Raw genomic sequence first — 230,686 nt, 5'->3', positions numbered from 1 at the left:
CTAAAGCCTGCAAGCATTCGCTTGCAGGCTTTTCTTTTTCAGTACCTCATAGGTGTGCATGGGCGCTGTCCCCTGCATCGTAAGGGTGAAGCTCGCGCGCGGAGTTCGGGTGACGAATCCGCGTAGCTTGAAGCTGCGGTAATGCGCGACCATGAAGACAACCCCACCGTGACGGGGCCTTCATGGACACCCAAATTTTCCGGTGGTGATATCGAGAAGGCCACACCCGATCCCATCCCGAACTCGGAAGTTAAGCTTCTTGGAGCCGATGGTACTGCTGGGGCGACTCAGTGGGAGAGTAGGACGCCGCCGGGTCTTTTCTAAAGCCTGCAAGCGAAAGCTTGCGGGCTTTTCTTTTTCCATCATCCCGCATCCGCCATCGGGCGTCGTCCGCGCGTCCGCTGCGCGGCTGCTGTCGCGATCTCGGACCAGCCAGCCCATCCGCGTCTTCACGCCGCCCGGCGTGGCTCGGACCGCTTCGTCGGTCTGCAGCTCGGCTCGCTGATTTATTTTCCTGCGGACAGGCGTTGCTACCCTAGGCAAGGGTTTCGTGGCTTCACGGCGCGTCAAGCTGGCACTGGCAGGAGGCGCGGTCGCAACGCTGGCGGCCGTCATGTCCTTCGGTCCGATCGTGCGCCACGAGGCCGCGCGGGCCGCGGAACGGTACGGAGCCGTCGTCGCCATCGACGAGGTTCGTCCTTCGCTGCACGGTGTGAAGCTGCGCGGCGTGGAGGTCTCGCTTCCGGAGGTCCCCAGCGCACACGTGCGGTTCGAAACCATCGACGTCGCGCTCGGTTGGAGCGGCAAGAAGATCGCCCTGCAAGGCGGCGATGTGTCCGCTGTGGGGCCGCGTGAGGTCGTGCTCCGCGAGGCCGAGCAGTGGCAGAAGCGGTACCTCGCGAGGTCCTCCGCAGGCGGCGGGGAGAGCTCGAGCTCGGGCGGGACGGACGCCGCGTTCGAAGGGCTGCGAATCGCCTGGCAAGACCGCAGAGACGTACCCACCGAGTCTGTCCGCGCCAGTGACGTGAGTTTCGCCCGCCAGGAGGGCAAGGTCGGGCTGTCGGCGGCCGAGGCGACGATCACCGTGGGTCCCGTGTCCGTGGCCGTGCAGGGCGGGCATCTCACGCTGATCAAGCAGCCGGAAGGCGGGTACCGCGTCGCTGCCCTCTCGGCGCGTTCGCTCGATGCGACCCTGACCCTGCCCACTCCGCTTGAAGAAGCGAAACCCGTCGAAGGCGCGTCCGCGACGGCGAACGAGCCCTCGCCCCGCGGGCCGCGCGATCCGGCTCCCAAGCAAACGAAGACCTCGCCGCGAGGCGCCGCCGTGCGGGCCCAGCTCGTCCGAGGTGCGACCTTGCTCGACACCGTCCTCGAGCAGGGGGCGAAGGTCGAGCTCGACAGCCTTCACGCGCAGGTCCGTCGCGGCCGCGACACACTGAACCTCGGCCCGGGATCCCTCGTGGTGCGCCGAGACGCGGGCCGCATGCTCGTCGAGCTCTCGCCGCGCGCGCACGCTGAAAAGGAAGAACAAGCGCTCACGTTTTCGCTGAGCGTGCCGTTCGGCGAGGCCGGCGGCGAGATCGTCGCCGATGTGAAGGGCGGGCCCCTGTACCTGTCCACGCTGGGCATCCGCGACGGGGATTTCGGCCTCTTCGATGTGGCCAAGACCTCGCTCACGACACGCTCGCACCTCGTCCTCTCCGCCGACGGCAAGCAGCTCCGCGTGGACGGCGACGGGCGCGTGCAAAACCTCTCGCTCCGCAGCGACGCGCTCTCCGACGAGCCGATCGCGGGGCTCGAGCTCGCTTTCCGGCTCCGCGGCGAGACCGCGCTCGACGGCTCGACCCTCCGCGTCGACGAGGGCGAGGTCGATCTCGGCGCCGTCCGCCTGCTCGCGCATGGGCGTTACGATCGCGTGGGTGAGGGCCATCGCGTCCGCGCCGAGTTCGACGTGCCGCTCACGGCTTGTCAGTCGATCCTCGACGCCGCGCCGCGCGGGCTCGTGCCGCGGATCGCGGGCATGCGTATGGCCGGGTCGTTGGCGGTCAAAGGGCATGCACGCTTCGATACGGCGCGGCTCGATCGCGACTTCGATGTCGCGTGGGATCTCTCGAACACGTGCCGGATCACCGAGGTGCCGCCCGAGATCGACGCGGCGCGGTGGCGCAAGCCGTTCCGCCGCTCGGTGCTCGGGCCGGCCGGCGAGCGTGTCGAGATCGAGAGTGGTCCCGGCACGCCCGGCTGGGTGCCCTACAGCGTGATCTCGCGGTTCATGGAGACGGCCGTGCTGACGACCGAGGACAGCGGCTTCCGGCGGCACAGCGGCTTCGACAATGAGGCCATCCGCAACTCCATCCGGGAGAACCTGCGCAAAGGCCGCTTCGTGCGCGGCGCGAGCACGCTCAGCATGCAGCTCGCGAAAAACCTTTACCTCGACCGCGTGAAGAGCCTCTCGCGCAAGCTCCAGGAGGCCGTGCTCACGACCTACCTCGAGCAAGAGCTCACGAAGGAGCAGATCCTCGAGCTCTACCTGAACGTCGTCGAGTTCGGCCCGATGATCTACGGGATCGGCCCGGCCGCGCGGTACTACTTCAACACGTCGGCGGGAGATCTCTCGCTCGGGCAAGCGCTCTACATCTCGTCGATCCTGCCGAACCCGAAGCAGCAGCACTTCGCGATCGGCGGCTCCGTGAGTCCGGGCTGGATGAACTACCTGCGCAAGCTCATGGACGTCGCGCATCGGCGGAAGTGGATCAGCGACGAGGAGCTCGAAGAGGGGATGCGCGAGACCGTGGTCCGCGGGCAGCCCGCGCCGGAGCGCGCCGCCCGTTCGCAAGAGCCCTCGGGGAGCGAGGGGGCGCCGTCGGGCGAGGGCAGCGGTGAGCCGCCGGAGCCGCCGACGCCGCCGGAGGACTAGCGGCCGGGGTCGGCCTTTTCTTTGCGGCGGGGCGCGAAGAAGGCGCGCAGGAGCCCGGCGCACTCGTCCGCGAGGACGCCGCCCGTGACCTCGTAGCGGTGGTTCAGGCGCAGGTCGCGGCCGATCGTGAAGAGCGTGTCGACGGCGCCGGCCTTGGGGTCGGTGCAGCCGTAGACGAGGCGCGAGACGCGGGCGTTGACGAGGGCGCCGGCGCACATGGGGCAGGGCTCGAGCGTCACGTAGACCGTCAGCCCGGCTAGCCGCCAGGCGCCGCGTTGCCTGGCCGCGTCGCGCAGCGCCTCGACCTCCGCGTGCGCGGTCGGGTCCTGGAGCAGCTCGCGTCGGTTGCGCCCACGGCCCACGATGGTGCCCGCCGCGTCCACCAGCACCGCGCCCACGGGGACGTCACCAGAGTTGGCAGCCGCCACGGCCTCCTCGATCGCCGCGCGCATGAACGCCGCGTCGCGCGCGAGGGCCTGCTCGTCGACGGTCGCGAAGGCCGCGAGCGCTGTGGGATTCTCGGAGCTCGTCATCGAACGTCCCATCCGTCAGGCGAGCCGCTCACAAGCGGCGCGAAAGGATGGGGATGGGAGAGGTTTGGCGCGCCCAGGAAGATTCGAACTTCCGACCCCCGGCTTCGTAGGCCGATGCTCTATCCAGCTGAGCTATGGGCGCAATCGTTGAACTGTACCGCGGGATACACGAGTTCCCCCGCGGGTGCGTCGCGTATTGCTGCGCGACAACGAGGTGGGGCGTTTAAAGGGCTCGCGCGGTTCTGTCAAGAAGAAATCGTCCGGCCCTTCGGTAACCCCTGTTTTTCGCGGCGTTTCGCGTGGAGATTTTTGGGCCATCGCTCGGACGTCGGGGCACAAAAAGCAACGCGCGGCGGTCCAGGGGAGCCGCCGCGCGCTTTGTACGCTCGTTCAAGGCCGTTCAAGCGATGTCGAGAGGGAGGCAAAGCCAAGAAGACAGACGATCAAGCCAAGCGTCAGCAAGCCAAGTTTGGTAAGCCAAGCGATCCGCCGGGCGTAGCCCAACACCCGGGGGATAAGCGAAAGCAGCGGCCGAAGCCGGGGCTCTCGAGGACAAGCAGTCGTACGGAGGAAGGTAAGCGGTCATCGCCGGAGCCCGACGATGCAGCGACCTCGACTAGAGCAGCAGCCGTGCCATCGGATCCGGTTTCCCCCGTCCCGCACGCGCTCTCCAAGGAATGCGGGCGTTTCTTCGCGGGTTTCGTGCTGGAACGGGTGACGACGTTCCCGCCGGTCCGGGCATCCGTGTCGTGGTCCCTCGTCAGGGCCGCAAAGTTTGCATACCCGGGTCTCAGCGCGCCCGACCGAAGACGTGGTCCTCGGGCGCCTCGACGTGGCAACGCTCACACAAGGCGAGCCGTCCCCGTTGCTCGACCTGGCCGTCGGCACGTACGACGAGGTACTCCCATTCCCCACCCTGGGCCGGCGCCTGTTTGGCCATGGCGAAGTAGAGGGCGACGTCCGAGCTGCCCGCCGTGTAGAGCGCCTCGACGAGGACCGCGCCGGCGCCGAGCGGGCGCTGCGGGCCGAGCGCCGGATAGGCGGCGGCCTCGTCGTTGGTGAGGACCTCGGCGTCGTGCTCGCCTGACAGGTGCTGCGAGCGCGCGCGCGGCGTGGCCTTGCGGAGCGAGCTCAGCCGGTCGGCGAGCTCCCAGCGCTGTGGCGTCTTGGGGACGCTCGGGGCGGAGGAGGGCAGGCGCGGGGCGGGGCCTTCGGTCGACCAGGCGGACGGGTCGGCGGCAGACGAGCTGCTCGTGTCGGCGGAAGGCGTGCAAGCGGCCGTGAGCGTGGCGAAGAGGGCGAGCGCTCGGCAGGAGCAGCGCATGGCCGCATGCTACACTCGAACGATGCAAAGCGCTGATTCCCGGGCGAAATCCCGCGCTGGACGGTCTCGCGCGCAGGCAGCCGTGCTCCGCGGGTTCCTCGGGATCGGGGTCGTCCTGGCGATGACGATGGCGCCGGCGGAGCAGGCTTCGGCGGAGCATCGAGCCGCGCGGCGCGCCTGGATCGGGGTCGAGCTCGCGCCGGGGCCAGCAGGCAAAGGGGTGCTCGCGAAGCACGTCGTGACGAGCTCGCCCGCGCGCTCGGGCGGCCTCGTCGATGGGGACGTGATCCTCGCGGCGGACGGGGTCGCGCTCGAAAAACCCGAGCAGCTCATCGCGCGTGTGGCGATTGCGGGGCCGGGCGCGACGCTGAAGTTGCAGATCCGACGGGGGACGGCCGAGCGCGAGCATGTGGTGGTGCCGGTCGAGCATCCCGGCGCGGAGGAGGTCCTGCGGCTCGACAAGGTCGGGACGTTCGCGCCGACATGGAAGGCGCTCGAGCAGGTGACGGGCAGCGTACCGGACAACATCGGCAAGCTGCGCGGCCGCGTGGTCGTGCTCGATTTCTGGGCCTCGTGGTGCCAGCCCTGTCGCGCGATCTCCAAGGATCTGACGCGGCTCCACGCGGCGTATGGGGACAAGGGGCTCTCCATCGTGGGGCTCACGGGCGAGTCGAAGTCGATCGCGGAGAAGGCGGCGACGGAGCTCGGGATGCGTTACTCGGTGGCCTCGGATCCCGGCGATGGGACGGCCGTTCTGTACGGGATCCGCTCGCTGCCCACGATGTTCGTGGTCGACAAGAAGGGGATCATCCGCGAGGTCTTCGTGGGATACGGGCCCGGCCAGGGCGCGACGCTGGAGAAGGTCGTCGCGAGCTTGCTCGCCGAGCCCTCACCATCGGGCTGAGCGAACGAGCGTGTTACGCGTCCTCGACGAGCTTCTGTGGGTGCTGCGCCGCGAGGGCCTGCCGGTCTCGACGGCGCAGGCCATCGACGCGGCGCGCGTGGCCGCGCTCGTGGGGTTTTCCGATCGGCAGACGCTGCGCGACGGGCTCGCCGCGGTGATCGCGACGAAGAAGGACGAGCTCGCGCTGTTCCGGGCGTGCTTCGACAGATTTTTCGCGGAGGAACGCGCGCATCTCGGGGATCTGTGGAGCCGGCTCCGGGTGCGAGGGTTTTCCGAGGCCGAGCTCGCCGCGCTGCGGGAGCTTCTTTCGGCCGCGGCGCAGCGGTCGTCGGGGGACGCGGCGGGGATGCTGGCGTTCACCGGGGAGGCGCTCGAGCTCGATCAGCTGCTTGCATCGGCGGGGATCGCGCGCGCGCTCGCGCCGATGACGAGCGCGCTGCAGACCGGGTTTTTCACGCAGGAAGTGAACAAGCGGCTAGGGATCCCGGCGCTCGGGAGTGCGCTCGCGCGGATGCGGGACGCGCTGCGCGAGGCGCTCGGGGAAGAGCGGGGCGCGGAGCTCGCGGCGGCGCTGCGCGAGGAGCTCGACGCGATGAAGCGGCGCGTGCGGACGCACGTGGAAGCATCGCTCGCGCGCAAGCTCGGCGAGGCGGACGAGCAAGCGGCGCGGGCCGTGGATCGGCCGTTTTCGTCGCTGTCGCCCGAGGAGATGGCCGAGGTGCGGAGCGCGCTGCGGAGGCTCGCCGAGCGTCTGCGAGGCGCCGAGCGGGTGCGGATGAAGCGCAGCCGGCGAGGTCGGATCGATCCGCATCGCACGCTCCGCCGCAGCCTGCGCACGGGCGGGATCCCGTTCCGGCCGGCGCGGCGCGTGCGTCGCCGGGACAAGCCGCGGCTCGTGCTGCTTTGCGACGTGTCGGACTCGGTGCGGCTCGCGTCGCGCTTCATGCTGGAGCTCGTCGCGGCGTCGCAGGAGCTCTTCGCGGAGACGCGCTCGTTCGTGTTCGTGAGCGACGTCGGCGAGACGACGGACCTCTTCCGGCGCAAGTCACCCGAAGCGGCGCTCGCGGCGATCGAGAGCGGGCGCGTGGTCGATCGGACGCGTAACTCCAACTACGGCCGGGCGCTCGTCTCCTTCGAGGAGCGGCTTGGGCGTGGCGTGGACCGGCGCACGACCATCGTGGTCTTGGGGGACGGGCGTACGAATTTCCTGCCGGAGGAGGTTTCCGTCGTGGAGCGGCTCGTCCGGTGCGCGGGCTCCGTGATCTGGATCTGCCCCGAGCCGCCTGCGACCTGGGGCACCGGGGACAGCGCGATGCCGCGATATGCGGCCGCCGTGAGCCGTGTCCTCGTGGCCCGGACCGCGCGTGAGCTCGAGGGCGCGGCGAGGGAGCTTTTGGCGCGGCGAAAGTAGCGCTATGCCGCGCGGGACATGTCGCTCGACGATCAAAAGCTCCGTGACCTCGCCGCGCGTGTGGAGCGCGGAGGGGCACCCAAGTACCACGAGAAAAACCTCGAGCAGGGCAAGCTCTTCGCGCGGAAGCGTATCGAGCTCCTGTTCGACGACAGCAGCTTCGTGGAGGACGCCGCGCTGGCGAACGCCGTCGATCCCGAGCTGCCCGCCGACGGCGTGATCACCGGGACGGGGACGATCGGCGGTCGCCTGGTCGCGGTGATGGCGAACGACTCGACGGTGAAGGCCGGGTCGTGGGGTCGCCGCACGGTGGAGAAGATCCTGCGCATCCAGGAGACGGCCGCGCGCCAGCGTTGCCCGCTGTTTTACCTCGTCGACTCGGCGGGCGCGCGCATCACCGACCAGATCGAGATGTTCCCGGGTCGCCGCGGCGCGGGGCGCATCTTCTACAACGAGGTGCAGATGAGCGGGCAGATCCCGCAGATCTGCTTGCTCTTCGGGCCCTCGGCGGCCGGCGGCGCGTACATCCCCGCGTTCTGCGACGTCGTGGTGATGGTCGACAAGAACGCGAGCATGTATCTCGGCTCGCCGCGCATGGCCGAGATGGTCATCGGCGAGAAGGTGACGCTCGAAGAGCTCGGCGGCGCGCGCATGCACTGCTCGGAGTCGGGCTGCGGCGATGTGCTCGTGAAGACCGAGGAGGAGGCGATCGCATGGGCGAAGCGCTACCTCGCGATGATGCCGCAGAACTGCACGGAGACGCCGGCGCTCGTCGCGGCGAAGCCGCCGAAGCCGGGGCAGAAGCCGCTCGAAGAGGTGATCCCCGTCGACGAAAACAAGCCGTTCGACATGATGGCGGTGATCGACGCCGTCATCGACGAGGGCAGCTTCGTCGAGATCAAGAAGCTCTGGGCCAAGGAGATCTTGACGGGCTTCGCGCGCATCGACGGGCGTGTGGTGGGCATCGTCGCGAACCAGCCGAAACACAAGGGCGGCGTGCTCTTCGTCGACTCGGCCGACAAGGCGGCGCGGTTCATCTGGCTCTGCGACGCGTTCAACGTGCCGCTGCTTTACCTCGCCGACGTGCCGGGCTTCATGATCGGCACCGTGGTCGAGAAGCAGGGCATCATCCGCGCGGGCGCGAAGATGATCGCCGCCGTGAGCGAAGCGACGGTGCCGAAGCTCTCGGTCATCGTGCGCAAGGCCTACGGCGCGGGGCTCTACGCGATGTGCGGGCCCGCGTTCGAGCCCGACGCGTGTATCGCGTTGCCGCGCGCGTCGATCGCCGTCATGGGCCCGAGCGCGGCGGTGAACGCTGTTTACTACAACAAGATCCAGGCGGTTCCCGAAGGGCCCGAGCGCGACGCGATGGTGAAGCGGCTGCGCGACGAGTACCGCGAGGACGTGGATCTCGTGAAGCTCGCGAGCGAGATGGTGATCGACGGGATCGTGCCCACGACGGCGCTACGCGACGAGATCGCGCGGCGGTTCTCCCGCTATGCCGGGAAAGTCGAGGAGCGGCCGCGCAAAAAGCACATCGTGCCGCCCGTCTGAGCCATGCGGTAGGATGGGCACGTGCGTGCCCGTCCGCTCCTCGCATTCGCCGCGGCCCTGCCGCTGGTCCTCCTCTCCGCCACGTTCGCCCGCGCCGAGGGCGCGCCTGCACGATCTCTCGTGCGGCTCCTGCACAAGCCCACGAAGGTCCATCCCCTCGCGGATGACTCCGGTCGCGTGGCCGTGAGCGTGGCGCTGCCGCAGGGCAAGGACGCGCGCTCGCTCGGACTTCTGGAAGTCGCGCCGGGCGTGGGCGCGATCCGGCTCGCGCCCGACGAGCTCGACACGTTCGCCGCGGCGAACCCGGATCTCGCGCTCACGGTCTCGCCGCCGCTCATGCCCCTGCTCGACGTGTCGGGGAAGTGGACACGCGTCGACGTGTTCCGCACGGCGACGGGCCTGGGCAAGGGCAACGGCGTGGTCGTCGGGATCATCGACACGGGGCTCGACGTCGCGCATCCGGACTTCCGGACGGCGACCGGCAAGAGCCGCGTCGCGTGGATCCTACAGTCGGGGAGGATGCCGGCAGGCTTGCACCCGGAGATCGAGGAGCGGTTCGGCTGCACCGACCCGAAGCAAACGAAGTGCGCCGTGTTCTCGGGAGCGGATCTCGACGCGATGATGAGCGGGCAATCCAAGCTCGGCCTGCCGCGTGATCCGGAGGGCCACGGGACGCACGTGACGAGCATCGCGGCGGGCAACGGCGGGCTCATGAACGGGAGCACGCCGAAGTACGTGGGGATCGCGCCCGAGGCGACGCTCGTCATCGCGAGCCCTCCGTCGACCAGTGGTTTCGACGAGACGGACCTCCTCAACGCCGCGCGGTTCATCTTCGAGGTGGGCGACGAGCTTGGTCTTCCAACGGTCGTGAACCTCAGCGTCGGCGGGGATTTCGGGCCGCACGACGGCACGAGCCCGATCGAGAAGGGCCTCGCCGAGCTCGTCGGCGACGACAAGCCTGGCCGAGCGATCGTGGTCGCCGCAGGCAACAGCGGAGCCCTGTACGGGCGCGGGGATCGCGGGCCGTTTGGCATCCACACGGAGGTGCGCGTGACACCGGGCGCCGAGGTGCGCGTGCCCATCGCGACGCCCGCGTCGAAGAAAGGAGACGGCTTCGTGTGGATCACGTTCCGGCCCGGCGACGAGGTGAGCGTCGGGCTCGAAGGGCCGGGCGGATCGAGCTGGATTAGGCTCGTCGATCCGGGCGACGAGCTCGGCTATTCGGGCGACGACGAGACGACGGCGGCCGTGATCAACCGCCTCGCGAACAGCAAGAGCCCGATCACGGCGGAGACGAACAGCGCGGTCGTGGCGTTCCACGGCGCGTGGGACGAGGGCGCGTTCACGATCCGGCTCTCGGGCCACGGCGACGCGCAGCTCTGGGTGACGGGGAAAGGCGACGTGTCGTCGGCGGGCGGGGCGGGGCTCGCGTTCGAAAAGGCCGTGCGACAAGGGACGATCGCGATCCCCGCGAGCCACCCGAACCTGCTCGCCGTGGGCTGCACGTTGAACCGGATCGGCTGGGATCCGCTCACCATCGAGCCGATCGAGCTCGTGGCGGCGAACGGGATCGACTGGCAGCCCGACGATGTCTGTTATTTCAGCGCGGCCGGGCCGACGCCGTTCGGCGTGGCGAAGCCCGAGATCAGCGCACCGGGCGGGTTCATCGCGGCCGCGATGAGCCGAGACGCGGACCCGCGTGTCGAAGCGGGGGGCCTCTTCGATGGGGCCGGTTGTCCGAAGGGGGAGCCTTGTTACATCGTCGACCAGACACACGCGATCACCGCGGGCACGTCGATGTCCGCGCCGCACGTGACGGGCGCGGTGGCGCTCCTGTTCGAGCTCGATCGACATCGCAACGGAGGCGTTTCCACGCTGACGCAGGCGCGCGTGACGGAGCTGCTCCAGGTCGGCGCGCGGTGGCCGACGGGGACCGTGCGGCACGAGACGCAGCTCGGCGTGGGCGCGCTCGATCTCGAGGGCGCGCGTCGCGCGTTCGAGGAAGAGCCGGCGTCGTCGGGCCCGCCGAGCATCGAGAAGAGCTGGTGGGTGCTGTCGAGCGCGTACGCGCGGCCAGATGAGACGTGGCCCGTGTGGGGGACGATCGAGCTCCGGCGCGAGGACGGCGAGATCGCGAGCGGGATCGCGGGCACCGAGCTCGAGCTCTCGGTGACGGGTGGGGTCATCGTGCAGCCGATCATGAAGGTGCGGCACGGGCTCTTCCGCTTCGCCGTGGCGGGCGAGCGCGGCAGGGCCGGCTCGAAGATGGTCGTCGACGTGCGTTACGCGGGCCGCTCGATCGAGTCGCCGCGGGAGCTCGCGATCGGGGAGGATGTTTGGAGGTCCAACGGAACGCTCGACGCGACCTCGGGCGGCTGCGCCTGGGCGGAGGAGGCGCGGACGTCGAGCCGGAGCCCGCTCGGGCCTTCGATCGGCGTGGCGCTGGCGGGGATCGGGCTGTGGCGCAGGCGCTCGCGGAAGAGCGAGGGCGCGTCAGCGCGCGCGCAGAGCGACCTCGATCGTACGTAGCGAGACGAGCCGCTCCTCGTTCACGCCGGGAAACGTCGCCCAGATGCTGATCTCGTAGAGCCCGGGTTTTCCCTCGTCGTCGAGGTAGGTCCCGAGGGAGAACGTGCTGCCGAGGAGCGAGAGCACGCCCCGGGGCCGCGGGAACGGCGTCTTGAGGCGGCGCGGCAAGTAGGCCTCGTAGGCCTCGGGAACGAGGTAATCGTTCGTCTGGTTGAGGTTTTCCGCCGCGCGCGGCGCCGGTGTATCGATCCGCGCGATGCCGACGACGGCGAGCTCGGCGGGCTCTCGAAGCTCGCCGCGGATGTCGATGAAGTCGCCCACCGAGACCTTCCGGGGCAGATCTTCGTATGTACCCCAATCATCCACGAACTCCTGCGCCACGCAGGGGATGCGGCTGCCTTCGACCTGCGCCACGCCCACGCCCACCGCCGTGTGCCACCGCGAGAGGATGTTCCGGCGATGGCCGTCGTGCGGGGGCACTTCGTCCATGAACGCGCGCTGGAAGCGAACGAGCCCTTCCGCCATGTAAGGCGCGTCGACCGCGAGCGGCGAGGCGTTCGCATCCACGAAACATCCGACGTTCTCGAAGGCGACATCCTCGCCGCCCGCCTCGGTGTACCGCTGCTCCGGTACCGAGCCGTCCGAGCCCCAGTGCGCCGTGAACCCGCGCGCTGCCATGTCCTCGGCCTGCCGTCGCGCTGCGCGTGCCGCCGTCTCGTCCCAGGGCAGCGCAGCGAGCCCGTGCGCGGCGCGATCCCGGTTGATGAGCTCGAGCATGTAGTGCTCGGCGTCCGCGCGGCTCATCGGTCTGCCGGCGATGGCGCTGCGGATCCCGATCGAGCGCTCGCCCGCCGCACCGTTCGGGTCGTTCGCGGGAGGGCTCCCGCATCCAGCGACGAGGGCCACGAGCGCGAATGCCGATCGGCGGCCGTTCGCCCCTCTGCCCGTTCGTTCGCCTCGGATCGCCACGCGCCTCGTGCCTCAGCATAAGCAATCGCGCGCCGCGTGGTAGCGGCGGGCGCCTCGCTCAGCTAACCCTCGCGCCGAGAGCCCCCGATGCGACCCTCCGACCTTTCCCTCCCGAAGCTCTGCGGCCAGCTCATCGTCGGCGGATTTTCCGGCACGAGCTTGCCCGACGCCTACGCGGTGGCCCTCCGCGCAGGCTTGCGTGGCGGCGCGATCCTGTTCCGGCGCAACGTCCCGGATCTCGCCACGACACACGCGCTCTGCTGCGCGATCCGCGACGCCGCCGGGCCGGACCTTCCGCCGTTCATCGGCGTCGATCAAGAAGGTGGGCGCGTCGCGCGCATGCCGAGCCCGTTCCCGAAGCTGCCGCCGATGCGCTTGCTCGGCGCCGTGGGGGATGCGTCGCTCGCGCGGCGCGCGGGACGGCTGATCGGCGAGGAGCTGCGGGCGACGGGGTTCAACCTCGACTTCGCGCCGGTGCTCGACGTCGATTCGAATCCGGACAATCCGATCATCGGGGATCGCTCGTTCGGGCGCGCCCCGGCCGAGGTCGCGGAGCTCGCGGTGGCCTTCGGGCTCGGCCTGGAGGACGCCTCCGTGCTCTCGTGCGGCAAGCATTTCCCCGGGCACGGCGATACGTCCGTGGACAGCCACGTCGGCTTGCCCATCGTTCATCACGGCAGAGCGCGCCTCGACGCGATCGAGCTCGCGCCGTTCCGCGCCGCTGCCGCCGCGGGGCTCGGCACGTTGATGACGGCGCACGTCGTGGTGACGTCGATCGACGCGAAGGTGCCGGCGACGCTCTCGCGCGCCGTGTGCACGGATCTGCTCCGCGGCGATGTGGGCTTCCGCGGCGTGCTTTTCTCGGACGATCTGGAGATGGCCGCGGTCGCCGCGCAGTACCAGGTCGAGGCGTCGGCCGTCGCGGCCGTGCGGGCGGGCTGCGACGTGCTGCTCATCTGCTCGAACATGGAGTGGCAAGAGCGCGCGCTCGCGGCGCTCGTCGCCGAGGCGGAGCGTGATCACGCGTTCCGCGAGCGTTGCCTGGAGGCCGCGGAGCGCGGGATCGCGGCGCGTTTGAAGATGCCGCCGACGCCCGCGCTCGACGCGGAGGCGCTCGCCTCGCTCGTGGGTCGGCCCGAGTCGGTCGTGCTGTACGACGAGATCACGCGGCGCGCGGCCGAGGCGGGCGTCGCGTGAGCACGCGATCGTTCGTCCTCTTCGCGCGCCGGATCGTGACGTGTGATCCCGCGCGTGCCACCGAGACAGATCCACTCGGCGTGATCGAAGATGGTGGCATCGCCGTCGAGGGCGGCGTGATCGTCGACGTCGGCCCGCGCGAGGACGTGCGCGCGCGCCGCGGCACGCTCCCGGTCGTGTCGGGCGAACCTGCGTCGCTCGTCACGCCGGGCCTCGTCGATGCGCATACGCATGCCCCGTGGGTCGGCTCGCGCGACGCGGAATACGCGCTCCGTCTCGCGGGCGCGGGGTACGAGGCGATCGCCGCGGCGGGCGGCGGGATCGTGGCGAGCATGCGCGCCGTGCGAGCAGCGAGCCCGGATGAGATCGACAGGACGCTCTCCGCGCGGCTTCGGCGCATGGCCTCGCTCGGCGTCACGACCGTCGAGGCGAAGAGCGGTTACGGCCTCGACGAGGCGGGCGAGACGAAGCAGCTCGAAGCCCTCGAACGCGCTGCCGGGCGGCTCGATCTCCCGCGTGTCGTGCCCACCTTCCTCGCGCTCCACGCGATCCCGCCCGAGGCGCGCGCCGATCGCGCGGCGTACATCGAGGCCGTCCGCGAACGCACCTTGCCGGCCATCGCGGCGCGGCGCCTCGCGCGGTTCGTCGACGTGTACGTCGATCGCTCCGCGTTCTCCGTCGACGAAGCCCGCCCTGTTCTTTCGCGCGCGAAGATGCTCGGACTCGGCGTGCGCGTGCACGCGGGGCAGTTCGCCGATGTCGGCGGCGCGGAGCTCGCGGCCGAGCTTGGCGCCGCGTCCGCCGATCACCTCGAGCAGGTGAGCCCCGAGGGCGCGCGGGCCCTCGCCGCGGCCGGCGTGCGCGCCGTGCTCCTGCCCGTTGCGAGCTTCACGCTCCGGCAAGATCCGCCGCCCATCGCGGTCCTCCGGGCCGCGGGCGTCCGGCTCGTCGTGGCGAGCGACGCGAACCCCGGCACGGCGCCCACCGAGAGCCTCCCGCTCGCGCTCGCCCTCGCGGCGCGGATGTATGGCCTCACGGTGCCCGAGGTCATCCTCGGCGCGACCCGCGAAGCCGCGGCCTCGCTCGGGCTCGCCGATGTCGTGGGCGTGGTACGTCCGGACGCACGCGCTGATCTCGTCGCCTGGGATCTCCCGCACGAGAACGCGCTCGTGCAGCCCTGGGGCGTCTCTCGCGCCCTCTTCGTCCTTCGCGACGGCGCGCCGATCGCCGGCGAAACGCCCTTCTCGCCCGGCTGATTCACTCCGTATCGATCGCCACGTGCCCGTCGGCGTCGTCTGTCGCGACCGCCTGCGGATAACCACCTCGGCGCGCGAGCCACCGCCGGAGCTGCGTCCGGTGCATCCCGAGCACGCGCGCCGAGGCCGAGACATTTCCGTTCTCGCGGCGCAGGACCTCCGCGATCCGCTCGTCGGTCGGCTTCGACGAGTTCTGCGGCCCTGTCTCGCCCTCCTCGGCCAGCGCGAGCCCGGCCGAGGCATCGAGATCCCCGGCCTCGACGACCGTCCTGCCCGCCGCGAGCGCGTTCTCCGCGGCCTGCCGCAGCTCGTGCGAGAGCTCGCGGACGTTGCCGGGCCAGACCCGCAGGGCGCAGGCCTCGACGAGCATTGGATGCGGCTCCAGCGCCGCGCCCGCTTTCTGGAGCGTCGCGCGGATCAGCCACGGCATCTCTTCGAGCCGCTCGCGCAGCGGCGGCAGGCGCACCTCGGGGTTGCCGATGCGGTAGTAGAGGTCTTCGCGGAAGCGGCCCTTCGCGGCCTCGGCGCGCAGGTTCTTCAGCGTCGCACCCACCACGTGGATGTCGACCTTCACGGGCCGACTCGCGCCGAGCGGCAGAATCTCGCCCACTTCGAGCAGGCGCAAGAGCTTCGGCTGCACGCCGGGCTCGAGCTCCGCGATCTCGTCGAGGAAGAGCGTGCCTCCGTGCGCGGCCTGCGCGTAGCCCTCGGCGTCGGCCGTCGCGCCCGAGTACGCGCCTTTGCGCGCGCCGAAGAGCAAGCGCTCGGCGACGCCCGCGGGGATGGTCGCGCAGTTGACGGCGACGAACGGGCTGCTCGTGCGGGGCGAGGCCGCGTGGAAATGGCGCGCCGCGAGCTCCTTGCCCGACCCGCTCTCGCCCGTGACGAGCAGCGTGCTGCCCAGCGTGGCCGATCGGGCCACCCGCGCGAGCGCGTCGGCGAGGCGCGGGCCCACGATCATCTCCCCGCGCGTCGTGACCGTGCCTTGCTGGTACGGCCGCACATCGGCCACGAACGTGAAGAGCGTCCGGCCGATGCGGAGCAGGCGGGGCGTGTCGAACGTCGCCGTCTCCTGCACGCGTGTGCCGTCCACGTAGGTGCCGTTGCGGCTCTTGAGGTCTGTCACGACGAACCGCCCGTTCTCGTGCGCGACGCGCACGTGGCGCCGCGAGAGGCGGTCGTCGTCGAGCAGGGCGTCATGCGTGGGCCGGCCGAGCTCGATCCCGCGCGTCAGGGCGAGCGGCACGAACTGCGGGGCCTTGCACGAGAAGATCCCGACGAGGCCGGGGATAGGCTCGCCCGTGGGCACGAGCGGCTCCCCCTGCTCCTCGATGGTCTCGTGAACCAACTGCCTCATGACAGCCGGAAGCATACGGCTGCGAAGGGGGCTTTTATAGGGCGGAGAAGGGGTTTACCCCCGAGCGTCGACGGGGGTTTGGGGGCGTAGCTCGGCTTGTCCGAGCGAGAGCCCCCAAGCATCGGAATGCCGATCAGAGCGAGGCGAACGCGTCGGTGGGGATGTCGAGCGGCGAGCGATCCTCGCGGCCGAGGATCTCGGCGTGGGAGCGCACCTCGGGCAGGACGTGGCGCGCGTAGTAGGCGGCCGCGTGGCGCTTGCCCTCGTAGAAGGCGCGGGCCTGCGCGGACGACTCGTCGTTCGGCAGCGACGCGGCCTTCTCCGCGGCGAGCACCGCGCCTTCGAGCAAGAGCCAACCCACGGCGACGGCGCTCATCATCTCGAGGAAGCGGTTCGCGGCGAGCGGCACCATTGCCATGCGGCCCGTCTGGAACCACGTGAGCATCCGCATCGCCGTTCCCGCGAGCGCTTCCTGCGCGGCGCCGAGCTCCGCGAGGTAGGGCCCGACCGTCGGATGGCCCTGGTTCTTTTGGACGAACGCGGCCACGTCGCCGAGGAACTCCTGCAGGTTTTGCCCGCCGCGCTGGGCGAGTTTGCGGCCCACGAGATCCATCGCCTGGATGTGGTTCGTCCCCTCGTAAATCGAGAAGATCTTCGCGTCGCGGCAGTACTGCTCGACCGGGTAGTCCTTGATGTACCCGGCGCCGCCGTACGTCTGGATCGCCATCTCGCAGACGCGGAAGGCCTGGTCCGAGCCGTACGCCTTCACGAGCGGCACGAGCAGATCGACCTGGCCCTGGTGGTACTGGGCTTTCTGATCGTCCGAGCCCTGGTGCACGTGCACCTGGTCCTGGTGCAGCGCGAGCTTCACGATGAGCGCGCGGATGCCCTCCACCTTCGCCTTCATCTCGAGCAGCATCCGCCGCACGTCCGCGTGCTCGACGATCGCCACGCGCGGCGCCGTCGGATCCTTCCAGTGGTCGATCGACGGGCCCTGCTTGCGATCACGCGCGTAGTCGAGCGCGTTCAGGAAGGCGCTCGACGCGACGGCCACGCCCTGCACGCCGACGGCGATGCGCGCGCCGTTCATCATCTTGAACATCTGCGCCATGCCGTGGTTCTCGACCTCGCCCACGAGCTCGCCGATACACCCGTCGTTCTCGCCGAAGTTGAGCACGCACGTCGCCGAGCCGTTGATGCCCATCTTGTGCTCGATGCTGCCGACGGCGACGTCGTTCGAGCCCTCGATCGTGCCGTCGTCCTTCACGCGGAGGCGCGGCACGATGAAGAGCGACAGGCCCTTCGTGCCGGGCGGCGCGCCTTCCACGCGCGCGAGCACGAGGTGCACGATGTTGTCGGCCATGTCGTGATCGCCGCCGGAGATGAAGATCTTCGTGCCGCGGATCTGGTAGCGGCCATCGGCGAGCTTCTTCGCGGTCGTACGTGACGAACCCACGTCCGAGCCCGCGTGCGGCTCCGTGAGGCACATCGTCCCGCCCCACTGGCCTCCGTAGAGGCGCGGCAAAAACAGCGACTTCTGCTGCGCCGTCCCGAAGAGCTGGATCACCTCGGCCGCGCCGTGCGCGAGGCCGGGGTACATGTTGAACGCCGTGTTCGCGCCCGAGAGCAGCTCCTCGACGAGCGCGAAGAGCGCGTGCGGCGCGCCCTGGCCGCCCCAGTCGGGGTTCACCGAGACGTTCTTCCAGCCCGCCTCGTAGAGCTTCGTCCACGCCTCCTTGAAGCCCTCCGGCGTATAGACACGCCCGCCTTCGAGGCGACACCCGGACTTGTCACCCACCGCGTTCAGCGGCCCGAGCACCTCGCACGCGAACTTGTACGTCTCGTCCAGCACCATCGAGGCCTCGTCGACCCCCCAGTTCTCGAACGGTGCCTGTCCGAGGATGTCCCCCAGACGGAATTGCTCGAAGAGCAAAAACTTCATTTCGCGGAGGTCGGCTCGATAGCGATTCTGGCTTGCTTGAGGGTTCGACACGGGGGCCTCCTCGGGGGCGCGTTTTCTTCGCCGATGAACTCGGCAGTCGCGCGCAGCGAACGGTCGATCGGCTCGTGTCCGCGTAGCATGTCAATGCGTTGCGTCAATCTTCTTCGTGCACGAAACATCATGCTGCGAAAAGATTTCCGGAAAGGCACGCTTTGCGATCGTCCCGACATACCATTGCAGCGGTCGAGCTCGTTCGGTCAAGCACCGGCGTCGGCCTGCGCGGGGAGCGAAAGGACGAAGCGCGCGCCGCCCTGGTGGCTCCGATCGAGCCATACGTCGCCGCCGAGGTTTCGCGCGATGCCACGCGCGATGGCGAGGCCAAGCCCGGCGCCGGGGCGGTCGTCGCTGCGGTCCCTCGTGCCGCGGTAAAACGGCTCGAAGATGTGGGGCTCGTCCTCCTTTGCGACGCCGGGGCCGCGGTCGATCACGGCGATTTCCACGGAGGCGTCGCGGCGCATGATCGTGGTGAGGACAGGCGCCTCCGCGGGGCCATGAGCGACCGCATTGTCGACGAGGTTCCGGAGCGCGCGGATGATCTCGCTTCGATCCCCGCGGACGAGCAGCGGCGCGGTGGTCGGGTTCTCCGGGGCCTGTTCGAGCGATACGCGCCGCGCTTCCGCCGGTCCGCGCGCGAGGCGGAGCGCTTCGGAGACGACCTCGGCGACGGTCACGACCTCGGAAGCGAGCGAGCGCGGAGCCTGTACGCGCGCGAGCGTGAGGAGATCCTCGGAGAGGCGCGAGAGGGCTTCGACGTCGACGAGGGCTTCCTCGATGGTGTGCTGGTAGCCGGCGGCGTCGCGGGGCCTGCGCAGCGCGAGCTGGAGCTCGCCGCGCAGCGTGGAGAGCGGGGAGCGTAGCTCGTGCGCGGCGTGCGAGACGAAGAGGCGCTGCGCGGCGACGAGCGCGCCGAGGTACTCGATCATGTGGTCGAGATCGGCCGCGAGCGCGCGCGTCTCGGCGCTGCCGTGGGCGCCGTCGGCGACGCGCGCTTCGAGGTTGCCGCGCTCGACCTCGCGCGCCACGCGGGCGATCGCGTGCACGTCACCCGCGAGGCGGCCGCCGAGCCAGCGGGAGAAGAGCGCGGTCGCGACGGTCGCCGAGAGGAACAGCACGCCGAGGGTGCGGTGCAGAAAGCTCGCGTCCTCGTCGACGGTCCGGCGCGAGGCGGCGTAGAGCAGCGCGGCGCCCCCGTTTCCGACGGGCACGGTGACGCCGCGGAGGGCCTTGCCGTTCACGCCGAGATCGACCGGCACGCCTTCCGTGGGCAACGCCGCCGAAGCCCCGAGGCTTTCGAAGCTCGGCACCTCGCTACCGAAGTTCATCGTCGCCGAGAGGAGCGCGCCGCGCTCGTCGTAGACCGCGATGTAGCGCTGGGTCGGGCGCAGGCTCTCGGGCACCTCGGCGACGCCGTCGAGCACCGTGGGCCTCCCCGGGTTTTTCGCGTCCGTGATCTGCGCGAGCGCGTGCGCCTGCGCGACGAGGGCGAGGTCGAGATCGCGCGTCTCGTCGCGGCGCACGAGGACGTAGACCGTGAGGAACGAGGTGAGCAGCGTCGCGGCGCTGACGACCGTGACGGCGAGGCTCAAGCGGTTCTTGAGCTTCATGAACCGCTCAGCGCGAGGCGGTAGCCGATCCCGCGCACCGTCTCGATGAGGGAGGCGTTCGGGCCGAGCTTCTCGCGGATGTTCTTCACGTGCACCTCGACCACGTTCGAGCCGGGATCGAAGCTCGTCTCCCACACCTTCGCGAGCAGCTCCGTTCGCGGCACGACGCGGCCCGCCTCGCGCGCGAGGTAGGCGACGAGCGCGAACTCGCGCGGCGTGAGATCGATCCTGCGCCCGTCCACCGTGGCGCGGCGATCGGCGCGATCGACGACGAGCGGGCCCACGCGGAGGACCGCGTCGACGAGGGAGGCGCGGCGCCCACGCGCGCGGACGCGAGCGAGCAATTCGCCGAGATCGAAGGGTTTGGCCAGGTAATCGTCAGCGCCAGCGTCGAGGCCGGCGATTCGCTCGGGGACCTCGGCGCGCGCCGTGAGCATGAGGATCGGGACCTGGCAGCCCCTCTGCCGCACGGTGCGACAAACCGAGAGCCCGTCCATCTCGGGCAGCATCCAGTCGAGGATCACGAGATCGTACGAGAGCGCCTGGATCTGCTGGATCGCCGTGGCGCCGTCGGCGACCACGTCGACGGCGTAGCCCTCTTCGCTGAGCGCCCGCGACAGGAAGCTCGCGAGCTTCTTGTTGTCCTCCACGACGAGGATTTTCATCGAAGTACGAGCTTAGCCTGGAGCCACGCGAGCGCCGTTCGTGGGCGCGCCGGGTTTCGCCTCGATCCCGCGGTTTTCCAGCGGCGACGCGTGCAGGCGCATGAAGACTTCTTCATCTGCGCTTCATCTTCCGCCTCGAGCGCGCGATCCGGCTGAAGGAATCTTCATCGGCCGTTCATGCTCGGCCGAGCCGAGGGCCTTAGACGGTACGCCGATGAGCATGGCCCATCGGAAACCCTGGCTCTGCGCGGCGCTTGCGCTCGCCGCGTGTTTGCCTTTCGCCTCCGCCGCGGAGGCTGCGAGCGCGCCGGAGAAGGGCGCGCTTCGTCCCAGCGCCGAGCTCGATCTCGGATCGCTGGAGGCGCTCGTGCGCGCTCGTGCGCGAGGCGTGGAGAGCGCGGCGCTCGAGGTGGATCTCGCCGCGGCCGAGGTGAAGAAGGCGCAGACCTTGCCGAACCCCACGCTCGAGGCGAGCTGGGGGACGATCCCGATTGGCCCGACGAACCCCGCGGGGCTTTCGTCGCCGATGACGCAGGTGCCGAATTACGGCGTCTCCCTCGCGTACACATTTCCGATCGGAAAGCGCGGGCCGCTGCAGGATCGGGCGCAGGCGCTCGAACGTGCGGCGCGGGCCGGGCTCTCCGCGGACGTGCGCGCGCGGGCACTCTCGCTCGCGCGGACGCTCGGCTTCCTCGCGGCCACGACGATGCGGCTCGAAGGCTTGCGGCGCATGGCCGACGAGGGGCGCAAGCAGGCCGAGCTCGGCGCGGCGCGCCTCGCGGCGGATTTCGCGTCGGGGCTCGAGGTCGAGCGGCTGAAGGTGGAAGCGAGTCGCCTGGAGCAGGAAGTTCGATCGGCCGAGGCCGAGGTGAGCGCGGCGGTTGCCGACTGCACGGCGACGCTCGGCGCGCCCTGCGAGCCTTTTGCAGATGCGGACGAGGCGCGCCGCTTCCTCGCGCGCTGGATCGAGCGTGCGGGGTCTGTCGGTCGTGTCGAGGACCGGCCCGACGTGCGGGCGCTCGCGGCGTATGGCGAGGCCGCGTCCGCGGAGGCGCGGTGGGCACGGGCGCAGGCGATCCCCGATCCCACGGTGCGTGTCGGCTACCTGCGTGATCAGTTCGTGATCTCGGGCAACCAGGTGAACAGCCTGAACCTGAGCGTGAGCATCCCGCTGCCGATCTTCGATCGCGGGCAGGCCGAGCTCGCGGCCGCGGAGGCGAAGCGCGCGCGTATGTCGGCCGAGCGGCAGAAGACCCTGGACACGAGCTGCTCGCGCCTGCCCGTGCTCGAGCAGCGGCTCTCCGCGCAGAAGAAGCGCCAGCGCTCGCTGTCGGAGGAAATTCTGCCGCGCGCGGAGGGGACGCTGAAGGAACTCGCGCGCGCCGCGGAAGGACGGCTCTTGCCGCTCACGGACGTGATCCAGGCCCGGCGCACGGTGAGCGAGCTCGTCGTCGCCGAGGCCCAGAGCTTTGCGGAAGCCTTCGATGCGGCGCTCGAGATCGCCGCCGAGCTTGGAAGGACAAACGAGGACCCACGATGAACCGATCCGCACGAAGCCCCCGACGAACCCTCTCTGCCTTCGCGCTCGTGCTGCTTTGGGCGGCGGGCGTCTCATGCCACGGGAGTCCGCAGGAGAAGGCACGACCGCCGTTCTCGGCCGCCGAGGACGTCGTGAAGCTCGATCCGGCCGCGCCGGGGCCGATGAAGTTCGCGACCACGGAGGCCGCCGCGGGTGAGCCGTTGCCGCTGCCGCCGGTGACGGCGCGCGTCTCCACGGTGGAGAGCCTGACGGCGCCGAGTTTCGCGCCGCTCGCCGGGCGCGTGGTGACGGTCAACGTGCGGCTCGGCGATCGCGTGGCGGAGGGCGATCGGCTGATCGAGGTGCGGACCGCGGATCTGCCGACGCTCCAGCACGAGCGGCGCGCCGCGGAGCTCGCGATCAAGACGCGCAAGGCCGTCGTCGAGCGGATCGAGAAGCTCGTCGAGGTGCGCGCCGCGTCGCAGAACGAGCTGACGGTCGCGCAGAGCGAGCTCGACGAGGCGAAGCTCGCGGCGCAGGCGGCAGCCGAGAAGATCCGCAGCCTGTCGATCAAGACGGCCGGCGCCACGTCGTACTGGGTGCTCGCGAATCGGGCCGGGACCGTGGTGCAGCTCGACGCGACGCCGGGCAAGCAGGTCGGGCCGGACGGGGACAAACCCATCGCCACGGTTGCCGATCTCGGCGACGTGCTGGTGCTCGCTGACGTCGCGCAGCGGGACGCGTCCGCGCTCACGCCGGGGCGCACGGCCGAGATCCGCTTCCCGGACGGCGCGGAGACCGGGATCTCCGGGACCATCGAGTCCGTGTCGGACGTGGTCGATCCAGAACGACAAACCGTGCCCGTGCGCGTGCGCGTGAAGAACGATCGAAAGCTGCTGCGGCCGAACGCCTTCGTGAGCGTGCTCTTCAAGCCGCCCGGCGAGGCGCAGGTCGTGGGGGTCCCGGCCTCGGCGATCGTGAGCGACGGGGCGCGGTCGATCGTGTTCGTGGAGACCACGCCGGGCACGTTTCAGCGGCGCGCGGTGGAGGTCGGGCGCCAATCGAAGGAGCGCGCGGAGGTCCTCTCCGGCGTTCGTCCCGGCGAGCGCGTGGTGAGCAGCGGCGCGCTCCTCTTGCTCAACGCGCTCGATGTCGAGGGATAAGCCATGTTCGAGAACATCGTGGCCGCGGCGCTCCGTCATCGCGGCGCCGTCCTGCTCGTCACCTTGATCGTGGCCGCGTTCGGGAGCTGGGCGTTCTCGGGGGTCACCATCGAGGCGTTCCCCGATCCGACCGACACCCAGGTCAACGTCATCACGCTCTACGCCGGGCAACCCGCGGAGGAGATGGAGCGCCAAGTCTCCGTTCCGATCGAGCGCGCCGTCAACGGCACGCCGGGGCTCGTGCGGGTCCGCGCGATCAACCTCTTCGGTTTGTCCTTCGTGACCCTCACGTTCGGCGACGGCATCGATCCGATCTTCGCCCGCGCGCAGACGACGGAGCGGCTCCGCAACGCCGAGCTGCCCGAGGGCGTGCGGCCTGAGCTCGGCTCGCTCTCCACGCCGATCGGCGAGATCTATCGGTACACGCTGTCGTCGGACAAACGCGACCCGCTCGAACTGCGCACACTGCAGGACTGGGTGGTGCGCCCGCGCCTGCTCCGCGTGCAGGGCGTGGCCGACGTCGTGAGTTACGGCGGCCTCGTGCGCGAGATCCAGGTCCACCCGGATCCCGGGGCGATGGCGGCCAAGGGCATCGGGATGAGCGAGCTCGTGGGTGCGCTCGAGGCCTCGTCGGAGAACGCGTCCGGCGGCATCGTGGAGCGGGGCGCCGAGGCGCTGGTCATCCGTAGCGAGGGCCTGTTCTCCGGCGCCGCGGACATCGGCCGGATCGCGGTGGCGACCCGTGGCGGCACGCCGATCTACCTCTCGGATCTCGCCAGCGTGCAGGAGGGATGGACGCCGCGGCAGGGCATCGTGGGGCGCGCGGACGATCCGGACGTGGTCGAGGGCATCATCCTCATGCGGCGCGGGGAGAACCCGAGCGAGGTGCTCTCCGCGGTACGAGCGAAGATCGACGAGCTGAACGGCAAGGTCCTGCCGCGCGGCGTGAAGATCTGGACCTTCTACGACCGCACGGAGCTCGTGTCGAAGACCCTCGAGACCGTGGCGAGAAACCTCGCCGAGGGCGCCGTGCTCGTCGTGCTCGTGCTCTTCGTGGTGCTGCTCGACCTGCGCGCGGCGCTGATCGTGGCGAGCGTGATCCCGATGTCCCTGCTCTCGGCCTTCATCTACCTGAAGGCGCGGGGCATGAGCGCGAACCTCATCTCCATGGGCGCGGTGGACTTCGGGATCATCGTCGACGGCGCGGTGGTGATCGTCGAGTCGATCGTGCACCGCATGTCGCACCACGCGCCCTCCGAGCCGCCCTCGGGCGCGCGCGAGCGCATCGAGCGGGCCGTCGGCGACGTGGTTCGTCCGACCGTGTTCTCGCTCCTGATCATCATCGCGGCGTACCTGCCGATCTTCCTCCTGCAACGTGTCGAGGGCCGGATCTTCGCGCCGCTCGCGCACACGGTGGTCGCGGCGCTCGTGGGCAGCTTGATCTTCTCGATCACGCTCGTGCCCGTGCTGGCGACGTTTGCGTACCGCAAACCGAGGCCACACCGCGAGTCGCCCGTGCTGCGCTGGGCGGCGCGGGTGTACGTGCCCACGCTGCGCGCGTCCTTGCGGCGACCGCTCGCGGTCCTGCTCCTCGCGACGGCCTCGCTCGGCGCGAGCGGGGTCCTGCTCGCCCGGCGTGGGAGCGAGTTCTTGCCCGAGCTCAACGAGGGCGCGCTTTACCTGACGTTCACTTTGCCCTCCAACGTTTCGCTCAGCGAGGGTCGCAGGCTCGCGCCGATCATCGCCCGGATCGTCGACGCGTTCCCGGAGGTCGAGGCGCGCGTGAGCCAGCTCGGCCGGCCCGAGGACGGCACCGATCCGACGATGTCGAACAACCTCGAGATGTTCGTGAAGCTCAAGCCCGCGGTGGAGTGGGGGCCGGACGCGCCCACGCTCGGCGCCCTCATCGCCAAGATGCAGGCCTCGCTCTCGGTCGTCCCCGGGCTCGAGGTGAACTTCTCGCAGCCCATCCGCGACAACGTGAACGAGAACATCTCGGGGCAGTTCGGGCAGGTGGCGCTGAAGATCTACGGCGACGATATGCCCAGGCTCCAGGAGGCCGCGGAAAACGCGAAACGCGCGCTCGCCGACGTGCCGGGCATCGCCGATCTCGGCATCGTCAAGAGCGGCGAGGTCCCGCAGGTCCGCATCCGGCCGAGCCGTGAGGCGCTCGGGCGATACGGTTTGTCGATGGAGGACGTGCAGGGCTTCGTGTCGACGGCGCTCGGGGGGCGCGCGGTCGGCAAGCTCTGGGAGGGCGATCGATCCTTCGACGTCGTGATCCGCTTCCCCGAGGCCTCGCGGGATTCGCTCGAGCAGATCGAGAACCTGCGCGTGCCGACGTCCTCGGGCGCGCTCGTGCCCCTCTCCTCGCTCGGCGAGATCGGCGTGGATTACGGGCGCGCCTCGATCAACCGCGAGAACGGGCAGCGCTACATCGGCGTGCGCATGAACGTGCGCGGGCGGGATCTCGGGTCGTTCGTGGACGACGCGCGCAAGGTAGTGGAGACGAAGGTGCCGCTCGAGAGCGGGATGAGCGTCGAGTGGGGAGGGGAGTTCGAATCGAAGGAGCGCGCGATGCGCAGGCTCGCGCTCGTCCTGCCCGTGGCGCTCCTGATCACGCTGGGGCTCCTGTTCAACGCCTTCCGATCGATGCCACTCGCGGTCCTCGTGCTGCTCAACGTGCCGTTCGCGCTCGTGGGCGGGGCCGTCGCGCTCTGGGCCTGCGACATGCCGCTCTCGATCGCGGCGGCCGTCGGGTTCATCGCGCTCGTGGGGCAGGCCTCGCTGAACGGCGTGCTCGTGCTCTCGGCGATCGTCGAGCGCAGGGCGCAGGGCCTCGGCCTCGACGAGGCGGTGATGGAGGGGGCGAAGGATCGCCTGCGGGCGGTGCTGATGACGGCGGCGCTCGCGGCGCTCGGGCTCTTGCCGGCGGCCGTGTCGAAGGCGATGGGCGCGGAGACGCAACGGCCGATCGCGGTCGTCATCGTGGGCGGCACCGTGTCGGCCGCGCTGCTCTCGCTCGTGGTCCTGCCCGTGATGTACAGGCTCGCCGTCGAGCTCTCCGACCGGGCGCGTCGCGCGTTTGCCTTGCGCCCGGCGCCCGTGGAGGCCTCCGGCGACGCCGAGTAGCCGAAGCCCGACGCGCGAGCTCACGCCTCGACGGCCTCCCCGCCGATCACCCGCAAAAACCCCTGTCCATGCGCCGCGACCCGGCCCTTTCCCATGCCCCGGATGCCGAGCAGCTCGTCGGCCGAGGCCGGCCGCAGCATCGCCATCTCCACGAGGGCGCGGTTCGGCGCGACCACGTACGCGGGGACGCCGAGCGCGAGCGCGCGTGCCCGCCGGTAGCGGCGCAGGGCCTCGAAGAGCTCCGGAGGCACGCCCGTGGGCGCCGCGGGGGGCGGCGGCTTCGTGGGCGTGTCGGGGTTTGTCGGCGGAGGCTCGGGTTCGTCCTCGAAGCGCGGCGGATCCCGCACCGTGTCGGGAGGCTCGGCCTCGACGCAGACGTCGCAGCGCCCGCAACCACCGTCGATCACGCGTGGATCGTCGCCGAAATGCCGGAGCAGGATCCGGTGGCGACAACTCTTGCCGTCGATGTACCGCACGAGCTCCGCGAGGCGCCCGAGCGCGCGAGATGCTTCCGCGCGCGGCGCGGGCGCGCCGTCGGGGCCGAGGCGGCAGAGTCTTCGCCGGAGCGCGAGATCTTTCGGCGTGACGATCAGCACCCCGCGCGCATCGTGCCCGTCGCGCCCCGCGCGCCCGACTTCCTGGTAATACGCCTCCAGCGATCCAGGCGTCTCCGCGTGCACGACGATCCGTACGTCGGGACGATCCACACCCATGCCAAACGCGTTCGTCGCGACGAGCACGCGTGTCTCGTGGGCCGCGAACGCCGCGGAAATCCGTGCACGCTCCGGCGCGGCCGTCCCTCCATGGTAGACGGGTGCGTCCCATCCATCCGCGCGCAGCGCCGCCGCGAGCGCCTCGGCCGACTTGCGCGTCGCCGTGTACACGATGCCCGCGCCCGGCCCGGAGAGCGCCTCGGCGAGCGCGCGCCGCACCTCCGCGAGGACCTCGCGCGGCGTCCGCACCCGCACCACGCGGAGCGCGAGGTTCGGTCGGAAAAACCCCCGCAGCACGGTGACGACCTTGCGCGGATCCCAGCCGAGCCGCCGCATGATCTCCCCGCGCGCGGCCCGCGTCGCCGTCGCCGTGCACGCGATCATGCGGGCCTTCCCGCGCTGGGCGAGCGCCTCGCCGATGCGCAGGTAATCGGGCCGGAAGTCGTGGCCCCACTGCACGATGCAATGCGCCTCGTCGATGGCCACGAGCGACGTCCCCGCTGCGGCGAGCGCCGCCGCGAGCCCCGCGTGCCCGAGCCGCTCAGGCGCGGCGTACACGAGCTTGAAGGCCCCTCTGCGGAGCGCGGCGAGGCGACGACCGTTCTCCTCGGCCGCGAGGGTCGACGCGAAAAACGTCGCTGGGATCCCGCGCGCTTCGAGGCCGCGGACCTGATCCTCCATGAGCGCTACGAGCGGCGAGACCACGAGCGCGGTGCCGCGGAGCGCGAGCGCGGGGAGCTGATAACAGAGCGATTTGCCGCCTCCGGTCGGCGCGACGAGCAGCACGCGGCCGCCCGCGTTTTCGGCGAGGAGCGCGTCGATCGCCTCGCGCTGGAAGGGCCGGAGCTCCGCGAAGCCGAAGTGGGCCGCGAGCAGGGCATCGAGATCGGGCAGGGGTGCTTTGGCGTTCACGAGCGCCGTCCCGAAGCGAGCGCCGTGCCGCGCGAAATCACCCTGGATCCGTCGGGGTTCGTCCCGAAGATCGCGCGCCGAAGAGGCGACGCCGCCATGGCGGACCCTGGCGGCCACCATGTGCTCTAGAATCTCGCCTCCATGTCGTTCGCCGGTTCCGACGAGCTGCTCTCCGCCTCCGCCCAGAAGCTCGCGTCCCTCATTCGCGAAGGGAAGCTTTCACCGGTCGATCTCGTCGACCTCTACATCACGCGCATCGAAGCGGAGAATCCCGCCCTCAACGCCGTCGTCGCCGATCGGTTCGAGCACGCGCGGCGGGAGGCGAGGGGAGCCGCGGACAAACTCGCGCGAAACCGCGCGGGCGAGCCATTGCCGCCGCTCTTCGGCGTGCCTTGCACCGTGAAGGAAGGCATCGCCGTCCTTGGCATGCCGCACACCGCAGGCGTTTTCGCCCGCAAGCACCTGCGCGCCGAGCAGGATGCGCGCGTCGTGCGCCGCGTGCGCGAGGCCGGCGCCGTCGTCCTCGGCGTGACGAACATGCCCGAAGGCGGACTCTGGCTCGAGACCGACAACCGCGTCTACGGCCGCACGAACAACCCCTGGGATCTCGCGCGCATCCCCGGCGGATCGAGCGGCGGCGAGGCCGCGATCCTCGCGGCCGGCGCGTCTCCGTTCGGCATCGGCTCCGACATCGCCGGCTCGATCCGCATCCCCGCCGCGATGTGCGGCGTGTTCGGCCACAAGCCCACGGGTGGCCTCGTCTCGAACCAGGGCTACTGGCCTGACGTGCCCGGCGCGCTCGACACGTTCCTCTGCACGGGCCCCATGACCCGCCGTGCCGAGGACCTCTGGCCGCTGCTCGGGCTCATGGCCGAGCGAACCCTCGAAGAGCAACCCGACACGATCGATCTCCGCGACGTCACCGTGTACCCGCTCGAAACGACGGGCGCGGCGCGCATCCGCCCGAGCAAGCGGCAGGCCGTGCGGCGCGCGGCCGCGGCGCTCGAAGCCCGCGGCGCGCGTATCGCAGAGCTCCGCACGCGCGGGCTCGAAAAAGCGCTCTTCATCTGGACCGCGATGATGGAGGAAGAGGCCGGCGCGCTGACGTACGGCGAGGTCCTCGGCAACGGTCGTCCGATCCGCATCGCGCGCGAGCTCCTCCGCGCGCCGTTCCCCTCCGCGCCGCACACGGTGCAGGCCCTCCTCGTCGCGGGCATCGAGGCGCTCCTGAAAAGCGTGCCCGCGCCGATCGCGACGTGGTCCACCGCGGGCAAACGCCTGCGCGAGGAGCTCGAAGCCGAGCTCGGCCCGCGCGGCGTGATCCTGCACCCGACGTACACACGCTCGGCACCGCGCCACTGGGAGCCGTTGCTCACGCCGCTCGACTTCGTCTGCACGGCCGTCTTCAACGTGCTCGCGTTCCCGGTCACGCAGGTGCCCGCGGGCTTCGACGAGATCGGCTTGCCCCTCGGCGTGCAGGTCGCAGGGAGGCGCAATGCGGATGCGCTCACCATCGCCGTCGCGCGTGCGCTCGAAGAAGACCTCGGCGGCTGGACGAAGGCGCGTCGAAAGACGCGAGGCCAGAGCCGCGCTACGATCGCACCGTGACGAGTCCACGTTTTCTCTATCTCCACGGCTTCGCCTCCGGTCCCCGCTCCAAGAAGGGCGTCGCCGTCGCCGAACACTACGGCCGCCGCGGCGTCGAGATCGACTGCCTCGATCTGCGTTTGCCCTCGTTCGAGCACTTGCGCGTCTCCGCGATGGTCGCCGAGGTTCGTCGCCGCATCGGCGGCGAACGGGATCGCGCCGTCCTCTTCGGTTCGAGCCTCGGCGGCCTCGTCGCGAGTCGCGTGGCCGAGATGGACGCGCGTGTCGCGGCCCTCGTGCTCCTCGCGCCCGCCTTCGACCTCTCGCGACGCTGGCGTGCGCGCCTCGGCGAAGAGGGCATGGCGCGCTGGGCCGAGACGGGATTCCTTTCGGTCGACGATCTCACGACGGGCGGCAAAGCCCGCGTCGACTACGGGTTTTTCCAGGACCTCGAAGCGGTGGACGGCAACGACGGCGTGCTCCCCGACGTGCGCGTCCCGACGCTGGTTCTTCACGGCACACGCGACGACGTCGTCTCGATCGATCGCTCGCGCGATTTCGCTGAAGGACGCCGTCACGTCACGCTGCACGAGCTCGACGATGGGCACGAGCTCATTGCATCGCTCCCTCACATCCTCTCCGCGTCGGAATCCTTCCTCGCGCCGTTCTTGGGCTCGGTTGCTCGCTCCTGAGTTGCCGCGTCTTCAATCCTCCATCATGCTTGACCTTCCTTGCCCGCGAGGGCGATCATCAACGCGCGCGGCGCACGCTGTGTCGCGGGGACCCCTTCCTCCAACCATCGCGTGCGGCCAGCGGGGGACACGCAGCGAGCTCGTCGACGTCATGCACGTTCGCGCCATGGAGCCATGAACGACGGTCGCCTCTCCGATGCCGCGCTCGGCGTCTTCCCCGAGCCGATCGCCATCGTCGACCGAGCCCTCTTGGTCCAGAAGGCCAACGCGGCCTGGACCACGACGTTCCCCGATTCCCCGCTCACCGAGCCCTCCCTCGCCGCCGCCCTCGCGAAGGTTCTCTCGGGTGAAACCCCGCGCGCCGAGGTCACGCTCGAAACTCGCCCCACGCCGCACGTCGTGACGATCGTGCCCGTGCCCGACGGCGATTCCCGCGCCGCGCTCGTGCACGCGCGCGCCGTCGTCCTACCCGCACGCGAATCCGCGCCGCGTTCGCGCGACGACCGGATCCCCGCGACGCTCCTGCGCCGCATCCTCGATCGCCTGCCCGTGACGGTCTCGCTCGTCGACGCCGAGGGCCGGAGCATCTTCTCCAACGAGACACGCGCTCGCTTGCTCGGCGCCGCCGCCAAGGAGGAACGCGAGAGCGGCACGCGCGCGCTTTTGATCGACCCGGCCGACGCTGACTTCGTGCGCGAGGTCGAAGCGCGGGTCCTCGCCACCGGCACCGAGGAGATCATCACGAGCGACGTGCCCACCGCGCTCGGCACGCGCTCGATGTTCTTCCACCTCATCCCCGTCGAGGGCGAGGGGCCCGAGGAGCGCCTGGTCCTCTGCGTGGGCCAGGACGTCACCGAGCAGCTCCGCGCCGAGCGGGATCTGCGCGAGCAGCAGGACTTCATCCGTCAGGTCATCGACAGCGATCCGAACCTGATCTTCGTGAAGGACGACTGCGGCACCTTCCTGCTCGCGAACAAGGCCTTCGCCGACATCTTCGGCAAGACGGTCGACGAGGTCGTCGGCCAGCACGAGCGCGACCTCAACGAGCGCAGGCGGGCGGATACCTTCCTGGGCATCGACCATCAGGTCCTCGGCACGCTCGAAGAGCGCATGGTCGAGGAGCTCGTACACTGGCACACGGGCGAAGAGCGCTGGTACCAGACGACGAGGCGCCCGCTCGTCCGGCCGAACGGCGAGGTGAACGTGCTCGGCTGCAGCGTCGACATCACCACGCGCCTCGAGACCCAGCGCAAGCTCGAAGAGGCCGCGACGGAGGTCGAGCGGCGCGCCGTCGAGGCCTTCCGCCAGGCCGAGGCCAAGGCCGCGCTCGTCGACGAGCTCGACCAGAAGCTCGCCATCATCGAGGCCCAGCACCAGGAGATCCTCACGCTCTCCGCGCCGCTGCTTGAGGTGGCCGCGGGCGTGCTCGCCGTCCCCATCGTCGGCGGGATGACGCAGACCCGCGCCGAGGAGATCATGCACCGCCTGCTCGCGGCCATCGTCGAGCGGCAGGTCGCGAGCGTCGTTCTCGACCTCACGGGCCTCGAGACGATCGAGACCCACACCGCCGATCACCTGATGAGCATCGTGCGCGCCATTCGGTTGCTCGGCGCCGACGCGGTCATCAGCGGCATCCGGCCCGCCGTCGCCCAGACCATCGTCGAGCTCGGCATCGACCTCTCCGGCTTCGTCACGAAACGCACCCTGCGCGCGGCGATCTTCTCGCGCGAAGTGGCGCGGAGTGCGGCCCCGCCACGTAGGCGCTGATCCCTCATTGACGCCTCCTGCCCATTCCGATGTTCTCCGCGGGGGAGCTTCGGAGGCAGAGGCATGCAAAAATACGATGTCATCGAATGGTCCCGCCGCGTCCTGCCCGTGCTCGGCGTGATCGCGCTCGCCGGATGTGGCGGGTCCGAGCCGGTCGAGCCCGACGGGCTCGTCTGCGCGGCGCCTGCCACGACCCCGCTCCCCGCGAGCCCGGCGAGCCCGCTTTCCTGGAAAGGGCCGGGCGGCCCGGCGCAGACGTATTCGACGGACGTCCTCGGGGTGAATTGCGCATTCCTCGACGGCGGCCCCGAGGACGATACGGATCACCACAACACCGTCACCATGCTCGACGGTCACCTCGTCATGCCGTGGGCGCCCGAGTGGGGCGGCGGCGGCCTGTCCACGTATCGCTTCGACGACCCCTGCACGCCCACGCAAGTCGGCACGAGTTTCTCGCCGCTCATGCGCGAAACCCACGCGGCCGGGTTTGCCCGGATGAACGGCTGGAAGGCCGTCGTCAATGGCGTGAACGGCATTCAATTCTGGGATCTCGCGAATCCCGAGGCGCCCACGGTCACGAGTGATCTCACGTTCCGCGGCGTCTTCTGGCCCGACGCGTACGCGCGCGTCGTCCTCTCGGTCTTCTGGCAAGCCCCATACGTCTACGTCGCCGCGGCCGACAATGGCATCTTCGTCGTCGACGCGACCGACCCGGCCAAACCGATTCCCATTACAAAATTGAAGTTCGACCCGCCGCTGCGTGCCGGCGCCATCTTCGCCGTGGGCAACCTGCTCGCGGTCATGGCTGCCGAAGGATCACGCACCGCGCTGCTCGACATCGGCGATCCCGCGCGGCCCACGCCCATCCCCGGCGGCACGTTCGAGATAGAGGACGGCGCGGGCATCCGGCAGGAGGCCTATCACGCCCATTTGAACGGCGACAAGACCTGGTACGCCCGCAAATCCGGCGGCGGCGGCGTCATCATCTACGACATCGGAAACCCCGAGGCGCCGAAATACCTCGGCGATTACCACGCGCCCGACGGAAACGGCGGGTACGTCTTCCTCAAGGAAAACGTGGCGTTCGTCGGCGAGAGCCATTTCGCCGAGGCGGTCGACGTCTCCGATCCGACGAAGCCCACGCTGCTCCGCCGCTTCAACCTCACGGGTGACCTCGACACGATCATCCCCATCGGCAACGTCGTCGTCTTGAGCGTCGACGACAAGGCCGAGGAGGACCACGGCAGCGCCGTCGCGCCGTTCCTCGAAACCCCCGATTCGCGCGGGCCCGAGGTGACCATGGTGAACCCGCGCGACGGCGCCACGGCGCAGCCGCTCACGACGCGCATCGGCCTCACGTTTGGTGAGTTCGTCGATCTCGGCTCGCTCTGGGAGGGCTCGTTCATCGTCCGCAAGGTCGGCACGAACGAGCCCATCAAGGGCCAGTATTCGGGGCAGGAGGGCATCGTGAATTTCTGGCCCGCCTCGCCGCTCGAACCCGACACCGAATACGAGGTCGTCGTGCCCGCCGGCGGCGTCGTCGATTTCAACGGCAATCCCACGGCGACCGAGTTCCGCTCGACGTTCAAGACCGGCCCCTGCTTCCTCCCGCCGCCGCCCCCGCCCTACTCGGAGGAGGAGGAAGAATGAGAACGACACGCGCGCGCGCCGCCGTTCCCCTCGGGATCGCGCTCGTCGGGGCCGCCCTCGCGTCCTGCGGTGACGAGGGCTCGCAAAAACCGCCGTCGCCCGAGCCGTTCGCGCTGAGCCCGATCGAGGGTCCTGCGGTCGCCTACGTCGGCGACAACACCTGTTTTTCGCTCACGGTCACGGGCGGCCCGACGGCCGAGGTCGCTTGGAACCTCGGCGACGGGACGGCCATTCCCCCGGCCACCCTGTTTACCAAGGTTTGTCACGTCTATACGCAGCCCGGCCGTCGCCTCCTCGGCGCGACCGCGATCTACGCGGGGCAGAAGCTCGTCGTCACCCGTGGCGTGGCCGTGGTGCCGAAGCCCATGGCGATCCGGCCGAACACGTCGAGCACGATCGTCCACGACACCAAGCACAGCCACCTCTGGGTCGCGAATACAGATCACGATCACGTGGCGCGGCTCGACAAGGAGCTGCCGGCCTCCGCCCCTCAGCCGCTCGTGCATTGCGACGCGCCACGCACGCTCGCGATCTCGGGCGCGACCCTCGCGGCGGCTTGCCAGGGCGACGGCACGGTCGTGTTTTTCGACCTCGACAAGCAAGAAACGAGCGGAAAGGTCGAATTCGGTCCGGGCAGCGCGCCGTTCGGCGTCGTCGCCGATCCGCGCAGCGAGGGCACGTTTTTCGTGACGCTCTCGGGCACGGGCGAGCTCGCCGCCGTCCGCGCCGAGGGGAACCAGATCCTGTCGAGGGTTTCCGTTTTTCCGGACGTACGCGGCGTCGCGGCCATCGCGGACGGGACGGTGCTCGTCACGCGCTGGCGCGCGACAGCCGACGGCGCGAACGTGGCCGTGATCGACGCGACGAACCCGGCGGCGCTCGCGGTGGGCGAGCCGCTCCTTCTCCCGCCCGACGTCGGGCTCGACAGCGACACGAACAACAGCGGCGTACCGAGCTTCTTGAACCAGGTCGTCCCCTCGCCCGACGGTGGCCGCGCCATCGTCCCCTCGCTCCGCGCGAACACCGTGACGGGATTGTACCGGACGGGCAAACCGCTGAGCTTCGAGACGACCGCGCGCGCGATCCTCACCGAGATCGAGCTCGGCGGGCCCACGGAAAAACCGTTCGAGCGCAAAGCCGGGCGGTATGCGTTCGACGATCTCGATTTCGCCTCGGCGGCCGTCTTTTCCCCCGAGGGCGACGTGATCTACGTGGCGATCCAGGGCGCCGAGCGCGTCGAGGTGCGCGACGCCGTGAGCTTCGACGTCGCCGGCTCGATCGACGACGTGGGCCACGCGCCCGACGGTCTCGCCCTGAGCGAAGACGGAAAGACGCTCTGGGTGCACGCGTCACTCTCGCGCGAGGTGCGCGTCTACGACGTCAGCGATCTGTCGAGCCCGCCCGTTCCGCTCGGCCAGGTCGCCACCGCGACCGTCGAGCCGCTGTCCGACGAGGTTTTACGGGGCAAACGTATTTTCTACAGCAGTCGCGATCCCCGCATGAGCCGCACGAGCTACATGTCCTGCGCCTCGTGCCACCTCGACGGGGAAGGGGACCATCTCGTCTGGGATTTCACGCAGCGAGGCGAGGGCCTGCGCAATACGATTCCGCTCGCAGGGCGGGCGGGCACGGCGCACGGGCCGCTGCACTGGAGCGCCAATTTCGACGAGGTGCAGGACTTCGAGCACGACATCCGCGGCCCCATGGGCGGAGCGGGATTCTTGCCGGACGACGTCTTCCATTCGGGGATGATCGATCAGACGCTCGGCGCACCGAAAGAAGGTTTGTCCTCGGAGCTCGACGCGCTCGCCACCTACGTCGCCTCACTTGGCTCGTTCGGCAAGAGCCCGTACCGCTCGAACGATCCCGCCGCTCTGGCCTCGCGCCAGAAGGGCAAGGACATCTTCTTCTCGGCCGAGGCAGGCTGCTCGACGTGCCACGCGCCGCCCCATTTCACGGACAGCGCGCTCAAGGCCGACAAGAACTACGTGCTCCACGACGTCGGGACGCTCGGGCCAGGCTCCGGATCGAGGCTCGGGAGCCCGCTCCCCGGGCTCGATACACCGACGCTGCGCGGGCTCTGGAAGAGCGCGCCTTATCTGCACGACGGCTCTGCCCCCACGCTCCGCGCCGTGCTCCGGGATCGCAATGCCACGGATCAGCACGGCAAAACGAGCCACCTCGACGACGCGGGTCTCGACGACCTCGAGCGATATTTGCTCACCATCGACGACGACGAACCCTGAACACGAAAAAGGCCGCGGCCGGACACGGTTTCATGTCCTCGCCGCGGCCCTGCTTCAACGGCCCGTGTCAGCTCGGCCGAACTCAGCTTTTGTTCGAGCTGCCGCTGCTGCCGCTGCTGCCGCCGCCGCCCGACTCCTCGGCCTGCTTGCCTTCCTCGATGAGCTCGCGCACGCGCTGGCCACCCTTGTGACCGATCTCGGAGTAGAACTCGGAGCCACGCTCGTCACGGACAGTCTCGCCGCCCTTGCGTCCCGCCTCCTCGACCGTCATTTGGCCCTTCTTCTGCTCCTGTGCCATGACGCACTCCCTTTCGAGTCGAAGGTCGTTTGTCACGGTGATCCACGACGGGCGGCCCATCCGCACCGTCGCGTCCCCCGCGTCACCTTCCACACGCGGTTCTCTGGGGTGCGGTCCCTCGAACGTCGAGCGGTCGCCTTACCAATTCGTAAGGCCCTCGAAGGGTCGTCCCGGTCCGGTCGGTTTGTCCGCGGACACCCGGGCCCGCTTGCCCTAGGTTCTGCGCGTCCGACGGAGCTCGGCGCCAATCGCCGCTTCGAGCGCGCTGCCGAGATCGGCGCGCACGATCGCCGGCGCAAAATCGAGGCCCTGCTGCACAGCCGTACGTGCCGCAGCCGCCGACACGCCGCATAGCACGACCCGTGCCCCGAGGAGCGACAGGGCCCTCGCAATGCGAACGAGGCCCTCCGCCACGACGGGATCGATCGCCAAGGCCCCCGTGATGTCGAGGATCACCGTGCGCGCGCCCGCCGCGGCCACCCGCGCGAGCACGCGCTCCTCGGCCTGCGCGAGCATCGTGGCGTCGAGCGCGCCCGCAATCGGGACGAGCAGGACGCCACGATACACCTCGAGGACGGGCGCGGAGAGCTCCTGCACCGCCGCGAGCAGCCGCTCCTGCTCCGCGCGCGCCTCCTCCAGCTCCTTCACGCGCGCCTCGAGCTCGCGCCCGCGCAGCACGAGCTCCTCTCGCCGCGCCTCGTCCCGCTCGCGGCTCCGGCGCAGCTCCCGCGCCACGCGCGCCACCATGTTCGCCACGATGCCGAGCTCGTCCGTGCGATCGATGAAAGGCAGCTCGTCGTACTGACCGCGCAGAACGCGGCTCATCCGCGAGCCGATCCAGCGGAGGAGGTCCATCTCCTCGTCGACGAGCCGCGCGGCGAGCGGCGGCTTCTGGTGTACGTCCCCTGCCTCGTGGCTCATCGGACGGCGCTCATTCCTGCCAGCGCGTGTCGAACGTGCAGAAAGGATCCCCTCGCCTCACGCACGTCGAATGCGCGATCTCCACGTCGTACGCGTCGAGCGCCTCGATGAACCCGCGCAGCCCGCCGATCTCGAAATGGCAATTGAAGGGTTGATGCGACTCGACGATCGCATGCCGCTCGCCCTTCATGGCGGCGCGCCACGTGCCGCTGTCGCCCCGCGTCGCGAATTTCCACATGGTCGGGAGCTGGACCATGAAATCGGCCGGCGTCTTGATCCCGAGGCCGTGGAGCTGGGTGCGGAACATGAAATAGATGTTCCGGCCGATGAGCTCGGGGAGCGCGGGATCCCGGTCTTCGAGCTTGTTGAGAATCGTTTCGAGGTCCTGGCCGAGATACCAGGCCTCCGGATCGATGTTTCGACACGCCGCGACATATTCCGGCGGGACGTCGTCCCCGCCGACGGTCACGAGCATGGTAAAGAGGCTTCCCAGCGTCAGCGTCGGCCCAGAGCGATCGTCCATTCCGGGATCGGCGTGGGGGCGTAGCTCCAGGGGCGCATAACGCGAAAAGCGATCCATGCGTGCAATCCTTTGACGCGTGGGATCGGGCGTCAAGGAAAATGCGCGATCGACCGGGAATCAGTAATGTTGGTCGAGGATGGCAGGATCCGTCGTCACGGAGAATACTTCATTGCAGCGACGGCAGCGGTATTTCACCTTGGTAGGCCGCGCCGAGATGCCAAAGAAGAGGCGGAGATACCCGGACATCGTGTAGACGCCCTCGGGGCTTACGAGATGGTGCTCGCGGCCGTGGCCGCACGAGCAGGTCCGGGCCTTCGACGTGGTGTCGATCGTGGGTTCCTGGGTCATGGTCACTCCACTCGGATATAGCGCTGCACGAAGGTCGAGCCACCGCGCGTATCACGCACGACGCCCCAGATCTGGTAAAGGCCGGGCTCGGCAGGCGGCATCCATTTCGTGCTGTGCTCGTCTTTGTAACCCTCGGTGACGCCGCTGATGAGCGAGATCCCGCCACCCGTGAGGTCGCCCGCTTCGACCAGCCAGTCGACCCAGACCGCCTCGTAAATCTGCTTGCCGTCGACCATTTCGCCCGGATCGATCTCGGCGATGCTGGGCTCGACGATGAGGTCGATCTCGTATTCGGTGCAATTTTCGTAAGGGTCGCCCGCGAAGCAGCCGACGTCCCGGCGCTCGTCGACCGTGGAGGGGCACGCCTTGACCGTCGGGGCCTGGCTGAGATCCTCGGGAATGGGCTCGCCGTTGAGCGTCATTCCGCTGACGGGCGGGTTCTGGTTCGTGCGGCCGTCCTCGAACGTGTAGATCTGAGCAAACCCGGGGACGAAGCTGTCGGCGGCGAGGCGATTGCCCTCGGGATCGAAGCAGCCGAACGGGAAGAAGCCCGCTTTGCCCGAGGGGTCGAGCTCGATCGGCTTGATTTCGCCAGCGCACGCGAAGAAAAACACGAATTGCAGGCCGTATTTCGAGCCGCCGTCCGGCGCCGGGCGCTGGGAGAGGATGTCCTCGGGAATCGTGGTCGTGAACGTCGGGCCGAAGCCGATGAGTCCGGGCGGGGGCATGCCGCCGCTCTGGCCGAGGCTCTGGAACGTCTGCAAGAGCTGCGGGAAGCAGCCGTAATAGAGGTCGCCCGGCGGGTTGTAACAGCCGCCGATCCAGAGGATCTGGACGGGGCGCGGGCCGTCGCCCTCGGGGTCGGGGTAGCCGTCGTAGAAGCTCATGTCGAAGCGGACTTCCTCGCCCGGCTGCGCGTAGGGTTTGTCCGCAGTGACGGCAAAGATGCGCAGGCCATTGACGAGGTTCGACGACACCCAGCCAGGCGAGCAGCCCGCGGATACGATCGGAGCGGCGAGCGTCGCGGCGGCGAGCGCCCCGAGCACGTGACGTCGGAAACCGCGTGTCTGCTTCATCCCATTCCCTCCTCGTGAGGCTGGCCTAGAAGTCACCACGAAGGCCGAAGCTCGGCAGGATCGGCACGCCCGTCACGTATTGCCGCGCGGTGTAGTTGAAGTTGTAATCGATGCCCTCGACGTTCTGGCTGTTGTAGACGTTCTGTACGTCGAGGTAGATCGAGAGCTGCCAGCTCTTGAAGCGGAACCGCCGATCGACGCGGATGTCGAGCTGGTGGAACATGGGGAATCGCTCGCTGAAGGGGCCGCTGTACGGGATCGGCACGTAGGTGCCGACGGACGCGTTGTAAATGGCATTCGCGCGATTTGGGATGCAGCCCTCTTCCTCGAAGTTGCAGACGTTCGGCGTCGTGAGGTTGCCCGAGACGAGGCGGAAGCGCGCGCCGATCTCCCAGCCGCCGCCGAGGCGGTAGCTGCCGAGGGCGGTGAGGATGTGCGTCTGGTCGAACGAGACGGGTTGCTCCTCGGCGCCGGGGAGCGGCGTGCGGAGGCTGCGCGAGAGGGTGTAGGCGACCCAGCCGAAGAAGTTCGCGTCGGCCTTGTATTTGAGCAGGAACTCTGCGCCGAAAATGCGCCCCTTGCCGAGGTTCGCGCGGTCGGTGCCGCCGCCAACGGCCGAGGCCTGCTGCGAGACGAGGCGATCGAGCTGCTTGTAAAAACCCTCGACGCTGAGCTCGATGTTGCGCGTGAACTCCTGCTCGGCGCCGATCGCATAATGAATGGCGCGGTTCGAGCGGAGCCCGGACGAGCCGAACGGAGGGATCGTCTCCTGCGGCTGCGGCGGTTGGGTGTACGCGCCCACGCCGCCCTTGAGCGTCGAGCGCGGGAACTTGGAGGTGAGGTCGATGCGCCCATTGACGCGTGGAGAAATGTCGATGCCGTCCACGCGGTTGTAGCCGTCGACGCGAACGCCCGGGACGAGCTTGGCCCGGCCCGTCGGCGCGATCTCGAGCTCGACGTAGCCGGCCGGGCTGACGATCCAGCCGCTGAACTCGGACTCGATGAGCGGGCGCGTGGAGAAGGGGCCGCCCGAGGGCTCGCCCGCGCGCGGCGGCGCAGGGCCGCGGTACTTCGCATCGGCGTAGTTCGTGAACACGTCGAGGCCGCTGTTCAGCGTGATGCCCTTGCTGATGCGGCGCGTGTACTCGGCGCGCCCGCTGATGCTGTAGTTCGTGAGGTTGAAGAAGAAGGGGCCGACGCCGAAATCGAGCTTGTCGATGCCGACCGCCGCGACCGCAGAGAAGCGGTTCTTGTCGTCGATGTCGTTGTCGTAGCGGAGCTGGATGCGGTGAAAGCCCGTGTGAAACCCGGCGTTGCCGCTGATCGCGGGCTCGCCGGGCGGGGGCTGATCCGCGACGAGCGCGATCGAGTCGTCCGCGCCGAAGAAGGTGAGGCGCACGCTCGAGCTCGGCGTGGGGTTCGCCTCGAGGCCGAGCTGATAATCCCAGTAGACGGGGAGCTGCGTGATGCCCGCGCCCGCGGCGTCGAGGGCGAGGCCAAGCGTGGCGTCGAGGTAGCTGCGTCGCGCGCCCGCGATGAAGCGGACCTTGTTCTTCGTGCCAGGCACGGGGCCCTCGGCGATGAAGCGCGCGTCGACGAGGTCGGCCTGCGCCATGCCGTGGTACTTGCCGTCGTTCTTGGGCGCGCGGACCGCGACGTCGACGATGCCGCCCATGACGCGGCCATACTGCGCGCTGAAGTTGCCCGGGAAGAAGTCGATGCGCTCGATCATCTCGGTCGGGACGACCGAGGACAAACCACCGAAGTGGTAGATGAGCGGGATCTGCGTGCCGTCGAGGAACGTCTGCGTGTCCCCCGGGGCCGAGCCGCGTACGAGCAAGATGCCCGCGATGGCAGGCGGTCGCGCAACGCCGGGCAGGTTCTGGAGCGCGCGGAGGGCGTCGCCGTTCGTGCCAGGGATGCGGAGCATCTCGCGTTGTTCGAGCGTCCGCTTCGTGACCTCGCGCGGCGAGCGCGCGCCACGCACGACGACCTCGAGGCCGTCGCTCGCGGCGACGAGGCGGTACTTGACCTCGATGGCCTCGCCCGCGGCGATCTCCTCGGTGACGTCGAGCGTGTCGTAGCCGGGCGCCGTGATGATGACGCGGTACTTGCCCGGCCCGAGCGCGTCGAAGCGGAAGTTGCCGTCGATGTCGACCGTGGCCTCGTTCTGGCCGGAAGGGCCGCTCAGGAGGACGGTGGCGCCGGCGAGCGGGACGTCGCCGCCGCTCGCGAGGACGACGCCGCGGAGCGACTCGCTCGCCTGCGCGGCACCCGGTTTGTCCCCGGAGGTCGCGTCGGGCGGAGGCTCGGCCTTCTTCAGCGCGAACGAGTAGCGGTAGAGGATACGCGCGGGGACGGGGGTGCCGTCGGCCTTGCGCGCAGGGTCGAACTCGAGCTTCTTCGCCGCCTCGATGGCCGACTCGTCGAAGCCGTGTCCCGCCGGCTCGATGACGGCGACGTTCTTGACCTTGCCGGTCCTGTCGATGTCGAGCTGGAGGGTGACGGTGGCTTCGAGGCCGGCCTTCTCGGCCTCGGGAGGATACACCGGCGGCTGGTAGTTCAGCGGCCGGGGCATCGTGCCGGTGGGCGCAGCAGCGGTTGCGTTGGGTGCGGGGGCGTCGCCGGGCGGGGCGGTCTGCGCGAGGGCAGGCGTGGAGGAGGTCCCGGCGACGAGCCCCGCGAGGACGAGGGCGAGGGCGCTCTTCTGGCGAGGAAGCACGTTCACGTGGTCATACCGGATCGCGGCGCTTCAAGATGACGCAAAGGACGACGACGAGGGAAATCGTGAAGCCCCCGAGCACCGCGAACGGCAGCCACGTGCTCTCGTAGTTCGTGAAGCCCCAGCCACCCGCGAGGTTGTCCGAGGCCATCTGCGCGATCGAGCACTTGAATTTGCCAGCCTCGATGAAGTCGGCAGGTGCGCTCTCGGTGCGGCCGAGGTCGATGACCCACGAGGGATCCTCCTTGAGCGAGAGGCGCTCGTGGACGATGGAGCCCTCGAAGCCCCAGCGGGCGGGCATGATCATCATGAGGGGCTTCAAGTGCGGCACCGTCGTCATGGGGACCATGAGCCCTCCGAGGACGACCTGAGGGATGAGCGCGATGGGCGTCAAGGCCATGGCCGCCTCGGACGAGGTGACGACGGTCGAGAGGAGGAGCCCGAGCGCAACGGCCGCGAGCGAGGTGGCCGTGAGCGAGGCGAGCTGCATCAAGAACGCCGCGGGGCCGCCGTGGAAGCCGAGCGTGAAGAACACGATCGCGAGGAGGATCGTGCACTGGATGATGCAGAAGAACGCGAGCAGGATGTACTTCGAGAGGACGTAGTTGAGCAGGCCCAGCGTGACCATGCGCTCGCGCATGTAGATGGCCCGCTCGCTGACGATCTCGCGCGCCGCGTTGGAGGTGCCGAACCAGACGGAGGCGACGACGAGGAAGAAGATGGCGCCGGTGTTGTCGGCGGTGGCCGTCATGCTCTTCAAGACGTCGCCGGTGTTCGTGTTGCCGCCGAACTTCTTGCCGAGCTCCTGAAGCGCGCCGAGGCACCACGCCGGGACGGCCTTCTCCTGCCAGCCGAACACGATCGCGAGCAAGACGCCGATGATCGGCGCCTGCGCGAGCATGATGACGGTGCCGGCGGTGTCTCGCATCTTCGTTTTGAAGTAACGCGAGAGCAAAAGACCGAGCTGCCCCTTCGTGGTGGCGCGTCGTTCGGGGATCGCGCGCTGTCCCTGGCCGGCGCCTATCTCGCGCCGGCCCGTGTACATCTTGCGGTACGTCGGGTTCTGATCGCTGAAGTACTCGCGGCGCCACTCGAGCGCGGCGGTCTTGCGCGCATGACCACGCGGCACGTTCGGATCCCGCGCGCGCATCTGTTCGTAGATGGCCTTCTCGCGCGAGGCGATCATCTCGAACATGTCGCGGGGGTTGTCGATGTCGTTGCGCTGGCCCTGCCGCTCCTTCCACGAGCCGAAGAACCGGTACGACTCGCCCTGCGTCGAGCCGAAGAACATCGGCACGCCGCCGTAGCCCATGATCAGCGCGTGCGAGAACTTCTCGTACTCGTCCTTCGCCGGCTGATGGATCGTCATGATGATCGTCTTGCCCGTGGCCTTCGTGAGGTCGTGCAAGAGCGTGATCAGCGCGGTCGTGTCGTCGGCGGCGAGGCCGGAGGTGGGCTCGTCGAGGAAGAGGATGACGGGGTCGGTGACGAGCTCGAGCGCGATGTTGACGCGCTTCCGCTGACCACCCGAGAGGATCTTCTTCTCGGGCTTGCCGATCTGGAGGTTCTTCACGCCCTCGAGGCCGAGGTCCTTGATCGTCTGCTCGACACGCGCGTCGATCTCCTCCTCGGAGTAGTCGGGCGGGAGGCGGAACTTCGCGCTGTACTTCACGGCCTCGAAGACCGTGAGCTCGGGATGCACGAGGTCGTCCTGCGGGACGTAGCCGATCGAGCCGCGAAGGTTGTCGTAGATGTTGTAGAGGTCCTCGCCGTTGATGCGGACGACGCCGCTCGTGGGCGGGAGGTAGCCGTTCAACGTGAGCAAGAGCGTCGTCTTGCCCGCGCCCGAAGGGCCCATGAGCGCGATCATGTCGCCCGGCAGCGCCTTGAACGAGACGTCGTCGAGCAGGCGCTTCATCTCACTCGGGTTGTCACGATCGGGGACCTCGAGGACGAGGCTCCACGCTTCGATCTCGTAGAGCGGTTTGCCCGCCCAGCGATCGGCCGAGTACTCCTCCTGGACGACCTGGACCGCGCCCGAGGAGCCGAGCTCGATTTGGAGCGGCATCGGGCCGATGAAGAACTTCTCGCCGCTCTGGATGCCGATCTTCTGGCCCGGCGGGATGCGCTGGCCGCGGACGTAGGTGCCGTTCGCGCTGCCGCGATCCTCGACGAAGAGCTGCCCGTTCATCTGGTGCACGAGCGCATGGCGGCTCGAGACCTGCGGGTGCTGAATGACGATGTCGTTGTCGGGCGTGCGGCCGATGCTCTTCTGTCCGCCGCCACTCGGGCCCGCGAAGTCGAGCTGGCCGAGGACGGTCTTGTTCTTCTTGCCCGGCGCACCCGCCGCCGGCGCCGCGCCCGAGACGGGCGGATACCCCTGCGGCTGCTGCTGCATGGAGGGATACCCCTGCTGCTGCGCGGGCGGGTAGCCCTGCTGCGGCATCGAGACATTCGTCTGCGGCATGGGCGCCGCGGGCTGCTGCGCATACGCGCCGCTCACGACGGGCGCGCCGCCACGCGCGGCTTGCGCGAGGCGCGCGAGGAGCTCGATCGGGACGGGCACAGGGCCAAACGCGACGACGCCGTTCGGATCGATCGGCGCGGGCTGTGAAGCCTGGATCTTCGTGGTGCCGACGTACGTGCCGCTCGTCGAGCCGTTGTCGACGACGAGCATGCGATCGAGCATCACGGTGGCGTGCTGGCTCGAGACGCTCGGGTGTTGAATGACGAGCGATGCGCGCGCCGGATCGCGGCCGATCACGAGCTGCCCCGCAGGCGCAGGTGCGCTGCCCGTGGCCATGATCGAGAGGATGATGGCGGGGTGGCTGAGCGGGACGGGCGCGCGGCCCACGACGAACTGGGTGCGGAAGTCGAAGGGGACTTCTTCACCCGGGGCGAGCTGACGGTTGTTCGCGAACGAGGGCGCCGCGCCGCCGCCGATGAACACGAGCCTGCCGCCGCCCTGATGGACGAGGCGCGCGTGTTCGGGCGCGACGCTGGGATCCGCGATGACGACGTCGCACGTGGGAGCGCTGCCGATCGTGAGGGTCTGCTTGCCGAAGCCGGGGACCATGCGGGCTACCTTTCACCACGAACGTCCGCGGAGAGCAACGGGGACGGCCGCGCCTCGCGTGACGCGAGCAGGATAGGCGCGCCGGGGTGGCGTTCGCCAGCGGAGTTGGTCCCGAGGGGGACGCCTCGCGTCCCCCTCTTGGCCAGGCAGAGCCCGGCCAATTCACCCCCCGAGAGAGATCGCAAAGCGATCTCTCCAGAGCACCGAACAGGTCGGTGCTCTAGCGCAGGAAAAGAGCCCAGATGAGCAGGAGCAAGAGCACGGCGATCACGGCCGACATGCCGATGATCACGTACACGATGCCCGCCTGGGAAGGACGCGCCCCAGCCGGCGCGGACAAGGGCGCGGAGGGGACGGCTTTCGGGACGTCCGGAGGATGCGTGGGAGAAGGACCCTGGCCCGTGACCTGGGTGGCCTGCGCAGGCGCATAACGCGCCGAGGGCGGCGGCAAGGGGAGCTGGGCCGCATACGGCGCGAGGCGCGGCTGCTCGGGCATCGTGGGCGAGGGCGCAACGGGGCGATCGATGGCCGTCGGCTGCACCGGCGCGAAGCCCGGCGACGAAGGCGAAGGCGGCGGCAAGGGCAAGCCGCCCTGCTCGGGCGCCGTCGGGGCCGCGGAGGACGTGTTCGGCGAGAGCAACGTGGGGACCGGCACGGGCGGGGGCAGGGCGAGCTTCGTCCCCGCGGCGGCGGCCGCCGTGTCGACCGCCGTCATCGGTCGCGTCTCCTGTGGAGGCGCAGGCCGCGGGCCCGCGGGATCCGACGCGATCGCGGGCGCGGGCGCTTGCGGGATCGTGTGCGACGCGCGCGGCGCGAGCTCCACGATGCGCACCATCTGCACGGTGATGTTGTCGTGGCCGCCGCGATCGTTCGCGAGGTTGACGAGCTGGTTGCAAGCGTGCGGGAGCGCGCCCGATGCGAGGGCCTGGCGCACGGAGCCGAGGATGTCGACGCCGAGCACGAGGTCGGTGAGGCCATCACTCGACTGGAGGAAGATGTCGCCCGGGAACATCTCCATCGGCTCGGGCCGAACCTCGACCTCGACCTCGGGGCGCATGCCGAGCGCGCGCGTGATCTTGTTCGCGTCGGGATGCCCGATGGCCTCGGCCTCGGTGAGCATGCCGGCGTCGATCATGCCCTGCACCATCGAGTGGTCGCGCGTGAGCGGGTAGATCTGGCCCGCGCGGATGCAGTAGGCGCGGCTGTCGCCGACGTGCGCGACGTCGAGCCCGCGATCACCGATCAGCATGGCCACGACCGTCGAGCCGGGCCGCCCGCGGTTTTCGGGCGGCCCGCCGAGCTGGTAGACGCGACGCCCGGCCTCCTCGATCGCGGCCTTGAGCGCCGTCGCGGCGGTTGCGCCGGCCGGGGCCTGGTCGATGACCTCGAAGATCGTGGCGATCGCGGTGCGGCTCGCCTCCCGGCCCCCGTAGTGCCCGCCCATGCCGTCGCAGAGGACGACGAGATGGCCGAAGCGCGTCTCGGCGTATCCGCACGAGTCCTCGTTGACCTGCTTGTTCGGATCGCGGCCAGGATCGCTGGCCTGGGCGAACTCGATCCGGACGCGGGTGCCGAGGGCCTGAGGTTGGCTCATCGCGGAAGGGCCGGGGGGTGAGGGCCGGGATGACGATCGTTCGAGCGTAGACTACTCGAAACGGACGTTGAACTCGATGGGGCCGAAGCGAAGCATCGAGCCGGGCGGGACAGGCGTCCACACGAGCGGCGGGATGCGGTTGCCGTTGATGCTCGTGCCGTTGTTCGAGTTCTCGTCACGCACGAAGAGCTGGCCGTTCTCGAACTTGATGACGGCGTGGCTGCCGGAGACGCGCGGCTCGTTCACCACGATCTGACACGTCGCGGCGTCGCGGCCGACGCGCATCTCCGTGCCCTGGTTGAACGTGAAGATGCCGAGCGAGCCGGAGAGCACCGCGCGGTTCGCGGATCCACCGACGGGGCTGCCGCCCATCGGAGGAGGACCGTAACCGCCGCCGAAGTCGGGGCCGCCCATGCCGGGCACGCCGCCGCCCATGGGCACAGCGGGCGCGTAACCGCCGCCCATCGGGCCGGGCGGGCCACCCGCGGGGCGCGGGGCCGTCGCGGGCGCGGCGCCGGTGCGTCGCTTGTTGCCGCCGCTGCGGAAGATCGAGACGACGAGCAGGACGAGGACCACGCCGCCGAAGGTGATGCCGCCGATGAGCAGGTAGGGCAGCGGCGCTTCTTTCGCCTTCACCGTGATGATCTTGTCGGCGGTGATGGCGCTCGTGCGCTTGGCCTGGTTGTCGTAGACGATGAGGCGCGCGGTCATCTGCTCGCCCTTGCCCGCGAGGAACTTGTCGGTGTTCGGCAGTTCGAACTCGACCATGCTCTCGCCGGCCGTCGTGGCCTTGCCGCGCATGCCTTGCTCGATGAGCGTGCGCTGAGCCTTCTTCGCGTCCTCGATGCTGCCGCCCTGGAGCGAGGCGGGCGCGGGCTGGTTCTTGGGAACCATGTAGAGCTCGGCCCGCTGCGTGTTGCCGCCCCAGCAGAAGTTGCCGAAGACCTTCACGGTCCCGCCCGGATACACGGGATCCTTCGCCGCGGCGCGCTCGGTGGCCTCACGATCGATGTCGAGCGGCCACTGCGAGGGATCGATGCCGACGGGCACGTTCTGGAACGTCGCGTCGCCGGCGATCAGCGGATCGGTGTTGAGGAACGCGAGGCGGATGGTCTGCGTCAAGCTCAGCGCGACACACGAGACGCGCCACTTGACGATGTGCATCTTGTTGAAGCGCGAGCGGACGGCGTTGACGATGTTCACCGCGCGCGCTTCCTGCTTGTCGCGCACGATGCTGTAGAAGCCGCCGATCTCGGTGTTCGCGAGACCTTCCATGAACTCGCGCGAGTTCGCGGTGAACTCCTCGACGAGCTTGCTCGGGAACCAGATCGAGATGACCGGCACGGGCGTCTTCGGGAGGACCTCGTTGTTCTCCGGGAAGCGGCCCTTCGTGAGGTAGTCCTTGAGCAGGTTCGAGGCCGCCGCCGTCGAGCTCGGATCGGCGCCGGCCGCGCCGTTCGAGAGCACCACCATCGCCTGGTGCATGGGCACGACGACGTTCGTGCCGACGTTGCCGAGCTCCCGGAAGCCGTCGGTGGCCGCGGTCTTGATGATGTTGAAGAGCGGGCGCGTGCGGCCCTGCGTGGGGAACGTGTTCTTGACGCTCGCGATCGTCTGGAGCGCCGTCTGCTTGTTGTTCACCCACTTCGAGTCTTCGACGACGCTCTTGTCGTTGAAGAACATCACGTCGACGATGTCGTTCGGGCCCATCGCGTTGACGAACGCGGTCGCGACGGACTTCGCCTCGTCGAAGCGCGTGCCCATCGAGGACGCGGCGTCGATGAGGATGAGCCACGCGGTGCCCACGCCGGGCTGGCTCGTGCTCTCGCCCCAGCGCGCCTTCGACTCGAACCGCGCCGCGGTGTCGGAGCCGTCGACGACGACGCTGAGCACTGCGTTCTTCTCGGGGAAGTCGAACGACGAGTAGAGCGCGTTCGGCTGCTCGATCGCGTTCGACACGCAGTCGTTGAACGCGTCGCCGTTCAGCGCCGCGCAGGGCCGCGTCGCGTCCGACAAACGCTTGTTCTGGACGAGGTCGATCACGGTCGTGAGCACGGGCGAGCCGTCGACCGTGCTCGTGCGCGGATCGATGCGGAGGATCCTCGCCTCCGGAGCGGCGTAGGAGGGCGCGGCGGCGAAGAGGATCGCTGCGAGCGCCGCGAGCGCGGGGAGCGCGAACAGGGGAGCCTTGTTTCGCGCAGATCGAGCGACTGCGCGGGCGGCTCCGTGGGGCAACGGGTTCATGCTTGAGCCTCCAACATTGGGGGTCCTCGGCGAGCCGGCGCAGGCGCGGGGTGACAGACACCTCCGCGCACGCGTACGGTCCGCGAGCGTGGCCGCCGCGTACTCTCGTGCGTCGAGGCAGCGAAGCGCGTCCACCCTGCGCGGAGAGCGCGGGGGACGGCTGCCTCGGGCGACGCGAGCACGCGGGGGCGTCATCTCGTCGAGGAGCTGGGTAGGGTGAAAAGGGCGTTCCGCACGGGGCTTCTCCGCGCGACCCCTAGGTCCGAGCGGTCACGATGATGGTGATGACGCTGAAGCCGCCGAAGCGGATCTTGTCGCCGTCACGCAGTTCGCGCCTGCCCTTGAAGCCGATGGCTTCCTCGTTGTGGAAGGTGCCGTTCGTCGAGCCGAGATCACTCAGGATGAACCTCCCACCTTCGCAGTCGATCGTCGCGTGATGCGTGGACGTCGTGCCGTGCGCGATCTCCACGTCAACCTTCTGACCCGTGTCCGCGCGGCCGACCGAGTTCTTGCCTTGCCAGAGCGGCCAGAACTTGCCGAGCGGATCCTCCTGGTAGCTCACCAGGAAGCCTGCGAGCGCGCGGCGCACCTCCAGGCTCGGCGCGCTTACTTGCCGACCGGGCATCGGCGGAGGATTTTGCGGGACCCCCGTCGCGGAGTTCCCGCGCCCCGGCGGTCGGGGAAGCTCCTCGGGTTTGTCCGCCATCGGCGGCGGGGCGAACGCCCGAGGTCCCGGAGGCGGCGGATAACCACCGGGCGCGGGGTCCGGCGGCGGCCCGTAGCCGGGCGGCGCGGGCGGCGGACCAAAGCTGGCCGGTGCAGGCGGCGGCCCATATCCAGGCGGCGCGGGCGGCGGACCGAAGCCGACCGGGGCCGGGGGCGGGCCAAAACCCGGGAGCGCCGGCGGCGGCTCGGGAGGCGGACCAAAGCCCGGGGGCGCCGGCGGGGGACCGAATCCAGGCGGCGCGGGCGGCGGGCCAAACCCGGCCGGCGACTCGGGCAGCGGGCCGAATCCAGGCGGCGCGGGCGGCGGGCCAAACCCGGCCGGCGACTCGGGCGGCGGGCCGAATCCAGGCGGCGCGGGCGGCGGGCCAAACCCGGCCGGCGACTCAGGCGGCGGTCCGAATCCAGGCGGCGCGGGCGGCGGACCAAAGCCGGAAGGACCCGCCGGCGGAGGCCCGAACGCGGGGGGCGGCGGAGGCGGACCGAAGCCACCGGGCGCAGCAGGCGGCGCGCCGAACGCGGGGGGCGGCGGAGGCCCGAACGCGCTAGGGCTCGCCGTGGGCGCGGGGGGCGGGCCGAAGCCGCCGAAGCCGGGGGGAGCCGGCGGGGGCGGTCCGAAGCCCGGCTGCTCGGGAGGCGGCCCGAAGCCCGGCGGCGGGGCCGGCGGAGGCCCGAAGCCCGGCGCTTGCCCGAATGCAGGAGGGGGCGGAGGAGGACCAAAGGCGCCGGGCGCCGAGGGCCCGAGCGGAGAGGCACAGATCGCGCAGAACTTGTCGGCGGGTGTGGCAGACGCGCCGCAACGCGGGCAGTTCATAGTGTCCTTCTCGTGTTGACGGACCAAAGACCTCGTCCGCCTCGGCGGCAGCATACCGTGGGGGCCGGACCGAGGATCAAGAAGAAGTACTCTTTCCCTCGGCGGGGGGTGGACGAGGCACGTCGAAGCACGACGCAGCGCAGCACATCCCAGGGGCCGCGTGAAGGATCCCCGGCGCGACGAAGGCCGCCGTCGATGCGCAAAAGGAAGCGGCGCCCGGCGCGGCGAGACGCGCAGCCGGGGCTGTGAGCGGTTGAAATACGAAAGGGTGTCCTGGGCCGGATTGGCCCTGGGACACCCTTCGTGATGAGAGAGCGGGAGAGAGCGGAGACGGGAGGCCCCGAGGTGGGGCCTTCCGGCTCAGCCGTCCTTGGCGTCGCGCACGCGGGCGGCCTTGCCGGCCAGCGAGCGGAGGTAGAACAGGCGCGAGCGACGAACGACGCCGCGCGAGACCACCTCGATCTTGTCGATGCGGGGGCTGTGCGTCGGGAAAATACGCTCCACGCCCACGTTGAAGCTCACCTTGCGGACCGTGAAGGTGCTGCGCGCACCGGCCCGACGCTGCTTCAGAACGACGCCCTGGAAGACCTGGATACGCTCCTTCTCGCCCTCGACGATGCGGTAGTGGACCCGGACGGTGTCGCCGACCCGGAACTCCGGGAGCCCCTCGCGGAGCTGCGGGGTTTCGATCTTCGCAAGTACGTTCGAGGTGAGCATGTCGCGGTCCTTCGACTGGGGATGGTCCCGGCTGTTGGGGCAAACGGCTCCACGCCTGCCGGAGACGACGAGGGAGCGGCATTATGCATACCGTCCCCACGCTGTCAACCGATCATGGAGCGTGTGGATGCGGTGGATCGCGGGGCGACGAACTCACCACCCCGCGCGATCCGTTCGTGGCACCTAGCGACGAACGGGGATGATCTGCACGCGACGCGCGTCGCCTTCGCCGTCGCTCTTCGTGACGACACCGGGGAACTTCGCGAGCGCGAGGTGCACGACGCGGCGATCCTGCGGGTTCATCGGTTCGAACGTGATGATCTTTCCCTCCTCGACGGCCTGCTTGCCGAGGCGTCGGGCCATCGAGGTGAGCGTCTCCTCGCGACGCGCGCGGTAGCCCTCGGCGTCGATGATCACGTGGCGGCGCTGCTTGCCGGGCCGGTTGATCACGCGGTTGGCGAGGAACTGCAGCGCGGCGAGCGTCTGGCCCTTCTTGCCGATGATGCGGCCGGCGTCCCTGCCCTCGATCTCCAGCCGGATCTCCTCGGGCGGATCTTCCGGCTCGTTCTCGAGCAGGTCCACGGTGCAGTCCATGCCCATCGCGGCGAGCGTATCGATGACGAAGTCGAGCGCTTGATCGGCGCGACCATCCTCCTCGAACGGGACTGCTGCCTCGGCGGCGCGCTCGTCGCGCTCGTCGTCGTGCCGGGTGCCTTCGGCGTTCACGCTGGTCTTCCCGGGAGCTCCATTATCCACGGACACGTGCCTTTCCCTTTCCAAGAGCAGGCGCCGACTTGGTTTCGTCGCCCGAAGATTTCTTCTCGCGCACCTCGATGCCGGCGGAACCCTGCGTCTTGCGGCTCAGGTAGCGCTCGACCGCGACCTGCTGGGCGATGCCGAGCCACGTGTTGGTCAGCATGTACACGCCGAGGCCTGCGGGCAGGTAGAGCATCATCACCACGAAGATGCCCGGCAGCATGTACTGCATCATCTTCTGCTGCATCGGGTCGCCCTGCGGCGGCATGAGCTTCTGCTGGAAGAAGCTCGACGCGCCGAGGATCGCGGGGATGACGAAGTATTCGCCCTTGTCCGAGAGATCCGGGATGATCCGGGCCGACAGGAAGGGCACGTGGTAGAGCTCGACCGCCGTCTGCAGGGCCTGGTAGAGCGCGAACCACACGGGCATCTGCAAGAGCACCGGGATGCAGCCGAGCACCGGGTTCGTCACGCCGTGCTTGCGCCAGAGCTCCTGGAGCGCGAGGCCACGCTGTGCCGGATCTTCCTTGTAGCGCGCGTTGATGTCGTCCATCTCCGGCTTGAGCCGGCGCATGGCCGCGCTGCTCTTGATCTGCGAGATGCTGAGCGGGAAGAGCAGCATGCGCACGGTGATCGTGAGCAGCGCGATCGCGAAGCCCCAGCTCCCCACGGCCTTGTGGAGGATCTTCAGGTAGCCGACGAGGACCTTCGCGATCGGCGAGAACGTGCCGAGATCGATCACCTCGGTGATGCCGGGACCGACCGCGGCGAGCACCTCGCGCTCCTTCGGGCCCGTGAAGCTCAGGACCTTGTACGTCTGCGTCGCCTGCGGCGCGAGCTCGACGTCGGGATACGCGAGGCGCGCGCGGTAGACGTGCCCGTGCGTGTCCTTGTCCTTCTCGCGGCTCGCCGCGTCGAACTTCTCGCGGTTCCAGTCCTCTTCGATCTGCGTCTCGGCGAGCGGCGCGGGGCCTTCGAGCGGGATCGCGGCCTTCGTGAAGTAGACGCTGCTCACGGCGACCCACTTCGCGGCGCCGGGGCTACGGCGCCAGTACTCGTTCGTGAACTCCGCGTCCTTGAAGTCCTTCGGCTCGAACGCGTCGGCGTGCAGGCGATCGACCTTCTCCGGCGTCGCCGCGACGACGTCCGTCATGTGCTCCGAGATGCGGCCGAGGCTGCCCTTCGTCTCCTCGGTCGTGCGCCACGAGGTCTGCTCCACCGTGAGCCTGTGCTTGAGCGGCTCGGCGGAGAGGTTCTTCACCTCGAGCGTCATTTCGAGCTCGAAGGGTTTGCCCGTCTCGCGCACGACCTTCGTGAGCTTCGAGGTCGCGTCTTCGTAGACGAACGTGCACGACTTGCCGTCCTGCGCCGCGAGCTTCCAGTCGAGGTTGTCGAACGGCGTCTGTTGCTTCTCGACCCCAGGCAAACGCAGGTCCGTTCGCAGAGGCTGACGCCACTCCTGCGAGGTCGTCACGAGATCGATCGGCTTGCCGTTCTTCGAGTACTTGCCTTGATCGGTGAGCCGAAGGTGGCGCAGCGATCCGCCACGCGAAGACAGCTCGGCCTCGAAGCGGGCGCCGTTGATCGTGCAAATCTGCTCGGGCTGCCTCTGGGCGTCCGGCAGCCGGTTGGCGTCGTAGAACGTGTTCGGCTGGACCTCTTCGTTTCCTTTGCCGAACAGGTTGCCGCCGAACTGCCAGAACAGGATGGCAGCGATGCCGATGAGCACCCACTGAGCGATTTTGCCGCGTTCCATGAAATCCTTCGGCAATCTCCTTGCCGTGAAACCCTACTGGTCCTTGCCCCGCCCCGTGCTCGCGTGATCCCCCCGGACGGGCTCGCTCGCTTGGCGAGCATGCGAGAGGAAACTAGCCAGCCTCATGGACCGCGCCACTGCTCCACGGCGAAAGTCGAGCGTCGTGGGAAGAAAGGTTCGTACCTTCCACCCTCTGATCCGGGCCGTGCCGCGCGGGCTCTTCCGTACGCGAGCGGCCGATCCGTGGAGGCGGCGGAGGATCGTAGCCGCCGGGATGGAACGGGTGGCACTTACACAGGCGCTTCACTGAAAGCAAGCTCCCGCGCAGCGCGCCATGACCCGCGATACACGCGGCGGCATACCGCGAGCACGACGGTTCGAACCGACAGACAGGTCCGAAGAGCGCGAGCAGCACTTTCGAGAGCGTCAGCTGGTAGACGCGGATCAAGAGGAGGAGGAGCTTGGCCAGCATGATGCAGGGCGCGGCGGGCGACGCCGGAGGGCGCGAGGTGTGGCGAGACAGCGCGCGTCGGCCGCGGCTCCCATCGCGAGATCGCGACGAAGCTTGGGGGCCCGCGTCCCCGCTTGCAAGGTCAAGGGCCGCCTTTGCGCCCGTCGCCGGAGCGGTTTCTCGGGTCCGCCTGCGTGCTCGAGTTCGGCTTGCCGCTCGCTCGCTTGCGCACGAGTGGCAGCACCGCCTGAACCTCCGCTTCGAGCTCCGCACAAGCGAGCTCGTCCACGCCCGGACGCACGATCACCACGACGTCCACGCCCCGCGGAAACGACGCCACGTTCCGGCGAAAGACTTCACGGAGCAGGCGCTTGGCCCGGTTGCGCTGCACGGCGCACCCCACCTTCCGCGACGCCACCACGCCGAGGCGTGTGGTCGTATCGTCGGGACGGGGTGCGATCAGGATCAGGAGGTGGCGCGTCGTGACCCGGGCGCCGCCCTCCTGAACGCGCAGGAAGTCAGGGCGACGCCGTAAGCGCTGCGCTCGCGTGAATGTTTGGCGAGGCAACTACTTCTTGTAAATCGTCGGGGCGAGGCGCGCGCGGCCCTTACGCCGGCGGTTGTTGATCACCTTGCGGCCGCCGCTCGTGGCCATGCGCGCCCGGAAGCCGTGGGTACGGACGCGGCGGGTGTTGTGGGGCTGGAACGTGCGCTTCATCGTAGGACCCTTCGGAACCCTTCGTTTTTCGGGGCGCGCAAAGAAAGCACAGGTCCGCCTGCTGGTCAAGACCGCGAAACGGCCTGGATCGCGCGTCGTCTGTCTGACCTGATCTCACCCGTCCGGCAAGGGAGGAGACGGGCTCGTGCTCAAGGCTCCTCCCTACATCGCAAGACATTCCATGCGCCCGCACGCCTGGTGTAGCCTCCGCTTGCACGGGGGGGCCCGGTGATCCACCGCGCGGCAAGCGCACCCGGGCCTCTCGCTTCCGCGCGCAGTGCGCGCGCCGAGGAGACGCCGAAGACATGGCCCAAGTCGACCATCCCCGAGCCCGCCCGCCCGTCGGTGACACCGCGGCGGGAGGCACCTCCTCCGACGAGCGCGCGGCCACGCCCCGTCGCCCGTCCCTTCTGCGCCGCCTTGCCTCGGCTTGCTCGGCCGCCATCGCAGCCGCGGCGTGCCTCCTCGCGCCCGCCGAGGCCGAGGCGCAGCAGTCGACGATGTATCTCGATCGCCTCTTCATGGGCGGAGCGCCCGAAGACGCGATCGGGCTCTGGCGCCCGCAGTTCAACCCGCAGACGCGGTTCTTCGGCCAGCTCGGCATGGGCTTCGCGCTGAACCCGTTCCGCATCGAGAACCATCAGGATGATCCGCGGAACGCCGGCATCTTCAGCCAGCGCAGCAGCGCGCCCGTCGGACCGCAGCTCATCAGCTATCTCGATGTCGGCATCGAGGCCCTTGAGCGTTTCTCGTTCCAGGCAAACCTCCCGGTCATCCTCTTCCAGGACGGCGGCACGACATACCTCGCGCAGGTCTCGGGATCGCAGCCGGTCAGCATGCGGACGGTCGCGCCGATGGATCTGCGTCTCGACGCGCGCGTGCTCCTCTGGCGCAACACCGCGCGCACCTTCAAGCTCGGCCTCGAAGGCGCGGTCTGGGTGCCGACGGGTGACAACGACTCGTTCGGCGGTGATCAGAGCGCGAGCGGCGGCTTCCAGGTCGCCGTCGAGTACGACCTCAAGAGCTTCTTTCTCGTGGCCAACACGGGCCTCCAGTTCCGGCCCGCAGGCGGCGTGAACGACTTCAAATCAGGCTCCGAATGGCGCTGGGGCATCGGCGGCTTCTTGCCGCTGCGTGGCGGCGCGCTTCGTCTCGGCGCGCAGATCTTCGGCTCGACGGGCATCACCGACGAGACCTTCTTCGACGTCGACAACACGCCGATCGAGTGGATGCTCGAGGGACGTTACGCCTTCGATCAGAAGAAGCGCGCGTGGGTCGGCGTGGGCGGCGGCACGCGCATCACGCCTGGATACGCCCCGGATTTCCGCCTCGTCGCGACCGTCGGGTACGCGTTCCCGATCAAGGACACGAACCCGCCGTCGCCTGGAAAGCGCTTCAAGACGGGCCGCTGGGCCGAGCACGGCGCGGACACCGACAAGGACGGGTTGCCGGACGACGTCGATCTTTGCCCGACGGATCCCGAGGATCACAAGCCGCCGAACACGGACGACGGTTGCCCGCAGCCGCCCGATCGTGACGGCGACGGCATCCCGGACAACGTCGACAAGTGCCCCGACACGCCCGAGGATTTCGACAAGGTCGACGATCAGGACGGCTGCCCCGAGGACGATCCCGACAAGGACGGCATCGGCGACGCGAAGGACGCTTGCCCGAAGGAGCCCGGCGACGCGAACCCCGACGCGGAGAAGAACGGCTGCCCGACCTTCATCCGCAGGGTCACCGGCTCGAACGAGATCCAGATCCTGAAGAAGGTCGAGTTCTTGACGGGCAAGTCGACCATCTTGCAGCAGAGCTACCCGATCCTCGACGAGGTCGTGCGCCTCCTCAAAGTGAACCCCGAGATCCAGCACCTCGCGATCGAGGGCCACACGGACAACCGCGGCTCGGATGATCTCAACGAGAAGCTCTCGTCCGATCGCGCGAACGCCGTGATGGAGTACCTCATCAAGAAGGGTGGCATCGCCGCGGATCGCCTGAGCGCCGCCGGCTTCGGCCCGCGCAGGCCCATCGCCGACAACAACACGGCGGCCGGACGACAGACCAACCGGCGCGTCGAGTTCCACATCCGCGACAAGGCGGCGGATGCCACGCCCCCCAGTCAGTAGCGGTCTCGCCGCGCTCCTCCTCGCGCTCGCTGCCGTCCTCGGCGCAGGGTGCGAGAAGGAGCGCGGCTCGCCGTACGCGTGCACCTGTACGTTCCTCACGGACTTCGACGACAACTCCGGGAGCGAGGTGACCGTGTGCTCTCCGTCCGCCGAGCGCGCCCCCGATTTCGCCCGGGGCTGCGCGCAGTCCGGGGCGCCGGCGCCCGTGGAAAAGTGTGTCTGCACGCCTGAAAAAGGGTCCGGGACGTGTGAAGTCGGGCTCTGTCGGAATCGGCCTCGCGGCGAGTGAAATCCGCATGCATCACGGCTCCACGCGGGCCGTCGAACAAGGCACAATGGTCATGATGAAGCACGCCTTCGCTCTGGTGCTCGCCCTCGTCGTCCCCGGCGTCGCGCTCGCCGCCGAGGCGACCCGCCCCGAGAAGGCCCCGCAGCCTGACGCTGCGCGATCGAGTGGCTTCGTCACCGTCGCTTGCAACCCGGGCTGCGAGGGCGTCCTCGTCGACGGCAAATCGATCGGCCCTTCTCCGATCGTGCGCGCAGAACTCCCTGCGGGGACGCACAAGCTCACGCTGCGCCGCAAGGGTTACGAGGAGAAGAAGCTCGAGGTCGTGGTGAAGCCGGGCGAGACGGCGCTCTTGAACGTACAGCTCTCGCAACAAGCGGCGCCTCCGGCCGAGCCTCCGCCGGACATCGCGGCGCGCGTCGCGGCGAAGATGATCAAGGCCGACGGGTTTCTCTCGGTCGTCTGCGATCCGGCCTGTGATCAAGTGATCGTCGACGGCAAGCGCAAGCTCGGCCCCGCGCCGCACACGAACGTGTCGCTTCCCCCGGGCAAACACGACATCACGATCCAGCGCAAGGGCGCGCCCGACAAGGTGATCACCGTGAACCTGATCCCCGGACAAACCACGGCGTTCAAGGTCGCGATGCAGACCGAGGCCGAGCGCACCGTCATCCCCGCGAAGGCGCCCGTCGAGCCGCGGCCGAAGCGCTGATCTTCACCGCCCGTCGAGGAGCGCTTCGAGCGTCGACAAGTCTGACACCGGCGCCGAGCAGGTTCGATTCCGACAAACATACGCCACGGTGTCGTCGCCCCGCGCGGTCTTGCCCTCGGCGAGCACCGCTGCCGCTTCGGCCGTCTCCGGCCGGCGCGGATCCACCCACACCACGTTCCTGTGCGGCAAGTAGCGGCGGAACACGGCCTTCGCGAGTGCCTGTGTCCGCTCGCTCGACGGATCTCCCACGAGCACCACGTCCACCGTCCCACGCACGAGCCGATCGAGCACGGCGACGGCCTTGCCGAGGCCGAGCGGGTTGTCGATCGCGGTGGGGCCGATCGGCTCGATCTGCCGTCGTCCGTGTTCGGCGTACGTCTCGTCCGCGAGCTCGCCGAGCCGCAGGCAAAGCTCCGCGGCCATGGATGCGCCGGACGGCACGGCCTGATCGAAGACGTCCTTCGTGCGGGCGATGAGCGAATCGCCGTCGTCGGGCGCGAAGAAAAAGCCGCCCTCGTGTTTGTCCTCGTGATGCTCGATCATCGCGTCGGCGATCGCGCGGGCGACGGCCACGTACCGCGGGTTGCCCGTGGTTTCGTAGAGATCGAGCGCGGCGCTGCCGACGTACGCTTGATCATCGAGGAACCCGCGCCGCGCCTCCGGCGCCTCGTTCTCGCCCGGCATGTAGTACCGGCGCACGCGACCCTCTCGCACGAGCCGCTCCTCGAGCGCTGCGAACGCGACCTCTGCCGCGCCGATCCACGAAGGTTCGTCGAGCGCGCGGCCGGCTTCGGCGAGCGCGCCGATGAGCAGCGCGTTCCAGCTCGCGAGGATCTTGTCGTCTCGCATCGGACGCGGCCGCTGCTCCCGCGCCGCGAGCATCTTCGCCCGCGCTCGTTCGAGCGCGCGCTTCGCCACGTCCGGCGCGAGATCCACGATCGCCGCAGTCCGTTCGATCGACCGCACCTCCGAGAGCACCGTCGCGCCGGTCTCCTCGAAGTTGCCCTCCTCCGTGATGCCGAATTGGACCCGCGCGACCTCGTACGCCTCGTGATCGTCGCCCAGGGCTGCGCGTAGATCGCCGAGCTTCCACACGAAAAACTTTCCTTCTTGGCCCTCGGAATCCGCGTCCTGCGTCGCGTAAAACGCGCCCGATGTGTCGCGCATCTCGGCGAACAGGTACGTGACGATCGCGCGCGCCGTCTCTGCGAAGCGAGGGTTCCCGAGCGCGCGATAGCCATCGGCGTAGAGCCGCAGCAAGAGCGCGTTGTCGTAGAGCATCTTCTCGAAGTGCGGCACGAGCCAGCGCGCGTCCGTCGAGTAGCGGTGGAAGCCGCCGCGCAGGTGATCCCAGATTCCGCCCTTCTGCATCTTGTCGAGCGCGAGATCCACGCTCTCCTTCGAGACCGCGTCACCCTCGAGCGCGCCGCGTAGCAAGAGCACGTCGAGCGACATCGTGTTCGGGAACTTGGGACGCGCGCCGAAGCCGCCGTTGTGGCTGTCGAAGCGCGCGAGCAGACGCCGGCATGCTCTGCGCAAGAGGTCCTGCCCGATCGCACCCTCGCCCGCTGGCAGCGCGCCCACGCGCGAGATCTCCTGCGTGATCTCACCGGCCTGCGCGAGTACTTCGCCGCGGCGTCGCTTGTACGCGTCCGCGACCGCTTCGAGGATCGCGGGGAAGCCGGGCACGCCGTACTTGTCCGCCGGCGGGAAGTACGTTCCGGCGAAGAACGGTTTTTGATCCGGCGTCAGGAACACGGTGAGCGGCCAGCCGCCGCTCCGGCCCATGAGCTGCACCACGAGCTGGTAGACCTGATCGAGATCCGGACGCTCCTCGCGATCGACCTTCACGTTCACGAAGAGCTCGTTCATGCGCTTCGCGATGGCGTCGTTCTCGAACGACTCGCGCTCCATCACGTGGCACCAGTGGCAGGCGGCGTAGCCGATCGAGAGCAGGATGGGTTTGTCCTCCCGCCTCGAGCGTTCGAGCGCCTCGGCGCCCCACGGATACCAGTCGACCGGGTTTCGCGCGTGCTGCAGGAGGTACGGCGACTTCTCCTTCGCGAGCCTGTTCTCGTGGGCGCTCATGGGAGAGCACCTAGGGCATCGCGCACCCGGCGGGAAGGCGGATTTCCCTGCTTTCAGGCCTTGCCGAGCACGAGCGCGCAGTTGTGCCCGCCGAAGCCCGCCGAGCATTTCGCCGCCCAGCCGACGGGCGCGGGCCTTCGATCTCGCACGACATCGAGCGGGCCGAGCTCCGGATCGAGCTCGTCGACATTGATCGACGGATGCAGCACCTGATCACGCAGCGAACACACGACCGCGATCGTCTCGGCCGCGCCCGCGCCGCCGAGCAAGTGCCCGATCATCGATTTCGTCGCCGAGATCGGGATCTGCGCGAGCCGCTCGCCGAAGACGCGACGGAAGGCCAGGATCTCGGCCATGTCGCCCTGCGGCGTCGAGGTCGCGTGCGGGTTGATGTAATCGATCGCCTCGGGGCCGATGCCGGCTCGCTGGAGCGCGCGTTCGAGGGCGAGCGCGAGGCCGAGGCCCTCGGGGTGCGGGCGCGTGAGGTGCTCGGCGTCCGTCGTCATGCCGAAGCCGCCGACGACCGCGAGCGGCTTCGCCCCGCGCCGCTTTGCATGCTCTTCCTCTTCGAGCACGAGCACGCCCGCGCCTTCGCCCATGACGAACCCCTGGCGCCGCTTGTCGAACGGGCGGCTCGCACGGGTCGGATCACCCTCGAATGCCTTCGAGAGCGCGCGCGCATTGCCGAAGCCCGCGACGGTGTTCATCCGCGTCGCCGCCTCCGCGCCGCCGGCGATCATCACGTCGGCTTCGCCCGCCTCGATGAGGAGCGCGCTCGTCGCGATCGAATGCGTGCCTGTCGCGCAGGCGCTCGCCAGGCTGTAGGACGGGCCCATGAAGCCATAACGCATCGAAATGAGCGCGGCCGCGCCGTTTGGCATGACGCCCGGTACGAAATACGGCGACACCGCGCGCGGGCCGCGCTCGTTGCTTCGCGCGATCTGCTCTTCGAAGATGTCGACCGAGCCCATGCCGGTCGACATCAAGCAGCCGACGCGCGACCGTGCCGCGGCGGACTCCTTGTCGAGCCCGGCCATGGTCACGGCCTCGACGGCCGCGCCGAGGCTGAAATGCGTCACGCGGCCGTAGACCTCGGCCTCTTTGGGGGACATGTACCGCGAAACGTCGAAATCGCTCACGCTCGCGGCGATGTCGCTGCGGAGTTTGTCGGTCGGGAACTCGCGGATGTACGAGACGCCCGAGCGCCCGGCGAGCAGGCTCTCCCAGAAGGTTGAGACGTCGACCCCGACGGGGCTCACGACGCCCATTCCGGTCACGACGACGCGGCGGGGCATGGGGGTGGGATCAGCCGCCGGCGGCGAGCCGGGCCTCCACCTTCTTGCAGAGATCGCCGACCGTGACGAGCTCGACGAGGTCCTCGTCCGGGATCACGATCCCGAGCTCGGTCTCGAGCTCCCCGACGATCTGCATCACGGAGAGCGAGTCGATGCCGAGCTCGCTGATCTTGGACGCAGGCGTCACGTTCGGGAAGGGGCGCTTGTCGACGCGCGCGGCCACGGTCTTGAACATCTCGAGCAGATCGCGCTTCTCACTCATGTCTCAGCCAATCCTCTCGAGCTCCATCTGGACGAGGGAGCTGTAGTGGATGTCGAATGCGCGGACGCAGGTGGAGAGGTACCGGTCGTAATCCTCGAAGACCTTGTCGCCCCACTTCGCCCGGATCGTGGTCTCGTTCAGGCGGAGGCGCCGGAGCCACTCCGCCGTCGTGCGCTGGTAATGCTCGCGCCGCGTGTGGAGCGTCTTGACCTCCCACCAGGGATTGATGGCCTGGATGAGCTCCTCCAGCCGCGGATTCAGGCCGTTCGGGAAGATCTCCTTCGACGAGAACGAGAAATCTTCGAGGTCCTTCCGCGTATCGGCGGCGAGCGCGCCCCAGGGCCGCATCTTCGGCGTGCGATTGCGCAGGATCGCCTGGAAGCCGAACGAGGAGCCCGGCTTCGTGAGCTTCCAGCACTTCTCGAAATAACGCCGGTAGATGTCGACGGCCTTGCCCTGCCGCGCCTCCTCGAGCGAGCAGAGATGGTCGATCATGCAGATCGAGATGAGGCCGTCGAATGTCTCCGGCGTATCCCATTGCATGAAATCGGCCGCGACACACTCGACGCCCGGGATGTTCCGTTGATTGACCTCCGCGGCCATCGCGCGCGAGAGCGTGATCCCCACGGCACGGTCGACCTTGCGCGTCGTCGCGAGGTACTCGACACACGCGCCCCAGCCGCAGCCGATGTCGAGCACGGTCTTGCCCGGGCCGGCTTTCGCGAAATCGCTGAGGATGTGCAGCTTGTTGAGCTGCGCGGCTTCGAGTGATTGATCGGGCGACTCGAAGACGGCGCACGTGTAGTTCATGCGCTCGTCGAGCCAGAGGCGGAAAAACTCGTTGGAGACGTCGTAGCTGACCTCGACGTCCGCTTGGCTGGATCCCATCAGAGAGCTCCTCGGGTTTCGGTCTCCCGGGCGGGCGCGCGGGGAGAAGGGACGGCGGGGGAATCGAACGACGCGCTCGGGTCCTCGCCCTGCTCCCCCACGAGCTCGAGCTGCCCGTTTTCGAGACGCATCTTCGTCTCGCGGCGGCGCACCTTGCCGCTCGACGTCTTCGGTAGCGTGCCGCGCTTGATCAGCACGACCTCGGCGAGCTGCACGCCGAGCTCGGCCCGCACCGCGTGCGTGACCGCCTCGATGAGCGCGCGTTTCGCCTCGCCGAGGCGCCGCGACTCCGCCACGAGCACGGCTTCCTCGGCGCCGCTCGCGCCGCGCCGCGCGAAGGCCACGCATTGCCCGTCGCGGATGCCGTCGACCGTGGAGGCCACGCGCTCGATGTCCTGCGGGTAATGGTTTTTCCCGTTCAGGATGATGAGGTCCTTCGAACGGCCGCAGATGTAGACATTGCCGTCGGCACGGTATCCGAGGTCGCCCGTGCGCAGGTAGCCCCCGCCGAACGTCTCGCTCGTCGCCTCGGGATCGCCGAAATACCCCGCGGTCACGCTCGGCCCGCGCAGCCAGATCTCGCCGACCTTTCGTTCGCCGAGCGGCGCGCCGTCGGGGCCCGCGATCAAAAGCTCGTGCCCGGGGAAGGGGCGCCCGCACGAGACGAGCTCGAGCGCAGGCGTCTCGTCTTTCACGGGCTCGGCCTTGCCGTTTTTCATGGTGGCGAGGTCGATCCGGTCGGTTGCGAGCGGCTTGCCGAGATCGTGGAACGTCACGGCGAGCGTCGCCTCGGCCATGCCGTAGCAGGGCAGGATGCTCTCGGGCGAGAGGCCGTTTTTCGCGAACCGCGCGAGGAAGGCGCGCAGCACGTCGGCCTGGATCGGCTCGGCACCGCAGCCGAGCGCGCGCATACACGAGAGATCCCAGTTACCAGCCTGGCTGTCGGTCACGGCGCGTGTCGCCAGCGCGAAGGCGAAGTTCGGCGCGAACGTGATGGTGCCGCGGAAGCGGTGAATCGCGTCGAGCCAGAGCGAGGGCCTGCGGATGAAGGACATCGTCGGCAGGAACATCACCTGCACGAGCGCGTAGACCGGCGCGATCACGAAGCCGATGAGGCCCATGTCGTGGTAGAGCGGCAGCCACGAGACGCCGCGATCCTCGGGCGTCGAGCGCAGCCCGTCGAACATGATCGCGTGGCTGTTCACGCTCAGGTTCTCGTGCGTGACCATCACGCCCTTGGGGCGCGAGGTCGAACCCGAGGTGAACTGGAGGAACGCGAGATCCTCGCCGCGAACGTCGGGCAACGTGGCGTGCGCCGAGCCCGGATCGATCGCGCCGAGCTCGCGCTCCAGCACGAGCCGCGTGTCCGCGCTCTGCGTGCCGAGCAGGTGCTCCTGGATGAGCGGGCGCAGCGCGTCGTTCGTGACGACCACACGCGCGCCGGACGCCGCGAGCACGTGACGCACGGTGTCGCCGTAGGCTTCGAGCTTGGCGAGGGTCGCGGGCGGGTACATCGGCACGGCGACGAGGCCTGCCGTGAGGGCACCGATGAAGGAAAGGACGAACTCGTCGGGCTCCGGGAGGATCAGCGCGACGCGATCCCCCTTCGACAGGCCGAGCGCCTGGAGCGCGCGGGCGCGGCGGCTCGCCTCGGCCCAGAGCTCCGGATACACGACGCGGCGCTCCTGGCCGTTCGTGCGCACGAAAGTGACCGCCCGGTCAGCATGGACCGTGTTTTCGCGGAGAACATCGATGAACGTGCGCATGGCCCAGGAGGTACGTCCTGGCTACCCGGTCATGAATCGCCGGAAAGCCGAGACGCAGGCATAAGCGAATCCCGGACCAAATCAACCAGAAACGATAAATGCTGGAAATCGAAAGGAAATCCAGTGCTCGTTCGGGGTGGGTGTGTCGGATTTTCGACAGGTGCGATGCGTCAGAGAAAATCTGTTCGCGTATGCCAGTGCACCGAATCAGGGGGCCCAGACGTAGGTGCCGGGCTGGCTGTCGATGCCTTCGGGCACCTTGGCGGCTGGATCGAATCGGCAGGTCATCGGGCGGTACTCGATCGCGAGGGTCTGCGGCGGCGCGGGCTTGCCAGCGGTCGGGCTCGGCGGAGGCTTCGGCGTCGCGGGGCGGAAGACCCAGCTCTGCGCGAGGTTGCCCCCGAGGACGGCGATGGTCGGGATGCGACCGAGGCCGATCGCCTCCCACGCCGCGACACACGGCGATTCTTTGGTGCCGTGGAGGACGACGCCCGCCGTGAGCAAGGTCATGGGCTCGGTGAGCGGGGGTTTTCGTTCGGAGGATTCGCTTACGAGGACGGCGTGGCGCCGACCGGGGTACATGGGCTCGCGGCCGAGGAAGGCGTGCGCGGCGAAGCGGGGCGTGGTGCGGCGCTCGTCGGGTTTGCAGGCGCGCGGCAAGTCGGGGAGGTCGAACGGCGTGGGGATGGCGATGGCCGGGCCGAACGTGCCGTCGTTGCGGAATGCGTGGAACGAGGCCGCGGCGAAGCCCGCGCGCGGCTCGCTGTACACGACGAGGTCGCCGAGCGTCGTGCTGCCGATGTAGCTCCAGTCGCTCCGCGCGAGGCGCTCGCCGTCGGGCGACGTGCCCGGCGCGAGGGACATCCCGTTCGCGGACCAGGTGCCGCCTTCTCCCTGGCGCGCGAGGAGGAAGGTGAGGGGACCCGCGTCGTCATCGGAGAGCGTGGCGACGGCGAGGGGCTTGCCATCGGCGAGCACGGCATCCATGCGGAAGTCGGTGACGCCCTTCGGCAGAAACGTGGACCAGGTGGGATAGGGAAACGTCTTCTGTTTGCCCTTCGGATCGAGCAGGAACGTGAGGTCCTGGCGCGACTCGGGCGCGTGCGGCCGGAGGAACAGCGCGCCCGGCGTGACGGAGATGAGCGCCGTGTCGAGCTGCCACCGCGCGCCGTCGGCCTTGACGTCGCCGCTCGTGAACGCGCCCGCGTCGGGGAGGCGAACCTTGGCGGTCGTGCCCTCCATGAAGTTCTCCCACGCGAGCTCGACATCGCGCATGGGGCCCGTGGCGCGTGGACCTTCCGGCGATTTCGGCGGCGGCAAGCGCACGCGGGCGACGGCGTATCCTTCCGTCTGGTGCGAGACCTCCATCGCGACCTCGGCGCCTTGAGGCGCAGGTCCGAGGAGCGGACGCGTGATCACGCGCGCCTCGCCTTCGCCGCGCTCGGGGCCGAGCGCGGTCGTCACAGTCACGGCGTTCGTGCGTGGATCGAACGAGAGCACGGACCAGAGCGAGCGTCCCCGCGCGAGCTGATCCACGCCGGGGAGCCCGAGCGCGTGGATCGGATCGACGTCCTCGATGCGGGTCCAGTTCACGCGTGGATCGAGCTCGCAGACGATCGGCGTGCGCGGCGATGGCACGCGATGCGGCTCGGGCGGGCCCGCGGGCGGCGTGGTGAAGGGCTCGGCCTGCCCGTTCCAGCCGACGCGGCTCATCGTGTCGCCGACGAGGCAACCGGCGCCGCTGCACACGAGCGTCAGCGGGCCCGCTGCGATCTCGCGCGTGAGGCTTTGCGTCGCGGGGATCTCGGTCCACGTCGTGCCGCCGTCGAGCGACTCCCACGCGCCCATCGTCTGCTCGCCGTGCGGCCTGTCGGAGATGACCGAGAACGCGACCGCATGCCGGCCCGCGCCGCCGACGAGCCCCGGATCCGAGGGCGGTCGCGCCACGCCGAGCAAACGACCGTCGTCGTCCGTCGTGACATACGCGAGCCCGCGCGGCGTGAGCAGCGTGAGCCCCACAGTGCCATCGTCGCCCGGCCTGAGCGCGGCTTGATCACGCGGATCGAGGTCCGCATCGGCCTCCTCCGCGGGCACCTCGTCGCCCTCCTCGAACGAAGGTCCGTCATCGCGACGCGCGCGCGACACGTCGAGCGTGCGCTCGCTGAACGTCTCGCCGCCATCGTGCGACACGTAGAGCGCGAGCCTCTCGTCCTTGCCGCGCCGCGCGAGAAAATATGCCGAGCGGCCGTCGACGGAGAACGCCGGCGAGACCGGCGCGCCCGAGAGCGAAGGCGTCTCGGCGACCGTGGCCACGAGCTTTGCGCCCTCGCGGCGCACGAGCAGCGGAGAAGAACCCGTGCATCCGTTCGATGTCGCCGCGGCCCCGTGGGCCTTGCAGGCGCCCGCGACGAGTGTGCTTCCGTCGCTCGACACCACGAGCGAGGTAGACGCCTCGCCCGTCGAGAGCACGAGCGGATCGCTGAAGTGCGCGCCGTCGTCGTGGCTCGTCCGCACCTCGACGATGCCGCTGTCGTCGTCGCTTCGCTTCATGCAACCGAGCGCGACGTGTTTCTCGCGCGCGCCGAGCTTCAAGCTCGTGCATCCGCTCGTACCGGGCAGGCGCTTCTGCGCGAGCGGACCCTCGAGCGGACCCGTCAGCAAGGTGTAGTCCTCGCCGTCTTCGGGGAGCACCACCTCGAGGTAACGATCGCCGTCGAGCACCGCGCGACCTTCGAGCACCGAGCTCGCGGACGGCGCGTACGAAATCTCGAGCGCGATCGAACCCGGCCCCGTCTCGACGACCGCGTCCCGCCGCGTGAACGTCGCGCTCGTTCGTGGATCCCACACGAGCGTGCCCGTCATTCCTTGCGCGGCGAGATGTCCTTCCGCGGTGCGGCCGACGCGACGCGCGCCGATGGGCGCAGCACTGCTCGCCCGTTGAAACGTCTTCCCATCATCGCTCGTGAGCAGCGCCTCGGGCAGCGCGAGCGCGAGCGCCTGCCCGTCGTCCGACACGGCGACGTCGAACACGCGCTCCACGATCGCCACGCGCTTCCACGTCGGCCCCTCATCCAGATGGAACAGCTCTCCGCTCGCCGTCGCGCCGAGCACCGTGCGGCCTCCGCTCGCGACCTGCACGAACCGCGCGGGCGCGGCGATCGTTCGCTTGATCGGCGCGAGCGGACCTTCGGCCTCATAGATGCGCCCGCTCTGCCCCACGAAGAGCCACGACGCCTTTCCTTGCGGCGTGATCCCCACGATCGCCTCCGGGGCCACGTCCGGCGCGGCTTCGGCGCGCCCGCGGCACGTCGTCACGGCGCCGTCTTTCGTGGCCCGCGCCGCGCGGAAGCGATGTCCTTCCGCGGTGGTGATCAAGCAGCCGCCGTCCTCGAGCGCGAGCGTCGCCGTGGCCGACGCGGGCATCGGCGGGTGAAACGACCAGTGCGCGGGAGAGGCGACCTGCGGCGGCGCTTCGGCGGCGGGCGGTGGGGGCTTGGGGCGTGCGGCGTGCGGCGGCTCGCCGGCTCCGCATCCCGCGGCGAGGAGGCTTCCGCCGAGGAACGTGAAGGCGCGCGAGCGGACGGTCATTTCTCGGCGTCGACCCAGCGGGCCACGAACACGTTCGTCTCGCCGGGCGTCGTGCCGAAGCGGTTCGAGGCGAACACGAGGTACTTGCCGTCGGGCGAGAACATCGGGAACCCGTCGAACCCGTCGTAGAACGTGATCCTCTCGCTCGCGGGCGCGCCCGTCGTGGTCGCGGGCCCCTCCGAGTCGACCATGTAGAGCTCGAAGTTCGGCGCGCCGCGCAGCTCCGGCGGCGAGTCCATGTTCGACGAGAAGATCACGCGGCGCGAGTCGGGCAGGAAGTACGGCCCGAAGTTCGCGCGACCGTTCTTCGTGATGGCGCGCGCGTTCTGCCCCTCGAGGCCGCCCACGTAGATCTCGAGCTTCGTCGGCCGCACGAGCCCCTTCCCGAGGAGCGCGCGGAAATCTTCGAGCTCCTTGCCTTCCGGCCGGCTCGCGCGCCAGACGAGCTTCGTCGAGTCCGGCGAGAAGAACGCGCCGCCGTCGTAGCCGGGCGTGTTCGTGATCCGGCGGATGTCGGTCCCGTCCGGCTTCATCGTGTAGAGCTCGAGATCGTTGTCACGGCTCGACGTGAACACGATGCGCGAGCCGTCGAACGCCATCGTCGCTTCGGCGTCGTAGCCCGGACCGCCGACGAGGAGCTTCAGATTGGAGCCGTCGGGGTTCGCGACGTAGATGTCATACGGATCGAGCGGCCAGACGTAGCCGAGCGAGCGATCGGGCTTCTGCGGGCACGCGGCGCCTGCGGCCTCGGTCGTGCTGTAGAGGATCTTGTCGCCCTTCGGGTAGAAGAAGTACCCGCACGTCGTCCGGCCCTTGCCGCTCGACACGCGCTTCGTCTCGCCCGACTCGAGGTCGAGCACGAACTGCTGATCGCAGGCCGCGCCGTCGCGCGTCGACTGCAGGATCAGCTTCTTGCCGTCGGGCGACCAGTACGCCTCGGCGTTCTCGCCGCCGAACGTGAGCTGCCTGAGGTCGGCGAGGTGTTTTTCGCGTGGATCACTCTCCACGGGTTTTCCCGCGCGGATCGCGAAGGGGATCCACTCGGGCTTGGCCGTCGTGGTCGCGCTCGGGATCTGGCCGAGCGGCTCCTTCGGCTGCGGCTCGGGCGTGCAGGCCGCGGAAAACGCGAGGGTTACGGCGAGGAGGGGGAGGAGGGATCGGATCGTCGGGGTCACGGCGGCGCGCACTCTAGCGCGCTTTCGTGACGAGGGTGGGTGAGGATCGTGCGCCCCGCGCCTCGTCACGACGCGTGCGCCTGGACTTTTAGGCGCGCGGTGTCTACGGCGTTCCGGAGCTGATGGGCGCCGATCTCCGGCGCGAGCCATGCGCCGGCCGCGTCGAGGGAATGGAACACCCGGTGGGGGAACGGCAGCTTCGCCATCGTTTGCAACCCCGTCGCCACGCCCCGCACGAGCGAGCCGCGGAATCCCCCGCCCTCGAAACACACCGCCGACCGCCGCAGCCGTTTGCCCGCGGCGCCCACGGCCAGCGAGGCCAGCGCGTCCCGCGCCTCCTGCGAGGGCAAGGGCGCGTTCTCCGCCACGATCGTCAGGCACGTGATCCCGTCCGGGTATTTCCGCTCCAGCAAATCGAGCGCCCGCCGACAGGCCGCCACGGCCGAGAGGGTCGTCTCGCGCTCGAACACGAGGATCAGGATCCGGTTGAAGACGGCGACGACGTGATCCTTCGTTGCCTCGACGGTGATGATCGACAGCCCGTCCCGCATCAGGTTTGTCTAAGGGTATCGCCTGCGCGCCGCAACCCCGAGGTCGATTCACCGTGCGCAGAGCACGTACCAGGCACGATTTCGACCGTGGCAACTCTCGGTACCAGGGCCTCGCCTGCTGGCGTTTTCCCCCACCTTCGCGCAAGATCCGGGCATCCTATGCCCCGAGCTTCCCTTCCGTGCGAAACGACCGCGACCTCCGACCTCGCCCACGAGCGCGCCTATACGCGCCGGGCGCGCATGGAGAGAGCTCCCCACTTCATCGACGGCCGCTTCGTGAACCCGGCCGTCCTGCGCTCGCCGCGCGTCGAGTTTGGCGTCCTGCGCGAATTCCTCGCCCCCCGCGTCTCCCGCAGGCCGCCCGCGCCTTTGCCCATGGTCTCGCCGCTCGACGGCTGGCGCGACCCTCCGCGGACCGGCCTCCGCACCGCTTGGCTCGGCCATTCCACCGTCCTGCTTGAAATCGACGGCGCGCGGATTCTCACCGATCCCGTCTGGGCCGATCGCGCCTCCCCCACGCGCCTCGCCGGCCCCAAGCGCTTCCATGAGCCCCCCGTCGCCATTGCTGCGCTCCCGCCGCTCGACGCCGTCCTCGTCAGCCACGACCATTACGATCACCTCGACGCCGCTGCCGTCCGCCTCCTCGCGAGCACCACCCAGGCGCATTTCGTCACCGCGCTCGGTGTCGGCGCGCGCCTCGAAGGGTTTGGCGTGCCACACGAGCGCATCACCGAGCTCGACTGGTGGGAAGAGACCCTGATTCCCGGCACCGACGTCGCCATCGCCGCCACCCCCGCGCAACACTTCTCCGGCCGCGGCCCCTTCGATCGCAATACGACCCTCTGGGCGAGCTACGTCTTCCGCGGCCCTCGCCACCGCGTCTTTTTCTCCGGCGACACCGGCCCCGAGCCCACGCTCCCGCTCATTCGCAAGAAGTTTGGCCCGTTCGACCTGATCCTCCTCGAAGTCGGCGCTTTCCATCCTGCCTGGGGCGACATCCACCTCGGGCCCCAGCAAGCCATGGAGGCGCACCGCGCGCTCGGCGGCGGCCCCTTCTTGCCCGTCCACTGGAGCACGTTCGATCTCGCGCTGCATACGTGGGACGAACCCATTGTCGTCCTCGAAGAAGGCGCGCGTGACGGCGGCTTCGACCTTCCGCTCGTCGCCCCGCGAATCGGCGAGGTCCGCGACGTCCTCGACCCGGACGAAATCCGCCGCTCGCTCGCGCGCCTCGACGCGTGGTGGCGCGAGGTGCGGTAGAACCTGCGAAAGCGCTTGCTTGCCCGCGCCTCCTCGTCGCACCATCCCGCGCATGGAGCGACCCTTCGAGATCCCCGAAGACCTCAACATGGCCGACTGGTTCCTCCGCGCGCGCCTGCGCGAGGGCCACGGCGATCGTGTCGCCATCCTCGCGGGCGATCGGCGCCTCACGTACGCCGACGTCGATCGCCTCGCGGCTCGTTTTGGCCATGTTCTCCGGAGGCTCGGCGTTCATCCCGAAGAGCGCGTCATCGTCGCCCTCCCCGACATCCCCGAGTTCGCCGGCGCCTTCTTCGGCACGCTCGCCATCGGCAGCGTCGTCGTCATGGTGAATTGCCACCTCAAGACCGACGAAATTGCCTATTTCTACGAATACTCCCGCGCTCCCGTCGCGGTCGTCCACGCCGAGCACCTCGATGCGTTCGTCGAGGCCTCGAAGGGCGCGCGGCATCTCCGCCACATCCTCGTCGTCGGCGCTGAAAACCCGGCCCCGCATGCCTCGTTCGAGGCCCTCGCCGCGGGCGTACCGGACACGATCGACCTCTTCCCGAGCCACCGCGACGACGCCGCGATATGGATCTTCTCCGGCGGCACCACCGGCCGGCCCAAGGCTGCCGTCCAGACGCACGCCTCGTTCGTCAACACGACCGAGCTCTTCGCCAAGCGTGTCCTCGGATATGGTCCCGACGATCGCACCCTCTCCGTCCCGAAGCTTTATTTCGGGTATGCCACCGGCTGTAACCTCCTCTTCCCGTTCTCCGTCGGCGGGAGCTCGATTCTCTTCCCCGAGCGCTGTACCGCCGAGGCCCTCTTCCAGCAGATCCAGAAGCACCGCCCGACCATTCTGATCAACGTCCCCACCATGGTGAACCACATGGTCTCGCACCCCGACGCGGCCGCGCAGGACCTCTCCTGCCTGCGCGTCGCCACCTCCGCGGGCGAGGCTCTGCCGGTCGAGCTCTACGATCGCTGGAAAAAGGCCTTTGGCGTCGAGCTTTGCGATGGCCTCGGCACCGCCGAGATGTGGCATATTTTCATGACGAACCGCCCCGGCGAGGTTCGTCCGGGCACACTCGGCAAGGTCGTCCCCGGCTTCGAGGTCAAGGTCGCGGACGACGACGGCCGCGCATTGCCCGACGGCGAGGTCGGCTGGCTCTGGGTGCGCGGAAATTCCCGCGCGATCGGCTACTGGCACGAGATGGAAAAGACCAAACGCGCCTTCCGCGGCGAGTGGTACGTCTCCGGCGACATGCTCCGCCGGGACGCGGACGGATATTTCACCTACTGCGGCCGCGGCGACGACATGCTCAAGGTCGGCGGCAAATGGCTCGCGCCCGCCGAGGTGGAGAATTGCCTGCTCCGCCACCCGGCCGTCGCGGAGTGCGCCGTCGTCGGCGTCGCCGACGAGAATGGGCTGACGAAGCCGCACGCGTACGTCCTCCCGCGGGACAAAAGGCCGGGGCTCGAGGAGGAGCTCAAAACGTTCGTGAGGGAAAAACTCGAACCGTACAAGGCCCCGCGCGAGGTCTTCCTCGTCGACGCTTTGCCCCGCACCCACCTCGGCAAGATTGATCGCGGCAAGCTCCGTCGCGCCTGAACCGCGTCGTTTCCTTCGCACCCGGGGTGTGTTACACCACCCGCGCCCCGATGCCCCTCCTCTCGTCCGCGTACAGCCGAAGGCTCCATCCCCGCTTTGCGCCGCTCGCCTCGCGCGAGGGCCTCGATGCGCTCCAGCCCGACGCCCGGCTCGCCCTCGCATCCGAGATTGCGCGGGCCCTCGGACCTACCTTCGCGCCGGTCTCGCAGCTCATCGGCGCCGCGGGCCTGCCCTCCTTGCTCCACGGCCCCACGAAGATGCAATTCGTGGCCGTCCCCGGCGGCACGTTCGTGATGGGTTTGTCCGAGGCCGAGATTGACGAGATCGCCGCCCTGTATGCCCCCCTCGGCCGCGCCGACGAGGCGCGCGCGCTCGTGCGCTGGTCGACCCAGCCCCCGCGCCGCGTCCGCGTCCAGCCCTTCCTTTGCGCGCTCGAGCCCGTCACGGATCGCCTCGCCCACGCGCGGCTCGCGGATATGTATCCCGACGAGGACGAGGGATACGTCCCCTCGGATGCGCCCGTCCCGTTCGCCCCGCGCCTCGCCGCCGAGCTCCGCGGCGTCCTCGGCTTCCGGCTGCTCTCCGAGGCCGAATGGGAGTGGATTGCCCGCGAGGGAGGCGCCCGATCCTGGCTCCGCGAGCCACCGACATCCATCTCGCTCGCGCTCGATCCCGCCCGTGATCCCTCGCCGCACCCCAATGCTTTCGGCGTCGACCTGCTCCAGGCCGGCCTCGAATTCGTCGCCGACGCCTGGCACGAGGGGTACGCCGGCGCGCCCGCGGACGCGATCGCCTGGCAACCGCGCGCCATTCCCGACAACACGCGCGGCTGCCATGGTGGTTTTCAGGACGAAATCGAGGCCGTCCGCCTCCACGCCGGCGTCCGCGAGGGCCGGCACGGCGACGACCCGGCCGCCGTGCGATTCGCGATCGACCTTCCCTGAGGCTCAGGGCTTCACTTCGAGCGCCTGCACCATCCCGTCGAAGAACCGCTCGGGCGTACATTCCATCCCCGTGTAGAACTCGACGAACGTCGTTTTCACGTGGTGGATCTTCCAGTCCCCCACCTGCATCGTCCCGCCGCTCGGGATTTGCTCCTCTTGATTGCCGGAGACGGCGCTCACCGAATACAGCGTCCGGTACTCCGTCTCCGGACAATCTTTCTTCTGCTGATTCACACATTCGACCAGGATCGATAGCTCCGGCCCGCCGCCCGGGATCGGCGGCAACGTCGCCGGGACCTCTGCATTCGCGTACCGCATCGCCACGGCCTGCCCTTTCGCGCCGCTCACGAGGTACGATTGATTCTCCTGTTTGGCCGTCACCACATCCCCCACGGCGAACACCTCCCCGAGATTCGCGCCTTCCCAGGCGAACCGCGCGGGCATCCCTCCCGCATCGAATGCGAGCTCCATTCCGAGCGCATCCACCGCCGCCACCGTCGCCTGCGCGCCGCTCGTCAGATCCGGCGTCGGATCCTCGAACCCGAGCCACGGCCACGATCCGAGCACGAGCTCGTCCTGCTCCATCGTGCACGCCGGCCCCATCATCCCGCCGCCCGCGCCGCCGCTGCCGCCCGCGCCGCCGCTGCCGCCCGCGCCGCCGTTTCCGTCTCCGCCCGCGCCGCCGCTGCCGCCTGCGCCGCCGCTGCCGCTCCCGCCGCCGCCTCCGCAGGCCGCGAGGCACGTCGCCGCCGCAACCACGAGCCCTGCTGCCCAAGAAAATCGTCGTTCCATGACCCATGAGGGGCATGCAATACAAGCGGCGTCAATCCCTCAGAGGGTGTTCCACAGGCTGCTGCGCGGCTCGATGCGTCGGTCGGCCTCCCTAGCCTCGAGCCGCTCGCGACGCCTGTGGAACACCCTCTCAAAACTCCACCGAAGCGCCACCGTCCCTGCCCCCGACCTCCCGGGACGCGTGGTCTCCTCGGCGCATGCACACAGCCCCCGCCGGCCGCGGCCTCCATTACTCTGCTGCGCGTGGGGCCGTGGAATCGGCGCTCCGCGTCCTCTTCCGCGGCGATTGGCCTGCGCGCGCCTGGGGCCGCTTGCCCATCGCCTCCTCCGTGCGTGTCGTCCACCGCCGCATCCCGCTCCCCGCGCCGCGCCCTTCTCCCTTGCGCATCGCATTCGCCTCCGACCTCCACCTCGGGCCCACCACCTCGCCGCGTACCCTCGACGAGGCCTTTCGCCTCCTTTGCGCCGCTCGGCCCGACGTCCTCCTCCTCGGCGGCGATTACGTCTTTCTCGACGCCACGCCCGCCCGCGCCCGTGAGCTCGAAGCCCGCGTCCGCGACGTCCCTGCGCGCCTCAAGGTCGCCGTCCTCGGCAATCACGACCTCTGGACGAACCATTCCCTCCTCGAAGACGCCCTCGCCCGCGCCGGCGCCACCGTCCTCGTCAATGCCGCAGCCCGCATGGGCGACCTCGCCGTCGTTGGCCTCGACGACCCCTGGACCGGCATTCCCGACGGCGACCGCGCCTTTGCCGCGACCGAGGGCGCCGCGCTCGTCATTGCCGTTTGCCACGCGCCCGGCGGCTTCCGTCATGTCCGCGGCCGCGGAGCTTTGCTTTACCTCTGCGGCCATACCCACGGCGGCCAGGTCGCACTCCCCGGCGGCATTCCCGTCGTCGTCCCGGGCGGCCGCCTCGCGCGCCGATTCCCGCACGGCGTGCATGAAGTCGAAGGCACCACCCTCTTCGTCTCCCGCGGCGTCGGCGGCGTCGAGATCCCGTTCCGCGCCTTCGCGCCTCCCGATATCGGCATCTTCGACATCGGCTGATTCTCCACGAATTCACCAGCCGCCCCGCGCCCCGCCGCCTCCCGAGCGACCTCCGCCGCCGGAGAATCCGCCTCCGTCGCCTCCGCCGCCACCACCGCGACCTCCGCGCATGATGAACCACAAAATGGTGAGCGCGAGCGACGGATTCACCGCGAACAATACCAAAAAAACCGCGGCCACGATGCCGAGCCAGATGAGCTCATGCCCCCGCCGCGCCTCCGGCTGCGTCGTGGGCCCGGGCGCGGGCACGAAGGCGTGCCCCTCGATGGCCTCGAGCAATGCGGACACGCCCGCGTCGACGGCTCCGTTCGGATCGCCGGCCTGGAGCCGCGGGGCCATCACCTCCCGGATGACCCGCGAGGCGATCGCGTCCGGCACGCGATCTTCCAGGCCATATCCCACTTCGATGTCGATCTTCCGATCCTTGGCCAGGACGAACATCACGAGCCCGTCGTCGAGCCCCTTCCGCCCGACCCCCCACGCCTCGAACGTCCGCACCGCCCAATCCTCGAGCGCCGCGTCCCCGATTGTATCCCCGATCCACACCACGACCTGGTGGCCCGTCTGCCGCTCGTATTGTTCCAGGCGTTCGTCGAGCCGATTCCGCGTCTCGGGCGACAGGAACCCGACGGTATCCGTGACGTGGCGGGTGGGCGCCGGGGGAATGGGCGCGGCCTGCCCCCGCGCGAGTCCGACGAACGTCAGCCACGCGGCGAGGACGAGGAACGTGACGGCGCGAATCATGTTCGCCGATCAGAACTGCACGGCGGGCGGCCTGTCGGCGCCGACCGTGGCCCGGAAATACATCTTCTCGTCGAAGCGATCGCCGAACATGTCGGCGATGAGGGTCGTCGGGAAGCGATTGCGCGTGGTGTTGAACTCCCGCGCCGCCTCGTTGTAACGCATGCGCTCGACGGCGATCCGGTTCTCCGTCCCCTCGAGCTGCGCCTGGAGATCACGGAAGTTCTGCGTCGCCGAGAGCTCTGGATATCGCTCGACGACCACGAACAGGCGACCGAGCGCCGACGAGAGTTGATCCTGCGCGGCCTGGAATTGCGCCATCGCGGCGGGATCCTCCGTCGCATGTTCGTCCCCGGCCGCCGCCTGCGCGCCGCCGCCCGTCACGGCCTGGGCGCGGCTCCTCGCCTCGGCCACCTGGATGAACGTATCCCGCTCGAAATTCGCCGCGCCGCGGACGGTCTCGACGAGGTTCGGCACCAGATCGAGGCGCCGCTGGTAGACGTTCTCGACCTGCGCCCATTGCTGATCGACGGATTGATCGAGCGTGACGAGCCGATTGTACGTGCTGATCCCTGCGGCCGCGACGACGACCACCAGGATGAGGACGCCTGCGAGGACGAAAAGCGCCTGCTTCATCGAGACCCCCGTGCACACGGCCCATGCCGCGCCGCACGGGGGGATGCACGGATCGTGCTGGGCGCCCTTCTCGAAAAGACCGGTCAGCCCCTCCGCCTGCGCCGCCGGAGTGCCATCATCGCCATTGCGCCGAGCATGCCGAGTCCGCCCGCCGTGCCCGCCTCGCGCCCAGCGGCCCTGCATCCGCAGCCGTCCTCATCCGGCGGATTCGTCGGAACAGCGCCGCCGCTGCCGCCTTCGCCGCCGCTACCGCCCGCGCCGCCGCTTCCGCCTGCGCCGCCGCTTCCGCCTGCGCCGCCGCTGCCGCCGCTGCCGCCTGCGCCGCCGCTGCCGCCTGCGCCTCCGCTCCCGCAATCGGGAATCGGCACGTACTGGCAGCCCGCCTGCGGATCACACGAATCCACGGTGCACGGATCGCCGTCCACGCAGACCTTCACTCTGCCCGCGCAAACCCCGAAGGCGCAGGCATCGTCGAGCGTGCACGCATTCCCGTCCTCGCATGCGTCCGCGTTCGCCGTGTGCCTGCATCCGAGCTGCGGATCACAGGCGTCGTCCGTGCAAAGGTTCCCATCGTCGCAACTCGTGGCCATTCCGCCCGCGCATGCGCCGCCTGCGCAGGTCTCGCCCGTCGTGCACACGTCGCCGTCGGCGCAGGGCATTCCGTCGCTCGCGCCGGCGTCCTGACAGACGTCCTTCACCAGCACCTCGGCCCGCGTCATCTCGATCGGCGCGGCGCCCGGCACGTCCTTGTTGTGGTCCCAGAGCTGCCAGATCGTATCGCCCCAGGCCCGGAGCTGCCCGAAGAACGGATCCGTCTGCACGATGTACGCCTTCTCCTCGCCCGAGGGCGTGGGGCTCGTGAGCGTCGTCGCCCCGGTCCCGAGGATCTCGTCCCGCAAGAACTCCACGTATTCGCGGCTCGTCGTCTGGTAATAGAGCCGCACCTCCACGCGACTCCCGCCGGCCGGCAACGTCAAGCTCACGTCGTCGTAGCCGCCCGTGTACTCCTCCGTCGAGAACAGGTTTGGCGAGACCGACCCGTCCCAGACCGGCTCAGCCATGCGTTTTCCCGCCTCGGCGATCCGGAATCCCTTCGGCGGGATGCGGTTGTCCTTCGAGCGCTCCGTCCCGAGGATGAAGTGGAACGATTTCGTTTGCCCCGTGAACGAGCTCGCCATCTTCGCCTCGTAGACGAGCGCGTCGTCGTGCGTCTCGTTCGCCCCGAGCGGCGGGCTCGACGGCGCGTGCGCGGGATCGAGCCCGCGCAGCGTGCCCACGGCGTCGTCGTACGGGTTCACCTCGTGGAGCAGTTTGTTGCCGTCGAACACCCGCACGTTGAGGAACATGCGCCGTCCCTCGGGATACCCCGTGATGAGCTTGTGCCCCGTGTTGTTCCGCACCCGGAACGACGTCGCGCCGCTCAGCGGATCGTACGACAGCGAAAGAATCGTCGCCGCGCGGCCGAGCGTCCATTTCGCGCGGTTCGACCCCGCGAGCAGCGCCGCCGCGTCGAGCTTCGTCCCCTCGTCGAGCGACAGCGTCAGCGCCGCCGCGCCTTGCCCGAGCAGCGCCGCGTTCGTCGCGTCGTAATTCGGCGACGACGGCACCGTGCTTGCGAGCAGCCACGGCACGAATGCATTGCCGCCCGTGAGATCGTGCAAGGGTTGCCCGCTCGAAGGGTGCTCCGTACTCCCCGTCGGCCGGATGACGGACCCGACGATCGACGCGCCCGCGCCCACGACGTCCGGCATGTGGCAATCCTGGCACGACGCGATCGCATCCCCCGGCTGCCCCGTCTCGAATTCGCCCGGCGCGTACGGCCCCACCCCCGGCGTGCCGCCGGGCAGCCCGTAATCGCTCAGCATGAACTCCGACCACGTGCGCTCGACGTGAAAATACTCGGACGGCGATTGCGTCTCCGTGGGCAGCACCGTCGTCCCGTCGTTCGGCATCGTGCCCTTCGCCGACATGTTCGCCATGACCGGGTTCGACACGTCGTGGCACGTCCCGCAGTAATACTTGCTCTTGTGGTAGCGGCTGTACTGCATCGGGTGGAACGCCTGCGCGTCCGCGAACGAACCGCGCCGCTCCGCCTTGTCGCTCACGTAATACTGACCCGCCCCGTTCTCATGGTAGGTCGGGCTCACGGGCCTGTGATCCGCGCCGTACATCGGGCTGCCGTTGAAGAGCGTGTGCGACTGCGATTGCAGGATGTCCGCCTCGCGCGTCTTCTCCGCCGCGACCGACGACATCATCCCGCTCATGTTCGTCTCGTCCCAGTATCCCGCCCAGTCGCTCCCCTCGCGCGTCCCCTGGAACGTGTCCTCGAAGAACGGATCCACCATGCGGTGGCAAAAATCGCATTGCACGCCGTCGAAATCGGCGTCGCCCATCGCCTGGCCGTTCGTCGGATCACTCCGGAGCTCGAGCCACCCCTTTGGCATGTGGCAACGCAGGCAGATGTCCGACCCGTTCGGGTTGCCGAGCGCCCAGATCGAGTCCTGCGCGGCCACCGTCAACGCGGCCCAGAAGAACGGATCGCGCGCCGCCTGCCCCATCATCGACCCTTTCCAGCCGAACCCCGGCTCGATCGCCGGCGCATACCCTGCGTGACAGCCGAGGCACTGCGAGGGCGGCTCGATTGCATTCTCCGCCCGCGGCTGCGTCCCCGGCATGCGGATCAGCGGATCGTATTGTACGATCATGGGCTCCCAGGCCCACGCGAGGGCGGGCGCGGCGGCGAGCGCGAAGGCGAGGAGGGCAGGGGTCTTGATCCGGGGGCGAGCACGTTTCGTCATGGCCAAGCTCCGATGCCGGCCATGCTCGCACGACGCCGCCCCTTTCCGCTACCGTGAAGGCTTGCGCCGCCGATCCACGTAGAACGCGAGGTTCTGCTCGAGCCGCGCGTCGTTCGGCCGCGCCTTCACGGCCTTCTGCGCGGCCGCCTCGCCCACGGCGAACTCGCCGAGGAAGTATGCGGACGAGGCCACGAGATCGGCCATCTTCCACGTGTACACCTCCTCGTCCACGAACAGCCGATCCTGCACGGGCAGCGGCAGCTCGTAGCCGCGGCGCGCGTAGAGGTACGTGAGCGCGTGTTCCTTGCGGGTATTGTGGTGCAGCGCGATCGCATACAGCGGCTCGGCCCGGTGCGGCGCCGCGAGGTGCGCATCGAGCCAGCGCGAGAGCACCCGCGGCCAGGGCAGATTCAGCCCCACCCCGCACCGCGCGATCCCGATTTTCGACTCGTACACCTCCTCGGCCCATCCCCCCATGGCGATTCGCCGCGCGAATGCGGCCTCGGCCTCCTGGAATCGGCCGAGCCAGAGCAGCGTCTGGGCGAGGTAAAACGCCGCGCGCGCGTTCGTCTTGTCCTCGGCGAGCGCTCGTTCGAGCAGCCCCACGTCGCGCTCCCAGCGCTTCCGGCTCCGCTCGGCCGACACCTCGCCGCGGTGGTGCTGGATCAAAACGTCGGGCACGCGGATGCTCGGCGGCGGACGATCGTCGTGCGTGAGCACCTCGTGCACCACGCCGCGGAACCGCCAGCCCGCCCGGCGCCGCACGATCCGCGGCGAATCGAACTGAATCCCGAGCGCGACCCGCACGTAATACGCCTCGTGCTCGGGCCCCTCTGCCGCCCGCTCCCGTTCGAGGAACGCGCGCAGCGCCTTGCCATTTTCGAGCTCGTCGTCCGCGTCGAGCCAGAGGACGAACTCCGTCGCCTCGCCCGCGAGATCGAGTGCACGATTTCGTGTCGTCGCGAAATCGACGAACGGCTCCTCGAAGAGCTCGCCGGGGACCCCTTCCATTTCGCGACGAACCACCTCCTGCGTGCCGTCGGTCGAGCCCGTGTCGAGGATCACCCACCGATCGACGAAGGGTTTGGCGCTCTTCAGCGTGCGCGTGATCGTCGCCGCCTCGTCCTTCACGATCATCGACAGCGTGAGCAGGCTCCCGGGCTTGTTCGGCATGGCCGACCCATGAAACGCCTGGAAGCGGGGGGATTGTCAAGCGGGGAGGGGGAACTGTGCGCCTCCAAACGTGAGGACGGGAGCCCTCGGAATCCGGGTGGAAAATGAGGGAACGACGCCTCACCCATCACGTTTTCCCGCCGAAAATCAGCCGTATGTCCTTCACAACTCCTGGCGCGCAAGTTGCTGCCCGCGCAGAGTCGCCGACTTGGCCCCACAGGAGTCCTTCATGCCTCGCCTATCCCGCACGTTCGCGTGGGTCCTCCTCTCCCTCGCTTTGATCGCGTGCTCCGACGACGAACGGGCGTCCCTCTCGCCTCCGACGTACGCGCCCGATTTCATCCAGATGTCGTACGAGGCCATGCCCGGTGTGGGCTTCATGGTCGATTACACCGATGATCCCTACGCTGAGCGCGCCGCCTTCACGGCAGAGCTCCGGGCCGATTTCGTGAAGGATGTCCTCGCGGCCGTGAACGTCGACGACGTGGCCACCGAGGACGCGCCGGGCGGCTACCAGAACGACACGAATCCCTCGATCCAGACCCGCCTCCCCGAGGCGTGGCCGGACGCGACACGCGCCGCGGCGGCCATCGGCGTGGTCATGCTGCAATGGAGCGTGCTGCTCGCCGATTTCACGCCCAAGGAGGGCGGCGCGACGAGGTTCGGCGTCGTCACCTTCCCCGACGGGAGGCTCGACGAGGCGCTCGCCGCCGATTTCTTCACGCACGCCGCGAACGTCGACGCGGGCCTCGGCGGCGGCTTCTTCGCCTTCGGCGACGCGATGTACTTCCTGAACATCGGCGACTCGCAGGGCGCCCCTTTCTCGGGCCTCGACGACGACGCGTTCGTCGCGAAGCTCGGCGAAGCGGCCGGGAGCTTCGCCGCCGTTCCGGCCGAGCTCACGCAATCGGGCCAGTGCGACGCGCGCTTCGTGGACAACGACTGGAACGCGTTGCCCGAGGGGGATTCGTACTGGGAGGCGCTCGGCATCGACGAAGCCGGCAAGGCCGAGCTCGCCGCGCTCCAGGATGAGTATCGTTCGCTCTTCCAGCAAGCCGTGACCAAGTACGGGTGGGACATGGCCCCGGACCCGATGCCGAAGACGTCCCCGTCCCGCGGATTCTGGGGCGGCTATCGCTTCGGCCGCGCCGCGTCTCGTTGACCCGACGCCGCGCCTCGCGAGCCGGAATCGCGCATGGCTCTTGTCGTCCGGGGCGGTTTCTGCTTTCCTCGCGACATGCGTAAATTCTTGTTTGTCCTGGGTATCCTCGCGCCGCTTGCTCTCTCCCTGCCCGCCAGCGCCGACCTTCCCCCCGCGACCTCGTCCGGGAGCGGCGGCGCAGGCGGCACCGGCGGCAACGGCGGCAACGGCGGCAACGGTGGCAACGGCAACGGCAACGGCGGCAACGGCGGAAGCGCCGGCGCCACGAGCTCGACGGGCGGCTCCACCGAGCAGCCGAAAGACGACGAGAGCGGCTGCGCGGTCGCAGCCCCCGGCGCCATGACGTACGGTGCCACGGGCGCCTGGATCCTCGGCCTCGGCGCGCTGCTCTACAGCCGCAGGGCCCGCCGCGGCGCGCCTCGTCGTCGCGCGTGAGGGTCCTCTTTTACCTCGCGTATCGCACGCTCGTCCGCAGCCGGGTCTCGTTCGTCCTCCTGCTCGCTGCGGTGACGGCGGGGCTCGGCTTTCAGATCCCGAACACCGCCAACATCGAAGGATACACCGCGGAGCTCCGCGAAAAGGGCCTCTCGCGCGACACGGGCCACGTCCGCGTCACGGCGAAGTCCGGCGGCACGTTCGAAGGCGCCGAGGCCCTTGCCGCGCGGATCACCCAAGAACCCTTCGTCCGCGCCGCCACGATCCGGCTCGTCCACGTGGGCTCTTTTTTCCACGGCGAACGCACGACCTCCGCGAGCATCGCGGGCATCGATCCCGTCGCGGAAGACCGCGCCGCCGGATTTTGCCAGGAGCTCGCGGAGGGCCGTTGCATGGCCGCGGGCGACGAGCGGCCCGCGGTCCTCGGTGCCAAGCTCGCCGAGCAGCTCGACGCGCACGTCGGCTCCTCGATCAAGGTCGCCTTGCCTTTTTCGGCCGGCGACGACGTTCGAATGGTCTCCGCCGTCTTCCGCGTCGTCGGCGTACTCCGCGGCTCGGGCGGCTTCCGCGCCGATTACGAGCTCTTCGTCCCCCTCGACGCCCTGCGCGACCTCTTCGGCAAACACCGCGTCTCCAGCGAGATCCGCGTCTTCTCGACGGACGACGCCCGCGCCGGCGAATGGGCGAAGCGCATCGCCGAGCTCGCGCCCGATCAGAAGGTCGAAACCTGGTGGGAGGCCCAGACGTTCGTCAAGAACGCCATCGACGGCAACCGCGCCCTCTCCGCCATTTCGACCACGATGGTCGTCGTCGCGGTCATGATCCCCGTCCTCGCGCTGCTCTACATCCACGTCCTCCACGAGCGCCGCCGCATCGCCACCATCGCCGCGCTCGGCTTCAGCCGGCGCGAAATTTTTCTCATCCACCTCTTCGAGGCCCTGCTTGTCGGCGGGATCGGCACCGTCCTCGGCAGCGGCCTCGGGTATGCCCTCTGCAGGTATTTCCAGGACAACCCCATTTTCTCCCACCAGGGGTTCGTCGTCCTCCCGAGCATCACGCTCCGCTCGTTTTTGATCCCGGCCCTCGTCCTCTTCGCCACCACGCTCCTCGCGGGCATCGTCCCGGCCATTCTCGCCTCGCGCGCCGAGCCGGCCGTCGAGCTCCGGAGGGAATGACCATGGCGAATGCGCCCGTGCTTTACGAGCTCGCCTCGGTCACGCGGACCTTTCGCACGCCGGCCCTCGACGTCCGCGCCCTCGACGACGTCTCGTTCACGCTCGCCGAGGGCGAGCTCGCCGCCATTGCCGGCCCGAGCGGCTCGGGTAAGAGCACCCTGCTCGCCGTCCTCGGCCTGCTCGACGCGGATGTTTCGGGCGAGGTCAGGATGCGCGGCAAGAGCGTCCGGCGCATGAGCCGTCGCGAGCGCGCCCGCGCGCGCCTCGAAGGCATTGGCCTCGTCTTTCAGACCTTTCACCTCCTGCCGGCGCTCGACGTGCGCCACAACGTCGCGCTCCCGCACTGGAAGCTCCACGGCCATCACGGCCGGGCCCTCGCGCGGGCCGAGGCCCTCCTCGCCGAGCTTGGCCTCGAAGCGCGCATGCGGCACGACGTCACGCGCCTCTCGGGCGGTGAAATGCAGCGCGTCGCCATCGCCCGCGCGCTCGTCAACGACCCGGCCGTCGTGCTCGCCGACGAGCCCACGGCGAACCTCGACGAGGCCAGCGCCGCGTCCGTCGTCTCGCTCCTCGGCCGCGCGAACGCCCGAGGCGCAGCCGTCGTCGTCTGCACGCACGACACGGACCTGCTCGCCTCGTTCCCGCGCGTCCTCCGCCTGCGGCATGGTAGAATGGTCCTGTGAAGGCCTCGCCACGCCGTTCGAGCGTGGCATACCGCGTGGACGCGCCTTCGAGTCGCGTGGACGCGCCTTCGAGTCGCGTGGACGCGCCTTCGAGTCGCGTGGACGTGTTCTTCCCCTCACGTAGACGCGCCTTCGGGTCGCGTGGACGCGCCTTCGAGCCGCGTGGACGCGCCTTCGAGTCGCGTGGACGCGCCTTCGAGTCGCGTGGACGCGCCTTCGAGTCGCGTGGACGTGTTCCTCCCCTCACGTGGACGCGCCTTCGAGTCGCGTGGACGCACCTTCCGGTCGCGTGGACGCGCCCTTCCGGTCGCGTCGTCGCCCTCGGCGACCGCGTCGCTGGGACGCGCGAAAGCTCGAATGGGGCTCACCTTCGCCGTGGTAGGCTGGTCCCGTGAAGGCCGGATGGATCGGGGGTCGCCGCTTCGACCTCGCGTTTTTCTTCGGCAGCGCGCTCCTCGCCGCGCTCGTCGGGGCCTTCGCGCTCGCCGTCCCGCGGGCGATCGTACCCCTCTTCGTGGCCTTCCTCGTCCTCGTCGACGGCCCGCACCTCGCGGCCACCTGGGCCCGCACCTACCTCGACCCGGGCTTCCGCGCGCGCCGCGGCCGCCTGCTCGTCCTGAGCCTCGCCTTTCTCCTGCCGGGCCTCGCCGCGTGGTCTCTCACGCGCGTCACGGGCCTGCGCGCGCCGATGGATCTTTTCCTTCTCGTCGCGGCGCTCTGGAGTTTTCACCATGCCGTCCGGCAATCGTACGGCGTCCTCGCCATCTACCAGCACCACGCGCGCACCGCGCTCCCGGCACGCAAGACCGATCGCCTCTTCTTGCACGGCGCCCTCTGGCTCGCGTTTGGCCTCTTCTCGTTCGGCCACCCGCAAAATCGTATCTTCCTCGGTTTGCCCGCGGAACCGCCGCGCTTTCTCGCCCTCCTCGGGCTCGCTCTCCTCGGCCTGCTCCTCGTCGCGACGATCGTGTATGGCATTTACCGACGAACCCGCTTCCGCGACGAGGACGAACGTCCGCTCCTGTATTTGCTCGGCCCAGCACTCGGCCTCCAGCTCTTTGCGCTGTTCGTCGTCGGCTCCTTCGAGCCTCTTGTCCCGCGCCCCGAGGACCCCGAGCAGGCGTTCATGGCGTCCACGGTCGTCGGGGGAATCGTGCACGGCGTGAATTACCTCGGCATCATCGCGGCGGTCTCCCGGCGCCGTTTCGAGGGCTCTGACGCGCGCTCGCTCGCGGCCCGATTCGGCCGCCGCCCGCTCGTGGCGTATGCCGCGTTCGTCCTCGTCTCGCTCGGATACCTCGCGCTCAACGCGGGCCGTGGCGTCCTCCCGAGCCTCGCGCCCGTCTCGCGCGGCGCCGCGCTCCCCGATCTTTTCCTCGTGATGTACTGGGGCATTTTCTTCCACCATTACTACATCGATCAAAAGATCTGGCACGTGCGCGAGGATCAAACGCTCAGGTTCGAGCTCGGCCTGGAGGCAGCGTCGTGACCGACGTCCGGCGCGCGCTCGTGCTCGGGGGCAGCGGATACGTGGGCCGCGAGGTCGTGCGCGCGCTCGCGGCCGCGGGGGCCCGCGTCGCGTTCACGTACCAGCGCGGCGCCGCCATCGCAGAATCCCTCGCCGCCGAGACGGGCGCGCGGTCTTTCCGGACGAACCTCGCCGAACCCGCGGCGATCCGCGCCCTCTTCGACACGCTCGACGCCGAGGACGCCGCGCCCGACCTGCTCGTGCATTCCGCCGTCGTCTCCGACGCGGGCGCGCTCGCGGATGTCACCGACGCGCTCTGGGACGAGATGCACGCGGTCAACGTCCGCTCCGTGTACGTCGCGATGCAATCGTTCGCGGCGCGGCTCGCAGGTCGGCCCGGCGACGTCGTCCTCACGGCGGCGCTCGACGGCATCGCGAAGATCCCCTCTGGCGTGCATTTCGCCGCGACCCAGTCCGCGCGGCTCGGTATGACGCAGGCCCTCGCCAAGGAGCTCGGCCCGAAGAATGTCCGGGTGAACCTCGTCCTCCTCGGCGCGCTCGGCGGCGGCATCTCGGAAAGCCTCGATCCGGCCCGCCTCGCCGATTACAAGCGGTACAGCGCGCTCCAGCGCGTCGGCACGCCCGTCGAGGCGGCCCGCGCGATCACCCGCCTCGCGCTCCACAATCGCTGGATGACCGGCTCCGTCTTGCCCATCACGGGGGGCCTGTGACGCCGCGCTGGGTCGGGCTCCTGCTCTTCGTCGTCCTCGTGCTCCACGCGGTCATCGAGAAAATGCCGAACGGGCTCCTGCCCGAGATGCTCTACGCCTGCCACGTGGCCACGGCCGTCCTCGCCGTCGGCGTGCTCCTCCGCAAACCCGCGCTCATCCACTTTGGTTTTTCCTTCCATATCGGCGCCGGCCTCTGGGGTTACCTCTTCGACCTCTGCGAGACCCGCACGACTTCCTGGACCTCGGTCCTCGTGCACGTCACGCCGCTCGTCGTCGGTGCGCTCGAGGTCCGCCGCTCGGGCCTGCCGCGCTGGGCGCCGTGGGCCTCGTTCGCCTTCCTCGCCGCGATGGTCGTGCTCGCTTATTACGCGACGCCGCCCACGCTCAACGTGAACCTCGCGCACCGGCCGTTTCCGCCCGTCGCGCGATACACCCCGGCCCTCTGGGCCACGTGGGTGACGAACCTCGTCTTCGGGTTTTTCCTCATCCACACGACCGATTTCGCGGTCCGGAAATGGCTGAAGCGGCAATGGCGGACGGAACAGACGAAGGCGTGATCCTCGGCGCCACGATGGGCCTCTGCGGGACGTGCAAGCGCACGGTTCCGGCCGAGACCGTGCGCGCCTCTGGCAAGATCGTCCTGCGCAAGCGCTGCGAGCTGCACGGACCCGAAGAGGTACTCGTATCGAACTCCGCCGACTGGTACGAGGACACCGTCCGGCACGCCTCCGTCCTCGAACGCCCCGCCTCGCCGCGCCCCATCTCCGCCGGCTGCCCCTACGATTGCGGCCCCTGCGAGCAGCACGAGCAACGCAATCACCTCCCGGTCGTCCCGATCACCTCGAAATGCGACCTCGATTGCCCCATTTGCTACACGCATAACAAAAACGAGGGCGCCTACCACATGTCCGAGGGGGAGCTCGCGGCGATCCTGCGGCACCTCGACCACGTCGCGCCCGGGGGGGTCGGGGGCGCAGCTCCGCTTGTCGGAGCGAAGCCCCCGAGCGTCAACCGCCGCATCATCAACATCACGGGCGGCGAGCCCACGCAACACCCCGAATTCGAGCGCCTCGTCGAGATGTGCGTTTCGGCCGGCGTCCGGCGTGTCACCATCTCCACGCACGGCCTGCGTTTCCTCCGCGATGAAGCGCTGCTCGAACGCCTCGCCCGTATCGACGCCCGCGTCATTCTCTCGTTCGACTCCTTCGAGCCCGAGGCAAACAAAAAGATGCTCGGCGGCCACCACCTGAATGCCAAGCTCAAGATCCTCGATCTCCTGGAAAAACACGCCGTGGCCACGACGCTCCTGCCCGTGCTCGCGCGTGGCGTGAACGACCACGAGGTCGCGGCCTTCATCGACCTCGCGCTCTCGAAGGATTTCATCCGCTCCGTCGAATTCCACCCCATGACGTTCACGGGCCAGAGCGGCGCGAGCTTCGAGCGCAGCGCGCGCTACACCGCGTTTGACGCGCTCTCCGACATCGAGCGCCAATCGGGCGGCCGGATCGCGGTCCGCGATTTCGTCCCGTCCCCGCTCGCGCATCCGCTCTGTTACCAGATTGCCTATCTGCTTCGCTTGAAGGACGGCCACTGGCTCCCGTTCACCCGCTTCATGAGCCGCGACGACCTGCGCAGCCTCCTCTCGCAGGAGCTCTACATCGTGCCCGGCCCCGAGATGGAGCAGATCCTCGTGGACGTCTTGAATCGCCTCTGGGCGGGCGACATCGAATGCGAGGAGACCGACGCGGTGCTCGCCGCCCTGAAGGACCTCGTCGAGCGCATGTTCGCGCCGGGCACGGACGAGGCCATTCGCATGCGGATCGCCGAGATGCACACGAAGGCCATTTACGTACACACCCACATGGACGAGGAGACGTTCGACACGGATCGCATTCGCCGCTGCTGCGTCGGCATGCCCGGCCCCGACGGCTCGAACGTCCCCTCCTGCGCCTACAACGTCCTCTACCGCGAGCGCGACGCGCGTTTTTCCCCGCGTCCCGCAACGCCGCTCGTGCAGCTCGGCCGCGGGAGGACCCGATGAGCGCGCGTCTTTCGGGAAAACGTTGCCTCGTGACGGGCGGTTCGAGAAACCTCGGCCGCGCGATTGCATTGGCCTTCGCGCGGGAAGGGGCGCGCGTGGCGTTCACGTACCGCGAGCGCGACGACGCGGCCGAGGAAACGCGCGCGCTGCTCGAAGCTGCGGGCGCGGCGCCGCTCGTGCTCAAGGGCTCGGTCTCGGACGCCGCGCACGTGACGGCCGCGGTGAAGGCGGTCGAGACGGCGTACGGCGGCATCGACGTGCTCGTGAACAACGCGGCGCTCACGCAGGTCCTCCCGATCGCGCTCCTGGAGGAGGCGGAGTGGGACGCGGCGATGGATACGAACGTGAAGGGCCCGTATCTGTTCTCGCGCGCGGCGTTGAAATCGATGATCCGGTCCAAAAAAGGCCACATCCTGAACGTTGGCTCGTTCGGCGCGGACCGCGTCCTCGACGCGCCTGTCCACTACGCGGCCTCGAAGGCGGCGCTCGTCGGGTTTTCCCTGGCGCTCGCGAAGGAGGTCGGCCGATATGGAATCGCGGTGAATTGCCTGGTCCCAGGCCTGCTCGAAACGGGTTTGTCCGCGCGATTGCCCAAGCACCGCGTCGAGAGTTACGTGGCGCAGGCGGCGCTCGGCAGGCTCGGCACGGTGGAGGAGGTCGCGGATCTCGCGGCGTGGCTCGTCTCGGACGAAAACTCGTTCATGACGGGCGGGCAGGTGGTGATCGACGGGGGGCTTTGACCCGCTCCGTTTGTCAGACCACCACGCCCCGCTTCTTCGCTTCCACCATGTTCACGAACGTCTGCACCGAGAAGAGCCCCAGGATCTGCACGGGCCTGAGCCCCGGAACGATGCGGTCCTTCGCCTCCGGCATCAGCTCGCGCAGCCGTTCGAGGCCCTTCTCGCTGACGACGCCGCCCGGCGCGAACTCCTCCTCGCTCATGTCGCCACGCGCGGCCTTTTGCATCTCGCCCCGCGTGATCTGGATGCCGAACGTCCGCTCGATCTTGAACACGATATCGAGATAATCGAGCGACTCGGCGCCGAGATCGGCCATGAGCAAGGATTCGTTCTTCACCGTGGCCGGATCGAGGGCAAGGGCCTCGGCGACGATCTGGCGGACTTGCGCGGCGATCTCGGGGTCGTTGGCTGCGGACATCGAGCGCGATCCTACGCGATCACCAGTCCCACATCAATCCGGGTGGCAGCGAATCCGAGACCACCCGCCCGATCCGATCGATTTCCGCGAGATCCGCCGCGCCGAGCGTAACATCACCCGCGCGTGCATTCTCCCTCGCCTGCGCCTCGTTCCGGGCGCCCACGATCGCGCACACGCCTTTCTGCGCGACGAGCCACGCGAGCGCGAGGTTCGCCAGGGTCACGCCGTTCCTCGCGGCGATCGGCCGGAGCTCCTCGAGTGCCGCGAGCGCCTTCTCGAACGTCTCGCCCCTGAAGAGCCGATTGTCCACGCGGTTGTCGCCCTCGGCGAACACGTGCCCGCGCCCGAACTTGCCCGTGAGCAGGCCCTGGGCGAGCGGCGAATACGCGAGCACCGAGATCCCGTTCTCCTGGCAATACGAGAACGTGTCCTCCACCGCCTTCCGGAAAAACAGCGAATGACAGGGCTGCAGGCTGTCCACCCGACCCACGCGGCTCGCGGCCTCGATCTGCGCTCGATCGAAGTTCGAAACGCCAATCGCCCGGATCTTCCCCTGCGCCTTCAGATCCACGAGCGCGCCCATCGTCTCCTCGATCGGCACGACCTCGCTGCCGAAGCTCCCGGCGGGCCAGTGAATCTGGTAAAGATCGATCCGGTCCGTCCCGAGGTTTTTCAGCGAGCGCTCGCACGCCTCGATCACCTTCTCCCGACGCAGGTTGTTCCAGGACACCTTCGTCAAGATCACGATTCGCTCGCGCTCGCCGGCAAGCGCCTTCGCAAGGATCCGCTCGCTGTGCCCGGCTCCGTATTCCTCGGCCGTGTCGAACGTCGTCACGCCCGCGTCGAGGGCCACGCGGTGCGCGGCGATCTGCGCGTCGTCGTCGATGCCGACCCACGACTCCTTGCCCGCCTGCCAGCCGCCGAAAATGACGGCGCTCACCTCAATCGATGTCGTCCCGAGCTTCTTGTACCTCATCGCTCTCTTGCTCCAGCGCGCGCGTGTTCTCGTCGATCCAGGAGAGGAACTCCGGCAGGCCCAGGGCGATGGGCGTCGCGACGATCTGCGGCAGCTCGTAGGAATGGTTCGCCCGGACGAAGGCGACGATCGCGTCCCAGAGCGCCGCGCGCGAGAAGAACGTCACGCGGTGCTCGGGAGGGGCGTGGATCGCGCCTTTCCACCGGTAATGGCTGGTCGTGATCGGCTCGACCTGGGCCGAAGCGGCGAGCCTCTGCGCGACCATGGCGGCGCCGAGCGCCTCGGCCTCCTCGGCTGAACCTGTCGTGACGTGGACGAGGATGTGCTCGGATTGCATGGTTCAGCCCCCGAAGCCAGGATCCCAGCAGATCCCCTCGACGCAAAAGTTCGTGGCGCAATTGCAATCGGCCGGCGTCGCGTTGTACACCTCGCCCTCCTCGCACGTTGCGAGGCGCAAATCCGGCTCGATTCCGAGCACGACCTGACATCCGCCGAGCAAGCCGAAGGCAATGAGGGGCGCGGTGCGGAAGAAGCTGGGCCTCATGCTCATGCCTTGAAATACGAATATTCGTCGGCCCGCGGCGCGAGCCTCCGCTCCAGCGCCGCGAGCGATTCTTTCGTTGGCGGCGCGAGCGCCCGCCCAATGGCGAGATTCTGCCGCACCTCGGCCGGGCTCCGCATGCCCACGATCACCGTATCCGCAAAATGGGCACCATACCCGATGAGCTCCTCGGGCGTGGCGGCGCCGTCCGCGAGGATCCGCCCCGCGGCCATCACCTTCATGCCAATCACGCCCATTCCGCGCTTCCGCGCCTCGGGCACCACCGTCGTCAAAAACGGGAGCCGCGCCGGATCGGCAGGATTCACCGCGCAAAGCACCGTGTCGAAATCGTACCGCTGCATTGCTTCGACCAGGATGGCCGGATCGTGATGCCCGGTGATCCCCACGAAACGGATCCGGCCGTCCTTCCGCGCCGCCTCGACGGCCTGGATCGCGCCGCCCTTGCCGAAGATCTCGTCGAGATCCTCGCGGGTGCGCAGATCGTGGAGCTGCCAGAGGTCGAGGCGGTTCGTCCCGAGCCGCTTCAGGCTCTCGTCGAGCAGGCGCAGGCTCCCGTCGCGGCTCCGCTCGTGGGTTTTCGAAGCGAGAAAGACCTGATCGCGCGCCCCCGGAGGCGCTTGCCGGAACGCCTCGCCGTAATAATCGAGCGAGCCCGCGTAGGCCGGCGCCGTGTCGCAATACCGCACGCCGAGTCGCAGGGCTTCGAGGATCATCGGTACGGCCTCGCGCTCGCGGTTCCACGTCCGCAAGATCCCCTCGCCGCCGAGCGACACCGGCTCGACGGGCGCGCCCGTGCGTCCGAGCGTCCGCGTGCCCGCGGAAACCGGCGTCGCAGCGATGGACGGTGATGCAGGGGCCGGCGGCGCCGCGCTCGTCTCGCCTGCGCCTGCCGTGGTCCCGCTGCTCGTGGTTTTGCAACTCGCGACCGCTGCCGCAGCGGCCACGACCTTGAGCACGCCCCGCCTCGAAAGCTCGTCCGCCATCGTGTGTCTCGCTCCCCGAAAAAGGATGGACCGGAACGACCGCCGCGGGAAGACCTTCTCGACGGTCGATCTCGCGCGAGGCACAATACTTTTCATGACGTTCGAGACGTCGAGGCTCCTCGCACGGCCGCTCGAGGTGAGCGATCAAGGAGCATTCCACCGTATCTGGGGCGACCCCCGCGTCATCTGGTGGGGCGCCATGCCGGATGCCGCCGCGAGCGCGCGCAAGCTCGACGAGATCCTCGAGCGCGTCCGGAACATGCCCGCGGGGCAGGGGTGGTTTGCCGTCGTCGAGAAGGCCTCCGGGGTCATCATCGGCGACGTGGTCCTGGCCCCGTACATCACAGCGTCCGACCTCGAGCTCGGCTGGCATTTCGCCTTCGATTCCTGGGGCCAGGGGTATGCGACGGAAGCCTCGCGTGGCCTCGTGCGGTACGCCTTCGAGCGCGTGAATGCGCATCGCCTCGTGGCCGACATCGTCCCGGGCAACCTGCTCTCGATGCGCCTCGCGGCGCGGCTCGGCATGCACCGGATCGGCGACCGCGTCCGCGCCACCTTGCCGCACGTGGTGCTCGCGCTCGACCGCGGCGAGGCCGAGGCCGCGCCGTGGTGGCCGGACGCGCTCGTCTCGCCTTGAGTTTTACTGGCAAAACCTGCGCACGACGTCGAAAAGGACCTCGGTCCCCCATTTCAACCCATCGACCGGGATGCGCTCGTCGTGGCCGTGGAAGAGCTCGGCGAAGCGCAGGCCCTTCGGCATCTTGACGGGGGAAAACCCGTACCATTTCGCGCCGAGCCTCGTGAAGTACTGCGCGTCCGTGAAACCCGGGATCATGTAAGGCACGACCGTGGCCCCGGGCTCGCGGTCGAGGATCGCCGCGCGCATCGCGTCGAAGAGCGGAGAATCGACGGAGTCGATCGCGGTGGCCGGCGCGCTCCGGATGACCTCCAGCGAGACCTCGGGCCCGAGCACCGCGCCGAGCTCGCGCAGGAAATCGGCCTCGGTTTGTCCGGGCAGCGTGCGCCCGTCGATCTCGGCCTCCGCGAAGCCGGGGATCACGTTCACCTTCGCGCCCGCACGCAGGATCGTCGGCGAGGCCGTGTTCGAGAGCATCGCGCCGAAGCTCCGCGCCATCGAGCGATCGGGCAGGGCGCGCAGGACGTGCGGCGCGATCGCGGGGTGGAGGAGCCGGCGCAGGAGGGAGCGGAGCGGCGCGGGTTGCTTCGAGGCGAGGCCGTCCACGAAATCGCGGATGTAGGGCGTCACGTGCACGGGCAGCGGTTTTTCGCCGAGCCGCGCAATGGCGTTCGCGAGCTTGACGACAGCCGAATCCTCGCGGGGCATCGAGCCGTGCCCGGGCTCGCCGCGGACGCGCGCGCGCACCCAGCAGATGCCCTTCTCCGCGACCTGGATCGGGTAAAACGTGGCCTTGCCGAGGTGGAGCGTGTAGCCGCCGCTCTCGCCGATCGCGTACTCGGCGCGCACGAGATCGGCATGGTTCTCCACGAGAAAACGCGAGCCGTGGTCGCAGCCCGCCTCCTCGTCCGCGACGGCGGCGAAGATCACGTCGCGGCGCAGGCGCGGTTTTTCCCGGGCGAGGCGCGCGAGGATCGCGACCGACATCGCGGCCATGTTCTTCATGTCGATCGCGCCGCGCCCCCAGAGGCAGCCGTCCGCGACGACGCCCGAGAACGGCGGATGTTTCCACGCCGAGGCCTCGGCCTCGACGACGTCGAGGTGCGCCGTGAGCAGGATCGGCGGCAGCTCGCCCGTGCCGCGCAGGCGCGCGACCACGTTCGTGCGCTCGGGCGCGCTCTCGAGCGTGATCGGATCGAGCCCCGCGGCCGCGAGCTCGCCGGCGACGACCTCCGCGGCGGCGCGCTCGCGGCCCGGCGGGTTCGTGGTGTCGATGCGGAGGAGCGTCTGGCAGAGTCGGAATGCGTGCTCGCCGATCTCACGATCTGGCATGTGCGGGGAGGGATCCTGCGTGGAGACGGACGTCATGGCGGCGACATCTTAGCAACCACGCAGCGCGCGAGGGTAGGGCTTTTCGGACGTCTTGCCGAGGGCCTGCCCGAGCGCGTATTCTCGTGGTGCAGAGGCGCGAGATCATGCACGGCAAGAAATGGCGCATCAGCACGCTCTCGGACGTCGTATGGATCGTGCCGCGCCTCGGCGCCGGCGTGGTGCCCGAGGACGCGTCGCCCGTCGCCCGGAGCCTCGCGGCGTGGCTCGTCGAGGGATGGTTCCCGGACGAACCCCGCATGCGCCCCCTCGTCGCCGACATCGCGGCCTTCCTCGCGGGCCCGCTCGGCATGCGGGAGGGCGCGTCGTTCGTCGGGCAGCGGGCGCAGATTCGGCGGGCGCTCGAGAGCGGCGAGCTTCGCGCGTTCAAGATGGAGATGCAGTTCGTCCTCGCGGCGGGGGGCCGCAAGGAGGAGCCCACGGGCGAGAAGGTCCTAGCACGGGAGGAAAAAACCTGGTTCGGCATCGAGCTCGTGGACGACGACGATCCGCCGAAGCCCGTGCCGTTCAAGCGCTACCGTATCGAGCTTTCGGATGGGGCGACGCGCGAGGGCATGCTCGACGCGAATGGAAGGGCGCGGATCACGGGGATCGATCCGGGCACGTGCAAGGTCTCGTTCCCCGATTTCCACGGCGAGGATTGGCGCCGGCTCTAGCCGGCAGACGGAGACATGGCGTGGGCAAGGAGCTCGTGCAGGTCGTGGAGTTCGTCCGAGGGCGCGCCCGCGGCAACGCCGTGGTGGAGCTGGCGCGCTTGAATTTGCTGGTCGGGCGGGCCTTGTCACGCAACGCAGAGTCGATCCCGGACGACCCGGAGCTCGTGGCGCGGGCATGGGTTTGCGCGCGCGAGATCCTGGAACACGAAAGGAAGGCAAAACGATGAGCTTTCACCTCGCTCCGAAGGCGGACCTCGAGCGCGGCATCACCACGCTCGGCGGGCGCCGGCTCGTGTTCCACTGCCACCATTACAACGTCTTCCTCCAGCGCACGATCGAGGACGCCCTGCAGGAGCGGGCCCCGGCGCTGCTCGTGGCCGCGGGGATGGAGGCGTCGCGATCGATGCTGCAAGGGCTCGAAAACGACGCGAACAGCGGCTCGGCCGCGGACGCGCTCAGGCGCGCGGCGGACATTTTCGCGGCGCAGGGGTTTGGCCGGATGGACGTGAGCGACCTCGGCGTGGGCGGCGGCCTTGCGACGCTCGAGCATTCGCATTATGCGGTCGGCTGGGTCTCGCGCTGGGGCAAACGGCCCACGCCGGGGTGCTTCTTCGTCGCGGGTTTCCTCGCCGGCGCGGTCGCGGTCGCGTGCCGGCTCGCGCCCGAGCGCGTCACGAGCCGCGAGACCGAATGCGTCGCCGCCGGGGGCGAGCGGTGCTCCTTCCGCGTGGAGGTGTGGTGATGGCCATCGACGAACGCGTCATCGTCGAAACCGTCACCGGCATGGGCCTCGCCGGCAACGAGGAGGGCCTCATTCCGGCTTTTGGTCTGTACCTGACGAACCATTACGCGGATTTTTACAACCGCATCTCGTTCGGCGTCCTCGGCGCGCTCGTCCGGGAAAACCCCGAGCTCACGGAGGACGCGATCGCGCTCCTCACGGAAGCCGCGCACGTTTGCGCGTTCCACACGTTCGGCGGCATCATGGTGTCCGTCGAGTGGGACGCGCTCGTGCAGCCCATGATCGAGAGCCGCGAGGACTGGGTGCACGGCATGATCGCGGTGGTGAACGCCCTCGGCTGGGGCCGTTTCCGGGTCGCCGAGCTCCTGCCCGGCGAGCGGCTCGTCGTCGAGGTGCGGGATAGCTACGAGTCGCGCGGGTACCTCGAATCGTATCCGCGGGCCGACGGGCCACGTTGCTACCTCGCGAACGGCGGGCTGGCCGGGCTCATGAACCTCCTCTACCAGGGCGACATCACACGCAGGCCCTCGCTCACCGAGGAGCTTTATCGCGAGGTGTTCAGCCATCCGCGATCCTTCCGCTCCCGCGAGCATCTTTGCGCCGCGAAGGGCGATTCGCACTGCGAGTTCGTCGTGGAGCGAATGCAGGGATGAACGTGGAGGTCGCAGAGGACCGGCGGAGCTTTGCTTCGTACGGGGAGATCCTTGACGTCATCGATGTCGGCCGCGTGCGGATCACGCGGCGCTACGGCTGCATCCGGCGTGATCAGTTCGAGCTCGTGACGAAAGAGCCATTTCCTTCGGCTTTTCGTGATTGGCTCGCGTCTCGCGGGGAGCTCCGCGAGCGGCCCGCGCTCTACGTGATCGAGGTCCCGGGGGCTTATCAGCTCACAGTCGCGCCGCGCGCGGGTCGCGCCATTTTGATGCCTCGCCTTGCAACGGACCTCACGTGGCAAGCGCGGGCCGCGCGCGAGATCGCCGAGACCCTCGACCGTATGTTGAACCAGGGCTCCTGCCTGGCCATCCCGCCACAAGCGGGGTAGAAGTCCGATGTGGACGTCGTGGAAATGCAGGCGCGGATCGCGGCGCTCGAGGCGCGGCTCGCCGAGGAGATGCGGGCCCGGCAAGCGCTCGCCGAGGAGGTCGACCTGCTACGGGCCGTGATCGACGAGATGCCCGTCGGGGTGATCGTCGAGGACACGTCGGGCCGGCATCGAATGTACAACGCCCACATGCGGGCCATCGCGGGCGAGCCCGGGTCGCGGGGTGTATTCGTTTCGGATGGCGTTTCGCCGGCGCCCCCGGAGCGTGATCCGACGCGGCGGGCGCTCGGCGGCGAGGGGGTCGACAACCTCGAGAGCCTGCTCGCCCCGACGGATGAAGAGGGCCGCTGCACGTGGATCTCGCAGTCCTCGCGCCCGCTCCTCGACGCAAACGGCGTTGTGCGCGCCGCGGTGACCGTGACGCGCGACGTGACCGAGCACAAGGACATCCTGCGCGAGCTCGACGAGGCCATCGTGGCGAGCGACGACGAGAAACGCGCGCTCATCGATCGGCTGGAGGAGGGGATCGACGCGCTCTCGACGCCCATCATCGAGGTATGGGACGACGTGCTCGCGCTCCCCGTCATCGGCGCGGTGGACGATCGGCGCGGCGCGGAGATCACGTCGCGGCTGCTCGACGCGGTCGTATCGAGGGGATCACGCTTCGTGATCATCGACTGGACCGGCGTCGATACGATGGACACGAACAGCGCGCGCCATTTGCTGGATCTCGTCCGCGCCGTGGAGCTCGTGGGCGCCGAGTGCATCCTCACGGGCATTCGCCCGGCCGTCGCCGTTTCTTTGCTTCACCTCGACGTGCGGTTCGAACACCTCCGTCTCCTGCGGAACGTGAGATACGGCCTGCGGCATTGTTTCGCCCGTCTCGGTCGGCGCGCGGCAATGCCGGGGCGCGGCGCGGGGTAAAACGATCGCGGCGGAGATCAGCGGGGCCGTGTCGTCGGTCGCGCCGTCACGTCCGCGATCGGCACGCGCATGACGAAGACGGCTCCCTTGCCGTTCCCCTCGCTGTGCGCCGTGATCGTGCCGCCGTGCAGCTCGACCAGGTGCTTGACGATCGCGAGGCCCAGGCCGAGCCCGCCGTGCGTGCGGGTCATTCCGCTGTCGGCCTGCCGGAATTTGTCGAAGACATGCGGCAGGAAGGCCGGCGAGATGCCTTGCCCGTTGTCGGTGACCGAGAGCTCGAGCGACCCATCCACGCGGCGGAGGTGCACGCGCACGAAGCCTCCTTTCGGCGTGAACTTGATCGCGTTGCCGAGCAGGTTCGTCACGATCTGGAGCAGCCGGCCCGGGTCGCCGTGGACGCGGTCCTGCGTTTCGACGAGGCCCTCGACGCTGATCGATTTCGCCTCCGCCGCCGGGCGGACGGCGTCGATCGCCGATTCGACGATGCCCGCGAGCTCGAGCGACTGGATGCTGTTGAGCTGCAGTTTGCCCGCGACGATACGCGAGACGTCGAGCAGGTCCTCGATGAGCGCGACCTGCGCGCGGATGTTTCGCTCCACCGTGACGAGCGCGCGCTCGCGTTTCTCGGCGGGGAGGATGTTGTCGCGGAGCATCGTCGTCCAGCCGAGCGAGGCATTGAGGGGGCTGCGCAGCTCGTGGCTGAGGAGGGCGAGAAACTCGTCTTTCGCGCGATTGGCGGTCTCCGCCTCGGCGCGGGCCCGGGCCTCGGCGTCATAGAGGCGCGCGCGTTCCATGGCTTGCGCGCAGAGGCGCGCGAGCGTCGTGAGCTGCGCCCGGTCCGCCTCGCTGAAGGCCCGGCGCTCGTCGAAGGAGAGAACCAGGACCCCGAGCCCGCGTTCTTCGAAGAGGAGGGGCACGGCCGCCAGAGCCTCGTGGCCGAGTGACCGCAACGACGAGATTTGGGGATATCGGTCGGCCGCCGCGGCCGCCGACTCGAAGAAGAGCGGGCGCTGCTCCCGGACCGCGTCCGTCATGGGGAGCGGGTGCGTGAGCGGCACGTAGGGCCACGGCGAGAGCTCCGTCTCCTCGAACCCGACCGATTGCAAGATCGCGAGCTCCGCCCCGTCCTCCGTCAACACGCCGAGGACCGCGCGCTTCGCGCCGAGGCTCGCGCGACCCTGGGCGACCGCGATTTCCGCGACCTGCTGGCTCGTGTGCGCCTCCGACAGGGCCGCGGCCACGCTCATGAGCCGGTGCAGGTTCTGGCGCTTCGTGGCGGCGCGCGCCTCGGCCGCGCGCAGGGCCGTCACGTCGACGACGGTCATGGCCACGCGCGCGACGCGGCCCTCCACGCGCACGGGAAAGTAGCTCGTGAGCGAGTACCGATGCCTCGATCCCCCGGGGACGGGCCGGGCGACCTCCAGGTTGAGCAGCGGCTCGCCCGTGTCGAAGACCCGCTCGAGGCGCTCGATCGTGGTGGCGGTCTCGGGCCCCTCGGGCAGCGTCTCGGCCAGCGTGCGTCCGACCTGGGCATCGGCGGGCACGCCGTGCATCTCGGCGAGCGCGGCGTTGATGCGCTCGCAGCGGAGGTGCACGTCGAAGATGGCGATCCCGATGGGCGCGCCCGCGATGACGGCGTCGAGGACCGCGGCGCTGTTCGCTGCCTCGGCCTGGGCGCGTTTTTCGCGGGCGACGAGCTCGGCCCGCTCCCGTTCGAAGAGCATGGCTTCGCGGACGCGGAGGTTCTCGGCGCGGCGCCAGAGCTCCGCGAACGCGGCGACCTTCGCGCGCAGGATGTCGGGATTGAAGGGTTTGGGCAGGTAGTCCACGGCGCCGTGGGCATACCCCTTGGCTTGGTAGGTGTCGTCGCGGTGAAACGCGGAGATGAAAATGATCGGGATCTCCCGCGTGCGCTCGAGCCTCCGCACGAGAGCGGCCGTCTCGAACCCGTCCATGTCCGGCATGTTCACGTCGAGCACGATGACCGCGAACTCGTTGCTGAGCAGTTGCCGGAGCGCGTCTCTGCCCGAGCTTGCGCGCATCAAATGCAGGCCGAGGGGCTCGAGCACCACCTCCAGGGCGAGCAGGTTCGCGGGGTGGTCATCGACCAGGAGCACGCAGGGGACAGCGGATGGGGAGGACGGCGGGCAGATTTCCTGGCTCATGAGGTCAGGGTCGGCACACGGGGTGGTACGTCGTCGCGGCGCAGAGTGTAAAACGTTTGGGAATTCGAATGGTAACCGATTCGAAAAAATGTTGGATGATGGCTCGAATGTCGCGAGGACTAGTATGCCAATCTAGTGTTCTGGAGGTTTCGTCCGTGACAAAGGGTGGCTATGCGACGTGGATCCTCCAATGTCTGAATGACGGCGGGAAGATCCCGACACGTGACTGGGGCATGGTCCGCATGGATCAGGCGTGTGTCCGTGGTTTATCGTCGGACTCGGAATGAAGGTGCTTCCCGTGGGCGACGGGTCTCTCACGAGCGGGCTCATGCGCGTCCTCGAGGCGTCGCTCACGGGTCCGCTCGCGCATGCCTTTCGCAATACGCGTGTCCCCGATCCCGTGGTGCTGGTCTTGTGCAAAGACGGCGGACCGGACGCGGAGAGCATCGAATGCGCCGTCGAGTCGACGGAGCGCGCCACCCAGGTGCTCGTCGATATGGCCGCCGCGCGTGGGGACGACCTGCCTGCCCGGGTCGCGCGGGTGCTCCGTACCCTGGACAGGCCCCTCGGGTTCGTTCCGTGCGTCGCGGGCGCCGACGACAAGATTGTGCTCGTGCTCCTCGAGCTGGCCGCCCTCGAAAACAGGGGGGCGAACAACAATGCTTTGTAATGAGCCGCCTCGAACGCATGCGCCGAAGGGTTGTTCATGAGCAAGGAACCTAGCCCCCATGACACCGCACTCCCTCGTCCCCAGCATCCTGCTCGTCGATGACCATCCCTCGAACCTGCTCGCTCTGGAGGCCGTGCTGGAGCCCCTCGGGATGCACCTCGTGCGGGCGAGCTCGGGCAAAGAGGCGCTGACGCATCTCTTGCGCGAGGAGTTCGCGGCCATCGTGCTCGACGTGCAGATGCCGGACATGGACGGGTTCGAGGTCGCAGGGCTGATCCGAAGGCGCGAGCGCACGAAGGAAGTGCCGATCATCTTCATCTCGGCGATCCATCGCGACGACACCTATCACGCCAAAGGGTATGCGCACGGCGCGGTCGATTACATCCCCAAGCCGTTCAGCCCCGACATCCTGCGGGCAAAAGTGTCGACGCTGGCCGACCTCTGGCGCCGCGGCGAGGTCACGCGCCTGCGCGAGGCCATGCAATTCGAGCGGGAGCGGGCCGAGCTCGTCGCCCGCGAAAAGCGCGCCCTGGCCGAGGCCGCGAGGACGGCCGCGGTGCTCGAAGCGGTGGTCGGGCGGTCGCCGATCGGGCTCGCCATCGTGGATGCGGACCTGCGCTGCGAGCGCATCAATGCCGCGCTCGCCCGGGCGATGAACTGCGCGCCCGCCGAGGCCCACCTCGGCCTCCCGCTGGCCGAGATTCTCCCCGAGGGACCGGACACGATGGCCCTCGCCGAGCACGTTCGGAAGGTCTTCGCTACGGGCGAGCCGCTTTTCGACGTGGAAGTGGCCTGGCAAGCGCACCGCCGCGCGCTCGCGAGCTTCCATCCGGTGTGCGTGGAGGGCCGCGTCGAGCGGGTCGCATTGACGGTCGTCGACGCGAAAAGCCGCCGCGTCGAGGGATAGGGCTCGTCAGTCCTCCACCCATTGCACGACGCGATCGATCGGCTTTCGCCCGGGCGGCGGCGCGTCGCCCACGGGGTATCCGAGCGCCACGGCGCCGACCATCCGGAACGGCTCCCGGATGCCGAGCAGCCCCTCGATTTCGGGCTTCGCGATCATCGGGCCCGCCATCCAGCAGGCGCCGAGGCCCTCGGCGTGCGCCTGGAGGAGCATCGCCATCACGGCCGCGCTCGTCGAGCAGAGCTCGGCCTGCATGCTGCGAGCCGTATGGTACTGCGAAGGATCCCCGCCGCCCGAGGTGATGAGGTCGGCGATGAGGTCGGGGTAATCGCGCCATTGTGGCACCACGATGGCCGCGGCGCTCTCCAGCGGCTCGTGGAAAAAATCGCCGTAGTTGGCAAAATCCTCGGCATGGTGGCCACGGTGGATGATCGCCTTGATCTCCTCGGCCCGTGCCCGCACGGCGGCGGCGATTTGCTTGCGTTTGTCCGGGGCCGTGACGACCGTGAACCGCCACGGCTGCCGGTTCGTGTTGGAGGGCGCGGTGATCGCGGCTTGCACGAGCCGGGCGAGTACCTCCTTCGGCACGGGCGTGTCCTCGAATTCTCGGCGCGATCGCCGCGTTTCGAGCCACGCCAGCATTCCCGGGCCCCCGATCCCGCCCGGGCCGCTCATTCCAGCTTGAATCCGCCGTCCACGTTCCATATCTGTCCTGTCACGTAGCTCGCCTCGTCCGAGACGAGGAAAGCGACGACCGCCGCGATTTCCTCGGGGCGGCCGACGCGCTTGAGCAGGATGCGTTTCGCGAGTTCCTCCGGCGCGATGGCCCGGAGCTCGGCCGTCATGTCGGTCTCGACGAGGCCCGGCGCGACGGCGTTCACACGCACGCCGCGCGGCGCAAGCTCGACCGCGAGCGCGCGGGTGAACGACTCGACGGCGCCCTTCGAGGCGGCATAAAGCGATTGCCCGCGGCCCGGGCGCTGCGCGGCCACGCTGGAGACGTTGACGATCGCGCCGCGCCGCCGCGAAATGAAGCGCCGCGCGGCCTCGCGGCAGCAATGCACCACGCCCGCGGCGTTCGTCTCGAAGACGTGATTATAATCGTCGTCGGTGCTCGCCCCGAGGAGGCCGTCGCGCGTGACGCCGGCATTGCAGACGAGCGCGTCGAGCGGCCCGAGCGTGTTTTCGGCCTGCTCGAAGAGGGAGGCGACCTCCGCGGGGCGCGAGACGTCGGCGCGGAGAGCGACGGCCCGCGCGCCGAGCGCCTCCACGGCGGCCACGGTCTTTTGCGCCGCGTCCTCGTCGTTTCGATAATCGACGGCGACGGCATATCCGCGCCGACCGAGCGCCTCCGCAATGGCGCGTCCGATGCCGCGCGAGGCGCCCGTGACGAGCGCGACGCGGGATCGCTCCTTGGTGTCGCTCATGGAACCTCCACGCGCAGGGCGCCCGCGAGCCCCGGCATGCCCGCCGAGAGGGCCAATGCCGAGCGAGAGCGTGTCTCCTCGGCGCGCACGAGCGGGCGGAGTGGGCCTTCGGCGGGACGATCGAGGCCCGCGATGGGCGGCAGCGTGCCCGCGCGGAGCGCCTCGGCGAGCAGGATCGCCTGCACGACCGCCGTCGCGCCGCCGAGCTGGCCCGTGGAAGCGGTCAACGCGAGGAGCGTGGCCGAGGGGCCGAGCACGTCGGCGAGGGCCGCGCGTTCAGCCGCGTCGCGCACGGGCGAGGCGAGCGCGGCGCCGTCGACGATCGTGTCACCCGCGGAGAGAGCGGCCGCGAGGGAGGCGATCGCGCGCGGGGTGGGAAAGTCCACGGCGCCATCGGCCGTTGCCGCGGCCGAGACGAACGAAATCGCTCGCTCTCCTGCATCCTCGGGCCGCTCCAGCACGACGGCCGCGGCCGCCTCGCCCGGCACGATCCCCGCCGCGCGCTCGTCGTACGGGGCCACGACCGCCGCGGGCGTGGCCGCCTTCGTCGCGGCGCCCGACACGCCGAGCGACAGAATCGTCTCTGGCTCGACGAGCGAGTCGTACGCGAAGACGAGCGCCGCATCGACGCTCCCCATGGCGAGGGCGACGATGGCCGAGCGGAGCGCCTGCGCCCCCGCATTCGAGCCCGCTGTGGTCGTGCCGTCGCCCTTGCTGTCGACGTCGATCGACAGGAGCGCGTGCGCGTTGTTCGACAGGTGAAACAACATCCAGAACGGGTGCAACAAGGAAAAACCCTGCGCCCATGCGCCCGTCGCACGCGCGTCGCCCGCCTGCCGTTCGAGCACGGGCATCAGATCGTCCCAGTGCGCGCGCAGGCCTCCATAACCGCAAAAAAGCCCGAGCCGCGCGCCTTTCGCGGGTGCGCCCGAGCGGGCGAGGGCCTCGGCCCCGACCTCCATGCCGAAGAGCCCCATCCGTTTGACGAATTTGCGGTGCTTCGTCGGCCGGGGAGCCCCGGGGATCGTGGCGGCGAGGCGGCAGGCGTAGGTGCTCGCGTCGAAATGGGCGTTCGGGGCCGCCGCGCGCTCGCCGGCGAGGAGCCTCCGGAGCACGGCCGCGGCGTCGTCACCGAGTGGGGTGCGCAGGGCAAACCCCGTGACGGCCATGCGGCCCGCGTGGTTCACCGGGGTCTCCCGAGGACCACGCTCACGTTTTGCCCGCCAAACCCGAACGAGTTCGAGAGCACGTAGTCGACACGTTTGCCGAGGGGCCTCGGGCCGATCACGTTGATCGGGCACTCCGGATCCGGCTCCTCGAAATGCGCCGTCCCGGGGAGCAGATCCCGCGTGAACGCGAGCAGGCACGCGGCGAGCTCGATCGCGCCCGCGGCGGCCATCAGGTGGCCGACGGCGCCCTTGATGCTCGACGTGGGCACGTCGCCGAAAAGCGCGCGGATCGCCTTGGCCTCGGCCGCATCGTTGAGCGGCGTCCCGGTGCCGTGGGCATTGACGTACCCGATGTCCGCAGCAGTGAGGTTGGCATGACGAACGGCGCGCTCCATGGTCGCGAGCGCGCGGGATCCGTCGGGGCGGGGCGCCGTCGCGCGGTAGGCGTCCTGCGTGGTCGCGTAGCCGGCAATGGCCGCGAGCGGCTCCGCGCCGCGCGCGCGCGCTCGGGATTCCTCCTCGACGACGAACATCGCCGCGCCTTCGCCGACGACGAGCCCGTCGCGCCGGCGATCGAACGGCCTGCACGCCGAGGCCTCGGCGCGCGGCGAGGGGGCGCCGAGACGCGACATGCCGCCGATGCCGAGCGGGTTGACCATCGAGTCCGCCGCGCCGCAGAGGACGACGTCGACCGCGCCCCGCTCGATGAGCGAGGCCGCGTGCGCGACGGCCATGCCGCCCGCCGCGCAAGCCGAGGCGTGCACGGCGACGCGGCCCGAGAGGCCCACGACAGCGCGGATCTTCTCGGCCGTGAGGTCGACACGCGAGCGGAACCGAACGCCCTCGCCGCCCGCGAGATCACCAGCGCCGACGCGGAGCTCGCCCTCGTGGAGCTGCTCCGCGAGGTCCTCCAGGAACGCCTGTTCGAGCCCGAGGCCGATGGAGAGCGTGCCCTTGCGCTCGGCCGTCCCGCATCGCGCATGGCGCCACGCCTCGGCCGCCGCGACGACGCCGAAGCATACCTTGCGGTCGCGGAGGAGGCCCGCGTCTTCCCACGTCCCGGCCTCGCCGACGTGCAGCAGGACGCCGCGGTGTTTTTCCAGGAAGACCGCGTCCGTCTTCTCGATCGGCACCTCGCCCGCCACGCGCGTGGGGAACGTGCGCGCGTCGAAGCTGCGAATCGGACCAACCGCGCTGCGGCCCGCGGCGAGGCCGTTCGCGAGCGCCTCGTACCCGACGCCGAACGCGCTGACCGCGCCGACGCCCGTGATCACCGCGCGACGCGCGCCCATCACGCGCCCCCTTTCGCGAGCACGACCGCCCCGAGATCCCCGTCCGGGCCCGCCGAGAGGACGAGCGCACGAGGTTTGTCGAAGTGCACGAGCAGATCGAGCGCGAGCGCCCAGGCGAGCGCCGGCGTCGCGGCCAGGGATTCGCCGAGGGAGAGCGAGGTGTCGACCGAGACCTCCGTTTCGAGCACCTCCGGCAGATCCATGAGCGCCTCGCGCGCGGGCGCGCCCCAGGGCGCGAGCACGACGACGTCGCAAGGCTGATCCTCGAGCGCGTCGAACGCGGCAGGCACGGCCGCGTCGCGCAACACGCCCGTGCGGGGTACGAGCGCGCCGCGGGGGCGATCGACCGTGAACACCCGCACGGCCTCCACGTAGCCGAGCGGCGCCTCGGCCGTGGCTGCGAGCGCGAGCGCGGCCGCGCCTTCGGCCGGTGTGAGCCCTTGCCGCAAGAAGCCTTCGCGTTCGAGCTCGGCCGTCGTGACCGGGTGCAGGGCCGTGTCCGCGCCGCCGACGAGCGCGCGCTCACACGCACCCGACGCGATCGCGGCGCACGCCTCTTCGAGCGCCGTCACCGTGCCCGTGCCGCGCGAGAAAAACGCGGCGTTCGGGCCGGCGAGGCCCTCGAGGATCGCCCCGTGGCAGAGCGTGAAGTTGTTCATGATCTGGAACGCGAACAGGGGATTGCACACCTCGAGGCCTTCGCGGCCGCAGCGCGCGAGCGAGAACCGCCCGTCCTCCATGCTCGCCGCGACGAGCCGGGCGACCTCGTCCATCTCCGCGCCCGAGGCGCCGACGCCGAAGAACGCGCCGATCTCGGCGCGCCCTTCGTCCCACCGCGCCTCGGCGAGCGCGTCGCGCATGACGAGCGCGGAGAACCACGCGGCGCGCGACATGAGCTTTTTTTGCCGGACGTCCTCGGGCCGCGACGGCACGGGCGTGGCGATCTCGCACGGCAGAGGGAGGTTCTTCTCGAGCACGCGACGGCCGAGGCCGCGGCCCGCGAGGCCCGCCGTCGTCAGGGTCGAAAGGGCGACGATGGGAAGGCCTTTTCCGTCTAGGCGCATCGGCTCACCACGAGGCTCGCGTTCGCGCCGCCGAACGCGAAGGCGTTGACGAGAGCCGCTTCCACAGGTTTTCGCAAAGCCGCGCCAACGACGTGCGGCAACACGCAGGCGGGATCGGGCTCGGTGAGGCCCGCTGTCGGCAGACAGAGGCCCTCCTCGACGGCTTCGAGCGCGCACAGAAAACCGATCGCACCGGCGCCCGCGATCCAGTGCCCGACCGCGCCTTTGACCGAGCCGACGTGCACGTCCGGGAGCGCGTCGCCGAGGACCCGCCGGATCGCCGCGGCTTCGACGGCGTCGTTGAGCTGCGTGCTCGTGCCGTGCGCCTGCACGTAGCCGATCTTCACGTGGCCCGCGTCCTCGATCGCGCCGCGCATGGCCCGCTCGGCCCCATCGCCCGTCGGATCGGGCGCCGTGAGGTGATGCGCGTCGAGCGTGCGCATCGCCCCTCGGATCTCGGCGCGTGGCTCGTCGCCAGGAGACGCCGAGAGCACCACGAACGCCGCGCCTTCGCCCACGACGAAACCGTCGCGCCGCACGTCGAACGGGCACGAGACGCCACGCGCGCTCAGCGCGCCGAGCAACCCGAATCCTACGAGCATGAACGGATCGACGTCCGCGCCCACGCCGCCCGCGAGCGCGACGTCGCAAAGCCCGAGCCGGATCGCCCGCGTGGCCGAGACGATCGCAGCCGCGCCGGAGGCACAGGCGAGGGAGATCGTTTCCACGGGCCCCTCAGCGCCGATCCGCGCCGCGAGCGCCGACGCGACCGCGGCCGGCGAGACCGCGGCCGCGTGGACGGACGTCGCGAGGCCCCGCGCATCTTCGCCGAAGCGCGCGTGATCGAAGCACGCGCCGCCGCCCGCCGCGCGGGAGAGCGCGAAGATCGTTTCGTACGTGGCCCGGCCGCTCTCGGCGCCAACGAACACGCCGATTCGCGAGGGCGCGGCGTTCTCCTTTGCCTCGGCCCACGCCTCGTCTGCGGCGCGCCGCGCGAGCGCGAGGCGGCGATCTTCGGCTTCTTCGAGCGGGAAGGAAACACCCGCCGCGACCTGCGAGGGATATCCTTCGACGTCAAAATGTTTGACGGGGCCGACCGCGGATCGGCCCTCGGCGAGCGCGTCCCTCGACGCGGGCCAGGAATCGCCGAGCGGGGTGATCGCGCCTCGACCGCGCACGAAAACGCGCCTTCTCAAGGCTCCTCCGCCGCTCCGGTCAGCCATATGTCGAGCACCTCGCGCCGACGCGCGAGCACCTTGGGGTTCGTCACGCGCGCGAACGCGAAGCCGAGCTCGGCCGTCGCCACGACCTCACCGTCGACCCGCGCCGTGCCTTTCACCTGCCCGCCTTCTTCACGCGCGAGGATCGTCTCCGCTTCGAGCTCGAGTTTGTCCCCGGGCCTCACGATGCGCCGGAAGCGCGCGCGATCGACCATCGTGAGCAGCGCGTGCACGTCCTCGTGTCCCTCGGCGCGCCGGCTCGCTTCGAGCAGCACGCCGCCGAGCTGCGCGAGCGCCTCGATCACGAGCGCACCGGGCATCACGGGGTGGCCCGGAAAGTGGTCCGCGAAGGTGTCGTCCGAGAGCGACACACACTTGACACCCGTCGCGAGGCGCGGCGGTTCGAGCTGCGTGATCCGATCGAGGAGCAGGTAACGCACGTGCGGCCGAGGATAGCAGTTCGAATTGACGGCAAAGGTGCCCAGAGTGGAGAATGCGTGCTCACGAGGGGAGCGCCATGGATTGCGTTAGCTGTATCACGCCGACACGACAGGACCGTCCGCATACGTTTTTCCACCACGAGCGTGCGGCATGTCCGACGTGCCGCGAAACGCACGAGGGCCGCGTCGTGCTGCGCGGCGATAGCCCCATGCGGCTCCTGCTTTGCCCCACGTGTGGACCTTCGGAAGAAATTCTTCCCGGCACTGCAAAAGATTATGTCGACCGTTTTCTCGCGCGTGGCGAGGTCCCCGAGGGGGTCGAAGGGGAGATCGAGTTCAAGGAGACGACGTCCACCTGCCCGGGCTGCTTGACGCTCTTGCCTGCGAAGGTCGTGATCCGCGAAGGCCGCGTGTATTTCAAGAAAAACTGCGCGGCGTGTGGGCCTTCGGAGGCGCTCGTTTCAGAGGACGCGAAATATTACGTGCGCGCTTATGCGTACGCGCGCGCCGGCACCGAGCCCTTGAAGTTCGCCACGAAGGTCGAGCACGGCTGCCCCACGGATTGTGGGACCTGCAATGATCACGAGCAGCACACCTGCCTGCCGATCATCGAGGTCACCGATCACTGCAACCTCGAGTGCCCGATCTGCATCGTCGACAACCAGTACTCGAACCACATCGATCTCGACACATTTACCCGCATGATCGACACCCTCGTGGTGAACGAGGGGCAGTGCGAGTCGGTGGCGCTCTCCGGCGGCGAACCCACGAGCCACCCGCAAATCCTCGACCTCGTGCGCATCGCGAGCCGCCCCGAGATCGGACGCGTCGTGGTGATCACGAACGGCATCCGCCTCGGCAAGGACCGGGCCTTCGCGAAGGCGCTCAAGGAGAGCGGCGCGTACGTGGGTCTGCAGCTCGACGGCTTCACCGCCGATACACACGAAAAGATCCGCGGCCGCGACCTCGTGAAGGAGAAGGATGCCGCGCTCGCGGCGCTGCGCGAGCTCCAGATCCCGACGCAGATCATCTTCGTGGCCACGCGCGGGGTGAACGACGATCAGATCGGAAGAGTCGTCGAGCTCTTCCTCTCGGAAACCCATTTCCTTTCGCTGAACTTCCAGCCCGCCGCCTACACGGGCCACGGCGGCGGCCTCTTCGGGCACGATCCGATGGATCGGCTCACGATTCCGGGCGTCGTGCGGCGCGTCGACGAGCAGACGGGCGGCAAGCTCAAGGTGGAGGATTTTTTCCCGCTGCCGTGCTCGCACCCGCAATGCGTGTCGCTCACCTATCTGCTCCGCCTAGACGACGGGACGTTTTTGCCGTTCTCGCGGTTCGTCGATTTCACGAAACACGGCTCGCTCCTCCGTTCGAGCGCGACGCTCCCCGCGACGCCGGAGATGGAGCAGACGCTCCAGGACGTGCTGTACGACGTCTATGCGCGGCAAGACGAGATCGAGCGGGGGCCGGAGATCCTCGCGGCGCTCAAGCGCACGCTGAAGGTGATGTTCCCGGATCGGCCGATGACGCAGAAGGAGAGCCTGCTCATCGGCGAGCAGCAGGCGAAATCGATCTTCTTGCACCATTACATGGACAGGCACGATTTCGATCTCGAGCGCCTGCGCAAATGCTGCCACCATTATCCGCAGACGGACGGGCGGATCATGCCGGCGTGTGGCTTCAACATGTTCCACCGCGGCGCGGCGAAAGGGCCGGGGACCGTGACGCCGTCCTGGGGCAAGAAGCCCTGGGTGAAGGAAAACGGGACGACGCGTCTCTCGATCGTGAGTACATGACGAAGCTTTGCGAAGGGCACATCGCCCTGGTGACGGGCGGATCCAAGGGCCTCGGGCGGGCGATCGCCGTGACGCTCGCCCGCGAAGGGGCGCACGTCGGGTTCAACTGGACGAAATCGGAGGTCGAGGCGAAGGAGACGCTCGCCGAGATCGAGGCCCACGGGGTGCGCGGTTTTTCCTTTCGAACGAGCGTGCTCGACAAACAGGGCCTCGCCGCGGCCGTGAAGGAAATGGAGGCCGCGGTGGGGACCGTCGACGTGCTCGTGAACAACGCGGGCGTGTCCGACGTGGTTCCGCTCGCGTTGATGGACGAAGAGGACTGGGACCGCGTGATGGATACGAACGTGAAAGGCACGTTCCTCGCCACGCAGGCCGTCCTTCGGGGCATGGTCAAACTTCGGCGCGGGCGTATCCTCAACATCGGCTCGCTCGCCGGGGTGAAGATGATGCAAGCGCCGGTGCATTACTGCACGGCAAAAGCGGCCATCAAGGGTTTTACGGAGGCGCTCGCCAAGGAGATCGGGCGGTATGGGATCACGGTGAACAACCTCGCGCCCGGGGTGCTCGAGGGCGGGGTCAGCGTGAATTTGCCGAAAGGGCGGCTCGACGAGTACCTGCGGCACACGGCGCTCGGGCGGCTCGGCACGTTCCAGGAGGTCGCCGAGATGGCGGCGTTTCTGGTGTCGGATCGTTCGTCGTACGTGAATGGAGCGACCATTCTGGTGGACGGCGCCGTCTGATCACCGCCGCGCGCCGAGCGCGTGCGCCACGCCTTGCTTGAGCGTGGCGAACGTGACGAGACTCCCGAGATCATGGCCGAGCGTGACGAGCGTTCGCGCCACGTCCGCGCGAATGCCCGTGAGCAGGACGCGCGCGCCGAGGAGCGCCGCCGCGCGCGCGCACGTGACGAGAAGATTCGCGACTTGCGTGTCTAGCGCCTCGACGCCCGTGACATCGAGGATCACGAAACGCGCGTCGTGCGCCACGATGCCCTGCGTGAGCGTGCCGAGCACACCGCTCGCGCGGTCCTCGTCGATGACGCCGATGAGCGGGAGCAGGAGCGTGCCCTCGGCGATGGGCAAGAGCGGATTCGAGAGGCGCACGAGGAGCTCGGTCTGCAATTGCATCGTCTCCTCGACCACGGCGGCCGTGCGGACCACCTCCGCGGCGAGCTTCTCCGCGGTCGCGTCGGCGAACGTCGCGATCCGGATCGTGCGCCCATCGCGTTCGAAGTTCTGCGCGCGGATGCGCGCGACGAACGTGGAGCCGTCCATCCGCAGGAGCGTGGCCTCGTAGGGCTCGACGGAGCCTCGGCGCTGGTGCTCGGCGACGAGCGCGTGCGACTCGGGCGCGACGAACTCGAACGCGTGCTTGCCAATCGCATCCTCGCGCTTGCCCCGGAACATCACCTCGAACTGCGGGCTCGTGTCGATCACGACGCCGTTCTCGAAGACGGTGAGCGTCTCCTGGGTGACCTCGAGCATGTGCCGAATGCGCCATGCCTCACGTTCGAGGCGTGTTATCGTGGCTTGCGCTTCGGCGAGCTCCCGCTCGACGGCCTCGAAGCGCGAAGGGTCGAGTGCAACGCCGTTGCCCACGGCGCCATCGTAGCGTGGTCGAGGGCGTGTAAAGAGAGGAAAACGCGCGGTGGAACCCGAGAAGACGAAGCGCAAGAAACGGAGTGAGCCAAAGATCCAGATTCCGTTGCGTAAGCCCTACCGGCAGCTCGTCCCCGGCTTGATCCTGTTCGGCGCCTGCGCCGCGTTTTTCTTCCACCGTTCGAGCGTCAACGATCGGGGCCTCATCTTGAACGGCCTCTTCCACTTCGACCCCGACGGGGCGGACGTGTTTTACGCGGTGCTGGGCGTGCTCTCCGTGGGCATGAGTGTGATGGCCCTGCTCGGCATCCTTCGCTTCGCCAAGCTCGACCCCTTCGAGCTCGTCCTCGGCGCCAAGTCCTTGTCGTTCCCCGTGGGACGTCCGATGTCGATGCAGGTGATCTCGGTGCCGATACGCGAGATCGTTTCCGTGGGGTTGCAACCGCCGGAGTCGCCGAAATCGATCATCGTGCAGGTTCGTGACGGCAACGTGTACTGGATCCCGAGTAACTGGCTACCGAAGGAGTGGACCGTGCAGGACCTCAATGCGGCGCTCGTGGAGCGTCTGCGGCAGCAAGAGGACGAGAGCGCGCCCCCTGCGTCGAACGCTCGATCGTGCTAGAGGCTGCCGTCATGACCGTTCCGTTTGATCCCAACGCGCCCGCGGCCGCCGACTCCGGCATTTATGGATTGCCTTTCACGGAGGACGACGCGGCCGTCGTGCTCGTCCCCGTCCCGTGGGAAGTGACGACCTCGTACGGCGGCGGCACGTCGGGCGGCCCCGCGGCGATCCTCGAGGCGAGCCGGCAGGTGGACCTCTACGACCTCGACGTGGAAAAACCTTATGCGCCCGGCATTTTCATGCAGGACGAGGCGGAAGAGATCGCCCGGTGGAACGAGGAGGGGCGGGCGCTCGCGCAGAAGATCATCGAGGTAGGCGGCGTCGTCGAGACGGACGAGCTGCGCGCGGCGCTCGCGCGGGTGAACGAGCTCGGCGGGAAGCTGAATGCACACGTCGCGGCCGAGACGGAGCGGCTCGTGGCGAAGGGAAAGATCGTGGGAATCGTGGGCGGCGATCACGCGGTGCCGCTCGGCGCGATCGAGGTGCTCGCCCGGCGGCATCCAGGGCTCGGCGTGCTCCATTTCGACGCGCATTCGGACACGCGCCGCGCTTACGAGGGTTTTACGTTCTCGCACGCCTCGATCATGTACAACGTGCTGTCGCGCGCGGCGGGCGTCGGAAAACTCGTCCAGGTCGGGATTCGCGATGTGTGCGAGGAGGAAATGGACTACGTCGCCTCGCAGGGCGAGCGCGCGCGGGTGTTTTTTGATCGCGACCTCGCGCGGCGCAAGCTCGGGGGTGAGACGTTTGCCGCAGTCGCGCGGGAGATCGTGGATGCGCTGCCGCGCGAGGTGTGGGTGTCGTTCGACGTCGACGGGCTCGATCCGCGGTATTGCCCGCACACGGGCACGCCCGTGCCCGGCGGGCTCGATTTTCACGAGGCGGTGTACGTGATCGGCGAGGTGGTGCGATCCGGACGAACGATCGTGGGGTTTGATCTGAACGAGGTCGCCCCGGGGCCGGACGGCGACGAGTGGGACGCGAACGTGGGGGCGCGGCTGCTCTACAAGCTGATCGGATTCACGCTCGCCAGCCAGGGCAAGGCGAAGCTGCGCTGAATCGATTCAAAGGGGATTCCACAGGCTGCTGCGCGAATCGTTGCATCGACCGCACCGCGGTCGATGCACCCGAGGTCCAGGGCTGTGCCCTGGTTCGGGTCCAGGGGCGAAGAGCCCCTGGTCGGGTCCGGGGTGAAACCCCGGCGCTACGCTGTGGCAGCACCCTCTCAGGGGACCTTCGCGGGCTTGGGCACGGTCGTGCCGGTGCGCACGGCTTCGACGACGAGATCGTTCAGCGCTTTATCGGCCTTCTCGCATTTCGCGGAGACCGCGCCCATCGTCGCGCCTTTGCATTCCTTCTTGCGCTCCGTGGCCACGTTCGCGAGCGCCTCGTTTTTCTTGAGCGCCTCCTGGGTCGCGTCCTCGAGGATGCGCCACGGAATGATGGCGTGCTTGGGCTTCGACGGGGCCTGGAAGCGGACCTCCTCGGTCGAGAGGGTCGCGCAGGTGCCGTCCCAGCGGAGCACGTCGACGCTGCCCGACGCGCCGCTCACCTGCATGCCGCCCGTGTCCGCCTTCATCTGGTTGAGCACGAGCAGCTCTTCGTCGAGCGTGAGCTTCTCCTCCGCGCTCGGGCCGCCGAGCCCGTTGAACGGCGCGACCTCCTTCGCGGAGACGTAGGCGCGGCGCCAGGGCGAGCTCTTCTGGAAGAGATACAGCGCGAGCTCCGGGTAGACGCCGCTACAGAGGCGCTTGACGAAGCCCTTCGGCATGACACACGCGGCCTTGTCGTCGCCCGCGCAGGCCTCGGGGATCGATTTGCTGTCTTCCTCGGCCTTGGGCGCGTCGGCTGTCTCGGTCTTCGTCTCCGTGGAAGCTTCCGCCTGGGTCTCGGGCTTCGGCTCCTCGGCTTTCGGGGCGCTCGAGCCACAACCAGCGAGGACGAACAGGATCAGGGCCATCGAGTATCGCATGGCCGAACCCTACCAAAGACCCGTGGCAGCCGTGAAGCCCGATGATCAGGCGAGCGGCGGGCCGAGCGAGCGCGCGAGGATCGCTTCGAGCTCGGGGTCCGTGAGGTCGATCGGATTCGAACGCATGCTGCCCGCCCGCGAGCCGGCGATGATCGAGGCGAGGTCGGTCTCGGAGACGCCGTACGATCGGAGCGACGGGACACCGAGTTTGTCGCGTAAACCTTGAAACGCGTCGGCGGCGCGCTCGGGGCTGCGATCGGGGGCGTCGGGGGGCAGGAGGAGGTCGGCGACCTCGTGGGCGCGGGCGAGAGCCGGGTGGCCGGGCGCGCGGGCGCGCAAGGCGGCGACGTTCGTGGCGAAGGTGGCGGGCAAGAGGCAACCGCAGCCGGCGCCGTGCGGGACGCCGCAGAGGCCGCCGAGCGGCGCGACGAGGCCATGCACGGCGCCGAGGCCCGCATTGGCGAGCGCAATGCCGCCCCAGAGCGCCGCGAGCGCCATGGCCTCGTGCGATTCGTCCGTGGCGTGATCCTCGGCGAGCACGACGAGCGCGCGATAAGCGAGCGTGATGCCGGGGACGACGAGGACGTCGGTCATCGGCTGCGCGCCCTTCGAGAGATAGGCCTCGACGAGGTGCGTGAGCGCGTCGAGCCCGGAGGAAGCCGCGACGCTCTTCGGCGCCGTGGCAATGAGGGAAGGGTCCACGAGGGCGACGCGCGGGACCATGAGATCGCTGCGAATGCTGCGCTTGACGCGGAGCTCGGGGACACGAAGGACGCTGTTTTTCGTGACCTCCGAGCCGCTGCCCGCGGTCGTGGGGACGGCGACGAGCGGCAAAGGCGTCTTTTCGATCGTGCGGCCCGCGCCCACGGCTTCGACGTAATCGATTGCGGAACCCTCGTTCGTCGCGAGCGCGGCCGCCGCTTTCGCGGCGTCGATCACGCTTCCGCCGCCGATCGCGAGGATGACGTCGTGGCCACCTTCGCGGGCGATGCGGGCGCCTTCGTCCGCGACCGCGAGGTCGGGCTCGCCGTCCACGCAGAATCGCGCCATCGATACGCCCCGCGCGCGGAGGCCCTCTTCGATCGCGGCGAGCTTGCCGGAGCGTTCGAGCGAGCTTTTGCCGGAGACGAGGAGGCAACGCTTGCCGAAGCGGGCCACGGCGGCCGGAGCTTCGCCGAGGGTGCCCGCGCCAAACTGGATCTCGGGCGCCGTGCGGAACGAGAACTTCACGGGATCACGCGGTTCGTCAGGCCCAGGGCTCGGGGAATACGGAGGCGTATTTCTCGGAGGCGCGTGGCGCGGCCATCATCGGCGCGACGCGCTCTTTCCAGCGGAGGTAATGCGCGGTCTGCTGGTGGGCCTTGAAATCGGCCTCGGTCTGGTAGACCTCGTACAGGAAAAACCGCGTGGGATCGTCGTTGGCGCGGAGGACGTCGAAGCGGGCGTTGCCCGGCTCGGTGCGGGTGCCGCGGGCGTTGTCGAGCGTCGCCTCGAGGAAGGCGTCGACGTGATCGGCGAGCACGGAGACCTTGACGCAAACAACGTACATGACGAGCTCCCTTCAGCGTTGCGGCGCGACAAGCAGCGGCATGAGGCCGTCGAGCTCCGCCGGAGAGAGCAGGGGGCGGAGCGCTTTGATGAGCTTCTCGGCGACGACGGGATCGTCCACGCTCGAAGAATCGAAGCTGCGGAGGTTGACGCCGGTCACGAGGATGAGCCGCGAGATGAAGAACGATCCGTGCTTCTGATCGAGGAGGCGCACGGCCTGGTAGATGCCGCCCTTGGTACGACGAACGCCCGAGCTCGGTTGGCCCGACGCAGGGGTGCTCGAAGGACCACTCGTCGGCACGGTCCCCGACGAAGGCGGGAGGCGACTCGACGGCACGCTCGGCGGCGTGGACCTGTCCCCCCGCACGGAGATGGGCACGGCGTCGAAGCCGCGCGCGATCACGCCCGAGAACGATGTGGACGTAGGCGGCTGGCTGTCCGGTCCCGTGCGCGGATCATCGACGCCCGGATCGCTCCGGCGAGGGCCACGATCCGGAGGTCTTTGTGGATTGCTCACGGCTGCGATTTTCGGACAACACGGGACCAAAGTCCATGAGGAACCGCCAGGCGTGTGCGTGAGGGAGGACACGGAACATGCGGGTGACGTTCGGAGCGCCGGGGATGTCCCGTGTTGGGTGGAGACAAACCGAGGCGACAACCGCCGACGTTCGCGAGGGCGAACAGGCGAGGCTCCACGTTCTTGACTTGCCGTACGAGTCGGCTGAGATGGCGCTTCATGAGCCAGATGCCCGTCAAACCCGGCGATCTCCTGGCGCGGAAGTATCGCGTGGAGCGCGTGCTCGGCTCGGGCGCGATGGGCGTCGTCGTGGCCGCGAGGCACGTGGATCTCGGGCAGCTCGTCGCGGTGAAGTCACTCCTCACGGGTCGCGTCGTGAGCCCGGAGCAACGCGAGCGGTTTTTGCGCGAGGCGCGCGCCGCGGTGCTCTTGAAGAGCCACCACGTGGCGCGTGTGCTCGATGTGGGGGCCGACGAGAACGACGCGCCGTACATCGTGATGGAGTACCTCGACGGGCAAGACCTCGCCGCGACGCTGAAGGCGCGGAGGCAACTGCCGTTCGAGGAGGCGGTGGAGCTCGTGCTGCAAGCGTGCGAGGCCGTCGGGGAGGCGCACGCGGCGGGGATCGTGCACCGGGATCTGAAGCCGGCGAACCTGTTCCTGACGCAAGACGTGAGCGGAGCTCCGTGCGTGAAGGTGCTGGACTTCGGGATCTCGAAGCTCATGGGATCCGACGTGGCGCTGACGCACGAGTCGCAGATGCTCGGCTCGCCGCTCTACATGTCGCCGGAGCAGATGAACACGCCGAAGAGCGTGGACGCGCGGAGCGATGTGTGGGCGCTCGGGATCATTCTGTACCAGCTCGTCTGCGGGAAGACGCCGTTCCATGCGGAGACGATCCAGGCGGTGTGTGCGCTGGTGATCGCGGGGCAACCGACGCCGCTGCGGCAGTACCGAGCGGACGCGCCGGCAGGGTTCGAGGCGGTGATCCTGCGGTGCTTGGCGCGGAATCGGGAGGAGAGGTTTCGCGATGTCGGGGAGCTGGCAGCGGCGCTCGCGCCGTACGCGCCGGCGCATGCGCGGGTGTACGTGGAGCGGGTCGGGCGGGTGGTGGCGTCGCGGGGATCGCGAGGGGGGTCGTCGGCGGAGATCGTGGTGGCGGCTGTGACGGCGGCCGAGGCGACCGTGCCGCTCGCGGCATCTCCGGCGCCCGTGGTGGCGAGCTCCGGGCGCAAGAGGCCGGTATCCGTGGGCGTGTTGATCGCGTCGGGTGTCCTCGCGGCCGTGGTGGCGGGGCTGCTCGTGGTCTTCGTGCTCATGAAGCGCCCGGCGGTCGCGGAGCCGGAAGCGCGAGCGGAAGCGAGCGCAGCGGCGGGAGCGGTCGCGAAAGCACAACCGGCGATGGTCGCCGAAGCGGTGGCCGTGGATGCGGGGGCGGACGCGGCGGACGAGCCTGCCGCCCCGCCGCTCGTCTCGCCGGCGCGTGACGTCAGCCCGGTGAAAGTCGCTCCACCTCCGAAGCCGCTCACGCCGGCCAAAGCGGCCCCACGGCCCGCGAAGCGCAACGACGATCTCTACAATCCGTGAAGCAACCGCTTGCCAGGCGGCCCGCGATGGTGCGGAGACGTCCGCAAGCGGCTTGCGAGCCCGGGCGGGATGGCGCCGGAGCGTCTGCAAACGACGGAAACCTGTTCCGCACCGTCGCGGCGCGTGCCGGGAGCCGTTTGCGAAGGGTCCTGCATCGAAGCGGGAGCCGCCCTCAGGCGCCTGCAGAGGTCTCCGCACCATCGCGCGAACGTCTTGCAGCCGTTTGCAGACGCTTCCGCGCCATCGCAGGTGCGTTTTCCGACGCTTGTGGCGCCGCCTGCGCCTTCGTCGGGGTTCAGGGCGTGGCGTCTGCCTCGGTCGTCTCCGTCGCGGCTTCGGACTTGCGGGTCTTGCGCCACGGGATCGTGAACAGGACCGTCTTCTCTCGGTCCTTGAGGATGTTCTGGATCGCGCCGAGCTCGGCTTCCCGCGTCTGCGAGAGCTCGGACTTGTAGAGCGTGAGCGCCACCTTTCCGCTCTGGAGGGCGAGGCGCGTCGCGTCTTCTTTCTTGTCGGCGTCGTTGAACTCGGCGAGCTCCATTTCGAGTTTTCCGACGAAGGCGAGGCGCAAGGGATCCGCCTCGGGGAGCGCCTTCAGATTCGAGAGGGCGGCGCCCGCTCGCTCGGCGAAGGTCGCGGCGGTCGCGCGGCGGAGCACGGAGGGGGCCTCGGGCAGGAGGGTGAGCACCTCCTTGGGGTTCTTGACGGCCATCGTGCGGCGAAGCTCCGTGTAGACGTCGATGACATCGAGCTTCTCGGCGTCCTCGATGGCGCGGGCGCGAATCTGCTCGTCCTCGGCTTTTCGCAAATCCGACAGGCGAGAATCGAGCTGCCCGACGACGGCGTCGGCCTCGGCGCCAATGGCAGCGAGCCCCGGATAACGCTTGGCGAGCGCGCCGCACATGGCGCCGCGGCGAATGAAATCGTGGCGATAGATGTCGATCGGCGTCTCTTCGATGTACGTCTGATAGGTATTGTTTGCCATACGGGTGGGTCGGAGGGTATTTCCGTGCGGTTACGGCCGTCAAGCGGCATCCCTCATCCCTCGCGCGTGTGCTGACGAGCGGCGCGGGCCTTGGTAAAGTGGTCGGTGATGGGCTCGAAGTCGTCGTGGATCGGGGTTGTTTTCGCCGTGAGCCTGTGTGTCGGGCCAGCGCATGCCGGGCCGGCGGAGGATCGCGCGGCGGCAGATGCGTTGTTCCAGGAGGCGCGGGCGCTCGCGAAGGAGGGGCGTCACGCGGAGGCATGCCCGAAATTCGCCGCGAGTCAGAAGCTGGATCCACGGCCGGGGAGGTTGCTCGCGCTGGGAGATTGTTACGAGACGGCGGGGCAAACGGCGAGCGCATGGGCGACGTTTCGGGAGGCGGCATCCGCGGCGCAGGCGGCAAAGGACGAGCGGCGGACGGAAGAAGCAGTGCGACGGGCCGGGGAGCTCGAGCCGAAGCTCGCGAAGCTGGTGGTGGAGGTAGCGCCGGAGGCGAGGGTCGCGGGGCTCGTGGTGAAGCGGAACGGGAAGGTGGTGGAGGCGGAGGTGTGGGGATCGGTGGTGCCGGTGGATCCGGGGGAACAGAGGATCGAGGTGACGGCGCCGGGGAAAAAGGCGTGGGCGGAGAAGGTGGTGGCAGGGGAGGGGGCGGTGACCAGGGTGAAGGTGCCGGCGCTGGGGGATGAGGTGAAGGTGGAGCGAGTGGCGTCGGCGAAGGAGGAGGGCGCGGGGAAGAGTTGGGCGCTCCTTGCGGTGGGCGGCGGTCTTGCCCTCGCCGGGATCGGGACGGGGATTGGGCTTCTCGTTGCTGCGAATGGTGCGGACGAGGAAGCCGACGCGCTCGACGCCTCGATGCCGGACGCGGCATGCGATCCCGCACACCCGGAGCACGCTGCGAACAAGGCGACGTGCGCGACATTGCTCAGCACGTTGCAGCGGAAAGATACGTTTTTCAACGTTGGCACGGGGGCCCTCGTCGTGGGTGGCGTCCTCGCCGTGGGCACGGTGCTCTATGCGTTGTGGCCCGCGGAGAAGCGCACCACGACTGGACTCACCTTCGTGCCCACGGTGACGACCACGTTTACGGGGATCGCGGCGAGGGGCCAGTTCTGAACGAGGAGACATGCTCATGCGCACACGTCACGCGGCCCTTGCCTCCCTGGGTATCCTCATTGCCGCGAGCTTCTGGCAGATGGCAGGTTGCTCGCTCGCAGCGGATGATTGCAGCCGTAACAACACCTGCGCGGAGGACGGCAAGCCGTACCAAGGCGGCGCAGAGGTTCCGGAAGAGTGCAGGGCGCTTCCGAGCGCAGAGCCATCGGTCATCAAGGATGAATGCGGGGTCTTCGTGAGCGCGTTGGCGGCGGATGGCGGCGATGGGACGAAGGCCAAGCCGTTCAAGAGTCTGCAAGCGGCGGTCGACAAGGCCAGGACGGTGACGGCTCGGATCTATGCGTGCGCGGACGGCGACTATGCCGAGCGCGTCGACGTGCCGGCCGGAGTCTCCATCTTCGGCGGGTTCGATTGCCAAGGCGCCGAGTGGAATTATGACACGACCAAGAAGGCGAGAATCAACCCGCCGGAGCCTGCGTCCCCGGATGAGGTGCAAGCATCCCTGCGGGTCGTCGGGGCTCAGACGACTCGGCTCGAGGATCTTCGTATCGAGGCGGCGAATGCGACGTTGAAAGGGGGTTCGGCGATCGCCCTGATCGTCGACGGCGCGACCGTGAATTTCGTGCGGACCGAGCTCATCGCCGGGAACGGCAATGACGGCGCGCAGGGGGTGACGCCAACGGACGACATTGGACCCTCCGATCCCGATGATCTCAACATCCGTGGCAACAGCGGCCAAAACGCTTGCATGGGCGGGGCCGGCGGGAACCCTGGGGGCGCCGCCAAGGCCAATCCGATTTGCAACGAATCGAGCGGCGGCAAAGGTGGCAACGGCCAGGAGACCTCGGGCGACGTGGGAGGGGATGGCATTCCCGCTCCCAACCCCAATCCGAACAACCGGGGGGTCGGCGGCCTTGGAGACACCGGTGCGGGGGATTGCGAAACCGGTCAGCCTGGCGCCAATGGAACGATTGGCAGCGACGGAGCGGGAGGCATGAACGACGGAGCGCTCGATGCCAGCAAGGGGCACATCGGCGTGAGCGGTCAGCCCGGTGGAAAGGGTACGATTGGGCAGGGCGGCGGTGGCGGCGGTGGTTCGAAAGGCAAGTCGGGCTGCTTTGGCGCCAGCGGCGGGGGCGGTGGGGCCGGCGGCTGCGGCGGAAACGGCGGGTTCGGAGGGATGGCCGGTGGTTCGAGCATCGGAATCGTGAGTATTGGCGCCACGCTCTCCTTCCAGATGGTCGGCATCACGACGGGCGCCGGGGGCTACGGTGGGGATGGCGGTTTCGGTCAGGCCGGCGGAAACGGCGGGAACGGCGGGAACGGCGGGAGCGGTGCAACCATGGGAGGCGCAACTCCCTACGGCTGCAACGGCGGTCCCGGGGGCAATGGCGGAGACGGCGGCACCGGCGGCGGCGGCCGCGGTGGTCATTCGCTCGGGATCGCGTACAGGGGCGGGAATGTCTCGGAAGCCGGTGCCACGATCACGACGGGCACTGCGGGGCCGGGAGGAATGGGCGGAGGGGCTATGGGAGGTGTTCAAGCCCCCCTGCACGGGTTTCCTTGATCCGATGCAGGCGCGACGAGGCGCCTCCCCTATCAGAACGCCACCAGCTCGCCCGTCGTACCGTTTGCCCCGGCGTTGCTCATGATGCCGCCGCCGAGGCCTCCATTGCCGGGGGTGCCCGGGGTGATCATCGTGCTGCCCCTCTTCTCGGGCGCTTTGCCAACGTGGGCGATGCCAACCGACGGCCCACCAGCACCACCGCCGCCGGGGCCACCATTGCCGCCCTCACCGCCGGCCCCGCCGGCGCACGCGCTGTTGGACGAACCCGACTTCAGGCCTCCAGACGCACCCGTACCACCGCCACCGCCGGTCTGCCCATCCCCCCCAGTACCACCACTCCCACCGGCCGCGGACTTCAATACACAATCCGAGAGCACGACCGATGCGTTGTAGCTCAGCAGCGCAATGCTCGCGCCGCCTCCAAATCCACCGCCGCCGCCTCGACCACCGCAGCCTCCGGTGCCCCCGCTCCCCCCGCTCGCTCCAGCGCGCGTGGTCCCACCGCAAACGCCCTGAGCCCCCCTGGCTCCACCACCACCGCCGCCTCCCTGGCCAGGCTTGCCGTACTCGCCCGCCATCCCTGATGTCGGGACATAACCAGTGGCATCAATCTTACCCGCGGTCGCGCCGGCGCCGGGCCCTCCCTTGTCGCCGGATTGTCCCGGCGTCCCATTGCCATCGTTCGCGCAACTCCAGGCGCCCGATTCGAACTCTCCAACTCCTTTTTGCCCGGCCGAGCCCGCCGGAGCGCCATCCGCTCCATCGCCTCCCGCGAACGCCATGAAGGACGGCGAGGTCTGAACGGTGCCGCCGTCCCCACCTTCGCCGCCAACGCTGGTCGAACCGTCCGGGCACATCTTCGTCATGGCTGCCCCGCCGGGGTTGTCCGCACCGGCCTCGCAGATCCCTTTGCCGGGATTACCAGACGACCCATTCAGTGTGTCGGGGTCATCGAGCGGAGTTTCTCCTTCCGCTCCGCCCTGCGCATTGTTGCCTTCCATGTTGCACCGCGAAAAATCCACGGTCGCTTCATTGGCGAATACCGCAATGGACGACTTCGCAGGCTGCATGGCGTCGGGGGGCAGCCCACTGTAATCCGGTGCCCGCGCCACGATGTCTTGGACCAGAAGGTCTCCTCCGCCGCTCACCCGCAGCGGAACCCCATCCTTCGGCGCGATGATCGCACGTTTTGCCGAATCGACCACATACGCCCAACCATTCGCACAGTCGAATCCGCCGAAGAGGGACACGCTATCGGCCTTGGCTTCTTCTGCGTACGTTTCCGCGCAAGCATAGACCCGAAATTTTGCACTCTTGGCCGCGTCGAGCCCCGCTTGAAGCGACTTGAATGGCTTGGCTTTGGTCCCATCTCCGCCATCCGCAGCGGATGAGCTCACGAAGATGCCGCACTCGTCCTTGATGACCGAGCTGTCTTCGCTCGGGAGCGCTTTGCACTCGGGCGAGACCTGTCCACCGCCGCGATATTCGTCGCCGTTTCGCAGGCAAATGCCATTCTCGCTGCAATCGCTGGAATACGAAGCACATGCCGCGAACTGCCCCATCGCGGCACATACCAGAACTCCGAGATACGCAAGGGACTTGTGTAGGGTGCGCATCGGCATGTCTCCTCACTTGCTGGAAGCCAAGGGAACGCGTCGATCTCGAAGGGATCGACGAACGAGACGCGGGCGGTCTCCTCAGAAGCGCCCGGACGCCGACAAACCTGCGAACGTGGGTGCCACGATCGGAAGCACGTCGAGCCCCGTCGTCGGGGACTTCTTCTTGGGCCATAGCGCGTAGGCCACGGTTCCCGCTGCGATCACCCCGCCGGCGATGGCCACACCCACGCCGACGTTGTGAAGGGTATCCGTCTTGCCGAGTTTGTCCTTGAGCTCGCTGCACTGGGCCGTGTACGTGCCGTGCTGCGGATGCGCGGTGTTGCAGACCGCCTCGGGGATCGAATCGCGAAGCGCGCGCGCAGCGGTCAGCTCGCTCTGGCCTGCCACGATCAGCCCAATCCCCGTCCCAATCCCGATCACCCCAAGCCCCGCGCCCACCGCGATGAGCGCCACACTCTTCCCCCCCGGCGTCCCCCCAATCTTCGGCGCCAGCACCAGACTCACTTCCTGCGCCTGCGCCTTCTCCACATCGACCGTCTTCAGCACGTCATCGTGCCCGGGCAGCTTCGCCTCGATCACCCGCTTGCCGGGATCCACGAAGACCGCCTTCGCCAGCGGCGCCTGACCCACGAACCGGCCGTCCACGTAGATCTTCGCGCCGCCGATGTTCGTGCCGATCGTCACCGTGCCGACGTGCTTCTTCGCCTCTTCCAGCCGCTTCTGCAGCGCCTCGCGCACCTCGGGTTTCCCGCCCGCCGGGAACTCCTCCAGCGCGTACGAAAGATGCTCCGCCGCGTCGCGGTGCTGGCCCAGCGTCATCTCCACATCGCCCAGATTTCCCGCGAGATCGAAGCTCTTTCGCAGATCCCACGCGGCCTGGTACGACGCCTCTGCCTCGGCCCACTTCTGCTCGTCGAAGAGCTTGTTGCCCTTCTCGAAGAGCTCCGCCGCCCGCGTCGCGTCGTCCGCGTAGGCAGGCGATGCACCCGCGACCAGGAGCGCGAAGCTCATCGTCGAAAGCAGTGCCTTGGTTCGCATGCTCATCCCTCCCGAAGCTCCCTAGAAAAGTCGCCGCGGTGCCGAAGCCGTCGTGGTCGGCGCGGCCGTCGTGGTCGGCGCGGTCTTCGTGGTGGTGGTCGTCGTCTTGCGTGGCGTCGTCGCGACCGGCTTGACCCCCGGTTGCGCAGGCGCCGTCGTCGTGGGCTCCGCCGCCGGCTCTTCCGCGGGCGTAGGCTCCGCCGTCGCCGCGGGCTCGGCAGGTGTGGGCTCGGCAGGCGTGGGCTCGGGCGCCGCTGGCTCCGCGGTCACGGGAGGCATCGGGATCTTGCCGGGCGTCGTCGGCACCGTGACGGCGATCGGCGCGCTCGACGAGACGCCCGCCTCGTTGCTCCCGCTCGACACCCTGCCGCGCAAGAGATACGCCGCGCCGCCGCCGAGCAGCGCCGCGACGACCACCACGCCGATCCAGATCCCGATGCTGCGCCCGCCTTCGTCCTCGTCTTGCGACGCTTGCGGGGCCGCGGGGCGCGAGCCCGGCACGGGCGCTGCGGGGCCGAGTGACGCGGAGGGGAGCATCGAGCGATCGATGCCGGCGCTTGCCGTCCACGGGCTCGAGTTCGGGTCCGCGATCTCGGCTTGCGGGGGCGGCGGCGGTGGACGGAGGCCGCCGGGGGGCAGCTCCATCTTCGTCGTGGGCATGTGCCGCGAGTCCATGACCTCGACCTTCATGTCGGCCGCGATCCGCACCTTGGCCATGTCCATGGTCTTCAGGCGCTGCCGTCGCTTCGGCACCTCGATCGGCGCGACGTAGGCGCGTGCTTCGCGCTCGCCGTGCGAGGTGATCACGTTCTCGCCTTCGGCCGCCGGCGCCGCGGACGGCGCTGCGGGCGTGCCCGCGTCTGCTTGCGGGGCTCCGCTCGGCGGCTGAGCTCCCTCGCGATTGTCGGCGCTCACGCGCTCCCTCCCGGGCCTTTCACGATCCAAGTGCTCCGCCGGACCATGATGCCTCGGATCGCCGCGTCAGCGCCACCTTCCGATCGTTCGTTCACGTCGCTCGTCTGGCCGTCGCGCACCTTGACGGGGGTAGCTCAAGCGACCCCCTGACGCCAAGGGCGATCTCCGACGCAAGCCCTCAGAGCTCTTTTATGGCATGACGCTCGCCGTGCCCACGCCCCTGGCCAGCCGTCTTCCCGCCCCGGACGATGTCGATCCGACGCTCGTCTTCGACAGGTTCCTCGACTACGTCGCCGAGAAGGAGCTCGAGCTCTACCCCGCCCAGGAAGAGGCGCTGCTCGAAATCGTCGGTGGCAAGAATGTGATCCTCAACACTCCGACGGGGTCGGGGAAATCGCTCGTGGCCACGGCGATGCACTTCCTTGCGATGTCGCAGGGGAAGCGGTCGTTCTACACGTGCCCGATCAAGGCGCTCGTCAGTGAGAAGTTCTTCGCGCTCTGCCGGGATTTCGGCCCGGAGAACGTCGGCATGATGACGGGGGACGCGTCCGTGAACCGCGACGCGCCGATCATCTGCTGCACGGCGGAGATCCTCTCGAACATCGCGCTGCGCGAGGGGGAGCGCGCGGATGTCGATTACGTGATCATGGACGAGTTCCATTACTACGCGGACCGCGACCGCGGGGTCGCGTGGCAGGTCCCGCTGCTCACGCTGCCGCAGGCCACGTACCTGCTCATGTCGGCGACGCTCGGGGGCGCGGACGCGTTCGCCAAGATCCTCACGAAGCTGAACGGCAAGGAGACCGCGCTCGTGCGCTCGCGCGAGCGGCCCGTCCCGCTCGACTTCGAGTACAGCGAGAGGCCGCTGCACGAGGCCGTGCACGACCTCGTCCAGAAGGGGCGCGCGCCGATCTACATCGTCAACTTCACGCAGCGCGCCGCGGCCGAGGAGGCGCAGAACCTCATGAGCCTCGACTACGCGTCGAAGGACGACAAGCGCGCGATCGCGAAGGCGCTCGAAGGCGTGCGGCTCGACAGCCCCTACGGCAAGGAGTTCAGCCGCTTCGTGCGCCACGGGATCGGGCTGCATCACGCGGGGCTCTTGCCGAAGTACCGGCTGCTCGTGGAGAAGCTCGCGCAGAAGGGGCTGCTCAAGGTGATCTGCGGGACGGACACGCTCGGCGTGGGCGTGAACATCCCGATCCGCACGGTGCTCTTCACCAAGCTCTGCAAGTACGACGGCCAGAAGACGGCGATCCTCAGCGTGCGCGACTTCCAGCAGATCGCGGGGCGCGCGGGTCGAAAGGGCTTCGACGATCGCGGCACCGTGGTCGCGCAGGCGCCCGAGCACGCGATCGAGAACCTCCGGCTCGAAGCGAAGGCGGGCAACGACCCCGTGAAGAAGAAGCGCATCGTGCGCAAGAAGCCGCCCGAGAAGGGCTACGTGCACTGGGATCGATCGACGTTCGACCGGCTCATCGCCGGCGAGCCCGAGCCGCTCGTGTCGCGCTTCTCGGTCTCGCACGGGATGCTGCTCAACGTGCTCGGGCGCGAGGGCGATGGCTGCCGGGCGATGAAGACGCTCCTCAACGACGTGCACGAGACCCCGGCGCAGCGGCGCATCCACAAGAAGACGGCGCTCTCGATGTTCCGCTCGCTCGTGCGCGGCGGCGTGATCGAGCTCGTGCCGCTCGCCGAGCGCGACGAGACGGGCCGAAAGGTGCGCGTTAACGCGGACCTGCAGGAGGACTTCACCATCAACCACGCGCTCGGGCTCTGGCTCGTGGAGACGGTGGAGCAGCTCGATCGCGACAGCGACCTGTACGCGCTCGACGTGCTCACGCTGGTCGAGAGCATCCTCGAGAACCCCGAGCTCCTCTTGATGAAGCAGCTCGACAAGCTGAAGCGCGAGAAGATGATCGAGCTCAAGGCCGCCGGGATGGAGTTCGAGGACCGCGTCGCGGAGCTCGACAAGATGGAGTACCCGAAGCCGAACGCGGACTTCATCTACGAGAGCTTCAACGAGTTCGCCAAGAAGCACCCCTGGGTCGCGCGCGAGAACATCCGGCCGAAGTCGATCGCGCGCGAGATGTTCGAGGGGCTCTGGTCGTTCTCGGACTACGTGAAGGAGTACGAGCTGCAGCGGAGCGAGGGGCTTCTCCTGCGCTACCTCTCCGACGTCTACAAGGCGCTCGTGCAGACCGTGCCCGATCGCGAGAAGACCGACGAGCTCGACGACGTGGAGATCTTCCTCGGCGCGATCGTGCGGCAGGTCGACAGCTCGCTGCTCGAAGAGTGGGAGCGGATGAAGAACCCCGACCGCGTGATGGCGGTGGTCGAGGGCAAACCCGAGCCGAAGGAAGAGCAGTTCGACGTCACCACCGACACGCGCGCGTTCGTGGCGCTCATCCGAAACGAGGTGTTCGCGCTGGTGCGCGCGCTCGCGCGGAAGGACTACGTCGAGGCGACGGAGCTCGTGGAGGCCGGCGGAGAGGACTGGACGCCGCGGCGCTTCGAGGACGCGCTCGCGCCGTTCTGGGAAGAGTTCGCGGAGATCCGCACCGATCCGAAGGCGCGCAGCCCCGAGAACACGCAGATCCGGCAGTGGCCTTTCATCTGGGAGTTTTCCCAGGTCCTCATCGACGAGGAAGGCGAGAGCAGCGGATGGGCGCTCGAAGGCGTGATCGATCTCGACAAGTCGCGTGACGCGAACAAGCCCGTGATCTCTCTGCGCCGGATCGCTTCGTAGCTCGCGCTTCCGTACGTCCGGGGAGTGCTCCACAATGGCGCCGTGAAGACCTCCCTGACTTCGGAGAACCTCCCCCACGCCACGCTCGCGCGGCTCGCCCAGGCGAACCGCGACTTTGTCCAGGCCTTCCCCGGCGAGCCCTCGCGCAGGCAGCCGGTGCACACGGTCTACGGCGGGGCGCACCTCTTCAAGGCGCGCACGTGTCAGCGATCCGGCGAGGTCGCGCTCGACGTGATGCGCACGTACGCGCCCGATCCCGTGACGTTCGCCCGCGCGCTCGGCCTCTCGTTCGCGAGCGCGTTGCCCGACGATCCGGCCGCGCTCAAGGATGCGCCTGCTGGCTCGCCGGGATACCTCGCGCGCGTCGTGCACGAGCGCGTGCTCGAGAAGCTCACGCGTGAGCCCGTGGAGGACTTCCGCATCGACTTCGAGGACGGCTACGGAAACCGCCCGGATGCCGAGGAAGACGGGCACGCCGTCGCGGCGGCGGAGCAGGTCGCGGAGGCCGTGACGAGCGGGACGGCGCCGCCGTTCATCGGGATCCGCATCAAGCCACTGAACGAGGAGCTACGCGGGCGCAGCGTGCGGACGCTCGATCTGTTCGTGACGACGCTCGTGACCCGACTCGGCGGACGTTTGCCCGAGGGGTTCGTCGTGACGCTGCCGAAGATCACGGTGCCCGAGCAGGTCGAGGCGCTCGTGGCGCTGCTCGAATCGCTCGAAGCCGCGCTCGTGCTCCCGCCGAAGTCGCTCCTGTTCGAGGTGATGGTGGAGACGACGCAGTCGATCTTCCTGCCGGACGGGCGCGTCGCGCTGCCGCACCTGATGGCGCTGGCGAAGGAGCGATGCACGGGCGCGCACTTCGGGACGTACGACTACACGGCCGGTTGCAGCATCACGGCGGCGCACCAGCACATGGCGCATCCAGCGTGTGATTTCGCGAAGCACGTGATGAAGGTGTCGCTCGCGGGGACAGGCGTGCTCCTGTCGGACGGCGCGACGAACGTGATGCCCATCGGTCCCCACCGCGCGACGGAGGGAGGGACGCTCGGTGCGGCGGAGCTCGCGGAGAACCGCGCGGTGGTGCATCGGGCGTGGCGGCTCGCGCACGATCACATCCGGCACTCGCTGGTGACCGGGTTTTACCAGGGATGGGATCTGCACCCGGCGCAGCTCCCGGCGCGGTACGGCGCGGTGTACGCGTTTTTCCTGGAGGGTCTCGAAGCCGCGGGCGCGCGCTTGAAGGCGTTCCTCGACAAGGCCGCGCAGGCGACCTTGCTCGGCGACGTGTTCGACGACGCCGCGACGGGGCAGGGGCTCCTGAACTATTTTCTCCGCGCGATCGCCTGTGGAGCGCTGACCGAGGCAGAAGCCGAGCAGATGACCGGGCTCGGCTCGGCAGACTTCGCGACGCGTTCGTTCGTGAAGATCCTCGCGGCGCGGAAGGGCTGAGCTGAACGAGTCCCTCACCCCCAGCCCCTCTCCCTCTCGGGAGAGGGGAGATGGGTGGGTCAGCTCCCGCGGTAGGTCGAGAAACCGTACGGGTTCAAAAGAAGGGGCACGTGGTGGTGCTCCTCCGGCGCGCGGAGGAGGAACGTGATCGAGACGGTCGGGTAAAACCCTGTCGTGCCCTGCGCCGCGTAGTAGGCGCCCGTATCGAAGGTGATGCGATACGTGCCCGGCTTCGGGCGCGGCTCGGGCGGCAGGAGGTCGCGCAAGCGGCCGTCCGCGTCCGTCTTGCCGCGCCCGAGCACGACGTATTCGCCGCTGTCTTCGAGGCGCTCGAGCACGATGGAGACGCCCTCCGCGGGACGGCCGCGGCTCGTGTCGAGGACATGCGTGGTGATGGGGCTCGTGCTCATGGCGAGAGGATCTTCTCCAGGCGAAGACGAGTGATCTTTTCTTGTTCGCCCACGGCGACGCGGAGCTCGGTCTCCGCGTCGTTGCCGAGCCGCGCGCGCAGGATCGCGAGCAGCTCCTCGCCCGTCTTGCCCGTGGCGCAGACGAGGTAGATGCGACCGAACTTCGCCTCGTAGGCGCGGTTTCCCTCGGCGATCGCGGCGCGCACGTCGTCGGCCGATCGCGCGGCGCCGGCCTGCTCGTTCGCGGCCCATGCAGCCGTGGACTTCGAGGCCGCGGAGGGCTCGCCGATGCGGGGATGGTGCGAGAAGGCCTCGTCCCAGTCGGCGACGTCGAGCGCGTTCCAGTGCCGCGACGCCGCTTCGAGGAGGTGGGCGCGGCTCTGGAAAGGCCGCTCGTGGAGCATCCGATCGACCCAGCGGGCGCTGCCGCAGCAGCGCGTGAGCGCGACGCGCGCTTCGTCGCCTTCGAGGTCGTTCAAGGCGCGGCACTCGTCCACGGTGATGTCCTCACGTGGTGAGCGGCGCGCCGTAGAGCCGCAGCCGTGCGACGCCGCCGTCGGGGAAGATGCGCAGGCGCACGTGGCTCACGGGCTCGCTCGCCTGCAGCGAGAAGACGTGCCGCGTGTGCGCTTCGAGCTTCGTGCGCGGCAAGAGCTCCTTCCACGCGGCTGCTTCGAGCGCCTCGGGCGAGTCCTCTCCGCGGAGGAAACACCCTTCGAGCGAGCAGCTCTCGGGGTAGTTGCCCTTGAAGTGCGTCGTGTCGATGTCCGTGCGCACGAGCGTGCCTGCGCGGCCGAGGCGGACGATCGCCCAGTCGTGCCCCGGGCCGCGGCGCCTCTTGCTCTCCCAGCCGTCGCCCATGTCGCGCGAGGGGCCGGGCAAAAGGAGGTTCCGTCGATCCGAGAAGAACTCGTCGCTCGCGGCGATGACCACGCCGCCGTGCTCGACGGCTGCGAGATCGAGGACGCGGTGCTCGGAGAGGAGCAGGGCCCAGTCGGGCTTCACCGTGCCGTAGACGCGCAGGCGCGCGACGCCGCCGTCGGGGTAGATGCGGAGTTTTACGTGGGAGTAGGTCCCCGCGTCCGTGATCACGAAGAGGTTCTGCGAGCCCGGTTTGACCGCGGAGGGCGGCAGGATCTCGGTCCATGCGACGTCCGACCCGAGCAGCGCTTCGAGCGGCCGGTAGCCGGGCACGGACGTCGCCTCGATGGAGACGCGCGCCGGGGCGTTGCCGAGGAAGTGGCTCGTGTCGACGTCGAAGCCCGCGATGCGACCTGCGAGGCCGAGGCGCACGATGCACGCGTCCTCGCTGCCGACGCGACGGCGCCGCGACTCCCAGCCGTCCATCCACTTGCCCTGCTCGGTGTACTTGCCCGGGATGAAGACGGCCTTGCCGGGCTTGAGCAGGTTCTCCTTCGGCGCGAAGAAATCGTCGGTCGCCCAGATCGCCGCGCCGCCGAGGCGCTCCGACGCGAGATCGACCATCGTCTCGAAATCAGCCATCGTTTCCTCTTCGTTCACGCACCACGCCCCAGGAGCGGGACGCCGAGGGGCTCGTCACGGACGACGCCGTCCTCGTACACTGTTTGACCACGAAGGATCGTCATCTTCACCTCGCCGCGCAGCGTTCGCCCGAGGTAGGGCGTCACCTTGTGGCGATGACGCAGGATCGAGGGCTCGACGACGAACGTGGCGTCGGGATCCCAGACGACGAGATCCGCGTCGAGCCCGGGCGCGATGCGGCCCTTCTTGTGCGAGAGGCCCGCGAGCCGCGCGGGCGCCTCGCACATCCACCGCGCGAGATCCGAGAGCGTCGCGCCGCGCTGGCTGGCCTCGGTCCAGATGAGCGACAAACCGAGCTGGAGCGAGGCGATCCCGCCCCACGCGCGCAGGAAGTCGCCTTCGTCCGGCAGTTTGAGCCGCGGCGTGCACGGCGAGTGATCCGAGACGACGAGATCGATCGCGCCGGAGACGAGCGCCTTCCACAGCCGCTCGCGGTTGTCGCGTTCGCGGATCGGCGGCGCGCACTTGTACTCGGTGTGCCCTTCGGGGACTTCCTCGGCGGCGAGCAGGAGGTAGTGCGGGCACGTCTCGATCGAGAACGGCAAGCCCTCGGCGCGCGCGCTCGCCACGTCGTCGAGCGCGCCTGCGGCCGAGAGGTGCACGACGTGCACGGGGCCGCCGAACGTGCGGCAGAGCTCGACCATCCGGCGCACGGCGCGCTCCTCCCACGCCGGCGGGCGCGAGGCGAGGTACGTGGCGTAGCTGCGCGGATCCCCTGCGGCCTCGGGCGCTTCGCCTTCGAGCTCCGCGTGCACGAGCAGGGGCACGCCGAGGCGCGCGAGGATCGGCATCGCGCGGCGCAGGTCGCCCTCTTCGGCCATCGGGAAGTCGTCGATGCCCGAGTGCACGAGGAACGCCTTGAAGCCGAGCGCGCCGGCCTCGACGAGCGGCTCGAGCTCGCGCTCGTTGCCCGGCACGACGCCGCCCCAGAAGCCGTGATCGACCCACGTGCGCCCCGCGGAGGCGCGGCGCTTCTCGTCCAGCGCCGCGCGTGTCGTCGTGACGGGGATCGAGTTCAGCGGCATGTCGACGACCGTGGTGATGCCGCCCGCGGCGCACGCGCGCGTGGCCGTTTCGAAGCCCTCCCACTCGGTGCGCCCCGGCTCGTTGACGTGCGCGTGCGTGTCCACGAGGCCGGGCATGATCACGCGGTCGCCCGCGTCGATCGTGCGCACGCCCTGTGGAACGGCCGAGGGATCGAGCACCGCGGCGATGCGGCCGCCGGCGATCGCGATCGCGGCTGCGCGCACGCCGTCGGGCAAGACGACGCGGCGGCTCTTCAGCACGAGGTCGAACGGGGCGGGATCGTGGCTCGTCATCAGGCAGGCAGCTTCGCCGAGAGGAAGGACTGGAGCTTGACGATGTTCTTCTCGTCGCGGGAGAAGCTCGGCGCTTGGTAGCTCTGTGCCCAGCCCGCGACCTCGTTCAGGAAGGCCGTCCGCGTGCCGTCGTCCTCGAGGATCTCGTCGACCGTGCGACCACGCGCGGCGCCGCGGGTCAGGTCGCGGACGTACCTTTCGAGGCGATTGTAGTCCTTGCCGAGCAACTCGACGATGAGTGCCTTGTCGGTCGCGAGCCTTTGGAGCGCGGGCGCCTCGGCGCGCACGGCCGGGTTCTCGTCGATCGCGAGCGAGGCCGCGACGCGCAGGACGAACGCGTCGTCGAGGTAGCCGAGATCCTCGATGCCATCGGGGATGAGGTCGAGCGACTTGAACAGGTAGTTGAGCCCCGCCGCGACGTAGCGTCGCGCCGAGAGGGGCGCCGTCGTCGACGCGAGGAGCTGCGCGACGTCGTGGGCGTCGGCGGCGAGCGTGCGCAGCCACTCGGGGAACGTGTTCAAGCAACGGGTCTCGAGCTCGGTGGTCATGAAAGGTCCTTTCTTCTCTCGGTCACGGGGCCTTCGGCTCGTTCGTTTTCGGCGGGGGTTCGGGGGCAGAGCTCGGCTCTGCCGAGCGGAGCCCCCGAGGTGGAGAAGGACGCCAGCCGAGCACGCGCAGCGCGTTCAGCGAAAACAGCTTCAGGATCTCGTCGTCCTTGCGGCCACGCTTGGAAAGCTCGCGGGCGAGCGCGGGCAGGTGCGAGGCGTCCTCCATGCCCTCGGCCGGCTTGATGTCGCCGTCGAAGTCGCTGCCGATCGCGACGTGATCGATGCCTGCGACGGCGATCATGTGCTCGGCCTGGGCCACGACATCCGCGAGTGTGACCGCGCCGTCGGCCTTCACGAACAGCGAGTGGAAGTTCAGCCCCGCGACGCCGCCCGTACGACCGATCGTGCGGAGCTGTTCGTCGGTGAGGTTGCGCGGGACGTCGCAGAGCGCGCGCGCGTTCGAGTGCGTCGCGACGATGGGCGCGCCGTGCGCCTCGGCGATGGGGACGAGATCCCGGAAGCCCGCGTCGGAGAGGTGCGAGACGTCGACGAGCGCGCCTTTTTCGTAGATGCGCGCGGCGAACTGCTTGCCGAGGTCGGTCAGGCCGTAGTTCGCGCCGCCGCCGGTCGCCGCCGAGGCGAGCTTGTTGTTCCTCGCGTGCGCGAGGCTCACCAGGCGGACGCCACGATCGATGAAACGATCGATCGCGGTGATGTCCTCGGCGAACGCGCCCGCGCCTTCGATCGCGAGGAAGGTGGTGATGCGATCGGGCTCGGCGACGCGGGAGCGGAGGGGCAGGAAGATCGAGCTCGCTTCGACGATCGAGACGGCCGCGCGGTAGATCGCCTCGGCGTCGTCGATCTTCGGGCCGCCCTTGATCTTGTCGGAGATGTAGATCGGCAGGACGACGCCGCCGTAGCCGCCCTTTTGCAGCGCCTCGATGCGCGCTTGCCCTTCGGTGAGCTTGGGCGAACGGCCCTTGCCGTGGACTTGCCAGGGGACGTCGACGTGCAGGTCGACGACCATGAAATGTGGCGCAGGCTCGGCGGCGGCAGCGCCGCGCGGGCTCGCGAGGCTCACGACCAGCGACGCGGCGAAGGCGATCGTCGCGGCAAAGCGGGCCGTGAGCAGGAGCGGAGCCACGTCACGAGCCTCCCGCGAGGTAGCCGATCAGGATGCCGAGCAGGAGCGTGCCGATCGCGATTGCAAGGGCGATCGGCACGGGCACGCCGCCCTTCTGCTGCGGCAGGGGCGGCGGGGGCACGATCGCCACCTGCGGAGGCATGCGGGCCGCGGCCGTGGCGCCACGCGGCTCGGCGCTCATCTGCGTGCCGCCCGCGGGTTGCGGCGGGTAGAGCACGGCGGCGGGCGCGGGCGCGCCGTGGCGCGGCGAGGCGGCGGGATCCGTATCGGCGACGGCGAACGAGCCCGACACGGGCGCCATCGGCGGCGGCGTCTGGCCCGTCGGCAGGATGTCGACGACGGGCATCGCGGTCGTGGCCGCCGAGGCCAGCGTCGCGGCGCTCTCATGTTGTGGCTTCCAGCCGCCGTTCACCACGACCTCGGGCGCCTCGGCGCGCGCGAGGGCGGCGAGGACCTGGGCCATCTCCTCGGCGGTCTGGAAGCGCTTGTTCGGGTCCTTCGCGAGGGCGCGATCGAAGAAGGGCGTGAAGCGATCGAGGTGCGGGGCGAAGACCGTGATCGGGGTCGGGTGGCCGACGATGACGGCCGTGAGGCGCGTGAAGTCGTTGTCGGCGTCGAACGGAAGCTGGCCCGTGAGCATCTGGTAGAGGATCGTCGCGACGGACCAGAGATCGCTGCGCGGGTCGACGTTTTTCGCGCTCTTGATCTGCTCGGGGCTCATGTACCCGGGCGTGCCGATGAGCGCGCCGGTGCGGGTCTTGTTGCCCATGCCGCCGGCGGCATCCATGACCTTCGCGATGCCGAAATCGAGGATCTTCACGACCTCGTTGCCGCCCGGATCCTTGGCGACGAAGACGTTGTCCGGCTTGAGATCACGGTGGACGACGCGCTGCCCGTGAGCGGCGGAGAGGGCCGCGAGGATCTGGCTCGTGATGCGATAGGCCTCGGGCACGGGGACGATGACGCCGCCGTCGAGCTTGTCGCCGAGCGACTGGCCGCGGAGCAGCTCCATCACGAGGTAGGGCGAGCCGTCCTCGGCGACGGCCGATTCGAGGATCGGCACGACGTTCGGGTGCACGAGGTTCTTCGTGGCGGTGACCTCGGCGAGGAAGCGGTCGCGGACCTCGGGGATGCGGGTGAACTCCTCGTGGAGGAGTTTTACGGCGCGCTTGCCTTCGCCTTGCACGCTCTCGGCTTCGTAGACGGCGCCCATGCCGCCTTCGCCGAGCAGACGCACGAGCCGAAAGCGCCGGTTGAGGGTCGCGCCGACGAGCTTCTCGGCCGGGCTCGAAGTGGTCATGCGGGGCGAACCTTACCAGAACCGCTCCCGGAGTCGGAGTGGGCAGCAGATCCTCCGCCGTCTCCGGACATGGGGGGGTTCGGTTGGGCGAATCGCGCGTCCTCGTCTCCGCCCGAGGAGGGGCGGGATGCCGGCTACGGCTTCGAAGCGGGGGGAGGCGGAGCGGGTTTGTCCACTGGTGGCGGTACGAGCGCCGGCTCCGAGCCGTTCACCGCGGATGCAGCCGGCGTGGTCTCCGGCTTGGACCCGCTCCCCGGCGCATCCTCGATGAGCTTGGCATCATAAACGCATCGGAATCCCTGCTCCCAGACCTCACGCGCGCCGGCCCGGATCGTCCCCTCGTAAGCATTGAAGTTCTGACCGAGCACGCTGCTGAAGTTCAGGCCGATCGTTCCCTTCTTGTCCCCACGAAGGACCCACTCCGACACGTTTCCGAACATGTCGGAGAGCCCATTTTTCGATACGTCGTCCTTCCTCTCGCCATCGCAGCAAGGGACCCCTTTCCCTATGCACAAGGCTCCTTTGGCGGGGAGGGTGCCGTCCCAGGCATACCCTGCTCCCATGGCGACACGCAGGGCACGACGCCACTCGTCTTCGGTGGGCAGGCGCCCGCCTTTCCAGGCGCAGTAACTTTGAGCCTGCTGGCCGTTCACGCAGTTGATGGGGCATTCAGCCCGCACTTCGCATTCCCCCATGCCGGGGTATCCGCGGTGTGTGCACTGCTTTTGGCTGATGCATTCCTTGTAACCCTTGGCCGTGACCTCCGTCGGGTCGATGCAGAACGCGCCGCTCCCTTCTGCCGCGACTTCCGCTTCGATGAGCACGCCACGCTCGCAAACGCTCCGCTGGGTCTTGGGCACGGTCGGTTGCGGCGACGGCGCAAGAGGTTCCGGCGGAGCCATGGTCGCCTGCAGCGGTGCCGTTGGCTGCTGTTCCGGCACGACCTGGCTCGGCGTGTTTCCCCGTGCCGTCACGGTGAGCGAAACCACGAGCACGAGCGCGGTCAATGCTCCTGCCGCGATCGAGGCCCCACGCCATCGTTTGCTGGTCCGCTCGTGCTGCTCCGCGAGCCTTTGGAGCTCCTTGATCACCTCGGCCTTCGATGTCGAGCTCGTCTCCAGGGTACTCTGTTCGTCCTTGAGCCTTTGGAGCTCGTCTTCCAGCTCCGCCATCCTGCCATGCGTGTCGAGCAACTTCTGTCGAGCCTGCTCGGCGAGACCGCGCAGCTCTTTGGAGCTCTCCTGCATGGCCTGGAGCTGCGTGAAGGTGTCCTTCAGCGCAGCCTCGGCGCTTTCGCGTTTCTCGCGCTCGTTCGATAGCTCTGCGGCAGCCCGGGCGCTCTCGCTCGACCCGGCGGCGGCCTTCTCCCGTATCGTCCTGAGTGTGGCCTCGAGTCGCGCGTGCTCCGCCTGGAGTTCGTCCTTCTCCTCCTGGAGCCGCCGTGAGCGCCCCATCAAGGTCTCGCAATGGGCTATCGTATCGTCGAGACGCGCCTGCAGTGCGTCCTTCTCCTCCTGGACCCCGCTCGCGGAGCTCAGCTGGGATAACTCTGCGTTCAGGGACGCGCATGTGCGTTCGAGCTCGTGGCACCTCTCGCGAAGCGCGTTCGTCTCTTTTGCAACGTCATCGGCCTCCCTGCGGGCGACGTTGAATGCGTCTCGTATGCCCTCCAGCTCGACCCTGTGGTCTTTCTGCAGGAACTCCAGGAACTGGCTCTTGGTTCTGTGCAGGAAATAGAGCTGGTCATGCGCATTGGCCAGGTCACGGGCTGCTTTGGCCGCCCCGCGCTCGTAGCCCGTCGAACGCGCCGTCGCGTACGCCCCCTCCACCCGCATGAGGCATCGCAGGATCACGTCGATCACCAGGTACCGGATCTCGTCATCCTGCGGCGTGGAGGGGAGGGGCATCTTCCCGAGCACGCCCATGTACGTCTTGCCGTTCCGGAGATTGGACAGCGCGTCCTCCATGGAACGGTTCTCCGACGCTGCGAATTGGGCCGCGTTACGAAGCTGCTGCACCACCAGCTCGTTCCCATCCGTGAGCAGCCATGCGGCGACACAACCAAACGAGAAAAGATCCGCGGGCGGACGGACCGCCTGGTTCGCCCAGAGCGCCCGTGTCCCCTGGGGCGACTTCGACGTGCCGAGGACGCGCAGTCGATAACGCCGCTCGACCGCCTCCTCTCGTTGCGCGGTCCCGCCGCCGGGGGGCTGCTGGTCGTCCGCGTAGCCGAGCACCTCATAGGCCCCACCTTGACCATCCCACACGTAATCGCCCTCGGCGAGCTCCGTTCTGCAGGCGATCTCGCACTCTTGACCCTCGACGAGCGACCCACTCGCGAGGATCCGCGCAGACGACTCGATGGCGTTGTTGACGCCGGTCACCTCGGGCGCGACGAAATGATGCCGTCCATGAATGACGACCGTCTCCCGCGGCAGCATGACGCGGCGGGCTTGACCGAAATCGATGACCGTCGGGACCTGGACCTGCGCCGCCTCCTCGTCGAGTCGCGACGAGAGCGAGACCATGACGTTCTCGGGGGCGATGTCGCTGTGAACATGACCGAGCCTGTGGATCTGCTCGAGCGCCTCCGCAATCTTCACGAGGCACGTGAGGCGCATGAGGAAGGTCTCTCGTAGCCATTCGTCCCTCTGCCGCTCGGGGTGGGCCAGCGTGAAGATGTCCCGGCCGCGATATCCTGGCCTGCGGCGCGCCAGCAGATCCCCGTATTCGCGGAGATTGACGTGCAGAAGCTCCAGGTAAATGCAGGGCCTGAACAGGAAGTTCACGGTGTCGCAGGGGCCGCGGTGCTTGCATGGCCGGCGGCCGAGGAGACGCCCGAAGGACTCGTCGGTCTTCTGGAACGTGTGATTGTCTCCTCCGCAGTGCAGGATGACGCGGTTTCGCATCCCCTCGGAGATCTCGCCTTCGTTGAACAAGGGCGCTTCGCACTCGGGACAACGTTCCACGACGAACACGTCGCCGCATTCCCCGCAGACGAAGGTGGGCGGTCGACGCCGTTCGACCCCCCGCATGCTCACGATGTTCCTGCGGCCCCGCAGATGGTCGAGCAGCTCGACCTCGCGCTCGAACGCGATGTTCGCGTCTTCCGGCGTGGCATCGAGGAAGATTTTCGCCACGACATCCGATCGGACGGATCGATCTTCGCTGACGATGACCTCTTCCGCCTGGACGACCTGCGCATACGCGCCCTGGCCCATGCGAACCACCTGGAAGGCAGGGTCGCCATTGGGGGCCTGAACCGATCGGATATCATATCGTATGCTATGCGTCATGCTGACCTCGGGCAATACAGAAAATAGCCGCTCGCTCCGGAGCTTGCGTCCGTAGTCCGACCAGAAGTCCTCGATATTCTGTGGGGGCCCTCAACGTCCCGAAGGGGCCAAGCTCGACTTCCAGCCCCGTCTGCGTGGCTTGCCCGCCATGCAGCCACAAATCGATCTCTCGCCCGCCTGCGCGTCGGCGAACGGTCCCTGACCATTTCGTGTTCTCGTGGATGATGAAGCTGAACATCGGTCCACGACCCGAGATGTTCAGCACGAATTCCTGGTTCACCTTCAAGGTTCGATTGCGCAGAATCTTGAGGGGCGGACCGTCCGGGGACAGACCTTTCCACGTCATCGTCCCATCGGGGGCCGGGTATACGATGTCGATGGTTTTTCCGCGGTGTTCGAGTGTGGTCATCCGCCTTTCGAGCTCCCCGCCGATGGCCCGGCCATCCACACGCGTCGACGCGCGCGCCTCGCGTCCTTCGGGGGTCCTTGCCAATGCATCTTCGAGCGCCATCATGCCTGGGTATCGAGCCTCGAGCGGGCGTGCCATCGCCCTCATGATCACGCTATCGAGCTCCTCGGACATCTCGACCCGCGTGCGCGGTGGCCGGGGCTCCTGCGTCATGCGTGCGCGTAGCGTCGCCGTGCGGCGGTCCTCCCCCGTCGCCTCGAAGGGGAGCTTTCCGGTGAGGAGATCGTAGAGGGAGACGCCGAGCGCAAACACGTCCGCTCGCTCGTCGAGGGGTCCCCGGAAGAATTGCTCGGGCGCCATGTACTCCGGGGTGCCCGCCATGCCGACCCACGTGCCCTTGCGGCACGCAATGCCGAGATCGATGATCTTCACGACCGGATCGGCGGTACCGGGGCCATCCACCGGGGATGGCGCGTGCAGGAACATGTTGGCGGGCTTGACGTCTCGATGAACGAGGCCGGCCGCGTGCACGGCATCGAGACCTCGACAGGCTTGCATCACCATGTGAACGCATTGCGTTGCCGATAGCTGTTCCTCGTGCTGGAGGTCCCCGAGATCTTTCCCGCGGAGCATCTCGTAGACCAGATAGCGCCCTCCCTCCGGGATCGTGCCGGCGTCGAAGATCTGGAGGACATGCGGATGATGATCGATCTGCGCCGTGCTGATGCCGTCCTGCCGGAAGACCTCGATCGCGGCCTGCCAGCGGAGCTCGTCGACGCGCATGTCGTCGAGGATGAGCTTCATTGCAAATGGTTTGTGCAATTCCTCGTGCATGACGAGGTATACTTTCCCGTGCCCACCCGACGAAAGATGGCGGAGGACACGGTATCGGTCGGTGATTTTTTGCCCAACGAGGGAGTCACTCGCATCGAAAGGTACGACGTATCGTTCGATTGCTTGGAATGCCGTTCCATCGAACGGGCACGGCCGCAGATCACTTCTCGAGACCGCCCCACATCGAACGCATACGGAAGTGGTCATGCGCGGGAGAGATAGTCGAGCTTTGAATATGTATGCAAGTTTGCGGACGATTTAGGTAAAACCCTCGGTTTTTCCGCGGAGAGCCTGCCGCCGCTTGCCATTTCAGGGAGGCCGTTGGGCGCGGCTTCGGTTCGGCCGAGCCACGCGGACCCGCCAGGGTCCTATCGATCGGCACGAGCTGCGAAGATGCCGGACGCCGCTGTTCGCGAAGAGCAACTTCTGTCAGCCTGTCGGACGGCATGTGCCGAAAGGCCAGGAGGAAGAGACGTGCCCAACGGCCACGTTCACTACGAAGCAGCTGATCAGCTCCTCTGGAAATTCACGGAGCAGGGATACCCGGAGTTCCGCATCGACCGGTATCACTACAGCCAGATCGTGCGGGTGATCCATCTGCGCGGCGTCCGGGGCTACGCGCCGGATCCTCTCTGGAACACGTTTCAGCCGCCGGAGTACTGGTTCGGCAAGGAGGCGAAGCGCGGAGAGATCGAGGACATGGCGGCCAAGTACGTGAAGGCCTTGCAGGCACTGCTCACGTCGAACCCGAACGACGCGCTACACCCCGGCGTGCGCAGCGCCTCCATGGCGTGGTTCTCGTTCGTGGTGGGGTGGGCCGTCGTGATCGGCGACTACTCCCTGTACATGCGCGCCGGCGACGAACCTTTGCGCGAGATCGAGAAGCCCATCCCCGGGTTCCCGGCCGACATGGAGCTGACCGACGAGGTGCGAGCGCAGTTGAGCCACTACAAGGGGATGTTCGCGACCGACGTCGGCGTGGACGGGCTGCGGGTCCTCAAGCCCGAGGACTGCGTGCACGACCTCCGCGGCGTGACCGAGCTGCTCTGCTCGACCACGCCGCTGCACGAGTCTCCGGGATGGCCGCGTATCGCGGCCGCGTCCGTCTTCAGCGCAGAGAGCGCAGGGCACGTCGCGGAGGCCATGCGCGCGCACGGCGTCCACCGCGAGAACGATCAGCTCACCCTGCGATGGAGACGTCCCGCGGGGGAGTGAGGTTTCCTCACCCCCAACCCCTCTCCACTCCGTGGAGAGGGGCGAAGAGACCGTCTCTCTCCCCTCTCCACGGAGTGGAGAGGGGCCGGGGGTGAGGCACGTACAGCTAACTTACGGCGCCTTCGCCGCCAGGGCAGCCCGCGCCGCCGGGCTCGCCCAGAGCGGCGCCGCGAGCGCCTCGCCGGACTTGCCTTTGCCGTACAGGAAGTCGTACGCGGCCATGCTCGTCATCACGCGCTTCGTGTAGTTCCGCGTCTCTTCGTAGGGGACCTGCTCGACCCAAAGATCGAAGTCTTCGTTCGGCCGCTCGTCGACCCAGTCCTTCGGCTTCCCGCCGCCGGCGTTGTAGCCGGGGATCGCGAGGAGCGGGTTGTCCTGGAACTTCGCGCGGAGGACCGAGAGGTAGCGGCAGCCGAGCGCGATGTTGATCTCGGGGCGCTTCAAGGACTCCGCGTCGCCCTTCAGCTTGAGCGGCTTCGCCATGCGTTGCGCCGTGGGCACGATGAGCTGCATCAGGCCGACCGCGGCCGCGCTCGAGACGACGCGCGGATCGAAGGCGCTCTCCTCGCGCATGATCGCGTACGCCAAGGACTCGGGGATGCCGCTGCGTTGCGCCTCGGCCCCGACGACGGCCACGTACGGGCGCGGGAAGGCGATCTCCCAGGCCGAGCGCCAGTTGCCCGCAGGGTAGTGATCGGTCCAGTCCGTGAGCTCGGCGCGGCCCGTGGGGATCGCGTTCGTCGCGGTGCGAAGGATCTGGTGCGCTTCCTTCGGCGAGCCGGCGCGCGAGAAGAGCAGCGCCGCGGCCCAGAGGACCTCGGGCGGCGCGGTGCGAGCGCCGACGCCGAGGCGATCGAGCTCGATGCGGGCGAGCCTCGACTCGCCTTGCCGCGCGAGCGCGAGCGCGCGGAGGAACTCGGGCTTGCCGAAGGAAGCGCTCTTCGGCGGCGGCAAGGGAGCGGTCGCGCCTTCGCGTGCAAGCGCCTCGTCGAGCGCGCGATCGGCTGCGGCGCGGTCCTTGTCCGCGAGACGCGCGTAGGCGAGGGACATGTAGAACGAGAGCGGGTAGTCGCGGATGACGCTGGCGAGCAGCTCCTTGCCTTGATCGATCGCGCCGGTTTCGAGACGCGCACGACCGAGGTAGTAGGGCAGGCGGCCGGCGGCGTAGTAGACGCGCTCGCGTGGGGCGCGGGCGAGGGCGCGCTCGAGTGGAGCGACGGCGCCGGCCCAGTCGCGCTTCGTCATGCGCGCGAGGGCGAGCTCGAAGAGGCCGTCGGTCGACATGTCGCCCTGCGGGTAGTCGTCGGGCATCTTCGTGAGCATCTGCGTGAAGCGCACCTCGTCGCCGAGCTCGCGCGCGGCGAGGGCGCCCTTCAGGCGCGCGTCGTCGGCGAGCCTGTGCGACGCGAACTCCTGTTCGAGCAGGGCGTACCGTCGCATGGCTTCGCCGTGGCTGCCGGCGCGGGCGGAGGCCTTGCCGCCGTTCCAGAGCGCCTCGACGCGGCGGGGCGTGCCGGCGCAACGCTCGATCGCGGTGCCGAAGCCGCCTTCGGCCTCGGGCTTTTTCTTCATCCGCGCGAGGGCCTCGGCGCGGACCATCCACGCGCCGCAGCCGAGGTCGCCGGGGTTCGCGGCGAGGGGATCGGCGATGAGGCCGTCGGTCGTGCGCAGCGCTTCGCGGTTCTGGCCGGCGTCGAGCTGGCGCTTGGCCTGCGAGAGCAGATCGTCCTGGCTCGGGGTCTCGAAGGCCTTGCGACGCGGGAAGGGCAAGCTGCCGAGCGCGTCGGTCTCGATCGACTTCGCCTCGCCGTTGCCCGCGCCCGAGGGCGCCTCGTAGAGGACACGCCGCGCGAAGCCGATGGCTTCTTCGGCGTGCTCCTCGGACGGCTTTTGCAAGAGCGCGCGGGCGACCTTGAGCGAGATCTCGACCCAGCGCGGCGGGTGCCCCGTCTTGCCGAGGTAGGCGCGGTAATGCGGCAGCGCCGCGTCGAGGTCGCCCTTGCCGAGCAGGGCGTCGGCGCGGAGCAGGCCCACGTCGGAGGTGACGGGCAGATCGGCGGGGACCTTGTCGAGGTGGCGCAGGGCTTCGGCGTGCTCGCCGGCGCGCTCGGCGTGGTCCGCGGCCTGGTAGCGGGCGTATCCTTCGAGGGGCCCGCCGATCGCGGCGGCTTCGCCGTACGCGCGGGCGGCGCCGAGCGGATCACCCGCGAGCGCGCGGAGCCGTCCGAGCTGGTACCGGAAGGCGTGCTCGTCGTCCTTCGAGGGGCGCGGCTCGGCGGCGAGGACGGCGTCGAGCTCCTTCACGGCCTCGACGTAGGCCTCGCGGGTGACGGCGGCTTTGACGGCGGCGAGACGCGCGTCGTCGAGGAGGGGCACGGCGGCGTCCGGGTCGAAGGCGACGCTCTCCTCGGACGCGGAAGCGGCGGCGGCTGGGGCGGCGGCGGCTGGGGCGGCGGCGGACGCGGAGGCTGGGGCGGCGGCGGCCGCGACTGCGGGCGCGGGGGGTGTGCCGGTGGTCAGGCGCGGGGCGGTGGTGACGGCGGCGCAGCCGAGGGCGACCAGGGCGGTGAGGCCGAGCCCCCAGACGGCGCTGCGCCGGGAAAGGAACGAACGGAGAGCCACGGGCGGAGTTTAGCCCGAAAAGAACGGATCGGCCGGAGAAAGCTGCCGTACCGAGCGCGCTCGTCGACGTCTGCGTGTGGCCGGGGTATAGGGGCGCGGAGCGGCACGATGATGGCGGTATTCCAGGACTGGGTCACGATTCTGCTTCGCTGGCTCCACCTCATGGCGGGGATCGCGTGGGTGGGGACGTCGTTTTATTTCAATTGGTTCGACCTGTCCGTACGGCCGCCGAAGGGCAAGGTGCTGAAGGAGAACATCCGGGGCACGCTCGACGAGATCCACGGCGGCAGTTTTTACTATCACGAGCAATACTGGCCGAACGCCCACCCCGAGCGCCTGCTCGTCCACGCCTGGCCGGCGAAGACGACGCTGGTCACGGGGGTGCTCTTGCTCGCGGGGATCTACTGGTATGGCGCGCGGACATACCTCATCGACCCGAGCGTGGCGGACATTGGCCCGACGGCGGCGGTGGGCATCAGCATCGCGTCGATCCTGGCGTGCTGGTTCTTCTACAACGAGCTTTGTTTCTTCGTTGAAGACAATCGCGTGGTCCTTTCGGTGATGGCCGTGTTCGTCGGGCTTGCGGCGTACGGGTATCAACACGTCTTCAGCGGGCGCGCTGCGTACATTCACGTGGGGGCGATGCTCGGGACGTGCATGGGGCTCAACGTGTGGACGTCGATCGTGCCGCACCACATCGCCATGCGAAAACAGCTCAATGCCGGGCAGCCGCTGGATCTGCATCACGGCGAGCAGGCGAAGCGGCGATCGCAGCACAACAACTATTTCACGTTGCCGGTCACGTTCGCGATGATCAGCAACCATTTCGCGCTGGCCTACAATCACCACCGCGCGTGGCTGATCCTGTGGCTCTTGATGGCGGGAGGCGTGTCGATCCGCCATTACTTGAACGTCTCGTTCAAGCACGACCGGAAAGAGAAGTCGCTGCTCGTGGCGGTGGCGGCGGCGTTCGGGGGGGCGATGGGGCTGAGCTTCATGCGGCCCGCGCCGCCGCCGGTGGTGGGACCGGTGGATACGGCGACGGCGATGGCGATCGTGCAAAAGCGCTGCGTGCCGTGTCATTCGCAGAAACCGACGCACCCGACGTTCGTGGCGCCGCCGTCGGGGTTCCTCCTGGAGACGCCGGAGCAGGTGTTGGCAAAGGCGGAGAAGGTGGTGCAGCGTACGAGCGTGACCCGGGATATGCCGCTCGGGAACGCGACGGCGATGACGGATGAGGAGAGGGCCCAGCTCAAGGTGTGGATCGAGGGACAGGGGAAGTAGAGGCGGGGGCGTTTCGAGGAGAGGTGGGGGCGTCGGTCCGAGGGGCGGGGTCGAGTCTCCGGGGACACGAGGTCGAGGGATCGAGAGGCGACGTCGAGTCTCCGGAGACTCTAGGCCGCAGGGATTCGACGTGGGTCGTCGGTTGGAGAGACGGTGCCGAGTCTTCGGAGACACGAGGCCGAGGGGTAGGGAGGCGAGGTCGAGTCTCCGGAGACACGAGGCCGCAGGGATTCGACGTGGGGTCGTGGCTTCAGGGGACGAAGCCGAAGCGCTCCGAGGTGGGCTCGTCGGTCGGGGGGACGAGGTCGCGGCTTGGAGGGGCGAGGTCGTGAGGGTCAGCGGGCGGGGCAGATGGCGAGGAGATGGTCGAAGAAGCGAGCGGCCCAGGGAGAAGCGGCGCAGACCTTGGCGGGATCGATGAGGCCGATCAGGGCGAAGCCATGGTGCTTCGTGTAGGACCCTTCGTCGTGTTGCGTGAGGCGTGGGCGAGTGATTTCGCCAGCTCCTGCTTGGGGATGTTCTCGACGTCGGGGCGCGCCGGGAGCGCGCTGGGCTGGAAGTCCTTGTCATAGAAGCGCGCCAACGCATCGCGGTCCGCGAAGAACCAGGCCTCCATGGCCTGGACCATCAGGTGGAGCTGGTCGTCGGTCGTGCCTTGCGGTTTGCTCCAGTGGGTATCGCCGGTGCGTGCTTGCAAGCAAGCCCAGGGAGCCGCGCCCTCGGGGACGGTGCCTTCGCTGTCGACGAGCAGCAGGGAAAGCTTCTCGGGGTTGGTCTTGAGCGCGCGCTGCCACTCCCTGAACGCCTGGTCGCGTCCACCGCTGGCGATGACGCTCGGCTTACGGCGCGTCCCGAGCGCCTTGGTGAAGAGGTCGGAAAAGCCGAGGCGAAGGGCGGCCTGCTCCTCGCGCGTCGATCCACCACCTTCCACGAAGATCCACACCTCGGGCGTGGAGGGCGTGGCCTTGCCTCGGCTCACCACCGATTTCCTCCGAGGATGCCTTTGGACCAGAGTTGGCCGAGGGAGTAGTCCTGGAGCCACTCCGCGAGCTGCTCACGATCGAGCCGCCGCATCGTCGTCGATCCTTCTCGACGTTCGCAGACGAGGACGTCCTCAGGCGTGTGTCGGAAGGCGTCGACGAGCGCCTCCGAGTGCGTGGTGATGATGAGCTGCATCCGCTCGGAGGCGTCCTTCAGCAGACGCGCGAGGGGGGTCATCAGGTCGGGGTGCAAGCCGAGCTCGGGCTCCTCGATGCAAACGAGGGGCGGGGGCTTGGGATCGAGAAGGATGGCGAGGAGCGAAAGCCAGCGCATCGTGCCGTCGGAGAGGCGTGAGGCGGGGATCGTCCAGCGCTCCTCTTCCAGGAAGATCTGGACGGTGCCACCCTCGACCTGGACAGAGAAATCCGTGACACCCTCGAAGATGTTCTTGAGTGCCTCGATGAGCGCCTTTTTGGTGGGTACGTCGCGACGAAACTTGTTGAGGATCAGCCCCAGGTTCTCCGTGCTCTCCATCAAGTGGTCCGTGGGCAGGTCCGCGGGCTGGGGTCTTCGAGGAGGGGAACGACGCCCAAAGTTGAAGTCACGATAGAGGCGAATGGACTCGTAGAAGGCGCCGAGCACATCGAGCGCGGGATAATCGGGGCCCTTCACCTGCGACACCACCGATTGGCCCCTATCCCAGGGTTGAAGTTCGCGAGTTTGCCCATCGATAAACAGATTCGCACCACCCATCCATTCGGCGTCGAAGTACACCTCAGGGCGTCGTGCTTCACCGGTGACGACGATCTCTTCAAGCTTTTCAATGCCGATCATCGCCCGGTGGTCCGCATCGAACAGGGTCAACCGATGTCTCATCGGGGGCTGGAACCGGTTGTGCCTGGTGGGGGCACCGTAATCGATCTCCGCGACTATTTCTGCCGTCTTTCCCGGCGCTCCTTGCCAGATCCACGCCCCGATGCCTCCACCTTCCCGGATCGGCACCGCAAGATCCTTCGGCGTCGCCTTCAAAAGCCCGATCGCCTCGATGAAATTCGACTTCCCCGACCCGTTGGGCCCGATCAGCACGTTCAGCGGCCGCAGCTCGACCGCCTCCGCGTCGGGCCCGAACGAGAGCAGCCGGTTGAGCTTCAGGCTTCGCAGGAACATCGCCCGCGAAGGTTCGAGCACCCCGCTTTCCCCGTCAAGCGCACGCCCCCGCTCGTCCGTCCCCGTGACGCCCGCGCCCGTCCGCACTAGACCGCTCCATCCCCATGCCCCCCTGGTCCCGCCCCGAGCCCTTCGGCGCGTGGGTTCGTCTCGATGATCGAACCCTCGTCGCCGTCGATCACGCGCTCGCGGCGCGGCTCGGCGTTCCCTCGGGGCACCCCGCAGACGCGTCCGCGCCGCCGCGCCCGCTCGAAGTGCATCTCGCGGTGAACGCGCGTTGCCACGCGCCGTGCGCAGACTGCTACCTCGACGCGCGGCCCGACGGCGCGGAGCCTTCCCTGGAAGAGCTTCGCGGAAGGCTCACCACCGCGGCCGAGCTCGGCGCTTCGACCGTGGCCTTCGGCGGCGGCGAGCCGCTGCTTCGCGAGGACCTCGGCGAGCTCGCGGCCTACGCGCGTTCGCTCGGGCTCGTGCCCGTGATGACGACGAGTGGGTTCGGGTTGCGAGAGGAGCGCGCGAAGGAGCTCCGGGCGTTCGCGCAGATCAACGTGAGCCACGACGGCGTGGGCGGCGCGTATGCGGCCGTGCGCGGGTTCGACGGCGCGCGCGTCGCCGAGCGGGCGATCGAAATCCTCGCGCGCGTCGGGATCCCCGTCGGTGTGAACCTCGTGCTCACGCGGCGATCGTTCGAGCATCTCGATGCCACGGCCGAACGTGTCGCCGATCTCGGGGCAGGGGAGCTCCAGCTCTTGCGGTACAAGCCGCAGGGACGCGCGGCAGGGATCGGCTACTTCGAGGCACGACTCGGGGCAGCGCAGCGAGAGGCGCTCTGGCCTGCCATCACGGCGATCGTTCACCGGCGGCGCCTCTCGGTGCGGATCGATTGTGCGCTCGTGCCGCTGCTCTCGGAGGCGCTCACAGAAGAACCTCGGGCGGCCGACATGCTCGCTTCGCTCGGCGTCTTCGGCTGCGAGGCCGGCAGGCACCTCGGCGGGCTCGACGTCGCGGGGCGCGCCGCGCCGTGCAGCTTCTCGCCTTCGTCGAACGAGGAGATCGAGCGCTTCCGCGCGTATCACGCAGCGCCGCCCGAGCCCTGCGCCTCGTGCAAGCTCTTCCCCGTCTGTCGCGGCGGTTGCCAGGTCGTCTCGCGCCACGCGACGAACACCTTCCGCCCCGACCCCGAGTGTCCGCGCGTGCGACGAACCGAGGCTTCAACGTGATCGACCCTTGCGCGCCTCCCGAGACGGAGGCCGTGTTCCTCTACGGAGCGCGGCGCCTGCTCATGGTGCTGCATGCCGCGGGCAGCATCGTTCTCGTCGGCGCCTCGACGCACCACGCGCTCACGATGCGCCACTACCTGCGCGAGCGGTTCATCCGCGTCGCGACCGAGAAGACCTGGGCGAAGGTCGTCGCCGTCGCGTACGTCTTCACCTTCGCCGTGGGCGCGCTGCTCTACCCGACGTACCGCTACCACGTGCGCGGCATCTACCTCGATCGGTACGCGCCGCTCTACGCCGGATTGTTCGACGTCAAAGAAGTCTACGCCTCGCTCACGCTCGTCGTGGCGCTCGGGCTCGGCGCGCTCGCGTTCACGCTCCGGCCGTCGGAGGAGCGCTGGCTCGTGCGTATCTACGCGGTGATGAGTTTCATCGTGTGCGGCGTGGTGTGGCTGAACGTGACACTCGGCATCCTCGTCGCGTCGGTGCGGGGGATCGGATGAGCGAGACGAAGTCGCCTTCGCCCTCGGCGCGACTCTTCCTCGCGTTCCTCGCGGCGCGGCTCGCGTACGGGCTCGCGTTCCTCGTGAGCGCAGCGCGCAAGTCGCCCGTGCCCTGGTACTTGCCGCTCGAACGAAGGTTCGTCTTCGCGTCGCGGCCCGCGGGACTCGGGATGGACTGGTACGGGCGAACGGCGGTGGGGCTCGTCTTCGCGCTCGCCGCAGGCGCAGCGGTGTACGTGCTCGCGCAGCGTGCGCGCTGGCTGTCGCGGCCGAGCGCGGTGATGGCCGTCGCGCGCGCGGGTGGGCTCGTACTGCTCGTGGACTTCGTCTACTTCGGCTGGGCGCTCATGACGCAGACGCCGAACCCGTGGCCGCTGCCTTCGTGGTACTGCCCGCGCTGACGCGGTTCACTCCTCCGAAGCAGAGGCTTGCTGCTGGACCTTGCGTTCTTCGAGCTTGACGTCGAACTTGCACGGCTGCCTCAGATACACGCGGTGCGTGAGCTGATTCGAGAGCACGCACGTGGGCACGACGCCGTCGTCCGGATTGCCAGAGGGAGACGCGAGCATGATCCGACCGCCCGGCATGAGCGTGGTCGAGAAGTGCGCGTTGCCGTTGGGGACCGTGCTGCACTTCTCGACGAGCTTCTGGATCGCGGCGTGCGCAGCCTTCGCGTTCATGGTCTTCGAATCCGGACACGTCTCGACGACCACAGTCGCGTCGACGACGCCGATGTCGGGGCCTTTGGGCTCAGGCGTCGTCCCGCCACAGCCCAAGGGCATGATCGTGTAGAGAGCAAGGAGAGCGAGACCGAGCGGAAGGGCCGCACGCTTCATGGTTTCTTTGTTTACCACGACAGCCGTACGGTTGGTTCGTGGTATGGCGGAATCTTCCGCGCGGACGCGATGTACCCCCTCGCCTGGCTCCTCTGCGTCGTTTGGCTCCTCGCCGCGGTCCTCGTGGCCGTGTTCCGAGGCGTGCATGGCGCACGCCAGGGCCGCGCGCACCTCGCGGCGCAGCGCATCAAAAGCCCGACCATCTACCTTTTCTCGGCCTACCTGCTCGTCGCCGCCCTCGTGACGCCGAAGTCCCCGGGCGAAACGACGTCGCCACTCCTCTGGCTCGCGTTCACCATTCCCCTCGCCAACGCGTTGGCGGCAGCGAGCTCCGTCGGACAAACGCAGCCGAAAGGCCTGACGCGGGCCGCCCTCGCGCTCCTCCACGGCGGGGCCGTGCTCGCAGCCGCCGCATGCATTTTGGCGCTTGCCTCGCCGCAGTTCGTTCCGGTCTGGCTCGGTGGACCGGGCGCGCCTTAGAGGGGGTTCGGCAGCGTAGCGCCGGGGTTTCACCCCGGACCCGACCAGGGGTTGTCCACCCCTGGACCCGGACCAGCGCAAGCGCTGGACCCGGGGTCGATGAACTGCGCATCGCGCAGTTCATCGAACAGGCCGAGGCAAGACCGGCAACGACCTTGCCCGTCAAAGCCGCAGCACCGACGTGTCTGCTCGAGGCTGAGGCAGCGCTGCCGCCTCGGCTGGAACGCCGCTCGTGGTCTTGCCACGGGCCCGTCGGAGAAACTGCGCATCGCGCAGTTTCTCCGCCCTCGGTCCAGGCCGTGCCTGGTCCGGGGTGCAGGGGGCGGATAGCCCCCTGCTGGGGTGCGGGGCAACGCCCCGCGCGCGCCCTAATACCCCTTGCGTGCCGTCACGAACGAGCCGCGCTCGATCTCGTGCGACGAGGCTGTCACGAGCGCCGTTGCCGTGTGTTCGCGGACCTTGACTACGCGCAGCTCGGCGTATGTCTCGTCGGGGAAGAGGTTCTCGTCGCCGGGTGGGGCGAAGTCTTCCGTTTTTGCGGGACGATCGTCCTCGATGACGGGACGCACGGTTGCGAACTTGCCTGCGCCGCGCAGCGTGTGGCGCCAGCGATCGCCGCGGCGCAACGCGAAGAAGCGCATGCCTGGCTTCACGCCTTCCTTTTCGCCCTTGTCGAGGAACACGATCTGGTTCTGCCCGTAGAACGCGTGCGGATAGAGCGCTGCCACGATCTTCGCCTCGATGTCGTCGGCGCTCGTCACGGGCGGGATGACCACAAAACTTCGGTCGACGGGACCGACCTTTGCGCCTCGCTCCACGGTGTCGAGGGACTCGACCACGCGGCCGCGGATCATGCGCGTCTGCGTGTTGATCCGGTCGACGCGCAGCGTGCCGCGGATCGAGACGAGCTGGCCCTTCTGCGCGGCGTCGCCGCTCGTCACGAGCGGTCGGAAGATCGTGAGGAGCTGGCCGACGGCGACCTCGTGGTTCTCGTCGAGCTTGACGTACACGTCGTCGCCTGCGCTGAGCAGCATCTTGTCTGCGGGGCTCCCGTTGATCTCGCCCCAGACGTCGTCCTTCTTGTCGTCGAGCCAGCCTGTGTCGCGCAGGAAGATCGTCTGCGGCGCGACCTTGCGCCGGCCGGAGGCGATGCGCTGCATGGCTGGCAGGCCGACGTCGCTGGCGTCGCGCAGCCGCACTTGATCACCGGGGTAGATCCAGTGCGGGTTCTGGATCTGCGGGTTCTGCGCCCAGAGACGCGGCCAGCTGTAGGGGTTCTTGTAGTAGCGGCTCGAGATGTCCCAGAGCGTGTCGCCGTTGCGCACGCTGTGGATCTCCGGCACGTGTTGCCCTTCGAGCACGAAGCCGCCGTTTGCCGTGCCGCGCACGGTCTCGCTCGACGCCGGATCGGGCAGCAGATCGAAGCCGTCTGCGGAGCGCGACGTGTCGGACGACGAGCGCGAGCTCGAAGGCAGATGCGCGTCGGGATTGAAGCCCGGCTGCGGGTAGCCTGGCACGACGACCTGCGTCTGTGGCGGCGCTGCCTGCGGCACCTGCACGACCGTGACCTGCGGACCGTTGCCCGGCGCGGGCGCGGCTTCGGAACCCTCCTGTGCGCCTGCGTGGCCCGCGGCTGCGACGGAGAGGAGGACGAGGGCGGGGGCGAGGGCGCGTGTGTCCTTCATGGTGCCGTTCTCGGGGGGCTCGGGAGGGGGCGCTTGCCCTTCGCGGGGCTCGCCGGCGCGGGAGCTGCGGATTGCGTGATCACCTCGCCCCGGGTCGTGGAGCGCAGGACCGGGCGAGGCGCGTCGTCGGGCTCGTTCGATGCGCCCGGGTCGTCATCGTTTTGTGCTGCAGCGATTGGCGCGAGCGACGCTGCCGTACCGCCTTCGGGGGTCGGCGCGAGGTGCACGACGTCGAGCGCGGGTCGATCGTCCTCGGCGCTCTTCGGGGTGCTCGCGGGCGCCTGATTTCGCGCGGAAAGCTTGGCGTTCGCGAGCTCGAGCGTCTCGACCCGGGCTGAAAGGATGTTGTTGTCTGCACGGACGCGTCCCACCTCCTGGCGCAGCGCCTCGATCTCCTTGCGGAGGGCGTCTTGCCCCCCACCGGCGCAGCCGGATGCGAAGAGGACGAAGGCGAGGGCGCAGAGGGACCGCATGCCGCACCGATGGTAGTGCCCAAGGCGTGCGTGGGCCAAGCGATGAGCGGCCTATCTCCCTAGCTGTCTCGGCGCGGAATTCTGGTAGGGTCGGGGCCATGTCGAAGCGCTCGAACAAACTCGTATCCTTGACGATTGCTGCTCTTGCCTCCCTCGCTGCGCTCGCCTTCGGCGTGGCAGGTTGCTCCGACGAAGGAACCGCGGACGATACTTGCTACGACTATGGATCGTTCGACAAGGCGGCCCCCGCGGTGACGTTCTCCGGTGACGTGCTCCCGATCTTCCGCAACTCCTGCGGCCTCGGCGGCGCGTCGTGTCACGGCGCCGTCGCCGGTCAGCCCGGTCAGCCTTACCTCGGCCCGGCGAACAGCGGGACGGCCCCGACCCAGGCGGAGATCGACGCGATCTTCGCGCAGAACGTCGGCGTCGCCGCCACGAAGGCGACGGGGATGAAGATCGTCGAGCCGAACAGCCCCGAGACGAGCTTCCTCATGCACAAGATGGACGGCACGCTCACGTGCAGCGCCGTCGTCTGCGACGCGGCGTGCGGCGGCACGATGCCGCTCACGGGCGACCTTCTGCCGCAGACGGCGCGCGACACGGTTCGTCGCTGGATCGCGCAGGGAGCGAAGAAGGATTGATCGGCAGGCTTTCGGGCCGCATCGTCGAGGACTCGGCCGAGGGCGTCGTCGTCATCGACGTCGGAGGGGTCGGCTACGAGGTCACGGTGCCGCTCGGCGCGCTTGGACGTGCGTCGCGGGAGGGTGACGGCGTGGTCACCCTCTATGTGCACACGCACGTCCGGGAAGATACCTTCGCCCTCTACGGCTTCCCGACGCTCGACGATCGCGCGGCGTTTCGCTCGCTGATCGGCGTCTCCAGCATCGGACCGAAGATCGCGATGTCGATCCTCGGCGCGCTGCCGGCGGGTGAGCTCGCGGCGGCGATCGCGCGCGGCGAGGCGTCGCGGCTCGTGGCCGTGCCCGGGGTCGGCAAGAAGACTGCGGAGCGGCTCATCCTGGAGCTCAAGGGCAAGCTCGCGGCGGCGCCGGTCGTCGCGAAGGGCACCGAGGCGAAGGCGCCCGTCGCGCCCGAGGGCAAAGCGGAGCTCTTGCACGGCGCGCTCACGCGGATGGGTTTCCGGCCGGCCGAGGCCGAGCGTGCGGTGACGGCGCTCGGAGCACGCGTGCAGACCGAGCCGCTCGGGGATCTCGTGCGCGAGGCGCTCGCGCTCCTTTCCTCCAAGTAAATCGTTCTCCGGGACGAACGACGACGCGCCCCCTCGGCGCGACGTACGAGCGGCGCGCCGCGACGCCGCGTGAGAAGCCTCGACAAAAAAAATAGGCCCGAATATGCTCGGCGCCGCGGTCCGGTTGGGCCGGTGTCGGCAATGCCCGAGGAGGCGGCGTGATTACCTGTCCCAAGTGCAACAAGGAGAACCAGGACCACTACAAGTTCTGCCTCGGCTGCGGATCCGAGCTGCCGCGGGACGCGTCTCCGAAGAAGTTCGCGGCGGGCGGGACGCCCCCACAGGGCATCCCCGCCGTTCGCCCCGGAGCCGTGACGGACGACATGGGCGTGAAGGGCGCGGTGGCGCAATTCCCGCCGACGCCCGCGGCCGTGCATCCGCCGATCGCAGCGCAGGCCACGCCGTCCGTGGGGCCGGTGGTGTGCAAGGACTGCGGGCACACGAATGCGCAGACGAACCGATTCTGTGCGTCGTGCGGCGCGAAGCTGACGCTGCCGAAGCCCGGCAGCGTGCCGGCGATGGCCTCGCCCGCGGCGCCGCCCGTGGCCCCGAACTCGAGCGCGATGACGGTCGTCTTGACGGCGCTTCGTGCGGACGGCTCGGAGGCGGGCTCGTACACGCTCCCGTCGGCGACGTTCACGATCGGCCGTGATGTCGGGGCGATCTTCGCCGGCGACAACTACCTCTCGCCGCGGCACGCCACGTTCGTGTCGAAGAACGGCAAGCTCTCGGTGCGCGACGAGAGCTCGCTGAACGGCGTCTACCGCAAGCTGCGCCGTGACGAGCCGATCGCCGTGATGATCGGCGACGTGTTCCGCATCGGCCAGGAGATCGTCCGCTTCGAGGCGCTCTCGGCGATGCCGGCGACGGCCGACGGCGTGGAGCGACTCGGCAGCCCGTCGAAGGGCTACGTGGGTCGCATCGCGCTCATCATCGGCCGGGACGCGACGGGCAACTCGTTCCCGATCCCGGAGACTGGCCTGCACCTCGGCCGCGAGCGTGGGGACGTGCTTTTCCCCGAGGACGGTTACGTCTCGGGTCTGCACTGCCGCATCAGCTACGAGCGGGGCCAGCTCTTCGTCACGGATCTCGGCAGCTCCAACGGCACGTTCACCCGGATCTCGTCGGAGGTGGATCTCGTCGACGGGGACGTCCTCCTGATGGGCCAGCAGCTCTTCCGGATCAACATTCAGTTCTGAGACGGTTCTCCGGGCGAGCGGCTTCTGGCGCCGCTCGTCCCGGCGGGGGAGAATGTCGGCCATGGAACCGCCGCGCACGATTCGCGTTGTTGCTGCCGTCATCGAGCACGAAGGGCGTTACCTCATCACGCAGCGCCGTCCGACGGCCTCGTTGCCCTTGCTGTGGGAGTTCCCCGGCGGGCGCGTGGAGGACTCGGAGACGGACGCGGAGGCGCTCAAGCGTGAGGTCCGCCATCGGCTCGGGGTCGAGGTCGAGCCGGGGCAGCTCATCTCCTTCGTGAGCCATCCGTACGAGCGGTACGTCGTGGACCTCTACCTCTACGAGTGCCGCATCACCTCGGGCGCGCCCGCGCCGCTCGCGGTGAATGCGTTCAAGTGGGTCACGAGCGCCGAGTTCGATCAGCACCCGTTCACGCCCGCCGACGAAGCCAGCATGAACAAGCTGCTCGGCATGGGCTGAGGGTGTCCCCCAGGCTGCTGCGCGGCTCGCGACGCCTGGGGAACACCCTCCGCGCAGCTTTTTTTCGCGATGCGTAAATCAAAAGACCGGGCCGCTCGTCCATAGTCCCTCCGCGGGCGCCGGCGTCCGGCTGGGAATGTGAGTGTCTCCCGCGGAGGTTGAGGCGCCATGCGAAAGAGCGTTGCGGTCATCGGTCTGGTTGCTGCGGCGACGGCGGGTCTCGCGGCGGGGTGTGGGAGCACGGGACGAGGAGGCGCCGAAGCAAAGGCGCCGGGCGTCGGGGAGAGGAGCTGCGGGCGCGTGCGCCCGGGCGTAGGCGCGAAGCCGCTCGCCGGCGCGCGGCAGGGCGGCGTGGTCGCGCTGGCGAAGGCCGGAGACAAGACGATCGCGTACGTCGCCGACGAGGATGACGGCAACATCCACACGGTCGACGTCGCGACGGGGAAGGAGCTCGGGACGACGCAGCTCGGAGGGACGCCGTCGCAGCTTCTCGTGGCGGCCGATGGTCGCGTCGTGGTGGCGCTCCGGGACAAGGCGGCGGTCGAGGTGCTCGAGCCCGAGGCGGATCCTTCGCAGCCGCTCGCATCGCTTTGCACGGTGCCCACGCCGGTCGAGCCGGTCGCGCTCGCGACGACGCTCGACGATGGGACGCTGCTCGTGACGAGCGCCTGGGGCGCGGCGCTCACGGCGTATGACGTGGCGAGCATGGGACGCGCGTACGAGGTGCCGCTGCCGCGCGAGCCTCGGTCGCTGGTGATCTCGGACGACGGCAAGAAGGCGTTCGTCGCGCACGTCGTGGGCTCGCGGATGAGCGTGGTCGATCTCGCGGACAAGCGCGTGCGACCGGTGGACGTGGGCGGGATCGAGGAGGGCGGGTTCCGGCGGAAGGTCACCCTCTTCGGCGGCGGCGAGGAGATCGAGCGGCGCGCGTGCCAGGGCTTCGCGCTCGCGAAGTCGACGGATCTTTCGGGCCGCATCTTCGCGCCGCAGGTGCTCGTGGATCCGGGGCGCGCCGAGGAGCGCTCGGAGGGATACGGCAGCGGCGGGATGAACCCGCCGGAGGTCGCGTCGGTCGCGGTCGTCGACGAGGACACCGAGCAGCCGATCGGCGAGTCGGTGAACGTGAAGCCGGACGTGCGGCAGATGGTGGGCATGGTGCGGCCTCGTCCTGCGTGTCTGCTCCCGCGGGCCGCGGCGATCGATCCGGCATCGCGCTCGCTCTTCGTCTCGTGCCTCGGCATCGACACGGTCATCGAGTACGACGCGGCGGCGGCCGATCCGCAGCGGGCCGAGCGGCGTCGCTTCGCGGTCGCCGCGGGGCCGACGGGGCTCGCGGTGGATCCGGAGGGCCGGCGGCTCGTCGTGTGGTCGCAGTTCGATCGCACCCTCCAGGTTGCGCCGCTCGGCGCGAAGGATGCGGCAAACCAGGCGGACGCGCCTGCCATCATGCGCGTCGGACTCTCACGCAAGGCGCAGACGGCGGCGACGGCCGATCTCGAGCTCGGCCGGAAGCTCTTTCACGCAAGCGGAGATGCGCGCATCTCGAACGACGGCCGCGCCTGCGCGAGCTGCCATCCCGATGGGCGTGACGACGCGCTGACGTGGGCGACGCCGGAGGGGCCGCGACAAACGCCGATGCTCGCGGGCAGGCTGGCGAAGACGGCGCCGTATGGATGGACGGGCCGCGGCGACAGCGTCGAGGCGCACCTTTCGGAAACGTTCGGTCGGCTCGGCGGCGCGGGGCTCGCGCGGCGCGAGATCGACGCGCTGATCGCCTTCGCCACGAGCCTGCGGCCTCCGCAGGCCGAGACGCGGAACGACTCGAACGACGTGCTCGTTCAGCGCGGCAAGGCGGTCTTCCACTCGGCGCAGACGGGCTGCGGGACCTGTCATCGCGACGAGGGCGCGTGGACCGATCACACGGCGCACGACGTTTCGAGCCGCGCCGATGCCGACGTCGCGGCCACGTTCGACACGCCCTCGCTGCGCTTCGTCGGCGGCACGGCGCCGTACTTCCACGACGGCCGTTACGCGACCTTGCGTTCGCTCCTGGTCGATGCCGACGGCAAGATGGGCCACACGAAGCACCTCTCGAAGGACGAGCTCGACGCGCTCGAGGCCTACATGAGGAGCCTGTGATGCGCGGCCTCGCAAAGAGCTCGTGTGTGGCGATCGCGGCGGCGTCGCTCGCGCTCGTGGCGGGCGCGCCGGCCGAGGCCGCGGGGTCGCCGAGCTTCTCGTCGGTGCCCGAGGCGCGCGTGCCGGAGATGCTGCATCCGAAGGACGCGCCGGACGCGATTCCCGCGGGCGAGCGCATCGACAGCGTGCGCGTCGACGAGAACGCGATGAGGGTGCAGCAGTCGTTCGCGACCGTGGTCGCCGACGGCGGCCGTTGCGTGGCGGTGGGCGCGATTCCGCCGGGTGTGGCGCCCTCGGGCGTCGCGCAGACGAGCATCCGCGTGGGCGCCGTGCTCCCGATGCGTGTCGAGCGTCTCGTCGAGCGCAAGCCAGGCGAGGCGGAGCTCGAGATCGTCGACGCCTGGCTCGACGCGCGAACGTCGAGCATCCGGCAAGTGGTGACGACACGCGTGTCGCTCACCACGCTCGCGAAGGGGCCCGCGAGCTACACGGTGTACGGGTTTCGCAAGGGCAGCGAGCTCCAGGTCGTGATGCCTTCGCAGGAGAGGATCGGGTACGTGGATCCGCGCGGCCAGATCGGGTTCACGCAGTGCGGGCACCTCCGCATCGGGCTCGACGGGGCCGCGAAGAACGGCGCGATGATCGTCGCCGCCGGGCGCATCCGGACGAACCGCGCGCCCTCGCCGCGCAGGCCCGCGCCGTTGTTCCATCCGCAATTCGTCATGCCGCAGAGCCAGGCGCTCCCGGCCGACATGATGATGCGCGTGGTCCAGGTGAGCGTGAGCATGAGCCGCACGAAGCGCGACCGTGAGCCGCTCCTCAGCGTGTCCGTGGGCTGGGCCGAGGACGACGAAGGCATCACGGCGAGCGCGAGCACCGTCGACATGGGCGAGGACTTCGAGGTGCCCATCGCCGAGCCCGCCGAAGAGTAAGAACCCCTCTCCAAAAAGCCTTCCCGAACCCCCCTTGCCGCGCGCGGCCGTGTCGGACACGCTCGGCGGCGGCGCCATGCGCGCCCAGGGAGGAAGGTCGATCGCGATGGATCTCAAGTTCTATTACGCGCCCATGACGAGCGCGTCGCGGGTGCATTGGGCGCTCGAGGAGCTCGGCATTCCGTACGAGAAGTTCAAGCTCGACCTCGCGGCCGGTGATCAGAAAAAGCCCGAGTACCTCGCGCTCAACCCGAACGGCAAGGTGCCGCTGCTCGTCGCCGAGGGCCGGCCGATCTTCGAAGGGCTCGCGATCCTGCTTTATCTCGGCGAGCGTTTCGGCGCGGACAAGGGCCTCTTCCCGCCGCCGAATCCCGATCGCGCCGAGGCCTTCAAGTGGATGGCGTGGGGCGCGGTGACGTTCGGCGAGGCGCTGCAGCGGTACCTTCGCAACAGCTTGGATCGTTTCCCCGAGGATGAGCGGAGCCCGAAGGCCGCCGAGGCCGCGAAGAAGGATCTCGCGTCGCATCTTGCGATCCTGAACGAGGCACTCGAGGGCAAGGAATACCTCGTGGGCAACACGTTCTCGTTCGTCGACATCTCCATCGCGCCGGCGATCCCCTTCCTGGGGCGCTTCGGCATCGACGTGAGCCCGTTCCCGAACGTGAACGCGTGGGTCGCGCGGTGCATCGCGCGGCCGGCGTTCGCGCGGGTGATGCAGGGTTAACCGCCCGAGCGACGCAGGAGCACGAGGAATGCTGGGCCGCCGATCAGCGCCGTCACCGCGCCGACCGGCGGCTCGGTGCCGAGCGAGCGGAACGAGAGGCGCGCGACGAGGTCGCAGCCGATGAGCATCGTCGCACCCGAGAGCAGCGAGACGGGCAGCACGCGGCGCTGATCGGGACCGATGAGCCGGCGCACGGCGTGCGGGACGACGAGGCCCACGAAGCCGATGAGGCCCGTCAAGCTGACGATCGCGCCGACGACACACGAGGACGCGATGAAGGTGCGTCGCTCGAGCGCGCGCACGTCGACGCCGAGTGTGCCGGCCGTCTCGTCACCGAGCACGAGGACGTTGAGGCGCCCCGCGTCGAGCAGGAGCACGAAGCACCCGACGCCCACGTACACGAGGGCCGCGAGCAGCGACGAGACGTGCGGCAGGTCCACGAAGCCGACGAGCCAGCGCAAGAGCTGCTGCGCGCGTGACGGCGGGACGAGCGCCTTCAGGAAGGTGATGAGCGCGGCGGCCATGGAGTTGACCATCACGCCGGCGAGCAGGATCGCCGTGCCCGAGGCGCCGCCGCGCATGCCACGCGCGACGGCGTAGACGAGCGACGTGGCGACGAGGCCGCCGAGGAGCGAGGCGGCGGGAATCAGCGCGGCGCCGAGGAGTGTGGTCGCGCCGAGGCCGAGCGCGATGGCGGTCGTCGCGCCGAGCGCGGCGCCACCCGAGACGCCGAGCACGTACGGCTCGGCGAGCGGGTTTCGCAGGAGCGCCTGGAACGCGGCCCCGACGACGCCGAGGCCGGCGCCGGCCATGGCAGCGAGCGCGACGCGCGGCATGCGCACGTCGAGCAGGATCGTGCGTGCGAGGCCGGGCTCGGCGAGGGCGTTCGAGAGGGAGATCGGCTCGGTGCCGAAGGCGAGCGCGAGGGCGGTGACGAGGACGAGGAGCGCGGCGGCAGGCAGGATCGGACGGCGGATCAAGCGCCTTCGGCCCTCGCGGACGCGCGCGGCTCCTGCGCGTTGCGCTCGTAGAGCAGGCGCAGGCCCGTGAGCGTGAGGTTGTCGTCGACCTCCTCGATGGACTCGGTGAGCGGCGCGATGAGCCGCGCGAGGCCACCCGTGGCGACAATGCGGCACGTGTAGCCGAGCTCGGCCACGAGGCGCTTGCACAGGCCGTCCACGAGGCCCGCGTAGCCGTACACGATGCCCGATTGCATGCTGTGCACCGGGTTTCGCCCGACGACCTTGGGGGGCAAGGTGATCTCCACGCGGGAGAGGCGCGCGGCGCGGGAGAAGAGCGCCTCGGCGCTGATCTGCACGCCGGGCGTGATCACGCCGCCGAGGTACTCGCCCTTCGGCGTCACGCAGTCGAACGTCGTGGCCGTGCCGAAGTCGACGACGATGACGGGGCCCTTCGCCCACTCGTAGGCGGCGACGGCGTTCACGATGCGATCAGCGCCGACCTCGCGCGGGTTCTCGTACAGGATGGCCATGCCCGTCTTGATGCCGGGGCCGACGACAAACGGCTCGCGGCGGAAGGCGCGGCGCACGAGCTCGATCATCGTGTCGGTCAGGGTCGGGACGACGCTCGCGATGATGGCGTGATCGATGAGGTCGGGATCGACGCCGCGCAGCGCGAGCATCTGCCGGACGAGCACCGCATACTCGTCGGCCGTGCGGCTGCGCGCGCTCTCGGAGCGCACGTGGTGAAGGAGTTTCGTCCCCTCGAACACGCCAAACGAGATGTTCGTGTTGCCCACGTCGACGACGAGCAGCATGGGAGAACCTTTACCACTTCCGCGGGGTGGGTCAGAGCTTCCGCGCGAGCATCATGCCGTCGCGGATGGAGAGCAGGACGTTCTCGACGCGCGGATCGGCGTTGACCACGTCGTTGAAGCGGCAGATGCCGTGGTCGGAGGGAGCCTTCGGCGAGAGGACGTTGCCGCTCCAGAGCGTGTTGTCCCCGACGATGAGGCCTCCCGTGCGGACGAGCGGAAGAACGGCCTCGTAATAATCGACGTAGCGCTCCTTGTCGGCGTCGATGAAGACGAGGTCGAAGGGGCTGCCCGGCGGCAAGGTGCGTAGGGTCTCGAGGGCGTTGCCGAGCAGGATGCGGATCTTCTTTCCGTGCGGGCTGCGATCGAAGAACGAGCGGGCGATCCGCGTCGCCTCGGGGTCGATGTCGAGCGTGAGTAGCTCGCCGTCGTCGGGCAACGCCTCGGCCATGCAGAGCGCGGAGAAGCCGGTGAATGTGCCGATCTCGAGCACGCGACGCGCCGCGACGAGCGCGCAGAGCGTCTTCAAGAACGTGCCCTCGACGCGGCCGACCTGCATCTGCGGCGACGTCATCGAGGCGTACGTGGCCTCGCGCAGCTCGTCGAAGAGCGGCGGACGGGGGCGGGTATGCGATTCGATGTAATCGTCCAGCTCGGGCGAAATGATGGGCGTCATGGGTCCTCCACGGCCGTCGCATCGACGTGCGCGGCGAGGTTCGTCTACCACGCCGTACCACGACGTCATCGTCGGTGAAGCTTCCACTCGCGGGAAAAACGGGTGAACATCGCGGCGGAGGTTCGTCGTGAGCACGAAGCGGCTTGGCTTGGTTGTGGTGGCGCTCGGGTTCGGGGCGTGGCTCGGCAGCGGTTGCGCGACCGCGACCCAGCCAGGGTTCGGCGAAGGCGGCGAAGGCGGCGAAGGCGGCGAAGGCGGCTCGAGCGGTCCCAGCGGCATGGGCGGCGCGTCGAGCAGCAGCAGCTCGTCGAGTAGCAGCGCGTCGAGCAGCAGCGCGTCGAGCAGCAGCTCGTCGAGCAGCACGAGCTCGGGCGGGCAAATGTGCGGGGCGATGGAGCATGCCTGCGCCGGTGTTTGCGCGGGCAACACGCCCGCGACGGGGTGCTTCACGTCGACGACGTGCACGCCGTGCCCGGCGGTGCAGAACGGCGCCGCGATCTGCAACGCGACGGGGCTCTGCGACGTGAGCTGCAACTCGGGGTACGTGAAGAACGGGTTCGCGTGCGTCTGCCAGTCGCAGTGTTGCTCGGACGCGGATTGCGCGGCCGGTCAGACCTGCATGGGCGGCACGTGCTCGGGTGGCAGCACGGGTGACGGCGGCGTCGCGTGCAACCCCTTCGCGTGCGTCTTCGACTGCGCGTTCCAGAACCTCGAGTGCGTCGATCCCTTCACCTGCACCTGCGGCTAGAGCACCGGCGCGGGCGGTTCTAGAAAGAAAAACCCGCGCCGCTCGTCACGCTCCGCTCGCCGAGCGGGATGATCTCCGCGAAGACGTCGAGACCGATCGGCAACGTGGCCACGAGGCCGAGGCCGAGCTGGAACTTGTAGCGATCGGTCCCCTGTCGATCCTCGCCGTCGACCTGCCAGAAGATCGGGCCGCCGAACACGCGGGCGACGGCGTAGGGGCTGAGCACGTCGTAGAACGTCTTTCCCGCGACCGCGCTGAGGCGGAGATCGCCGGCGTAGTACGGCACGGCGGGCGCGTCGCGGCGCGCCTCGCGGGTCTCCGCGCCCGCGAAGGCGAGCGAGGCGCCGAGGATCACGAAGGGAAAGCGATCACGGCCGTCGAGCAGGCGGTAGGACGTGGCGACGGAGGCGGACCAGCCGGGGCCGAAGTCGTAGCGTCGCGCGCCCTCGCGCAGGCTGCCCCAGAGGATGCCGCCCGCGCCGAGCTGCAGCGTCCACCTGGCGCCGAGCCTGCGCTCGAACGTGGCGACGGCCGCGCGCCGATCGATGGCGACGTCGTACTTCCCTGCGAAGACGAGGTTTGTCCAGGCGGAACCCACCGTCGCGCCGACGCGGTAGAGCCGCGGGCGTGGCTTGACCACGGGCGCGCCCGGCAAGCTCCGTGGAAGGGGCGCGTCGAGGTCTTCGCTGCAGGAGGGGATGCCCGTCGGACCGACGGCCGGCGCGACGCCTCAGGCCCGCGCGTCGCGCGTCGTGCCGAGGATCGAGGTCAGGGTCGCGGCGGCCGCGAAGGCCACGCCGAGCACGTTTTTGATGGGTCGCATAGGTCCTCGCGAAGGGCGTGAAGGCGCCATTTCGGCAGGCGGACGCTACCACGGAAGGCAAGCTCACCGCCCGAAAACGGTTTATGCTGGACGGCGATGATCGAGCTCGAGACGCCGTATCACCTCGTGGAGACGGATGGCTCGGGGCACATCCTCATCATGCGCAGGACGCCGCGGGATTACCCCGACACCTGGATGATGGAGCAGGACCTCGAGGCGGTGATCGCTGCGTTCGACGAGATCGGGCGCGATCGGAAGAAGCTGCTCGTGGATCTCCGCGAGGGGCCGCGGCGCAACGATCCGCAGTTCGAGGAGACCATGCGGCGCTTTCGGCCCCGGCTCTTTCGAGGGTTTCGCGGCGCCGCGATCATCGTGAAGACGGCGGTCGGCGCGCTGCAGGTCAAGCGTCACCTGCGCGAGGACGGCGCGGGCGCCGAGGTTTTTCACGACGAAGCCGAGGCGCTCGAGTACCTGCGCGGCCAGAGCGTGCGCGGCGAAGCGCCGCCCGTGAGCCTCGCGCCGCGCAGGCCACAGGCGCTCGAGTCGCACCGGAGCGATCGCATCTCGTCGTTGCCGACGGCCACGCCTTTCCGGTCTTCGCAGGAGCCTCCGCGCAGGCCCTCGGAGGTCGGTGATCCGCCGCGTCGGCCCTCGGAGGTCGGTGATCCGCCGCGTCGGGCCTCGGAGGTCGGTGATCCGCCGCGTCGGGCCTCGGAGGTCGGTGATCCGCCGCGCAGGCCTTCCGAAGTGGGCGAGCCCCCGCGCACCGAGCGGACGTCGAGCGTGCCCGCTCCGACGACGCGTCCATCGCGGCACTAGCCGCGCTGCGGCTGGAAGGCCGCGGAGACGCGTGCCACCCTCGGCGCCATGAAGATCGCGGCGACGGGCGTCACGAGCGGCGTCGGGCGAAGGCTCTGCGAGATCGCTCGGGAAGCAGGGCACGAGGTGACGGGGCTCGTGCGGGATCCGGCGCGCCTCGACGCGCGCGCGCTGTCGCGAATCGGCGTGCGTGTCGTGGGCGGAGACATCGCGGATCGGCGAGCGCTCGCGGACGTGCTGCACGGCGCGGACGTGGTCGTGCACGCGGCTGCCATGGTCGGCGAGCCGACGGACGCGGCCGAGATGGAGCGCGTGAACGTGGGCGGGACACGCGCGGTGATCGAGGCCGCCGCGGAGGCGCGCGTGCCGCACGTGGTGCATGTCTCGTCGGTGGCCGTGTACGGCAGGCCCGACCACGGGCGCGTGACCGAGGCATGGCCGACGCGCACGAGCGGTTTGCCCTACGAGGACACGAAGACGCATGCCGAGCGGCTCGCGCACGAGCGGGGGAGCGCGCTCGGGCTCTCGGTGATCGCGGTGCGTCCGCCCATGATCTACGGCCCTCACGATCGGAACTTCCTGCCACGCGCGCTCGCGACCTTACGCAAGCGGATGATGCTCCTCGTCGACGGCGGGCGCGCGCCGCTGAACGTCGTGTGGGTCGATCACGTGGTCGACGTCGTCCTGCGGGCCGCGGAGCGGCGAGATCTCGGCGGCGAGGCGTTCAACGTGATGGACGAGGTCGACGCGCGTCCGCCGAGCGTGCGCGAGGTGTTCGAGGCGATCGCGCGCGCGGCCGAGCTACCTCTGCCGCGCCTCTCGCTCCCGTATCCGGCGGCGATGGCGGCGGCGAAGTCGCTCGCGGCGGTCTTCTCGCTGGCAGGCCGAAAAGAGACGCCGCCGCTCACGCCCTTCGTGGTGAAGCTCCTCTCGCGCGACGTCGTGTACGACGCGTCGAAGGCGGTGCGCGAGCTCGGCTGGACGCCACGCATGCGCGCGCTCGAAGGGATCAGCCGGTACGCCGCGGAACTCGCGGGCAAGGCGCCCGCGTATCAACAAGCCTCCCGCGCGGCTTCCCCGGGCAGCGTCGTGGAGTAGACTGCGCGGCGCATTTCGCGTTCCCGAAGGCCGAGGATCTGCTCTCCGATGACCGAACAAGCGCACCCCGTTCCCGAATCGCCGATCGAGCTCAGCGTCATCGTCCCGTGCCTGAACGAGGAGCTCAACCTGCGCGAGCTCGCGGCGCGCGTGCTTCGTGTCTTCGAGGTCGGCGGGCTCGTCGGGGAGCTCGTGCTCGTCGACGACGGCTCGAAGGACGGCACGGCGGCGGTAATCCGCGAGCTCTCGGCCGCGTCCGAGGGCCGGATCGTGGGCTGCTTTCACCCGGAGAACCGGGGCATCGCGGCGGCGTGGCGAACGGGCGTGGGTGCGTCGCGGGGCAAGCTCGTCGCGACGATCGACGCGGATCTGCAGTACCAGCCGGAGGATCTCCTGCGGCTGCGGCGCGCGCTCTACGACCACAGCGTCGACGTGGTGCAGGGCTTCCGCAGCGCGGTCGGGCGTCGCAAGGACCAGCGATATCACCTGAGCCGCGGGCTCAATCACCTGCTCAACGGCGTGTTCGGGATGGAGCTCTCGGACAACAAGAGCGGGTTCGTCATGTGCGCCCGCGAGGTGATGCTCGACCTGCTCACGTACCGCGGGACCTATTTTTACTGGCAATCGTTCATCATGGTCGCCGCGCACGCGAAGGGGTATTCGTACAGGGAGATCGAGACGATCTTCGAGCAGCGGCGGCAGGGGACGAGCTTCCTCGAAAAGACGGCCGTGCGGGCGAGCGTGCTCTCGCTCGTCGACATCGGAAAGGCGGCGTGGGAGTACCGCGTGAGCCGCCCGCCGCCGGACGCCGCGCACCAGTTCTTGCGGCGCCATCCGGTCGCGGATCGCACGCCGCCGCGCACGCCCGTGCAGGAAATGCGCTGGCGCTCGTATCTCGCGGCGTTCGACAGCACGCACTGGATGATCACGCGGGACGTCGAGCATTACTACGAGACGCTCTGCAAGACGCAATGGCTCGGCGTCGCGGAGACGCGGGAGCTCCAGGACGAAAAACTCCGGCGCCTCGTCCGGCATGCGTACCGCAACGTGCCGTATTACCGCGCCCGCATGCAGGAGCGCGGGCTCCGGCCCGAGGACGTGCGGGGGCAAGCGGATTTGCACAAGTTGCCGCTCCTCACGAAGGCCGACATCCGCAAGCACCTCTACTTCGACATCATGTCGGAGAACCACGACAAATCGCAGGTGTTGCGCATCGCGACGAGCGGATCCACCGGCGAGCCGTTCGTCTGTTACGCCGACCGCGTGCAGCTCGAATCGCGCTGGGCGGCGACGCTCCGGGCCCAGGAGTGGACGGGGTATCGCTTCGGGGATCCTTGCGTGCGGCTCTGGCACCAGACGATCGGCATGTCGAAGAGCCAGATCCGGAAGGAGCGCGCGGACGCGATTCTCTCGAATCGGACGTTCGTGCCGGTCTTCGAGATGAGCGAGAAGAACCTCGCGGCGATGGTCCGTACCATTGCGGAGGCGGAGCCCGTCTTGCTCGACGGGTATGCCGAGGCGCTCGATTTCCTGGCGCGGTACCTGCGGGCGCACGGAGATCTCTCGGTGCGGCCGCGGGCCGTGATGTCGAGCGCGCAGACGCTCCCGCTCCCGAGCCGGCGCGTGATCGAGCAGGCGTTCGGGTGCGCGGTGTTCGACAAATACGGGAGCCGCGAGTTTTCGGGCATCGCTTACGAATGCGAGGCGCACGCGGGGCACCACGTGGTCGCCGAGGGGTACATCGTCGAGATCTTGAAGGGCGGCGAACCGGCGAAACCCGGGGAGATCGGCGAGGTCGTGATCACCGACCTCACGAACATGTGCATGCCGTTCATCCGGTATCGAATCGGCGACCTCGCGGAGGCCATGGATCCGCTCGCGCCGTGCACGTGCGGGAGGGGCGCGCCGCGGATCGGGGCGATCGAAGGGCGCGTGCAATCGATCATCCAGGGCACGGACGGGCGGTTCGTGCCGGGGACGTTCTTCGCGCATTACCTGAAGGAGTACGATCACGCGATCAAGCAGTTCCAGGTGGTGCAGGAGGCGCTCGGGGCGATCACGTTCCGGGTCGTGAAGGGCGGGCGTTATTCGGACGACGTGCTCGACGAGGTGCTGGCGAAGTTCCGCGAGGTGCTCGGCGAGGACCTCGGGATCTCGGTCGAATTCGTGGACGAGGTGGCGATGGTGCGCACGGGCAAGCGCGTCGCGGCCGTCTCCAAGCTCGGGATCGATTTCCAGCGCAGTTCCGCTTCGGTGCGGCCGAGCGTGGACCGCGAGGCGAATCGCGCATGACACAGGCGTCCTCGGTCGCGATCGTCTCCCGCCCGGGGACGACGTACGCCGCGGGCGGCGTGCCGCCGTTCGATCCGCCGAACCCGATCTACGCCATGGTGGAGGCGCTTTTCCGGGAGCTCGCGCTCGACGCGGCGCGGGCCGGGACGCCGGAATGGAACCCGCTCGGCGATTTGATCCGGCCGGGCGATCGGGTGATCGTCAAGCCAAACCTGGTCTCCTCGAAAAACCTCCACGAGAAGATCACGGGCGAAAAGCTGTGGGCTTCGAGCACGCACGGCGCGCTTCTGCGGCCCGTCCTCGATTATGCGCTCCGGGCCGCGGGGCCGGCGGGCTGCGTGCGGGTCGTGGATTCGCCCGTGGAGGGCTGCGAGATCGAGAAGGTCGCGGGGCCGCTCGGGATCTTCGCGGTGATCGATCACCTGCGTCGGGGCGGCGCGGACGTCGATTTCGTGGACCTGCGGTATTTCCGGGTCGCGCCGTATTTCGCGCTCGACGACGTGCGGCGCGGGGGCCTCTCGTACAACCTCGGCCTGCTCGTCCGCACGAAGCTTCCGGGAGATCCGCGCGGGTATCGGGTCGTGGATCTCGGCGATCGGAGCGCGTTTGCGCGAAGCGAAGCTCCGCCGGGCGAGCGGCTCCGGTTTCACCGCAGCCATTACGAGACGCCGGTCCCGCACCACACGGGCGGGAAACACGAGTACAGCCTGCCGCGCACGGTGCTCGACGCGGACGTGGTGATCAACCTGCCGAAGATGAAGACGCACAAAAAGACCGGCGTCACGCTGGCCTTGAAGAGCGTCATCGGATTCACGAACGAGAAATACTGGCTCCCGCATTTCACGGCCGGGGACCCTTCCGTGGGCGGCGACGAGTTCGACCGGCCGCGAGGTTTGGCGGAGCGGATCGAGGACAAACTCTCGCGTTTCCCGCTGCCCGGCGACCATTCGCTGGTTGCGCGCCTCGCGCGCCTCGGGGCGCCGTCGAAGGTGATCGACGGGAGCTGGGAGGGCAACGATACGCTCTGGCGAACCATTCTGGATCTGAACCGGATCCTCTTTTTCGTGGATCGCGACGGCGTTTTGCACGACGAACCCGTGCGTCGTTACCTCGCGCTCGTGGACGGGATCGTGGCGGGGGAGGGGGAAGGGCCGCTCGGGGCGACGCCGGTGGTTGCCGGGACGCTCGTGGGCGGGTTCGATCCGGCGATCGTGGACGCGACGGCCGCGGAGGAAATGGGGTTCGACCCGGCGCGGATGGCGATGATCCGGGAGGCTGTGGGAATGGTGTCGCGGGCCGATCTAGCCGCGAGGATCGTCCGGCGCGACGGGCTGCCCTTCGGGAAGAAATTCCGGCCGCCCCGGAGCTGGCCCAGCCTCGGATAACGGAGCGCTCGTCGTCGTCGGAATCGGCGTCACGAAGCGGAGCAGCAAAAGCGCGAAGACGATCTCGATCAGCGTGATGGCCACGCCCCACGCGGTGGTCGAGGCCGCGATGGCCGCGAGGCGCTCTTCATGCGTGGGGAACGGGGCAAAGGGTTCGAGCAGCGTGGCCGCGAGGACGTCGCGCGTGCCAAACCCCTGCGGCGTGATGGGCAAGGTGACCGCGACCATCAGGACGGGAATGAATGCAAACGCGGGCGCCGGGGGAATGCGGACGTCGAAGAACCAGAACGGAACCCACGTGCCGACGAAAAGGACGACGAGGTGCGGGAGGCGCGCGAAGAGGGCCCAGAGGTGGCCTCGCACGCCAGCCTCGAAGAGGGGCGCGAGGACCCGAAGAGAGGAAAGGCGCGCCGGGCGAATCGCGAGGAGCGCGAGGTAAAGAGAGCCCGCGCCGAGGGGCACGGCGAGCCAAAGAAGGGGCTTGTCGCCGAGGACGATGGCGACACACGAGAGGCCCAGGATCGAGCCCATCCAGGAGGCGTACACGAGCAGCGTGGCGCCGGCGACGCGGGCGAGGGGGACACCGTGGATGCGGGAAAGGGCGACGGTGAGGAAGGCCTGGCCGACGTGGTGGTTCAGGAGCGAAGGCAGGTAAGAGGCGCCGCGGAGGATGAAAAAATCACGAAATCGAATGGGCGCGACGGACCGGCGATAGACGAGCACGGTCGCCAAGCTGTCGGCGGCGCAAAGCGAGACCACGAAGACGGCCGCGAACGCGAGGAACGAGGGCGCCGAGACGCGCGCGAGTTGCTCCTGGAAAGCCTTGAGATCGAGGCGCGCGAGGACGAACGCGACGAGGGCGATCGAGACGACGAACGGCAGGACGGCGCGTACGAGGGATCGAGGGTGCTCGCCTTCGGGGCGGGGAGGCGCTTCGGCCATCGGCGCGACGTTACCAGATCTCGGCAGAGGAGCAGGTCGATCAGCCGGCCCGCCGCACGGCTTCGGGGGAGGCGAGGCGAGCGGCCATCACGCGGCCCTCGGAGGCGAGCGGGAGCTCGACGGTGAAGGTCGCGCCGCGGCCCGGGCCCGCGCTCTCGGCAACCACGCGGCCGCCATGAAGGTCGGTGATGTGCTTGACGATGGAGAGGCCGAGGCCGAGGCCGCCGTAACGCCGGGACGAGGAGGCGTCCTCCTGCCGGAAGCGCTCGAAGAGGTGCGGCAAGAACTCGGGCGCGATGCCCTGGCCGGAGTCACGGACGACGATGACGGCGCGGCCCCGCTGCGGGCGCACGACGACCTCGACGCGGCCGCCCGTCGGCGAGAACTTGATCGCGTTCGAGAGGAGGTTCCAGAGGAGCTGCTCGATGCGAGCGTCGTCGCCGAGGAGGGGCTCGCCGATCGGCGTGACGCTGACGTCGAGCGCGACGCCCTTCTGCTCGGCGGAGGGGCGCACGGTCTCGGTCGCGGAGGCGACGACGGCGCCGAGATCAAAGGGCGCGACGTCGAGGTGGATCTTGCCCGTGACGATGCGGCTGACGTCGAGGAGATCGGAGACGATCTGCGAGAGGACGCGGGCGTTGCGCTCGATGACCTCGAGGCCCCGATGGGGTTTGTCGCCGCCGTGGGGCGAGCGCGAGAGGACCTGGGCCCAGCCGAGGATGGAGGTGAGCGGCGTGCGGAGCTCGTGCGAGAGCGTCGCGACGAACTCGTCCTTGAGGTGGCTCACGCGCTCGGCCTCGGCGCGCGCGGCGCGCTCGCTCTCCTCGATGTTGCGGCGTTCGGTGATGTCGAGGGTCAAACCCGCGGCGCGCACGACGTTTCCTCGTTCGTCGCGGTGGACCTGTCCGAGGGCGGCGATCCAGCGGATCCCGTGCGCGCCGCGGGCGACGCGGAGCTCGAGGCGGAAGTGCTCGGCGCCGCTCGCGAGCATGCGCTCGGACTCGTCCACGATGCGGGCGCGATCGTCCGGGTGGATGGCTTCGATCCATCGTTCGACGGTCGCGACGCACCTCGGATCGACGCCGTAGAGCTCGTAGTTGCGCTCGGACCAGACGAGGTGGTTCGTCGCCACGTCCCAGGCCCACGAGCCCGCGCGCGCGGCGTCGAGCGCGAGGCGGAGGCGGGCCTCGCTCTCGCGTAGGGCCTGCTCGGCGCGGCGGAGGCGCGAGAGATCGACGACGTAAAACATGCCGGTGAGGTCGCGCCCGTCGCGGCCGAGGACGACGGCGCCGCCGATCAAGGCCGGGACGCGGCTGCCGTCTTTCCGGAAGAACTCCTTCTCGTAAGGCGCGCAATAGCCCACCGTCCGGAGCTGCCGGGCGGCGAGGTCGTCGGCGCCGCGGTGCTCGGAGGGCGTGAGCTCGCTCCACGTGAGCTTGCCGTCGAGCTCGGCGAATTCGTGGGAGCTCCAACCAAGAAGGTCGAGGAAGGCGGGATTCGCATCGACGATCGCGTCGCCGCGGAAGGTGGCGACGCCGAGGGTGCGGGAGGCGACGAGGGTGCGGAAATGCTGGGCGTTCGTCGCGCTTGCCTGGGCACGCTCGGCGATGATGCGCTCGGCCTCGCGGCTGCGCGCGACCTCGCGATGCATGCGGCCGCTCACGGCGCTGATGGCGACGCCGATGCAGGTGAAGAGTCCGATCCGGGCGAGGTCGGCGGGGCTCGTCAGCGTGGGCGCGTGGACGGGCTCGATGAAAAAGAAGTAACCCGCGCCGAGTGCGCAGATCGTGGCGAGGATGCCGAGCCAGAAGCCGCCCAGCGCGGCGCAGATCGTCACCGGCAGGACGAACGCGAGCATGGGCGAGGACGCGCCGAGCAGCGGTGCGAGGCTCTCGCGCAGCACGACCGTCCCACCGACCGTGCCGAGCACCAGGAAGAGGCCGGCGGGTGAGTTCGTCCCGTGCCGCGGGCCTTTCCACGTTCCCGGGAGGAAGTCGACACGAGACGGCATCCGTGCCGCTCCATAAAACCTCGGTCGTCGTAGCGGGAGCCTGCGGATGAGGGGCGACGCAAAAGCGAGCGTCGTCCTTGGCGCCTAGCCCACCCTCCTCGGAGGCATGCTGCCCGAGGCGAGCGCGGAGACCAGCGCGCGAAAGCTTTCAGCCTCGAACGGTTTGAAGAGGAGCCGATCGCCGACGTCGCCCACGAACGACCGGACTTCGTCGGTGCACGCGCCGCCCGTCAAGAAACCCACGCGGCACTCGAGCGCGGGATCGAGCTCGAGCAGGGAGGCGTAGAGCGCGACGCCGCTCGTGCCGGGCATCATGAGATCACAGAGGACGACGTCGAAACGTTCGCCCGCGCGGACGAGCCCGAGCGCCTCCTCGGAGCCGCAGGCGCAGACGAGATCCATGTCGCGGCCGAGGATGCGGCGTACGGCGGTGCAGACGTAGGGCTCGTCGTCGACGAAGAGGACACGAGGCCTGTCGCCGCGCCCCGAGGGGCGGAGGCCCCTGCGCGAGCGAGGTGTGAGCTCGGCGGGCCGGAGGATCACGCGGAAGATCGAGCCCGTGCCAGGCGTGCTCTCGACGAGGAGCTCGCCGCCGAAGGACGTGACGATGCTGTGACAAACCGAGAGGCCGAGGCCCATGCCCTCGCCGACGGGCTTCGTCGTGAAGAACGGATCGAAGATGCGCGTGAGGCGGTCGGGCGGGATGCCGACGCCGTTGTCGACGACCTCGACGAGGACGCGGCCGTCGATCGATCGGGTGACGAGGCGGATCTCGTTCTCCGACTCGGGGCGATCGGGCATGGCCTGCGCGGCGTTGGCGAGGAGGTTGACGAAGACCTGGCCGAGCCGCGCCTCGTTGCCGATGACCTGGGGCACGTCGCCGAACGCGCGCGTGACGCGGGTGCGGTGGCGCAGGGCGTGGTGGGTCATGCGGATGGACTTGTCGAGGACGGCATGCACGTCGATGGGGCCGCGCTCGGCGGCATCGCCGTCGGCGCGGGAAAACGTGCCCATGTCGCGCACGATGGCGCGCATGCGCTTGGCGCCTTCGAGGGCCTCGTCGAGGGCTTGGGTCGCGGCCTCGTACGTGTCGGCGTCGGGAGGCGCGGCGCGCAGGGCCTCCGCGACGAACTCCAGGTTCGCGAGGACGAACGAGAGGGGGTTGTTGATCTCGTGGGCGACGCCGGCGGCCATGGTGCCGAGGGAGGTGAGCCGATCGGCGAGGAGCAGGCGCGCCTCGGCGTGCCTGCGCTCGGTGACGTCGCGGCAGAAGGCGACGACGGCGCGCGTCTCGGCGCCGTCGCGGATGGGGAAGAGGATGGTGTCGAAGACGAGGCGCGCGCGCGAGCTGCTCCAGGTGTTGCCGTAGATGTCGAGGTTCACGTCCTGGCCGTGGATCTCGACGACCTCGCCCGCGTAGGCGCGCGCGAAGCATTGGTCCATGCCGGTGCTCACGTGGAGAGGATCGGTGAGGGCGTTGAAGACGCCGACGCCGTAGGTCTTGCTGGGCAGGCCGAGCTGGTTGCGGTGCGCCTCGTTCATCTGCACGGAGGTGCCGTCGGGGCCGAAGATCTGGATGCCGACGGGGGCGTTCTCGAAGACGGCCTGCGCGAGCCGCTCGCTCTCGCGCAGCGCGAGCTCGACGCGGCGACGCTCGGTGATGTCGGTGGAGACGCCGAGCGCGCCCGTCACTTCGCCCGAGGCGTCGCGGAGGGGCCAGGAGACGTGCTCGAACCAGACACGGCCGATCGCGACCTCGCCCATGTAGGCCCGTCCCGCGAGGGGCTCGCGCACCTGCGGCAAACTACTGCCGGGAACCGTCGGGAGGTTGAAGGCCGAGGTGCCGATGAGCTCGCCTGGCCGGAAGCCGAGGTGCGCGAGACCCTTGCCTTCGGCGAAGGTGATGATGCCCTCGCGATCGACGGCCCAGAGGACCACGGGGGCGTTGTCGAGCAGCGCGCGCAGGCGCGTCTCGTTCTCGCGGAGGAGGGCCTCCGAGTGGCGGAGCTCCGTCACGTCGCGGCTCAGGATCAGCGCCTCGCCGCGGGGCAGGGCGGCGACGCGGACTTCACGGAACATGGGGGCTCCGTCGGTGCCCAGCGTCTCGTATTCGAGCGAGACGACGTCGGTCGTCCCGCGGACCTTCTTGATGGCGTCGAGGACCTCCGGCGCCCGCAGCGGCTGCAGGATCTCGGTGAGGTTCTTGCCGACGAGCGCGGGGAGCGATTCGACGCTGCGGCGCCGCTGTCGCCGGCCGAAGTGCGCTTCGAGCACGGTGCCGTCTTCGGCGACGCGGAAGATGTTGTCGGGGAACGCGGCGAGCAGGGTGTGGAGCTCGTCGTTGGCCCGCGCGAGGGCCCGCTCGACCTCGCGGACCTCGCGGAGGTCGGTCGAGACGGCGAAGGTGCGGAGGCTCTTGCCCGCGGCGTCGCGCTCGACGAGCGCGGTCATCACCACCTCGAGGAGACTGCCGTCCTTGCGCACGAACTCGTATCGGCTGCCTTGGCCGACGCCGCGCTGGAAGAGCTCGGGGATCCGCGCGAGGGCGAGCTCTCGGGAGGCCTCGGTCATGAAGTCGACGGAGCGGCGGCCGAGGACCTCGGCGCGCTCGTAACCGAGCGCGTCGAGCCATCCGTCGCTGACGCTCACGAGGCGGCCTTCGGCGTCGATCGAGTGCAGGATGATCGGCGCGTGCTCGTAGAGGTACTCGTGGCGGCGCTCGATGTCGCGCTTGTCGTCGAGGATGCGTCGGGTCGTCTCGACGCGGCGGCGGATCGCGGCGAGGCGCGGACCGAGGCGTGGCGCGTCGTGCGGGAGGACGAAGAGCTCGTCGGCGCCGGCGTCGACGAGCGTGCGGAGGTGGGCGTCATCGTCGCGATCGGTTGCGACCGCGAGGGCAGCGGCGTCGAGGCGCGCGCGGGTCGTGCGGCAAGCGTCGAGGGCGGTTCGGGGGGCGTCGCCTTCGAGGTCGAGGACGACGACGAGGGACGGGTCGCCGAGCGTGCCCGGATCCTCGTTCGGGAGCACGTCGAAGCCGGCGGCGCGGAGCTCGGCTTCGAGCAAAGCGCGCACGGGCGAGGTGCGTCCGAGGATCGAGGCGGGGAGAAGGCTCGGCAAGACCGAAACTATCTCGCGCGTGGCGCGGCGCGCGCAAGGGCGCGGTCGATGCTGGCGCGCGCTTCACAAACGAGCGGCCTGGGGATCGCGGTAAAAGGCAGAGGATCGCCCTTCGGATCGCAAAACCCGAACGGGCCGGAGAACGCGGCGTCGTGCGGCCAGGGCGGACTGTCAGGGGGTTTGCGTCGCGTCCTGCGCCGGTGGCGTCTGCTCGATCTCGCCCGTCTCCGGGTTCACGTCCTCGATGGGCTTGCGGTCGCGCAGGTAGCGCCGGATCGCCTCGTTCTGAACGAGAATGGGCGAAAGGAGCGCGCCGCGCGCCTTCCGATCCGCCTCGCTGTCCGAGGGATACTTGCCGAGGATCATGGCCACGGCCTGAAGCATGAGGGATTGCCCCTTCGTGCGCGCGTCCTTCACCGTGGCGTAGGTCAAGGTCCCGCCGGGGCCCTCGATGGCGGCGCGGTATTGCCCTTCGAGGGTCATGAGCCGCGCCACCTGCCGCGTGAGACCGAGCTCCGTCACGAGAGCCTTGTAATCGGGCTCGTTCACCCGCTCCAGAATGCGGTTCACCTCGGCCAGCTCGTCCACGAAGCCGAGCGTCGTGATGGCGCCCACGCCCTTCGGGAACAGGACGTCGAGCATCTTCAGCGCCGCGTCGGCTATCGGATCGCCCGGCGCGCAGGCGCGAATCTGCGCATCGGCGCCGTCGCGGAGGGCGCCGAGGGCGGCGTCGACGTAGATATCGAGCTGCTTGGCTTCGGGCGAAAACGTCGATTGCTTTCGACCAGCCCATCGCGCCTCCAGCGCGCGTGTGTCCGTGTCATAGGCGATCGCGTTGCCCGTGTGCACCACGAGGTCCGTGAGTCCAGAAGCCAGGGCGAGCTTTCGCACCTGGTGCAGGGCGAAGAGCCGCCGACCGGTCGAGAACGTGTAGAGGCGGAACAGGGCGTCGAGAAAAGGTTCCATGCAGGCAGTCCTCGGACACGTCGGCCCCCCTGCGGGTTGGACGTGGTGTGGACGGCAGGTTGCATCGACGTCGACCCGGAAGGCAAGGGAGATTCGTGGTCCCGACACCATCCCGAGCGCGGGAGGGCTGGGAGCTCGAAGCGTGGAGGTCGCACCGGGGGCGTGGTGGGTGGAGGTCTCGCCTCGCGGGCCTCGGACGTGGGCCCGGGTGGCCTCGAGGGTCCGCATTTGGAACACGAGCGCGGGCAAAAGTGGGTGAGGGTCACGCCTCGCGTCGCCGGACCCCGGGCCAAGGCGGGTTACACCCTCCCGTTTGGCGACACCGACCGGGTGCGGGCAGGGTGCCCTCCGCCCATTTTCTGTGGCGACTTTGGGCCGAGGAGGCAGCACCCCGTCGCTGTCGGGGTTCGAGGCCCGAACGAAGGGGGCCCATGCCGCCGCGATCGAGGTTCGGATGGCGTCTTTCGAGGGCGAAGGTCCGCCGTTTTCGGGTTCGAGATGGCGCTTTTTCGGGGGGCGAGCACCCGATGCCAGGTGCGTGTCGGAAGATGGGTGGGGCAGGTCCACCTTTGTCCGCGATCGAGAAGGAAATGGGGTGGGTGGTAGCCAGGCGAGTCGAGGCCCGGGCGAGGCACGACGAGGGGCGCGGGCGTCGCGGCTGGGGGCCCCGCGAGGAATGGGGTGGGGGCGAGGGTCGGCAGAGGGGGTTCGACCCGGGAGGGGGCAGGGGCAAGGCCACGCGGCACGGGGCTCGACCCCGGACTGACAACGTCCGCGCACACCGTGATTTGTCTTGCCGGACCCGTTCGTCCTCCTGATAGATGGGCCACAGCTCATCGCAGGAGGGGATTCCAGATGGGACGAGGGGATTACCTCGTCGCGGCGTTCGTCATGTGAGCGTATGGCTATTGCGTACCGCCGCAGGACTCGAAGGAGTGGGGCTGCTGCGTGTCGCAGAGGAACCGCTGGTCGTAACAGCAGCCCGTGCAAATGGGGCCTTCATTTCGTCGGAAGCAACCATTGTAGCAGTTCATCGACGGCACGTTGCACTCTTTACGCGGCGTGAATCCACCATCGATCCCGTCGAAACGGCCCTTGGGCTTTTCGCGCGTGCTGCAGCCCGCGCCGAGCACGAGGACGAGCCCCGCAAATACCACTGAACGTCGAATCATCATGGACAGCGCCCCGATGGCCGGGTCTCTCATTGCGGCTATTCTTTGTCGGGACACGAGTAAAAACGATAACCACCATCGTTGGCGCACGACGAGCCGTTGTCGTCACAGCAAGCGTGGCACTTCTCTCCCATGTCGGCCTTGTAGCAAGCGTTGTGACAAGCTCCGGCCTTCCTAGCGCATGGGTCGCGATCCGCTTCGGTGGGGTCAGTCGTGCAAGCAGGGACCATCGAGGCGAAGGCCGTGACGAGTATGGTGGCACGAATGAATCTCATGGTGGTCATGTTCGCCATGTGAGCAAGCCGAGTCAAGGTTCGTGTACTCGCCGCGCGACCAAGGAGGTGGATGCATCGAAGGCCGCCCTCTCCGGCGTCGACAGGGGGCGAGCAAGCGAGCTTCGAAGCGGCGCATGGCGCGAGCGCAGGGCCGCAAGAGATGGTGCTGCGGGCGATGACGCTCTCCGCGGAGATCACCCAATTCGAGGTCACATCGCAAGAGGCGCTCACGCCGCACGCGGATTTCATGGTCACGCATGGCGTGCAGAGCCCGGACATGACCTCCGGGGCGCAGCGCTCGATCCACGCGATGCTCGGGTATGTCGATCGACGTATTGCCAGGAGCGACCGGGCGGCGATGTCGCTCCTCTTCGGGATCACGATGCGGAGGCAAGCGCTGCAATTGCTCGACGAGAGCCAAGCCGTGCGGGACACGGTCGCGGAGGCGAAGATTGCGAAGGCGGAGGCGACGTTTCACGAGAGCGCGGAGGCGCATGTGCTCGCGTTCGAGCAGGCGCCGCCCCAAGGCGTGAAGCTATCGCTCCCGTACCTCGCGAAGCGATACGACGAGGTCACGGCCTTCTTGCAGATGCGCCCGCTCTGCGAGTTGCCCTCGTCGTCGTGGCGTGAGGCCGGCTGCGCGGAGATGCGTCCGCATTTCAAGACGGCGGCGACGTACCGCGCGACCACCCTGCCGGAGCTCATCCAGACCGGGCTCTCGACGATGAAGGCGCAAGGCGTGGGCGGCGCGTTGCTCGATGTGGCGGCAGCGAAGCTCGCGGCGGGCGATGTGAAGGGGGCTGCCGTTTTGCACGACGCCGCTTTGCGCGGCGCGGAGGGGACATGAATCGCTTGCTTGTTTTCTGGATCGTCGTGCTCGTGCTGATGACGCCCGCGCATGCGCGGGCGGGGACGCCGTACAGCGTTCACTGGGAGATGCTCCAGGAGAGCAACTCTTGCGAGGACGCCCGCCTCGGTATCCCCGGGGGCGACTATTTCCACGCGAACCGGATGCCGCTCGCGACCTTCGAGGTTCCGGGGGCCTACGTTTCGATCCCGAACGGCCCGAAGAGCAACGTGGCGGAGGCCCCGTCCAACTCCGTGCTCCTCCGCATGGGCACGAACGAATTCACCTTCGGCACCCAGAACGCCATGGGCAACGATACCTGCGTTCACCAGCAGAACTTCGTGACCCTCGTCTCGATCCCGCTCGGTATCCAAAAGCCGCTGTTCAACGTCCGGCGTGACGGGACGGCCTTCAGCGGCAGTACGCAGGTCGGTCTCTCGCTTTCGGAGATCAATCCGCCCCTCGCGCGGGACATCGCGAACCTGGAGGTCGAGATCGCGGCCGAGCGGAAATGGCTCATCGAGAACGCGGCGAAGGCCGCGAACCTCGCGGAGAGGCTCGACCTGCTCCAGCAGCTCGATACGGAGCTGCATGATCTCGTGTCCCGGCCGCTCGACGAGATCAGCGAGGTGGACCTCGACGCGATTTTGGAGCGGTACGGAGACGTGGTCGACGAGGCCACGCGGGAAGCGCTGGTGCAGCTTCTTTCCGACCTGAAGAAGAGCGTTCAGGATTTGAAGGACGAGCTCGCGAGCCTGCTCGAACATTTCGGCGCGCAGGCGGACGCGGTGGCGGATCTGGTGACGGGCGAGGCGCGGGCGGCCGGGTTTTCGCCGGATGATCCGTGGGAGTATTCGCTGACGTCGTCGGAGGTGCCGTGGGTCGAGGTGCCCGACGTCGGAGACCACTTTGGGGACTATGCGGAGGTGATGCAGACGCTGGTGCATGCATCATCGCGCATTGCGATCGGGTTCCTGCCGTATGCGGGGCCGGCGCTCGACCTCTGCGAGGCGGTGACGGGGAAGCTCCTGTGTTTGCCCGGGGGGGAAGGATCTGACCACACCACAGAGGAGCGAGTCGGCTCGGCGGTGGGCTTCGGATTCGGGAGGGACCGGGAGAGGAAGCGGGAGCGGAAGCGGGAGCGGGAGCGGCAAGTGGAATCTGATTGTGTACCGCTCCGGCGGCTCCCGCCGGCTCCCGCCGACCCGGTCACCATCATGTGACGCTCGGTTCCCGGGCGCATCGTGAGCCCCCTGGCTGGTTTTCCGTTGCCGCCGAGCCGATGCACGTGCGACTCAGTACACCATGCAAGCAATGACGAGACTCCGCTCGGTCATGCTGGGCGTGCTGGGGTTGGGTTTTGGTGCGGTAGGGATGATGGGTGCGTGCGGATCACCTCCCGATCCGGGGCCTCTCAAGGCGTGCCCGGCTCCACCCGACATCCCGACCGACACGTCGACCGGATGTGCGGCAACGATGCCCGAGCCGTGCATGCGTTATCGCATCCCGCTCCTCGGCAATCCGAGCATGGACCTCGCGCTGCGCGCGAAGTACATCGCCGCGTTCGGCGACGCTTGTTACATGTCCGAGGGCCCCACCCCCACGTTCAACTGTTTCTACAAGACCCCGCAGGAAGCGTGCGACGAGGGCGTGCGGGTCGCAGAGGTCTTCGGAGCGGCGCCCTACGACAAGAACTACCCGGCGTGCGAGCCCATCGCCGGCACGGAGAACTACTTTCGCCAGGTCGGGCCGGACCCCGCGATCCACATCGTCATCAGCCATGAACCCGCGCCGAGGCAGACGCCGCTCGTCGAGGTCGACGGCGTGCTGGTGGAGGTCAATGGTCCGTACCGCAATTTGTCCGAGCCGCCAACCCTCGGACTCGCGCAGCCGTTCAACAAATGCTTCAGCGGCATGGTTGACGAGAGCGGGGATGCCCTCAGCCAGAGGAACTATATTCTCCAGGTCAACCGTAACGCGCACAAGGGCGACGCGGGCGTGGGCGAGATCCACTCCGATCTCGCGGGCTTCAAGTGGCCTTGCACGAATGAGAAGTGCGAGTCGGTGATATGCGAGGAGCCGCTTGTCCTCCCGGATCCAGAGGATCCCGTCGCGACGTACCCGGAGGTGCACCACGTCGTGCCGATGAAGGACAAGCGCAGTTGCCCGTGGGGCACGAACTCGACGAAGAACGCTGCGGTCATATCGCGGGCGCTGAACAACTGGCTTTTAAATAAAAACCCGCCGGCCGAGGAGGTGAAACGGCTCAACGCCGCGCCGGCGTACACGCCCTGACGCGGCAGCCGGACGCGTGCGACGAGCACGTTGACGCCGAGACCCACGTGGCCTAGTCGAGGCCTCATGGTCACGCGCAACCATCCCCGCGGACGCCTCGTGTTCGACCGAGATGCCATCGTGCGCGCCGCGTTGCGCGCTTACGTGGAAGCCATCCTCGCCACGCTCCCGAATGGCCCGGCGTACCCGGTTTGCGACATCTCGGAGTGGACAGGCGACGTCCAGCGTGGCGCCTTCATGACCCGCGACGGATGCGGAGCGTACGACGTCGTGGCGTGGACCGAAGCAGGCGTCGTTGGTCTCGCGTACGAGCTTGGGTTTGGCCCGATTGCTCACTTCGGCCTGACGCCTGACACGGTGACGGGTGGCCCAGAGGATGTGCGCGGGGCTGTGCCAGGGCTTCCCGCTGAGCTGGAGCCAGCATTTCAGATGGCCGCCAGCATGCTCGACACGTTCAGCGATTTGTACAATGGAAAGTTACCCAATAAGAAAATGTATTCGGAAAGGTTGGCCGGGGTTGGCTTCTGGCTGCACGGCGATCGCGTCGGGGGCTCCATGTTCGACGCCCCTACCTTGCTTGGCGTCATGCGACTTGTCCCATGGGGCATGCTCCAAAACGGTCGGCTACCATTCTGGGTACTCGGAGAACTTGCCGCGCACGCAGCAGAGCGCGCCCGCACGAGGGACGCACCCATTCACGCGCTCATCGACACGGTGGTCGATCGGCGGATGCAGGGTCCCACGGAATTCACGGCCGACGAGCTCGCGACGCTGTTTCCCAAGCCGCTCGGTCCAGAGGACCTGCTTTTCGCTCAACGGCGCCTTCAGAAAGCCGGCATTACCTGGCCCGGCTCGCCCGAGCTTCCCGAGGAGCCGAAGCCAAGTGGTATCGACCCCTTCAAGCGAAAGCCCATTGTACAGGCCAAGTGAAGGCGCAAGCGTCCGCGGCTCAACAAGCCTCGACGCACGGGAGCGGTAGCGGTAGCGGGTTTGGGAGCGGGAGCGGGAGCGGGAGCGGGAGCGGGAGCGTCAGACGGGGGCGCAGTGCGCGAGGCGGTTGCGGGCCAGTTGCAGGCGGGCGTAGGCGGTCTTCAGGCGGATCCCGAGCGCGCGGGCAATCTCCGGCATCGAGCGGCCTTCGATTTCGTAGGCGATCAGCACGGGGGCGAGCTTTTCGCCGAGCTTTGGGAGGGCCCTCCAGAGGAGGCGGGTCGCGTCCATGGCCTGCGTCACCTGCGGATGGACCGCGGGCTCGGGCAGCTCGGCGACGAACGCCTCCGTCCGGTGCCGCGCAAGCTTGCAATGGTTCGCGGCGATATAACCGGCGACCGTGTAGAGCCACGCTCGCGCCTGCCTGTCCCAAACCATGGAGTCACGCTGTCGCCACGCGACCACGAAGACCTCCTGCGTGAGGTCGTCCGCTTCCCGCTCCGGGACGCCACGCTTGAGGAGGACAGAACGAACGAAGCCCCAGGATTCGCGGTAAAACCGCTCGAAGGATGCCTCCGGGGAGGGAAAGGTTACCGGTTTTTTGGCGGATTCAGGGCAGACGTCTAGATTGGTCACAGCTTGTGAACTCCGGTTAGCTCGGGGTTTGCAGGTCAGACGCCGGTCGGTGTTGGAAGCACCGGCTGGCGTCGCTTGCTTTTGTCTCATGAATCGTGGGGGAAGGCAATCACGAAAGGTGAAGATTGGTTCGTCGGGGGAGAACCTGCGATCCATAGGGAATGGGACGAGGAGCACCGCAATGGGGGCCGTGATCCAGGCGGAAAGGGTGGGCCGCCCGTGCAGAGGGCGGCCCACCCTGCTGGTTCAGGATGCGCGGCGGTAGACGAGGCGTCCGAGGGTGGCGATGACGCGGTCCATTCGGTCGAGCGCGCGCCCATCGACGCTACCGATATAACGCATGGCCTGGGCGACCTGGACGCATGCCAGCACCTCCCGTGCCGAGCCGAGGGCGGAGGCGTAGCGCTGCCGCTTCGTACCGGCGTGGTTGCCCATTCCCTCTGCAATGTTGACCTTTCGCCAAACGGCGACACGGCCTCTCGTGTTAGATGGAACGGTGAAGTTGTCCACGCGGCCCACGCCCGCGGGTGCGGCGGAGGCCTGGGCGAAGGCTGAAAATGCGAAGGGGTACAGGTGCGCCTGCGGGTGCGGGGGGCGGGTCGTGGTGAAGCCGTGGCACCACTGCGTGGGGATCCCGCGGTTCATCCGGTGGCATCAGCCGGAGGTGTGTTCAGCGTGGGCGGAGGTTGAGAACGCGAAGGGGCTGCACGTCTGCGCCTGCGGGTGCGGGAAGCGGATTCGGGTGCTACCGCGGCACCACACCACCGGGATCCCGCGGTATTTGCGGGGGCATTATGATACGCGTCGCCGCAGAAAGGATTGATCAAGCGTCATTCGCCATTACGGAGGGTCTCTTGCCTGCCGCAATTGGCGAGCGAGGCTCGTCCTTTGCCAAGCCGTTTGGACTCGAGCCGCTCGTGGCCATCGCCGAGCGGGCGCTCCACGAAAATGGAATCGTCTCGCGGTTTGCGGGTCGTCCAGGCATTTCGGGCAACGATCGCACTGCTGGAGGACATATATGTCCAGAACAAACGTGCACCGTCGAGCGCGATCGGGATTGGGCACGACGCCCTGGACGTGTGAATGCTGCATTCTCAACGCCTTCGCCTGCGAAGTTTTCGTGACGTGATTCGCTCTGCACGGGTGGACGGAGCGCAAAAACTCCAGTATCTTCCGGTTCGTGCCCGAGCACACGACAGGCAGCATCATCGCAGGTCGTTATCGTCTCGAACGTGCGCTGGCACGGGGCGCAATGGGCAGCGTGTGGGTAGCTCGACACCTGCAACTCGACGTGGATATCGCGATCAAGTTCATGGCGCCGCAGGTCGCCTCCTCCGCCGACCTGCGCGCGCGCTTCGAGCGCGAGGCCAAGGTCGCGGCCATCCTCAAGAGCCCAAATGCGGCGCAGGTTCACGATTATGGTGTCGAGGACGGATCGCCCTACATCGTGATGGAGCTCCTCGAGGGGGAGGATCTCGCGGCCTGCCTCGCACGCGAGCGCCGGCTGTCGCTCCGGGCCACCCTGGACATCCTCGAGCAGGTCGGCAAGGCTCTGCGCCGCGCGCACGAACTCGGCCTCATTCACCGCGATCTCAAGCCCGGAAACATCTTCCTCGCTCGCCTCGGCGACGAGCAGATCGTCAAGGTCGTCGATTTCGGGATCGCAAAGTCCACCGGGCTCATCGCAGGCGCACAGGCGACGCGCACCGGCGCGCTGCTCGGCTCCCCGAGTTACATGAGCCCGGAGCAGGTACGCAGGAGCAACCACGTCGATCACCGCACCGATCTCTGGTCCCTCGGCGTGATTGCATTCCAGTGCCTCACTGGCCGGCTCCCCTTCCCGGGCGATGAGATCGGCGAGGTGCTCGTGGATGTCTGCACGGCGCCCATTCCGCTCGCCTCGGAGGTGGCGCCCGACCTCGGCCCCGAGATCGATGGGTTCTTCCAGCGCGCACTTGCGCGAGATCCAAAACAGCGTTTCCAGAGCGCGGCCGAGCTCGTCGAGGCGTTTGCGAGCCTGGCCAGGAACGTCGGGGTGCATGCATCGAGGAGCTCCGGGCCTGACATCGGCTCCGGCATCGAGATTGCGGCCCCGATCCCCATGTCCCAACCCGAAATGGGTACGCTGTCGCCGTCGGCCCAGACGCGGCCTCACACCCCGCTGCCGAGCCGTGGCCGACGCACCGCGATCACGATCGGCGCGGCCATCGCCGCAGCGGTGCTTGGCCTCGGCCTCTTCGCATGGCTGCGCGCGCCTTCGCCGCCCGATGTGCTCGCAGGGCCCCAGGCGAAAGCGCCAGCGGAGCCCTCGCCGCCCAGCGCCGCTCTCGCGGCGCCCGAGGCGGCGCTGCTGCTCGACACGACGCCTCTTGTGTCCGCATCGCCGAGCGCCTCAGCGGCCCCGCCGTCCACGTCGACGCATTCAGGGAAGGCCGGCCGCCGCCCCCCTCCTGCCCCTTCGAGGAAGACCGATGACCTACTCCAGCATATGTGACATCCGCGTTTGCGGCGTTCCAGCGCGGATCGCGGGGCTTGCGTGTGCTGTGGGGCTCGGAGTTTGCGCCTCCGGGGCGGGCGCGCAGGAACCCAAGGCGCATGATGCGGCGGCCGCGGAGGCGCTTTTCAAGGCCGGGCGATCGCTCGTCGAGAATGGCGACTATGCCGCAGGTTGTCCAAAGTTCGAGGCCAGCCTCGCGCTGCACCCTTCGGCGAGCACCGCGCTCAATCTCGCCCGGTGTCACGAGCAGGAGGGCAAGCTCGCCTCGGCCTGGGAGGACTACCACCGCGCCCTCGGTCTGAACCACGAGACCCATGGGGAGCAGCGGCGGAGAGGCCTCGAGGAAATCGCGAACAACGGGATCACGGCGCTTTCGCCGCGGGTGCCGAAGCTCCGTGTCGTGGTCGCGCACGCGCCGGCGGGTCTCGAAGTGCAGCGCGATGGCAAGGCACTCCTTCCTGCAGCGCTCGGCGAACCGCTGCCCGCCGATCCGGGCCCCCACGAGATCCGCGCGAGCGCGCCCGGCCACAAGACGGAGACCCGCACGGTCACGCTCGAGGAGGGCAAAAGCGTCACAGTCGAGCTGGCGCTCGAGCCCGAACCAGAGGCCAGAGCAGACGGGAAGACCGGAGGTGGCGTCCCCGCCTGGGCGTGGGTCGCCGGGGCCGTCGGAATTGGGCTCTCCGGGGCGGCGATCGGATTCCTCGTCGACAACCGGGCTGCGATCGGCGCATTGCAAGAAAACTGTCGCGACGTCCGGGGCGGTACCTATTGCAACCCTGGGTACGACTACGCAGCCGACAATGCGCGCAAAAACCGCGATCTCGGACTCTTCGTCGGGCTGGGCAGCGCGGGGATGATCGTGATCGGGGCTGCGATCGTGGGGATCGCCGGATCGCGGTTTGCGAAGGAGCCGACGCGGACGGCCATTACGCTCCCGTGGATTGCACCCGACGGCGCGGGCGCGACGATCGTGGGGAGCTTCTAATGCACGGACGTGATCGAATGCGGCTTCCTGTCGTCGAGCTCTCTGCTGCGACGGCCCTGTTCTCGGTCGCCTCGACCGCGTGTTTTCCGGACGTGGAACCAAACGTGTTCTCGCTGCCGCGGTGTGATCGGGTCGAGCCCCGCTGCGGGCCGGACGGCGACGAGAGCTGTTGCGCGGACGCGGTCGTGCTGGGCGGCACGTTCAACCGCGTCAACGATCCTCAGTTCCCCGCCACGGTCGCTGATTTTCGGCTCGATCGTTTCGAGGTGACGGTGGGTCGATTTCGGCAGTTCGTCGCGGGATATCCACAGAACAAGCCCCAAAAGGACCACGGGAGCCACCCGCGGCTCGCGGGCAGCGGGTGGGATCCTGGCTGGGACGACCATTTGCCCAGAGATCGGGCGGAGCTCGAAGCTTCGCTGGGCTGTGATCCGAATTTTCGGACGTGGACCGACGGACCAGGCCCGAACGAGGAGCTCCCCATCAATTGCGTCTCCTGGTACGTCGCCTTCGCCTTCTGCGCCTGGGACGAAGCCCGTCTCCCGACGAAAGCCGAGTGGAACTACGCGGCCGCCCACGGCAACGAGCAACGGACCTATCCGTGGGGCGAGGCCACGCCGACCCCGGACCTCGCCGCGTATGGCTGCGATACCACCAACATGGGGTGCCTGATCCCGCGCGTCGGATCGAGATCGCCCGCCGGCGATGGAGAATCGGGGCACGCTGATCTGGCGGGAAGCATGTCGGAGTGGCTTCTGGATTACCACGGCACACATCCGACGCCCTGCAACGATTGCGCGAACCTCAGCGATAAAGACGAGGACAATGGCCGGGAGGCCCGCGGCGGAGATTTCGCACATTCCACGGAGGGACTGGCGACCACCTTCGAGCTCGGGTTCACACCCGAGAGCCGCGAGGCCTTCCTCGGGTTCCGCTGCGCGCGCGAAAAATGAGCGCCAGCCAGTCGACTGCAAAGCCGTCCCGAACGTGTGCTGGACAGGATATTGGAACGCTTATGGATGGGAAACCGCCGCTCATGCTCCGCAGCGCTCATCTTCCGGCCGTCCCGGAGCCACAACACGAATCGACGACGGCGTCGACCGCCGTCGCCTGGCGCTTCGAAGGCCAGCTCCACGTCACCGTCATTGCCAAAGCCACGTTCACCTTCGCGCCGGACGCGCCGATGTCTCGAACGGAGCCGCAGGAGATACTGCGTTCGGACGTTCACCACGGCAACAACCCGGCGCGCAGCGTCCGGTTCACGAGTGATCTCGCCCCCTACCTGGCGCGTGCCGATGTGCTCTTCACCGGACACGCGTATGCGCCCGAGGGCAACCCCGTACAAGCCTTGCCTGTGCGGGTCGCGATTTTCGATGACGATCGGCTCCTACTCGACAAGAGGCTGCTGATCCGCGCCCCTCGTGGCTTGCAGCGCATGCCCATGGTCTACGAACGGTCGACTCGCGGTATGGACGGCCAAGAGAACCCATTTGGCCTGGAGCCGCCCACGGACGAACAGGAGCCATATATCCTCGATCCCACCGAACCGCACCGTCCCGCCGGCTTCGGGCCGATCGGGCGCGCCTGGCCCATCCGCAAACGACTGCTCGGCTCGGTGCCCCGCCACGTGCTCGATGGACCCATCGCCGAGATCCCCGAGGGCTTCAACTGGTCGTACTTCCAGGCTGCGCCGCTCGATCAGCGAATCGATTGGCTGCGCGGGGACGAGTGGCTCGTACTCGAAGGTCTGCACCCGGCGCTGCCTCGCTTCCGGACGCGCCTCCCGGGTTTGCGCGGCGCGGCGCGGGTCTTCGGCCTTTCCGCATTCGGCGTACCCGACGGCCAACCGCTCGATCTCCACCTGGACACGGTGCGGATCGACGGGGACGAACAGCGCTGCACCGTGGTGTGCCGGCGCAGCTTCCCCATTGCCAGCGAGGCGGCACTTTCGGCGTTGCGGATCGTGGCAGCCGTCCAGATGACCGGCGAAGAAAGTATCTCGCGAATCGAACCCACGCCGAGCCGGAATCGGGCTGGCTGCGTGGGAGCGACACAGCCCACGACCACGCTTGCGCTCTCCTCCGACGCAGCCGCTGCGGCGAAGCACCTGCCACTCCTTCCATTTGTTCCGCCACCCGTCCCCTCGGGAGCCCCGACGTCGGGTACCGGTGCAGCTCTGGGGCAAAACTCCGTGCCCCGCGAGCAGGCGCCTTCCACAGGAACGCTTGCTCTGGTCCCGGAAGAGAATGAGGCAGCGGCTACGCGTAGCGTAATGCCTTTCCGAGCCGCCGCGCCGTCTCCGCCGATCATCGAGCACGTCTCGTCACCCCCTCCGCCTGCACCGACGCCGGTCGAGCCGCCGATTGAGCAAGGACAGACCGCCGCTGCGCCGGCGCCTCCACCCATGATCGGGCCGCTCGCTGGGTCCGAAATGGTCGCGCGTACGGCGGTTTTACCTGAGCCGCCGCAGTCATCCACGGAATCCAAGGATCTCCCGCTTGAGAAGTGCGCGGCAATCGCGGCAGCGATAGCATGCCACCGCGCCGAGACGACGGAGATCCTCCGCGAGAACGGCCTCGGGCCCATGGAGTGGGCAGCGCTCGAGCGACGCTGGATGGACGCGATCCGGACCGAGACGAGCAAGGGAAAGCCCGGGCTGCTCAGGAGGTTTGACGCGGCGTACGTCGATCAGATCGAGAAGGAGCGCGGGCCCATCCAGGCGAGCGAGTATGCGCGCCTGACGCTCGCATCGGAACAGGGGGCGATCGCCGAGGCGCTTTCGGCGCTTTCGCTGCCGCAGGGCGCTGCCATGCGAATCGAGCGCGTCTGGGTCGAGAGGTTGGCGCAAGACAGGGCGCTCCGGAAACACGTGCGAGACGCGCTCAAAGGGTTGCAGAGGGAAGGAACTGACGCCTCATGAGAATGCTGGTGCCGCCGACGCTCAATCTCTCGGCTCCGGTCGCGATGCCGGCGCCGGGGGCCGTGCCCGAGGCGCTGCGTTTTCCCGTGGGAGAGGCCCGCCACCTCCTGGCCGCCTATGCGCGCAAGTTCGCGGGCAAACCCCGCGTGACTCGCGATACGGCACTGCTCCAGGAGATGGCGGAGCGCCTTCGCAGCTTGCAGGTCGAAATCATGGCCACGCGAGCGAGTGGCGCGGGGATCGAAGGCATGGCCGCGGCCATTGGCGGCCACCTCGCCCTGTTCGCCGTGGAGCTTGCGCAGATCCGCAAGGCAATCCACGCGCAGCCCACGGCAGCGCGGCTCGCTTCCCAGGTCACGCGGTTGAACGATCAGCTCCTCCTTTACCGCATCCATTTCGCGGGGCGCCCGCGGCTCACGGGCCGGGCCGGGCTGCTCCGGCGCTCTGCCGCGAGCTTGGCCGATATCCTCTCGACATTGGAGGATCCGGAGCTCGATGCGCTCTCGGATGCTCGCGTGGCTCTCTGCCGAGAGCGGGGACGGGCTCAGCTCCGCACGCTGCAGAACGAGGCGCGGGAGATCGAGCGCGTCCAGGCGGCGGCTCCGCTAGGCGAACGCCTCCGCAGCCTGGAGCACGAGGCGGCGTTGATATCCACCGAGTTTCAGGTCTTCTTCGAGGGCAAACCTCGCGAACGGACGAACCTGATCCAGCTCGCCCAAATGTGCGATCGCCTCGCAGAGATCGAACAACAGATAGCCGCCCTATTTCGACAGGACCATTCCGCCGAGAGTGCTCGGATCCTCGCTGGCGTGCAGCGCCAGCTCGACATTTACGAGGCGGAGTATCCCAGGATCAGGGAGGCGTGGCGGCGACGAGGGATCGACGTCTGAATCATGATGCTTTCCGGCCGCCGGAGCGCGTCGTCACGGCTGGGCGGACGAGGCGCTGCCGGACGGCGAGCGGGATCGCCGCGGCGTTCGGGGCAAGCGCGAGCGCGAGGAAAGAGCCATCCTCTTCGAGCGCAACGCCCGTTCGTACGAAGCGCGCGAGAAGCTCGCGCAGGCTGGCCTCGGACAGGTCCATTCCCGGCGTAGATCGAAGCTGGGCGAGGACCTTCGATGGCGAGGCCGGCTCGGCAATGGCCTGGTAGACCTTTGCCTCCAGGGAGCTCAAGACCTGGGACTCGGCCTGCCCGCAACGGGTATCGACGAGGAAAAGCCCCCCTGACGCTCCCGGCATGCTCGTGAGGGCGGGCAGTTCGGAGGACTCGGTCCAGGCGCGCAGCCATTCCAGGGTCGCCTCGATGACCGGCCTGTGAGCCTCCTCCGGGAGGACTTCCTTCCAATCAGCCTCGAAGTAATAGGCTACCCGGGAAAGATTCACGTGCTCCGGGGGGTACAGGAAGCGGTACCAGGCCATGGGACGGATTTGAGCCGTCCATCGCCCTGTGTCATGGAAATAGGGGCTATACCGGTGGCATTCCACCGCCGGCGCTCCGCCGAGCGGCGGCCAGAGGTGCACGAGCTTGGGCATCCATTCAGCCATCTGCGCATAGTCTTCGGGCCGCTCGCCCGGCACCCGGATCAGCAGGTTCCAGAACGGCACGATACCCATCTCCCGGCACATCTTGAGGAGGAAGACATTCTGAAGACCCGTGACCCCCTTGCGCATGGCGCGGAGGATCCCCGTGGACAGACTCTCGATGCCGGGTTGAATGTAGGCGATCCCCGCGCTCTTCAGGGCCGTCACGTGAGCCCGGTTCAAGTTGGACTTCACGCAATAATAGAAGCGCGCGTCGGGGCCCAGCGGCCTCCCGGCGAGCCAGGGCAAGAGGTCCTTGAATGCATCCATGGTGAGGATGTTGTCGGTGGCGTGCATGCGCCGTATCGGATAACGCGCAGAAAGGGTCTGGAGCGCCGACCGCACGTGGCCGGGATCGAAGGGGCGAGACACCATCCCCTCGGCGTTCAGCCCACAGAACGTGCAATGGCTCTTGGCGCCCCACCAGCAGCCGCGAGCGCTCTCGAACGGCAGAAAGACACGCTCCTTCCAGCCTGGGGAGCGCGCGAGGCCCACCTTCGAGGCCTCCTCGAAGAAGTCGTCGAAATCGGGCGCGGGCAGGGTATTCAGGACCTCCGTGCCGACCGGGCGGGCCGGCGGCCCCGATCGGATCTTCCCCTGGTCGTCGCGCCAGAGGATTCCCTGAAGTCCCTCTGGTGGACGGCCCTTCGAGAGGGCGCGGAACAGCGGCACGATGATGTCGTCGGCCTCCCCCGTCGAGACGGCGTCGATCCAGGGCGCTTTATGGATGAGCTCATCACCCTGCTCGCCGTGGAAGCACGCGCCGCCATAGACCAGCTTCACGTGCGGCGCCGCCTGCTTCAGGCGGCGCCCGAGGGCCAGCGCCGGCAGGGTCTGGAAGAACGTGCATCCGAAGGCAACGACGCGCGTCTCTGCGGCTTCCCGGAGCCACTGGACGCAGGCGTCGAGGAAGACCGGGACCGCCTTGGCTCGTATCTTCCGAAGCCACGCTCGTGGCTGTTTGACCGCCAAGGACTCGAGCTCGTCGCCGCACTGGGCGAGAAACACGTCCTCGGATGGACCGAACCGCCCCCACACGGATTCCGCGAACAGCCATTCGCCGACCTGGGGCTCCACCCCTTTCCATCTGGCCAGCATTTCATAACGTCCGGGTCCGATCTGATGGGCAAACGCCAGATTTAGGTTGAAGACCCGGGCGTCGAGCCCCGCCTGCCGAAGCTGCGCCTTGATCAAACCCAGCGCGAGCGGAGGCCGTAGGATCGAGCCGAATGGCATGTGGACCAAGTGAATCATGGGACCTCAAATCAACGGTATGACAGGGATGATGTCGAGGCCGCACGCATCCATGACGCAAGCGTCCGCCGGCGTGAGGTCCAGCCCACAGGCATTCGCGCCGCAGGCCTGCGCGGCGCAGGCGTTCACGCCATGGGCATCGCCGCCGCAGGCCTGCCCTCCGCAGGCATCCCCGCCGCAGGCCTGCCCCCCGCACGCATCGGCGCCTCCGGCATCGGCGCCGCATGCGTCTGCTGCGCAGGCGTCCGCCGCGCAGGCGGCGGCGCCGCACGCAGCCCCCGCGCAGACCGCAGCGCCGCACGCGTCCGCGCCGCAAACCCCGCCGGCGCCGCCCCCAGCCCCGCCGAATGCGACGCCGCAGATGTCTCCAGCGCAAAACGCCGCGCCGCACGCCCCGCCACCGCCGACCGCGCCGGTGCACGCGGCGGCGCCGCATGCATCCCCGCCGCAGGCATCCCCTCCACACGCATCCGCGGCGCAGGCAGCGCCGCCGCACGTTGCGCCACCGCAGACGGCGGCGCCGCACGCATCCAGCGCGGCTTCTTCACCCGAGCAGACGGCGGCGCCGCAGAGCCCTCCATCCTCGTCGGCAGGCTGTTCCTCGATCGGGGCTTCGCCGTTCGGGCTGGTCTCGACAGCGAGCGCAGGGACGTTGTTGACCACGACCGTATTTTGACCGGGGTCGAGGATCGAAATGAGCCCGCCCAGTTTACACGGCAGAATCGCGCCCTCCGTCAGGATGTTCGACGCCTGGGTGAGCCCCACCCCGGGGACCATGATCGACCAGGTGCCCCCCGTCATGGGAATGCAGGGCATCCCGAAGAGCATGCACATCCCGAACGAGGGGATGTTGGCAATGGGGACGGTGTGATCGATCTGCGCCGCGTCCACCCCGCCGATCTGAACCGTGTTCGATCCGACCTGAAGCCTGCCGGGCAGCGCTCCGGTATTGCACACGAGGCTTGCGTTGTTCACCACGACCAGATTGGGCACGGGCTGTTCTCCTCGTGGGGGTGACGGAAACGTGGGCCATCAAAAAGGCACGACGGGGAGGGACACGCGGCGTGTGGCGCGGGAGGTCCGTGTTGTTTCATGCAGCGCCGCGTCCGGGGCATGTGCTTCCGTGCAGAGCTCGGCTGGATCCGTGCGAATGGCCTTGCGGTCGTAATCGTGCGGACCGATGGCCCCTGATTTTTCTGCTCGCAGAACCAGTCGCTCCTTGATGTTGTATTTCCAGCTCGGGCAGGGCAGAACGGCCTGCTCGCCCCGCGTGTCCTCGGCGTAGAGGAACTTGTAGGCGCACGCGCCCGCGCAGCTCGGCAGGATCCGGCACGAGCGGCAGCTCTCGTTATCGAGCGGACTCCAGTCCGTGAAACGTAGCGCCTCGGCGCTTCTTTGGATGGCGGCCATGTCGAAGATGGTACCCACCGCCCGCCCGGGCGTGTTCACGGTGTCCCAGCATTTATGGATTTCTCCCGTCGGGAGGATGACGAACCCCTGCGGACGCACGGCCGCGCAGGTGCCCCGGAAACGGGGCGGGTATGGCAGCGAGGAGAGCCCTCTGTCGAATGCGTGCCGGGCGAGCCGCGCCTCCAGATCTCCGTATTCGCGCTTGCTCAGGCAAGCGTCGGTGACACCATGGCAACCCGTGGTAATAGCCTCGACCGGCGCGAAGTACACCTGGAAGTTCCGGCGGCCCCCGAGGCCACGGCGCCAGAGGAGATCGAGGAGATCGACGACCCGATCGGCATTCCGGCGATCGATGTTCACGCGGATCGAGAAGGTGATCGGGGTGGCCTCCACCGCCGCGAGGAGGTTCTCGGCAATGCGATCGAACGTAGGCTTGCCCGAGAGAAGCGCGCGGCGCTGGTCGTGGTCCTCGGGGGCGCCGTCCAGCGTGACCTGGATGGTCTTCACACGCCGCGCCCAAAGAGACCGAGCCACGTCGGCCGTGAGCAGATAGCCATTGGTCACCATCATCGCGCTGTAGGCGATGTGGCGTCGAGCCGCGCATTCGATCAGACGATCCGAGAGTCGCTCGATGATCTCGCGCCGGACGAGCGGCTCCCCGCCGTACCAGGCGACGTGGAGGGAGCGAGCTCCCGCCGCCTGCTGCTCGACATGAGCGAGGATGGCGTCCTGCACCTCCGGGGTCATGCTGCCCGCCGGTTTGTCCTGCCCCTGAAAACAATAATCGCACCCGAAATTGCAGGCCATGGTCGGAGCGATGGTGAGGATCATCGAACCGGGGTCGAAGCGGTGGGCGCGGTAGGCCTGTTCCATGGTCCGAAGCTCATCCATGGCGGTGCTCACCAGGTATCCGGCCTGCACCATTTCGCCCACCGATGAATCCAGTGGATCAGGAGCCTCCCCGGCCTCGATCCGCTGGTAGAGCGCCCACTCGTCGGCTTCCCAGAGCCCGAGGCCACCGCTCAAGGAGTTGTACGCGAGGCACCGACCATTCCGGAGGTGGACGAAGATGTTGTATCGCGACGGTTTGAACATGGCGGTGGTCCCCGCCCAGCGCCGTAGCGCCAGGCCCATCGTTGCGGAGTTCTTCGGAGCGATCTCGACCTCGCTCAGTTGAGCTTGACCATGACTCCCCTGATGATGATGTCGCCGGACGGGGCGCCAAGGGTAAGCCCGGAGATTCCCCCGACATTGGTCTGTGTGACGCCAGCGACGTTGACAGCATTGCCGCCGATGATGCTGATGTTGAGGGCGTTGATTTCAACGCTGGATCCGTCCAAGGTAATCGTTGCTCCAGCCCCCGTGTCGAGCACGATTTTCTTCTTGCTGATCGTGACCGACTCCGCGGCGTCGATCCGGACGTGCGCGCCCTCCATGGTGATCGTCGCCCCGGCCCCTGTGTCGAACACGATCTTTTGGTCCGTCATCGTGCTGGACGAGGACGCGACGGACACCGTGTGCATTTCCCCCACGGTGACTGCGTCGACGGCGCCGATCTGCGCAGAGCGGTTCACGCCGACGACGATGCTCCGGTTCACCCCGGTGACTTCGCGCTCGTTGTTCCCGACGAGCTTCGTCTGGTCATTGCCGATCGTGACCTCCTCGTCGTTTTGTACGAGCTTCGTGCGGTCGTTGCCGATCGTGACCTCTTCGTCGTTTTGCACGAGTTTCGTGCGGTTGTTGCCGATCGAGACCATCTCGTCGTTTTGTACGAGCTTCGTGCGGTCGTTTCCGATCGTGAGCGCCTCGTTTTTCGTCACGAGCTTCGTGCGGTTGTTGCCAATCGAGACCGTCTCGTCGTTCTGCACGCGCTTCGTTCGGTCGTTGCCGACCGTGATTGCCTCGTCGTTCTTCACGACGCTCTTCTGATCCCTCTCGGCCTGCAAGAAGACGAGCTCCCTGCCTTTCGCGTCCTCGAAGCGGAGCTCATTGGATCCGCCTCCGCCCGGCGTCGACTGGCTCTTCCACCCGCTCTGGGTCTTGTTCTCGGGCAACGTGTAGGGCACCTTCTGTACATTCGTGTAAACCCGGCCGACGATGACGGGCCGGTCGGGATCTCCGCCCAGGAAATCCACCAGCACCTCCTGCCCCACGCGCGGCAAGTTGATAACGCCAAACCCCGGTCCGGCGAGCGGCTGGCTCACGTGGATCCAGCAAGAGCTGTCCTCGTCCATCTTGCTCTCGCGGTCCCAATGGAAGTGCACCCGCACCCGGCCGAATTCGTCCGTATGGATTTCCTCGCCGGGCGGACCCACCACGGTTGCGCTCTCGATGCCGATCGCCTTCGGCTTCGGCGTGGCAAGAGGTGGCCGGTAGGGGATATCCGCGCTCCGTGCCTCGCACCGCTGGGAGAAGGCGTCGAACGGCGTGCCGGCGTGGGTCGCCTTCACGACGAGCAGGCGCCTGTCCGGGCCGAGCTCCGGCCGCGGGTGATCCAGCATGGTCAAGACCGTGCCCGGCGCGAGGTCGAGCGCGTTCGTCTCGAAGGTGCAGATCCTCGCGTCCTCGCGCTTCGCGTCGAGCCGCTTTTGCAAGAGGATCGCGCCCTCCGCCTCATCGGTCCTGCTCTTCCCCTTGGCGTCCGCGAACGGCGTGCCCTCGCCCGTGTCCGTTCCGAAAAGGAACGCCCCCGGCACGTAATGGTACCGCTCGAGCTTCCTTTCGATCTCCAGGTCCGCCTCTTCTGCGCTCAAGACGAGTTGATAATCGGCGCGCAGGCGGTAGTCGTTGTCCCGCAACGTGTAGCGCCCCGGGCGCACCTGCTGGCCGACGTGCACTTGCGTCGCATACTCCCCCGTGACCATCGAGATGTCGTCCTTGAAGGCGATCGCGCTCCCGCGTTGCTCACTCCTGTGCGGCGCATCGGAAAGGACGAGCCTGGTCTCGGTGCCCGCCTGGACGAAGTAGAACGAGATCCCAGCGTCCTCGAGCATACGGCACATGAAGGCATAGTCGGACTCGCCGTATTGGACGCGGTACTCCCGCTTCTTGTACGTTGCCGAGAGCTTCATCTCCGGCTGGATGCCCCACTCGTCCAGGATACGGAGGACGATGTCCGGCTCCGATACGTGTTGGAACCTCCTGTGATTGCGCCGCTGGGTGGCGAGCCAGAGGTCGGGGACGATCGTGAGCTCGTACGTGGACAGTCCCTTCTCCTCGACCGTCGCGAGCTGGAAGCGGTTGCACAACCCTGACCACGAGCGTTCGTAGCGGTCACCGACGATGGTGAAGCGTGCCGGCTTGCCGACGACGGCGTCGAATTCGATCGCGAGATTTTCGCTGACGACGACCAGGTCGACGACGAACAGCGACGAGATCTGCTCGGTGACCGAATACTGGCGAACGTCGCAGAGCTCGCTCGAGCCGGTGGTGATCCGGAGATGGTTGGTCTGCGATGCGTGAGCGATCGGTACCATGGGTTGCCTTTCGTGGAGCAGCACCGCCGCGAGCCCGCTACCAGGCGACGGCGCGCCCCAAGTCTACCGAGGACTCTCTACGATCCCGGCCATCCAAGCGCGAATCCACTCCGTGTGAATCGCCAAAGAAAACGCGACGCGCCTCTCCTCGTGGCCACCGAACGCAGCGGTCCTCGCGGCCGTGCGTGTCGAATGGACACCAATCGTCCACTAGCACACGCAGGTCTCCGTTTCATTGGGGTGGCCACCTGGTTCGGGCCAGGAGAAACCCTCGATTTCGCTTACGGGGGATCCTGTAGGTGACGTTTACGACGTAATTCACGGGGCGGTGAGGTCGCGGAGTGCTCTTCCCCGGCTTCCACGGCTCGGAATTCTTGCGTTGGCTTTGTCGCCGTAGGCAAGTCTCTAGACGCCGCTCAACGCCACTTCGCCCGCAGCCAGCCGTCGATCGCGTTCACGAACTCGGCGTGGACGCTCTCCGGTGTCCTCTGCAGCGCCTTCGGCACCTCGAACGAGTGGTCGCCGCCCTCGACGACGTGCAGGCTCGCCCGGTCGCCGAGCCGCGCCAGCACGAGGCGGAGCAGGGCGAGGTCGCAGAGGGGGTCGCGCGTGCCCTGGAGGAACAGCATGGGGGCCCGGACGGCGACGAGGTTCGCGACCCTCAAGGCCGAGCTGGTCGACGCGACGCGCTTCCCGACCCGGGATGCCGCGATGGCGTCCATCGGTGCTACCTCGAGCGGTTCTACAACCACGCCCGGCGGCACTCGTACCTCGGGTACTTGAGCCCGGTCGAGTTCGAATTGAGAGCACAAGTGGCCGCGTTTGCGGCATAGTAGGTTTGTCCACGGGAGCGGGGGAAGATCAACCCACGCGCCCGCCTTCGAATAGCTCCCGACTGTGGACCTCAGGCGAAGGTCGCCGCCCGTGATCTGGGTATATCTCCATCGCATGCGCGCGCTCGGCGTCATCCATAGTGTTTCTGGCGACAGACGAGGTGGCTACCACCCTCGCTGGGGCCGGGTCCCTTGGCCACGCGACGCGCAAACTGGAGGGAGGGCGTTTGGCGAAAGGTCAACGATGCGGCTGTGCCTCATGTCCACGCAGACGAGAACCTGAGCCGTCTCATAGCATTAGCGTTCTTTAGGCGAAAGCTTCCCACCGCTTCGGCGAGATTCAATGCCACGCTATGCATGGCCCTGCGTAGTTGCCGAGCCAGGTCCGAGTCCCTCCGTTCGATCTGCTCTGCAATACCAGCCGCGTCCCGGGCCATGGCCAAGACGACCTCGTAAATTCGCAACACGACGAAACCTCCTTCCCGACGACCCGTTCGCCGGGACCCTGGTCCCGCACCGTCGCGCGCAGGTCTCTGCAAGACTGCGAAGCACCGCGCGGAGCCACCCCGCAGCCACGCGAAGCGTGGCGAGGATGGCGAGCACGGCCTGGTCTTGCAGAGACCGAGCACGACGGTAAGCTCGCCGTCCCCGAGCGGGATCCCCTACGTCCCTGTCCCGCTTGCACGCGCGCTTGACTTTGGCCCGCACGTGCGCTCCCGCTCCCGCTCCCGCTCCCGCTCCCGCTTCCGAGGCGGGGAGAAAGCCCGGCAAGACCGAACCTACCTCGCGCGTGGCGCGGCGCGCGCAAGGGCGCGGTCGATGCTGGCGCGCGCTTCACAAACGAGCGGCCTGGGGATCGCGGTAAAAGGCAGAGGATCGCCCTTCGGATCGCAAAACCCGAACGGGCCGGAGAACGCGGCGTCGCGCGGCCAGGGCGGACGGCCCGGATCGAACCAGGCCGTGACGGTCGAGCTCGATGGTTGGTGGACGAAGTTTCGCGTGGCGAGCCCGGATCCTGTGGAAAATCCCTCGTCTACGAGCGCGCGCCGGAGGGCCGCGGCGTCAACGAGGCGACGCGCGAGGGCGTGGCTTTCGGTGCGGTCGAGCTCATCGTCGGGGACGCCGCGGAGATCTCGGAAGAGCTGGGGGAGGTCCTGCTTGACGCCGAGGTCGTTCGTGAGCGCGCGCCACGCGCCGACGTCGGGCAACCGGGCCGGGTGCACGAGCTCCACGTCGGTCCAGCCGATCCAGCGGGCGTCGTAGTCGAGCGGGACGACGCCGAGGCCACGCGCGTGGTCCCAGGTCCAGAGGAGCGCGAGATCGCGGGGAGGTCCGGGATCTCGGGGGCGCGTCGCGAGGACGAGGTGCCGGAGGAGCGAGGCGTGGAGGGGATCGTCGAGGAGCCACGCGATCTCGTCGGCCGTGACGGGCGCGGCGCGGATCATGCGGTCTTCGAGGAGCCGGGCGGCCTCGTGCCTGCGCGCGCGTTCGGCGCGACGGCCGCGGACGAGCGCGCGGTAACGTTCGTCTTTGCGTACGGCCGAAGGGACGCGGCGGAGCGGGGAGGAGGCGCCCTCGGCGGTGACGATGAGCTCGCCGCGAGGTCCGAGCGAGACGACGTGGCCGGCGATGACGGGTGAGAGCGGCAGGGCGGGATCACGCGTGGGGATGGGCGCGGGATCGAGCGAGGTTCGTCGCGGGAAGAGGGCGGCGAGGAGGCGCGCGGGATCGGCGTCGGGGAGGGGGAGATCCCGTGGGACGAGGGGCGGAGATGGATCGAGGTTCGTCGGGACGAGCGGCGGCGCTTCGGCGAGGAGGCGTGGGGAGACGCCGACGTCGCGGGCGAAGGCTTCGGCGAGGTCGCGCGGGGAGCAGAGGAGGACGACGTCGCGGAGGGAGGGTTCGTCCGCGGTGGGGATGCGGAGGAGGTTCGTCGCGGCGAGGCGCGTGAGCGAGGGAGAAACACCACGCAAGGCGAGGGGCGAGGGCAAGAGGCGGCCGGCGCCGGCGCGCACGAGGGGCGTCGCGTCGGCGATGCGCGCGAAGGCGAGGTGGTGTGTTCCGGCCTCGTGTGCGTCGAGCGAGGAGAGCGCCCACGCGAGGAGGACGAACCGTGCGTCGCGTGGATCGGAGAGGCCAGGGAGGGCGGGCGCGGGCCAGCGCTCGGGGCGAAGGACGCCGCGATCGGCGAGGGAAGCGCGCGAGAGCGCGACGCCGCGGAGGAGCGCGGCGGGATCGGGGTGCGCGAGGTGGAGGGTCGGATCGGCGGCGGCGATGGTGCTTGCCGTGACGAGGTGAGGGTCGATGTGCTGCGCGAGGACCTCGGCGAGGGAGAGCGCGTCTTCGGCGAGATCGAGGGAGGTGCGTTCGTCTTGCGCGAGGCCGATGAGGCGGAAGGCCCAAATGAAGGCGAGCGCGGGGGAGGCGGCGACGGCTGCGGATGCGGCATCCGCGGACGAGGCGGCAAGCGCGGCGAGCGTCGCGGTGACGAGGGGTGCGGGCAGCCATCGCGCGAGGGAACGGACGCGGTTCGTGCGTGTTCCGGAGCGTGGCGGTGGGGTTGTCTCGGCCGGACCGAGGCGGGAGTCTGCGGCTCGATCGAGCTCCTCGGAGAGCACGCGGCGTGCCGAGGCGTCGAGATCGGCGAGGAGCGCGGCGAGCAGTGGGCGCGAGGTGGGTTTGTCGAAGGCGTCCGCGAGGGCACGGCAGATATCGTCCACCTGCTCCAAGAAGTTTGTCGAAGCGATCTCGGCGAGGCGCAGGAGGACCCGGATGCAGGTGTCCTCGGCAAGTGGGTTCGCCTCACGCGCGAGCGTGCCGAGCAGGCGAACCGTGACGTCGAGCAGAAGCGAGGTGTCATCGCTCGGGCTCGCAGGAAGGAGCGTGTCGAGCACGGCGGCGAGGCGCGCCGTGTCGAGGCCGTCGAGGGTGGCACGGAGCGCAGAAGCGAGGCAGCCGCGCACGGAAGAGCCATGATCGCCCGATGCGTGCGAGAGCGCCCAGAGCGCCTGGAGCCGCGCGCGCACGAGCGAGGCTTCCCCCGCAGGCGCCCACGTACCTGGAAGGTCGAAACAACCGAGGAGGGCTGCGTCGATGCGGGACGCGGCCGCGGCGCGATCCGCCGAGGCCTGCGCCGCGTTCGTCAGGGCCGCCATCGTCCCCGGAGGCACGTCGCTACCGGCTTCGAGGAGACGTCGCAACACGCCGAGGCGCAGCGACAACCCCGCGTCGGGCCCTGCATGCTCGGCCGCGACGTCCACGAGCTCTCCGGGCAGGGTCTTTCCGTGGCAGGGCGAGGACACCACTGCGACGAGGAGCGCCGCGGAGACGGGCGCCCGTCGCGCGAGCCGGGCGAGTCGGCGGAGCAAGCGCGTCGCGTGCTCTTCGTCGCCGAGCGCGAGGAAGGTGCGCGCGGCTTCGAGCCACATCGAGGCCGCCGCGTCGGGGCCTATCTCCTCGAAGAGAGCTTCGAGCGATTGGAAGGCCTGCTCCGCGCGGCGAGGGCGCGCCTCCGCGAGCGCGGTTGCGCGCAGGAACACGCGGCTCGCGCGGCGCACGCGTTCGTGATGGGCAAGGTCCTCGGGGCGCTCGCCATGCAGGCGAAGCGGGAAGGGGACTTCCTTTCGTGGTTCGAACCGCAGGAAAAGGGCGCCTTCGGCGAAGTATCCTTCGTGCTCCTCGACGACGCGGCGCGCGGGCCAGGCGTCCGCGCGGACCTCGAGGACACGCACGGCCGAGACGAGGGAGCGGAGGCGCACGAGGAAAACGGCCTCGTGATCGGGGGCGGGCGCAGGAGCGTTCACGGCGCCTCCGGGTCGTCATCTTCGGCCCCGAACGAGGAGAGCAGCGCACCGCGCGCGAGCCGGGCGGAGAGCGCCTCGATGCGGTCGTAGGACGCGAGCAGCGCCTCGGCGAGCGCCACGCTCGGCCGCGGCCCGCGCCCCGCTTGTGCTTCGAGCGCCGCGGCCACGGCTTCGAGGCGCGTCGCGAGGTCGAACAGGCCGATCGATCGCGCGTCCGCCGAGAGCCGTCGGAACGAGATCGCGCGGTGCTCCGTGCGTTCGAGCGCGCCGGCCGCGGCGAGCTCCTCGATCGCCGCGCGTGCTTGCCTCGCGAGGCGCTCGGGGATCATCGCGTCACCTCGAGCGCGGGATCCACGACGTCGAGCGTGAGATCGATCGTGGAGCCGTCCGCGAGCATCGCCGTGATCGGCTCGATCACGAGCGAGCCTCCTTCGCGGGCGAGGCGGACGCAGAGAAACCGCGGCGGCCTCGCGGCGCGGCTCAGCACTTCGAGGTTGTCGAACAGGAGCGCGCGCTCCTCCCGGAACGAGAGCGAGGTCCGGAGCTCCACGCCTGCGCCGATGCGCATGCGTATCGAGAGCTGCTGCGTCGCGTGATCGAAGTCGCTCGGGGACAACCCCTGCACCGGCAGGAGCACGATCGGCGACGAGCGAGGGGGGCGGCCGAGCGCGTCGAAGTCGAGGCTCCGGCCGAGCCGCGCCGCGTCCTCGGGGCCCGCGAGGACGTGGAGCGCGAGGCGGGCGTCGCCCCAGGGGAGCGCCGGCCGCAGGGCCACGCTCGTCGCGCGGCTGCCCGAGAGGCGCCCGTGCGAGAGCGCGATCCGCGCGCCCGAGAGCGTGAACCGACCCCGCGCGAAATCTCGCATCGTGAGGCCGCTCCGCGCGAACGCGGGCCCGGCCGCGAGCCCCTCCGCCCACGTCCGTGGATCCGCGGGCCGCGCGGGTTTTCCCTTCGTGAGCAGCGTCCGCGTGAGGACACGATCCTCGCCGAGCACGGCCACGTACGCCGTCACGCCCGCGACGCCTCCCGCCGCGACCCACGCTTCGAGCCCGAGCCCCTGCACCTCGATCGGCGGGACCTCGACGTACGCGCGTTGCGACGCGCCCGCGATGTCCTCGAGCGGCAGCGCGCCCATGTTCGCGCGGAGCGCGCGCCCGAGGTTGCGCGTGACGGCGAGCTCCCGGAGCGCGTCCGCCTCGGCCGCGCCCGCGTCGGGGCCGTCGAGCCCCGGCAAGAGTGCCGCGAGCCGATCGAGGGACCGCGCGAGCCTGCCGAGGCCCGCGTCGCGTGGTCCGCGCGCTCGCGGACGCATCGCTGCCGCACGCGCAGAAAGCTCGCGCACCCGATCCCCCGAGACACGCGCCGCCCGCCGCAGGCCGAGCGTCACGAGCTCCGCCACGAGCGTGTCGACCTCGGAGAGGAGCGGCGCGAACCGCGCGACGTCTTCCGCGGAGAGCGGCTCCGCCTTCGAGGGCTCGGGGAATACCATGGCCGGCGGCGGCTCCGTGGGGCCCGCGCGTCCGCCGAGATCCCGCGCCCGTTCGTCGCCGCGCGCGACCAGCCGATGCAAACACGTCGGCGCATCCCCCATCGGGCAATCACATCCGACGCGGCCGTCGCGCCACGTGACCGTCGCTCCTCCGACACGCGCTGTGCCTTCGCCCATCGGTACGGCCACGAGCTCGGTCCGCGCCGCGGCGCGACGCATTCCGGCCGGCGCTTCCCGGCGGCTCGTCACGTCTCGCCCCCGCGCACGTGACGCCCGACCCAGGCCGCGAGCTCCCGCGGTGTCATGGCGGCGATCGGCATGCCGAGCGCCGCGAGCGCCCCGGTGACGCGGCGATCGAAGCCGCCCGCGCCCTTGTCGCCGAGGGCCACGAGCCCGAGCACCGTCACCCCGGCGTCGAGCAGATCCTTCACCCGCGTGACGAGCGCGCCGAGCGCGCCTCCCTCGCGGAAATCCGAGATCAGCACGACGAGCGTGCGCCGTGGCTCCGAGACCAAGCTCGCGGCATACCCCACGGCCCGCGAGAGCAACGTCCCGCCGCCGAGCTGCAGCGAGAACAAGACTTCCACCGGATCCCCGGCGATCTCCGTCATGTCCACCACGTGCGTGTCGAACGCGACGAGGCGCAGATCGATCGACGGGACCGACGCGAAGATCGCCGCGAGGATCGCTGCCTGCACGACGCTGTCCACCATCGAGCCGCTCTGATCGAGCAGGACGATGAGCCTGTGGCGTGTCTGCCTCGTGAGCCGTCGCCGGAACACGAGCCGTTCGACGCCGAGCACGCCGCGCGCGCGGTCGTAGTGCCGGAGGTTTTCCCGTACGGTGCGCCGCGCGTCGAGGTTCGCGAGCACGCGCAGGTTCGTCCGGCCGCGTGGTCCGGACGAACCCGTGAGCGAAGGAGCGAGCTCCTTGGCGAGCGCGCGCGATAGGTCGCGCACGGCCTCCTCGATGAGCCGCCTGGCCGCGGGGAGCGAGGCTTCGGGGATCTGCCCGCGCAGCCGCACGAGGAGCGCGAGGATCGCGGGCGAAGGCGTCACCGAGGCGAGCGCCGCCGGATCTTCGAGCAGCGCCGCGAGCCCGTGCCGCGCCGCCGCATCCTCCTCCATCACCACACGCGCCTCGGGTGGGAAGAGCTCTTCCACGCTTGCGAGCCACGTCGAAGGCCGGAGCACGCTCGGCCCGAGCCCGGCTCCGCGCGCGCCTTCGTGCGACGGGCCGCGCCGGAACGCGCGGTCGTAGAGGAACGAGAGATCCTCGTCGATCCGCAGGAGCACCTCGTCCCCTTCGAGAGGGCTGCCGAGCGAGCTGTCCGCGAAGCGCCCGAAGAGGAGACGCAGCCGCCGCGCTGCCTCGCGCTTCTTGTCGTCCGCGCCCGCCGTCATCGCGCCTCTCCGCCGCACGCGACGAGCCGCGCCGTGGGCGCTTCGATCAGCACCTCGCACCGCGCGAGCACGTCGTGCACCGGCGCGAGGACGAACGCGTCCCGCTCGATCACGAGCGTCGGTCCTTCGGCGAACGCCGCGAGCAGAGTGTCCCGGGCCGCTTCGTCCGACGTCTCGTCCATCCGGTGCACCTGCACGAGCGGCAGGATACGGCGTCCCGCGTCTCCCAGGACGAACTCGCCCGAGACCTCGGTCCGTGGCCATTCGGCAGGCGCGTTCGCGGAGCGCTGGAGGTAATACGCGAGCAGCGTCGCGTCGTAATGCGCCACCGTGACGATACGTTTTTCCGAGCGGCCCGCGGCGATCGCGGCGAAGCGCGGCATGCACGCGTCCACGTCGGGCAAGTAGGCGCGGTGCGGCCGAGGCCGGGGCAGGATGAAGAACGTCGACACCGCGACGACGCCGAGGATCGACCAGAGCCACGCCGGTACGCGCTCCTCGGGCGCCAGCGCGACCGCGAGCGCGAGCACCGGCGCCACCGCGGCGATGTAATAGGGCTGCACGCGCGCAAAGCCCGACGCATACGACACGCCGATCATCGCGACCAGCAGAGCGCCGGCAGGCACGAGCGCCCCTGCACATCGCGGAACCAGGAACCCGAACAGCGTCGTCCCGATGCCGAGGTAGATCACCCCGGGACCGACGCACTTGACAACTTCCTCGATGACATACCCGAGCATCCCGCCCGGCGCGCTGTCCCCCCAAGCGAGCTCTGGGAACCGCGCCGCGACCTCGCGCGCCCCGTGATCCCGCACGATCGTCATCCCCAAAAGGATGAACGCGGGCGCGCCCAGCGCCGCCCCGACGCCGATCGGATGCGCCACGCGCCAGAGCGGTTTGCGCGCCGCGACGAACCCGAGAAGCACGCCCGCGATCACGAGCGGCGCGAGGTAGTACGTCCACGCGAGCAGCGCCGTCGACACGGCGAGCCCGAGCCGCGCCGCGCGCGAAGGGCCCTTCGCGAGCCGCGCGGCCAGCGCGCACGTCACCACCACGAGGAGCCCGAACAGCGGGATTTCGCTCACCTCGCGGGAGCGCGCCACGAGCTCCGGGCTCACGGTCACCACGAGCGCCGCGATCGCCCCGAGCGCACCTGCGCGCCCTCGCACGAGCCGCGCGCCCCACACGATCGCCGGCGAAAGGAGCGCACCCGCGATCGCCGCGGGCGCACGCATCACCGCCTCCGAGCCGCCGAACGTCCCCGCCGCGTGCAGCACGACGAACCATAACGGCGGGTGCCGATCCTCGAGCCCTTTGCCCGTCAGGATCTCGCCCATCGGCAGCGCCCCCGTGAAGAGTCGCTGCACGTCCTGGTCGTGCACGAACGGCAGATCGAGGTGCACGATCCGCAGCACGAGCCCGAGCCCGAAGAGCGCGGCCGCGACGATCGCGTCGCCTCTCGGAAGCGAGCCCAAAAGCCCCATCGCGACCGCGAGCAACGCCGGCACCACGAGCGCGCGCACCCCGACGAGCCGCGCGAGCACGCGCGCCACGAGCGGCGGCTCCGGCTCGGCCGCGAGCGGGATCGACGAGGGCGAGCCGAGCCCCGTGTCGTTCCGGTCGATCGCGTCGCGGAGCGCCTGCGTCACCGCTTCCAGATCCTCGATGGGTGCCTGCGATCGCGGCGTCTCGTAGGCGACACCAAAACTCTTCGTTTCGCGCACGCCGGGCCATCGCCCCCGATCCACGACGTGCAATTCGATCCGTCCCCCAGGCCCGTCCGGCCCGGCCTCGCGCCGCGCCGTGAAGACCACGTCCTGCTCCTCGCCCCGCCGCGGCGGAGACAGGTGATACCCACGCGCGACGACCGCTCCCGGGGCGAGCGGGTGGACGAGATCCTCCCACGTCACCAACCTCTGCGCCTTCGTTTCAGGCCAAAGCAAGAGCGAGGCCGCGAGGAGTGATGTCACGGCGAGGAGCACGCGGATCCAGGGGCTCTCGGCGATCGCCCTCGCCCTCCGGAGGGCACCGCGCAATCCTCGCTCTGCCATCCGCGGGCTCGGACGCTAGACGACGGGTTCACCCGGGTAAAGTGGACAGCACGAAAGGCCTGGAGCCCTCGGGATCCTCGCGCGAGCGAGCGGCGAATCCCGGGCAAAAGCCATAGCTTGTGTGCCCCCGCGCCTTATACTGATCCCTCGTGCCGAGCACCCCTCCTCCTGAAGGCTTGCTCCTCGAGCAGTACCGCGGTCGCCTCCCCGGCGACGAGACCGTCACTTCGCCCGCGGCCATCGCCCGCGCGAAGACGCGCATCCAGGTCCGGCGTTTCGCCGGCCCCGCGCATTACACCGAGCACCTCTCCCACCTGCGTATCGCGCACCTGACCGATCTCCACGTCGGCCGCGTGACCCCGTGGGCCGTGCAGCTCGCGGCGGTCGAGCTGACCAACGCAGAGAAGCCCGATCTCGTCCTGCTCACGGGCGATTTCGTCTGCCACAGCCAGCAGTACCTCGACCGCCTGGAGGCCCTCGTGCAGCGCTTCGAGGCGCCCGTGATGGCGGTGCTCGGCAACCACGATTACTGGTCGGGTGCGGATGAGGTCCGCCAGGCTCTGCGCCGCGGTGGCGTCGAGGTCCTCGACAATCGCCACACCATCATCGGCCTGCGCCACCAGATGCTCCAGGTCGTCGGCCTGGACGACGCGTACACCGGCCACGCCCGCAGGGACGAGGCCTTGAAGGGCCTGCGCCGCGATCTGCCGACGATCGCCATGTCCCACATCGCCGAGGAGGCCGACGGGCTCTGGGCGTACGACGTCCCGCTCGTTTTGTCCGGCCACACCCACGCCGGCCAGGTCACGCTCGCCCGCCTGCACGAGCTCGCGATCGGCAAGCTCGCGGGGCATCGCTACGTGCACGGGCTCTACGGCAGCCGCAGGAGCGGCGGCGCGCACCCCGGCGCGGTCTACGTCGGCGCGGGCATCGGCGCGTCCGTCATGCCGATCCGCCTCGGCGAACGAGGCCAGCGCGAGGTCGCGATCTTCGAGCTCGGCTACGAGCCCGGCGCGATCGAAGAGCACCACGACGAGCAGGACCCGCTGCCCGGCCGCCCGCCCACGCCCGAGATGATGGCCAAGCGCGCCGCCGCCGTGGTCGCCAAGCGCGAGAAGCGCGAGCGCAAGAAGAGCTAGAGCATCGACCGGTTCGATGCTCGGAAGATCGCGAAGCGATCTTCCCTCGGGGGGTGAATCGACCGGGCTTTGCCCGGACGAGAGGGGGACGCGAGGCGTCCCCCTCGGGACAAAGAGCTCCGGACGCCCGGAGATGCCCTTGGTGCCCCGCCAAGAGAAGGTCGGCGCGCCCGGAGGTGGCTTTGGTGCTGCGCCAAGAGAAGGTCGGCGCGCCCGGAGATGGCTTTGGCGCCCCTCCAAGAGAAGGTCGGCGCGTCCGGAGGTGGCTTTGGTGCCCCACCAAGAGAAGGTCGGCGCGTCCGGAGGTGGCTTTGGTGCCCCACCAAGAGAAGGTCGGCGCGTCCGGAGGTGGCTTTGGTGCCCCACCAAGAGAAGGTCGGCGCGTCCGGAGGTGGCTTTGGTGCCCCACCAAGAGAAGGTCGGCGCGTCCGGAGGTGGCTTTGGTGCCCCACCAAGAGAAGGTCGGCGCGTCCGGAGGTGGCTTTGGTGCCCCACCAAGAGAAGGTCGGCGCGTCCGGAGGTGGCTTTGGTGCCCCACCAAGAGAAGGTCGGCGCGTCCGGAGGTGGCTTTGGTGCCCCACCAAGAGAAGGTCGGCGCGTCCGGAGGTGGCTTTGGTGCCCCACCAAGAGAAGGTCGGCGCGTCCGGAGGTGGCTTTGGTGCCCCACCAAGAGAAGGTCGGCGCGTCCGGACCTCTCTTCGGCGCAGTCGATGTGAGGTCGCTAGCTAACTCGTGGCCGCTGCGCCTCGAACTTCGCGTGCACGAAGCGCAGGACGTCGTCGCGGTGCTTCTCCGCGCTGAGCTCGTGGTGGAAGATCGCCTCGATGCGCATCTCGGGGCTCACCACGAACGTGTACCGCTGCGCCACGCCCACGACCGGCCAGAGGACGTCGTAGGCCCGCGCGATCCGCTTGTCCGCGTCCGCGATGAGCGGGAACGGCAGGTGGAGATCGCCGGCGAACTTGCACTGCGTGCCGCTGTCGTCCGTGCTCACGCCGACGAGGCTCGCGCCGGCCAGCAAGAGCTCGTTGTAGTTGTCCCGGAACAGGCGTGTCTCGCCCGTGCACACCGGCGTGAACGCCTTCGGGTAGAAGTACACGACGGTGCAAAGCCCCTCTTGCTTGGAGAGGACGAACCGGTCGCCCGCGCTCGTCTGCGCGTCGATCTCCGGCGCACGATCCCCGACCTTGAGCGAGCTCATCGGAAACAGGGGTAGCAAAGCGAACGCGGCGCGTCGAGAGGCGCAGAACGTCAGCCATCCGCGTCCGAAGACGGGCCCGCCCACGCAGCCTCGGCTTCGAGCCATCGAAGCTCCCACGCAGAGAGACGCGCGACCTCCTCCGGAGGCAAGGGCGAGACGAGCAGCGCCTCGGAGGCGCCGAGGCCGAGCCGTTCCGCGGCGCGTGAAGAAATCTCTTCCAGCTCGCGAGGACCAAGCCGCGCGAGGGCGCGGCGCAAGGACGGGAGCGAGGCGAGGAAGCCCTCGAAGCTGCCCGAGGTGACGTGCGCGACGAGCGCTTCGAGCAGCGACGGCTCGTCGAGCAACGCGCGCGGCGAGAGCGCGAGCAGGCCTTCGAGGTACGCTCCCTTCGCCTCGGGACGCCCCCGCGCCGCCTCGAAATGCGCGCCGAGCTCCGAGCCCCGTCCCTCGCCGAGGCTCACGAGCAGGCCGTCGAGCGCACCCAGCACGAGCGGCGAGGCAGCCCGCGCGATCTCCCGCGCCGCCCGCGCCTTCGCCAGCAAGAGCTCCCGCACGGGGCCCATTCCGTCAGCCGCGAGCGCCGCTCCGCCGAGATCCGCGAGCAGCGCCGGAACGTCCGCGGCCCGCGCCCCCGAGGTCTGCGCGAGCCGCGGGAGCCTGTGCGTTCCCTCCTCGTACGCCGCGCGGCCGAGCGCGTCGAGCCACGCCGCCTTCGGAAGGCCAAGCCGCGCGCGGAGCGCCCGCACCCGCCGTAACTTTCGCGCCGCTTCGAGGAGCGATCGTGGATCGTCGTCCGCGCGGATCGCCGCCTCGAGCGCCGGCGCGAGCCGCAGGCACACGCCGTCGAGCCCCATCCGCACGCCTCGCCCGACGCACACCGCGATCGCCCCCGCGCGGCCTTCACCTTCCCGCGCCGCGCGCACGAGCAGCCGCGCCGCCGCCTCCTCGACGCTCGCCCCCTCCGCCGCGAGCTCCAGGAGCCGCGCGTCCACCTCCGGCGCGTACGCCACGGTCCAGCGCTCCGTCGCCGCCTCGAACTCGGTAGACGCTTGGGGGGCGCCCTTCGCCCCAAACCCCTCCGCGTCGCCCGCCCCGACCTGCGTCGCGAACCCGAGCCCGAGCCACGTCGTGCGATGCAAGAACCACGAGCACCGCCGCGCCTTCTTCGACGCCGCGAGTGAGAGCTCGATCCCGCGCGGCGGCCCTCCGGAAGGCAAAAGCCCGAGCGCCTCGGCCGTCGCCCGAAAATCCCGCAGGATCGGGCTCGGGCCCGCCGTCGGCCCGAGTTTGCCCATCCGGCTGCCTCGAAGCGCCTCGCCGAGCGCCGCGACGACCCGCCGCCCCGAGACGCGCAGCTCGCCTTTCACGAAGCAGCTCGTCGCCGCCTCGATCACCTCGGCCCGCCCGATCTTCGGCCGCCCCCGCAGCGACGCGAGCTCCCGCGCGAACGCGAGCGCCGCGATCGCGTCCGCCGGCCCGAGCGTGTCGCCTTCGACCCGCGCCCGCCGGATCGTCTCGAGCAGCACCCGCTCCGCCGCCTGCGCGAACGGATCCGCCTTCGCGCGCGCCTCCCACACGTGCTGGTAGAACGCCGGCCCGCTCATCCCCGGCGCGTACCCGAGCAGCGCGTCGAGCCGCGGGAACGTGTACGGCACGAGCCGCACCTCCGCTTCCGCGTCGTCCTTCGGCGCGCGCTCGAGCGCGGGCAGCGTCTCCCGCGCGCCGCCGAGCGCGATCACGTGCAGCGCCCCGGCCACGACGAGCGCGCGTTTGCCCTTCTGCGCCGCGGCCTCCGCGATCTTCGCCGCCATGAACCGCTCGCGTGAGAGCGTCCCGTCCGCTTCGAGCTCCTCCTGACCAAACGTCCACCGCGTCGCGAGCGCGTACACGCCCACCGCGAGCGCCCAGCCCTCGGGGCTCTCGTCCCAGCCTCCTTGCTCGAACAGCGCCTCCCACAGCTCGTCGAAATCCCGCGCGCCCGCCCGCGCGCAGAGCGCCGCCGTGAACCGGCTCCGCCCGAGCAGCCCGCCCGCGTCCTGCCCGAGCCGCTCGCCGAGCGCGCGTTCCGCCGAGGGGAGGTCGTCCTCGCCGAGATCCGACGTGTCCTCGGGCAGCGGCGAAAACCGGTCGATGAAGCGCACCTCGGCGCCGCTCGCCTTCGCGTACCGCAGCGCCACGAGCTCGGGCGAGTAGTCGCAGAACGGGTAATACGCCCGGGATCGGGGCGCCTCCGCGGCGTGGCTTCCGTCCCGCCGCCCGACGAAGCGCGGGCGTTTGTCTTCGGTGATCGCGCAGATCGCGAACGGCGCGTGGCTCTCCGGATCGAGCAGCGCTTCGAGGTGCTCCTCGAACCGCGCGGGCAGCTCGACGAGGATCACGTCCGGCGCGAAGGCCGGCAGGAACGCTTCGAGTTTCGCCGCGCACGTCGGGCTCTGGTGCCGCACAGGGAAGAAGGCGAGCGCGCTCGACAGCCCGAGCCGCTTCGCGACCTCGGCGCGCGTTTCCTCCGGCGCTCCGAGGTCTCCGAGCTTCATCGCTCGCGGCCGATCTTGCGCCACGCCTCGAGCAGCGCGCCCCACGGGCCGCCATGCCGCGCCGCCCGATCCCGCACCACCGTCTCCACGTACCGTTCGAGCTTCGCCGTGTCCTCGGCCGCGTCGAGGGTCGCCGCGCCTGCGAGGTGCGAGGCCACCTCCTCGGCGCCGAGCCTGCCCGTGCCGTAGTAATGCGCGTGCAGCGCGGCCGCGTGCAGCGTCGCGATCGCCTCGGCCGTCGAGAGCGGCGCCTCGGGCCGGTCGAGGTGCACGCCCTCGCGGCTCCGGCCCGAGCGCAGCTCCTGGAACGTCGTCACCACGAGCTCCACCGCGTCCCGCGGCACGGGCACGCTCGCCCCCGCTGCCGCGAGCTGCTTTTGCACCTCGCGCTCGACGAGCGCCATCTCCACGAACGGATCCCGGATCGGCCGCACCGACTCGAAGTTGAACCTCCGCCGGAGCGCCGCGCTCATCTCGTTCACCCCGCGATCCCGTGCGTTCGCCGTGGCGATCAAGTTGAAACCCTCCCGCGCGAACAGGATCCCGTCCTCGCCTTCGAGCTCCGGCACCCGGAGCACCTTGTCGGACAGGATGCCCACGAGGCTGTCCTGCACCTCCACGGGGCAACGCGTCAGCTCCTCGAAGCGCGCGATCCGGCCCTCGCGCATCGCGGCGAACAGCGGCGACGGCACGAGCGCCTCCCGCACCGGGCCCTTCGCCAGGAGCAGCGCGTAGTTCCAGGTGTACTTGATCTGATCCTCGGTCGTGGCCGCGCTGCCTTGCACCGTGAGCAGACTCGTCCCGGTCGCGGCCGCGGCGAGCAGCTCCGACAGCATCGACTTCGCGGTCCCCGGCTCACCGACGAGCAGGAGCGCGCGGGGCGAGGCCAGGGTCACGATCGCGCGCTCGACGAGCGCGTCGTCGCCGAAGAATTTTTGGGTCACGGCGATCTCGCCTTCGCCGCCTTCCCGGGGCAGCTTCGCCTCGCCCGAGCCCAGGATGAACGTGCGGATCATCCGCGGCGACAGCCGGAAGCCGCGCGGCTTCGGGTGCGTGTCGGCGGCGGCGAGGGCGTCGAGCTCCTCGCGAAAGAGCACCTCTGCGGCGGGACGGAGGACGGATTCGGGCACGCGGATCGCTTCTCGCCGCCCGGCGCGGTGCGGCCTTGGCAAGCGCTACCTGCGCGCATTCTCCGCGTCAATCCGGCCCGTCTGTGTGTCCTCGTCGTGACGTGGTGAAACCCGGTGCTCGCGTGGCCCTCGCCGCCTCCGCGCCGGATCCCGGCTGGAAGTTCGCCGGAGGCTCGCTCTTCTGGAGCCGATTCGCTACCATCGTCCCCGACGTGTCCCGACGAACTGCCCGGGCAAGCCTACTGCGTGGCGGCCGACCTTCGGCCCTCGCGCCTTCGGCGGGGCACCTTCCTAACGAACTGCCCGGGCCGGCCTGCCGTGCGCCTGCGGGCGCCGGGCGGGGCAGGGAGAAGCCATCGATGAACCGAATGTCTTGGCTCTTGGTCGTTCCGCTCGCTCTCGCATCCGCTCTCTCCGTACCTGCGGGGTGCGTCGAGTTCGACACTTATTTCTTCGACGAATCGTCCTACGTTGGCGGCGCCGGGGGCAACGGCGGCACGGGCGGCGGCACGGGCGGGGGGGGCACGGGCGGGACGCAGGCGTGCACGACGCAGGCCGACTGCCCGACCACGGAATGCCGGATCACCGGATCGTGCAACGCCGGGACGTGCGATTACATGACCGAGATCATGCCCGGCATGCCCGTTGGCGCGCAGGTGTATGGCGATTGCAAGCAGCGGGAGTGCGACGCGTCGGGCGCCATCACGCAGGTCGACAGCTCTGCCGACGTGTACGTGTGGGCAGCTGATTCCTGCCGCACGAACGGCTGCGAAGCGTGGAAGAGCCCGCAGCCCGCCTCGGGTCAGTGCACGACGACGTGGGGCGCGTTCGGCATCTGCGACGACAGCTTCAACTGCATCCAATGTGCGAAAAACGAGGATTGCAGTGGTTTGCAGTGCGATACGTCGATCGGGAAGTGCGTTCCCGCGCATTGCCTGAATGATGTGCTGGATGCCGATCCCGATCCCGCCAAGAGCGAGACGGACGTCGATTGCGGCGGCCCCTGCGTGCCTTGCGAGATCGGCATGAAATGCAGCGTGCGTCCCGATTGTATGGGCGAGGGGCCGTGCCTCGGGAATCCGAAGACCTGCCAGGTGCCCACGTGCAGTGATGGCTTCAAGAACGGCGACGAGACCGGGTCGGATTGCGGCGGGTCCTGCGCGCAGGACATGGCGAATCCGAAGAAATGCGGCCAGGGTCAGGGGTGCCTCTTTCCAGACGATTGCGTAGCGGGTTTGTCGTGCAACTCCGGCACATGTGAGCCATGATGACATCGTCTCGCGGGAAGGCCCCGGCGTCTGCGAGGATGGGGGCGGGGCCTCTCGCGACCGAGGAAATGATTGAAGACGCCGCGTAGGCGTGGAGGAGCTTCGAGAATGCGAATCGGACGAGCTTGGATTTGGCCCCTCGTGATCGCGGGGCTCTCTTCTTTCGCGGTGGCTTGCGGGACCGGCGCGAACCCCGCGGACCCGACGGGCACGGGCACGGGCACGGGCGGCGCGGGTGGCACGGGCGGCGGCGGCGAGGGCGGCACGGGCGGCGGCACGGGCGGCATGGGCGGCGTCGGGGGAGGCTCGGGCGGCAGCAGCACGGACACCTGCAAGCGCAGCGAGTGTCCCGGCGTCGACTCCCCGTGTGGCGTCCGCACCTGCGATGGGGGCGCCTGCGGAATGATCGTCCTTCTGCAGGAGGGTACGGTCCTCGAGAGCCAGACCTACGGCGACTGCAAGCGCGCCGTGTGTGACGCGAACGGCGGCATCATGCAGGTCGAGGACACGAACGACCGGTTCGATGACGGCAACCCCTGCACGCTCGACACGTGCATGAACGGGGACACGCTGCACATCAACCAGGAGGCCGGCTTCTCCTGCGGCATGAACGTCAAGTGCAACGACGCCGGCCAGTGCGTGCGCTGCAACGTCGGCGGCCCCGCCAACGAATGCCAGAACGGCAACGTCTGCGTCGCGTCGAAGAACTACAAGGACGTCGAGACGCTCGACGGCACCCTCAACAAGTGCGTGCCGACGTCGTGCAAGGACGGGTCGAAGAACGGTAGCGAGACCGACGTCGACTGCGGGGGCGGCACCTGCGCTCCCTGTGACGTCGGCAAGGCCTGCAACGGGCCGCTCGACTGCATCGAGGCCGCCTGCGATGCCGCCACGAAGATGTGCGCCCCGCCCGCGTGCACCGACGGCTCCTTGAACGGCGGCGAGACCTACCCCGACTACGGCGGCCCGGAGTGCCCGCCGAGCTTCGTCGTCGGGTCCGCGTGCCACGTCCCCGAGGACTGCTCGTCGGGCGTATGCCAGGGCGCGAAGTGCGCGGCGCCCTCCTGCACCGACGCCACCCAGAACGGCGGCGAGGGCGGCGTCGACTGCGGCGGAAGCTGCGCGGCGAAATGCATCGAGCCCTGAGCCGCGCGCGAATCTCCACCCCGCGCGCCGGCCTCTTGCGCTATCGTGTAGCTGTTCACCTGTCACGGACGTAAAAGGCCCGAGTCCTCACGCCCTCGCAGGCGGCCCCCCGCCAGCGAGGGCGCGCGTTCTTTTCCGGAAGGCGCGCGCGCGGGGGCTCGGGCCTCGGCGTCGAGAGAGCCGCGGGCGATGCGGCCCGGGAGGAGAGCTTTGCCATGAGAATCGAACGAGCTTGGATGATCGCTTGTATCCTCGGCGCGACGATTGCGGCGTCCGCGGTCGGCTGTGGGGATGGCTCCAGTTCCAACAACCCGACGTCGAGCTCGTCGAGCGGCGGCACGGGCGGCAGCGGCGGTACGGGCGGCGACGGCGGCGCGGGCGGCGGCCCGGGCGGCAGCGGCGGCGGCGTGTCCCCCGAGTGCACGACGCCGGCGGACTGCACGAACCAGGGCGCCGCGAACTTCTGCGGCGAGCCTGCGTGCGAGTCGGGCAAATGCGTGCGCAAGGCCTTGCGGCCGGCGGGCACGCCGCTGCCCTCGCAGGTCTACGGCGATTGCCTCGAGATGCAATGCGACGCGAATGCCCAGCCCGCGCCCGTCAACAAGGACGACGACGTCTACAACGACGGCAACGAGTGCACCGACGACGTCTGCATGGACGGCGTCGCGATGCACAACGTCCAGGCGCAGGGCTTCCTCTGCTCCGCGGCGGGCATCTGCAACGACATGGGCCAGTGCGTGCAATGCATCGAGGGCGTGCAGGGCTGCTTCAGCGGCAACCAGATGTGCATGCAGGGCGTTTGCGTCGGCATCAACTGCGCGAACGGGATCAAGAACCCGGGCGAGGGCGACATCGATTGCGGCGGCAACTGTCTGCCCTGCGACGACGGCAAGACCTGCACGAACGGCTCGCAATGCAAGAGCGGCGTCTGCACGGCCGGCACGTGCGCGGCGCCGAGCTGCATGGACGGCGTGAAGAACGGCAAGGAGACCGGCTTCGATTGCGGCGGCGGTGAATGCCCGCTCTGCGGCAAGGACGAGGGCTGCCAGCTCCCGACGGACTGCCAGAGCGGCGTCTGCGTCGACGTCTTCTGCGCCGAGCCGAGCTGCACGGACGCGCTGCAAAATGGTGACGAGGCTGGCACCGATTGCGGCGGCTCCTGCCCGAACCCCTGCCCCTGAGCGGTCTCTCCGCGCGTCGGCGCGTGATTTTTCCTCACGCGCCGGCGTTTTCCTTCCGACCTCGAAAGACATCGCCTAGGATTCCCGCCCGGAGGCGGCGATGCATCGGCATGTCTTTGTTCTTTTTGGGCTTTCGATTTCGATCCTCGCGGCGGCGTGCGCGCCAAAGCTGGTGGCGCCGGGCGGCAACGGCGGGGCCGGCGGCGCGGGGGGCATAAGTGGGCCGGGAGGCACGGGCGGGATGCCAGAGTGTTCGACCCAGGCCGACTGCCCAGACACGGAATGCCGGATCGGCGGCTCGTGCAACGCCGGGACGTGCGATTATACGACCGCGATCATGCCTGGCACGCCCGTCGGCGCGCAGGTGTATGGCGATTGCAAGCAGCGGGAGTGCGACGCGTCGGGCGCCGTCACGCAGGTCGACACCCCTGCCGACGTGTACAAGTGGGCAGCGGATTCCTGCCGCAAGGACGACTGCGAAGCGTGGCTGAACCCGCAGCCCGCCTCGGGCGCGTGCATGACGAAGTGGGACAGGCCAGGCATCTGCGACGACTCCTTCAACTGCATCGAGTGCACAAAGAATGAGGACTGCGCCGGTTTGCTGTGCGATCCGTCGATCGGGATGTGCGTCCCTTTTCTTTGCGGGAACGGGAGCTACGAAGCGGGCAACGGCGAGACCGACATCGACTGCGGCGGCTCCTGCGCGCCCTGCGCCGTCGGCCTGAAATGCAATTCGCAGTCCGATTGTGAAGGCAGGGGGGCGTGCGTCGGCTCGCCGAAGACCTGCCAGGCTCCTGCCTGCAACGACGGTTTCCACAACGGTGACGAGACCAGCACCGATTGCGGTGGCGCTTGCGCGCAGGACATGGCAAGCCCGAAGAAGTGCCCCCAGGGCCAGGGCTGCCTCGTCGCCAACGACTGCCAAGCCGGCCTCTCCTGCATCTCCGGCACCTGCCAGCTCTGACGCATTTCCCCATGCCATCCGCCCCCCTCCCCGTCGTCCCCTCCGATTGCCTGCTCTGCGGCACCTGCTGTTTCTCCGACCTTCCCGAGTACATCCGCGTCTTCGGCGTCGATCACGACCGCATGGATGACGACGCCCGCGCGCTCACGGAGTTCATCGGCAATCGTTGCTACATGCGCATCGAGGACGGCCATTGCGCCGCGCTCGTCCCCGACCCGGAGACGCGCCGCTTCGTCTGCTCCATCTATCCGATGCGCCCGGACGCCTGCCGCTCCCTCGATCGCGGCACCTCCGCGTGCCTCGGCGAGCTCACCTTGAAGCAGGACCGCCCCCCGCTCGCGCTCGAAGCGCTCGTCCGGAAAAATCGCTCAGGGTGAATCCGCCGCGTCCGGCCCCGCGTCCGCCGCCGCGGGCGCGGCGCGCCGCTCGATCCGCATCGTCACGTCGAGCAAGACGGTTTGTCCCGCATTGACCCGGATCTCCCGCTTCTCGTCCGGCGCGTTCGGGTGCTTGAACGTCACGTAATGCCGGCCTGCCACGACCGGGATCGGACGCCCGATCGGCGTCACGTCCACGTATTTCCCGTCGACGAGCACCTCGGCCCACGGCCGCGCCAGGACCTTCACGTAACCCCGTTCCGGCGCGTCCGCCTCGCTCGCCGGCTCGGCCGTCACGTCCTCCTCGCGGACGAACCCCTCCACGACCACCGCGCCCAAAACCACGAGCCCGAACAGCACGGCGAGCTTCTGCACGAGTGGCCCGAGCGGCAAGGGCGGCGGCCCCTTCTTCGGCTGCCTCCGCCCCTTCTCCTCGCCGATCTCCTCACCCAAAAACGAAAGCGCGAGCGCCCGCGTCACGAGCTTCCGCGACGGCTCCCGCGTCGCCTCGTCGAGCGCCTCGGCCAGCGCCTCCGCGAGCACGTCGCCGTCCTCGTACCGATCCTCCGACCGCTTCGCGAGGCACCGCATCACGATGCGCGAGAGCCCCCGCGGCAGCACCACCCCGTGCCGCTCGAGCGGCGAAGGCTCCTGGCTTCGTACCCGCCGCGCGAGCTCCTCCCGTCCCTCCGCGCCCTCGTCCCACGGCCGCGCCCCGGTGAGCATCTCGTAGAGCACGACCCCGAGCGAAAACACGTCCGATCGCGGGCCCGCCGGCTCCCCCACGATCTGCTCCGGCGCGGCGTACTCCGGCCCGGACAAACGTTCGCTCCCGTCGAACGGCGACGGCACGGCGGGCGCCGACAGATCCATCGCTGCCCCGAAATCCACGAGCACGCTCCGCCCATCGGGCGCGAGCACGATCCCCTCCGGCCGCACGTCCCGGTGCACGACCCCGCGCGCGTGCGCGTGCCCGAGCCCCGACGCGACCCCGAGCGCGATCGCCGTCGCCACCTCGTGCGGCAGCTTCTTCGTCCGCGCGAGCACCGCCGAGAGCCGCGGCCCCGGCACATCTTCGAGCGCCACCCACGTCGCGCCTTTTCCCGGCGACATGTCGAGGCAACGCACCACCGACGCGTGCCCCATCTTCGCCAGGATGCGCGCCTCGCGCTCGAGCGCCGACCCGAGCGGCGACCCTTCCGCGAGCGTCCCCTTCAGCGCCTTGACGATCGCCACGCGCCCGAGCCGCTCGTGCTCGGTGCGGTAGAGCGTGGCGATCGCCCCTTCGGACAGCTTCTCCCGGACCCGGTACGGTCCTATCTGCGTTTGCAAATCGAGTCCCATTCAGCGCTTGGGGGCTCCGCTCGGACAAGGCGAGCTGCGCCCCCAAACCCCCTACCTCGGAGAGCGGCCACCCGTCATCCCGCTCGGCGCCTCGATCCCCAGCACATCGAGCACCACCTTCGCCACGTCCGCGAGGCTTCGATCGTCCGCGAGTTTTCCGCGCGGGTGCGTCGAGACGAACGGCACCGGGTTCGTCGTGTGACCGCCGCGCGGCTTGCCCTCCGCGTCGAGCATCTCCTCGCAGCCGCCGTGGGTCCCCACGACGAACAGCGCGCCGCCCTTCGCTTCCGTCGCCGCCGCGATCTGCGCGACGGCCGCGTCCACCGCGTCCACCGCCTCGATCGCCGCCGCGAGGTCACCGCGGTGCGCCGCGTGATCCGCCGCCGCGAGGCTCACGATCACCACGTCGTGGCTCCCTTCACGGATCGCGCGCGCCGCCGTCTCCGCGATCTCCGCTTGCTCGACCACGCGGATCTCCTCGCCGTCCTTGCGTGTCCGGCGCCCGCCGTCGAACACGTGCGCCACGTGCCTCGCGCGGTCCGGCTCCGCGATCCGGAGCTGCGTCAAACCCGCCGCCGCGATCGCGTCGCCGAGCGTGCCCTCCGGGGGTTCGTCCGGGAACGCGGCGAGCACCTCGCACGCCGGATCGAGCCCTACGAGCGAGAGCAACCCGAACTCGTCGAACGCGTACACGGGCTTCTTCCGATCGGTCAGGTACTCCTCCTCGATCTCGCGCGGCACGCCACGACGAACCATCATCGCCGCGAGCTGCTCCACACGGTCCGCGCGGTGCGTCAGGAAGAGCCCGGCTTCCTCGCCGAACCACGACCAACCCGCGCTCTGCCCCGAGGCGAAGTCGGCCATGAACGACCCGACCATCCCCTCGTACTCGCCGATCCGCGTGGGCTCGACGTTCCCGTCCGTGAGTTTCGCCTGATACGCCGCTTGCAGCGCCTCGTACGGCGTGTCCTTCGTCTTCGCCTCGCCGCGCACGATCGCCGCGTACGCCTTCTGCACGCGGTCCCAGCGCCCGCTCCGATCCATCGCGTACGACTGCCCCGAGATGGTCCCGATCACGCCCTTGTCCTCGAGCTCGAAGGCGAGCGGCTCGAGCAGCTTCCACGCGCTCCGCGGCGCCGCGGCCTTCTCCTCCAGGAACGCGTGCACCACGACCTTCACGTCGTGCGCCTCGCACACGCGCACCATCGTGCGCAGGTGATCGAGCGTCCCGTGCGCGCCGTCCGCGGAGATCGGCGCGAACAGATGCAGCCGGCAGTTCCGATCGTTCGCGATCCACATCGTCCGCTCGATGACCTTGTTCTGCCAGAGCTTCTTCGCGGCGATCGCTTCATCGATCCGCGCGCGGTGGGGCCGCGGCGTTCGGCCCGTCCCGATCGCCTCGTAGCCGAGCGCGCCCGAGCCGACCTTGCCCGCGCCGAGCCCCACGGCCTCGCCGCTCGCCAGAAGGCGCGTCTTTCCGAACTGCTCCGCGAGCCGCCCGAGCGCCTCGGCCTTCGCCAGCCGGACCGCGTTTCCTTCGCGCGCGTCGCGCTCCCCGAGCCCGTCGAGCAAGCACAACACCACGGGCTTCTGCCTCGGCTCCACCACCATGCGTGTACTCTACTCGCTCTTCGTGATGGCTCGCCGGCTCGAGCGCCGTGATCGCACGGCTTCCCGGGCCAGCTCATCCGCACGTTCGTTCAGCGCCACACCCGAATGTCCGGGGACGTACTCGAGCCGCGTTTTGTTGCGCTTCAGCACATCCTTCACCTCGGCGACGAGGTCCGTGTTGGCCTTCGCCTTCCAGCCCTTCTGCAGCACGCCGATCGCGTACTGGCTGTCCGTGCGGACGAGCAGCGGCTTGCCTGTGTCCTCGACGGCCCCCACGGCCCGCAGGATCGCCGTCAGCTCCGCGATGTTGTTCGTGCCGTTCCCGAGGTACTCGCTGATCTCGATCCGCCGATCCCCGTCGACGACCACGACCCCGAGCCCCGCCGGCCCCGGATTCCCCGTGCAAGCGCCGTCCGCGTACGCGACCAGCTGCCCCTCTGCGAGCGGCGGCGCCGCGTCATGCGCGGCCTTCGCGGCGGCCTTGCGCTCCTCGGACGTCGTCGCCTTGGCGCGGCTCGTCCCTGCGGACTTCGTCGCGACCTGGGCCTCGCCGTCTTTTTTCTTCTCGACGGCCTCGGCCGGGCCACACGCGTCATCCGGCAAGAGCTCGCCGGGGACCACCTTCAGGTTGTCCTCGCGCGCTCCGTACTTCCGCCCATCGTTCGGCTTGTACCGAACTTCCACACGACCACCGTCCGAGACCAGGCGGCCCGCCTCGTCGGCCTTTGCGTACACCTTTTGCCCACGCAGGAGCGCTCGTACCCACGGCACGCGCGCACCTTGGCACAGACCCCCGCCCCGGCGAAAGCAATCGTCATGTGTTCCGTGACCGTGACAGCGTCGCCCCCGTGACAGCCGGCCCTGCCCGTTGTACACGCCCCCTTCGTGAACGAGAACGAAGACGCGCGACCCTTCTTTGCGCCTGGCCTCTTCGAGGGACAGGTGGCCATCGTCACCGGCGGCGGCAGTGGCATCGGGCTCTCCGTGGCGCGGGAGCTCGGCCGGCTCGGCGCCAGCATCGCCATCTGCGGGCGCAAGCCCGAGAAAATCGAAGCCGCGATCGGCACCTTGCGCGAGGCCGGCCTCGCCGAGAGCCGCGTCCTCGGCGTGCCTTGCGACATCCGCGAGCCCGCGCAGATCGAGGCGTTCGTCCGCGCCGCGATGGATCGCTTCGGCCGCGTCGACATCCTCGTCAACAACGCGGGCGGCCAGTTCCCGAGCCCGGCCGAGCAGATCTCGCCGCGGGGCTTCGAGGCCGTCGTCCGCAACAACCTGAACGGCACGTTCAACATGACCCGCGAGGTCGCGAACGTGGCCATGATCCCGCAGAAGCGCGGCCGCATCGTCAACGTCACGGCGATGGTCGTCCGCGGCTTCCCGGGCATGGCGCACACGGGCGCGGCGCGCGCGGGCGTCGAGAACCTCACGCGCACGCTCGCGGTCGAGTGGGCGACGCATGGAATCCGGGTCAATGCGGTCGCGCCGGGCACGATTCGTTCGAGCGGCACGGCGCAATATGGCGACGGGATGCTCGAGTTCGCGCGCAAGGCGACGCCGCTCAAGCGCCTCGGCGGCGTGGACGAGGTCGCGCGTGTGGTCGTGTTCCTCGCGAGCGAGCGCAACGATTTCATCACGGGCGCGGTGATCCCGATCGACGGGGGCGCCTCGCTCTGGGGCGACATCTGGCAGATCTCCGATCCGTAGCGTGAGCGCCGGCGATCCGCATACCACTCCGGAAGGAGACGTGTCCGCGCAGGCGCCTGCCTCGGCGCCCGCGCCCGCCCCCGCGCCCGCCCCGGCGCCCCGGACAAACGCATTCCGCGCCGCCTACGCCTGGTGCCGCGAATACGTCCTGGGGTACGATCCCGGGTTTTTCTGGGTCCTCGCGCCGTTCATCCTGCTCTGCATGGTGCTCTATACCCGGGCACCCACGACGAACTACATCTTCGACGAGCAGGAAGCGCTCCTCGCGAACCCGTACGTCAATGCGACCGGGGGCCTGCGCTACATCGACGCCATCTTCCGCGATTTCTGGGGCCTGCCGCCCGATCGCAGCGTGGGCTCCTACCGCCCCGTCCCCAATTTCCTCTGGCGCGCGCTCTGGGCCATCTCCAAGCAGCCCTTCTTCCACCATTTTTACAACGTCCTCTTCCACGCCGTGAATGGCGCGCTCCTCTCGCTCGTGACCTTCCGGATCACGCGCAGACGGGGCACGGCGTATCTCGCCGGCGCGATCTTCGTCTCCGCCGCCATTCTCACCGAGGCCGTGAGCGGCATCGTCGGCATCGCCGACGTCTTCGGCGGCATGGGCGCCCTGCTCGCCGTGCTCGCGCTCGCGCTACCGGGCTGGCTCATGCCCGCGGGCGTCTTTGTCGCGCTCGTGTTCGGCCTCTTCAGCAAGGAGAGCGCCGTCGTCTGCGTCCCGCTCGTCCCGTTCGCCGCGCTCGTCTTCTCGCCGCACCTGCATCCCGAGCGCCCCGCGCGTATCCTGCGTACCCTCGCCGCGCTCGTCGCCTCCGTCTTCGCGTTCGTCCTGTACGTCGAGCTGCGCAAACGCTGGTTCCCCTCGCCGACGCCGGCCGAGCTCCTCGAACCCTTGCCCGAAGGCGCCTCGGCCCTTTCGCGAGCCGCGCGCTCCTTCCTCCTCTGGTTCCACCAGGCGCCGCTCCCCAAGGATCCGCTGAACAATCCCCTCGCCGAGGTCGATTTCCCGCATCGCATCGCCGGCGCGCTCCGCGTCTACTGGCGTGGCCTCGTGCAGGTCGTTTTTCCGCGCACCCTGAGCGGCGATTATTCGTTCCCGCAGGAGCCCGCGCCGGATCGTCTCGTCTTTGCCGAGAGCGTGCTCGGCGCGGTGGCCCTGATCGGCCCGCCCCTCGCGGGCATTGGGATGTGGATCGTCGGCGTCGTCCGGGAACGCGCGGCGCGCAAGGAAATCGTTCGTCTCGGGCTCGCTGGAAAACCCGCGCCCGGTCGCCCTCGGCTTGCGATCCTCGCGGCCTTCCTCTTCGCGCTCGCGCCCGCGCTCGTCGCCGTCGAGGTCTTTGTCCTTCGTCCGCGCGGGATTTCGCTCACCTTGCGTGGGTTTTCCTGGGCCATCCTCGCCGTGCCCGTCTTCGCGATCTCGCTCGGCCTCTTTGCCGATTGCACACGCGGCGTGGTCCCGCCCGACGCGCCCGAGGCACCACGTCCGCTCGGGCGCGCGGGGCTCGCGCTCGTGGCGGTGGGCCTGGTTTGGCTCGTCGTGAGTTATTTCCCGCACTCGAACATCCCGGTTGTCCTGCCGACCGTGCGGGCCGAGCGATTCTGGTATTTCCCGGTCATCGGCACCTCGCTCCTTCTCGCCGTCGCGTTCGCGGCCGCGCACGAGCGCCTTTCGAAGCGCCCGCGCTTCCGTTTCGTGGTCCCCGCCGTCTTCCTCGCCTTCTTCCTGTTCCAGTGCGTCAAGGCCTATGCGCACGCGATGGATTACCGCTCCGACCTCACGTTCTGGGAGGCGACGAAGGATGCGGTGCCGATGTCGGCGAAGGCGCACCTCAATTTCTCGGTGATGAAGGGGGCGCGTGGGGACATGGAGACGCGCCTCGCGGAGAGCCGGAAGGCCCTCGAGCTCGCGCCGGAATGGGCCATGGCGCACGTCTACACCGGCGACACGCTTTGCCGCATGCACCGCCCGGACGAGGCGTGGCCCCATTACGAGATCGGCTTCGGCCGGGGCCCGAACGAGATCGGGCTTCTCGCGCTCGGGCTCCAGTGCCTGTACGACGAGAAGAAGCTGAAGGAGCACGAGGACGCGTTGCGCACGCTCGCGGAGGAGCACCCCGGGACGTGGCTCGCGTACCTCGCGATCGATACGCTCGACAACGGCGAGAAGCACGGCGGCGTCGATCCGAAGCACCGCCCGCGCTCTTACAATGAAGGTCCGAAGGAAAACGCGGAATAACCTGCGGGACCTTCGAAACGAGAAACCCCGCCTCGGTTTGCCGAGGCGGGGTTTTTCGTTCACCCGGTGTTCAGGCCGAGATCACTTGCCCTTGCGGTACGTGTTCCACATCGACTGCATGCGCGCGCTCTGACCCTCGGTGAAGTGGTCCATGCAGGCGTCGTCGGTGTAGTCCATGAAGTTCTTGATCGGGTCGACGCCCGCCGTGGAGCAGGTGTCGCGGCCCGTCGGGCAGCCGTAGGCCGCCGACTTCTCGGCCGGCGTGTCGGAGACGTAATCGTTCGTCTTCTGGCAGCCGCCCTGGAACGTGTGATAGAGGCCCATCCAGTGGCCGACCTCGTGCGTGCCCGTGTCGCCGAGGTTGTACGGCGCCGCGCTGCCGCCGGGGACCGACGAGAAGAGCAGGACGACGCCGTCATCCTTCGGGTTCGAGGTGTAGCTCGAGGGGAACGTCGCCCAGCCGAGCAGGCCGCCGCCTGGGTTCGAGCTGTAGACGTTGAGGTCGTCGGCCGAGCCCTGGCGGAGGGCCGTCTTCATGTTCTTCTCCGCCGTCGTGCCCGGGCCCGCCGTGTACCACGTGCTGTTCGTCGTGCGGTCGACGCTGACGAGGTTGAACGTCACGCCCCAGGCTGCGTACGCGTCATTGAGGACCTTGATCTGGTCGTCGATCTGCGTCTGCGGGATGTCGCCGTTCGCGATGCCCGTGCCCTTGTTGATGACGTGCCAGTAGACGGGGATGACCGCGCCGACGCTGACGTTGAGGTTATCCTTCCAGGGGGCGAGCTGCTCGAACTCGGCCTCGAGCTTGGCCGCCTCCTCCATCGTCAGCTCCTTCGTGCCGCAGGTGCGCACGACGGGCACGCCAGCGGCTTCCGTCTCGCCACCGACGTCGCCGCCGACGTCGCCGATCTCGGTCGAATCGGCGCTGCAGCCCGCGCCGAGCAGCGCGAAGGCGGAGAAGATACCCCCGAGAACGACCGTGTTGTGAAGCTTGCGCATGCGGCTCTCCTTTGGTTGTCGGAAAAAAAAGGACCGACGCAATGTACAGGGCGCGCACCGTTTTATTCAAGTGAAATCGATTCGAAATCGTCTCCGCGTCGGGACGCGTAATGACCCGACCGATATCAATAGCAATCAAGTTGCATGAATATGAAGCGGCGCGTTCGCGCGGTGGAGCACACGTCCGCCTGGGGCGGGACGTGTAAATATCCGAAGCAGCGGACAATTTGGTCCCGTTTTGACAATCGTCACACCGCCGTCGTGGTACAAGCCACAGGCTCGGCGATGCAAATGCAATCAAATTGCGATGGATTGCGCGTCGGCGACGCGATCGTCATCCGCCTGTGGTCATTCCTATGACCACGGCATGCAATCAATGCTGGCGGAATATTCCAGCGTTGGCGCTGTATACGACCGCGTCGAGCCGATGTTCCCGACGCACGAGCAAGAGCTCCGGGGCCTCGAGGTCGACCTCGATCTCGCCCCCCACATCCGAGAAGCCACACGCCCGCGCCCCGAGCTCGGAGCCGATTCGCCAAAGCTCCTCCGCCGGCGTGCGCCGGTCCCCCTCCTTGACGCGCAGCGTGATGCGTTTCCCCGTGCGGAGCCGCTCGCCGAGATCGACACAGCGCAGATCCTCGAGCGGCGCCGTCATGACGTGACTGTCGATCCCCGTGCAAAGCAGGGCGCCCGCGCCCACGAGCGCCGTGACGTCCGGCAGCCCGTCGCCGAGATCCCGCTCCGTCGTCGGGCACAAACAAACGAACGCGCCCGCCTCGCCGAGGAGCCGCGCCTCGTGCGGCAAAAGGTGCGTCGCGTGCACCGCCACGAAGCGCGGCGAGAGCACGGAACGCTCGGCGAGGAGCTCCACGGGCCGTTTCCCCGTCTCCGCGAGGCACGCCGCGATCTCCGCAGGCTGCTCGGCCACGTGCGCATGCAGCATCATGCCGCGCGCCTCGGCGAACGCCGCGATCGGGCCGAGCCAATCGGGCGGGACCGCGCGCACACTGTGCGGCGCGACGCCGATCCGCACATCCGGGTCCTGCGCCCATCGCGCGGCGAGCGTCTCGACGTCGGCGAGCGAGCGATCGAGATCCGCATCGGAAAACCTACGTTGCGCGCCCTCGGGCGGCCGGCCCGCGCCCGCGCGCGTGTAGATCACGCGGAGGAGCGCAATGCGGAGCCCCTCGGCCTTCGCCGCGCGGATCACCTGATCGGCGAGGACCGTGCGGTCCTCGTACGGCGTGCCGTCCGGCTGGTGATGCACGTAGTGGAACTCGCCCACGGTGCGCACGCCGGCGCGGTAGAGCTCGCGGTACGCGACGCGCGCGATCGCGTGGATGCTCTCCGGCGTGAGCGTGTCCGCGAGTGCGTACATCGAGGTCCGCCAGGACCAGAAATCGTCCGTGCCCGTAGGACCGGGCCGCTGCGCGTCGCCCCGCATCGCGCGCTGAAAGGCGTGGGAATGCGCGGTCGCAAGGGCGGGCAGGAAAAACCTCTCGTTCATGAGCGCCTCGTCGTGATCGTCACGCGCGGCCGGTTCACTTGCCCCAGTTGACCTTGGGGCGCCCCGGCGGGGTGACGTTCGGCATCACATGGTAGAGCGCGCGGGCGAAGAGCGGCAGCGATCCACACGCGGCCTCGCCGAGGTTTTTCTCTTCGTCGGGATCGGTGCGCAGATCGAAGCAGTGGTACTCGCCGTCCCACTCGCGCGCCTGCACCTTGAGCGGCCCCTGCATCGCGCCCCAGTTGCGGAACGCGCACTCCCACACGCCCGTGCAATTCGTGAGCGGCACGGGCTCGATCGTGCGCTCGGGCCGCGTGAGCGGGTGGCCGATCATGCGGCGCCGGAAGGGCACGAGCGCAGGATCGTCCCACACGCCGAGGAGATCGAGGAACGTGGGTGCGAGATCGAGGTGATAGACGTACGCGTGCTCGGCGGCGCGGATGCTCGCCTCTTCTTCCGGCGCGAGCGTGCCCTCGGGCGCGTCGATCCACGTCGGCACGCGGATCTCCTCCTCATAGAGCGAGCTCGTGTGCCCCATTTGCCAGTGCTCGCGGAACGACTCGCCGTGATCCGAGGTGTACACGACGACCGTGCGAGCGCCCTTGTCGCTCTCGCGCACGTGCCGGAGCAGCTTGCCCACGGCCTTGTCCGACAGGTACACGACGTTCTTGTAGTAGTTCAGGAACTGGTCGTTGAGCTCGGGCGCGTTCTTGAAGGCCGCCGGCTGGAACGGCGCGTGTTTCTCGTCGTAGACGTAGGGGTAGTGCACGTTCGAGTAGTGCACGACGGCGAAGAAGGGCTCTTCGAGCTCGCCGAACTCCTGGATCACGCGCTCGGTAAGCAGCGAGTCATACGCGCCCGCGTCGAGGTCGGCCATCGTGTCGAGGTGCGTCGCGACGGCGAAGTGGCTCGCGGGGATATCCTGCACGTAGAGCCGCGCGTTGCCGAAGATGAGGTTCTGGCTCGTCCAGTACGCGGTGTCCCAGCCCGCCGCGGCCGCGTACTCCCAGAGCAGCGGCACCGAATGCAAGACGGCGCGTGGCTCGGTCGGGCGCACGCCGGACCAGATGTTCGAGATGGAGATCGCCGTGGTCGAGTCGTGCGCGTGCATCTCGTAGAGGGGCATGCGGTTCGGCATGGCCTCGTTCGAGAAGGGCGTGGCGCAATCGCTCGCGGGGTCGTAGGCGACGCACGTCACGTCGGCGCGCTGGCTCTCCTGGAGCACGAGCAGCACGTTGCGCGGCCGCTTCGGGCGTGAGGAGAGCTTGGGCACGGGCTCGGGGCGCCTGCGCTCGACGCGCAGATCGGGCGAGTCGTTCGTGATGTCGAGGTTCTCCTTCACCACCGCGGTGACGCCGTGGAAGTAGAGGAGATCCGGCGGCGACGACATGACGACCCGGTAGCTGACGGGCGTCTTCACCGCGAGGACGAGCACGGCCGGGACGAGGAGCGGCGCGACGAGGCGCGGGATCCTACGAGGTCGTACGAACCTGCGCGCGAAGACGAGCATTCCGATCGAGGCCGCGATCGCGAGCACGACCTCGAAGAGCAGGGTGGGGCGCGTGAGCGGGAGGTAGCCGTAGAGCGAGTCCGCGACGGACTTCGAATGGATCTGGCCGTCGAGCGTGAGATACGTGTTCCACTGCCTGTGGAAGGCGCCCTCGACGCCGAGCGCGACCGAGAAGAGCAGGACGAAGAGCCCGCCCACGGCGCCGCGGAAGATCCCGCGCGAGCGCGCGGCCACGTAGAGCAGGACGCCCCAGAACACAAAACTCTCGCAGAGCCCCGCGAGGTAGCCGAGCCTATGCCATCGATCGAGCCGCAGGAGGTGATCGTGCCGGCGCAAGAGATCCGTGACGAGCACCCAGAGCATCGGCGTGACGAGCGCCAGAAACCCGATCCACCTGCGCCGCCGGCGGAGCCGCTTGCGCCGCTGCCCCGCAGGCCCGAGCACTCGTTTCGTCTTGCGCTTGCCGGGGTTCGTCGTCGCCGCGGTCGCGGCGGGCCCAGGGCTTCCTTCGCTCACTTCACTCACGTCTTTGATTCGTTCACTTCACGAGGCCCGGCAGCCCTCCGTGCAGGGCCTCCGCGCGCGCGGCCATGTCTCCGCACGCCGCCGCGCCGAGATCACGAAGCTCCTTCGGATCGGCGAGCACGTCGTAGCAATGCCACGCCGTGTCCCACTCGCGCGCTTCGAGCTTCAAATTCCCTCGCATCATGCCCCAGTTGCGGAACGCGCAGCCCCACACGCCCGAGCAGTTCGTGAGCGGCACCGGCTCCGTCCGCTCGATCGGCCCGAGCAGGCTCTTGCCGATCATCGCGCCATACCAGCGCGAGAAGCCCGCCTCGCGCTCGAGGCCGAGCATGTCGAGGATCGTCGGCGCGAGGTCCGTGTGGAACAGGATCGATTCGCGGTGCGACGCGAGCGCGGCCACCTCGGCCTCGGTGAGCGTGCCCTCGGGCGCGTCGATCCAGGCCGGCACGTGGATCTCCTCGTCGAGCACCGCGCCCGTGTGCCCGAGCTGCCCGTGCTCGCGGAACGACTCGCCGTGATCCGAGGTGAACACCACGATCGTGCGTTCGCCGAACGGCTGTTCCCGGACGAACCGCAGCATCTCGCCGATCGTCCGATCCTGCAGGTGCACCGCGTCGAGGTAGTAGTTGCGGTAGGCCTCGTTGTCCTCGGGCGCCTTGCTGTCCTGCGCGGGCTGGAACGGGGCGTGCTCGGGATCGATGCGGTAGGGGATGTGCGTGTTGCCGTAGTGGGCGACGGCGAAAAACGGTTCGCGCATCTCGCGGATGTCTTTGCGGATGCGCTCGGTGAGCAGCTCGTCACGCGCGCCGAGATCCATGTCGGCGAGTGGATCGAGATCGGTCGCGCCGGTCTGGTGCGAGGTCGGCAGGTCCTGCACGTAGAGGCGCGAGTTCGCGAACATCATGTGGTGGCTGGTCCAGTACGCCGTGTCGTACCCGGCTGCGTTCGCGTAATCGAAGAGCAGCGGATAGCCGTGCAGGTCCTCGCGCGAGGCCGTCGGCGGCAGGCCCGACCAGAGAACCGCGAGCGAGATCGCGGTGGTCGAGGCGTTCGAGCGCATCTGGAGCAGCGGGAAGCGCTTGCGCGCCGCGGCGTTCGTCGCCGGCGAGAAGGGGCAATCGTCCGTGGGCGCCGTGCAGTGTGCGTCGGCGCGCACGCTCTCGGTGATGACGAAGAGCACATTCGGCCGTGTGACACGCGCGCCGCTCGGGATCGCGGTGGCGCCGGGGAGTTGGGGCGGCGTGCGCAGTCCAGGGCGGACGTGCTCGGGCGGCCGGAGGCCGGTGATCTGCTTGATCACGCCGCCCATCGCGTGGAGATAGATCACGTCCGGCGTCGAGGCCTGCACGGTGCGGTACGAGCAGGGGATCAGGAAGCCGAACACGATCGCGAGCGGCGCGAGGATCCGCGCGACGCGGCTGCTCCGGGTCTGGCGCGGACGCACGAACCTGCGCGCAGCGACGACCAGCGCGGCGGCGCAGACGAGCGGCGGCGCGATCGCGGACACGAGGTTGCCGCCGTCGGCGCGCAGGTGCCCGACGACGCTCTCCGAGAACGACGTCGCGAAGAGCAACGCGTCGAGGTTCACGTACGTCGAGTAGCAGCGCTGAAAGTAGATCTGGATGCCGAGCGTGACCGTCGCGAGCAGCACGAAGAGCGAGGCCGAGATCCAGCGAACGGCGCCGCGACGCGACGACGCGGAGTAGAGCAAGAGGCCCCAGAGCACCGCGCTCTCGACGATCGCGCCCGCGTAACTCGCCACGTGCTTGCCGCGCAGATCGAGGAGCCTTCCGCCGCGGATCCAGATGTCGACGGCGAGCACGAGCACGACCGGGGCGAGGAGCACGAGCCAGGCGATGCGGCGCCGTGCGCGGGCCAGGCGCCGAAGCTTCTGGCTCTTCGGCCCGAGGGACGCGGGCTCGCTCGTCCGGGCGCCTTCCGCGCTGGGATCGAGGGGATAGTTCGTCGCGGACACGCTCTCGCGCCTCATCCTAGCCCAATTCACGTCCCGGCAACGAATGGGTGACGTGTTTGTAACGACGGCGCTGGAGGACCGGGGTCCGGCGTTGCCCGAGTCACCTGAACCAGGCGACCGCGGGGGACCGTTGAGACGTGGGGAGCATGCTCCTCCGGACGGTTCGATTTATGCTCCGCCCCGACCAAAAGGCCGTCCGGAGTCAGCCCATGTCGACGAACACCGAGCCGACGGAACACGCGCGCCTCACGCTGGAGCTCGAGACCGCGCTCCTGCGTGAGCTGCGCTCGACCTACCAGGACCTGAACGCCACGTATTTCCGGCGCGCGCTGAAGATCCCGACGATCGAGCTCGGCGACGCGGAGCGTTACCTCGGCCGCTGGCACCGGGAGACTCGTTGCATCGAGATCGGCCGGCGCCTCGTGATCGAGCGGCCCTGGGGGATCGTGGTCGAGGTGCTGAAGCACGAGATGGCGCATCAGTACGTGCACGAGGTGCTCGGTCAGACGAGCGAGCACGCGCATGGCCCGGCCTTTCGCGGGGTCTGCCAGCGGCTCGGGATCGACGCGCACGCCTCGGGGCTGCCGGAGGCGCAAGACGCGGAGCCGGGCGAAGCGCGCGTGCTCGAGCGGATCGCGAAGCTGCTCGCGCTCGCGGAGAGCGCGAACGTGAACGAGGCGCAAGCCGCGATGAACGCCGCCCAGCGCTTGATGCTGAAGTACAACATCGACAGCGTCGCGGAGCGGTCGGCGCAGGGCTACGGCTTCCGCCACCTCGGCAAGCCCACGGGCCGCGTGACCGAGGCCGAGCGGCGGCTCGCGTCGATCCTCGGCAAGCACTTCTTCGTGGAGGTCATCTGGGTGCCGGTGTACCGGCCGCTCGAAGGCAAGCGCGGGAGCGTGCTGGAGATCTGCGGCTCGCACGCGAACCTGGAGATGGCGAGCTACGTGTACGCGTTCCTGACGCGCACGGCCGAGCAGCTCTGGACAGCGCACAAGAAGACGAAGGGGCTCGGCGGGAACCGCGATCGGCGCACGTTCGTGGCGGGCGTGATGGCGGGCTTCGACGAGAAGCTCGGAGCGCAACGCGAGGTCAACACGAGCGAGGGGCTCGTGTGGGTGAAGGACGCGGATCTCGGGCGGTACTACCGGCAGCGGCATCCGCGCATCCAGCACGTGAAGTACGCGGGCGGGCCGCGCAGCGAGGCGCACGCCGAGGGACGCGCGGCAGGTCGGCGCATCGTGCTGCACAAGCCGGTGGGGCAGGGGTCGAGCGGAGGGATCCGGCTTTTGCCGGGGAAGTCGTAAGACTCCCTGGGTCTCATCCGGGAGGCGCTGCGCTGGGGCTTTGCCCCAGACCCCACCGGGGCTATCCGCCCCTGGACCTGGACCAGCGCAAGCGCTGGACCCGGGGTCGATGAACTGCGCGATGCGCAGTTCATCGAACAGGCCGAGGCAAGAGCGGGAGCGACCCTGCCAATCAAGACAGCGGCGCTGCCCTTTCGACTGGCGACGCGGTCCAACGGGCCCGTTGGAAGAACTGCGCATCGCGCAGGTCTTCCACCCCGAGTCC

Annotated in this window: 190 protein-coding genes, 1 tRNA gene, 1 rRNA gene and 1 pseudogene; 86 read left to right on the top strand and 107 right to left on the bottom strand. The window is 69.0% G+C overall.

All coding sequences use genetic code 11. The features are described 5' to 3' along the window. Window positions 1-198: 198 nt before the first annotated feature. Together rrf and KEG57_RS20010 are read left to right on the top strand one after the other, a co-directional pair. Window positions 199-315: ribosomal RNA gene (gene rrf, locus KEG57_RS20015) — 5S ribosomal RNA — on the top strand. A 298-nt stretch (window positions 316-613) separates the two neighbouring features. Then, window positions 614-2,917: a biosynthetic peptidoglycan transglycosylase gene (locus tag KEG57_RS20010; RefSeq protein ID WP_272422662.1), complete on the top strand. Its 2,304-nt coding sequence runs from the start codon at window positions 614-616 to the stop codon at window positions 2,915-2,917. Here KEG57_RS20010 and tadA read toward each other — a convergent pair. The 3 genes from tadA to KEG57_RS19995 all read right to left on the bottom strand — a co-directional run bounded on the left by tadA (window position 2,914) and on the right by KEG57_RS19995 (window position 4,774). After that, entirely contained in the window at window positions 2,914-3,450 is a 537-nt protein-coding gene (tadA, locus tag KEG57_RS20005) for a tRNA adenosine(34) deaminase TadA (protein ID WP_272422661.1), read from the bottom strand. The two genes, KEG57_RS20010 and tadA, sit on opposite strands and share 4 nt — an antisense overlap. A 65-nt stretch (window positions 3,451-3,515) precedes the next feature. Then, window positions 3,516-3,592: transfer RNA gene (locus KEG57_RS20000), tRNA-Arg, on the bottom strand. 648 nt (window positions 3,593-4,240) lie between these two features. Beyond that, window positions 4,241-4,774: a hypothetical protein gene (locus KEG57_RS19995; protein ID WP_272422660.1), complete on the bottom strand. Its 534-nt coding sequence runs from the start codon at window positions 4,772-4,774 to the stop codon at window positions 4,241-4,243. Between the two features lie 22 nt (window positions 4,775-4,796). Here KEG57_RS19995 and KEG57_RS19990 point away from each other — a divergent pair, with 22 nt between their 5' ends. From KEG57_RS19990 to KEG57_RS19975, 4 genes are read left to right on the top strand one after another with little or no spacing between them, the layout of a single operon-like run. Continuing rightward, the gene (locus tag KEG57_RS19990) at window positions 4,797-5,678 is read left to right on the top strand and encodes a redoxin domain-containing protein (protein WP_272458694.1); all 882 of its coding nucleotides are present in this window, start codon (window positions 4,797-4,799) and stop codon (window positions 5,676-5,678) included. A gap of 10 nt (window positions 5,679-5,688) precedes the next feature. Next, a complete protein-coding gene (locus KEG57_RS19985; protein ID WP_272422658.1) occupies window positions 5,689-7,089 on the top strand; it encodes a VWA domain-containing protein in 1,401 nt (466 codons plus the stop codon). 18 nt (window positions 7,090-7,107) lie between these two features. After that, a complete protein-coding gene (locus KEG57_RS19980) occupies window positions 7,108-8,643 on the top strand; it encodes an acyl-CoA carboxylase subunit beta (RefSeq protein WP_272422657.1) in 1,536 nt (511 codons plus the stop codon). Window positions 8,644-8,664: 21 nt separating this feature from the next. Then, entirely contained in the window at window positions 8,665-11,172 is a 2,508-nt protein-coding gene (locus tag KEG57_RS19975) for a S8 family serine peptidase (protein WP_272422656.1), read from the top strand. Here the strand turns inward: KEG57_RS19975 and KEG57_RS19970 are convergent. Next, on the bottom strand, window positions 11,137-12,141 hold the full coding sequence (locus tag KEG57_RS19970; protein ID WP_272422655.1) for a CAP domain-containing protein: 1,005 nt from the start codon (window positions 12,139-12,141) through the stop codon (window positions 11,137-11,139). The genes KEG57_RS19975 and KEG57_RS19970 overlap by 36 nt on opposite strands. An 87-nt stretch (window positions 12,142-12,228) precedes the next feature. Between KEG57_RS19970 and nagZ the strand changes: the two genes are divergently transcribed. Continuing rightward, window positions 12,229-13,338, top strand: a complete 1,110-nt coding sequence (gene nagZ / locus KEG57_RS19965; RefSeq protein ID WP_272422654.1) for a beta-N-acetylhexosaminidase — start codon at window positions 12,229-12,231, stop codon at window positions 13,336-13,338. Further along, entirely contained in the window at window positions 13,335-14,594 is a 1,260-nt protein-coding gene (gene hutI / locus KEG57_RS19960; RefSeq protein WP_272422653.1) for an imidazolonepropionase, read from the top strand. Before nagZ ends, hutI begins: the two co-directional genes overlap by 4 nt. Window position 14,595: 1 nt before the next feature. On the opposite strand, the gene KEG57_RS19955 is transcribed toward hutI, so the two are convergent. The 4 genes from KEG57_RS19955 to KEG57_RS19940 form a co-directional block, all read right to left on the bottom strand. Beyond that, on the bottom strand, window positions 14,596-15,951 hold the full coding sequence (locus KEG57_RS19955; RefSeq protein ID WP_272422652.1) for an FHA and sigma-54 interaction domain-containing protein: 1,356 nt from the start codon (window positions 15,949-15,951) through the stop codon (window positions 14,596-14,598). Window positions 15,952-16,084: 133 nt separating this feature from the next. Next, window positions 16,085-17,944 (bottom strand): acyl-CoA dehydrogenase, encoded by a 1,860-nt coding sequence (locus KEG57_RS19950; RefSeq protein ID WP_272422651.1) that lies wholly within the window; start codon window positions 17,942-17,944, stop codon window positions 16,085-16,087. Between the two features lie 206 nt (window positions 17,945-18,150). Further along, the gene (locus KEG57_RS19945; RefSeq protein WP_272422650.1) at window positions 18,151-19,557 is read right to left on the bottom strand and encodes a sensor histidine kinase; all 1,407 of its coding nucleotides are present in this window, start codon (window positions 19,555-19,557) and stop codon (window positions 18,151-18,153) included. Then, window positions 19,554-20,222, bottom strand: coding sequence for a response regulator transcription factor (locus tag KEG57_RS19940; RefSeq protein WP_272422649.1), 669 nt, complete (start codon window positions 20,220-20,222; stop codon window positions 19,554-19,556). The genes KEG57_RS19945 and KEG57_RS19940 overlap by 4 nt, the downstream gene beginning before the upstream one ends. 220 nt (window positions 20,223-20,442) lie before the next feature. Between KEG57_RS19940 and KEG57_RS19935 the strand changes: the two genes are divergently transcribed. The 3 genes from KEG57_RS19935 to KEG57_RS19925 are packed head-to-tail and all read left to right on the top strand — an operon-like array spanning window position 20,443 to window position 26,036. Next, the gene (locus tag KEG57_RS19935) at window positions 20,443-21,762 is read left to right on the top strand and encodes a TolC family protein (RefSeq protein ID WP_272458693.1); all 1,320 of its coding nucleotides are present in this window, start codon (window positions 20,443-20,445) and stop codon (window positions 21,760-21,762) included. Then, window positions 21,759-22,904 (top strand): efflux RND transporter periplasmic adaptor subunit, encoded by a 1,146-nt coding sequence (locus tag KEG57_RS19930; protein WP_272422647.1) that lies wholly within the window; start codon window positions 21,759-21,761, stop codon window positions 22,902-22,904. Before KEG57_RS19935 ends, KEG57_RS19930 begins: the two co-directional genes overlap by 4 nt. A gap of 3 nt (window positions 22,905-22,907) precedes the next feature. Next, complete coding sequence (locus KEG57_RS19925) at window positions 22,908-26,036, top strand: efflux RND transporter permease subunit (RefSeq protein WP_272422646.1); 3,129 nt, start codon at window positions 22,908-22,910, stop codon at window positions 26,034-26,036. A 20-nt stretch (window positions 26,037-26,056) separates the two neighbouring features. Here KEG57_RS19925 and KEG57_RS19920 read toward each other — a convergent pair whose 3' ends face one another. Next, window positions 26,057-27,781: a RecQ family ATP-dependent DNA helicase gene (locus tag KEG57_RS19920; protein ID WP_272422645.1), complete on the bottom strand. Its 1,725-nt coding sequence runs from the start codon at window positions 27,779-27,781 to the stop codon at window positions 26,057-26,059. 21 nt (window positions 27,782-27,802) lie between these two features. Here KEG57_RS19920 and KEG57_RS19915 point away from each other — a divergent pair, with 21 nt between their 5' ends. From KEG57_RS19915 to KEG57_RS19895, 5 genes are all read left to right on the top strand, one after another. Further along, window positions 27,803-29,269, top strand: coding sequence for an amidase (locus tag KEG57_RS19915; protein ID WP_272422643.1), 1,467 nt, complete (start codon window positions 27,803-27,805; stop codon window positions 29,267-29,269). Continuing rightward, a complete protein-coding gene (locus tag KEG57_RS19910; protein ID WP_272422642.1) occupies window positions 29,266-29,940 on the top strand; it encodes a YqiA/YcfP family alpha/beta fold hydrolase in 675 nt (224 codons plus the stop codon). Before KEG57_RS19915 ends, KEG57_RS19910 begins: the two co-directional genes overlap by 4 nt. A 174-nt stretch (window positions 29,941-30,114) precedes the next feature. After that, window positions 30,115-31,707 (top strand): PAS domain-containing protein, encoded by a 1,593-nt coding sequence (locus KEG57_RS19905; RefSeq protein ID WP_272422641.1) that lies wholly within the window; start codon window positions 30,115-30,117, stop codon window positions 31,705-31,707. Between the two features lie 63 nt (window positions 31,708-31,770). Then, window positions 31,771-33,357: an Ig-like domain-containing protein gene (locus KEG57_RS19900; RefSeq protein WP_272422640.1), complete on the top strand. Its 1,587-nt coding sequence runs from the start codon at window positions 31,771-31,773 to the stop codon at window positions 33,355-33,357. Beyond that, on the top strand, window positions 33,354-35,603 hold the full coding sequence (locus KEG57_RS19895) for a c-type cytochrome (RefSeq protein ID WP_272422639.1): 2,250 nt from the start codon (window positions 33,354-33,356) through the stop codon (window positions 35,601-35,603). The genes KEG57_RS19900 and KEG57_RS19895 overlap by 4 nt, the downstream gene beginning before the upstream one ends. Window positions 35,604-35,685: 82 nt before the next feature. Here KEG57_RS19895 and KEG57_RS19890 read toward each other — a convergent pair whose 3' ends face one another. The 16 genes from KEG57_RS19890 to rpmH all read right to left on the bottom strand — a co-directional run bounded on the left by KEG57_RS19890 (window position 35,686) and on the right by rpmH (window position 54,340). After that, window positions 35,686-35,901, bottom strand: a complete 216-nt coding sequence (locus tag KEG57_RS19890; protein ID WP_272422638.1) for a KGG domain-containing protein — start codon at window positions 35,899-35,901, stop codon at window positions 35,686-35,688. A 213-nt stretch (window positions 35,902-36,114) separates the two neighbouring features. After that, window positions 36,115-36,822 carry an STAS domain-containing protein gene (locus KEG57_RS19885; RefSeq protein ID WP_272422637.1) on the bottom strand — a complete coding sequence of 236 codons (708 nt, stop codon included), beginning with the start codon at window positions 36,820-36,822 and terminating at the stop codon, window positions 36,115-36,117. 10 nt (window positions 36,823-36,832) lie between these two features. Further along, complete coding sequence (locus KEG57_RS19880; protein WP_272422636.1) at window positions 36,833-37,402, bottom strand: hypothetical protein; 570 nt, start codon at window positions 37,400-37,402, stop codon at window positions 36,833-36,835. 60 nt (window positions 37,403-37,462) lie between these two features. Next, window positions 37,463-37,693, bottom strand: coding sequence for a hypothetical protein (locus KEG57_RS19875; protein WP_272422635.1), 231 nt, complete (start codon window positions 37,691-37,693; stop codon window positions 37,463-37,465). Between the two features lie 2 nt (window positions 37,694-37,695). Then, entirely contained in the window at window positions 37,696-38,769 is a 1,074-nt protein-coding gene (locus KEG57_RS19870) for a hypothetical protein (protein ID WP_272422634.1), read from the bottom strand. A 25-nt stretch (window positions 38,770-38,794) separates the two neighbouring features. Beyond that, window positions 38,795-41,497: a TonB-dependent receptor domain-containing protein gene (locus KEG57_RS19865; protein ID WP_272422633.1), complete on the bottom strand. Its 2,703-nt coding sequence runs from the start codon at window positions 41,495-41,497 to the stop codon at window positions 38,795-38,797. A gap of 4 nt (window positions 41,498-41,501) precedes the next feature. Next, complete coding sequence (locus KEG57_RS19860; RefSeq protein ID WP_272422632.1) at window positions 41,502-44,567, bottom strand: FHA domain-containing protein; 3,066 nt, start codon at window positions 44,565-44,567, stop codon at window positions 41,502-41,504. 220 nt (window positions 44,568-44,787) lie between these two features. Further along, a complete protein-coding gene (locus KEG57_RS19855) occupies window positions 44,788-46,161 on the bottom strand; it encodes a PP2C family protein-serine/threonine phosphatase (RefSeq protein WP_272422631.1) in 1,374 nt (457 codons plus the stop codon). A 51-nt stretch (window positions 46,162-46,212) separates the two neighbouring features. Further along, complete coding sequence (locus KEG57_RS19850) at window positions 46,213-48,405, bottom strand: FHA domain-containing protein (protein WP_272422629.1); 2,193 nt, start codon at window positions 48,403-48,405, stop codon at window positions 46,213-46,215. Window positions 48,406-48,661: 256 nt separating this feature from the next. Further along, the gene (locus KEG57_RS19845; RefSeq protein WP_272422628.1) at window positions 48,662-49,942 is read right to left on the bottom strand and encodes an FHA domain-containing protein; all 1,281 of its coding nucleotides are present in this window, start codon (window positions 49,940-49,942) and stop codon (window positions 48,662-48,664) included. 360 nt (window positions 49,943-50,302) lie between these two features. Beyond that, window positions 50,303-50,659 carry a 50S ribosomal protein L19 gene (rplS, locus tag KEG57_RS19840; RefSeq protein WP_272422627.1) on the bottom strand — a complete coding sequence of 119 codons (357 nt, stop codon included), beginning with the start codon at window positions 50,657-50,659 and terminating at the stop codon, window positions 50,303-50,305. Window positions 50,660-50,842: 183 nt separating this feature from the next. Continuing rightward, window positions 50,843-51,421 carry a Jag family protein gene (locus tag KEG57_RS19835; protein ID WP_272422626.1) on the bottom strand — a complete coding sequence of 193 codons (579 nt, stop codon included), beginning with the start codon at window positions 51,419-51,421 and terminating at the stop codon, window positions 50,843-50,845. Beyond that, the gene (yidC, locus tag KEG57_RS19830) at window positions 51,408-53,171 is read right to left on the bottom strand and encodes a membrane protein insertase YidC (protein ID WP_272422625.1); all 1,764 of its coding nucleotides are present in this window, start codon (window positions 53,169-53,171) and stop codon (window positions 51,408-51,410) included. Before yidC ends, KEG57_RS19835 begins: the two co-directional genes overlap by 14 nt. Before the next feature lie 112 nt (window positions 53,172-53,283). After that, window positions 53,284-53,643 carry a membrane protein insertion efficiency factor YidD gene (yidD, locus tag KEG57_RS56080; RefSeq protein WP_276073558.1) on the bottom strand — a complete coding sequence of 120 codons (360 nt, stop codon included), beginning with the start codon at window positions 53,641-53,643 and terminating at the stop codon, window positions 53,284-53,286. A 121-nt stretch (window positions 53,644-53,764) separates the two neighbouring features. After that, window positions 53,765-54,190, bottom strand: a complete 426-nt coding sequence (gene rnpA, locus KEG57_RS19820) for a ribonuclease P protein component (RefSeq protein WP_272422624.1) — start codon at window positions 54,188-54,190, stop codon at window positions 53,765-53,767. After that, window positions 54,191-54,340 (bottom strand): 50S ribosomal protein L34, encoded by a 150-nt coding sequence (gene rpmH / locus KEG57_RS19815; RefSeq protein WP_272422623.1) that lies wholly within the window; start codon window positions 54,338-54,340, stop codon window positions 54,191-54,193. It abuts the gene before it with no gap. Window positions 54,341-54,645: 305 nt separating this feature from the next. Between rpmH and KEG57_RS19810 the strand changes: the two genes are divergently transcribed. The 3 genes from KEG57_RS19810 to KEG57_RS19800 are packed head-to-tail and all read left to right on the top strand — an operon-like array spanning window position 54,646 to window position 57,464. Further along, window positions 54,646-56,466, top strand: a complete 1,821-nt coding sequence (locus tag KEG57_RS19810) for an OmpA family protein (protein ID WP_272422622.1) — start codon at window positions 54,646-54,648, stop codon at window positions 56,464-56,466. Further along, window positions 56,444-56,755, top strand: coding sequence for a hypothetical protein (locus KEG57_RS19805; protein WP_272458692.1), 312 nt, complete (start codon window positions 56,444-56,446; stop codon window positions 56,753-56,755). Before KEG57_RS19810 ends, KEG57_RS19805 begins: the two co-directional genes overlap by 23 nt. Before the next feature lie 52 nt (window positions 56,756-56,807). Next, a complete protein-coding gene (locus KEG57_RS19800; protein WP_272458691.1) occupies window positions 56,808-57,464 on the top strand; it encodes a PEGA domain-containing protein in 657 nt (218 codons plus the stop codon). Between the two features lie 3 nt (window positions 57,465-57,467). Here KEG57_RS19800 and KEG57_RS19795 read toward each other — a convergent pair whose 3' ends face one another. The 8 genes from KEG57_RS19795 to KEG57_RS19760 form a co-directional block, all read right to left on the bottom strand. After that, on the bottom strand, window positions 57,468-59,552 hold the full coding sequence (locus KEG57_RS19795; protein WP_272422620.1) for a thioredoxin domain-containing protein: 2,085 nt from the start codon (window positions 59,550-59,552) through the stop codon (window positions 57,468-57,470). 53 nt (window positions 59,553-59,605) lie between these two features. After that, window positions 59,606-60,847, bottom strand: coding sequence for a beta-ketoacyl-ACP synthase II (gene fabF, locus KEG57_RS19790; RefSeq protein WP_272422619.1), 1,242 nt, complete (start codon window positions 60,845-60,847; stop codon window positions 59,606-59,608). Between the two features lie 10 nt (window positions 60,848-60,857). Further along, window positions 60,858-61,109, bottom strand: a complete 252-nt coding sequence (locus KEG57_RS19785; protein WP_272422618.1) for an acyl carrier protein — start codon at window positions 61,107-61,109, stop codon at window positions 60,858-60,860. Between the two features lie 3 nt (window positions 61,110-61,112). After that, window positions 61,113-61,997 carry a class I SAM-dependent methyltransferase gene (locus KEG57_RS19780; RefSeq protein WP_272422617.1) on the bottom strand — a complete coding sequence of 295 codons (885 nt, stop codon included), beginning with the start codon at window positions 61,995-61,997 and terminating at the stop codon, window positions 61,113-61,115. Further along, a complete protein-coding gene (locus KEG57_RS19775; protein WP_272422616.1) occupies window positions 61,997-63,763 on the bottom strand; it encodes a fatty acyl-AMP ligase in 1,767 nt (588 codons plus the stop codon). Before KEG57_RS19775 ends, KEG57_RS19780 begins: the two co-directional genes overlap by 1 nt. Before the next feature lie 207 nt (window positions 63,764-63,970). Continuing rightward, on the bottom strand, window positions 63,971-67,351 hold the full coding sequence (locus KEG57_RS19770; RefSeq protein WP_272422615.1) for a hypothetical protein: 3,381 nt from the start codon (window positions 67,349-67,351) through the stop codon (window positions 63,971-63,973). Further along, entirely contained in the window at window positions 67,348-68,526 is a 1,179-nt protein-coding gene (locus tag KEG57_RS19765) for a hypothetical protein (protein WP_272422614.1), read from the bottom strand. Before KEG57_RS19765 ends, KEG57_RS19770 begins: the two co-directional genes overlap by 4 nt. A gap of 65 nt (window positions 68,527-68,591) precedes the next feature. After that, on the bottom strand, window positions 68,592-69,077 hold the full coding sequence (locus KEG57_RS19760; RefSeq protein WP_272422613.1) for a hypothetical protein: 486 nt from the start codon (window positions 69,075-69,077) through the stop codon (window positions 68,592-68,594). Between the two features lie 240 nt (window positions 69,078-69,317). On the opposite strand from KEG57_RS19760, the gene KEG57_RS19755 reads away from it, so the two are divergent. From KEG57_RS19755 to KEG57_RS19745, 3 genes are read left to right on the top strand one after another with little or no spacing between them, the layout of a single operon-like run. Next, window positions 69,318-70,337 carry an MBL fold metallo-hydrolase gene (locus KEG57_RS19755; protein ID WP_272422612.1) on the top strand — a complete coding sequence of 340 codons (1,020 nt, stop codon included), beginning with the start codon at window positions 69,318-69,320 and terminating at the stop codon, window positions 70,335-70,337. A 52-nt stretch (window positions 70,338-70,389) separates the two neighbouring features. Continuing rightward, window positions 70,390-71,934, top strand: a complete 1,545-nt coding sequence (locus tag KEG57_RS19750) for a benzoate-CoA ligase family protein (RefSeq protein WP_272422611.1) — start codon at window positions 70,390-70,392, stop codon at window positions 71,932-71,934. A gap of 50 nt (window positions 71,935-71,984) precedes the next feature. Then, the gene (locus KEG57_RS19745; RefSeq protein ID WP_272422610.1) at window positions 71,985-72,878 is read left to right on the top strand and encodes a formylglycine-generating enzyme family protein; all 894 of its coding nucleotides are present in this window, start codon (window positions 71,985-71,987) and stop codon (window positions 72,876-72,878) included. Window positions 72,879-72,881: 3 nt separating this feature from the next. On the opposite strand, the gene KEG57_RS19740 is transcribed toward KEG57_RS19745, so the two are convergent. Further along, the gene (locus KEG57_RS19740; RefSeq protein WP_272422609.1) at window positions 72,882-73,670 is read right to left on the bottom strand and encodes a hypothetical protein; all 789 of its coding nucleotides are present in this window, start codon (window positions 73,668-73,670) and stop codon (window positions 72,882-72,884) included. Between the two features lie 197 nt (window positions 73,671-73,867). On the opposite strand from KEG57_RS19740, the gene KEG57_RS19735 reads away from it, so the two are divergent. Then, window positions 73,868-74,716: a metallophosphoesterase gene (locus KEG57_RS19735; RefSeq protein WP_272422608.1), complete on the top strand. Its 849-nt coding sequence runs from the start codon at window positions 73,868-73,870 to the stop codon at window positions 74,714-74,716. 12 nt (window positions 74,717-74,728) lie between these two features. Here KEG57_RS19735 and KEG57_RS19730 read toward each other — a convergent pair whose 3' ends face one another. From KEG57_RS19730 to KEG57_RS19715, 4 genes are all read right to left on the bottom strand, one after another. Further along, complete coding sequence (locus KEG57_RS19730) at window positions 74,729-75,460, bottom strand: TPM domain-containing protein (protein WP_272422607.1); 732 nt, start codon at window positions 75,458-75,460, stop codon at window positions 74,729-74,731. 9 nt (window positions 75,461-75,469) lie between these two features. Next, on the bottom strand, window positions 75,470-76,093 hold the full coding sequence (locus tag KEG57_RS19725) for a LemA family protein (protein WP_272422606.1): 624 nt from the start codon (window positions 76,091-76,093) through the stop codon (window positions 75,470-75,472). Window positions 76,094-76,176: 83 nt separating this feature from the next. After that, entirely contained in the window at window positions 76,177-78,891 is a 2,715-nt protein-coding gene (locus KEG57_RS19720; protein ID WP_272422605.1) for an MYXO-CTERM sorting domain-containing protein, read from the bottom strand. Between the two features lie 48 nt (window positions 78,892-78,939). Then, a complete protein-coding gene (locus KEG57_RS19715; protein WP_272422604.1) occupies window positions 78,940-80,064 on the bottom strand; it encodes a glycosyltransferase in 1,125 nt (374 codons plus the stop codon). Window positions 80,065-80,293: 229 nt separating this feature from the next. Here KEG57_RS19715 and KEG57_RS19710 point away from each other — a divergent pair, with 229 nt between their 5' ends. From KEG57_RS19710 to KEG57_RS19670, 9 genes are all read left to right on the top strand, one after another. Then, complete coding sequence (locus KEG57_RS19710; protein ID WP_272422603.1) at window positions 80,294-81,226, top strand: hypothetical protein; 933 nt, start codon at window positions 80,294-80,296, stop codon at window positions 81,224-81,226. Between the two features lie 75 nt (window positions 81,227-81,301). Beyond that, the gene (locus KEG57_RS19705) at window positions 81,302-81,661 is read left to right on the top strand and encodes a hypothetical protein (RefSeq protein WP_272422602.1); all 360 of its coding nucleotides are present in this window, start codon (window positions 81,302-81,304) and stop codon (window positions 81,659-81,661) included. Beyond that, window positions 81,658-82,836 (top strand): ABC transporter permease, encoded by a 1,179-nt coding sequence (locus KEG57_RS55635; protein WP_272422601.1) that lies wholly within the window; start codon window positions 81,658-81,660, stop codon window positions 82,834-82,836. The genes KEG57_RS19705 and KEG57_RS55635 overlap by 4 nt, the downstream gene beginning before the upstream one ends. A gap of 2 nt (window positions 82,837-82,838) precedes the next feature. Further along, window positions 82,839-83,519: an ABC transporter ATP-binding protein gene (locus KEG57_RS19695; protein WP_272422600.1), complete on the top strand. Its 681-nt coding sequence runs from the start codon at window positions 82,839-82,841 to the stop codon at window positions 83,517-83,519. Between the two features lie 391 nt (window positions 83,520-83,910). Further along, window positions 83,911-85,008, top strand: a complete 1,098-nt coding sequence (locus KEG57_RS19690) for a hypothetical protein (RefSeq protein WP_272422599.1) — start codon at window positions 83,911-83,913, stop codon at window positions 85,006-85,008. Next, window positions 85,005-85,718: an SDR family NAD(P)-dependent oxidoreductase gene (locus KEG57_RS19685; RefSeq protein ID WP_272422598.1), complete on the top strand. Its 714-nt coding sequence runs from the start codon at window positions 85,005-85,007 to the stop codon at window positions 85,716-85,718. The genes KEG57_RS19690 and KEG57_RS19685 overlap by 4 nt, the downstream gene beginning before the upstream one ends. Next, window positions 85,715-86,275, top strand: coding sequence for a hypothetical protein (locus tag KEG57_RS19680; RefSeq protein ID WP_272422597.1), 561 nt, complete (start codon window positions 85,715-85,717; stop codon window positions 86,273-86,275). Before KEG57_RS19685 ends, KEG57_RS19680 begins: the two co-directional genes overlap by 4 nt. Further along, window positions 86,248-87,759: a radical SAM protein gene (locus KEG57_RS19675; protein WP_272422596.1), complete on the top strand. Its 1,512-nt coding sequence runs from the start codon at window positions 86,248-86,250 to the stop codon at window positions 87,757-87,759. Before KEG57_RS19680 ends, KEG57_RS19675 begins: the two co-directional genes overlap by 28 nt. Next, window positions 87,756-88,499 carry an SDR family NAD(P)-dependent oxidoreductase gene (locus tag KEG57_RS19670; RefSeq protein ID WP_272422595.1) on the top strand — a complete coding sequence of 248 codons (744 nt, stop codon included), beginning with the start codon at window positions 87,756-87,758 and terminating at the stop codon, window positions 88,497-88,499. The genes KEG57_RS19675 and KEG57_RS19670 overlap by 4 nt, the downstream gene beginning before the upstream one ends. 13 nt (window positions 88,500-88,512) lie before the next feature. On the opposite strand, the gene KEG57_RS19665 is transcribed toward KEG57_RS19670, so the two are convergent. Genes KEG57_RS19665 through KEG57_RS19645 form a run of 5 tightly spaced genes read right to left on the bottom strand, consistent with a single transcriptional unit; the run spans window position 88,513 to window position 91,438 of the window. After that, window positions 88,513-88,917 (bottom strand): phosphopantetheine-binding protein, encoded by a 405-nt coding sequence (locus KEG57_RS19665; protein WP_272422594.1) that lies wholly within the window; start codon window positions 88,915-88,917, stop codon window positions 88,513-88,515. A 19-nt stretch (window positions 88,918-88,936) separates the two neighbouring features. After that, entirely contained in the window at window positions 88,937-89,893 is a 957-nt protein-coding gene (locus KEG57_RS19660) for an aldo/keto reductase (protein WP_272422593.1), read from the bottom strand. After that, window positions 89,859-90,230: a divalent-cation tolerance protein CutA gene (gene cutA, locus KEG57_RS19655; protein ID WP_272422592.1), complete on the bottom strand. Its 372-nt coding sequence runs from the start codon at window positions 90,228-90,230 to the stop codon at window positions 89,859-89,861. The genes KEG57_RS19660 and cutA overlap by 35 nt, the downstream gene beginning before the upstream one ends. Window positions 90,231-90,233: 3 nt before the next feature. Then, the gene (locus KEG57_RS19650; RefSeq protein ID WP_272458690.1) at window positions 90,234-90,437 is read right to left on the bottom strand and encodes a hypothetical protein; all 204 of its coding nucleotides are present in this window, start codon (window positions 90,435-90,437) and stop codon (window positions 90,234-90,236) included. A 2-nt stretch (window positions 90,438-90,439) separates the two neighbouring features. Continuing rightward, window positions 90,440-91,438 (bottom strand): aldo/keto reductase, encoded by a 999-nt coding sequence (locus tag KEG57_RS19645; RefSeq protein WP_272422590.1) that lies wholly within the window; start codon window positions 91,436-91,438, stop codon window positions 90,440-90,442. A 94-nt stretch (window positions 91,439-91,532) separates the two neighbouring features. Between KEG57_RS19645 and KEG57_RS19640 the strand changes: the two genes are divergently transcribed. After that, window positions 91,533-92,075, top strand: coding sequence for a GNAT family N-acetyltransferase (locus KEG57_RS19640; protein ID WP_272422589.1), 543 nt, complete (start codon window positions 91,533-91,535; stop codon window positions 92,073-92,075). A gap of 3 nt (window positions 92,076-92,078) precedes the next feature. Here the strand turns inward: KEG57_RS19640 and KEG57_RS19635 are convergent, their stop codons facing one another. Continuing rightward, window positions 92,079-93,443, bottom strand: a complete 1,365-nt coding sequence (locus KEG57_RS19635; protein WP_272422588.1) for a M20/M25/M40 family metallo-hydrolase — start codon at window positions 93,441-93,443, stop codon at window positions 92,079-92,081. Window positions 93,444-93,529: 86 nt separating this feature from the next. Between KEG57_RS19635 and KEG57_RS19630 the strand changes: the two genes are divergently transcribed. From KEG57_RS19630 to KEG57_RS19605, 6 genes are read left to right on the top strand one after another with little or no spacing between them, the layout of a single operon-like run. Further along, window positions 93,530-94,120, top strand: coding sequence for a hypothetical protein (locus KEG57_RS19630; protein WP_272422587.1), 591 nt, complete (start codon window positions 93,530-93,532; stop codon window positions 94,118-94,120). 20 nt (window positions 94,121-94,140) lie between these two features. After that, window positions 94,141-94,347, top strand: a complete 207-nt coding sequence (locus KEG57_RS19625; RefSeq protein ID WP_272422586.1) for a hypothetical protein — start codon at window positions 94,141-94,143, stop codon at window positions 94,345-94,347. Continuing rightward, window positions 94,344-94,862 (top strand): 4-vinyl reductase, encoded by a 519-nt coding sequence (locus tag KEG57_RS19620; protein ID WP_272422585.1) that lies wholly within the window; start codon window positions 94,344-94,346, stop codon window positions 94,860-94,862. Before KEG57_RS19625 ends, KEG57_RS19620 begins: the two co-directional genes overlap by 4 nt. Further along, window positions 94,862-95,515, top strand: coding sequence for a V4R domain-containing protein (locus KEG57_RS19615; RefSeq protein WP_272422584.1), 654 nt, complete (start codon window positions 94,862-94,864; stop codon window positions 95,513-95,515). Before KEG57_RS19620 ends, KEG57_RS19615 begins: the two co-directional genes overlap by 1 nt. Continuing rightward, entirely contained in the window at window positions 95,512-95,904 is a 393-nt protein-coding gene (locus KEG57_RS19610; RefSeq protein WP_272422583.1) for a hypothetical protein, read from the top strand. The genes KEG57_RS19615 and KEG57_RS19610 overlap by 4 nt, the downstream gene beginning before the upstream one ends. A 9-nt stretch (window positions 95,905-95,913) precedes the next feature. After that, the gene (locus KEG57_RS19605; protein ID WP_272422582.1) at window positions 95,914-96,828 is read left to right on the top strand and encodes an STAS domain-containing protein; all 915 of its coding nucleotides are present in this window, start codon (window positions 95,914-95,916) and stop codon (window positions 96,826-96,828) included. Window positions 96,829-96,845: 17 nt separating this feature from the next. Here the strand turns inward: KEG57_RS19605 and KEG57_RS19600 are convergent, their stop codons facing one another. Next, a complete protein-coding gene (locus KEG57_RS19600; RefSeq protein WP_272422581.1) occupies window positions 96,846-98,993 on the bottom strand; it encodes a hybrid sensor histidine kinase/response regulator in 2,148 nt (715 codons plus the stop codon). A gap of 298 nt (window positions 98,994-99,291) precedes the next feature. On the opposite strand from KEG57_RS19600, the gene KEG57_RS19595 reads away from it, so the two are divergent. Both KEG57_RS19595 and KEG57_RS19590 read left to right on the top strand, forming a co-directional pair. Further along, window positions 99,292-99,663, top strand: a complete 372-nt coding sequence (locus KEG57_RS19595; protein WP_272458689.1) for a hypothetical protein — start codon at window positions 99,292-99,294, stop codon at window positions 99,661-99,663. 58 nt (window positions 99,664-99,721) lie between these two features. After that, window positions 99,722-100,570, top strand: a complete 849-nt coding sequence (locus KEG57_RS19590) for a response regulator (RefSeq protein ID WP_272422579.1) — start codon at window positions 99,722-99,724, stop codon at window positions 100,568-100,570. Window positions 100,571-100,576: 6 nt separating this feature from the next. Here KEG57_RS19590 and KEG57_RS19585 read toward each other — a convergent pair whose 3' ends face one another. The 7 genes from KEG57_RS19585 to fabZ are packed head-to-tail and all read right to left on the bottom strand — an operon-like array spanning window position 100,577 to window position 107,179. Next, entirely contained in the window at window positions 100,577-101,209 is a 633-nt protein-coding gene (locus KEG57_RS19585; protein ID WP_272422663.1) for a nitroreductase family protein, read from the bottom strand. A 29-nt stretch (window positions 101,210-101,238) separates the two neighbouring features. Further along, a complete protein-coding gene (locus tag KEG57_RS19580; protein ID WP_272422578.1) occupies window positions 101,239-101,994 on the bottom strand; it encodes an SDR family NAD(P)-dependent oxidoreductase in 756 nt (251 codons plus the stop codon). Beyond that, window positions 101,991-103,181 carry a beta-ketoacyl synthase N-terminal-like domain-containing protein gene (locus KEG57_RS19575; protein WP_272422577.1) on the bottom strand — a complete coding sequence of 397 codons (1,191 nt, stop codon included), beginning with the start codon at window positions 103,179-103,181 and terminating at the stop codon, window positions 101,991-101,993. The genes KEG57_RS19580 and KEG57_RS19575 overlap by 4 nt, the downstream gene beginning before the upstream one ends. Continuing rightward, complete coding sequence (locus tag KEG57_RS19570) at window positions 103,178-104,455, bottom strand: beta-ketoacyl-[acyl-carrier-protein] synthase family protein (protein WP_272422576.1); 1,278 nt, start codon at window positions 104,453-104,455, stop codon at window positions 103,178-103,180. The genes KEG57_RS19575 and KEG57_RS19570 overlap by 4 nt, the downstream gene beginning before the upstream one ends. Beyond that, a complete protein-coding gene (locus KEG57_RS19565; protein WP_272422575.1) occupies window positions 104,455-105,519 on the bottom strand; it encodes a beta-ketoacyl synthase N-terminal-like domain-containing protein in 1,065 nt (354 codons plus the stop codon). The genes KEG57_RS19570 and KEG57_RS19565 overlap by 1 nt, the downstream gene beginning before the upstream one ends. Beyond that, on the bottom strand, window positions 105,510-106,697 hold the full coding sequence (locus KEG57_RS19560) for a beta-ketoacyl-[acyl-carrier-protein] synthase family protein (RefSeq protein WP_272422574.1): 1,188 nt from the start codon (window positions 106,695-106,697) through the stop codon (window positions 105,510-105,512). The genes KEG57_RS19565 and KEG57_RS19560 overlap by 10 nt, the downstream gene beginning before the upstream one ends. 14 nt (window positions 106,698-106,711) lie before the next feature. Next, window positions 106,712-107,179, bottom strand: coding sequence for a 3-hydroxyacyl-ACP dehydratase FabZ (gene fabZ / locus KEG57_RS19555; protein WP_272422573.1), 468 nt, complete (start codon window positions 107,177-107,179; stop codon window positions 106,712-106,714). A 77-nt stretch (window positions 107,180-107,256) separates the two neighbouring features. Between fabZ and KEG57_RS19550 the strand changes: the two genes are divergently transcribed. Together KEG57_RS19550 and KEG57_RS19545 are read left to right on the top strand one after the other, a co-directional pair. Beyond that, complete coding sequence (locus tag KEG57_RS19550; protein WP_272422572.1) at window positions 107,257-108,978, top strand: radical SAM protein; 1,722 nt, start codon at window positions 107,257-107,259, stop codon at window positions 108,976-108,978. Next, window positions 108,975-109,718, top strand: coding sequence for an SDR family NAD(P)-dependent oxidoreductase (locus KEG57_RS19545; RefSeq protein ID WP_272422571.1), 744 nt, complete (start codon window positions 108,975-108,977; stop codon window positions 109,716-109,718). The genes KEG57_RS19550 and KEG57_RS19545 overlap by 4 nt, the downstream gene beginning before the upstream one ends. Here KEG57_RS19545 and KEG57_RS19540 read toward each other — a convergent pair whose 3' ends face one another. Then, a complete protein-coding gene (locus tag KEG57_RS19540; RefSeq protein ID WP_272422570.1) occupies window positions 109,719-110,576 on the bottom strand; it encodes an STAS domain-containing protein in 858 nt (285 codons plus the stop codon). Between the two features lie 49 nt (window positions 110,577-110,625). Between KEG57_RS19540 and KEG57_RS19535 the strand changes: the two genes are divergently transcribed. Further along, the gene (locus KEG57_RS19535; RefSeq protein ID WP_272422569.1) at window positions 110,626-111,198 is read left to right on the top strand and encodes a hypothetical protein; all 573 of its coding nucleotides are present in this window, start codon (window positions 110,626-110,628) and stop codon (window positions 111,196-111,198) included. An 11-nt stretch (window positions 111,199-111,209) separates the two neighbouring features. Then, window positions 111,210-112,256: an arginase family protein gene (locus tag KEG57_RS19530; protein ID WP_272422568.1), complete on the top strand. Its 1,047-nt coding sequence runs from the start codon at window positions 111,210-111,212 to the stop codon at window positions 112,254-112,256. Window positions 112,257-112,423: 167 nt separating this feature from the next. On the opposite strand, the gene KEG57_RS19525 is transcribed toward KEG57_RS19530, so the two are convergent. The 4 genes from KEG57_RS19525 to KEG57_RS19510 are packed head-to-tail and all read right to left on the bottom strand — an operon-like array spanning window position 112,424 to window position 115,235. Further along, window positions 112,424-113,170: a hypothetical protein gene (locus tag KEG57_RS19525; RefSeq protein ID WP_272422567.1), complete on the bottom strand. Its 747-nt coding sequence runs from the start codon at window positions 113,168-113,170 to the stop codon at window positions 112,424-112,426. Between the two features lie 45 nt (window positions 113,171-113,215). Beyond that, window positions 113,216-114,400, bottom strand: a complete 1,185-nt coding sequence (locus KEG57_RS19520; protein ID WP_272422566.1) for an iron-containing alcohol dehydrogenase — start codon at window positions 114,398-114,400, stop codon at window positions 113,216-113,218. A 16-nt stretch (window positions 114,401-114,416) separates the two neighbouring features. Continuing rightward, window positions 114,417-114,719 carry an antibiotic biosynthesis monooxygenase gene (locus KEG57_RS19515; protein ID WP_272422565.1) on the bottom strand — a complete coding sequence of 101 codons (303 nt, stop codon included), beginning with the start codon at window positions 114,717-114,719 and terminating at the stop codon, window positions 114,417-114,419. A 12-nt stretch (window positions 114,720-114,731) separates the two neighbouring features. Then, window positions 114,732-115,235, bottom strand: coding sequence for a hypothetical protein (locus KEG57_RS19510; RefSeq protein ID WP_272422564.1), 504 nt, complete (start codon window positions 115,233-115,235; stop codon window positions 114,732-114,734). A gap of 219 nt (window positions 115,236-115,454) precedes the next feature. Between KEG57_RS19510 and KEG57_RS19505 the strand changes: the two genes are divergently transcribed. Next, a complete protein-coding gene (locus tag KEG57_RS19505) occupies window positions 115,455-116,822 on the top strand; it encodes a serine/threonine-protein kinase (protein ID WP_272422563.1) in 1,368 nt (455 codons plus the stop codon). Between the two features lie 295 nt (window positions 116,823-117,117). Here the strand turns inward: KEG57_RS19505 and KEG57_RS19500 are convergent, their stop codons facing one another. Then, window positions 117,118-117,807: a hypothetical protein gene (locus tag KEG57_RS19500; RefSeq protein ID WP_272422562.1), complete on the bottom strand. Its 690-nt coding sequence runs from the start codon at window positions 117,805-117,807 to the stop codon at window positions 117,118-117,120. A 108-nt stretch (window positions 117,808-117,915) separates the two neighbouring features. Here KEG57_RS19500 and KEG57_RS19495 point away from each other — a divergent pair, with 108 nt between their 5' ends. Next, a complete protein-coding gene (locus tag KEG57_RS19495) occupies window positions 117,916-118,920 on the top strand; it encodes a tetratricopeptide repeat protein (protein ID WP_272458688.1) in 1,005 nt (334 codons plus the stop codon). 16 nt (window positions 118,921-118,936) lie between these two features. Continuing rightward, window positions 118,937-120,487, top strand: a complete 1,551-nt coding sequence (locus KEG57_RS19490; RefSeq protein WP_272422560.1) for a hypothetical protein — start codon at window positions 118,937-118,939, stop codon at window positions 120,485-120,487. A gap of 32 nt (window positions 120,488-120,519) precedes the next feature. Here KEG57_RS19490 and KEG57_RS19485 read toward each other — a convergent pair whose 3' ends face one another. The 3 genes from KEG57_RS19485 to KEG57_RS19475 form a co-directional block, all read right to left on the bottom strand. Continuing rightward, window positions 120,520-122,103, bottom strand: coding sequence for a hypothetical protein (locus KEG57_RS19485; RefSeq protein WP_272458687.1), 1,584 nt, complete (start codon window positions 122,101-122,103; stop codon window positions 120,520-120,522). 81 nt (window positions 122,104-122,184) lie between these two features. Further along, window positions 122,185-123,144 (bottom strand): PEGA domain-containing protein, encoded by a 960-nt coding sequence (locus KEG57_RS19480; RefSeq protein ID WP_272422558.1) that lies wholly within the window; start codon window positions 123,142-123,144, stop codon window positions 122,185-122,187. A 21-nt stretch (window positions 123,145-123,165) separates the two neighbouring features. Next, the gene (locus tag KEG57_RS19475; RefSeq protein WP_272422557.1) at window positions 123,166-124,059 is read right to left on the bottom strand and encodes a flagellar basal body-associated FliL family protein; all 894 of its coding nucleotides are present in this window, start codon (window positions 124,057-124,059) and stop codon (window positions 123,166-123,168) included. Window positions 124,060-124,255: 196 nt separating this feature from the next. On the opposite strand from KEG57_RS19475, the gene KEG57_RS19470 reads away from it, so the two are divergent. Next, window positions 124,256-126,808, top strand: coding sequence for a DEAD/DEAH box helicase (locus KEG57_RS19470; protein ID WP_272422556.1), 2,553 nt, complete (start codon window positions 124,256-124,258; stop codon window positions 126,806-126,808). Window positions 126,809-126,850: 42 nt separating this feature from the next. Beyond that, a complete protein-coding gene (locus KEG57_RS19465; RefSeq protein ID WP_272422555.1) occupies window positions 126,851-128,260 on the top strand; it encodes a DUF6986 family protein in 1,410 nt (469 codons plus the stop codon). 59 nt (window positions 128,261-128,319) lie between these two features. Here the strand turns inward: KEG57_RS19465 and uraH are convergent, their stop codons facing one another. From uraH to KEG57_RS19420, 9 genes are all read right to left on the bottom strand, one after another. Further along, entirely contained in the window at window positions 128,320-128,670 is a 351-nt protein-coding gene (gene uraH, locus KEG57_RS19460; protein WP_272422554.1) for a hydroxyisourate hydrolase, read from the bottom strand. Continuing rightward, on the bottom strand, window positions 128,667-129,167 hold the full coding sequence (uraD, locus tag KEG57_RS19455) for a 2-oxo-4-hydroxy-4-carboxy-5-ureidoimidazoline decarboxylase (RefSeq protein WP_272422553.1): 501 nt from the start codon (window positions 129,165-129,167) through the stop codon (window positions 128,667-128,669). The genes uraH and uraD overlap by 4 nt, the downstream gene beginning before the upstream one ends. A gap of 10 nt (window positions 129,168-129,177) precedes the next feature. After that, window positions 129,178-130,173 carry an allantoicase gene (gene alc / locus KEG57_RS19450; protein WP_272422552.1) on the bottom strand — a complete coding sequence of 332 codons (996 nt, stop codon included), beginning with the start codon at window positions 130,171-130,173 and terminating at the stop codon, window positions 129,178-129,180. Between the two features lie 14 nt (window positions 130,174-130,187). After that, window positions 130,188-131,552 (bottom strand): allantoinase AllB, encoded by a 1,365-nt coding sequence (allB, locus tag KEG57_RS19445; RefSeq protein ID WP_272458686.1) that lies wholly within the window; start codon window positions 131,550-131,552, stop codon window positions 130,188-130,190. Next, on the bottom strand, window positions 131,552-132,100 hold the full coding sequence (locus tag KEG57_RS19440) for a DUF1232 domain-containing protein (RefSeq protein WP_272422550.1): 549 nt from the start codon (window positions 132,098-132,100) through the stop codon (window positions 131,552-131,554). The genes allB and KEG57_RS19440 overlap by 1 nt, the downstream gene beginning before the upstream one ends. 22 nt (window positions 132,101-132,122) lie before the next feature. Further along, a complete protein-coding gene (locus KEG57_RS19435; RefSeq protein WP_272458685.1) occupies window positions 132,123-133,244 on the bottom strand; it encodes a dipeptidase in 1,122 nt (373 codons plus the stop codon). 1 nt (window position 133,245) lies between these two features. After that, window positions 133,246-134,544, bottom strand: a complete 1,299-nt coding sequence (locus KEG57_RS19430; RefSeq protein WP_272422548.1) for a serine/threonine-protein kinase — start codon at window positions 134,542-134,544, stop codon at window positions 133,246-133,248. 134 nt (window positions 134,545-134,678) lie between these two features. After that, on the bottom strand, window positions 134,679-137,765 hold the full coding sequence (locus KEG57_RS19425; RefSeq protein WP_272458684.1) for an SUMF1/EgtB/PvdO family nonheme iron enzyme: 3,087 nt from the start codon (window positions 137,763-137,765) through the stop codon (window positions 134,679-134,681). A 64-nt stretch (window positions 137,766-137,829) separates the two neighbouring features. Continuing rightward, complete coding sequence (locus KEG57_RS19420; RefSeq protein WP_272458683.1) at window positions 137,830-139,290, bottom strand: serine/threonine protein kinase; 1,461 nt, start codon at window positions 139,288-139,290, stop codon at window positions 137,830-137,832. 267 nt (window positions 139,291-139,557) lie between these two features. Here KEG57_RS19420 and KEG57_RS19415 point away from each other — a divergent pair, with 267 nt between their 5' ends. After that, window positions 139,558-140,298, top strand: a complete 741-nt coding sequence (locus KEG57_RS19415; protein WP_272458682.1) for a hypothetical protein — start codon at window positions 139,558-139,560, stop codon at window positions 140,296-140,298. 111 nt (window positions 140,299-140,409) lie between these two features. On the opposite strand, the gene KEG57_RS55630 is transcribed toward KEG57_RS19415, so the two are convergent. Further along, the gene (locus KEG57_RS55630) at window positions 140,410-142,920 is read right to left on the bottom strand and encodes a lytic transglycosylase domain-containing protein (protein ID WP_272458681.1); all 2,511 of its coding nucleotides are present in this window, start codon (window positions 142,918-142,920) and stop codon (window positions 140,410-140,412) included. 108 nt (window positions 142,921-143,028) lie between these two features. Between KEG57_RS55630 and KEG57_RS19405 the strand changes: the two genes are divergently transcribed. Next, window positions 143,029-144,204, top strand: a complete 1,176-nt coding sequence (locus KEG57_RS19405; RefSeq protein ID WP_272422543.1) for a urate hydroxylase PuuD — start codon at window positions 143,029-143,031, stop codon at window positions 144,202-144,204. Window positions 144,205-144,631: 427 nt separating this feature from the next. Here the strand turns inward: KEG57_RS19405 and KEG57_RS19400 are convergent, their stop codons facing one another. Both KEG57_RS19400 and KEG57_RS19395 read right to left on the bottom strand, forming a co-directional pair. Next, complete coding sequence (locus KEG57_RS19400) at window positions 144,632-145,183, bottom strand: DUF4276 family protein (protein ID WP_272422542.1); 552 nt, start codon at window positions 145,181-145,183, stop codon at window positions 144,632-144,634. Beyond that, the gene (locus KEG57_RS19395) at window positions 145,180-146,352 is read right to left on the bottom strand and encodes an AAA family ATPase (protein ID WP_272422541.1); all 1,173 of its coding nucleotides are present in this window, start codon (window positions 146,350-146,352) and stop codon (window positions 145,180-145,182) included. The genes KEG57_RS19400 and KEG57_RS19395 overlap by 4 nt, the downstream gene beginning before the upstream one ends. A 104-nt stretch (window positions 146,353-146,456) precedes the next feature. Between KEG57_RS19395 and KEG57_RS19390 the strand changes: the two genes are divergently transcribed. The 3 genes from KEG57_RS19390 to KEG57_RS19380 are packed head-to-tail and all read left to right on the top strand — an operon-like array spanning window position 146,457 to window position 148,473. Then, window positions 146,457-147,572 (top strand): radical SAM protein, encoded by a 1,116-nt coding sequence (locus KEG57_RS19390; protein WP_272422540.1) that lies wholly within the window; start codon window positions 146,457-146,459, stop codon window positions 147,570-147,572. Further along, window positions 147,569-148,072, top strand: coding sequence for a hypothetical protein (locus KEG57_RS19385; protein WP_272422539.1), 504 nt, complete (start codon window positions 147,569-147,571; stop codon window positions 148,070-148,072). The genes KEG57_RS19390 and KEG57_RS19385 overlap by 4 nt, the downstream gene beginning before the upstream one ends. Next, window positions 148,069-148,473, top strand: a complete 405-nt coding sequence (locus KEG57_RS19380; RefSeq protein WP_272422538.1) for a hypothetical protein — start codon at window positions 148,069-148,071, stop codon at window positions 148,471-148,473. Before KEG57_RS19385 ends, KEG57_RS19380 begins: the two co-directional genes overlap by 4 nt. A 6-nt stretch (window positions 148,474-148,479) precedes the next feature. On the opposite strand, the gene KEG57_RS19375 is transcribed toward KEG57_RS19380, so the two are convergent. After that, window positions 148,480-148,908, bottom strand: a complete 429-nt coding sequence (locus KEG57_RS19375; protein ID WP_272422537.1) for a hypothetical protein — start codon at window positions 148,906-148,908, stop codon at window positions 148,480-148,482. Between the two features lie 69 nt (window positions 148,909-148,977). Here KEG57_RS19375 and KEG57_RS19370 point away from each other — a divergent pair, with 69 nt between their 5' ends. After that, window positions 148,978-149,388 (top strand): hypothetical protein, encoded by a 411-nt coding sequence (locus KEG57_RS19370; RefSeq protein ID WP_272422536.1) that lies wholly within the window; start codon window positions 148,978-148,980, stop codon window positions 149,386-149,388. 368 nt (window positions 149,389-149,756) lie between these two features. On the opposite strand, the gene KEG57_RS19365 is transcribed toward KEG57_RS19370, so the two are convergent. Further along, on the bottom strand, window positions 149,757-151,073 hold the full coding sequence (locus KEG57_RS19365) for a LysM peptidoglycan-binding domain-containing protein (protein ID WP_272422535.1): 1,317 nt from the start codon (window positions 151,071-151,073) through the stop codon (window positions 149,757-149,759). Continuing rightward, a complete protein-coding gene (locus KEG57_RS19360; protein WP_272422534.1) occupies window positions 151,070-151,546 on the bottom strand; it encodes a coiled-coil domain-containing protein in 477 nt (158 codons plus the stop codon). The genes KEG57_RS19365 and KEG57_RS19360 overlap by 4 nt, the downstream gene beginning before the upstream one ends. A gap of 98 nt (window positions 151,547-151,644) precedes the next feature. Here KEG57_RS19360 and KEG57_RS19355 point away from each other — a divergent pair, with 98 nt between their 5' ends. The 7 genes from KEG57_RS19355 to KEG57_RS19325 all read left to right on the top strand — a co-directional run bounded on the left by KEG57_RS19355 (window position 151,645) and on the right by KEG57_RS19325 (window position 158,249). Further along, a complete protein-coding gene (locus KEG57_RS19355) occupies window positions 151,645-152,187 on the top strand; it encodes a hypothetical protein (RefSeq protein WP_272422533.1) in 543 nt (180 codons plus the stop codon). Beyond that, on the top strand, window positions 152,184-152,795 hold the full coding sequence (gene ruvA, locus KEG57_RS19350; RefSeq protein WP_272422532.1) for a Holliday junction branch migration protein RuvA: 612 nt from the start codon (window positions 152,184-152,186) through the stop codon (window positions 152,793-152,795). The genes KEG57_RS19355 and ruvA overlap by 4 nt, the downstream gene beginning before the upstream one ends. A 158-nt stretch (window positions 152,796-152,953) precedes the next feature. Further along, window positions 152,954-153,994 (top strand): FHA domain-containing protein, encoded by a 1,041-nt coding sequence (locus tag KEG57_RS55625; protein WP_272422531.1) that lies wholly within the window; start codon window positions 152,954-152,956, stop codon window positions 153,992-153,994. A gap of 61 nt (window positions 153,995-154,055) precedes the next feature. Further along, on the top strand, window positions 154,056-154,454 hold the full coding sequence (locus KEG57_RS19340; protein ID WP_272422530.1) for a (deoxy)nucleoside triphosphate pyrophosphohydrolase: 399 nt from the start codon (window positions 154,056-154,058) through the stop codon (window positions 154,452-154,454). Between the two features lie 168 nt (window positions 154,455-154,622). Then, window positions 154,623-156,593, top strand: a complete 1,971-nt coding sequence (locus tag KEG57_RS19335) for a cytochrome C peroxidase (protein WP_272422529.1) — start codon at window positions 154,623-154,625, stop codon at window positions 156,591-156,593. Then, the gene (locus tag KEG57_RS19330; RefSeq protein WP_272422528.1) at window positions 156,593-157,525 is read left to right on the top strand and encodes a hypothetical protein; all 933 of its coding nucleotides are present in this window, start codon (window positions 156,593-156,595) and stop codon (window positions 157,523-157,525) included. The genes KEG57_RS19335 and KEG57_RS19330 overlap by 1 nt, the downstream gene beginning before the upstream one ends. A 49-nt stretch (window positions 157,526-157,574) precedes the next feature. Continuing rightward, complete coding sequence (locus tag KEG57_RS19325; protein ID WP_272422527.1) at window positions 157,575-158,249, top strand: glutathione S-transferase family protein; 675 nt, start codon at window positions 157,575-157,577, stop codon at window positions 158,247-158,249. Here the strand turns inward: KEG57_RS19325 and KEG57_RS19320 are convergent. The 3 genes from KEG57_RS19320 to KEG57_RS19310 are packed head-to-tail and all read right to left on the bottom strand — an operon-like array spanning window position 158,246 to window position 160,699. Next, window positions 158,246-159,229, bottom strand: coding sequence for a FecCD family ABC transporter permease (locus KEG57_RS19320; protein ID WP_272422526.1), 984 nt, complete (start codon window positions 159,227-159,229; stop codon window positions 158,246-158,248). The two genes, KEG57_RS19325 and KEG57_RS19320, sit on opposite strands and share 4 nt — an antisense overlap. Beyond that, window positions 159,226-160,026, bottom strand: a complete 801-nt coding sequence (locus tag KEG57_RS19315) for a type III pantothenate kinase (RefSeq protein WP_272422525.1) — start codon at window positions 160,024-160,026, stop codon at window positions 159,226-159,228. Before KEG57_RS19315 ends, KEG57_RS19320 begins: the two co-directional genes overlap by 4 nt. 31 nt (window positions 160,027-160,057) lie before the next feature. Next, window positions 160,058-160,699, bottom strand: coding sequence for an O-methyltransferase (locus KEG57_RS19310; protein WP_272422524.1), 642 nt, complete (start codon window positions 160,697-160,699; stop codon window positions 160,058-160,060). Window positions 160,700-160,826: 127 nt separating this feature from the next. Between KEG57_RS19310 and KEG57_RS19305 the strand changes: the two genes are divergently transcribed. Beyond that, a complete protein-coding gene (locus KEG57_RS19305; protein ID WP_272422523.1) occupies window positions 160,827-161,447 on the top strand; it encodes a hypothetical protein in 621 nt (206 codons plus the stop codon). 19 nt (window positions 161,448-161,466) lie between these two features. On the opposite strand, the gene KEG57_RS19300 is transcribed toward KEG57_RS19305, so the two are convergent. Next, window positions 161,467-162,087: a hypothetical protein gene (locus KEG57_RS19300; protein ID WP_272422521.1), complete on the bottom strand. Its 621-nt coding sequence runs from the start codon at window positions 162,085-162,087 to the stop codon at window positions 161,467-161,469. A 279-nt stretch (window positions 162,088-162,366) separates the two neighbouring features. Here KEG57_RS19300 and KEG57_RS19295 point away from each other — a divergent pair, with 279 nt between their 5' ends. The 4 genes from KEG57_RS19295 to KEG57_RS19280 are packed head-to-tail and all read left to right on the top strand — an operon-like array spanning window position 162,367 to window position 167,864. Next, window positions 162,367-163,089 carry a hypothetical protein gene (locus KEG57_RS19295; protein ID WP_272422520.1) on the top strand — a complete coding sequence of 241 codons (723 nt, stop codon included), beginning with the start codon at window positions 162,367-162,369 and terminating at the stop codon, window positions 163,087-163,089. Between the two features lie 48 nt (window positions 163,090-163,137). Then, window positions 163,138-164,187, top strand: coding sequence for an NAD-dependent epimerase/dehydratase family protein (locus KEG57_RS19290; RefSeq protein ID WP_272422519.1), 1,050 nt, complete (start codon window positions 163,138-163,140; stop codon window positions 164,185-164,187). Window positions 164,188-164,235: 48 nt separating this feature from the next. Then, on the top strand, window positions 164,236-166,479 hold the full coding sequence (locus KEG57_RS19285) for a glycosyltransferase (RefSeq protein ID WP_272422518.1): 2,244 nt from the start codon (window positions 164,236-164,238) through the stop codon (window positions 166,477-166,479). Beyond that, a complete protein-coding gene (locus KEG57_RS19280; RefSeq protein ID WP_272422517.1) occupies window positions 166,476-167,864 on the top strand; it encodes a DUF362 domain-containing protein in 1,389 nt (462 codons plus the stop codon). The genes KEG57_RS19285 and KEG57_RS19280 overlap by 4 nt, the downstream gene beginning before the upstream one ends. Here the strand turns inward: KEG57_RS19280 and KEG57_RS19275 are convergent. From KEG57_RS19275 to KEG57_RS19255, 5 genes are all read right to left on the bottom strand, one after another. Then, complete coding sequence (locus KEG57_RS19275; protein WP_272422516.1) at window positions 167,781-168,806, bottom strand: lysylphosphatidylglycerol synthase domain-containing protein; 1,026 nt, start codon at window positions 168,804-168,806, stop codon at window positions 167,781-167,783. The two genes, KEG57_RS19280 and KEG57_RS19275, sit on opposite strands and share 84 nt — an antisense overlap. A gap of 40 nt (window positions 168,807-168,846) precedes the next feature. Continuing rightward, a complete protein-coding gene (locus KEG57_RS19270; protein WP_272422515.1) occupies window positions 168,847-170,817 on the bottom strand; it encodes an ATP-binding protein in 1,971 nt (656 codons plus the stop codon). A gap of 84 nt (window positions 170,818-170,901) precedes the next feature. Beyond that, entirely contained in the window at window positions 170,902-173,934 is a 3,033-nt protein-coding gene (locus KEG57_RS19265) for a PAS domain S-box protein (protein ID WP_272422514.1), read from the bottom strand. Between the two features lie 171 nt (window positions 173,935-174,105). After that, the gene (locus KEG57_RS19260; protein WP_272422513.1) at window positions 174,106-174,900 is read right to left on the bottom strand and encodes a hypothetical protein; all 795 of its coding nucleotides are present in this window, start codon (window positions 174,898-174,900) and stop codon (window positions 174,106-174,108) included. A gap of 905 nt (window positions 174,901-175,805) precedes the next feature. Continuing rightward, entirely contained in the window at window positions 175,806-176,075 is a 270-nt protein-coding gene (locus KEG57_RS19255; protein WP_272458680.1) for a hypothetical protein, read from the bottom strand. Window positions 176,076-176,417: 342 nt separating this feature from the next. Here KEG57_RS19255 and KEG57_RS19250 point away from each other — a divergent pair, with 342 nt between their 5' ends. From KEG57_RS19250 to KEG57_RS19235, 4 genes are all read left to right on the top strand, one after another. Continuing rightward, complete coding sequence (locus KEG57_RS19250; RefSeq protein ID WP_272422511.1) at window positions 176,418-177,194, top strand: hypothetical protein; 777 nt, start codon at window positions 176,418-176,420, stop codon at window positions 177,192-177,194. After that, complete coding sequence (locus KEG57_RS19245) at window positions 177,191-178,417, top strand: hypothetical protein (RefSeq protein WP_272422510.1); 1,227 nt, start codon at window positions 177,191-177,193, stop codon at window positions 178,415-178,417. The genes KEG57_RS19250 and KEG57_RS19245 overlap by 4 nt, the downstream gene beginning before the upstream one ends. 268 nt (window positions 178,418-178,685) lie before the next feature. Continuing rightward, window positions 178,686-179,489, top strand: coding sequence for a hypothetical protein (locus tag KEG57_RS19240; RefSeq protein WP_272422509.1), 804 nt, complete (start codon window positions 178,686-178,688; stop codon window positions 179,487-179,489). 66 nt (window positions 179,490-179,555) lie between these two features. Beyond that, on the top strand, window positions 179,556-180,419 hold the full coding sequence (locus KEG57_RS19235; RefSeq protein ID WP_272422508.1) for a hypothetical protein: 864 nt from the start codon (window positions 179,556-179,558) through the stop codon (window positions 180,417-180,419). 99 nt (window positions 180,420-180,518) lie between these two features. Here the strand turns inward: KEG57_RS19235 and KEG57_RS19230 are convergent, their stop codons facing one another. Together KEG57_RS19230 and KEG57_RS19225 are read right to left on the bottom strand one after the other, a co-directional pair. After that, window positions 180,519-181,145 carry an RNA polymerase sigma factor gene (locus tag KEG57_RS19230; protein WP_272422507.1) on the bottom strand — a complete coding sequence of 209 codons (627 nt, stop codon included), beginning with the start codon at window positions 181,143-181,145 and terminating at the stop codon, window positions 180,519-180,521. 156 nt (window positions 181,146-181,301) lie between these two features. Further along, a complete protein-coding gene (locus tag KEG57_RS19225; RefSeq protein ID WP_272422506.1) occupies window positions 181,302-181,700 on the bottom strand; it encodes a four helix bundle protein in 399 nt (132 codons plus the stop codon). 535 nt (window positions 181,701-182,235) lie between these two features. On the opposite strand from KEG57_RS19225, the gene KEG57_RS19220 reads away from it, so the two are divergent. The 5 genes from KEG57_RS19220 to KEG57_RS19200 all read left to right on the top strand — a co-directional run bounded on the left by KEG57_RS19220 (window position 182,236) and on the right by KEG57_RS19200 (window position 188,350). Then, window positions 182,236-183,549, top strand: coding sequence for a serine/threonine-protein kinase (locus KEG57_RS19220; protein WP_272422505.1), 1,314 nt, complete (start codon window positions 182,236-182,238; stop codon window positions 183,547-183,549). After that, window positions 183,527-184,540 (top strand): PEGA domain-containing protein, encoded by a 1,014-nt coding sequence (locus KEG57_RS19215; protein WP_272422504.1) that lies wholly within the window; start codon window positions 183,527-183,529, stop codon window positions 184,538-184,540. Before KEG57_RS19220 ends, KEG57_RS19215 begins: the two co-directional genes overlap by 23 nt. Window positions 184,541-184,557: 17 nt before the next feature. Continuing rightward, complete coding sequence (locus tag KEG57_RS19210; RefSeq protein ID WP_272422503.1) at window positions 184,558-185,493, top strand: formylglycine-generating enzyme family protein; 936 nt, start codon at window positions 184,558-184,560, stop codon at window positions 185,491-185,493. Window positions 185,494-185,555: 62 nt separating this feature from the next. Next, complete coding sequence (locus KEG57_RS19205; protein ID WP_272422502.1) at window positions 185,556-187,460, top strand: DUF2169 family type VI secretion system accessory protein; 1,905 nt, start codon at window positions 185,556-185,558, stop codon at window positions 187,458-187,460. Next, a complete protein-coding gene (locus tag KEG57_RS19200) occupies window positions 187,457-188,350 on the top strand; it encodes a hypothetical protein (protein WP_272422501.1) in 894 nt (297 codons plus the stop codon). Before KEG57_RS19205 ends, KEG57_RS19200 begins: the two co-directional genes overlap by 4 nt. A 1-nt stretch (window position 188,351) precedes the next feature. On the opposite strand, the gene KEG57_RS19195 is transcribed toward KEG57_RS19200, so the two are convergent. The 10 genes from KEG57_RS19195 to KEG57_RS19145 all read right to left on the bottom strand — a co-directional run bounded on the left by KEG57_RS19195 (window position 188,352) and on the right by KEG57_RS19145 (window position 204,760). Further along, window positions 188,352-190,295, bottom strand: coding sequence for a RiPP maturation radical SAM C-methyltransferase (locus tag KEG57_RS19195; RefSeq protein ID WP_272422500.1), 1,944 nt, complete (start codon window positions 190,293-190,295; stop codon window positions 188,352-188,354). 6 nt (window positions 190,296-190,301) lie between these two features. Further along, window positions 190,302-191,288: a Cys-every-fifth RiPP peptide CefA gene (locus tag KEG57_RS19190; protein ID WP_272422499.1), complete on the bottom strand. Its 987-nt coding sequence runs from the start codon at window positions 191,286-191,288 to the stop codon at window positions 190,302-190,304. Window positions 191,289-191,327: 39 nt separating this feature from the next. Next, window positions 191,328-192,800, bottom strand: a complete 1,473-nt coding sequence (locus KEG57_RS19185) for a TIGR04463 family radical SAM/SPASM RiPP maturase (protein WP_272422498.1) — start codon at window positions 192,798-192,800, stop codon at window positions 191,328-191,330. A 74-nt stretch (window positions 192,801-192,874) separates the two neighbouring features. Next, a complete protein-coding gene (locus KEG57_RS19180; protein WP_272422497.1) occupies window positions 192,875-195,181 on the bottom strand; it encodes a type VI secretion system Vgr family protein in 2,307 nt (768 codons plus the stop codon). A 416-nt stretch (window positions 195,182-195,597) separates the two neighbouring features. Beyond that, on the bottom strand, window positions 195,598-195,903 hold the full coding sequence (locus KEG57_RS19175; protein ID WP_272422664.1) for an alpha/beta family hydrolase: 306 nt from the start codon (window positions 195,901-195,903) through the stop codon (window positions 195,598-195,600). Between the two features lie 890 nt (window positions 195,904-196,793). Further along, window positions 196,794-199,817: a DUF4132 domain-containing protein gene (locus KEG57_RS19165; protein WP_272422496.1), complete on the bottom strand. Its 3,024-nt coding sequence runs from the start codon at window positions 199,815-199,817 to the stop codon at window positions 196,794-196,796. Beyond that, window positions 199,814-200,146: a hypothetical protein gene (locus tag KEG57_RS19160; protein WP_272422495.1), complete on the bottom strand. Its 333-nt coding sequence runs from the start codon at window positions 200,144-200,146 to the stop codon at window positions 199,814-199,816. Before KEG57_RS19160 ends, KEG57_RS19165 begins: the two co-directional genes overlap by 4 nt. Beyond that, window positions 200,143-201,555 (bottom strand): YehQ C-terminal OB-fold domain-containing protein, encoded by a 1,413-nt coding sequence (locus tag KEG57_RS19155; RefSeq protein WP_272422494.1) that lies wholly within the window; start codon window positions 201,553-201,555, stop codon window positions 200,143-200,145. The genes KEG57_RS19160 and KEG57_RS19155 overlap by 4 nt, the downstream gene beginning before the upstream one ends. After that, entirely contained in the window at window positions 201,552-202,709 is a 1,158-nt protein-coding gene (locus KEG57_RS19150) for a VWA domain-containing protein (RefSeq protein ID WP_272422493.1), read from the bottom strand. The genes KEG57_RS19155 and KEG57_RS19150 overlap by 4 nt, the downstream gene beginning before the upstream one ends. After that, the gene (locus tag KEG57_RS19145; protein ID WP_272458679.1) at window positions 202,706-204,760 is read right to left on the bottom strand and encodes a glycosyltransferase family protein; all 2,055 of its coding nucleotides are present in this window, start codon (window positions 204,758-204,760) and stop codon (window positions 202,706-202,708) included. The genes KEG57_RS19150 and KEG57_RS19145 overlap by 4 nt, the downstream gene beginning before the upstream one ends. Before the next feature lie 149 nt (window positions 204,761-204,909). Between KEG57_RS19145 and KEG57_RS19140 the strand changes: the two genes are divergently transcribed. Continuing rightward, window positions 204,910-205,899: a metallophosphoesterase gene (locus KEG57_RS19140; RefSeq protein WP_272422491.1), complete on the top strand. Its 990-nt coding sequence runs from the start codon at window positions 204,910-204,912 to the stop codon at window positions 205,897-205,899. A 721-nt stretch (window positions 205,900-206,620) separates the two neighbouring features. On the opposite strand, the gene KEG57_RS19135 is transcribed toward KEG57_RS19140, so the two are convergent. The 3 genes from KEG57_RS19135 to KEG57_RS19125 are packed head-to-tail and all read right to left on the bottom strand — an operon-like array spanning window position 206,621 to window position 210,764. Then, window positions 206,621-207,100: a peroxiredoxin gene (locus tag KEG57_RS19135; protein WP_272422490.1), complete on the bottom strand. Its 480-nt coding sequence runs from the start codon at window positions 207,098-207,100 to the stop codon at window positions 206,621-206,623. Window positions 207,101-207,150: 50 nt separating this feature from the next. Continuing rightward, the gene (locus KEG57_RS19130) at window positions 207,151-209,634 is read right to left on the bottom strand and encodes a DUF5682 family protein (protein ID WP_272422489.1); all 2,484 of its coding nucleotides are present in this window, start codon (window positions 209,632-209,634) and stop codon (window positions 207,151-207,153) included. Beyond that, entirely contained in the window at window positions 209,631-210,764 is a 1,134-nt protein-coding gene (locus tag KEG57_RS19125; protein ID WP_272422488.1) for an ATP-binding protein, read from the bottom strand. The genes KEG57_RS19130 and KEG57_RS19125 overlap by 4 nt, the downstream gene beginning before the upstream one ends. A 359-nt stretch (window positions 210,765-211,123) precedes the next feature. Here KEG57_RS19125 and KEG57_RS19120 point away from each other — a divergent pair, with 359 nt between their 5' ends. The 5 genes from KEG57_RS19120 to KEG57_RS19100 all read left to right on the top strand — a co-directional run bounded on the left by KEG57_RS19120 (window position 211,124) and on the right by KEG57_RS19100 (window position 215,700). Further along, window positions 211,124-212,032: a hypothetical protein gene (locus tag KEG57_RS19120; RefSeq protein ID WP_272422487.1), complete on the top strand. Its 909-nt coding sequence runs from the start codon at window positions 211,124-211,126 to the stop codon at window positions 212,030-212,032. Window positions 212,033-212,140: 108 nt separating this feature from the next. Beyond that, on the top strand, window positions 212,141-213,178 hold the full coding sequence (locus KEG57_RS19115; protein WP_272422486.1) for a hypothetical protein: 1,038 nt from the start codon (window positions 212,141-212,143) through the stop codon (window positions 213,176-213,178). A gap of 215 nt (window positions 213,179-213,393) precedes the next feature. Next, window positions 213,394-214,359 (top strand): hypothetical protein, encoded by a 966-nt coding sequence (locus tag KEG57_RS19110; RefSeq protein WP_272422485.1) that lies wholly within the window; start codon window positions 213,394-213,396, stop codon window positions 214,357-214,359. 100 nt (window positions 214,360-214,459) lie between these two features. After that, window positions 214,460-215,323, top strand: a complete 864-nt coding sequence (locus KEG57_RS19105) for a hypothetical protein (protein WP_272422484.1) — start codon at window positions 214,460-214,462, stop codon at window positions 215,321-215,323. Between the two features lie 11 nt (window positions 215,324-215,334). Next, window positions 215,335-215,700 (top strand): YkgJ family cysteine cluster protein, encoded by a 366-nt coding sequence (locus KEG57_RS19100; RefSeq protein ID WP_272458678.1) that lies wholly within the window; start codon window positions 215,335-215,337, stop codon window positions 215,698-215,700. Here KEG57_RS19100 and KEG57_RS19095 read toward each other — a convergent pair. Genes KEG57_RS19095 through KEG57_RS19085 form a run of 3 tightly spaced genes read right to left on the bottom strand, consistent with a single transcriptional unit; the run spans window position 215,692 to window position 219,426 of the window. Then, window positions 215,692-217,044 (bottom strand): serine/threonine-protein kinase, encoded by a 1,353-nt coding sequence (locus KEG57_RS19095; RefSeq protein WP_272458677.1) that lies wholly within the window; start codon window positions 217,042-217,044, stop codon window positions 215,692-215,694. The genes KEG57_RS19100 and KEG57_RS19095 overlap by 9 nt on opposite strands. Window positions 217,045-217,095: 51 nt before the next feature. After that, on the bottom strand, window positions 217,096-218,655 hold the full coding sequence (locus KEG57_RS19090) for an alkaline phosphatase family protein (RefSeq protein WP_272458676.1): 1,560 nt from the start codon (window positions 218,653-218,655) through the stop codon (window positions 217,096-217,098). 9 nt (window positions 218,656-218,664) lie between these two features. Beyond that, the gene (locus tag KEG57_RS19085; RefSeq protein ID WP_272422480.1) at window positions 218,665-219,426 is read right to left on the bottom strand and encodes a ribonuclease HI; all 762 of its coding nucleotides are present in this window, start codon (window positions 219,424-219,426) and stop codon (window positions 218,665-218,667) included. Between the two features lie 114 nt (window positions 219,427-219,540). On the opposite strand from KEG57_RS19085, the gene KEG57_RS19080 reads away from it, so the two are divergent. Beyond that, window positions 219,541-220,359: an SDR family oxidoreductase gene (locus KEG57_RS19080; protein WP_272422479.1), complete on the top strand. Its 819-nt coding sequence runs from the start codon at window positions 219,541-219,543 to the stop codon at window positions 220,357-220,359. Window positions 220,360-220,399: 40 nt separating this feature from the next. After that, a complete protein-coding gene (locus tag KEG57_RS19075) occupies window positions 220,400-222,598 on the top strand; it encodes a tetratricopeptide repeat protein (RefSeq protein WP_272422478.1) in 2,199 nt (732 codons plus the stop codon). Between the two features lie 81 nt (window positions 222,599-222,679). Here the strand turns inward: KEG57_RS19075 and KEG57_RS19070 are convergent, their stop codons facing one another. The 4 genes and pseudogenes from KEG57_RS19070 to KEG57_RS19055 all read right to left on the bottom strand — a co-directional run bounded on the left by KEG57_RS19070 (window position 222,680) and on the right by KEG57_RS19055 (window position 229,114). Then, on the bottom strand, window positions 222,680-223,597 hold the full coding sequence (locus KEG57_RS19070) for a zinc metalloprotease (RefSeq protein WP_272422477.1): 918 nt from the start codon (window positions 223,595-223,597) through the stop codon (window positions 222,680-222,682). A gap of 373 nt (window positions 223,598-223,970) precedes the next feature. After that, window positions 223,971-225,119 (bottom strand): annotated as a pseudogene (locus KEG57_RS19065) (formimidoylglutamate deiminase); the annotation flags it as partial. Between the two features lie 19 nt (window positions 225,120-225,138). After that, complete coding sequence (locus KEG57_RS19060) at window positions 225,139-227,139, bottom strand: sulfatase-like hydrolase/transferase (protein ID WP_272422476.1); 2,001 nt, start codon at window positions 227,137-227,139, stop codon at window positions 225,139-225,141. A 13-nt stretch (window positions 227,140-227,152) separates the two neighbouring features. Further along, window positions 227,153-229,114, bottom strand: coding sequence for a sulfatase-like hydrolase/transferase (locus KEG57_RS19055; RefSeq protein ID WP_272422475.1), 1,962 nt, complete (start codon window positions 229,112-229,114; stop codon window positions 227,153-227,155). 209 nt (window positions 229,115-229,323) lie between these two features. Here KEG57_RS19055 and KEG57_RS19050 point away from each other — a divergent pair, with 209 nt between their 5' ends. Next, window positions 229,324-230,421, top strand: coding sequence for a DUF2786 domain-containing protein (locus tag KEG57_RS19050; RefSeq protein ID WP_272422474.1), 1,098 nt, complete (start codon window positions 229,324-229,326; stop codon window positions 230,419-230,421). The last annotated feature ends 265 nt before the right edge of the window (window positions 230,422-230,686 follow it).

The sequence above is a fragment of the Polyangium jinanense genome (assembly GCF_028435365.1).
Note: the sequence above shows the minus strand (reverse complement) of the source record. Positions and strands in the feature narration are given on the sequence as shown.

Coding starts and splice junctions, on each gene's coding strand:
- KEG57_RS19250 (WP_272422511.1), top strand. CDS start 176,418: ATGCATCGAAGGCCGCCCTCTCCGGCGTCGACAGGGGGCGAGCAAGCG.
- KEG57_RS19710 (WP_272422603.1), top strand. CDS start 80,294: ATGCCTCGCCTATCCCGCACGTTCGCGTGGGTCCTCCTCTCCCTCGCT.
- KEG57_RS19245 (WP_272422510.1), top strand. CDS start 177,191: ATGAATCGCTTGCTTGTTTTCTGGATCGTCGTGCTCGTGCTGATGACG.
- KEG57_RS19570 (WP_272422576.1), bottom strand. CDS start 104,455: ATGGGCGCGCGTCGCGCGGTGATCACGGGCGTCGGCGCGGTCAGCGCG.
- KEG57_RS19880 (WP_272422636.1), bottom strand. CDS start 37,402: ATGGATCGCTTTTCGCGTTATGCGCCCCTGGAGCTACGCCCCCACGCC.
- KEG57_RS19780 (WP_272422617.1), bottom strand. CDS start 61,997: ATGGGATCCAGCCAAGCGGACGTCGAGGTCAGCTACGACGTCTCCAAC.
- KEG57_RS19875 (WP_272422635.1), bottom strand. CDS start 37,693: ATGACCCAGGAACCCACGATCGACACCACGTCGAAGGCCCGGACCTGC.
- KEG57_RS19115 (WP_272422486.1), top strand. CDS start 212,141: ATGCGAATCGGACGAGCTTGGATTTGGCCCCTCGTGATCGCGGGGCTC.
- KEG57_RS19485 (WP_272458687.1), bottom strand. CDS start 122,103: ATGCGCACCCTACACAAGTCCCTTGCGTATCTCGGAGTTCTGGTATGT.
- KEG57_RS19235 (WP_272422508.1), top strand. CDS start 179,556: ATGGTCACGCGCAACCATCCCCGCGGACGCCTCGTGTTCGACCGAGAT.
- KEG57_RS19175 (WP_272422664.1), bottom strand. CDS start 195,903: ATGGACGCCATCGCGGCATCCCGGGTCGGGAAGCGCGTCGCGTCGACC.
- KEG57_RS19470 (WP_272422556.1), top strand. CDS start 124,256: ATGACGCTCGCCGTGCCCACGCCCCTGGCCAGCCGTCTTCCCGCCCCG.
- KEG57_RS19255 (WP_272458680.1), bottom strand. CDS start 176,075: ATGATGATTCGACGTTCAGTGGTATTTGCGGGGCTCGTCCTCGTGCTC.
- KEG57_RS19330 (WP_272422528.1), top strand. CDS start 156,593: ATGCGCGGCCTCGCAAAGAGCTCGTGTGTGGCGATCGCGGCGGCGTCG.
- KEG57_RS19070 (WP_272422477.1), bottom strand. CDS start 223,597: ATGCGCAAGCTTCACAACACGGTCGTTCTCGGGGGTATCTTCTCCGCC.
- KEG57_RS19110 (WP_272422485.1), top strand. CDS start 213,394: ATGAGAATCGAACGAGCTTGGATGATCGCTTGTATCCTCGGCGCGACG.
- KEG57_RS19745 (WP_272422610.1), top strand. CDS start 71,985: ATGCCCCTCCTCTCGTCCGCGTACAGCCGAAGGCTCCATCCCCGCTTT.
- KEG57_RS19750 (WP_272422611.1), top strand. CDS start 70,390: ATGGAGCGACCCTTCGAGATCCCCGAAGACCTCAACATGGCCGACTGG.
- KEG57_RS19295 (WP_272422520.1), top strand. CDS start 162,367: ATGATCGAGCTCGAGACGCCGTATCACCTCGTGGAGACGGATGGCTCG.
- KEG57_RS19260 (WP_272422513.1), bottom strand. CDS start 174,900: ATGGAACCTTTTCTCGACGCCCTGTTCCGCCTCTACACGTTCTCGACC.
- KEG57_RS19565 (WP_272422575.1), bottom strand. CDS start 105,519: ATGCGCCTAGACGGAAAAGGCCTTCCCATCGTCGCCCTTTCGACCCTG.
- KEG57_RS19585 (WP_272422663.1), bottom strand. CDS start 101,209: ATGCTGGCGTGGCTCGAAACGCGGCGATCGCGCCGAGAATTCGAGGAC.
- KEG57_RS19285 (WP_272422518.1), top strand. CDS start 164,236: ATGACCGAACAAGCGCACCCCGTTCCCGAATCGCCGATCGAGCTCAGC.
- KEG57_RS19150 (WP_272422493.1), bottom strand. CDS start 202,709: ATGACGGCGGGCGCGGACGACAAGAAGCGCGAGGCAGCGCGGCGGCTG.
- KEG57_RS19225 (WP_272422506.1), bottom strand. CDS start 181,700: ATGAACCGCGGGATCCCCACGCAGTGGTGCCACGGCTTCACCACGACC.
- KEG57_RS19675 (WP_272422596.1), top strand. CDS start 86,248: ATGGCGGACGGAACAGACGAAGGCGTGATCCTCGGCGCCACGATGGGC.
- KEG57_RS19730 (WP_272422607.1), bottom strand. CDS start 75,460: ATGATTCGCGCCGTCACGTTCCTCGTCCTCGCCGCGTGGCTGACGTTC.
- KEG57_RS19870 (WP_272422634.1), bottom strand. CDS start 38,769: ATGAAGCAGACACGCGGTTTCCGACGTCACGTGCTCGGGGCGCTCGCC.
- KEG57_RS19755 (WP_272422612.1), top strand. CDS start 69,318: ATGGAGAGAGCTCCCCACTTCATCGACGGCCGCTTCGTGAACCCGGCC.
- KEG57_RS19515 (WP_272422565.1), bottom strand. CDS start 114,719: ATGTACGTTGTTTGCGTCAAGGTCTCCGTGCTCGCCGATCACGTCGAC.
- KEG57_RS19395 (WP_272422541.1), bottom strand. CDS start 146,352: ATGTTCCTGCGAAGCCTGAAGCTCAACCGGCTGCTCTCGTTCGGGCCC.
- KEG57_RS19885 (WP_272422637.1), bottom strand. CDS start 36,822: ATGAGCCACGAGGCAGGGGACGTACACCAGAAGCCGCCGCTCGCCGCG.
- KEG57_RS19420 (WP_272458683.1), bottom strand. CDS start 139,290: ATGACCACTTCCGTATGCGTTCGATGTGGGGCGGTCTCGAGAAGTGAT.
- nagZ (WP_272422654.1), top strand. CDS start 12,229: ATGCGACCCTCCGACCTTTCCCTCCCGAAGCTCTGCGGCCAGCTCATC.
- KEG57_RS19770 (WP_272422615.1), bottom strand. CDS start 67,351: ATGACCGTCCGCTCGCGCGCCTTCACGTTCCTCGGCGGAAGCCTCCTC.
- KEG57_RS19335 (WP_272422529.1), top strand. CDS start 154,623: ATGCGAAAGAGCGTTGCGGTCATCGGTCTGGTTGCTGCGGCGACGGCG.
- allB (WP_272458686.1), bottom strand. CDS start 131,552: ATGACGAGCCACGATCCCGCCCCGTTCGACCTCGTGCTGAAGAGCCGC.
- KEG57_RS19845 (WP_272422628.1), bottom strand. CDS start 49,942: ATGAACTGCCCGCGTTGCGGCGCGTCTGCCACACCCGCCGACAAGTTC.
- KEG57_RS19580 (WP_272422578.1), bottom strand. CDS start 101,994: ATGAGCGACACCAAGGAGCGATCCCGCGTCGCGCTCGTCACGGGCGCC.
- KEG57_RS19550 (WP_272422572.1), top strand. CDS start 107,257: ATGGATTGCGTTAGCTGTATCACGCCGACACGACAGGACCGTCCGCAT.
- KEG57_RS19050 (WP_272422474.1), top strand. CDS start 229,324: ATGTCGACGAACACCGAGCCGACGGAACACGCGCGCCTCACGCTGGAG.
- KEG57_RS19705 (WP_272422602.1), top strand. CDS start 81,302: ATGCGTAAATTCTTGTTTGTCCTGGGTATCCTCGCGCCGCTTGCTCTC.
- KEG57_RS19120 (WP_272422487.1), top strand. CDS start 211,124: ATGAACCGAATGTCTTGGCTCTTGGTCGTTCCGCTCGCTCTCGCATCC.
- KEG57_RS19615 (WP_272422584.1), top strand. CDS start 94,862: ATGGCCATCGACGAACGCGTCATCGTCGAAACCGTCACCGGCATGGGC.
- KEG57_RS19955 (WP_272422652.1), bottom strand. CDS start 15,951: ATGAGGCAGTTGGTTCACGAGACCATCGAGGAGCAGGGGGAGCCGCTC.
- KEG57_RS19490 (WP_272422560.1), top strand. CDS start 118,937: ATGCGCACACGTCACGCGGCCCTTGCCTCCCTGGGTATCCTCATTGCC.
- KEG57_RS19290 (WP_272422519.1), top strand. CDS start 163,138: ATGAAGATCGCGGCGACGGGCGTCACGAGCGGCGTCGGGCGAAGGCTC.
- KEG57_RS19590 (WP_272422579.1), top strand. CDS start 99,722: ATGACACCGCACTCCCTCGTCCCCAGCATCCTGCTCGTCGATGACCAT.
- KEG57_RS19500 (WP_272422562.1), bottom strand. CDS start 117,807: ATGGCAAACAATACCTATCAGACGTACATCGAAGAGACGCCGATCGAC.
- KEG57_RS19905 (WP_272422641.1), top strand. CDS start 30,115: ATGAACGACGGTCGCCTCTCCGATGCCGCGCTCGGCGTCTTCCCCGAG.
- KEG57_RS19240 (WP_272422509.1), top strand. CDS start 178,686: ATGCGTTATCGCATCCCGCTCCTCGGCAATCCGAGCATGGACCTCGCG.
- KEG57_RS19105 (WP_272422484.1), top strand. CDS start 214,460: ATGCATCGGCATGTCTTTGTTCTTTTTGGGCTTTCGATTTCGATCCTC.
- KEG57_RS19930 (WP_272422647.1), top strand. CDS start 21,759: ATGAACCGATCCGCACGAAGCCCCCGACGAACCCTCTCTGCCTTCGCG.
- KEG57_RS19620 (WP_272422585.1), top strand. CDS start 94,344: ATGAGCTTTCACCTCGCTCCGAAGGCGGACCTCGAGCGCGGCATCACC.
- KEG57_RS19610 (WP_272422583.1), top strand. CDS start 95,512: ATGAACGTGGAGGTCGCAGAGGACCGGCGGAGCTTTGCTTCGTACGGG.
- KEG57_RS19805 (WP_272458692.1), top strand. CDS start 56,444: ATGCCACGCCCCCCAGTCAGTAGCGGTCTCGCCGCGCTCCTCCTCGCG.
- KEG57_RS19280 (WP_272422517.1), top strand. CDS start 166,476: ATGACACAGGCGTCCTCGGTCGCGATCGTCTCCCGCCCGGGGACGACG.
- KEG57_RS19185 (WP_272422498.1), bottom strand. CDS start 192,800: ATGTTCAAACCGTCGCGATACAACATCTTCGTCCACCTCCGGAATGGT.
- KEG57_RS19310 (WP_272422524.1), bottom strand. CDS start 160,699: ATGACGCCCATCATTTCGCCCGAGCTGGACGATTACATCGAATCGCAT.
- KEG57_RS19205 (WP_272422502.1), top strand. CDS start 185,556: ATGGATGGGAAACCGCCGCTCATGCTCCGCAGCGCTCATCTTCCGGCC.
- KEG57_RS19785 (WP_272422618.1), bottom strand. CDS start 61,109: ATGAGTGAGAAGCGCGATCTGCTCGAGATGTTCAAGACCGTGGCCGCG.
- rplS (WP_272422627.1), bottom strand. CDS start 50,659: ATGCTCACCTCGAACGTACTTGCGAAGATCGAAACCCCGCAGCTCCGC.
- KEG57_RS19375 (WP_272422537.1), bottom strand. CDS start 148,908: ATGAAGCGTGCGGCCCTTCCGCTCGGTCTCGCTCTCCTTGCTCTCTAC.
- KEG57_RS19670 (WP_272422595.1), top strand. CDS start 87,756: ATGAGCGCGCGTCTTTCGGGAAAACGTTGCCTCGTGACGGGCGGTTCG.
- KEG57_RS19990 (WP_272458694.1), top strand. CDS start 4,797: ATGCAAAGCGCTGATTCCCGGGCGAAATCCCGCGCTGGACGGTCTCGC.
- yidD (WP_276073558.1), bottom strand. CDS start 53,643: ATGCTGGCCAAGCTCCTCCTCCTCTTGATCCGCGTCTACCAGCTGACG.
- KEG57_RS19995 (WP_272422660.1), bottom strand. CDS start 4,774: ATGCGCTGCTCCTGCCGAGCGCTCGCCCTCTTCGCCACGCTCACGGCC.
- KEG57_RS19200 (WP_272422501.1), top strand. CDS start 187,457: ATGAGAATGCTGGTGCCGCCGACGCTCAATCTCTCGGCTCCGGTCGCG.
- KEG57_RS19735 (WP_272422608.1), top strand. CDS start 73,868: ATGCACACAGCCCCCGCCGGCCGCGGCCTCCATTACTCTGCTGCGCGT.
- KEG57_RS19370 (WP_272422536.1), top strand. CDS start 148,978: ATGTACCCCCTCGCCTGGCTCCTCTGCGTCGTTTGGCTCCTCGCCGCG.
- KEG57_RS19130 (WP_272422489.1), bottom strand. CDS start 209,634: ATGAAGCTCGGAGACCTCGGAGCGCCGGAGGAAACGCGCGCCGAGGTC.
- KEG57_RS19860 (WP_272422632.1), bottom strand. CDS start 44,567: ATGGTCCCCGGCTTCGGCAAGCAGACCCTCACGATCGGCAGCGCTCCC.
- KEG57_RS19600 (WP_272422581.1), bottom strand. CDS start 98,993: ATGAGCCAGGAAATCTGCCCGCCGTCCTCCCCATCCGCTGTCCCCTGC.
- KEG57_RS19635 (WP_272422588.1), bottom strand. CDS start 93,443: ATGACGTCCGTCTCCACGCAGGATCCCTCCCCGCACATGCCAGATCGT.
- KEG57_RS19530 (WP_272422568.1), top strand. CDS start 111,210: ATGACCGTTCCGTTTGATCCCAACGCGCCCGCGGCCGCCGACTCCGGC.
- KEG57_RS19715 (WP_272422604.1), bottom strand. CDS start 80,064: ATGCCGAACAAGCCCGGGAGCCTGCTCACGCTGTCGATGATCGTGAAG.
- KEG57_RS19270 (WP_272422515.1), bottom strand. CDS start 170,817: ATGCCGTCTCGTGTCGACTTCCTCCCGGGAACGTGGAAAGGCCCGCGG.
- uraH (WP_272422554.1), bottom strand. CDS start 128,670: ATGAGCACGAGCCCCATCACCACGCATGTCCTCGACACGAGCCGCGGC.
- KEG57_RS19980 (WP_272422657.1), top strand. CDS start 7,108: ATGTCGCTCGACGATCAAAAGCTCCGTGACCTCGCCGCGCGTGTGGAG.
- alc (WP_272422552.1), bottom strand. CDS start 130,173: ATGGCTGATTTCGAGACGATGGTCGATCTCGCGTCGGAGCGCCTCGGC.
- KEG57_RS19390 (WP_272422540.1), top strand. CDS start 146,457: ATGCCCCCCTGGTCCCGCCCCGAGCCCTTCGGCGCGTGGGTTCGTCTC.
- tadA (WP_272422661.1), bottom strand. CDS start 3,450: ATGACGAGCTCCGAGAATCCCACAGCGCTCGCGGCCTTCGCGACCGTC.
- KEG57_RS19380 (WP_272422538.1), top strand. CDS start 148,069: ATGAGCGAGACGAAGTCGCCTTCGCCCTCGGCGCGACTCTTCCTCGCG.
- fabF (WP_272422619.1), bottom strand. CDS start 60,847: ATGCCCCGCCGCGTCGTCGTGACCGGAATGGGCGTCGTGAGCCCCGTC.
- KEG57_RS19210 (WP_272422503.1), top strand. CDS start 184,558: ATGCGGCTTCCTGTCGTCGAGCTCTCTGCTGCGACGGCCCTGTTCTCG.
- KEG57_RS19405 (WP_272422543.1), top strand. CDS start 143,029: ATGATGGCGGTATTCCAGGACTGGGTCACGATTCTGCTTCGCTGGCTC.
- cutA (WP_272422592.1), bottom strand. CDS start 90,230: ATGCAATCCGAGCACATCCTCGTCCACGTCACGACAGGTTCAGCCGAG.
- KEG57_RS19215 (WP_272422504.1), top strand. CDS start 183,527: ATGACCTACTCCAGCATATGTGACATCCGCGTTTGCGGCGTTCCAGCG.
- KEG57_RS19720 (WP_272422605.1), bottom strand. CDS start 78,891: ATGACGAAACGTGCTCGCCCCCGGATCAAGACCCCTGCCCTCCTCGCC.
- KEG57_RS19915 (WP_272422643.1), top strand. CDS start 27,803: ATGTCGTTCGCCGGTTCCGACGAGCTGCTCTCCGCCTCCGCCCAGAAG.
- KEG57_RS19195 (WP_272422500.1), bottom strand. CDS start 190,295: ATGATTCACTTGGTCCACATGCCATTCGGCTCGATCCTACGGCCTCCG.
- KEG57_RS19900 (WP_272422640.1), top strand. CDS start 31,771: ATGCAAAAATACGATGTCATCGAATGGTCCCGCCGCGTCCTGCCCGTG.
- KEG57_RS19425 (WP_272458684.1), bottom strand. CDS start 137,765: ATGGGCCAGGGCGCGTATGCGCAGGTCGTCCAGGCGGAAGAGGTCATC.
- KEG57_RS19725 (WP_272422606.1), bottom strand. CDS start 76,093: ATGAAGCAGGCGCTTTTCGTCCTCGCAGGCGTCCTCATCCTGGTGGTC.
- KEG57_RS19275 (WP_272422516.1), bottom strand. CDS start 168,806: ATGGCCGAAGCGCCTCCCCGCCCCGAAGGCGAGCACCCTCGATCCCTC.
- KEG57_RS20010 (WP_272422662.1), top strand. CDS start 614: ATGTCCTTCGGTCCGATCGTGCGCCACGAGGCCGCGCGGGCCGCGGAA.
- KEG57_RS19925 (WP_272422646.1), top strand. CDS start 22,908: ATGTTCGAGAACATCGTGGCCGCGGCGCTCCGTCATCGCGGCGCCGTC.
- KEG57_RS19360 (WP_272422534.1), bottom strand. CDS start 151,546: ATGCGGTCCCTCTGCGCCCTCGCCTTCGTCCTCTTCGCATCCGGCTGC.
- KEG57_RS19855 (WP_272422631.1), bottom strand. CDS start 46,161: ATGAGCCAACCTCAGGCCCTCGGCACCCGCGTCCGGATCGAGTTCGCC.
- KEG57_RS19545 (WP_272422571.1), top strand. CDS start 108,975: ATGACGAAGCTTTGCGAAGGGCACATCGCCCTGGTGACGGGCGGATCC.
- KEG57_RS19650 (WP_272458690.1), bottom strand. CDS start 90,437: ATGAGGCCCAGCTTCTTCCGCACCGCGCCCCTCATTGCCTTCGGCTTG.
- KEG57_RS19495 (WP_272458688.1), top strand. CDS start 117,916: ATGGGCTCGAAGTCGTCGTGGATCGGGGTTGTTTTCGCCGTGAGCCTG.
- KEG57_RS19090 (WP_272458676.1), bottom strand. CDS start 218,655: ATGGTGGTGGAGCCGAGGCAGAAGCCCGTGGTGTTGTGCTTGCTCGAC.
- KEG57_RS19895 (WP_272422639.1), top strand. CDS start 33,354: ATGAGAACGACACGCGCGCGCGCCGCCGTTCCCCTCGGGATCGCGCTC.
- KEG57_RS19640 (WP_272422589.1), top strand. CDS start 91,533: ATGACGTTCGAGACGTCGAGGCTCCTCGCACGGCCGCTCGAGGTGAGC.
- yidC (WP_272422625.1), bottom strand. CDS start 53,171: ATGGAACGCGGCAAAATCGCTCAGTGGGTGCTCATCGGCATCGCTGCC.
- KEG57_RS19315 (WP_272422525.1), bottom strand. CDS start 160,026: ATGCTGCTCGTCGTCGACGTGGGCAACACGAACATCTCGTTTGGCGTG.
- KEG57_RS19890 (WP_272422638.1), bottom strand. CDS start 35,901: ATGGCACAGGAGCAGAAGAAGGGCCAAATGACGGTCGAGGAGGCGGGA.
- KEG57_RS19920 (WP_272422645.1), bottom strand. CDS start 27,781: ATGGTGGCCGCCAGGGTCCGCCATGGCGGCGTCGCCTCTTCGGCGCGC.
- KEG57_RS19660 (WP_272422593.1), bottom strand. CDS start 89,893: ATGAGGTACAAGAAGCTCGGGACGACATCGATTGAGGTGAGCGCCGTC.
- KEG57_RS19095 (WP_272458677.1), bottom strand. CDS start 217,044: ATGGGACTCGATTTGCAAACGCAGATAGGACCGTACCGGGTCCGGGAG.
- KEG57_RS19230 (WP_272422507.1), bottom strand. CDS start 181,145: ATGAGACAAAAGCAAGCGACGCCAGCCGGTGCTTCCAACACCGACCGG.
- KEG57_RS19800 (WP_272458691.1), top strand. CDS start 56,808: ATGATGAAGCACGCCTTCGCTCTGGTGCTCGCCCTCGTCGTCCCCGGC.
- KEG57_RS19505 (WP_272422563.1), top strand. CDS start 115,455: ATGAGCCAGATGCCCGTCAAACCCGGCGATCTCCTGGCGCGGAAGTAT.
- KEG57_RS19480 (WP_272422558.1), bottom strand. CDS start 123,144: ATGCGAACCAAGGCACTGCTTTCGACGATGAGCTTCGCGCTCCTGGTC.
- KEG57_RS19775 (WP_272422616.1), bottom strand. CDS start 63,763: ATGCGCACGTTCATCGATGTTCTCCGCGAAAACACGGTCCATGCTGAC.
- KEG57_RS19160 (WP_272422495.1), bottom strand. CDS start 200,146: ATGATCCCCGAGCGCCTCGCGAGGCAAGCACGCGCGGCGATCGAGGAG.
- KEG57_RS19850 (WP_272422629.1), bottom strand. CDS start 48,405: ATGAACCCGTTGCCCCACGGAGCCGCCCGCGCAGTCGCTCGATCTGCG.
- KEG57_RS19935 (WP_272458693.1), top strand. CDS start 20,443: ATGGCCCATCGGAAACCCTGGCTCTGCGCGGCGCTTGCGCTCGCCGCG.
- KEG57_RS19945 (WP_272422650.1), bottom strand. CDS start 19,557: ATGAAGCTCAAGAACCGCTTGAGCCTCGCCGTCACGGTCGTCAGCGCC.
- KEG57_RS19135 (WP_272422490.1), bottom strand. CDS start 207,100: ATGAGCTCGCTCAAGGTCGGGGATCGTGCGCCGGAGATCGACGCGCAG.
- KEG57_RS19440 (WP_272422550.1), bottom strand. CDS start 132,100: ATGACCACCGAGCTCGAGACCCGTTGCTTGAACACGTTCCCCGAGTGG.
- KEG57_RS19810 (WP_272422622.1), top strand. CDS start 54,646: ATGGCCCAAGTCGACCATCCCCGAGCCCGCCCGCCCGTCGGTGACACC.
- rpmH (WP_272422623.1), bottom strand. CDS start 54,340: ATGAAGCGCACGTTCCAGCCCCACAACACCCGCCGCGTCCGTACCCAC.
- KEG57_RS19355 (WP_272422533.1), top strand. CDS start 151,645: ATGTCGAAGCGCTCGAACAAACTCGTATCCTTGACGATTGCTGCTCTT.
- KEG57_RS19145 (WP_272458679.1), bottom strand. CDS start 204,760: ATGGCAGAGCGAGGATTGCGCGGTGCCCTCCGGAGGGCGAGGGCGATC.
- KEG57_RS19340 (WP_272422530.1), top strand. CDS start 154,056: ATGGAACCGCCGCGCACGATTCGCGTTGTTGCTGCCGTCATCGAGCAC.
- KEG57_RS19940 (WP_272422649.1), bottom strand. CDS start 20,222: ATGAAAATCCTCGTCGTGGAGGACAACAAGAAGCTCGCGAGCTTCCTG.
- KEG57_RS19760 (WP_272422613.1), bottom strand. CDS start 69,077: ATGCGGGACGGGCTGTCGATCATCACCGTCGAGGCAACGAAGGATCAC.
- KEG57_RS19180 (WP_272422497.1), bottom strand. CDS start 195,181: ATGGTACCGATCGCTCACGCATCGCAGACCAACCATCTCCGGATCACC.
- KEG57_RS19365 (WP_272422535.1), bottom strand. CDS start 151,073: ATGAAGGACACACGCGCCCTCGCCCCCGCCCTCGTCCTCCTCTCCGTC.
- KEG57_RS19525 (WP_272422567.1), bottom strand. CDS start 113,170: ATGCGATACTCGATGGCCCTGATCCTGTTCGTCCTCGCTGGTTGTGGC.
- KEG57_RS19100 (WP_272458678.1), top strand. CDS start 215,335: ATGCCATCCGCCCCCCTCCCCGTCGTCCCCTCCGATTGCCTGCTCTGC.
- KEG57_RS19740 (WP_272422609.1), bottom strand. CDS start 73,670: ATGGAACGACGATTTTCTTGGGCAGCAGGGCTCGTGGTTGCGGCGGCG.
- KEG57_RS19430 (WP_272422548.1), bottom strand. CDS start 134,544: ATGACCACTTCGAGCCCGGCCGAGAAGCTCGTCGGCGCGACCCTCAAC.
- KEG57_RS19695 (WP_272422600.1), top strand. CDS start 82,839: ATGGCGAATGCGCCCGTGCTTTACGAGCTCGCCTCGGTCACGCGGACC.
- KEG57_RS19645 (WP_272422590.1), bottom strand. CDS start 91,438: ATGGCGGACGAGCTTTCGAGGCGGGGCGTGCTCAAGGTCGTGGCCGCT.
- KEG57_RS19665 (WP_272422594.1), bottom strand. CDS start 88,917: ATGTCCGCAGCCAACGACCCCGAGATCGCCGCGCAAGTCCGCCAGATC.
- KEG57_RS19795 (WP_272422620.1), bottom strand. CDS start 59,552: ATGAGCGCCCACGAGAACAGGCTCGCGAAGGAGAAGTCGCCGTACCTC.